The following is a 162,512-nucleotide window of genomic DNA, read 5'->3' on the forward strand; positions in this document are numbered from 1 at the left end:
CCCGTGGGGGGGGGGGCCGTTGGGGGGGGTGCACCCCGGGGGGGGGGGGGGGGGGGGGTACAGCGCGGGGCTGAGCCCCCACCCCGGGGGGGCGATGTCCGCCAGGTCGTCGGACCAGGGGAGGGCGGAGTCGGCGGTCTTTCGGCGCAGGGCCTGCCACTCGGATTCGGTGGGGCATTTCTCGTACCAGGCGATCGGGGGCTGCGTCGGTCCGGCCCCGGCCCTGTGGAGCAGGGCCAGGCTCCGGCCCACCCAGGCCAGGATCTCCGGGGCGGCGGGGTCGGCGGCGGTTCCGTCCACCCAGTCGTAGAGCTTCAGGTACGAGCCGCCCAGGTGCGGCGGGAGCCGGGTGACGTGGGCGCCCTCGCCGTTCCTCAGCAGGCGTGGTGACGCGATGCCCAGGGCTTCCGAGGCGTCACGTAAGGCGGCTTCGCGCCGTACCTGGCGCTCGTCGCAGCCGAAGAGCATTTCCTTCACTGCCCAGTCGCCGGACGGTCCCGACATCTTCCAGATCCGGCCCAGCGCGCCCCGGGTGACCGGCTCGATGGTCCAGCGGCAGGTGCCGGTGCCGCTGCCGAGGTCGTAGGCCGCGCTCACGTGGTCCACGGCGGCGTACATGGGGCACCTCCTCGTGTCGGCGGGACGGTCGCGGACTACCGCCGCCCCGCCGCGGTCGGCGGCGGGGCGGGTCGGTCAGCCGGTCGAGTACGCCTCGGTTCAGGCCGTCGGCGAGAACACGAACGAGAACTCCGCCGGGCCCGCCTCCAGCCGGTACTGCGGCAGCACGCCCGGTCCGCAGGACGCCGTGCCGATGCCGTGGTGGGCGTGGTCGAGGTTGACCCATACCGTGTCGCCCGGGGTGAGGTCGGTGCGGTGGGTGGCGGCGTCCAGTTGTTCCGTCGTCCAGCGGCGGGCCGTGAGGAGGAACTCCGGGTCGCCCTCGATCCACAGTCCGCCGAGCTCCGCCCAACGGACGTCGGGGCGGGCGCCGTTCTCCTGGGGGCGGAGGTAGGGGGTCTGAAGGTCGTCCACCGTGGACTCGTAACGGGCGACGCGGGACGCCGACTTGGTGTCCGGGTAGCCCTCACCGGGGCCGCCGCCGTACCACCTCACCGTGTCCGCCGCGCCGAGACCGAACCGTACGCCCAGCCGCGGCAGCGGCACCGGCCACTCGCCCTGCGGGCCCACGGACACCGTCAGCCGCAGCCGGTTGCCGTCGGACGTCCAGCGGTAGACGGTCGCCAGTCCGAACTCCCAGGCGGCCGGCGCCACCCGGGTGCGGACGGTCAGCGCGTCGTCGGTCGCCTCCACGGAGTCGATGCGGTGGCGCATGCGGTGCAGGCCGTACTTGCGCCACAGCTCCGCGTACCGGATGCCGTCGTCCCACCCGGCGCCCTCGTCGTTGTCGGTGGTCGCCCGCCACACATCCAGCCGCAGACCGGTGACCGGGACGTCGCCGATACTCCTGATCGCGCCCGTGCGGGCGTCGAAGGAAGCCGGGCCCAGGGTGATCACGCGGTCGCCGAGCACGGGACCGTCGGTGGCCGGGACGGCCTGCAACGGCCGTGCGGAGACCGGGACTTGGCCCCAGGCGACCTCGTGGCCCCGCGGCGCCCACGCGGTGTCCGCCGCGAGCAGCGCCCGTACCGTCCACTGTGCTTCGCCGCGTCCGTGGTCGGCCGGCGGTTCGGGCAGCTTGACGTCCGCCGACTCGCCCGGGGCGAGCGCGGGCAGCGAGAGGGAGCCCGACTCGACGCTCACGCCGTCCACTTGGTACGACCAGTCGAAGGCGAACGCCGACAGGTCGGCGAAGTCCTGCTTGTTCGTCACCCGTACGGTGCCGTCTGCGGCCTCGAGGGAGACCGGCTCGATGACCTTCTTGAACTCCAGCAGGCCGGGGGAGGGCCGCCGGTCGGGGAAGACCAGGCCGTCGCAGACGAAGTTGCCGTCGTGCAGCTCCTCGCCGAAGTCGCCGCCGTAGGCGTAACCCAGCTCGGGATGGGTGACGCCGTGGTCGATCCACTCCCAGATGAAGCCGCCCTGGAGCCGCTCGTACGTCTCGAACAGGTGCTGGTAGTCGGCGATGCCACCGGGACCGTTGCCCATGGCGTGGCCGTACTCGCAGAGGATGAAGGGGAGTTCGCGGCGCTTGTGGGTGCCGCCGTCCAGCTCCTTGCCGATGGTCTCCACCTCGGCGTGACCGGCGTACATCCGTGAGTAGACGTCCGTGTCGCGGCAGTTCCAGTCGCCCTCGTAGTGCACCAGGCGCGAGGCGTCGCGGTCGTGGATCCATTCGGCCATCGCGGTCAGGCCGCGGCCGGTGCCGGCCTCGTTGCCCAGCGACCAGATCACCACCGACGGGTGGTTCTTGTCGCGCTCGACCATGCGGGCGGCCCGGTCGAGCAGGGCCGGGGTCCAGCGGTCGTCGTCGACGGGGTTGTCGCGCCAGGCCTGCTCGGTGAAGCCGTGGGTCTCCAGGTCGCACTCGTCGATCACCCACAGGCCGTACTCGTCGCACAGGTCGAGGAAGGCGGGGTGCGGCGGGTAGTGGGAGGTGCGCACGGCGTTGAGGTTGTGCCGCTTCATCAGCAGCACGTCCTCGCGCATGGTCGCAAGGTCCAGCGCGCGGCCCTTCTCCGGATGCCATTCGTGGCGGTTGACGCCCTTGAACAGGACCGCCTTCCCGTTGACCTTGATCAGGCCGTCGGACAGCTCCACCGTACGGAAGCCGACGCGCAGCGGCACCCGCTCGCCCTCGGTGACCAGTTCACCCTCGTACAACTTCGGCACCTCGGCCGACCACGGCTGGACCGGCACCGTGACCGTCGTCCCCGTCTCGACATCGATGTCCAGGGCGGGCACGAGCACCCGCCCGTCGACGTCGGAGTCGACGCGCAGGGTGCCCTCGCCCGTGAGGTGGTCGTAGGAGGCGTGCACGAAGAAGTCGAGCGCGCTGCCGGCCGGGCGGTGCAGCAGCGTCACGTCACGGAAGATGCCCGGCAGCCACCACTGGTCCTGGTCCTCCAGGTAGGAACCGGCCGACCACTGGTGGACGCGGACGGCCAGGACGTTGCCGGCCGGCTTCAGCAGGTGGCCGACCGCGAACTCGTGCGGCAGCCGGGAGCCCTTGAACTCGCCGATGTCCGTGCCGTTGAGCCAGACGCGGGCGCAGGACTCCACGCCGTCGAAGCGGATCACGGCGCCGCCGTCGGCGGGCCAGTCCGCGGGCAGGTCGAAGACGCGGATGTGGTCGCCCGTGGGGTTCTCCGTCGGCACGTGCGGCGGGTCGACCGGGAAGGGGTAGAGGTGGTTGGTGTAGATGGGCAGGCCGAAGGCGCCGTCGCCCTGGAGCACCCAGTGACCCGGGACCGTGACCTCGGCCCAGTCCCCGGCGTCGAATCCGGGCTCGGCGAACGAGTCGTCCTCGGCGTCGGCGGTCGGCGACACACGCAGCCGCCAGCTGCCGTTCAGGGAAAGGGACTTCGCGTCGGAGGTCGCGTACCAGGCGCGCGGCGGGAGCGCCCCGCTGCCGGGGGAGACGTCCTCTACGTAGTCGGTGGATGGGGGTCCCCCCGCCCGAGCGGAGCCGAGGGTGGGGGAGGTGCGGGTAGTCATCGGTCTCCAGGTCATGGTGAGAACGGCGTCAGCCCTTGATGCCCGTCTGCGCGATCCCCTGGACCAGCCAGCGCTGGAGGAAGAGGAACACGAACACCAGGGGCAGGATGGAAATGGCGGCGGCCATGAAGATCAGATGGAAGTTCACGGTCTGGTTGGTGATGAAGGAGGAGAGCGCGACCTGCACGGTCCAGGCGCTCGGGTCCTGGCCGATGACCAGCGGCCACAGGAAGGCGTTCCAGCCGCTGATGAACGTGATCGTGGCGATCGCCGCGAAGAAGTTCAGCGAGTTGGGTACGACGATCCGCCAGTACGCGCCCCAGTAGCCGAGCCCGTCCACGCGCGCCGCCTCCTCCAGTTCCTTGGGGAATCCCAGGAAGTACTGCCGGAAAAGGAAGCAGGTGAAACCACTGAACAGCCCCGGGATGATCATGCCCCGGTAGGTGTCGATCCAGCCGAGGGAGGAGACCAGTACGAAGCTGGGCACGAAGGTGACGGCGGTGGGGACCATCAGGGTCGCCAGAACGACGTAGAAGACCTTGTTGGCGTGCTTGTAGGGGATGCGGGCCAGGCCGTATCCGGCCATGGAGCAGAACAGCAGGGTGCCCACGGTGCTCAGGACGGCGATCACCGTGGAGTTCCACATGGAGTGGGCGAACTCGACGGTCGGGTCGTCGAAGAGTTCGGAGATGTTGCCCCACTGGAAGGACGGCAGCAGCTTCCAGTTCTCGCCCGTGATCTCCGGGTCGGTGGAGAGCGCGTTGCGGAGGATCAGGTAGAAGGGGATCAGGAAGAGGAACGCGGCGACGGTGACGGCGATGTACAGGCCGGTGTTGCCGAGGACACCTCCGCGCTTCTTGTGGTCCTTGCCGGGCTGCGGTGCGGTGACGGTCACTTGTCCTCCCCTCCTCCGAAGCCCATGATCTTGCCCTGGGCCAGCGTGACGATACAGATGAGCAGGGACAGGATGACCGCGCCCGCGCTGCCGGCGCCGTAGTCCTGGTCGGTGCCGAGGGCCGTTTTGTACAGCTCCATCAGCGGTGTCTGCGCCCAGGTCGCCTTGGTGCCGATGATGTTGAAGAACTCGTCGAACGCCTGGTACGCGGCGATCAGCAGCAGCAGGATCACCGCGGTCGAGGTGGCCCGCAGCTGGGGCAGCGTGATGTACCGGAAGGTCTGCCAGCCCCGCTTGGCGCCGTCGATGGCGGCGGCCTCGTACAGCTCCGGCGGGATGTTCTGCAGCGCCGCCAGGAACAGGATCATGTAGAAGCCGGCCTGGATCCACAGGCGCAGGGTCACGATGACCAGCCAGTACCAGGGCGGGCTCGGGTTGGAGATCCAGGCGGTGTTGTCGACGCCGAACCAGCTCATGACGGTGTTCGCCAGGCCGAAGCGGACGCCGTTGAAGATGGACATCTTCCAGATCAGGGCGGCGGCCACGTAGGAGACGGCGGTCGGCAGGAAGAACACCGACCGGAAGAACGCCCGCATGAAGGTCAGCCGGTTCACCAGCAGCGCGAGCCCCAGCGACAGCGCCCAGGTGGTCGGCACGATGAACGCGGCGAAGACGGTGAACGTCACCAGCGAGCTGGGGAAGTTGCTGTTGGTCAGGATCTGCTTGTAGTTGTCGAAGCCGATGAAGTGGCTCGGCGTGACCGTGTACCGGGCGTCGAAGAAGCTGAGCCAGATGCTCCAGACGATCGGCACGAAGACGAAGATCACCAGGCCGATGAGGAACGGCCCGGTGAAGAGCCAGAAGTTGAACGTCGGGTTGCCCCGCAGACCCCGCCGCGGCCGGGCCTGGGAGGCCTTGGCCGGGGCGGGCTGGGCGACCCCGCGTGTGGTGGTGGTCGACATGTCGTGGTCTTCCCGGCGGCTTATCCGAACAGCTTCTTGAGCTCGACGTCGACCTTCTTGTCGCAGGCGTCGAGCGCGGCTTCGGGGTCGCCGTTCTTGCGGACGGAGGACGCGAGCACGTCGTTGAAGGCGGTGATCATCGTCTGGTCCCAGCCGATGTTGTCGAAGTGGCCGTAGTCCGTGAAGAGCTTGACGCCCTCAGCCGGCAGGCCGGACTTGAGCTTGGTGGCCTGGTTGGCTATCGAGGTGCGCGGCGGGATGTGGAAGCCGTACGAGGTGGCCCAGTCCTCCTGGTACTGCTTCTGGTCGATCCACAGCCACTTCACGTACTCCTTGGCCGCTTCGACGTTCTTGCCCTTGGCGTTGACGAAGATCGACCAGCCGCCGTTGTAGACGGACTGCTTGCCGGCGCTGCCGATCTTCGGGAACGGGAAGACGCCGAGGTCGTCGCCGAGGGCCTTCTGCATGGCCGGCATGGACCACATGCCGCCCCACTGGATGGCGCACAGGCCCTGGTTGAGCGAGGACGGGTCCCAGAAGTCGGTCGGGGCGTCCAGCAGCACATGGCCGCTGGTGAACAGGGTCCGCAGCTTCTTCAGACCCTCGATGACGCCCGGCGTGTGGTAGGCGATCTGGTTCTTCGCGTCGAGGGTGTCGGCGCCGGCCGACCAGATCAGGGAGTTCTGGATCGCGGTGAAGTCGTTGCCGAGGAAGAGGCCCTTGACCTTGCCGGTGGTGAGCTTGGCGGCGGCCTCGATCAGCTCGTCGAGGGTGGTCGGGACGTCGACCTTGGCCTTCTCCAGCATCGACTTGCGGTAGAAGAAGAACTGCGGGTCGTCGATCATCCGGATCCCGTAGATCTTCCCGTCGACCGTGTGGGACTTGATGTCGTTCGGGTTGAAGTCGTCCTTCACCGGGTCGATGAGGTCGCTGAGGTCCGCCACCTGGCCGCTCTTGACGAGCTGCAGCTGCGGGTGGAACTCGAAGACGTCGGGCGCCTTGCTGCTGAGCAGGGTCGCGAAGAGCGCGGACTCGAAGTTGTTGCCCGTGATCCAGCTGGTGCTGACGTCGGCCTTCTTGTAGGCGGCCGCGTACCGCTTGAGGGCCTGCTCCGTACCCGCCTCGCCATAGGCGTGGAAGTACTGGACCAGGTGCTTGCCGGAACCGGACCCGCCGGATCCACCGCGGCCGTTGTTGCTGCCGCACGCGGCGAGGGTGCCGGCTGCGGCCATGCCCGCGGCGGCCCGGAAGATCGATCGACGGGACCAGTTGTTGTTGCTCGTTGCCGACATGCTGACGTCCTTGTCTCTGTTGCGGCTGCGGCTCTGTCGCTCAGCGCCAGATGGCTCAAAGGGATTGCAGTGCGGGAAGCTAAGCGTTCGAGAAGGGCTTAGGCAAGGGGTTGGACGAAGTCTGCGTGAAACGTTGTACGCGGTTCGGGATCCCGAACGGGGGTGTGGTGCAAGGAGGTTGAGGGCCGCCGGGGTCAGGTGGCCGGCGGCCCTCGGTCAGTGGGGGTCGGACCCTGGTCGGATCCCGGTCAGGCCCTGTTCCAGGCCTCGTTCGTGCCGCCGTTGCAGCTGTAGAGGATCACCTTGCTGCCGTCGGCGGTCGCCTGTCCGCTGACGTCGAGGCACTTGCCGGACGCCTCGCTGAGGATCTGTCCGTTGGCGTTGAGCAGCCAGCGCTGGCTCGCGTCACCGGTGAAGTCGGCACTGGTCGTCAGGCCCGAACTCCCGGCCGTCAGATACCCGTTCGCGCCCTTCAGGCCGCCCTTGGCGTCGTACGACCACGACTGCTCGGTGGTGCCGGTGCAGGTGCCGATGGCGGCTCCCGAGGCGCTCGCGGTCAGGCACTTGCCGGACTGCTTGCCCGCCAGCGCGCCCGTGACCGCCGTACTGCCGCGGCCCTTCTGGTCGAAGACGTACGTCGTGACCGAGCGGGCGGCGAGCGTGGCCGACACCGTGCCGCCGCTCACCGAGGGCCTGGCGACCTTCGCCCAGTTCTCGGTGGCCGACGTCCGCACGGCCTGCGCGGCCCGTACCGGCGCCTTGCTGTTGAAGTGCAGACTCAGCGGGGTGTCGGTGGCGTTGTGGTTGTTGACCACGACCACCCACTTGCCGCCGGAGTCGTAGGAGGAGACCTCGACGCCGTCCGGCGCCCCGGTCACGTTGTGCGCGACCGAGCCCGGGCGGACGAACTTGCTGTACTGGCCGAGCGCGTAGTAGCGCTTGGTGAAGTACAGGCTCTGGTTGCCGTTCGTCGCGTAGTCCGGGTCGTAGTAGACCAGGCCGTCGTTCCAGCCGACGTCGTTCTTCTCGGTGGGGGAGCTGCCGTAGCCGCTGGCCAGGGCCACCCACCACTGGAAGGCCGAGTCGTGGGCGGTCGCGAAGTCCTTGTAGATGATCCTCGACATCAGCAGGGCGTTGTCGATGGACGGGTCGTACTCCTGGTTCCAGCCCGTGGAGCCCTTGCCGAAGCAGCAGATCTCCGTGGCCCAGGACTTCTGCCCGACGGTCCTCGACGTCTCGTAGACGTTGGCGAGCTGCCCGTCACTGGGGTTGTTGTACGTGTGGTGGGCGAGCGCGGACACGTACTGGGCGGTGCCCGGCTGCGAGATCCACTGCGGGAGCTCGGAGACGAACTGGGTGGTCTGGCTGGACTCGTCGGCGATGATCGAGGTCTTCTGCTTACGGGCCTTCTGCTCGGCGCCCAACGCCCGCACGATGTCGTCCCGTTGGTCGACGGTGACCTTCATGCCCTCCTGGCCGCACGAACCGAAGTCGTTGTCCGGCTCGTTGAAGGGGCTGATGTAGTCCAGCCGCACGCCCTGCCGGGCGAAGTGCTGGGTCACGTCGGCGACGTACTTGGCGTAGTCGCCCTCGTTCTCCGGCTTCAACCGGCCGCCGCAGCTCTGCCCGTTGGTGGTCCACTGCGCGGGCGCGCTGTTGACGAAGCCGATCAGGTCCTTGACGCCGTATTTCGCGGCGTACTTGAGGAAGGTCCGGCCGCCCTTGTCCCTGCTCCAGTCGTAGGAGCCGTCGGGGTTCAGGAAGTCCCCGGCGACGCGGGCGGGGGTGGTGACCGCGACCCCGCCACCGCCGATGTTGTAGCGGTACGAGCTCAGGGCCAACCCCTGCTGGGAGAAGAGCAGTCGGGCCACCTGGGCCTGCACCTCGGGCTCGAAGTGCTGCAGGTCGTTGACCCACCAGGCGCCGGAGGCACCGATGTCGTCGATCGTCTGGGCGGCGTGGGGGGAGACCTCGGCCGCCGTGGGGGTGGCGGCCGAGGCGGTCGGGGCGGCTGTCAGGGGTCCCGCGACGGCCAGCGCGGCCGCGGCCGCGAACAGGACCGGTCTACTGCGGTGGGGGTGAGACACGTGCATCCCTTCCGTCGTCATGAAGGTGGTGCGGTACGGCTCCTTGCGGGGATGGTGCGCCTTACGGTGGCCCTCTGCCCCACGGACTGCAGCGCCCCCTCGAGCGCGAACGTGGCCGCGCCCAGGCACACCGGGTCGGTGGGAATGGGGGAGAGGACGATCTCGGTGGCGGCCATGGGCCGCTTCAGGGCGTGCCGGGCGACGGCTGCGCGCACCTCGTCCAGCAGGGGCTCGCCCAGTGTCTTGGCGACCCAGCTGCTGAGCACGACCACTTCGGGATTGATCAGGTTCACGAGGTCGGCGATGCCGGCGCCGAGGTAGCGGGCCGTGTCCCGGACCACCTTGACCGCCACCGGGTTGTTCTCGACGACCCCGCGGGAGAGCGCGTCGATGGTGGCGGTCTGGTCCTCGGGGTGCAACAGCGTGCTGTCGGGGCTGAGTTCACGCAGGTTCAGCATGATGCCGGGGGCGCCGACGTACGTCTCCACGCAGCCGTGGTTGCCGCAGTGGCACAGGCGTCCGTCCAGCACGATCGTGTTGTGGCCCCACTCGCCGGCGCTGTTGCTCACGCCCCGGTGCAGCCGCCCGTCCAGGACCAGTCCGGCGCCGACGCCGGTGCCGAGGTTGACCACCACGGCGTCCGTGCGGCCCCGCGCCGCCCCGAACCACAACTCCGCGACCGCGCAGGCGCGCAGCGGGTTGTCCAGGTACAGCGGGTAGGCGATGTGCTCGGTGAGCAGGTCCAGCAGCGGCACGTCGTGCCAGTCCCAGTTGGGCGCGTACTCGGAGACGCCGGTGGCGCGGTCGACCTGGCCGGGGACGCTCACCCCGACGCCGAGCACCCGGGCGCCCTCCACGCCGGCCTGCATGACCACCGAGCCGACGGCCGCGGCGGCGTGGGCGACCACCTGCTCGGGCTGGTTCTCGCCGGGGCGCATCTCCTCGATGGCGCGGGCGAGGACGTTCAGTCCCAGGTCGAACAGCTCGACGCGGACGTACGTCTCCGCGATGTCGACACCGATCAACGCGCCGCCCGACGCGTTGACGGCGACGAGGCCCCGGGGGCGGCCGCCCGCCGAGTCCTCGAAACCGACCTCGGTGATCATCCGCAGGTCGAGGAGTTCGCCGACGAGGGTGGCGACCGTGGCCAGGCTCAGTCCGGTGGCGGCCGCGAGCTCCTGGCGGGAGGTGGGGGACTCCGCGATGATCTGGCGCAACACCTCGTACCGGTTCGCGGTACGGATGTCACGCGAGGTGCGCTTCACTGGCGTCTTCACTGACGTCGTCCCCATCCCTTCCCAGGCGGCCCGGAGCCGGGTCGGTCCCGACACCAGCACCGGCGCGGCGCAAGGCTATGGCCTGCGGGGGACTTTCGACAAGGGATTGGAAAAGAGTTGAAGAGGCCCGGTCGTAACACCGGTCGTAACACCGGCCGGGACGCCGGTCGGGATGCCGGTCAGGACACCGGGATCCGGGTGAAGCGGCCCGCCACGTGGAGGTCGGCCTCGACCAGGGTCGCGGTGCGGCGCAGTTCGGGGAGGATATCCCGTACACACTCCTCGACCGAGTGGCGCGCGGCGTGCATGGCGACGTTCAGGGCGGCGACGGCGCGGCCGGTGCGGTCGCGGACCGGGACGGCGATGGAGCGCAGACCTTCCTCCAGCTCCTCGTCGACCAGGGCGTAGCCGGCGGCGCGGACCGCGTCCAGGATGGCGGCCAGGGCGGCGGGGTCCGTGATCGTGTGCGAGGTGAGAGGACGCAGCGCGCCGAGCGTACGGTCCGGCTCCGGCAGGTCCGCCAGCAGTACCCGGCCCATCGAGGTCGCGTACGCCGGCAGCCGCGTCCCGATCGCGAGGTTGACGCTCATGACGCGGCGGGTGGCTACGCGGGCCGTGTACTGGATGTCGGGGCCGGAGAGCACGGACAGCGAGGTCGACTCGTGGACGCGGGCGGCGAGTTCGGCCATGCGCGGGCCGGCGATCTCGGGCAGGGTCGTACGGGACAGCGGCGGGAAGCCCAGGCCCAGCACGCGGGGCGTCAGCTCGAAGAAGCGGTCGGTCGCGCGGACGAGGCCCAGGTGCTCGTACGTGATCAGCGCCCGGCGCGCGGTGGCCCGGGCCAGGCCCGTCGCCTGGGCGACCTCGGTGAGCGTCAGGGCGGACCGCCCCTCGCCGAAGGCCGTCAGCACGGTCAGTCCGCGGGCCAGCGACTCGACGAACTCCCGGCCGAGCTCCTGCTTCGACGCGCCGGTCCAGGTGGCGAGACCGGACGGCGACGCCTCGCCCTTCCGCGGCGGTGCCGCGCGCAGATCGTCCTCCATGGCCCGTACCGCCGTTCGCAGTCGGGGCAGCAGGGTGTCGCGCAGGTCGGCCGCGGTGTGCCGGCTGGTGTGACTGACGACGCTGGCCGCGCAGACGATGCGCCCGGTCCGCGGATCCCGCACAGGCACGGACACCGCGACGAGCCCCGGCTCGATCAACTGATCGTCCAAGGCCCACCCGTCCTCCGCGGCCGCCGTCACCCGCCGCTCGAAGTCCGGGGCGGAGTGGGGGTCGGGTTCACCGGAACCACGCACGGCACGAACCGCCTCGGCCGGCTGGGCTGGTGGCTCGGCCTCTCGGTCCAACTCCGCCTCGCCGTCGGTGGTTTCCCGCGGCGGGACCGCCGGAAAGCTCCTGTCCTGCGGGTCCGCCGTCCGGCGTTTTCGCCATGCCTGCCAGTCGGGTTCGGTCCACTCCGTGGCGAACAGCGGACCCGGTGCCGTGCGTTCGGCCGGGAGGAGGTCGCCGATGCGGAAGCTGAGGGACATCGCCCGGCGCCGGGTGGCCTGGTGGATGAAGCGGATGCCGTCGCGGTCGGCGACGGCCAGGGACACCGACTCGTCCAGCTCGTCGGCGAGGGCGTCCGCGCGCGCGTCCAGCAGCGCGGGCAGGCGCAGGGCGGCGAGGTAGGCGTTGCCCAGCTCCATCAGCCGTGGGGTGAGGAACACGTCCCGGCCGTCGAGGCGGACGTACCCCATACGGGCCAGCGTCGCGGTGACCCGGTCGACCGTGGAGCGGGCCAGGCCCGTCGCCCGCTCCAGCGCGCTCAGGCTCAGCGTGCCGCCCGCCTCCGTCAGCCGGTGCAGCACGGCGACCCCGCGGATCAGCGGCGTGACCGCCTCGGCCGGTACGGCGGACGAGGCGACGGCGTCGGGCTCGGGGTTCGCGGGCATCGCTTCTCCGGTACGGCGGTCAGGGCAGCCCTACCGTAATGCGACCGACGCCGGCTCACCGCCGCCCACCAGCCCCCAGGGCGGACGCCTGCCCCTGCTCACCGCGGGGTGCCCGGCAGCCCAAGACGCCTGCCCCGGCTCACCGCCGGGTGGCCAGGCTTCAGGGGTGTTCCGCCTCGTTCCATGGCCGGGTGCCCAGCACCCGGGGCGCTCCGCCGCACCCAGGGCCGCCTCGCCCCGCAAACCGCCGGCCGCCAGCACCCAGGGCGGGCGCTCGCCCCGGCTCACCGCCAGGTGGCCAGGCTCCAGGGTGCCCTGCCTCGTTCCATGGCCGGGTGCCCAGCACCCGGGGCGCTCCGCCGCACCCAGGGCCGCCCCGCCCCGCAAACCGCCGGCCGCCAGCACCCAGGGCGGGCGCCTGCCCCTGCTCACCGCCGGGTGCCCGGCAACTCAAGACGCCCGTCCCGACGCACCGCCGGGTGCCCGGCAACCCATGACGCCCGCCTCGCCCACCGCCGGCCGCCCAGGCTCCAAGACGCCCCGCCCCCCTCACCATCGAGTGACCAGCACCCGGTACGCGCCCGTTCCGTCCACTCCCGCCACCGCGATCCGGATCCTCCGTCTCGGATCCCGGAACACCTCGCCCGGGGTGAACGGTGCGTCCGACAGTTCCGCGTTCACGTTGGGACTGCGTGTGCAGCCGCCGCTGTTGCGGTGGGCGTCGTACACCGTCACCGGCCCCATCCCGGTGTCCACGTCCGCGTCGACCCGGTAGACGAGGACGCCCGCCCGGCACACCGCCTCGTCGTTGCCCTCACGGGTGCGCAGCTCCAGCGCATACCCGGCGCGGCCGCCGACCGGCACGAACACCAGCTTCGGGCCGCCCGCGCGGGCCAGCGGGGTCAGCGTGTACTCGGTCGTGCCCCGCGTCGCCGCACAGCTGACCTGGGACGGATCCAGCCAGCCGAGCTTCCACTTGTGCCAGCCGAGCAGGTCGTTGTCGGCCCCCCAGTCCTCGCTCATGATGTCCCAGTGGCCGACCGCGCCCCCGCCCTCCTGCGTGTACAGGTCGGGCAGCCCGAAGACATGCCCGTTCTCGTGCGGCAGGACGCGGTAGCCGGTCCGCGCGAAGGAGCCCGAGCCGTCGTCCTGCCGGGAGTAGACGAAGGACGCGTTGGCCACCGGCACACCGTCCGCCACGGGCGCGTCCGCGTTGCCCGCGAAGGTCACCGACAGCACCGTGTCCAGCGCCGAGGGCCCCGCGTTCGGGGTCACCAGCACGTTCAGGAAGTCGTACGAGCGGAAGTCGACCTGCGGATCGGCCGCGCCGACGATGTCCTGGACCAGCTCCCGGTAGCCGGGGTCGAAGGGGGCGCCGCGCTCTATCCCGTACGCCCTGAACGGCTTCGGCATGCGCAGCCAGTGCGGGATCGGGGTCTCGGGGCGGTAGTCGAGCCGGCCGTAGGAGGCGGTGCGGAACCACTCGCGGGTCCGGGGGAAGAACTCGCGGAACCGGTCGAGGGCGTCGCCAGGGCCCGGCGCGTCCGGGAAGTCGATCATCAGGGTCAGGGCGTGCACGGTCCCCGTGGAGCGGGAGTAGCCCGTCGTCGTCGGCACGCCCTCGGACATCTGGACGGTCCGGTTGCCGCTGATCATGCACGGGGCGAGCGCGGCGCTGCGGGCCATCGCGCTCGGGCCGGCCCCGGCCGCCTTGGTGCCGGTGCCGGGGTGGCGGGTGCCGGCCGAGGTGCCGAGGGCCAGGATCAGCGCGGTCACGGACGCGAGGGCAGCCACCGTGCGCGGGCGTATCCGACGGCTGAGCGGCATGCACGGGCCCTTCCTCCATGGCAGCCGTCGCGGTGGGCTGCGCCCTTTCGATCACCCTGGGTCGGGGCCGGGGCGGGCGCTCGCTGGAGGAGTCCGAACGGGGTTTCCCGCATAAACGTGGGTGTGACTCAGGTCACAGGAATTGGGGCAGCGGGCGGGAAATAACCGGGGACACCTTCCCCGTTTAACCATGCGTCCGAGCGAAACGGGGAGCCCTTCCCCGGATCGCACCGCCCGTTGACCCGAGAGCCCGTCGACGGGCCCCAGAACCGAGGAGGACGCCGTGACCGCCACGACGACCGCGCAGCCCGCACAGCGCAAGGTGACCAGGCCCCGCGCCGACGCCGTGCGCAATCGGGAGCGGATCGTCAGCGCCGCCCGCGAGATGTTCACCGAGTACGGCCCCGACGTGCCGCTCGATGAGATCGCCCGCCGGGCCGGCGTCGGCAACGCCACGGTGTACCGCAACTTCCCCGATCGCGACGCGCTCGTCCGCGAGGTCGTCTGCTCCGTCATGGACCGGACGTCGGAGGCGGCCGAGCAGGCACTCGCCGAGGCCGGGGACGCCTTCGAGGCGCTGGAGCGATTCGTGCACGCGTCCGCCGACGAGCGGGTCAGCGCGCTGTGCCCGATGGTCTCCAGCACCTTCGACAAGAACCATCCCGATCTCGAAGCGGCGCGTGAGCGGTGCGAGCAGATCATCGGAGAGGTCATGGACCGTGCCAGGAAGGCCGGCCGGCTCCGCCCCGATGTCGGCGTCGGCGAACTGATGCTCGCCGTCGCCCAGCTCAGCCGGCCCCCGGCCGGCGTGGACTGCCTCAGCGGAGACCGCTTCGTCCACCGTCATCTGCAGCTGTTCCTGGACGGACTGCGGGCCCCGGCCCGCTCGGTCCTGCCGGGCACGGCCGCCACCATGGAGGATCTGCGCCGGCCCTGACCGATTAGTTCAGCGCTCCACACCAGTCCCAGTCTCCGAGCAGTGCGGCCGTCGACGACGACGGGCCGTCAGCCTTCGTCTCCGTTTTTCCGCCACGAAGTCCCGAAGTGGGTACCCCCATGTCTGACACAGCCTCAAAGGCTCCAGGAAGCACCGTCGGTGCTCCCGACTCCAACCGCTGGAAGGCGCTCGTCTTCATCGCGCTCGCCCAGCTGATGGTCGTCCTCGACGCCACCATCGTGAACATCGCGCTGCCCTCGGCCCAGCAGGACCTGGGCATCTCCGACGGCAACCGGCAGTGGGTCGTCACGGCCTACGCGCTCGCCTTCGGCGGCCTGCTGCTGTTCGGCGGCCGCATAGCCGACCTGTGGGGCCGCAAGCGCGCCTTCGTCATCGGCCTGACCGGCTTCGCCGCCGCCTCCGCGCTCGGCGGAGCGGCCACCACCGGCGCCATGATGTTCGGCGCCCGTGCCCTCCAGGGCGTCTTCGGCGCCATGCTCGCCCCCGCCGCGCTCTCCCTGCTCGCCGTGATGTTCACGGACGCCAAGGAGCGCGCCAAGGCCTTCGGCATCTACGGCGCGATCGCCGGTGGCGGCGGCGCCGTCGGCTTCATCCTCGGCGGCGTGCTGACCGAGTACCTGGACTGGCGCTGGACGTTCTTCGTGAACATCCCCTTCGCCATCGTCGCCGCGCTCGGCGCCTACTTCGTCATCCGTGAGCCGGAGGGCGGCCGCAACCGCAACCCGCTCGACATCCCCGGCGTCCTGCTCTCCACCCTCGGCCTGGTCGCGCTGGTGTACGGCTTCACCCGCGCCGAGTCCGACGGCTGGAGCGACTCCATGACCGTCGGCCTGTTCGTCGCCTCCGCGGTCCTGCTGCTGGCCTTCGTCGTCACCGAGGCCCGCGTCAAGGCCCCGCTGCTGCCCCTGCGCGTGGTCACCGACCGCAACCGCGGCGGCATCTACCTCTCGCTCGGCATCGCCATCATCGCGATGTTCGGCACCTTCCTCTTCCTGACCTACTACCTGCAGGTCGTGAAGGGCTTCTCGCCGATCAAGACGGGCTTCGCCTTCCTGCCGATGATCGCCGGCATGATGGTCGGCTCCACCCAGATCGGCACCCGGCTGATGACCCGGGTCCCGGCCCGTGCCCTGATGGGCCCCGGCTTCCTGGTCGCCGCGGTCGGCATGCTGCTGATGACGCAGCTGGAGATCGGCTCCTCGTACGCCTCGACGATCCTGCCCGCGATGCTGCTGCTCGGTCTCGGCATGGGTACGGCGTTCATGCCGGCCATGTCCCTGGCCACGCTCGGTGTCGAGCCCCGGGACGCCGGTGTCGCCTCCGCGATGGTCAACACCTCGCAGCAGGTGGGCGGCGCGATCGGTACGGCCCTGCTGAACACGATCGCCGCCTCCGCGACGACGTCGTACATCAAGGACCACATCGCCGGCGCGAGCTCCAAGTCCCAGCAGCAGCTGGTGGCCCTGCAGGGCCAGGTGCACGGCTACACCAACGCCATCTGGTTCGCCGTCGGCATGCTGGTGCTCGCCGCGGTGATCGTGGTGACCCTGGTCAACACCGGCACCCCCGGCTCGACCACCGTCACCGGCTCCGAGGAGGGCGCCGAGGACGAGCTGGCCGTCCCGGTGATCGCCCACTGACGGCGCTCGTACGGCCGTACCCCTTCGGAAACCTCCGTACGCGGGAGGAAGGGGACGCCCCCCGCGTACGGCCCCGGGATCTGCCCTGGTCTCGCTGAGTGAGCGGCTCAGCGGAGCCAGGGCAGATCCGCGCCCGCCTCGTCGGGCTGCAGGCCCTCGGCGACGATCTGCATGATCTCGCCGAGGGCCTGCTGCTGTTCGGGGGTCAGCCGCTCGAACACCGCCTGCCGAACGGCCGTCACATGGCCCGGCGCGGTGCGGTCGAGCACCTCGTGGCCCTGCGGGGTGAGCACCGCGAACTGGCCCCGCTTGTCGGAGGGGCAGTCCTCGCGGCGCACCCAGCCGTTCTTCTCCAGGCGCGCGATGGCGTGCGAGAGCCGGGAGCGGGTGATCTTCGCCTTCATCGCCAGCTCCGTCATCCGCAGCCGGCTGCTCGGGGCCTCGGCGAGGCCGACCAGCAGGCCGTAGTAGATGTGCGGCATGCCCGCGTCGCGCTGGAGCTGGCGGTCGAGATGGTCCTCGAGGAGCGTGGTGGCGTGCAGATAGGAGCGCCAGACGCGTTGTTCCTCGGGGGTGAGCCAGCGGGTCTCGGTCTCGTTGGCGGATGCGGGTGCCGTATTCATGCATCTACTGTACGAGACTCCTCCTTGAAAATTAAACAAAACCGGCGTACGCTCGTTTCATAGAGTTTTAGATTTCAACTACCAGGGAGTCGCCGCCATGTCCGCCGTCACCAGGGAGCGCATGCCCGCCCTCTACCTGAGCCACGGCGCCCCGCCGCTCGCGGACGACCCGGTCTGGCCGGGCCAGCTCGCCGCCTGGTCCGCCGACCTGCCCCGCCCCAAGGCGATCCTGATGGTCTCCGCCCACTGGGAGGAGGCCCCCCTCGCCCTCGGCGCGGTGCACACGGTCCCGCTCGTCTACGACTTCTGGGGCTTCCCCGAGCACTACTACCAGGTGACCTACGAGGCCCCGGGCGCCCCCGAACTCGCCGAGTCCGTCCGCAAGCTGCTGCGCGCGCCCGGCACGCCCGTCCAGGACATCCCCGACCGCGGCCTCGACCACGGCGCCTACGTCCCGCTCGTCGAGATGTTCCCGGCAGCCGACATCCCGGTCCTGCAGATCTCCATGCCGACCCTCGACCCGGTCCGGCTCATGGAGATCGGCCGCAAACTGGCGCCGCTGCGCGACGAGGGCGTGCTGATCGTCGGCTCCGGCTTCTTCACCCACAACCTGGCCGCCCTGCGGTACGCCGGGAACGGCGTGCCGAGCTGGTCCTCGGAGTTCGACGACTGGGGACACCGGGCGCTGGAGAACCGTGACTGGGACAGCCTGCTGGACTTCCTCGACAAGGCCCCGGCCGGCCGCTACGCCCACCCGCGCACCGAGCACTTCGCCCCGCTGTTCGTCACGATGGGCGCGGCGGAGGCCGGTGGCGAGCTGGACGCGCAGAAGTCGGTGATCGAGGGCTTCTGGTTGGGGATGGCGAAGCGGTCGGTGCAGTTCGGCTGAGGTCCTTCGGGGACCGCAGCTTCGGGCCACGGCTTCGGGGACTGCGGCTCCGGGCCACGGCTCCGGGCCACGGCTCCGGGGGCTACAGCTCCTTCTCGTACCAGGCCACGTCCCAGTAGCGGCCGAACTTCCGGCCCACCTCGCGGTACGTGCCGACATACCGGAAACCGAAGCGTTCATGCAGCCGCGTGGACGCTTCGTTGGGTTGCGCGATGCCCGCGTAGGCGCGGTGCACGTCCTCGCCCGCCAGGTCCTCGAACAGGGCCTTGTAGAGCAGTGTGCCGATGCCGCGCCGGCCCGCGTGCGGGGCGACGTAGACCGTGACCTCCACCGAGGTCTCGTAGGCGGGCTTGGCGCGGTAAGGGCTGGATGTGGCGTAGCCCAGAATTTCCTGTGTGTCCGCGTCTGCGGCAACCTTCAGGCGATGCGGTCCGTCTTCAGGGTGGGAGAGCAGCCACGGGCGGCGCTCCTGAGCAGTGAAAACGGCGGTATCGAATGTGATGGACGTCTCACGGACGTAGTGGTTGTAGAGGTCGGTGAGGGCCTGGAGGTCCGCCTCGACTCCCGGCCTGACCTGCACCTCTCCACGCTCCGTCGGCATCCTGCCTCCTCGTGTGGCCGCACAGGGTACTGCATGATCAGAAAATCGGAGGGTCGGGTTGGGAATTCTGTCCGGTTTCCAGTCGTTGTTCCGGTCAGATGCAGGGCACCCGACAAAGGTGCTGAGCGTTACTCAACGACGAGTGCCCGGCGTCTGAGAAGGACCAACACCCGCCAGCCCACCATTGCAAGGGAGCACGCATGGCAACCCGTGCCGTCGCCCGTCGTCAGTCCGCCACCGGCGAGACCGACACGGCAAGCAGTGTTCGCGCACATGGCGGCGAGATCGCAGACCGCGACCTGGTCGGCATGTACCTCGACGAGATAGCGCGCACACCGCTGCTCGATGCCGCCAAGGAAGTCGAGCTGTCCCAGATCATCGAGGCGGGTGTGTTCGCGCGACAGGTTCTCGACGGGTACGAGGAGTCCAAGGCCGACGCCTCCCGTGAGGAGCTCGAGGCCCTGTTCGCCGAGGGGGAGCGGGCCAAGGACATCTTCATCCGCTCCAATCTCCGCCTGGTCGTGGCCGTGGCGCGGCGCTACCCCCGCAGCGGCCTGCCCCTGCTGGACCTGATCCAGGAGGGCAACGCCGGTCTGGTCCGCGCGGTGGAGAAGTTCGACTACCGCAAGGGCTTCAAGTTCTCGACGTACGCGACCTGGTGGATCCGCCAGGCCATCACGCGCTCGATCGCCGACCAGTCCCGCACCATCCGGCTGCCCGTCCACCTGGTGGAGGAGCTGGGCCGGATCCGGCGGGTGCAGCGCGAGTTCAACCGGGAGAACGGCCGCGACCCGGAGCCGGCGGAGATCGCCGCCGAGCTCGGCTCGACACCGGAGCGCGTCTCGGACGTCCTGGACTGGGCCCGTGACCCGGTCTCGCTGAACATGTCGGTGGACGACGAGGGCGAGACCCAGTTCGGCGACCTGCTCGAGGACACCTCGGCGGTCTCCCCCGAGCAGTCGGTCCTGACCCTGCTCCGCAGCGAGGAACTGGACGACCTCATCGGCCGCCTGGACCCGCGCACGGCGTCCATCATCAAGATGCGGTACGGCATCGAGGACGGCCGCGAGCGCACGCTGACGGAGGTCGGCAAGGAGCACGGTCTCACCCGCGAGCGCATCCGGCAGATCGAGAAGCACGCCCTCCTGGAACTGAAGAAGCTGGCCCGCGACACGGGCTTCGAAGCGGCCGCGTAGGCCGAGGCGGGGCCCGCGGCCGCCAGGGGATTCCGTGCGCGACGGAGTCGCTCGGCGTACGACGGTCGCGGACCGCGTGCGCCGGGTGGCTCAAGACCGCGCAAACCTGGCGGAGTCAGACCGCTTCAACGCCTCAGCTCGCGGGAACAAGACTTCAGGGCACGGAAGTTCGACACCGTAGCCGTGAGTCGTCGAGCGTGATTCGTCAGCAGTCCGTGTCTTCCGGCCGGATCCAAGAACCAAGTCCCGACGCAACACCCCCCCGGCGCCGGGACCTTCCCAAGCCGGGCTCCGGCGCCCCCCCCCCGGGCGCCGGAGCCCGGCTCTTTTTGCGACCCGAGCGGTGACGGGGCCGGGGGAGGTACGTGGGGGTGGGGGACGTGGCTCTCGGCCGGGGGCCTGCTGGAGTGCGGGCGGCGGGGCCGGGCATGCTGGGAGGCGGGGCACCCCGGACCTGAACCCCGGGGTGGCCCGCCGGATGGCAGATTGTGCCACATCGGCATAGCCTGCCGGTGTGAGCAGCCCCACCCCCTCCTCGAACTCCCGTGGAACCTTCCCGCAGGCCCCCGCCACCCTCACCGAACGGCGCAAGGCGGCCACCAGGATGGAGATCGCCCGAGCGGCGGCCGGACTGTTCGTGAGACAGGGCCTGCGCGCCACCCGCGCCGAGGACATCGCCCAGGCCGCCGGGGTCGCGCCGCGCACGTTCTACCGCTACTTCGCCACCAAGGAGGAGGCCGTCGCTCCTCTCTACGCGGCCGGCGCCCACCGCTGGGTGGAGGCGGTCACCGAGGCCCCCGCCCACCTCTCCGTCCCCCAGGCCCTCGAACACGCGGCCCGCCACACCTTCACCCCGGGCGCCGGCGTCTCCGCGTCCTCCTGGGAACTGGTCCGCACCCTCATCCGCCTCACCGACACGAGCCCGGCCCTGGGGAAGGTCTGGGCGGAGGTGTGCAGCGACTCGGAGGGCAGGCTGGGGGAGGCGCTGGCGAGGAGGCTCGGCGCCTTGGACGCTTTGGACAACGTTGGCACGGCCTCTGGTGCGTCCCCGGGCACGGCTTCTGGTGCGTCGCCGGGCACGGCCTCTGGTGCGTCCCCGCGCACGGCTTCTGGTACGTCCCCGGGCACGGCTTCCGGTATGTCTCCGCGACTGCGGTTCGCCGCAGCGGTGGCCGGTGCCGCGGTGCGGGTGGCCGTGGAGGCTTGGGCGGCGAGCGACGCCCCGACCACGGGCCCGAACGGACCGGCGGCGATGGCACTGAGAAACCTCGATGCACTACGGGACTTCCCGTGGAGGGACTTCACGGAGTTCACGGAGTTCACGGAGGAGCCCGGCTAGGGCCTCGGGGGCTTGAGGGGCTTGAGGGGCTTGAGGGGCCTGGGGCTAGCCTGCCGCTCTCAACAACCGGCCCCCCAACTCCCGTACGCACTCCACGAGTTCCGCAGGCTCCCGGACCGTGAACTCAAGACCCGTCAGGACCAGCCGGACCGCCGTCCACTCGATCGCGTCGCTCACCGTGGCCCGCAGTCGGCAGGACCCCGAGTCCAGCGGCTCCGGCGTGCCCAGCCACGTCGGCAGCTTAGCTGCGGCGACCTCCGCCGGCGCGGCGAAGGTGACCTCGAAGTCGTAGGACTCCTGCTGCCGTTGCATGGAGCGGCGCAGATACTCGGCCGCGCTCCCCGTCGGCAGCTCCCGCGGAGCGAACCGCGCGCCGGTCGCGAACGGCTCGCTCACCCGGTCGACCCGGAAGGTCCGCCAGTCGGCGCGATCGAGGTCGTACGCGACGAGGTACCACCGCCGCCCGGCGGAGACGAGCCGGTACGGCTCCGTCACCCGCCGCGTCTCGGTGCCGTCCTTCGCCCGGTAGGCGAACCGCAGCCGTTCCCGACCCGCCACCGTGGACGCCATCACGGTCAGCGTCTCGGGCGCGATGCTCGCCCCGTCCCCGCTGGTCAGCGGCGTGGTCGCGGCCTGGAGCGTGGAGACGCGGTGCCGCAGGCGCGAGGGCAGTACCTGTTCCAGCTTGGCCAGCGCCCGTACGGACGCCTCGTCCACCCCCTCCAGCGCGTGCCCGGCGCCCGCGCGCAGACCGACCGCGATGGCCACCGCCTCCTCGTCGTCGAGCACGAGCGGCGGCATCGCCTTCCCCGCGATCAGCCGGTAGCCGCCGTCCGCACCCATCGTGGCCTGCACGGGATAACCCAGCTCGCGCAGCCGTTCGATGTCGCGCCGTACCGTGCGCCGGGAGACCCCGAGCCGGTCCGCGAGCTCGCCGCCGGGCCATTCGCGGGGCGTCTGGAGGAGGGAGAGGAGCTGCAGCAGTCGTGCCGGGGTGTCCGTCGTCATGAGTTCGAGGATGCCGTACCACTAGGACAGGATCTGACCTATAGGGGTCGTAGCTTCACGGTATGACCTCCACCGAAACACCTGACGTGAGTTCCGACGTGAGTACGGCCGTCGTAACGGACCGGCGTCGCTGGTTCGCGCTCGCGATCGTGATGACCGCCGCCTTCATGGACCTCGTCGACGTCACGATCGTCAACATCGCGATCCCGTCCATCCAGCGGGAAGCGGGCGCCTCCTTCAGCCAGATCCAGTGGATAACGGCCGGCTACGCACTGGCCTTCGCCGCCGGGCTGATCACGGGTGGTCGCCTGGGTGACATTCACGGCCGTAAACGACTGTTCCTGGTCGGTATCGGCGGTTTCACGCTCGCCTCGGCGCTGTGCGGCTTCGCCGCGAACCCGGAGATGCTGGTCGTCTCACGGATCATGCAGGGCGGCATGGCGGCGATGATGGTCCCGCAGGTCCTCTCGATCGTGCACGCGACCTTCCCGGCCCATGAGCGCGGCAAGGTGTTCGGTCTGTTCGGCGCGGTCGTCGGCCTGGGCGCCGTGACCGGCCCCCTGCTCGGCGCCCTGCTGACCGAGTGGAACCTGTTCGGCCTCGAATGGCGCCCCATCTTCCTCATCAACCTGCCCGTCGGCATCGCGGGGCTCGTCCTCGGCAGCCGCTTCATCACCGAGTCCAGGGCCCCGCGCGCGCTGAAGCTGGACCTCGTGGGCGTCGGGCTGGTGACACTGGGCCTGCTGATGTTGCTCTACCCGCTGACCCGTGGCCGCGAGCTGGGCTGGCCGCTGTGGGGCTACGGCTCGATGGCGGGCGCGATCGTGGTGTTCGGGGCGCTGGTGGCGTACGAGCGCCGGAAGGCGGCACGGGACGGTTCGCCGCTGATCGAACTCTCCCTGTTCCGGGTGAAGAGTTTCGCGGCGGGGATCGCGGTGCAGACGGTCTTCGGGGTCGCGCTCGGTGTGTTCTTCCTGGTGTGGACGCTGTACATGCAGATCGGCCTGGGGTGGAGCCCGCTGCGGGCCGGGCTGACCGGAGTGCCTTTCTCGATCGCCGTCTCCACGGCGGCGGGGCTGTCCGTGCAGCAGCTGGTCCCGCGGTTCGGTCGCAAGGTGCTCCAGACGGGCGCGCTGCTGATGGCCCTGGGTGTGCTGCTCTACATCGCCGAGTCCGACCGGTACGGCCTCGGCATCGCCTCCTGGCAGATGGCCCTTCCGCTGGTCGTGATGGGCGTCGGCATGGGCCTGATCGTCGCTCCGCTGACGGACGCGGTGCTGTCCGAGGTGCCGCGCGAGCACGCGGGATCGGCGTCGGGCCTGATCAACACGGTCCAGCAGATGGGGAACGCGCTCGGACTCGGACTCGTGTCGGTGGTCTTCTTCGGCGAGATCGGCGACCGGCTGACCCGGACCCAGGTGGGCCCGGCCTTCGTGAACGCCTTCCAGCACGCGCTGGTGTGGGTGGCGGTGGTCATGGGGCTGATCTTCACCCTGATGTTCGCGCTGCCGAAGCGGCCGGCGCAGCATGTGGAGGGGGCGGACGATGTCGCTGATGTCGCTGATGTCGCTGATGTTGACGGCGGTGACGGCGGTGATGGTGGTGGCGGTGCCGGGCTCAGGTCGGGGCAGTCGGAGGAACAGCAGCCGTCGCTGGTCGGGTGAGGGGGCGTCGCCCCAGGTCGGACCGATCGTCAGGGCCCGTCCTCGCATCGCGGGGGCGGGCCTTCGCCGTGCCGCCCCCGGCGTCCCCTCGGGCCGGGGGTGCCCGTATGTGTCCGGCTGGTGCCCGAAACTGTTTACTTTCCGGAAATCCGGGCGTAGCCTCCCGAGTGAAGCCACAAGTTCGGGCATCAATCGGAAACGGTCGGACATCGGGTCACCGGGGTCAACGGGTACTCGGACCGGAGGGGAACGGACATGTACGCACCGGAGCGGCAGCAGGAGATCCTCCGGCTCGCCCGTGACGGCGGCCGGGTGGACGTCGTGTCGCTGGCCGAGGAGTTCCAGGTGACGGCGGAGACGATCCGCCGGGACCTGAAGGCCCTCGACCGCGCCGGCCTGGTCCGCCGCGTGCACGGCGGTGCCATCCCGGCCGGACGTCTCGACTTCGAACCGGACCTCGCCGAACGCGAGGGGACCTTCATCGACGAGAAGGACCGCATCGCCAAGGCCGCCGTCGCGGAACTGCCGACCGAGGGCACCCTGATCCTCGACGCCGGTACGACGGTGGCCCGCCTCGCGGCAGCCCTCCCGCTGGAGTCGTCCCTCACCGTCGTCACCCACAGCCTCCCCATCGCGGCCCGCCTCGCGGACCACCCCGGCATCCAGCTCCATCTGGTCGGGGGGCGCGTACGGCACCGTACGCGCGCCGCCGTGGACGCCTGGGCGCTGCGCGCCTACGGCGAGATCCGGGCGGACGTCCTCTTCGTCGCGGCCAACGGATTCTCCGCCGACCACGGCCTGACCACCCCCGACCTCGCCGAGGCCGCGGTCAAGCGCGCGGCCGTCGCCGCAGCCCGCCGCGTGGTGCTGCTCGCCGACTCCTCCAAGCACGGCCAGGAGCACTTCGCCCGCTTCGGCGACCTGAGCGACGTGGACCTGCTGATCACCGACAGCGGGCTGAGCCAAGACGACGCCGTCGCCATCGAGCGCGGCGGCACGGAAGTAGTGCGCGCATGATCCTCACCGTCACCCCCAACCCCTCCCTCGACCGCACCTACGAGGTCCCCTCCCTGGAGCGCGGAGAGGTCATCCGCGCCACCGGCGAACGCATGGACCCCGGCGGCAAGGGCGTGAACGTCTCGCGCGCCGTCGCGGCCGCCGGACAGCGCACGGTGGCTGTCCTGCCCCTGGGTGGTGCGCCGGGAGCGCTCGTCGCGGACCTGCTCGACGCGCAGGGCATCGAGGTCGCGCCGGTCCCGGTCGCCGGAGCCACCCGCTCCAACATCGCGCTGGCGGAGGCGGACGGGGTACTGACCAAGATCAACGCGCCGGGTCCGGAGCTGTCCGCGGAGGAGCAGGAACTGCTCCTGGAGACGGTGCGCGCACAGTCCCGGGACGCGGACTGGATCGCCTGCTGCGGGAGCCTTCCACGTGGGCTCGCGCCGGCGTGGTACGCCGACGTCGTCGCGCGGGCGCACGCCGGGGGCGCGCGGATCGCCCTGGACACCTCGGGGCGCGCGCTCCTGGAGGCGCTGCGCGAGCGGCCCGACGTGGTGAAGCCGAACGCCGAGGAGCTCGCGGAAGCGATCGGGCGCCCCCTCGCGACGGTGGGCGACGCGGTGAAGGCGGCCGAGGAGTTGCGCGAGATGGGCGCGCGCGCCGTGCTCGCGAGCCTGGGCGCCGACGGGCAGCTGCTTGTGGACGGCGCGGGCGCCTGGTTCGGCAGCGCACGCGTGGACGCCGTCCGCAGCAACGTGGGCGCCGGTGACTCGTCCCTGGCCGGCTTCCTGATCGCCGGCGGCAGCGGCCCGAAGGCCCTCGCCTCGGCGGTGGCCCACGGCGCGGCGGCTGTCCGGCTACCGGGCAGCGTCATGCCGACCCCGTCCGACCTGAACCCGGCAGCGGTCACGGTGACGACCGAGGTACCGATGGACCGCGCGCTGACGGAGCCGGTGTCATGAGCGTGTGTACGACGCCCGGGACGGCGCTCGGTGTGGCGCACGGGGCGGCGCTCGGTGTGACGCGCGGGACGGTGCTCGGCGTCGCGCGCGGGAGGGCGCTCAGTGTGGCGCACGGGACGGCGCTCGGTGTGGTGCGCGGTGTGGCGCGTGAGACGGTGCCGCACGCCGCCCGCTTGATCACCGCGTCGTCCACTGCAGCACCGGCCATGGCGTTCCCCGATCCGGCTCTCGAACGGCGAGGCTCCCCGTTACTCGCCACGAACGACGGGAGGCAGGGGCACCTGAACCGTCCTGCCGCCCTGAGAAGGCGGCGTTTCCCCGGCCCCGCCTCCATCGGCACCGATATCCTCCCCACCTCCCACAAAACCCCCGTCCCCACCCCCGCCCACCCCATTCCCCGGGCGATACGCGTGCTAAGGAGCCCGCGATGAGCGACATGATCACCGCGGACCTGGTCGATCTCGACCTGTCCGCCGACACCAAGGAAGCGGCGGCGCGCGCCCTCGCGGAGCGCATGGTGGCCCTGGGCCGGGTGACCGACCTGGAGGGCTTCCTCGCCGACGTGGCCGCCCGCGAGGCACAGATGCCGACCGGCCTCGACGGCGGCATCGGCATCCCGCACTGCCGCAGCGAGCACGTCACCGAGCCGACGCTCGCCTTCGGCCGCAGCGCCGCCGGCGTCGACTTCGGCGCGCCGGACGGCCCCGCCGACCTGATCTTCCTGATAGCGGCGCCGGCCGGTGCCGACGACGCCCACCTGACCATTCTGTCGTCGCTGGCCCGCCAGCTGATGAACGCCGAGTTCACCGGCGCGCTGCGGTCGGTGGGGGACGCGGCGGCCGCGGCTGCGCTGATCCGCGGGGACGCGCCGGCGACGGACGCCGAGGGCGCGAGTGGCGCGGGCAGCGCGTCGGAGGGTGCGAAGGGCGCCGCGAGCGCCGCTCAGGGCGCCTCCACAGACTCCGTGGCGTCGTCGGTGGCGGCCTCCGCCGACGCCGCCACGGACAGCACGGCCCCGGCGCCGGGCGCGAGCGTCGAGGACGCCTCCGCCCCGGCGTCGGGCGCCCCCTCCGCCGACGAGCGCCCCTTCCGCATCGTCGCCGTCACCTCCTGCCCGACCGGCATCGCCCACACCTACATGGCGGCCGAGTCGCTGGAGAACGCGGGCCGCGAGTCGGGCGTCGAGGTCGTCGTCGAGACGCAGGGCTCAGCGGGCTTCACCCGGCTCGATCCGGCGGTCATCGCGGCCGCGGACGGCGTGATCTTCGCCCATGACGTGCCCGTACGCGAGAAGGAGCGCTTCGCCGGGAAGCCGACCGTCGACGTCGGCGTGAAGGCCGGCATCAACCGCCCCGGCGAGCTGATCTCCGAGGTGCGCGGGAAGGCGGCGCGCGGTGAGCTGCCCGCGGGCGCCCCCGCGGGCAGGGGCACGCCGGTCGAGCGCGCCGGCGACGCCGGCGAGGGATACGGCACCAAGTTGCGCAAGTGGCTGATGTCCGGCGTGAGTTACATGGTCCCGTTCGTCGCGGCGGGCGGTCTGCTGATCGCCCTCGGGTTCGCGATCGGCGGCTACGAGATCAAGACGGCACCGTCGGTGATGGACCACTTCGTGTGGACCCAGACGGACAGCTGGGCGGCCCTGCTCTTCCAGATCGGCGGCGTCGCCTTCGGCTTCCTCGTCCCGGTCCTGGCCGGCTACATCGCGTACGGCATGGCGGACCGGCCAGGGCTCGTCCCCGGGTTCGTGGGCGGCATGATCGCGTCCACGATCAACGCGGGTTTCCTCGGCGGCCTGGTCGCCGGTCTGCTCGCCGGCGGTGTGGTGATGGCGATCCAGCGGATCAACATACCGGCGGTGCTGCGCGGCATCATGCCGGTGGTGGTGATCCCGCTGATCTCCTCGGCGATCGTCGGGTTCCTGATGTTCGTCGTCGTGGGCAAGCCCATCGCCTCCGCACAGAAAGGCATGACCGACTGGCTGAACAGCCTCTCCGGCTCCAACGCCATCCTGCTCGGCGCCCTGCTCGGCCTGATGATGTGCTTCGACCTGGGCGGACCCGTCAACAAGGTCGCCTACACCTTTGCCACCGCCGGCATCGCGGTCTCCAGCCCGAGCGACTCCGCCATGAAGATCATGGCCGCGGTCATGGCCGCCGGCATGGTCCCGCCGCTCGCGATGGCCCTGGCCACGACGGTCCGCGGCAAGCTCTTCACCGAGACCGAGCGCGAGAACGGCAAGGCCGCCTGGGTCCTCGGCGCCTCCTTCATCTCCGAGGGCGCGATCCCGTTCGCCGCGGCCGATCCGCTGCGCGTCATCCCCTCCTCCATGGTGGGCGGCGCGATCACCGGCGCCCTGTCGATGGCGTTCAGCGCCACCCTGCGCGCCCCGCACGGTGGCATCTTCGTGGTCCCGCTGATCGGCAACCCCTTCCTCTACCTGATCGCCATCGCGGTCGGCGTGTGTGTCACGACCGCCCTGGTCGTGGTCCTGAAGGGGATGCGCAAGCCGGCGCCCGGCGCCGTGAGCCCCGGCACCGCCGCCGATCCGGCTGCGGCGACGGCCGACGCGAAGCAGCCGGTGGCGGCGTAACCAGCGCCCCGCACTCCGTGTGGCGGTCGGCCGTGGTCCCCTAGGAGGGGCCACGGCCGACCCATGTCCCTTTGGCGCACTGTGAGTTGGTAGGGGCGCCTAAGGGGAAAGTGTCGCACCTGTGTGACCTGCGAGATACATCACGGTACAGGCCTGAAGTCCCGGACCGTGGTGTCTACTGGGCTCATGCCCGATGAGCACGTCTCGATCCTCCAGTCGCTGGGCGTGGCCCTGCTGGCCTTCGCCACCGTCGTCTGGGGCTTCGGCCTGGTCCGCCTCCTGCGCCGCTACCGCTCCGGAGCCGGCCTGTGGGGCGCGGACGACACCCTGCACGGCCTCCCGCCCCAGCGTCAGGCCGGTCCCCACCTGGAGGCCGTCGAACTGACCCCCGCGGAGCGAGACGCGTTCGCCGTTCTCGTACGCCGGCTCAACGACGGACACTGAGGCGCGAGATGCCGGCCTGGCGCCGAGGCGCGCGCCGGGACCGCGCGCCTCGCTGCACGCGCCGTCGGCGCCGGGGCTCAGGAAACCCGTGCCGCGCGCCGCTCCATGGCGTCCCGCGCCGCGTCCTCGGTGACGTACACCTCGCACATGTGCCGCCCGTCGGGCGTCGCCGTGTGCTCGACCTCCCAGAGGGAGACCTCCGCGCCGTCGCGCAGCAGGAAAGCGTGCTCGTAGAGCGAGAAGCACAGTCCGGCCCGGCCCGCCCGACAAGGGCGTCCGAAGGCCTGCGTGATCTGGTGCGCGAACGCCGTGGCCAGTAACGCCGCCGTCTCCGCACCTGGCCGGTCCGCGTTCTCCGCGCGGCGCAGGAGCCGGCGCGCGTGGTCCGCAGAGTCGTCCGGCAGGTACGCGTGCCGGGGCGCGGGGACCGGCGACAGATGCACGGTCACCGGCAGCTCGAAGTCCGGTGCGTCCCGGGGCAGCGGCAGGCGGGCGGTGGCGGTGCGGACCTCATCTTCGTCCACATACACCTCGTGCTGCGTGACGCTGCCCGGCGCGGTGTTGTGCACGAGCTCCCACAGGGTGAGCGCCGACCCGTCGGCGAGCAGCCAGGTGTGCCGGTACGTCTCCCGGTGCAGCCCCGAACTGTGGTGCGCCGAATGCAGCGAAGTGTCATACGCCAGCGCGCAGTCGAGTCGCCGTATGGTGTCGTCCGGCAACTCGAAGGAGTTCAGGGCACGACCGAGGAGCCGCTCGAGGTGCTCCTCCGGAGACTCGGGCGACTCGGGTGGTTCGTACGCAGTGGTCTCGTACGGAACGCTCAAGGTTTCTCCCGGCGTTGCTGCATGTCACCTTGTGGGTGCATACCGTAGCCCCTCGGCCGGACATCATGTCCTGGAACCGAGAAAACGTACGCCGGGAAAACGCGCGGGCCGTGCGAGAAGTTCCCGCTTGGCCCGATGATCCGTCAAAATCCGCCGCTCAGAGGCCCTTTGCGGCGATCAAGGGGGCGCACGCGATCGGCTGGCGCTCTGGCTGTACGTCCGGGGCGCCCGTCCCCGCCGCTCACTCGCCGCCGTACAACTCCTCGTACGACGGCCACACTCCGCCTGGCCCGTCCACCGACCGGGCGGCGCGCACGGCGCGTACGATCGCGCGCGTCACCAGGTCCGCACCGGCCTCGAGGATCGCGTTCAGCGCGAGGGGATTCCCGGCGTCGAGCCGGTGCGCCCCCGTGGCCAGGGCGAAGACCGTGTCGCCGTCGTTCAGCATGTGCACCGGCCGCACGGCGCGCGCGATGCCGTCGTGCGCCGTACCGGCCAGCTTCTGCGCCTGCGCTTTCGGCAGGTCCGCGTCGGTGGCGACCACGCAGAGTGTGGTGTTCAGCGGAGGGCGCCCGTTCTTCGCCGCGGCTTCGGCGAGGCGCCGGCACGCGGCCTCGTGGACGTGCGCCTCCGGATAGTTCACGCGGCCCGAGAACAACTCCCCGTACAACGCGCCCGTTTCCGGATCCAGCACCGACCCCACCGCGTTGACCACCACCAGCGCACCCACCGTGATCCCGGAGCCCAGCACGGTGCTCGCGCTGCCAACCCCGCCCTTCATCGGCCCGGCGGCGGCTCCCGTGCCGGCTCCCACGCACCCTTCCCGCACGCTCGCGCCGACCGCGCTCGCCGCCGCGGCCTCGACTGCGGCCCGCCCGGTGACGGCGTCGGGCCTGGCCCGGAAGTCACCGCCCCGCCCCAGGTCGAAGACGCAGGCGGCGGGCACCACCGGTACGACATGAGAAGGGTCCTCCCCGACTCGCACGCCGCGCCGCTGCTCCTCCAGCCACGCCATCACCCCGGACGCCGCGTCCAGCCCGTAGGCGCTGCCGCCCGTCAACACGATCGCCTCGACCTTCTGCACGAGGTTGCGCGGGTCGAGGGCGTCGGTCTCCTTGGTGCCGGGGCCGCCACCCCGGACGTCCACGGCGGCGACAGCGCCGCCTTCCGGGGCGAGGACGACCGTGGTGCCGGTGAGCCAACCGCCGCCGGTGCGTGTCGCGTGCCCCACCCGCAGCCCGGCGACGTCGGTCAAAGCGTCAACTGCCATGAAGCCAGTCTCGCCCGCACCACCGCCACAGCGCGTGTGCGTCAGGCGACGGGACTTGGCGCCTGCTCCCCGCTCGTTCCGCTCGCCCCGCGCTCCCGGGTGACCGTGCGCGCCGTCAATGTCACACCGGTCGCCACCGCCAGCGCCGCCACGATGCCCGCCGTCAACACCGCCCACCTGCCGAGGAACGTGCAGACGATCACCAGCAGTGCCGTGACCGGCAGCACCGACTGCTGGGTGATGCCCACCTTGAAGTAGCGCGAGTGCAGCGCCCACACGCACACCAGGTACAGCGCCGTGGGCAGAGTGACCGCGGCCGACGCCGCCAGTGTGGAGATGTGCGCCCTGCCGACGGCCTGCTCGACCGCCACCTCCAGGCCCGCACCGATGGCGGCGGCCGAGCCGAAGATCAGGTAGTGGCCGTAACCCCACAGGAACGCCTGGCCGCTGGAACGAAGACGTCCGTGGATCGGCACGACGAAGTAGATCCACCAGGCCGCGAAGACGATGAGCAGCCCGCCGGCCGCGATCGGCAGCAGTTCGCCCAGCGCGTCGTGCTCGTCCACCCCCGACTGCACGGCAACCGTGGCCGCGGCGATCGTCTCGCCGATCACGATGATCGTGAACAGCCCGTACCGCTCGGAGATGTGGTGCGGATGCCAGGACGTGGCGAAGTCCTTCTCCGCGTAGAGCGGGACACACGTCTCGACGATCGCCATCACCAGGAAGACCCACGAGCGGGCATGCTCCGGCAGAACGACCAGGCCGAGCCAGCCGACCATGCACAGCAGCACGCCACCGGCGTACCGCAGCGCAGTCGTTCTCTCGGCTCCCTCCGCGGATCTCGCCGCTCTCAGCCAGTGCGCCGCCATCGCCAGCCGCATGATCACGTAGCCCAGCCAGACCACCATGTAGTCGTGGTCCTCGAAGGCCCGCGAGATCCCGGCGGCCAGTACCAGCACACCGGCGATCTGCACCAGCGTGACCACTCGGTACAGGACGTCGTCGTTGTCGTAGGCCGAGGCGAACCAGGTGAAGTTCATCCAGGCCCACCAGATCGCGAAGAACTGCATCGCGTAACTCGCGATCCCGCTGCCCGCATGCCCTGCGGCGACGGCGTGCACCAGGCCGACGCCCGCCTGCGCGACGGCAACCACGAAACAGAGGTCGAAGAAGAGCTCAAGCGGCGAGGCGACGCGGTGCGCCTCGTCACGGCCCCGGGCGGTGAGCCGACGCAGCGGCCCGTGACTCGCGGACGCGTCGGAGGAGCCCGAAGGCGGAGTCGAACTGGATGTCATGCGTCCTAGCACACCAGATAACCTCGCCAATCCCTTGTGAAAGGATTCACAAGAGGATGGGCGGTTGGCATCGCGGAGGAAAGCCCAGGTCAGCCGACGCGAACGCCCCTGTCGTCGTTTGCCGCCAGGACCTTCGGCCCTAGATCGGGGACCAACGCCTCGCCCTGGGACGGCGCCTTCAGCGTGCAATGGATCCGTACCCACGAAGCGACGCGGAAGGCCCCGGCCATGACTGCCACTCCTGCGGAATCCACGAACCTCACCCCAGCCGAGGAGGCGCCGGGCGAGCCGTCGCCGCAGAGGGACGCCTGGAGCGGCTTCCGGGGCGGGCTGTGGTGCGACGCCATCGACGTCCGCGACTTCGTCCAGCACAACTACGTCCCTTACGAGGGAGACGCATCCTTCCTCACCAGCCCCACCGAGCGCACCACCAAGGTCTGGAACAAGCTCCTCACGATGTTCCCCGCCGAGAACGAGCGGGGCATCTACGACGTCGACGTCAGGACACCCTCCCGCATCGACGCCTTCGCACCCGGCTACATCGACCGCGACCGCGACCTCGTCGTCGGCCTCCAGACCGACGCCCCACTCAAGCGAGCCATCATGCCGAACGGCGGCTGGCGCATGGTCGAGAGCGCCCTGAACGCCTACGGGTACGAGGCCGACCCCGCCGTCAGGGAGATCTACACCAAGCTCCGCAAGACCCACAACGACGGAGTCTTCGACGCCTACACCCCCGAGATCCGCGCCTGCCGCTCCTCCGGCATCATCACCGGCCTGCCCGACGCCTACGGCCGCGGCCGCATCATCGGTGACTACCGTCGCGTCGCCCTCTACGGCGTCGACCGGCTCATCGTCGCGAAGCGAGCGGACAAAAGCGCAGTCGAAGTCCTCTGGCCGAGTGCGGAGGTGATCCAGGAACGCGAGGAAACCGCCGAGCAGATCCGCGCCCTCGAGGAGCTCAAAGCCATGGCCCTCTCCTACGGCCACGACATCTCCGGCCCCGCCCGCACCGGCCGCGAGGCCGTCCAGTGGCTGTACTTCGCCTACCTCGCCGCCGTCAAGGAACAGAACGGCGCCGCCATGTCGATCGGGCGCATCGACGCCTTCCTCGACATCTACCTCCAGCGGGACATCGAACGCGGCCTGCTCACCGAGTCCGAGGCCCAGGAACTCATCGACGACTTCGTCATCAAGCTCCGCATCGTGCGCTTCCTGCGCACCCCCGAGTACAACGAGCTCTACTCCGGCGACCCCACCTGGGTCACCTGGTCCATGGCCGGCATCGGCGCCGACGGGCGCCCACTGGTCACCCGCACCACCTTCCGCGCCCTGAACACCCTCTACAATCTCGGCCCGGCCCCCGAACCCAACCTCACCGTCTTCTGGTCCCAGCACCTGCCCGAGGCCTTCAAGAGGTACGCCGCCCAGGTCGCCGTCGACACCAGCGCCCTGCAGTTCGAGTCCGACGAGCTCATGCGCCCCAAGTACGGCGACGACACCGCCATCGCCTGCTGCGTCTCCGCCATGGCCATGGGCAAGCAGATGCAATTCTTCGGCGCCCGCGTCAACGTCGCCAAGGCCCTGCTGTACGCCATCAACGGCGGCCGCGACGAGACGTCCGGCAAGACCGTCGTCGAGGGCTTCGAGCCGATCACCGACGAGTACCTCGACTACGACAGCGTCCTCACGGCGTACGACGCCATGCTCGACTGGCTCGCGAAGACGTACGTGCACGCGCTCAACGTCATCCACTACATGCATGACAAGTACGCCTACGAGCGCCTGGAGATGGCCCTGCACGACCGGGCCGTCCTGCGCACCATGGCGTGCGGCATCGCCGGCCTTTCGGTCGCCGCCGACTCGCTGTCCGCCATCAAGCACGCACGCGTGAAGGTCGTCCGGGACGGCACCGGTCTCGCCGTCGACTACGTCGTCGAGGGCGACTACCCGGCGTACGGCAACAACGACGACCGGGCCGATTCCCTCGCGCGTTGGATCGTCCACGAGTTCATGGAGAAGGTCCGCCGTTACCCGACCTACCGAGACGCGGTGCACACCCAGTCGGTCCTGACGATCACCTCGAACGTCGTCTACGGCAAGAAGACCGGCAACACGCCCGACGGCCGCCGCGCGGGCACCCCGTTCGCGCCCGGCGCCAATCCCATGAACGGGCGTGACGAGCACGGCTACATCGCCTCGGCGCTCTCCGTCGCCAAGCTCCCGTACGACGACGCGGAGGACGGCATCTCGCTGACCAACACCATCACCCCGGACGCGCTGGGCCGCACCCCGGAGGAACGCGTCGCCAACCTCTCCGGCGTCCTGGACGGCTTCATGGCCGACGGCGGCTTCCACATGAACGTCAACGTCCTCGACCGCGCGACCCTGCAGGACGCGATGGAGCACCCCGAGAAGTACCCCCAGCTGACCATCCGGGTCTCCGGCTACGCGGTCAACTTCGTGCGCCTCACGCGCGAGCAGCAGCTCGACGTCATCCACCGCACCTTCCACGGCTCGCTGTAAGGGACAGGGACGATGACCGCGCTTCCTCCGACGGCGCCGGCCCTGCCGACGCCGGCCCGCGGGGCCGTTTCCGAGGCGGTCACTCCGGCCGCCTCGGTCGGACGGCGACCGGTGGTCGGTTCGGTCCACTCGTGGGACCTGTCGACCGGCGTCGACGGCCCCGGCACCCGCTTCGTCACCTTCCTGTCGGGTTGCCCGCTGACTTGCCTGTACTGCCACAACCCCGACACCTGGCGCATGCGCGACGGCAGGCGCACCACAGCCGACGAGATCCTCGCCGAGGCCGGCAAATACACGCGGTTCATCGCGGCCGCCGGCGGCGGCGCCACCGTCAGCGGGGGTGAGCCGCTGCTCCAACCCGACTTCACCGGCGAGTTGTTGCACCGCTTCAAGCACGAACTCGGTCTGCACACCGCGCTGGACACCTCGGGCTTCCTCGGCGTCCGCGCCACCGACGCCCTGCTGCTCGACACCGACCTGGTGCTGCTCGACATCAAGTCCTGGGACCGCACCACCTACCGCGAGGTCACGGGCCGGCCCCTGCAGCCCACGCTCGACTTCGCCCGGCGCCTGGCCGACCTCGGCAACGAGGTCCATGTCCGCTTCGTGCTGGTACCCGGCCTCACCGACGACCCGGCCAACATCGAGGGCGTCGCCGCCTTCACCGCCTCGCTCGGCAATGTCACCCGCGTCGACGTCCTGCCCTTCCACAAGCTCGGCGAGGCCAAGTGGCAGGCACTCGGCCGCCGCTTCGCGCTCCACGGCACACCCTGTCCCACCCCCGAGCAGACCGTCCTCGCTCGGCGCATCTTCGCCGACCGTGGTCTTTACGCCGTATGAGGCGAGGGGGCGGCCGGGAGGGCTTCCGCTTTCAGGGCCGTACTCTGGAGACATGACCTCTGCCCCCGAGCCGCGCTCCCCGAAGCCCTCGCTGATCTTCGACGATCCGCTGGACCAACAGTCCTCGGACGACACGGACCGGGGTTGGGGCGAGCGGCCGGGCGGAGACGCCGACGCGGCGGCCGACCTCAAGCGCTTCCTCGACGAGAAGCCGCCCCACCACCTCTGAGCCGCGTCGGCTGCCGCCCGCCAGGCCCGCCGGGTCAGGTGGGCCGCCTTCGCTACCGCCCGCCGTACCCGGAGCCGCGCTGGGCGACCAGGGCGTCGCGAATCTCCTTGAGCACCTCCAGCTCGGTCACTTCGATCACCTCGTGCGTGCCCTCCCTCGCTTTCCTGCGGGCCTCCTGCCGCGCCAGGTACTTCGACATCGGCAGCACCATCAGGAAGTAGACGACCGCTGCGGTGATCACGAAGGTGAGGGTCGCGCCGAGAACGGAGCCCCACAGGATCCGGACTCCCCTCGCGCTGTCGCCCGTCCCGGTGCAGGGACCCTTGAGGCAGGACGTGTAGCTGTCCAGGTTCTTGGTCCCGAACGCGCCCACAACCGGGCTGATGATCCCCTTCACCACCGAGTTGACGATGTTGGTGAACGCGGCACCGATGACGACCGCCACCGCCAGGTCGACCACGTTCCCGCGCATCAGGAAGGCCTTGAAGCCCTGCCAGACGGTCGTTTCCTTCTTCTCGCTCACCGCGGGGCCTCTCCTCGCACGCACAGGTTGTGGAACAAACAGCTCCGCAACCTACGTCAACGCTGGGCCGTTCTGTCCAACGGGGTCGCTCGATCGAAGGGCTTGTCAGAGAGGCGCGCATAAAACGGGCTACGACGCTCAGCACAGTGTCACCGCCAGCCGCGCCGTGGCGCTCGCACCGGCGAGGCGTGCCGCGGTCGTACGGGGAACGGACAGCACGACCAGCGCTCCGCTGTCGGTCGCGCTCTCCAAGGGTTCCGGCACCTTCGTCACCCGCGCCCCGCGCGCGACCACGCGTGCGTCACCGCCCGTCGCCGTCTCCTGGGCGGCGATGACGTCCACCCGGTCGCCGGGCCGCAGCAGCCGGACCGTGGCCGCGTCCGCGATGCGCACCGGTGCGGCCACCATCTCGACGGCAGGGTGCTTTCCCACGGGATCCGCCACCGGATGCCCGCGTGCGCCGTCACCGCTCCGCGGTCCCGCGGCCACCAGTGCGGCAGCAGTGACGGCGAGACCGGCTGCCAGGGCCCGCCTGCGGCTCCGCACGAGCCGTCGCAGTTGATGGCGCCCGCCACGCACCCGCACGGGAGCGAAATGCGGAACCTCGCATGTGGCGGGAGCGTCGGCACCCGGCGGGCGTGGAGAAGAGGGGGAGAGGGGCGGGGTCGGAAGGGACATGGGGCATCACCACCTGCGTCGGAGAATCGGCTTGCAGGCCCACGATGAGCCTTCGAGCCGATCTCCGCCGAGGCCTGTGGACCACCGACGAGTTGTGGAAAAGTCCGTCCCTCGAACGGGGAGTTCCGTACGGCAAGAATCCCTGTCCGTCACCGCGTCATGGCAGCTCGAACCCTGGATCCATTCCGCCCAGCGCCGTTGTGCACAGGCAGTCCCGGTCCTCGTTCGCCGGCAGGGCCGCCACGGCGTCGAAGAGAACACCCCGCAGCCGGTCCACGTTCGCGGCGAAGACCCGCAGCACCTCGTCGTGCGAGACGCCCTCGCCGGTCTCGGCACCCGCGTCGAGATCGGTCACCAGGGTCATCGACGTGTAGCACAGCTCCAGTTCACGGGCGAGCGCCGCCTCGGGGTGACCGGTCATGCCCACGACCGACCAGCCCTGTGCCTGGTGCCACAACGATTCCGCACGGGTCGAGAAGCGCGGTCCCTCGACCACGACCAGCGTGCCGCCGTCCACGGGCTCCCAGTCCCGGCCACGTGCGGCCTTCAGCGCGGCCGCCCGCCCCACCGGGCAGTACGGGTCCGCCAGGGACACGTGCACCACGTTGGGGACGGTGCCGCCAGGCAGTGGCAGCCCGTCGAAGTACGTCACCACCCGGGACTTCGTCCGGTCGACCAGCTGGTCCGGCACCAGCAGCGTGCCGGGCCCGTACTCGCGGCGCAGACCGCCCACCGCGCAGGGCCCGAGGACCTGCCGCACGCCCACGGACCGCAGGGCCCACAGGTTGGCCCGGTAGTTGATCCGGTGAGGCGGCAGATGGTGGCCGCGTCCGTGCCGGGGCAGGAAGGCGACGCGCCGTCCGGCGACCTCGCCGAGGAAGAGGGAGTCGCTGGGAGGGCCGTACGGGGTGTCCACCTGGACCTCGGTCACGTCGTCGAGGAACGAGTAGAAGCCCGAGCCGCCGATTACACCGATCTCTGCGTTCGCCATGGCCAGCACAGTATCCGTCCCCGGCGAGGCACGGAGAACCGCCCGCGAACGCCGAGGACCCTGCCGTCGTACGACGGCAGGGTCCTGGAAGCGGTGCCTAGGCGGCGGAGCTGCTGCTGGACGAGGTGCCCGTGCCCGAGGACTTCGAGTCCGAGGACGACGTGGACGACGGCGTGGACGACGACGAGGACGAGGTCGTCGGCTTGGACGACGACGGCGAGCTGCTCGACGAGGAGCCGCGGCTGTCGTTGCGGTAGAAACCCGAGCCCTTGAAGACAATGCCGACCGCGGAGAACACCTTTTTCAGGCGGCCACCGCAGTTGGGGCACTCGGTCAGAGCGTCGTCGGTGAACTTCTGCACCGCCTCGAGGCCCTCGCCGCACTCGGTGCACTGGTACTGATAGGTGGGCACTGTCTTCCTCCTGGCACTCTCACTCAATGAGTGCTAACGAGGGTCCATAGTGACGTATTCCTGAGGATCAGTCCACCGTGACCGGCACGCGGTGACCGACGCCACGCGCGACGGTCCGGCCGCGGGGGTGCGCCATGAGCCTGGATCGCAGCGCCAGGATGGTCGCCAGCGCGAGCACGGTACCGGCCATCGGTACCAGGAACCCCGCGCCGTCCCAGAAGCGGTCCTCGAGCTGCCCGGCGACTGTGACGGCGGCCGCCTGCCCGAGCGCCACCGCACCGGTGAGCCAGGTGAACGCCTCGGTACGGGCGCCGACCGGAACCAGTCCCTCGACCAGTGTGTAACCGGTGATCAGCGCGGGCGCGATGCACATGCCGACGAGCAGGCCGAGGCCGGCCAGGACGAACAGGGAGTGCGCGGCCCACAGGCCGGAGGCCACCAGAGCGAGCGCGCCGTAGCCCACGACGAGGCGGCGTTGCGGGGCGGTCTTCCATGCGACGGCGCCGCAGACGATGCCGGAGAGCATGTTGCCCGCGGCGAAGACGCCGTACAGCACGCCGTTCAGTCCGGGCTCCCCGATCGACTCGCTGAACGCGGCCAGCGACACCTGCATGCCGCCGAAGACGGAGCCGATGCCCAGGAAAGCCACCACCAGCACACGCACACCGGGCACCCGCAGAGCGGACGCGTGCTCCACGCGCGCGTGCCCGGCGAGGGTGATCGCCGGCTGGGTGCCCTTCTGCGCCGCGAACAGCAGGCCGCCGAGCAGGGTGAGCCCCGCCTCCGTCACCAGGCCCGCGGCCGGAGTCACGGTGGTGCACAGGGCGGTGGCCAGCAAGGGACCGAACACGAAGGTGAGCTCGTCCGTGACGGACTCGAAGGCGGCCGCGGTGGTCATCAGGGGGCTGTCCTGCAGCTTCACGCCCCAGCGGGCGCGCACCATGGGGCCGATCTGCGGCACCGAGGCACCTGTCGGAACGGCCGCCGCGAACAGCGCCCACAGGGGCGCGTGGGCGAGCGCGAGCGCCGTCAGCGTCAGGCCCGCGAGCGAGTGCAGCAGCACGCCGGGGATGAGGACGGCGCGCTGCCCGTACCGGTCGGCGAGCCGGCCGCTGTAGGGCGCGAACAGGGCCATGGAGACGCCCGTGACGGCCGCGGTGGCGCCCGCGGCGCCGTACGAGCCGGTGGTGTGCTGTACGAGCAGCACGATGGAGATGGTGAGCATCGCGAACGGCTGGCGCGCCGCGAAGCCGGGAATCAGGAACGTCCAGGCGCCGCGGGTGCGCAGCAGCTGTCCGTACCCGGGGCGGGCCGGCGACGCCGAGTTCCTGGACGGCCCGGTGGTGACCGTGGATGCCACGGCCCGTGCCTTTCTGCCGCCTGGTAGCGCGCCCGTGCGGGGGCGCCGAGAGCTGTCCTCTTGCGCGGAACTGCGGTAGATACCGGTGTCCACTGCGGAGGACTGGCCGGCCGCCATACGGTCGCGCCAGCTCTGCGTCAGGCAGAGTTGGTTCGATCAGGGTGCGCCTTCATCGTACAGGGATCAATGGCTTGTGTGCCTGTGAAAACGAGCACCACGCGCGCGTTGACCTGTGATTGGCGCCCTGTGTGAACCGTATGAAACACGCCCTTAACGGATCGGTGCGACGTGCCGTGCGCCGTGCGCGGCGCGACAGTGCGCGTTCAGCGCCCCGGGCCCGCCCCGTTCGTCCCCAGCCACCCGGCCAGCTTGCCGCCGTGGCCCACGGCGCGCAGCCGCCGCTCCGCGGCGTCGCGCACCGGATCGGTGGCGACGACCAGCAGTTCGTCGCCGCGCCGCAGCACCGTCGTCGGCATCGGAACAAACGATTTTCCTTCGCGGACGACGAGCGTGACGGCGGCTCCGGCCGGCAGACGCAGCTCGTTGACCTCGACGCCGTGCATCTTCGAGCCCTCGGGGATCGCCACGGACAGCAGGTGTCCGCGCAGTCGCTCCAGCGGGGCCGACTCGATGCCCAGGTCCGCCGCCTCGCCGCCCTCGCCGAGATTCAGCTTGCGGGCCAGCCACGGCAGGGTCGGCCCCTGGACGAGGGTGTAGACGGCGACGAGGACGAAGACGATGTTGAAGATGCGGCGGCTGGAGTCCACGCCTTGCACCATCGGGATCGTCGCCAGGATGATGGGCACCGCCCCGCGCAGCCCGGCCCATGACATCAGCGTCTGCTCCTGCCAGGGCACCCTGAACGGCAGCAGGCACAGCACGACGCTCAGCGGACGCGCGACCATGGTCAGCGCCAGGCCGATGACGAGGGCGGGCACGACGTCGTCCCCGAGGTCGTGCGGGGTGACCAGCAGGCCGAGCAGGACGAACATGCCGATCTGGGCGATCCAGCCGAGCCCGTCGGCGAAGCCGCGCGTGGCGGGCCAGTGCGGCAGCTTCGCGTTGCCCATCATCATCGAGGCGAGGTAGACCGCCAGGAAGCCGCTGCCGTGTGCCAGCGCGCCCCCGGCGTACGCCGTCACCGCGATCGCCATGACTGCGATCGGGTAGAGGCCGGAGGCGGGCAATGCCACGTGCCGCAGCCCCCAGGATCCGAGCCACCCCACCGCGAGACCGATGGCCGCACCGATGGCGAGTTCGAGAGCTATCTCGCCCAGCAGCACGTACCAGTGCTCGACGGGGCCGGCCTTGGAGAACGCCACCACCAGGATGACCACGGGAGCGTCGTTGAAGCCGGACTCGGCCTCCAGCGTGCCCGTCACGCGCGCGGGGAGGGGAATTCTTCGCAGTACCGAGAAGACCGCCGCCGCGTCTGTCGAGGAGACGACCGCGCCGATGATGAGGGCCTGCCGCCACTCCAGCCCGACCAGGTAGTGCGCGGCCGTGGCCGTGACCCCGACGCTCACCGCGACTCCGGCCAGCGCCAGCGCGGAGGCGGCGGGCAGGACCGGCCGGACCTCCTTCCACTTCGTGCCGAGACCGCCCTCGGCCAGGATGACGACGAGGGCCGCGTATCCGATGACCTGGGTGAGTTCGGCATTGTCGAAGCGGATGTCGCCGATGCCGTCCTGGCCCATGAGGATCCCTATCGCCAGGTAAACGAGCAGGCTGGGGAGCCCGCTGCGCGAGGAGATCCGGACCGCTGCCACAGCGACGAGCAGAACGAGCGAGCAGACGAGCAGAAGCTGGTTGAGGTGGTGGACAGTCAGCGGCCGTTCCCTTCCCTGGCTCACACGCGTCCCGCGCGGGAGCTCACGTACATGGGACACGAGGTCGTGGGACTCCGCATCCAAGTACTTCGTTACCTTACCTAACTCTTGACGATTTCTTGACGCTCCGCGAGGCAAGATCGAACGCCCGCTCGCGCTCGTTCCCGACACCGCGTCAAGGGGCTCGAGGCCCTGCGCCTATGGTTGCTCCAGCGCTCATTCAAAGTCACAGCCCGCCTGCCGCTCGCGTTAGGACAGCAAGGACAGCGATGCCCCCCAACATCACCGCCACAACGGGTGACAAGCCCGGCAAGTCCGGCAGGAAGAAGGGGCGCAAAGCCCGACTCATCGTGCTGGTGCTGGTCTTGGCCCTCATTGCGGGCGTTGCCTACGGGGCGTACTGGTCCATCAGCACCGTCCGCGCCTCCTTCCCGCAGACGACGGGTTCGATAACACTCGACGGTCTGTCAGGCCCCGTCGACGTCAAGCGCGACAGTTACGGCATCCCGCAGATCTACGCCTCCTCGGACGAGGATCTGTTCATGGCGCAGGGCTACGTCCAGGCGCAGGACCGGTTCTACGAGATGGACGTACGCCGCCACATGACCGCCGGGCGCCTGTCGGAGATGTTCGGCACGAGCCAGGTCAAGAACGACGAGTTCCTGCGCACCCTGGGCTGGGACCGGGTGGCCCAGCAGGAGTACGACACCAAGCTGTCGGCCTCCACGAAGAAGTACCTCCAGGCCTACGCCAAGGGAGTCAACGCCTACCTGCAGGGCAAGGACGGCAAGGACATCTCCCTCGAGTACGCGGCCCTGGGCTTCACCAACGACTACAAGCCGGAGAAGTGGACCCCGGTCGACTCGGTCTCGTGGCTGAAGGCGATGGCCTGGGACCTGCGCGGCAACATGCAGGACGAGATCGACCGCGCCCTGATGACCAGTCGCCTCGGCCCCAAGCAGATCGCCGACCTGTACCCGGACTACCCGTACAACCGCAACAAGGCGATCGTCCAGGAGGGCCAGTACAACGACCTCACGAAGGCGTTCGAACAGAACGGCAGCTCCTCCACCAGCGGAACGTCCACGGGCGGAACGTCCACCAGCGGGACGTCGACCGGCGGAACCTCCACGACCGGAACCTCCACAAGCGGCTCTACGGGCGTTTCCGCCTCGACGGCGTCCTCGGCGCTGCAGAGCCAGCTTTCGGGCCTCTACAAGGTCCTGGACGACGTTCCCGCCGCCGTGGGTGTGAACGGCCAGGGCATCGGATCCAACTCGTGGGTCGTCTCCGGGGATCACACCATCACCGGCCACCCCCTGCTCGCCAACGACCCCCACCTGTCGGCCTCGCTGCCGTCCGTCTGGTACCAGATGGGCCTGCACTGCCGGACCGTCTCCAGCAAGTGCCAGTACGACGTCACCGGTTACACCTTCGCGGGCATGCCCGGCGTGATCATCGGCCACAACCAGAACATCGCCTGGGGCATGACCAACTCCGGCGTCGACGTCACCGACCTCTACCTGGAGAAGCTCGCCGGCGACGGCTACCTCTACGACGGCACGGTGAAGCCCTTCAAGACCCGCACGGAGACCATCAAGGTCGCCGGCGGCGCCTCCAAGGAGATCATCGTCCGCCAGACCGCCGACGGCATGCCGCTGCTGTCCGACCGGGACGACGAACTCGTCAAGGTCGGCAGGAAGGCCACCGTCGACACCGCCGCCCCCGACCGCGGCGACGGCTACGGCGTCGCGTTGCGCTGGACCGCGCTGGACCCGGGCACCTCCATGGACGCCGTCTTCGCCATGGACAAGGCGTCCAACTGGAGCGGCTTCCGTTCCGCCGCCGCCCTGTTCGACGTGCCGTCGCAGAACCTGGTCTACGCCGACAAGGACAACATCGGCTACACGCTGCCCGGAAAGATCCCCACGCGCGCGAAGAAGGACGACGGCTCGATCCCCGCGCCGGGCTGGGACTCCAGCTACAAGTGGACCGGGTTCATCCCCAAGAAGGCGCTGCCGTACGAGTACAACCCGAAGCGCGGCTACATCGTCACCGCCAACCAGGCGGTGGTCGACGCGGACAAGTACCCCTACACGCTCACCACGGACTGGGGTTACGGCACCCGCAGTCAGCGCATCACCGACCTGATCGAGTCGAAGATCAAGGACGGTGGCAAGATCTCCACGGACGACATGCGCCAGATGCAGCTCGACAACAGCAGCGAGATCGCCAAGCTGCTCGTGCCCAGACTGCTGAAGATCGACATCAGTGACAAGAACGTCCGCGAGGCGCAGCAGCTGCTTGAGGGCTGGGACTACACCCAGGACGCCGACTCGGCCGCGGCCGCCTACTTCAACGCCGTCTGGCGCAACATCCTCAAGCTGGCCTTCGGCAACAAGCTGCCCAAGGAACTGCGCGTCAAGGGCCAGTGCCTGTGGGTCGACCCGGTCAACACCACCGGCCCCGCGGACGCGACCAACAAGGTCCGCGAGTGCGGTCAGCGCGACGCCGACCAGGCGCAGCCGGACGGCGGCGACCGCTGGTTCGAGGTCGTGCGCAACCTGATGAACGACCCGAAGAGCGACTGGTGGACCACGCCCAAGTCGCTCACCCGGCCGGGTGCGCAGAACAACCGCGACGACCTGTTCAAGCGCGCCTTGATCGACGCCCGCTGGGAGCTCACCGCCAAGCTGGGCAAGGACATCGACACCTGGAGCTGGGGCCGGCTGCACCGCCTGTTCCTGAAGAACCAGACCCTCGGCACCGACGGCCCCGGTTTCCTGCAGTACATCCTCAACCGCGGCCCCTGGAAGCTCAGCGGCGGCGAGGCGACGGTCAACGCCACCGGCTGGAACGCGGCCGGCGGATACGGCGTGGTGTGGGTCCCGTCGATGCGCATGGTGGTCAACCTCGACGACCTCGACAAGTCGAAGTGGATCAACCTCACCGGAGCCTCCGGGCACGCCTTCAGCGCCCACTACACCGACCAGACCGGCAAGTGGGCCGACGGTGAACTCCTCGACTGGAACTTCTCCGACAAGGCCGTCGACAAGAACACGAGCGACACGCTGGTGCTGAAGCCATGAGGCCGAGCCTCCGGCCGTGAGCCACGGAAGGGGGTCCTCCACAAACGCGTGGAGGACCCCCTTCCGTATGTGTCGGCGTCAACGGGTGCCGACGGCGCCGACGGCGCGGGGGCGGGCACGGCAGGAGGGCATGGGCACGGCAGCGGGGCGCGAGGCGCTGCTTGGGCGCCGGGCGTATCGGCGAGCGCGGGGCGCGTGATGATCGGTGCGCGCCCCTCCCCGGCTCACGCGCCGCTGTGGAAGCGGCGTACGCCCGACGGTGTCACCACGGCGTGCACCGGCCGGTCGTGCGCCTCGGACGGAACGCGCTCGACGACCTCCGAGTCGTACAACAGGACCACCAGCGCCGGATGCGTGCCCGCGTCCTCCAGACGCGCAAGGACGCGGTCGTACGACCCCCCGCCGCGCCCCAGCCGCATCCCGCGTGCATCGACCGCCAGCCCCGGCAGCAGCACCACGTCGGCTCCGGCCACGGCGTCCGGGCCGAGACGCCCGCCTGTCGGCTCGAAGAGGGCCATCTTTCCGCCGTGTTCGACTCGCGCCAGGGAGCCCTCGCCGGTGTACGCGCCCCAGTCCAGGTCGTTGTCCGGCAGAAGCGCCGGGAGCAGGACCCGCACGCCCCGCGCGCGCAGCGCGTCCAGGAGCGCGAGGGTGCCGGGCTCGCTCCCCACCGAGACGTACGCCGCCACCGTGCGCGCCCGCGCCAGTTCGGACAGCCCGAGGGCGCGGCCGGCGAGCGCCTCGGCGGCCTCTCGCACGTCATCCGCCGTCAATCTGTTTCTCACCGCGAGGAACTCTCGCCGCAACATTCGCTTGTCAGACTCGGCCGCACGTCCGGCGTGACTCACTGATCGCACCCCGTACCCTTCCAATCCGCTCATATGAGAGCTAATTAACCGGAGTCGCGGATTCCCCGCAAAGGCACCGGATAAGGTTGCGGGCATGACTCAGTCCCACCCCAGGATCACCAAGGCTGTCATTCCCGCAGCCGGCCTCGGCACCCGGTTCCTGCCGGCCACCAAGGCCACTCCCAAGGAGATGCTGCCGGTCGTCGACAAGCCCGCGATCCAGTACGTGGTCGAGGAGGCCGTGGCCGCGGGTCTCGACGACGTCCTCATGGTCACCGGCCGCAACAAGCGCCCGCTCGAGGACCACTTCGACCGCAACTACGAGCTGGAGTCGGCCCTCCAGAAGAAGGGCGACGCCGGCCGTCTCGCCAAGGTCCAGGCATCCAGCGACCTGGCCACCATGCACTACGTGCGGCAGGGCGACCCCAAGGGGCTGGGTCACGCCGTGCTGTGCGCCGCTCCGCACGTGGGCGACGAACCCTTCGCCGTCCTGCTCGGTGACGACCTCATCGACCCGCGGGACCCCCTGCTCGCGCGCATGGTCGAGGTGCAGGAGCGGCACGGCGGCAGCGTCATCGCGCTCATGGAGGTCGCGCCGGAGCAGATCCACCTCTACGGATGCGCGGCTGTGGAGACCACCGACGACGGCGACGTCGTCAAGGTGACCGGAATGGTCGAGAAGCCCGACCCGGACGACGCCCCGTCGAGCTACGCGGTCATCGGCCGCTACGTCCTCGACCCGCACATCTTCGAGATACTGCGCAAGACCGAGCCGGGCCGCGGCGGGGAGATCCAGCTCACCGACGCCCTCCAGCAGCTCGCGCAGGACGAGAAGGTCGGCGGCCCGGTGCACGGCGTGGTCTTCAAGGGCCGTCGCTATGACACCGGCGACCGCGGTGACTATCTGCGTGCCATTGTCAGACTCGCGTGCGAACGTGAAGACCTGGGCCCGGACTTCCGGACCTGGCTTCGCAGTTACGTAGCCGAGGAGATGTAGCAACGTTGAGCAGCGCCGCGCCCCGCACCACCGGCCCGGACCACCTGTGGTCGGTGGACGAGCACATGGAGGACATCCTCACCACCGTCCGCCCCCTGGAACCCATCGAGCTGCAGCTCCTCGACGCCCAGGGCTGCGTCCTGGTCGAGGACGTCACGGTGCCGCTGTCGCTGCCGCCGTTCGACAACAGCTCCATGGACGGGTACGCGGTAAGGGTCGCGGATGTCGCGGGCGCGAGCGAGGAGTTCCCGGCGGTGCTGGACGTCGTCGGGGACGTCGCGGCAGGCCAGGCCGAGCTGCTCCACGTGGGCCCCGGCCAGGCCGCCCGCATCATGACCGGCGCCCCGTTGCCACCCGGCGCCGAGACCGTCGTCCCCGTCGAGTGGACCGACGGGGGCCTCGGCGAGGGCCCGGTCGCTGGAATGCGCGCCCGCAGCCTCGGCCCCGAGGGCGCCGAGGGGCACGTGCACGTGTACCGATCGGCCGACGCACGCGCGCACGTGCGCGCCAAGGGCAGCGACGTGCAGGCCGGGGACCGGGCCCTCGAGGCCGGCACCGTCCTCGGGCCGCCGCAGATCGCCCTGCTCGCCGCCATCGGCCGCGGCACGGTCCGCGTGCGCCCGCGCCCGCGCGTGGTCGTCGTCTCCACCGGCAGCGAACTCGTCCAGCCCGACGAGGAACTGCGCAGCGGCCAGATCTACGACTCCAACAGCTTCGCCCTCACCGCCGCCGCCTGCGACGCCGGCGCCATCGCCTACCGCGTGGGCGCCGTCGCCGACGACGCCGAGACCCTTCGCGCCACCATCGAGGACCAGCTCGTGCGCGCCGACCTCATGGTCACCACCGGTGGTGTGAGCGTCGGGGCGTACGACGTCGTCAAGGAGGCCCTGTCGTACGTCGGCGACGAGGACGAGGCGGGCGGCGGCATCGAGTTCCGCAAGCTCGCCATGCAGCCCGGCAAACCCCAGGGCTTCGGCACCATCGGCCCCGACCACGTCCCGCTGCTCGCCCTCCCGGGCAACCCCGTCTCGTCGTACGTCTCCTTCGAGCTGTTCGTCCGCCCCGCGATCCGCACTCTGATGGGGCTCGACGACGTCCACCGGCCGCGCACGAGGGCCACTCTCACCACCGGCAAGGCGCTGACCTCGCCGAAGGGCCGCAGACAGTTCCTGCGGGGCACGTACGCGGACGGCTCCGTCAGCCCCGTCGGCGGCGCCGGATCGCACCTGGTCGCGGCCCTCGCGCACGCCGATGCGCTGATCGTCGTACCGGAGGACGTGGAGTCCGTCGAGCCCGGCAGCGAGGTCGAGGTCGTGCTGCTCGGCTGACCCACGCGCGTGGGGGCCGCTCATGGGACGGTCCTGCTCCGTCGTCCGCGCCGACTTGGCGTACCGTGTCGCGCACAGCAGGCCCACGCGCCGCACCGCGAGGGGCCCGGACCGGGAGCGTCACACACCATGACCGTGCCTTCCCGGGGGGAGACCCCCGGACCGTCTGTGCAGGACCGCCTGACACACATCGACGAGGCGGGCGCCGCCCGCATGGTCGACGTGTCCGGCAAGGACGTGACCGCGCGCACCGCCCGCGCCAGCGGCCGGGTCCTCGTCTCACCACGCGTGGTCGAACTGCTGCGCGGTGAGGGAGTGCCCAAGGGAGACGCCCTGGCCACCGCGCGCATCGCCGGGATCATGGGCGCCAAGCGCACCCCGGATCTCATCCCGCTGTGCCATCCGTTGTCGGTTTCCGGTGTGAAACTGGATCTGTCGGTCGCGGACGACGCCGTGGAGATCCGGGCCACCGTGAAGACCACGGACCGCACGGGCGTGGAGATGGAGGCTCTTACCGCGGTCTCCGTCGCCGCGCTCACCGTGATCGACATGGTCAAGGCGGTCGACAAGGGAGCGGTCATCACGGACGTGCGCGTGGAGGAGAAGACGGGCGGCAAGTCGGGCCATTGGAGCCGGACATGACGCTCGATGCCGGGATCGGCGGTGCGCTGCTCGCCCCGTACAGCGCGCTCGTCGTCACGGCCTCCAACCGCGCCGCCGCCGGTGTCTACGAGGACAAGGGCGGCCCGCTGATCGCCGAGGGACTCAAGGGCTTCGGGTTCGCCGTCGACGGCCCGCGGATCGTCCCCGACGGCGACCCCGTGGAGGCCGCCCTGCGCGCGGGCGCCAAAGCCGGCTACGACGTGATCGTGACCACCGGCGGCACCGGCATCTCGCCCACCGACCGCACCCCCGAGGCGACGCGCAAGGTGATCGACTACGAGGTGCCGGGCATCGCGGAGGCCGTCAGGGCGTTCGGACGGGAGAAGGTGCCGACCGCCGCGCTCTCCCGGGGCCTGGCCGGGGTCGCGGGGGGCACGCTGATCGTCAACCTGCCGGGTTCCACCGGCGGGGTCCGGGACGGGCTGGCTGTCCTGGAACCCCTGCTGGTCCACGCCGTCGACCAGATCCGCGGCGGCGACCACCCCAGACCCGGCTCCACCAGTGGGGGTGCGAGCTGAACAGCCCATCCTGGCCCGTCGTGCTGACGGACGGCGACATCGTCCTGAGGCCGATAAAACTGCGCGACCAGCGGCCGTGGCGCGAGGTCAACCGGCGCAACCGGGACTGGTTGCGCCCCTGGGAGGCGACCATTCCGCCGCCCACGCCCAGCGGCCCGGTCGCGCATCGGCCGACCTACCGTCAGATGGTCCGGCACCTGCGCTCGGAAGCGAACGCGGGCCGGATGCTGCCGTTCGTCATCGAGTACCAGGGGCGGCTCGTCGGGCAGTTGACGGTCGCCGGCATCACCTGGGGCTCCATGTGCTCCGGGCACATCGGTTACTGGGTGGACGAGGCGGTGGCCGGCCGCGGAGTCATGCCGACGTCCGTGGCACTTGTCGTGGACCACTGTTTCCGGGCCGTCGGTCTGCACCGCATCGAGGTCTGCATTCGCCCCGAGAACGGGCCGAGCCGGCGGGTCGTGGAGAAACTCGGATTCCGCGAGGAGGGAGTCAGGCCGCGTTATCTCCACATCGACGGAGCCTGGCGCGACCATCTCGTGTTCGCGCTCACCGCGGAAGAGGTCCCGGACGGGTTGCTCAGCCGCTGGAAGCGGGCAGCCTCTCAGCGGGCCTCGCAGGACGCGCCCCGCACGACCCCCCGGAACGCCCACAACACTCCGGGGAATCCCGCATAGTCGCCCCAGGTGCCGAGGTAATTGAATACTTGTTCGAAATTGATCGCACGGTGACCGTCTCGAAGCATTAAATTCGCGGCCTCGGCGGGTGGCTGATCGCATCGGTCACAAAAAAAGTTCGAAATATCAGCCAGATCGTGCGACACACCGGCCCAATTGGCAGATGGCCTCACGCAAACCCCTCTACCGTGTGAGGCGTGAGCAGCAGCGGCCTCATCTACGCAGTCATTGTCGGGGCCTGGGCCGCCTACTTGGTGCCGATGTGGCTCCGTAGGCAGGACGAGCTGAACGAGGCCCGTCCGACGGAACGCTTCAGCACCGCCATCCGGTTGCTGTCCGGACGAGCGGGCATGGAGCGTCGGTACGCCAGGGACCTGCGCGCGCGCTCCACCGAAGAGGGGGAGCCCGGCGTGAACGCTCCGGGCGCGATCACCGACTCGGTGGACGTCCGGGCCTTCGCCATGCCTCCGACCCGCCCGCAGGCGAGCGCGGAGGTGCAGGCGCAGGCGTCGGGGCGTGCGCAACCGGCGCGCGACAAGTCCGACGCGCCGGCGTCCGGAACAAGTTCCGCGCCCGCGCGCGCGGGCTCCGCGAACCACCGAGCGGGCGACTCCGCCCCGGCGGCCGCAGCAGGCACCGGCCCGGCGCGCGGATCCGACTCCGCCCCGGCGCGCGGATCCAGTTCCGCGCCGGCGCGAAAGCGAGTGCCAGGCGCACGGCGCACGCCCTCGCAGGAAGCCGCCGCCGCGCGCGCCCGGCGTACGAAGGTGCTCGCGCGCCGTCGGCGCACCACCGTGATGCTCTTCCTCGCCTTCACGCTCGGCGCGATCGTCGCCGCAGTCGGAGGCCTCGCGTTCCTGTGGGCACCCGGCGTTCCCGCCGTACTGCTCAGCGGGTACATCGCCTACCTGCGCGCCCAGGAGCGCCGGCGCTTCGCCTTCCAGATGGACCGGCGCCGGGCCGAGGCCGCCGCGCAGCGCCTCCGCGAGCGCGCCCGCCAGCCGCGCCGCCGCCCCACCGTCGAGTCACAGGTCGACGAGACCGAGAAGGGCCCGGAGCCCGAGGCCGACCCCGGGCTGTCCGCGCTGGCCGCCGACCGGCGCGCCCTCGTCGAGCAGACCGACCACGCCGAGTGGGTCGACCAGCAGCGCGAGCGGCAGCGGCGGCCGGGGCACGGGGACAGCTGGGATCCGGTGCCGGTGCCGTTGCCGACGTACGTGACCGCGCCGGTCGCTCCGCGGGCGACCGCGGACGTGGACCTCGGGGCACCGGACGCGTGGAGCTCGGCGCGGTCGAGTTCCGTGGCCCGGGACCAGGAGGCGCAGGACGTCGCCGCGGCCGAACGCCGGGACGGTGTGGAGACGCCGGAGGCCGACGCGGAGGACAGGGCCGAGGACGACGGGCGCAGTGACGCCCGGCGGGCGGCCTCCGCGCGGCGGGCGCGGGAGCGGGGACGTACGCCGCTGTTCGACCAGTACGAGGACGGGGACCGGCCGAAGGCCGCCAACGAGTAGCCGACGGCCCCCGAGCCGTCGTCGCCACTCGACCCGCGCGGCGTCTCCCGCCCGTCCCACCTGTGCCGCTGCCCTCCCCGCCTGCCCGGGAACGGATTTCCAAGCACGCGGATCGGGGTGCTAGAGTTTCACTCGTTGCAAGGGCCTGTGGCGCAGTCCGGTAGCGCACCTCGTTCGCATCGAGGGGGCCAGGGGTTCAAATCCCCTCAGGTCCACCGCAACAACTGGTCAGGGAAACCTGGGGCAGTTGATGAGATCCCGTCCGATCGGAAGATCGGGCGGGATCTTTGTTGTGCCGCGAGCGACACCCGGCTGACAGCGCGTCAGCCGGCGGCGGGGCGGCCGACTCCCGGGACGGACGGTCGGCTCCCGGTGCGGGCGGCCGGTCTCCGGGACGGTCGGCTCAGGACCCCAGCGGCTTCGCGAAGCAGCGGCTGCTCTCGTGGAAGCGGTAGTAGCCGAACTTCTCGCACGGCTCGTAGCCGCTGGACGTGTACAGGGCGATGGCCTCCGGCTGCTTCAGGCCGGTCTCCAGGACCATCCGGGCGCGTCCCGCCGCCCGCGCGTCCTCCTCCAGGGCGGTCAGGATGCGGCGGGCGAGGCCGCGACCGCGGGCCGAGGCCACCACGAACATGCGCTTGAGCTCGGCGTCGCCGTCGCGGTTGCCCTCCTCGTTGGCGTCCTGCGCGCGCCAGCCGCCGGACGCGACCGGGCTGTCGTACTCGTCGTACGCGATCAGGTAGACGCCGTTCGGGTGCTCGAAGTCGGACGGGTCGAGCGGGGTGGCGTCGCCACCGTCGCCGTAGCGGACGTGGTACTCGGCCTGGACCTCGTCGTTGAGCTTGACGGCGTCCGGGTGGTCGAAGGGGACGCGGCGAATGTTCATGCTGGGGACCGTACACCTGTGCGTAGACCGGATCTGGACGGTGTCCAGTGTGCCGGTAGGGTTCCCGCGTGTTCACTGTGACCTCCGTCAACGTCAATGGACTGCGTGCCGCCGCGAAGAAGGGCTTCGTCGAGTGGCTCGCCGGGACCTCCGCCGACGTGCTGTGCCTGCAGGAGGTGCGGGCCGAGCCCCAGCAGCTGCCCGAGCAGGTGCGCATGCCGGACGGGTGGCACGTCGTGCACGCGCCGTCCGCCGCCAAGGGCCGCGCCGGCGTCTCCCTCTACACCCGCCGTGAGCCCGACCGCGTCCGGGTCGGCTTCGGCTCGGCCGAGTTCGACACCACCGGGCGGTACCTCGAGGCCGACCTGCCCGGGATCACCGTCGCCTCCCTCTACCTCCCCTCCGGCGAGGTCGGCACCGCGCGGCAGGACGAGAAGGTCCGCTTCATGGCCGAGTTCCTCGTCCACCTGAAGGCGCTGCGCGAGCGGGCCGCCGCCGACGGGCGCGAGGTCGTCGTCTGCGGCGACTGGAACATCGCCCACCAGCCGGCCGACCTCAAGAACTGGCGCGGCAACCAGAAGAACTCCGGCTTCCTCCCGGAGGAGCGGGAGTGGCTCACCCAGGTGTTCGACCAGGCCGACGGCGGCTACGTGGACGTCGTACGCGCCCTGCATCCGGACGTGGAGGGCCCGTACACCTGGTGGTCCTACCGCGGACGGGCCTTCGACAACGACAGCGGTTGGCGCATCGACTACCACGTCTCGACGCCCGGGCTGGCGGCCAAGGCCGTGAAGGGGTACGTCGAGCGGGCGGCCACGCATGACGAGCGCTGGTCGGACCACGCGCCGGTGACCGTCGTCTACGACCTCCGGTAAGGCTCCCCGGCCGTCCATGACCTCCGGTAAGGCACCCCGGCCGTCCACGACCTCCGGTAAGGCTCCCCGGCCGTCCACGACCTCCGGTAAGGCTCCCCGGCCGTCCACGACCTCCGGTAGGGACGGACCCCAGTCACTCCCGCTTCCGCAACCGCCGGTCCAGCGCCAGTGACAGTTCCGCCTCCACCACGCTGCGGGCCAGGGGGCGCAGGCGGTGGAGGTCGGTCTCCGTGCCGTGGCGGAGGACCAGGGCCGCGAACATCTCGGCGAGTTCGTCGACGTGTTCGCGGACGCGGGCGCCCGCTGCCAGGACCTCGGCGAGGGGGATGCCCTCGCGGACCAGGGCGGAGGAGACGTCCAGGAGGCGGCGGCTGATGTGGACGATCTCGTCGCCGTCGGTGCCCAGATAGCCGAGGTCGAGGGCGGCGGCGAGGTTCTCGGGGGTGACCTGGCCCTCGAAGCGGGCGGCGAGTTCCTCGGGGGTGAGGCGGACCGGCTCCTCCTCGGTGGGGGCGACGCCGAGGACGTCGGCCACGTCGCGGCCGTGGTCCAGGGCCTCCGCCAGTTCGGCGATGCCGGTGAGGGTGTGGCCGCGTTCCAGGAGCGCCGCGATGGTGCGCAGCCGGGCCAGGTGGTGGTCGTCGTACCAGGCGATACGGCCCTCGCGGCGGGGCGGCGCGATCAGCTTGCGTTCGCGGTAGAAGCGCAGGGTGCGCACCGTGATGCCGGCCAGCCGCGCCAGCTCCTCCATGCGGTACTCGCGTCGTCCGTCAGCCCCTGTCACGCCCGCAGCCTATGTTGTACCGCCGGTAACTTCCCTTCCGCACCCCCTACCCATCGGTACGGAGCTGCTCTACGCTCCCATTGCGCCAGTGTTCACTGGCGGAGTTGGGGAGGAAGGGCGACGGCATGGCCGAACACGAGCATGTGCGGGTGGCGGTGATCGGGTCCGGATTCGGCGGACTCGGGGCCGCCGTACGGCTGCGGCGCGAGGGTGTCACCGACTTCGTCGTGCTGGAGCGGGCCGGGAGCGTGGGCGGCACCTGGCGGGACAACAGCTATCCCGGATGCGCGTGCGACGTGCCGTCCCACCTGTACTCGTTCTCCTTCGCGCCCCATCCCGACTGGCCGCGCACCTTCTCCGGGCAGGAGCACATCCGCGCCTATCTGGAGCATGTGACGGACGTCTTCGGGCTGCGCCCGCACCTCCGCTTCGACTCCGAGGTCAAGATGATGACCTGGAACGGCGCGAAGCTCCGGTGGGACATCGAGACCAGCTCCGGGGCGCTCTCCGCGGACGTCGTCGTCTCCGCCACCGGGCCGCTGTCCGACCCGAAGATCCCCGAAGTGCCCGGGCTGGACTCCTTTCCCGGCAAGGTCTTCCACTCCGCCCGCTGGGACCACGACTACGACCTGCGCGGCAAGCGCGTCGCGATGGTCGGGACGGGCGCCTCCGCCATCCAGATCGTGCCGGCGATCCAGCCGCTGGTCGGGCACCTCACCCTCTTCCAGCGCACCCCGCCCTGGGTGCTGCCCCGCGTCGACCGCGCCATCACCGGGGCCGAACGGGCGCTGCACCGCGCGCTGCCCTTCACCGCCAAGGCCCGGCGCGGACTGCTGTGGGGCATCCGGGAGTTGCAGGTCCAGGCGTTCACCAAGCACCCCGACGAGCTCGGTTTCGTGGAGCAGTTGGCCAAGCGGAACATGGGCCGCGCCATCAAGGACCCGGCCCTGCGCACGAAGTTGACCCCCGACTACCGCATCGGCTGCAAGCGGATCCTGCTCAGCAGCGAGTACTACCCGGCGCTCGCGCGGCCCAACGTCGATGTCGTGGCGAGCGGGCTCAGCGAGATCCGCGGTTCCACGGTCGTTTCCGCCGACGGGAGCGAGGCCGAGGTGGACGCGATCATCTTCGGTACGGGGTTCCACGTCACCGACATGCCCATCGCCGAACGGGTCGTGGGCACCGAGGGCAAGACCCTCGCCGAGGCATGGAAGGGCGGGATGGAGGCCCTGCGCGGGGCATCGGCCGCCGGGTTCCCGAACTGGCTGACGATCATCGGGCCCAACACCGGCCTGGGCAACTCGTCGATGATCCTGATGATCGAGTCCCAGCTCACCTACATGACGGACTTCCTGCGGCAACTGGACGTCCTCGGCGGCCGAGCGGCCCTGGACGCCCGGCCGGGCGCGGTCGCCGCCTGGAACCGCCGGGTGCAGGAGCGGATGCGGCGGACGGTGTGGAACACCGGTGGCTGCACCAGCTGGTACCTCGACCCCAGTGGCCGTAACACCACCATCTGGCCCGGGACCACGACCGAGTTCCGGCGGGCCACCCGGCGGGTCGATCTCGCCGAGTACGAACTCCTGCGCGTTCCCGCCGCGTCGGCCGCGGAGGTGGGCGCGTGAGCCGCCTGACCGCCGTGGCCTCTGGGCCGTACGCCCCGCCCGCCCCGACCCGTGAGCTCACCGCCGTCTCCGCCGACGGCGCCCGGCTGCACGTGGAGATCCACGGCCCGGAAGGCGCCCCCGCCGTCGTCCTCGCCCACGGCTGGACCTGCTCCACCGCCTTCTGGGCGGCCCAGATCCGGGACCTCGCCGTCGACCACCGCGTCATCGCCTACGACCAGCGCGGCCACGGACGCAGCCCGGTGAGCCCGGCCTGCAGTACGGAGGCCCTCGCGGACGACCTCGAGGCCGTACTGGAGGCGACCCTGAAGCCCGGTGAGAGGGCCGTGGTCGCCGGGCACTCCATGGGCGGCATGACCGTGATGGCCGCGAGCGGGCGGCCCGGGTTCCTGGAGCATGTCGCCGCCGTGCTGCTGTGCAGCACCGGATCCTCGCGGCTGGTCGCCGAGTCGACGGTCGTACCGATCGGGGCCGGCGCACTGCGGACCTGGCTGACCAAGCACATCCTCGGCTCGCGCGCGCCGCTCGGACCGGTCACGCCCCTCGCGCGCCGGATCCTCAAGTACGGGACGATGGGGCCGGGTTCGGCACCGCACATGGTGGAGGCGTGCGCGCGGATCGTGCACGCCTGCCCGCGCACGGTGCGCCATGCCTGGTCTCAGGTGCTGGACCTGCTCGATCTCGACCACGCCGTACGGGAGTTGAGGGTGCCGGCGGCCGTCGTCGTCGGGACCGCCGACCGGCTCACACCGCCCGTGCAGGCGCGGGCGCTGGTCGCCGCGCTGCCCGACTGCGTGGGCCTGACCGAGCTGCCGGGGCTCGGCCACATGACCCCGGTGGAGGCGCCGGAGCTGGTCACGGCCCGGATCCGGGACCTGGTGACGACGTTCGTGACGATCAAGGAGGGTGCATGAGCAGGGTGAGCCTGGAGGGACAGGTCGCGGTCGTCACCGGCGCCGCGCGCGGGGTCGGCGAGCTGCTCGCGCGCAAACTGTCGGCGCGCGGGGTCAAGGTGGCGCTGGTCGGACTGGAACCGGACGCCCTCAAGCAGGTCTCCGGGCGGCTGCACAGCGACAGCGACCACTGGTACGCCGACGTCACCGACCACGAGGCGATGAGCCGGGTGGCCGCCGAGGTCAAGGAGCGGTTCGGGAAGGTCGACATCGTCGTCGCCAACGCGGGCGTCGCGACCGGCGGGCCCTTCGTCGACTCCGATCCGGAGGCCTGGCGGCGGGTGATCGAGGTCAACCTCATCGGATCGGCCGTCACCGCACGGGCGTTCCTGCCGGTGCTGATGGAGAGCCGCGGATATCTGCTGCAGATCGCGTCCCTCGCGGCGATCACCCCGGCGCCGATGATGACGGCGTACTGCGCCTCCAAGTCCGGTGTGGAGGCGTACGCGCACAGTCTGCGGGCCGAGGTCGGCCACAAGGGCGTACGAGTCGGCGTCGGGTATCTGTCCTGGACCGACACGGACATGGTGCGCGGCGCCGACCAGGACGAGGTCATGCGGGAGTTGCGGCAGCGGCTGCCCTGGCCGTCCAACAAGACGTACCCGCTGGGGCCGGCCGTGGACCGGCTCGTGGCCGGGATCGAGCGGCGGTCGAGCCATGTGTACGGGCAGTGGTGGCTGCGCGGGATGCAAGGCGTCCGCGGATACCTGCCGGGGATCATCGGGACCGTCGGGCAACGGGAGATGCGGCGGTTCGGGTCACGGCTGGAGGGCATGCGCGGCGGGCTCGTCGGCGCAGGTGGGGCGGCGGACGAGGCGGCTCGCGCTACGCAACGTAACTGATCGAAATGCGAGGGTTGTCGGGGCATGTGAATCTGGTCGAGGCCCGACCAAGGGCCTTTCCCCTCACCCTCAATGGGAGTGAACCCACATGGGTATGAAGGACCAGTTCCAGGACAAGTCTCAGCAGCTGCAGGAGCAGGCCAAGCAGAGGGCCCAGCAGGCCCGTGAGCAGGGTCAGCAGCGCGGCCGTCAGCAAGGCCAGGGCCAGGGCCCGGGTCAGGACCGTGACCGTGACCGTGACCGGATGCGGGACGAGGAGTCGGACCGCATGCGGCACGAGGAGGACCGGCTCGAGGACTTCGAGGCCTAGCCGCTGCGCTTGGCTTCAGCCGACGAGGTGGGGTGCCCTGTGTTTCGGGGCGCCCCACTCTTCGGTTGCCGTGCGCGCTTCCCCGCGCCCCTGAAAGACCTCACCTGGGCGGGAGTTCGGGACGTGAACGGTCTGGGACGTTGCTGTGGTCCGGGGGTGTTGCCGGGGGGTTGGTCTCCAGGAGGTCCACGGCCAGTTGTACGGCGTCGTCCAGTTGGGCGTGGCGGCCCTCCGCCCAGTCCAGCGGAGTGCGGAGGATCTCCAGGTCGGGGGTGACGCCCCTGTTCTCGAGGCCCCAGCCGTACGCGTCGAACCAGGCCGCGTTCATCGGTACGGTGATCACCGTACCGTCGCCCAGGCGGTGGCGGCCGGTCATGCCGACCACTCCGCCCCAGGTGCGCTGGCCCACGACGGGGCCCAGCTTCAGGAGTTTGAAGGCGGCCGTGATCATGTCGCCGTCGGAGGAGGTCGCCTCGTCGGCGAGGGCGACCACCGGGCCGCGCGGGGCGTTCGAGGCGTACGACACGGGCTGGGCGTTTCTCGTCAGGTCCCAGCCGAGGATGGTGCGGGTCAGTTTCTCCACGACCAGTTCGCTGATGTGGCCGCCCGCGTTGCCGCGCACGTCGACGATGAGCGCGGGACGGGAGACCTCCATGCGCAGGTCGCGGTTGAACTGGGCCCAGCCCGAACCGCCCATGTCCGGGATGTGCAGGTAGCCGCACCGTCCGGCGCTCAACTCCCGTACGACGGCCCGGCGTTTGGCGACCCAGTCCTGGTAGCGCAGGGGGCGTTCGTCGATCAGGGGGACCACGGCGACCCGGCGGGAGCGGCCCGCCTCGCCCTCCGCGGGGGTGAACGTCAGCTCCACGGTCGTGCCGCCCGCGCCCGCGAGCAGCGGGTACGGGCCGGTCAGCGGGTCCACCGGGCGGCCGTCGACATGGGTGAGGACCGCGCCCTCGCGGATGCCGGTGCCGGCCAGTGGGGAACGTGCCTTGGAGTCCGAGGAGTCGCCGGGGAGGATCCGTTTGACCACCCAGCCCTCGTCCCTGTGCACGAAGTCGGCGCCGAGCAGGCCCTGCCATCGCTGGTAGTGCGGCGGGCCCTCGTTGCGGCGGGCGGCCGTGACATAGGCGTGGGAGGTGCCGAGCTCGCCGAGCACCTCGCGGAGCAGGTCGGCGAAGTCGTCGGGGGAGGCGACCCGTTCGACCAGCGGGCGGTACTGCTCCAGGACCCCCTTCCAGTCGACGCCGCACATCCCCGGGTCCCAGAAGTACGCGGGGATCAGCCGGCCGGCCTCCTCGTAGGACTGGCGCCACTCGGCGGCCGGGTCGACCTGGTGCAGAATGCGGCGCAGGTCGATCCAGACCGTGGAGTCGCCGTCACCGGACTCGGTGGAGGGGACCGCCCGCAGGTCGCCCTCGTCGACCACGACCAGCCGGGTGCCGTCGCCGCTGACCGCGAACCAGTCGAGGTGCTCGACGAGTTCGGACTTCTTCGCCTTGCTGATGTTGAAGTGCTCGAGGGTGGGGCGGCCGGTGGTGTCGTCCGGGTTGGCGAAGGTCTCGCCCAGCGCGCCGGAGATCGGCCAGCGCAGCCAGACCAGCCCCCCGCCCGCGACCGGGTGCAGCGCCGAGTACTTGGAGGCGGCGACCGGGAACGGGGTGACCCGGCTCTCCAGGCCCTCCACCTCCACGGTCACGGCGCCGTCGCCCTCGTCCTCCTCCACCGGGTCCAGGCCCCCGGCGGCCGGCCGGCCCTCCGGATTCAGCGCGAAGGGGGAGGGGGTGGCCGAGGACAGGGGCACCAGGTAGGGGCGGCAGCCCAGCGGGAAGGACAGGTCCCCGGTGTGGACGTCGTACACCGGGTCGAAGCCGCGCCAGGACAGGAACGCCAGATAGCGGCCGTCCCGGGTGAAGACCGGGCCCTCGTCCTCGAAGCGGCCGTCGGTGACGTCGATGACGTGGCGGTCTCTTATGCGGGCCATCTTGATCTGGCGCAGGGTCCGCCCGATCCCCGGATGCGACCAGGTCAGCCACGCCCCGTCCGGGGAGAAGGCGAGGTCGCGGACCGGGCCGTTGACCGAGTGGATCAGCTCGGTCACCTCGCCGTTGGAGTCCTCACTCGCGTCGAGGAGGAGGAGCCGTCCGTCGTGCGAGGCGATGGCGAGGCGCTCGCCCTGCGGATCGGAGACCAGTTCCAAGGCCCGGCCCAGTTGCCCGGAGGCGAGTCGGCGCGGCTCGCGGTCTCCCGTCGCCCTCGGCAGATAGGCGATCTCGATCGCGTCCTCGCCCTCGGCGTCGGTCACGTAGGCGACCTGGCCGCTCGAGCCCAGCATTTCGGGCAGGCGGACCCGTACGCCCGGGGTGTCGGCGAGGGTGCGGGCGGGGCCGTCCCGGTGGGTCAGCCAGTACAGGCTGCCGCGTACGACGATCGCGCTCGCCCGGCCCGTCTCGTCGACCGAGATGCCGTCCACGTGCTGGCCCGCGGGCACCTGGTACGTACGGCGTCCCGCGCGCGGCCCGCTCAGCCGTACGTCGAGCTTCCGCGGCTCGGCGGCGAGGTCGTCGACGATCCACAGGTCCCCGGCGCACTGGTACACCACGCGGGTGCCGTCGCTGGAGGCGTGCCGGGCGTAGAAGGCGTCGTGGTCGGTGTGCCGGCGCAGGTCGGAGCCGTCGTACGCGCAGGAGTAGAGGTTGCCGATGCCCTCGTGGTCGGAGAGGAAGGCGATCCGGCCGCCGACGAACATGGGGGAGTGGAGGTGGCCCTCGAGGTCGGCGAGCAGGCGTTCGCCGTGCAGCCACAGGCGGCCCGTGGCGCCGCCCCGGTAGCGCTTCCAGGCGGCCGGTTCGTGCGGCGGGGTGCCGGTGAGCAGGAGCGTTCTGCGCTCGCCGGCGAGGTCGGCGACCTGGATGTCGGAGACCGGGCCCCAGGGGAGCTTGCGGCCGGGGGAGCCGTCGGGGGTGACCTTGTAGGCCCAGGTGAAATAGGAGAAGGGCTCGCCGTGGGAGGCGACGGCGAGGACCGTGCCGCCGGGGTCCCAGCCGCAGACCTGGGTGTCGGGCGAGCCCCAGTACGTGAGCTGCCGTCCGGGGCCGCCGTCCACCGGCACGACGTGGATCTCGGGGACCAGGCTGCGCCAGCTCGTGTACGCGATCGTGGCGCCGTCGGGCGAGAAGCGGGGGTGGCCGGTCTTGGTACGGTCCACGGTGAGGCGCCAGGCGCGGCCCGGGCCGTCGAGGGGAGCCAGCCAGAGGTCGTCCTCGGCCACGAAGGTCAACAGGTCGCCGCTCAGGTGCGGCAGGCGCAGATAGCTCACCTCCCCATGCTTTTCCCCTGGATGGGGCAGGGCAACTTGTGGATACTTACGGTTCCTTCACACACGTGAGCCAGCACACGTACGAAACGGTTTCGTTTCGCTCGTTGGCAGGGTATGTTCTTGGTGTACGAGGAAGGCACCCCCCCGAGCGGAAAGGTGAGTGGCATGACTGAGGTCGCGACCGCGCGTCGCAGTCGGATCACGCCCGAGCGCGAGGCCGAGCTGTACGCGGCCGTGCTCGACCTGCTCAGGGAGGTCGGCTACGACGCCCTCACCATGGACGCCGTGGCCGCGCGCACCAAGTCCAGCAAGGCCACGCTCTACCGCCAGTGGGGCGGCAAGGCCGAGCTGGTGGCGAAGGCCGTGCGGCACAACAAGCCGGGCGCGGCGGGCGGTTCGGTGGACACCGGCTCGCTCAGGGGTGACCTGCACGCGCTCACGATGGCGTCGGACGACTGTGAGATGGAGCAGAACTCCGCCCTGATGCGAGGTCTGGCCATGGCCATCCATGGCAACCCGGACCTGCTGAAGGCGTTCAAGGAGTATCTGATCGAGCCCGAGATGGCGGAGTTCCGCCAGGTGCTGCAACGGGCGATCGACCGGGGCGAGGTCCGTGCGGACAACCCCGCGGTCGACTACGTGATGCACATGATGATCGGTGGGTTCGCCGCCCGCACGCTGATCGACGAACGGCCGCCGACCCAGGCCTTCCTCCTGTCGTACATCGACGCCGTGGTGCTCCCCGCCCTCGGCGCCTGACCCCTCCCCAACACCTCTCCAGCACCTGACGTCACCGCTCACGTCGTCGGGACGATCACCCCTGCCTCCCCGCGGGTGATCACCCCTGCCCTGAAAGACCCCACGACCTGACCGGGAGTACGCCTCCGTGGCCACGTTCCTCTATCGACTCGGCCGGTTCGCCTTCAGGCGACGGCATTTCGTCGCCCTGTTCTGGGTGGCCCTACTGACCCTGGCGGGGGTCGCTGCGGCCAGCGCCCCCTCCGCCGGCTCCACCTCCTTCTCGATCCCCGGCACCGAAGCGCAGAAGGCCTTCGACCTGCTGGACCAGCGCTTCCCCGGCACGAGCTCCGACGGCGCCACCGCGCGGGTCGTCTTCAAGGCGCCGGCCGGCGAGAAGATGACCGACGCCGGCAACAAGGCGACCGTCGAGAAGACGGTGAAGGCGCTGGCCGACGGCTCCGAGGTCACCTCCGTCGACGACCCCTTCAAGCAGCACGCCGTCAGCAAGGACGGCACGGTCGCCTACGCCTCCGTGCGGTACGACAAATCAGGCATGGAGCTCAAGGACGCCTCCCGCACCGCCCTTGAGGACACCGCCCAGCAGGCGCGGGACGCCGGGCTGACCGTCGAGGTCGGCGGTGACGCGCTGCAGTCCGGGGCCGAGGCCGGGGCGGCCGGCGAGGTCGTCGGCCTCGTCATCGCCGCGATCGTCCTCGTCATCACCCTGGGCTCGCTCGTCGCGGCCGGACTGCCGCTGCTGACGGCGATCATCGGCGTCGGCATCGGCGTCTCCACCATCACCGCGCTCGCCAAGACCCTCGACCTCGGCGACACCACCTCCACGCTGGCGCTGATGATCGGCCTGGCGGTCGGCATCGACTACGCCCTGTTCATCGTCTCCCGCTACCGCGGCGAGCTGGCCGAGGGCCGCGACCGCGAGGAGGCGGTCGGCCGCGCCGTGGGCACCTCCGGCTCGGCGGTGGTCTTCGCGGGCCTCACCGTCGTGATCGCGCTGGCGGGCCTGTCGGTCGTCGGCGTCCCGATGCTGACCAAGATGGGCCTCGCGGCGGCGGGCACGGTCGTGGTGGCCGTCCTCATCGCCCTCACCATGATCCCGGCGCTGCTCGGCTACGCGGGCCGGCGGGTACGGGCGGTGGGCGAGAAGCGGCGCAAGAAGGCCTCCGACGCGCCCGGCAAGCCCGGTCTCGGCGAGCGCTGGGCGAGCTTCGTCGTCCGCCGTCCCGCCGCGGTGCTGCTGCTCGGCGTGGTCGGCCTCGGCGCCGTCGCCGTACCCGCCACCCAGCTCGAACTGGGCCTGCCCGACGACGGCTCCCAGCCGACCTCCACCACCCAGCGCCGCGCCTACGACGTGCTGTCGGAGGGCTTCGGGCCCGGCTTCAACGGGCCTCTGCTGATCGTCACCGACGCGAAGGACAGCGCCGACCCCAAGGCGGCGGCCTCCCGGGTGACCGACGCCATCAAGGGCCTCGGGGACGTCGCCGCGGTGACCCCGGCGCACTTCAACGACACCGGCGACACCGCGATGATCACCGTCGTCCCCAAGTCCAAGCCGTCCTCGGTCCAGACCGAGGACCTCGTCCACGCCATCCGTGACAAGGGCGCGGGCATCAAGGCCGACACGGACGCGAAGGTGCTGGTCACCGGCACCACCGCGATGAACATCGACTTCTCGCAGAAGCTCAACGACGCCCTGATCCCGTATCTGGGCCTGGTGGTGGGGCTCGCCTTCCTGCTGCTGATCGTGGTCTTCCGCTCGATCCTGGTCCCGCTGAAGGCGGCCCTCGGCTTCCTGCTCAGCGTGCTCGCCGCGCTCGGCGCCGTGGTCGCGGTCTTCCAGTGGGGCTGGCTCGGCGGGCTCCTCGGGGTCGAACAGACCGGCCCGGTCATGTCGATGATGCCGATCTTCATGGTGGGCGTGGTCTTCGGTCTCGCGATGGACTACGAGGTGTTCCTCGTGACGCGGATGCGGGAGGCGTACGTCCACGGCGAGACGCCCGGCCAGGCCGTGGTCACCGGGTTCCGGCACAGCGCCCGGGTGGTGGCCGCCGCCGCGGTCATCATGATGGCCGTCTTCGGAGGGTTCATCAGCTCCAGCGAGTCCATGATCAAGATGATCGGCTTCGGCCTCGCGATCGCGGTCTTCTTCGACGCGTTCGTCGTCCGCATGGCGATCGTCCCGGCGGTGCTGGCGCTGCTCGGCCGCAGGGCCTGGTGGCTGCCGAAGTGGCTGGACCGGGCGTTGCCCAACGTGGACGTCGAGGGCGAGGGCTTGAAGACCCTGGACGGGACGAAGGACATCGACCCGGACGAGGAGCGGGAGCTGGTAGGGGCCTGAGCCTTCCGCGAGCCGGCGGCGGCCTCCTGAGCTGCGGGGTGTAGTGCGCTACACCACGGGTTCGGGAGGCCGCTCCCTCGTTGTGCGGGGCGCCGGACGGGATCGTGGATCCCGTCGGCGGATCCGCCGGCGGACCCCCTCCCGAAAGGCCCCTCCCATGCAGCACGTCCGGTCCACGACGTCCGTCACCCCTGCCTTCGCCGCCACTGTCCGCAAGGCCCTCGCCGACGCCCTGCTGTGGGGCTTCTTCGTGGCCGGCCTCGCGGCGAGCACGGCGGCCGGGGCGGTGTTCGACGGCACCGCCAAGAACGCCGTGAGCGGGGCCGGGGCGGTCGTCGCACTGCTGGCGGGCTCGCGCCTTGCGAAGAAGCCGCGCATCAAGGCGTTCCTGGGTCGCCCCGGCACCCTGTGGTTCCTGTTCCTCTTCAACGGCGCCACGGCCGTGGCGCTGTACTTCTCGATGGACGGCGTCAAGGGCATCCTCGCCGCCGCGATGATGGGCCTGGTCTCCGTGGGTGCGGCGGGCGGCCTGGTCGCGGGACGCCGCACGCGGGCACACGCGCGGGCGGCGCGGGCGCGGGCAGTGGGCGAGACGGCGACGCGGGAGACGGCGGCCGCGGACGCTCCGTGGGCCTGAGTCGTGGGCCTGGGCTGTGGGACCGAGCCGTGCGGGCCTGGGCTGTGGGACTGAGCCGTGGGCCTGAGCCGTGAGCTTGGGTCGTGGCCTTGGCCGTTGGCCGGGGTCGGGAGGCCTGATGGGGGCGATTGTCAGCGGCCTCGTCTAGCGTGACCCCCATGACCACACTTCAGGAACGGCCCAACACCGCCCTGCTGGTGATCGACGTCCAGCAGGGCGTCGTGGCGTCCGCGCACCAGCGGGACACCGTCGTCGCCAACATCGCCGCCCTCGTCGACAAGGCCCGCGCCGAGCGCGTCCCGGTCGTCTGGGTCCAGCACTCCGACGAAGGGCTCGAAAAGGGCAGCGACGACTGGCAGTACGTGCCCGAGCTGCCGCGCCGCGACTCCGAGCCCCTGGTGCACAAGAACTACGGAGACTCCTTCGAGGCCACCGATCTGGAGCGGGTCCTCGCCGAGGCGGGGGTCGGCCACCTCGTCGTCACGGGCGCGGAGACCGACGCGTGCATACGCTCCACGATCCACGGCGCGTTCGTCCGGGGCTACGACGTCACCCTCGTCGCCGACGCGCACACCGCCAACGACCAGCGACAGTGGGGCGCGCCGCCGCCGGACCAGGTCATCGCCCACACGAACCTGTACTGGCGCTGGCAGGGGGCGCCGGGGCGGACGGCGGCGGTGACCGAGACGAAGGCCGTGACGTTCGGTCCGCTCGGCTAACCCGGTCGCCTGCCGCGTACACGTACCGCTAGCGTGCCGTTCATGACGGCTTTGGAATCGGCAGCCCATCCTCGTTTCACCGCGGCTTTGAAGGAGCTCGGTCTCGACGACCTCAACGCCCGCGTCCGCCGCTTCCCGGAGGCGACCCGTACCGCGGCGGAGGCCGCCGAGGCGATCGGGTGCGAGCTGAGCCAGATCTGCAAGTCGCTGATCTTCGCGGCGGACGGGGTGCCGGTGCTGGTCCTGGTGGACGGGGCGTCCCGGGTCGACGTCGAGCTGGTGCGCGCGGAACTCGACGCCGGGAAGGTGACGCGGGCCAGGGCGGACGTCGTGCGGGAGACCACCGGGTACGCGATCGGCGGTGTGCCGCCCTTCGGGCACCTGACCAGGACGCGGGTACTGGCGGACCGTTCACTGCTCGCGCACGACGTGGTGTGGGCGGCGGCCGGGACGCCGTACAGCGTCTTCCCGATGGAGCCCAAGGACCTCGTCGCCCACGCCGGCGCCACCCTCGTGGACGTGCGCGAGCCCAGCTCGTGACGCCGCTGGTCGCCTCGGCCGTCCTGGCCGCCGCGGTCACGCACGCCAGCTGGAACGCGATCGCCCACCGCATCACCGACAAGCTGGTCGGCTTCACCCTGATCGCGGGCGGAGGATCGCTGATCGGGCTGGCGATGATGCCGTTCGTCCCGGTCCCGGCGGCGGGTGCCTGGCCGTACCTGGCCGTCTCGGCCGTCATCCACCTCGCCTACTACATGCTGCTGATGAAGTCCTTCCGCCTCGGTGACTTCGGACAGGCGTACCCGATCGCCCGCGGCACCGCGCCCCTGGTGGTCACGCTGCTCGCGGCCGTCTTCGCGCACGAGGTGCCGGACGGCTGGGCCGCGGCCGGCATCGCCCTCTCCAGCGCGGGCCTGACCGGGGTCGCCCTGTGGGGCCTGCGCGGCAGTCGGCCCGACTGGGCGGCGATCGGCGCGGCCCTCGCGACCGGTCTGACGATCGCCGGATACACGGTCGTCGACGGCCTCGGCGTGCGCGCCTCCGGCTCGTCCCTCGGCTACATCGCCTGGTTGATGGCGGTGGAGGGCGTGGCGATCCCCGCGTACGCCCTGTACCGCCGGCGCGGACAGCTCACCACCGTCCTGCGGCCGTTCGCCGCGGTCGGCCTGCTCGGCGCCGCACTGTCCGTGCTCGCCTACGGGCTGGTCCTGTGGGCCCAGACGAAGGCGGAACTGGCCCCGATCGCGGCCCTGCGCGAGTCGTCGATCATCGTGGGCGCCGCCATCGGCGCGGTGTTCTTCAAGGAACGCTTCGGCGCGCCCCGGGTGGCGGCGGCGGTGCTGCTGGTGGCGGGGATCGGGTTGATGCTGCGGGCCGGTTGACGGGGGAGAGGTGCCGTCGGGGAGTGGCGGAGTGTGGTGCGTTCGGGGCCTGCGAGGAGCACTCTGGAAGCAGGTGTTTCCGGAGGTGATCGTCATGATGCACACCACTGTGGGATGGCATGTCGAGCTGGAGTTCCAGGAGGACGATCTGCACACCGAGGCGGTCGCGCTGGTCCGGCTGCCGGACGGGAGCGAGGTACGGGCCCACGGACACGCGACCCGCCACCACACGGACCCCCGTCAGCCGAGGGTGGGTGAGGAGATCGCCGGTGCGCGGGCGTTGAACGAGATCGCGATGCAGCTGCTGACCAAGGCGCACGGGGAGATCGACTCGGCTTCGGGGCGGACGTCGCATCCGATCCATGTGTGAGGGGCCATGTGTGACGGCGCGTCGGCCGTGAGCTTCCCGGCTCCTACGCCGTTACGACGTCCCGTACCGCCCGTACCAGCGCCTGCGCCCTGGGATCGGCCGTCACGCTCTTCCTGAAGCCGTTGGTCACATAGCCGAAGGCGATGCCGGTCTCCGGGTCGGCGCAGCCGAGGGCGCCGCCGCGGCCGGGGTGACCGAAGGAGGAGGGGGTCAGGAGCGGGGAGGCGGCGCCGTGCAGCATGTAGCCGAGGCCGAAGCGGGTGTTCACGACCAGCACACGGTCGGGCCCGGCGCTGCGCTCGGCGCGGGCGAGTTCCGTCGTCTCCGGGGTGAACAGCCGTGTGCCGCCGTCCACTTCGCCGCTCAGCGACGCGTAGAAACGGGCCAGCCCTTCCGCCGTGGCGATGCCGTTGGAGGCGGGGAGGGCGGCGGCGCGGTAGGCGGGGTCGTTCTCGTCGGGGAGCGGGGTGATGGCGGCGAAGGCGCGGCGGGTGAGGGAGTCGGGGTCGGCGTAGGCGTCGGCGACGGCCCGCTTGGGGCGGGTCCGCAGCACACCGGCCGCCTCCGCCGGGGGCTCGGCCTCGCCCACGCGGCCCACCCGGGTCCCCTGACCGGCCGGCAGGCCCAGCCAGAGGTCCGCGCCGACCGGGCCCGCGATCTCGGCGGCGATCCACTCGCCGATCTCCCGGCCGGTGATCCGCCGCACCAGCTCACCGGTCAGCCAGCTGTACGTCTGCGCGTGATAGCCGTGCTCCGCCCCCGGCTCCCACACCGGTACCTGCGCCGCGACCGCCTCCGCGCCGAGCGCCGGGTCCGCGGCCTGGGCGGGCGTCAACGGGTGGTCCAGCACGGGAACGCCGGCCCGGTGCGCCAGAAGGTGCCACACACGCGTGCGCTCCTTCCCGGCCGCCTTGAACTCCGGCCAGTACTCCCCGACGGGCGCGTCCAGGTCCAGCTCTCCCCGCTGGTGCAGCAGCAGGAGCACGGCGGCGGCGACGCCCTTGGTCGCCGAGCGCACGATCTGCGCGGTGCCGTGCTCCCACGGCTCGGCGCCGTCGACGTCCTTCGTGCCGCCCCACAGGTCGACGACCTTGTGCCCGTCCCGGTACACGGCGACCGCCGCGCCCCGGTCCCCGAGCACCTCGAAGTTCCGGACGAACGCTTCCCGGACCGGCTCGAAGCCCTCGGCGACCGCGCCGTTCACGTCCACGTCCGCACTTCCCTCCGGATCACCTGCGACTGTGAGGCCAACACCCCCGCACAGCCTGCGATTCCCGGGTGTCGCTACCCCAACAGGATCGTTACGTCGATGTTGCCGCGCGTCGCGTTCGAGTACGGGCACACCTCGTGCGCCGCGTCCACCAGCTTCGCGGCGATGTCGGGGTCCAGGACGGGGAGCGAGACGCTGAGGGCGACCGCGAGGCCGTAGCCGCGGTGCTTGTTCGGGCCGATGCCGACCTTCGCGGCGACGGTCGAGCCGGTCAGGTCGTAGCCCTCGCGGTTGCCGACGAGGATCAGCGCGTTGTGGAAGCAGGAGCTGTAGCCGGCCGCGAAGAGCTGCTCGGGGTTGGTGCCGTTGCCGTCCCCGCCGAGCTGCGGCGGCATCGCGACCTTCAGCTCGATCTGGCCGTCCTGGCTGGTGACAAAGCCGTCCCGGCCGCCGTGCGCGGTCGCCTCGGCGACGTACATGATCTTTGTCGGACGGGTGTCGACGGCTGTGTCGACGGCGGTGTCGTCACTCATGGCTGGCCCCCCACATCAAGTGCGCGCGAGTACATCGTGCACAAGGTACTGGCCGGTAGGTCGGGGATGGGTTACCGGGGGGTAGCGACCGCGGGTAACCCGAGGTCAGGGGGTGAGGGTGCGGGCGAGCTGCCACAACTCCTCGCGCAACCGCGCGACCCCCGCGGTGTCCAGACCGGTCGCCGTAAGGAGCGCGCCGGGGACGCACGCCGCGCGCTCCCTCAGCTCCTCTCCACGCCCCGTGCACGCGACGAGCACCGAGCGCTCGTCATGGGCCGCGCGCTCCCGGCGCACGACCCCGGCGCTCTCCAGCCGCTTGAGCAACGGTGACACCGTGCCGTAGTCGAGGCGCAGCGCGGCGGCGAGCTCCTTCACCGTCGTCTCGCCGCGCTCCCACAGCACGAGCAGGACGAGGTACTGCGGGTAGGTGAGGCCGAGTTCCTCCAGCACCGGGCGGTACGCGGCCGTCACGGCGCGCTGGGCGGCGTACAGCGCGAAGCACAGCTGGTCGTCGAGGAGCAGCGACCCGGCGGCGAGTTCGTGCTCGTCCTGGTTCGTCACGCGCCCATTGTCACGGACCGCGGGTCGAAGCCGAAGGGCAGTTCCAGGCGGTGGGCGCGCATGAGGGCCTCGTCGGAGAGGATTTCGCCGGTGGGGCCGTTCGCGGCGATGGCGCCGTCGCTGAGGATCAGGGAGCGCGGGCACAGCTCCAGGGCGTACGGCAGGTCGTGCGTGACCATGAGGACGGTGACGTCCAACGCGCGCAGGATGTCGGCCAGTTCGCGGCGGGAGGCGGGGTCGAGGTTGGAGGAGGGCTCGTCCAGGACGAGGATCTCCGGTTCCATGGCGAGGACGGTCGCCACCGCGACCCGGCGGCGCTGCCCGAAGGAGAGGTGGTGCGGCGGCCGGTCCGCGAAGTCCCCCATGCCGACCTTTTCCAGCGCCGCACGCACGCGTGCCTCGAGTTCCGTGCCCTTGACCCCGGCCGCCGCGGGCCCGAAGGCCACGTCCTCGCGGACCGTCGGCATGAAGAGCTGGTCGTCCGGGTCCTGGAAGACGATGCCGACCCGGCGCCGGATCTCCGCCATGTGCCGCTTGCCGACGGGCAGCCCGGCGACTGTCACCGTGCCCGCGCCGCCGGTCAGGATGCCGTTGAGGTGCAGGACGAGGGTGGTCTTGCCGGCGCCGTTCGGGCCGAGCAGCGCGACCCGTTCGCCGCGCGCGACGGTGAAGTCCACGCCGAACAGGGCCTGATGGCCGTCGGGGTAGGCGAAGGCGAGGCCGGAGACCTCCAGGGAGGCGGGAGCAGTGGTCACAGGGTCCATCCCGGAGCAGTGGTCACAGGGTCCATCCCAGCAGGCAGACGACAAGGGCGGTGAAGGGCAGCGCGAGGGCGTACGACCACTGCGCGCGGGACGCGGTCACCTCGTCGATGACCGGCATCGCACCGGCATACCCGCGGCTGACCATGGCCAGATGGACGCGCTCCCCGCGCTCGTAGGAGCGGATGAACAGGGCGCCCGCGCTCTTCGCGAGCACCCCCCAGTGCCGCACGCCCCGTGCCTCGAACCCGCGCGACTCCCGTGCGATCCGCATGCGCCGCATCTCGTCCGTGATGACGTCGCCGTAACGGATCATGAAGGACGCGATCTGGACCAGCAGCGGTGGGAGCTTCAACCGCTGCAGGCCGAGGAGGAGTTCGCGCAGTTCGGTGGTGGACGCCAGGAGCACGGACGCGGCGACGCCCAGCGTGCCCTTGGCGAGCACGTTCCACGCGCCCCACAGGCCGTTCACGCTCAGGGACAGCCCGAGGACGTCCCCCCGTTCGCCCTCCGCCACGAACGGCATCAGCACCGCGAAGGCCACGAACGGCACCTCGATCAGCAGCCGCTTCAGCAGGAACCCGGCCGGCACGCGCGCGTGGTGCGCGACGACGCCCAGCAGGACGGCGTACACACCGAACGCCCACATCGCCTCGCGCGGGGTCGACACGACGACCACCACGAACCCGAAGGCGGCGGCCAGCTTGGTGTGGGGCGGCAGGGCGTGCACGGGGGAGTGCCCCTGCCGGTAGAGCCGGTGTGCGTGTCCCGCGCCCATGTCAGACGGCGCTCGTGCTCGTCGGCGAGACGTCCGGCGTACGCCGCCGGCGCACCACCCAGAACACCGCGCTCCCCGCGACCACGGTCACGCCCACGCCGATCACGCCCGCCAGCCCCCCGGACAGGCGGGCGTTCTCGACGTCCTTCACCCCGTAGTCGGCGAGCGGGGAGTCCGCCGACGCGTGCTTCTCGGTCTTGCCGTCGAGCCCCTTGTCATGGGCGACCTTCTCCAGGCCGTCGGGGTTGGAGGAGGCGTAGAAGCTGACGACGCCGGCGAGGACGAGGGAGGTGGCGAGGCCGGTGATCCACAGCGCGCGACGGGAGGTGCGCGCCGTGACGGGCGCCGTGCGCGCTCCATCGGGCGCGGGCACGTCGACCAGCGCGCCGTCCACCCGCAGCTTCAGTCGCTGTCGCAGGCCGCGCGCGCCGTGCACGAGATCCGGGCGCACGGCGATCACCGCGCCCACCGTGAGCGCCGTGATGACCGCCTCGCCGACGCCGATCAGCACGTGCACGCCGATCATCGCGGTCGCGACCTTGCCGAGGGAGACGTCGGTGGTGCCGCCGACGGCGTAGATCAGCGTGAAGGCGACCGCGGCGGCCGGCACGGAGACCAGCGCCGCGACGAAGGACGCGACCGTGACCGAGCGCCGCCCGCGCGGGAGCACCCTCACCAGGACGCGGAAGACGGCGTACGAGACGACGGTCGTGACGATCGCCATGTCGGTGATGTTCACGCCGAGCGCGGTCAGTCCGCCGTCCGCGAAGAGGATGCCCTGCATGAGCAGCACCACGGACACGCACAGCACCCCGGTGAAGGGCCCCACGAGGATCGCGGCCAGCGCACCGCCCAGCAGATGGCCGCTGGTCCCCGCGGCGACGGGGAAGTTCAGCATCTGCACCGCGAAGATGAACGCGGCGACCAGCCCGGCCAGCGGTGCCGTGCGCTCGTCCAGTTCCCGGCGCGCACCGCGCAGGCTCACCGCGACCGCGGCGGCGGCGGCCACGCCGGTCGCGGCGGAGGCGGGGGCGTCGATGAATCCGTCAGGTACATGCACCGTTCGATCATAGAGGGTTATTGCGAACTCTTTGCAAGAGCCATGAAGTCGTGGATCGTGCGGTGGCCGTGCTGTGAGATGTCCGACGCCAAGGGGTGCGATCGGGAAAATATGGGACATTGGAGAAGGGGTGAACGCACAGCTTCCATACAGGTAACGTAGCGTGAGAGGGTCGTCACGATGTCCGTAGTCGAACAGTACGCACGAGCCCACATCGTCACGGACGCCGCGATACCGGAGGACGAGACGATTCCCGTCGTCCTGCGCTACGACCCCGACTCCGACCCGCGCTCGATTCGGGTCAGGCTCCCCGGGACACACGAGTGGACGTTCTCGCGCTCCCTCCTCGAACAGGGTCTGCGCGCCCCGGTCGGCAGCGGCGAGGTCCGTGTCTGGCCGTGCGGGCGGGTGCAGGCCGTCGTGGAACTGCACTCCGCCCAAGGCGTCTCGGTCGTGCAGTTCGAGACCAAGACCCTGATGAGGTTCCTGCGCCGCACCTACCTGGCGACGGCGCCGGTCACCCGCTGACTGCTGCTGGTCACCTGCGGACTGCTGCCGATGACTCGCTGAGGATGGCCGGTCAGCCGCCCATCCTCAGCAGCGCCGCCACCATCGGTCCCGCCGTGTCGCCGCCGTGGCCGCCGGCCTGGACCACACCCGCCGCGACGAGGTCGCCGCGGTACGCGGTGAACCAGCCGTTCGGCTTCTTCTGGCCGTCGACCTCCGCGGAGCCCGTCTTGGCGCCGTAGTTCGGGCCGAGACCCGCCATCGCCTTGGCGGCCGTGCCGTACGCCGCCGTGTACTGCATGACCTCCTTCAGCTCGGCCTGCGTCTGCGCGGACATCGTGCGCGAGGCCTTCGCCAGGGTCCGGTGGTCGACGCTCGGGGAGACCAGGTACGGCTGGCGGAAGACGCCCGACTCGACCGTGGCGGCCACCGAGGCCATGTTCAGCGGGTTCATCCGCACCCCGCCCTGCCCGATCAGCGAGGCGCCCATCTGCGCGCCGCTCTGCACCGGGATGGAGCCGTCGAAGGTCGGGACGCCGATGGCCCAGTCGTTCATGCCGAGGCCGTAGACCTGCTGGGCCTCCTGAGTCAGGGAGCTGTTGGTCAGCTTCGGGGCGAAGTTGATGAAGGCGTTGTTGCAGGAGGCGCCGAAGGCCAGCTTGAAGGAGCCCTGCTTGATCTCGGAGTCGTCGTCGTTGTGGAAGGTCCACCCGGCGAGCTTGTACGTCTTGGGGCAGGGATGCGAGGCGTCCGGGGTGACCAGGTTCTTCTCGAACAGCATCGTCGAGGTCACGATCTTCATCGTGGAGCCGGGCGCCAGCGAGCCCTGGAAGGCCACGTTGAAGCCGTGGGAGGCGTTCGCGACGGCGAGGATCTCACCCGTCGACGGGCGCATCACCACCACCGACGACTTCGCCTGCTTGGTCACCTGCTGCTCGGCCGCGGCCTGAAACGTCGGGCTGAGCGTCGTCTTCACCGAACCCGGGGTGCCCTTGGTCAGCGTCAGCAGCGTCTTGTCGGACAGCTTGGCCTTCTTGGCCGCCGCACCCCGCACCACGTCCAGCTCGACGCCCGCCTTGCCGCCGGCGATCTTGCCGTACTTCTCGCGCAGGCCGTCCAGGACGGGCCCCAGCGACGGGTACTTGGCGGTGGTCAGCTCGCCGCCGTCACGGTCGTACGCCTTGACCGGCGGGGTCCCGGACTCGCCGGTGACCAGCCTGTCGCCGTCCTCGAGGTCGGGGTGGACGACCGCGGCGTGCCAGTCGACCAGCGGCTTGCCGTCCGCCTTGTTCCGCACGACCGTCAGCGCGCTCTGGTAGGCGAGCGGCTTGCTGGTGCCCTTGTACGACACCGTGCCCTTCACGGAGAAGGGCACCTTGTCACCGACGCGCGTGCCGGGGGTGAGCGTGACGCCCGTGATGTGGGCGTCCTTGGTGTAGCCGGTCAGCAGCGAGCCGGCCGCGGTGGCGTCGTTCGTGACGGCGGCGGCCTGCGCGGCCTTCCCCTGCCGCCAGGAGGTGAGGAACCTCATGGCGGTCGTCTGGACCTCGGCCGCGGACAGGGGGCCGGTCTTGACTGCCTTGTGGTCGGCGCCCGAGGAGGACGAGCCCGCCCGGTCGTCGGCCGCGGCCCCGCCGCCCCACAGCGCGTAGACGCCGAAGGCGGCGCCGCCGACGACCACGGCGATCATCCCGCCGACGACGGCGGGCCTGGTCTTCCGTCGCTCGGCGACGCGCCTTCTGTTGCCCACTGTTCCCGTTCCTCCGAGAATTCCCAGGGTCCCCGTTGCCCTCATCCATCCCAACGACGACAACAGCCTAGAGTCCCGTCCTGCGCGGGTGACGTCAGCCGGCACTCCGTAGCACAGCTGCGACAATCGGACCGGCCGCCGTCCCGCCGTGGCCGCCCTCCTCGGTCATGGCCGCCGCGGCGACGTCGTTGCGGAAACCGGTGAACCAACTGTTCGACACGGCCTGTCCGTCGACCTCGGCGGAACCGGTCTTCGCGCCGACGTCACCGCCGAGCCCGGCCATCGCCTGTGCGGCCGTCCCCTGCGTCGCGGTGAGCCGCATCATCTGCTTGAGCTGGGACGACGTGCTCGCGGACAGGCCCTTGGCGGTGGCGAGTTCGCGGTCGTCGAGCTTGGGGGAGACCAGGTAGGGCTGGCGGAAGGTGCCCGTGACGGCGGTCGCCGTGACCGAGGCCATGTTCAGCGGGCTCATCTGCACCTGCCCCTGGCCGATCGCGTTCGCCGCCCGGTCCGGGCCGCTGACCGTGGGGATCTTGCCGTCGAAGGAGACGATGCCCGTCTTCCAGTTGTTCTGCCCGAGCCCGAACCGGTCCTGGGCCTCCTGCGTGAGCGAGGAGTCGGTGAGCGGTTTCTCGTCGATGAGCTTGATGAAGGCCGTGTTGCACGAGCGCATGAAGCTGTTGGCGAGCGTGGCGTTCTCGTTGGGCTGAAGGCCCTTGAGGTTGGTGAAGGTCTGGCTCTGCCAGGTGGCGGAGGGCGGACAGGGCGCCGGGCCGTTCATCGAGGTCACGCCGTTGTCGATGAGCATCGCGGCCGTGATGATCTTCATCGTGGAGCCCGGCGCGACCTCGCCCTCGAAGGCCGCGTTGAACTGGTCCTTGCGGTTGTTGGCCACCGCCAGCACCTCACCGGTGCTGGGCTTGACGGCCACCACCGACGACTGGGCGAACTTCTTCACCGCCTTCTCGGCCGCCGCCTGGGCGCTCGCGCTGATCGTGGTCCGCAGCTCGCCCGCCCTGCCCTTGGCGAGGGTCAGCAGCGAGGTGTCGGCCACGCCCTCGGCCTGGTGGTGGATCGCCAGTTCGATCCCGGGCGTGCCGCCCGCCTTGTCCCCGTAACGCTGGCGCAGGGTGTCGAGGATCACCCCGAGCGAGGGGTACTTCTCCTTGGTCAGCACGGCGCCGTTGCGGTCCACCGCCTCGATCTCGGGGCTCGCCGACCGGCCGGTGACCAGGGTGTCGCCCGCCTTCAGCTGTGGATGCAGGACCGACGGCCGCCAGTCCACCAGCGCCCGCCCGGTGCTCTTCCCGCGCACCACCGTCAGCTCGCTGCTGTACGTCAGCGGCTTGGACTTGTTCTCGTACGACACCGTCGCCTTCACCGTGAACGGCACCGTCGCGCCGGTCGCCGCGCCGGGCGTGATGTCCACGTCCTCGATGTGCGCGGTCTCGCCGTAGGCCGTCAGCAGCGGCTCGGCCGCCGTCTGGTTGTTCGTGTACGTCGCCGCCTGCGCCGCCTGTCCCTTCTCCCAGGCGGCGAAGAACTTGGCCGACGCCTCCTTGATCTCGTCGGCGCTCGGCGGTCCCGTCTTCACGCTCGCCGCCCCCGAACCCCCGTCGTCGTTCAGCGCGGACACGATGTTGTAGCCGGCATATCCCGCGCCGCCGACCATCACCGCGAACACGCCGCCTATGACCGCGGCCTTGACCCCCTTGGGCATGAAAGGTCCCTCCCCGTTTCCCCGTTGCGGTTCTCGCACTGTATGGGGCAGGAGGGGGAGTTGTGAGGGAGGTTTCCGTATGTTGTCCGGTCACCGAGGCGGAAGGTCCGCTATACCCAGGTATCCAGCCACATACGTGAACGCCAGTCGTCGACCGGGATCGCGGTTCCGGTGTACAGGGGCCAGAAGTAGATGAAGTTCCAGGTGATCAGCAGGACCAGTACGCCCGCGCCCGTCGCGCCCGCCACCCGTCGGGTGTCGCTGGAGCCGGGTGGGCCGACGATCGCGCCCAGCAGCATCGCCACCGCCAGGCACAGGAACGGCACGAACACGACGGCGTAGAAGAAGAAGATCGTCCGGTCCTGGTACATGAACCAGGGCAGCCAGCCGGCCGCGACCCCGCAGGCGATGGCGCCGGCCCGCCAGTCGCGGCGGAAGAACCAGCGCCACAGCACGTACAGCAGCGCGAACGAGGCCACCCACCACAGCAGCGGCGTGCCGATCGCGAGGACCTCACGGGCGCACTTCTGGCCGGCGTCGGCGGGGCAGCCGTCCTGACCGGGCGAGGGGGACTCGTAGAAGAACGACACCGGGCGTCCGTCGACGATCCAGCTCCAGGGGTTGGACATGTACGTGTGCGGCGAGTGCAGGTTGACGTGGAACTCGTAGACCTCGTGCTCGTAGTGCCACAGGCTGCGCAGCCAGTCCGGCAGGAAGGTCCAGTGGCCGCCCTTGCCGTCGGTGGCGGCCCAGTTGCGGAAGTAGCCGCCGGAGCCGTCGGCGGGGGAGAGGATCCAGGCGGTCCAGGAGGCGACGTAGGTCACGACGGCGACCGTGGACATCACCGTCCACGAGATGAGCGACTCGGCGACGAACATCCGGGACAGGCGGTGCCGGGCCCCCGCAACCTTGCGGGAGCCGACGTCCCACAGGACGGTGAGCACGATGAACGCGGCCAGGATGTACATCGCGTTCCACTTCGTGCCGATGGCCAGTCCCATCAGCAGGGCCGCCGCCCAGCGCCAGGGGCGCAGCCCCAGCCACGTGGTCTCGGCGATGTGCGCGTCCGGGCGGACATGGCCCTCGGCGTCCGGCTGGAGCGCCGCCGCGAGTTTCTCCCGTGCCTTGTCCCGGTCGACGACCAGGCAGCCGAACGCCGCCAGCACGAAGAACATCAGCACGCCGTCGAGGAGCGAGGTGCGGCTCATGACGTAGTGCAGGCCGTCCACGGCCATCAGACCGCCGGCCAGGCAGCCGAGGAAGGTCGAGCGGAAGATGCGGCGGCCGATCCGGCACAGCATCAGCACCGACAGCGTGCCGAGCAGCGCGGTCATGAACCGCCAGCCGAACGGGTTGAACCCGAACATCAGCTCGCCCAGCCCGATCACGTACTTGCCGACCGGCGGGTGGACCACGTACGCGGCGTCCGCCGGGATGGTGACGTGCCCGTGCGAGGACAGGATCAGGTCGTTGGCGTTCTTGTCCCAGTTGACCTCGAAGCCGCGGTGGACGAGCGCCCAGGAGTCCTTGGCGTAGTACGTCTCGTCGAATATCACCGCCCTTGGGCTGCCCAGGTTCCAGAACCGCAGCACGCCCGCCACCAGCGTGACCAGCAGCGGCCCGCCCCAGCCCGACCAGCGCGCGATCCGCCCGGCGAGCCCCGGCGGCACCCCGAGGACCTGCCACAGCCGCGGGCTGGGCTGGACGTACGGCGGCACCAGGCGCTCGCGGACATCGCTTCTGGGCGGCGCGGCATAGCCGAAACGGCGCATCCGCTGCTGCCACGACGGCCGCTGGTCCTGAGGGCTCTGGCCTTGCCGGGTGTCCGGGGAGGACGCGGTACTGGTCACCGCGCCATCGTAGGGAACCGTTCTGTGTGAGTCCCGTGCATGGCGGGTAAGGGCTCGAACGCGTTCCCTTCCGGCCGCTCCTGGGAGGATGGGGGCGTGACTGGAACCCTTGTCCTTGCGGGCACCCCCATCGGCGACATCGCGGACGCTCCTCCCCGGCTGGCGGAGGAACTGGCCGGGGCGGACGTGGTGGCCGCCGAGGACACCCGGCGCCTCAGGCGCCTGACACAGGCGCTGGGCGTGACGCCCAAGGGGCGCGTGGTGTCGTACTTCGAGGGCAACGAGTCCGCCCGGACGCCCGAACTGGTCGAGGAACTCGTGGGCGGCGCGCGCGTGCTGCTCGTGACCGACGCCGGCATGCCGTCGGTGTCGGACCCCGGCTACCGGCTGGTCGCCGCCGCCGTCGAACGGGACGTCCGGGTCACCGCCGTGCCCGGCCCGTCCGCCGTGCTCACCGCGCTCGCGCTGTCGGGGCTGCCCGTGGACCGGTTCTGCTTCGAGGGCTTCCTGCCGCGCAAGGCGGGCGAACGGCTCGGGCGGCTGCGCGAGGTCGCCGAGGAGCGGCGCACGCTCGTCTACTTCGAGGCCCCGCACCGGCTCGACGACACCCTCGCCGCCATGGCCGAGGTGTTCGGGACCGAACGGCGCGCGGCGGTGTGCCGCGAGCTGACGAAGACGTACGAGGAGGTCAGGCGCGGTCCGCTGGGGGAGCTGGCGGAGTGGGCGGCGCAAGGGGTGCGCGGGGAGATCACCGTGGTGGTGGAGGGGGCGCCCGAGCGGGGCGCGCAGGACGTGAGTGCCGAGGAGCTCGTGCGCCGCGTGCGCCTGCGCGAGGAGGCCGGCGAGCGCCGCAAGGAGGCGATCGCGGCCGTCGCGGTGGAGGCGGGGTTGCCCAAGAGGGAGGTGTTCGACGCGGTTGTGGCCGCGAAGAACGCCGCTTCGGCGAGTGGTTCCTGAGGTGCTCGTGAACTGCGCCACACCCCCTCTGAGCAGGGCGCATCTCCGCTGAGCGCGCGCCCCACAACCAGGCAAAGGACTGTCGTGGAAAGCAAAGCCCCAAGGGGTGGGCGGGGCCGCTTTGGCAAGGAAAGTCCAAATCGACTCCAACAGTCGACAGGCCTGGTGCATTCACGCCGGCAGAAGCGTCCACTGATTGAAGGGACGCACCCGTCCCTTTGTCCAGCGGACAAGAGGAGCTGGCATGAGTGAGATCGTGGGGCAGACCGGCCTCCGTGGCGCGGCGAGCGCAGTCGTGCACGAGTCGTATTCCTTCGCCTGCATGCGCTGCGGGCACGGCTGGGAGCAGTCGTACGAGATAGAGCACCACACGGACGCCGAGGGCCACGAGTTCGTGATGTACGTGGCGGGCGGACAGGTCGTGCCCTCTCCGCTGTCCAAGCCGACCTGCCTCAACTGCGACGGCCACGTGGTACGGATCATGCGGCCGGGCCAGGTCTCGTCGGTGCGCGAGGCGGCGCACCGCCATCAGCACCGGGCGCCGCAGGCCGGGCCGGTCGAGGCTCCCGAGACGGCGGCCGAGGGCGCGGAGGGCGCGCAGGCCGGGCAGCGCGACCACCACTGGCACCTGTCGGACCTCCTGCACCCCTTCCACCGCAAGGCGAGCTGACCGCTCCCCGAGCCGGGCGGGCATGCCCCCTTTCGTAGGATCGGGGCATGCCTTCCTCCACCTCCCGCGGCGACAAGAACGCGGCGCCGCCGCTCCCGGAGCCCCTCCGGGTGCCCGTCGCCGACTCCCACACCCACCTCGACATGCAGTCCGGCACGGTGGGGGAGGGACTCGCCAAGGCCGCCGCGGTGGGCGTGACGACGGTCGTGCAGGTCGGCTGCGACATCCGCGGCTCGCGGTGGGCCGCCGAGACCGCGGCGGCGTACGACGCCGTCCATGCGACGGTCGCCCTGCATCCCAACGAGGCGCCGCGCATCGTGCACGGAGACCCCGACGGCTGGTCCCGGCAGGGCGCGCGCGAGGCGGGGGGCGCTCGGGCGCTCGACGAGGCGCTCGCCGAGATCGACCGTCTGGCCGCGCTCCCCCAGGTCAAGGGCGTCGGCGAGACCGGCCTCGACTACTTCCGCACCGGGCCCGAGGGCAAGGAGGCACAGGAGCGCTCCTTCCGCGCCCACATCGAGATCGCCAAGCGGCACGGCAAGGCGCTCGTCATCCACGACCGCGACGCCCACGCGGACGTGCTGCGCGTGCTGAAGGAGGAGGGCGCCCCCGAGCGCACCGTCTTCCACTGCTACTCCGGCGACGCCGAGATGGCCGAGGTGTGCGCGAGCGCCGGGTACTTCATGTCCTTCGCCGGCAACGTCACGTTCAAGAACGCCCAGAACCTGCGGGACGCGGTCGCGGTGGCCCCGGCCGAGCTGCTCCTGGTGGAGACGGACGCGCCGTTCCTGACGCCGGCGCCGTACCGCGGACGGCCCAACGCGCCGTATCTCATTCCGGTCACGGTGCGTGCGATGGCCGCCGTGCGCGGGGTCGACGAGGACGCGCTGGCGTCGGCACTCGCCACCAACACCGCACGCGCCTTCGGGTACTGACCCGGACCGACTCACCCGAACACAACTCTGGGTAGCCGTGCCGCTTTGGAGAGTGACGGTCCCTCCGCTAGGTTCTGGGGGCCCTTTTCCGGACCCCTCCGGCCCCTGGAGCGTGTCGGCATGAGCAACTCGCAGCACCAGACGTACGAGCCGTACGGCACGCGACCGGTCCCCGAGCCGCGGCCGGACCTCCCCACCGGTCCGCGCACGGAGCTCCCCACCGGTCCGCGCACGGAGCTCCCCCGGGAGCCCCACACGGACCTGCACGCCGCCGAGACGCTGGCGTACGGGGTGTACACGGCGCCGGTGCCGTACCCGGACACCTACCGCCCCGCGTACGAGGTCCAAGGGGCCCACGACGCCACCCTGCCGGCGCTTCCGCGCCAGGAGGTGAGGGAAGGCACGGGGGGTCGGGGTGAGCGCCGGCGCAGGGCGCGCTCCGCGGAGCGCTCGGACGGGCCCGTGCGCCGTCTGCTGCCGCAGGCGCTGGTCGTCGCCTTCCTCGCCGGCGGCACCACCGCCTTCGTCGCCAAGGACAAGGCGATCGAGCTGACCGTCGACGGCAAGCCGCGCACCCTGCACACCTTCGCCGACGACGTGGAGGAACTGCTCGCGGAGGAAGGCGTCGAGGTGGGGGCGCACGACGTGGTGGCGCCCGCCCCCGGCGCGGCGCTCACCAGCGGTGACGAGGTCGCCGTGCACTACGGGCGCCCGGTCCGGCTCACGATCGACGGGCAGCGGCACGAGGTGTGGACGACGGCGCACACGGTCGAGGAGGCGCTCGACCAACTGGGGGTGCGCGCGGAGGGGGCGTACCTGTCCACCGCGCGCTCCCAGCCCATCGGACGCGCCGGACTCGCGCTCGACGTGCGCACCGAGCGCGCGGTGACCGTCATGGCCGACGGGCGCGCGCGGATGGTGCGGACGAACGCGGCGACCGTGCGCGAGGTCATCGAGCAGGCCGGTGTCAGTCTGCACGGCGAGGACACCACGTCCGTGCCGGGGGACAGCTTCCCGCGCGACGGGCAGACGGTGACCGTGTTGCGGGTGACCGGCAGCCGGGAGGTGCGGGAGGAGACGATCCCGTTCCGGACGGAGCGGAAGGACGACCCCTCGCTGTTCAAGGGCACGGAGGTCGTCGAGCAGGTGGGGCAGCCGGGGCTGCGGCGGATCACGTACTCGCTGCGGACCGTCAACGAGGTCAGGCAGAAGCCTCGCAAGGACGGTTCCGAGGTGGTGCGGCGGCCGCGGAAGCAGATCGTGAAGGTGGGCACGAAGCCCTTGCCGACCTCCGTCTACGGGGCGGACGGGCTGAACTGGCACGGGCTCGCCGCCTGTGAGTCGGGCGGGCGCCCGAACGCGGTGGATCCGTCGGGGACGTACGGAGGGCTCTACCAGTTCGACACCCGGACCTGGCACAGCCTCGGGGGGAGCGGGCGGCCGCAGGACGCGTCGGCGGCGGAGCAGACCTTCCGGGCGAAGAAACTGTATGTGCGCCGGGGGGCCACCCCCTGGCCGCACTGCGGGGCGCGGCTGCACGGGTGAGGGCCTGCCCGCGGCCACGGGGGCGCGAAGGCCGCGGTCGCTCCCCGTACCCTTGTCGCCGTGAGCAGTACTCCCTCCTCAGACGCCCTCCTCGGGCCCGCCGACGTCCGTGAGCTCGCGGCCGCCCTCGGGGTGCGCCCCACCAAGCAGCGCGGGCAGAACTTCGTGATCGACGCGAACACCGTGCGCCGTATCGTGCGCACCGCGGAGGTCCGGCCGGACGACGTGGTGGTGGAGGTCGGTCCCGGGCTCGGCTCGCTCACCCTCGCGCTGCTGGAGGTCGCCGACCGCGTCACCGCCGTCGAGATCGACGACGTACTGGCGTCCGCGCTGCCCGCGACCATCGCGGCGCGCATGCCGGAGCGCGCCGGACGATTCGCGCTGGTGCACTCCGACGCGATGCATGTGACCGAACTGCCGGGCCCCGCCCCGACCGCGCTGGTCGCCAACCTGCCGTACAACGTCGCCGTGCCCGTGCTGCTGCACATGCTCGACACCTTCCCGGGCATCGAGCGCACCCTCGTCATGGTGCAGTCGGAGGTCGCCGACCGGCTCGCCGCCGCGCCCGGCTCGAAGGTGTACGGTGTCCCGTCCGTGAAGGCCAACTGGTACGCCGAGGTCAAGCGGGCCGGTGCGATCGGCCGGAACGTGTTCTGGCCCGCGCCGAACGTCGACAGCGGGCTGGTGGCGCTGACGCGCAGGACCGAGCCGGTGAAGACCACGGCCTCGAAGCGCGAGGTCTTCGCCGTCGTGGACGCGGCGTTCGCCCAGCGGCGCAAGACGCTGCGCGCGGCGCTCGCCGGGTGGGCGGGTTCGGCCGCGGCGGCGGAGGCGGCCCTGGTCGCCGCCGGTGTGTCCCCGCAGGCCCGCGGAGAGTCCCTCACGGTCGAGGAGTTCGCGCGCATCGCGGAGAACCGGCAAGCCCGCCCCGCCGACAGCGCCGACACCGAGGAGTCCGGTCTCCAGTGAGCGTCACCGTTCGCGTTCCCGCCAAGGTCAACGTCCAGCTCGCGGTGGGTGCCGCGCGCGCCGACGGATTTCACTCCCTGGCCAATGTCTTCCTGGCGGTCGGGCTCTACGACGAGGTGACCGTGACACCCGCCGAGGAGCTGCGGGTCACCTGCGCGGGGCCGGACGCCGACCAGGTGCCCCTGGACCGTACGAACCTGGCGGCCCGGGCGGCCCTCGCGCTGGCGGAGCGGCGCGGCATCGAGGCGGCCGTGCACATCCACATCACCAAGGACATCCCGGTCGCCGGCGGCATGGCGGGCGGCAGCGCGGACGGCGCCGGCGCGCTGCTGGCCTGCGACGCGCTGTGGCGGACCGGTGCCTCGCGTGCCGAACTGCTCTCCATCTGCGCCGAGTTGGGCAGTGACGTGCCGTTCAGCCTGGTGGGCGGGGCGGCGCTCGGAACCGGGCGCGGGGAGCGGCTGACGGCGCTGGAGGTCGGCGGGAGCTTCCACTGGGTGTTCGCGATGGCCGGGAGGGGTCTGTCGACGCCGGCCGTGTTCCGGGAGTTCGACCGCCTGGCGGAGGGCCGCGACATCCCGGAGCCGGTGGCCTCGCAGCCGCTGCTCGACGCCCTCGCCAAGGGCGACCCGGACGCGCTCGCCGCCGCCGTCTCCAACGACCTGCAGCCCGCGGCGATCTCCCTCTTCCCCGAACTGGCCGACACCCTCGCGGCGGGCCGCACGGCCGGTGCCCTGGCCGCGCTGGTCTCCGGCTCGGGCCCGACGACCGCGTTCCTCGCCCGCGACCCCGAGTCGGCGGCCAAGGTGGCGGAGGCACTGCGGAGTTCGGGCACCTGCGCCACGGTGCGCACGGCCACGGGCCCGGCGCCGGGAGCGACCGTGGTCAAGGGCTGACGGCAGTCCCTGCTGCCGTGGTCGGGCCGCGACGACCATGTCGTACCCGACCGGCGATCTTCGCCCGATCTCCACAGGGATGTACCGCGACCGCGGTACGTGGGTGACGGATGGGGCGGCTAGGGTCCGTTGATACTTCAAGCGCCTGGTCGACCGAAGGATCGAGTTCGTGCCCCAGCCCCCCACGCCGCCCACGCCCCCCACGTCCTCAACGCCCCCTACGCCGCCCACCTCCTCGCACCGCAGGAAGCGTTCCCTCTCCCGTCGTGGTGTCATCGCCGGTGCCACGGCCGTGGCCGGCGGGGCCGCGCTGACGCCGGTGGTGTTCGCGGCTACCGACTCCGGTACCGCCGACTCCGGGAACGCCGACTCCGGGAACGCCGGATCCGCGACCGAGCCGGAGACGTTCCCGGCCACCCGTACCGCCGCCGCGGCCGGCACCGGTACGGCCACCACCTCCTTCGCCGCCACCTACGTCGGCGTCCGCTGGAGCGGGGCCGCCGACGGCGCGGGCATCCGCTTCCCGGGTGACGCCGCCTTCCGTACGCTCGGCGGCGGTTGCGCGACCGTCGACGGCGGCGGTACGGCCCTCGTGGCCGCCGGCAACGCCAAGACCTACGACGTCAAGGCGCCGGACGGGACGACTCAGGTGCGCTCGCTGGCGATCGACACCCTGCGCGGCCCGGACCGCAGTGTCGAGGTGCCGAGCGAGCCCACGCGCGTGCGTGGCGTGCGGTATCTGTCGCGGCCGGCCTGGGGCGCCGACGAGTCCAAGCGGTACAAGGACGGCCAGGTCAACTCGCCGGAGAAGTACTACGCGTTGCAGTCGATCACGGTGCACCACACGGACACCCCGAACAACGACCCGGACCCGGCGGCGACCGTCCGCGCGATCTACGAGTACCACGCGGTCACCCTGGACTGGGGCGACATCGGCTACCACTTCCTGATCGACGAGGCCGGCAACGTCTACGAGGGCCGTTACTCCGGCGACGACGGCATCCCGGCCTTCGACCCCGACGGCGACGTCGTCACCGCCTTCCACACCGCGGGCTTCAACTCGGGCAACCTCGGCGTCGCCGTCATCGGCACCCTCGTCGACCAGGGCCCCACGGACGCCGCCAAGGCTTCGCTCACCCGGCTGATCAAGGTGATCGCCCGCTTCAAGGGCCTCGACCCGCAGGCGAGGATCACCTACACCAACCCGGTCAACGGCGTCACCAAGGACGTCACGACGCTCAGCGGCCACCGCGACTGGCTCCAGACCGACTGCCCCGGCCAGACGATGTACGACCTTCTGGACGAGGTCCGCGCGGCCGCGTCCCGCTGACCCCGGGGGTTTTCCACATCCCGAGGTTCTCCACAGCCCCGAGGTTTTCCACAGGCCACCTCGCTCGGGATCGGTCACCGACCGGCGCGCACTACGCTGGGAGGCTGATCGATCCCCCCGGGCAGGAGAGAAATGGCCGTCAATCTGGTCAATGTCGAGAACGTCAGCAAGGTGTACGGCACTCGTGCCCTCCTCGACGGCGTCTCCCTCGGCGTCTCCGAAGGCGACCGGATCGGGGTGGTCGGCCGCAACGGCGACGGCAAGACGACGCTGATCCGGATGCTGGCCAAGCTGGAGGAGGCCGACACCGGGCGCGTGACGCACTCCGGCGGGCTGCGCCTGGGCGTGCTCACGCAGCACGACTCCCTCGACCCCACCGCCACCGTGCGGCACGAGGTCATCCGGGACATGGCCGACCACGAGTGGGCGGGCAACGCCAAGATCCGGGACGTGCTCACCGGGCTCTTCGGCGGGCTCGACCTCCCCGGGTTCCCGCAGGGGCTCGACACCGTCATCGCGCCCCTGTCCGGTGGTGAGCGGCGTCGTATCGCGCTGGCCAAGCTGCTCATCGAGGAGCAGGACCTGGTCGTCCTCGACGAGCCCACCAACCACCTGGACGTGGAGGGCATCGCCTGGCTGGCGAAGCATCTGCGCGAGCGCCGCTCCGCGCTGGTCTGCGTCACGCACGACCGCTGGTTCCTCGACCAGGTCTGCACGCGCATGTGGGACGTGCAGAAGGGCGACGTCTACGAGTACGAGGGCGGCTACTCGGACTACGTCTTCGCGCGTGCCGAGCGGGAGCGCATCGCCGCGACCGAGGAGGCCAAGCGGCAGAACCTGGTCCGCAAGGAGCTGGCCTGGCTGCGGCGCGGGGCACCCGCGCGGACGTCCAAGCCGCGCTTCCGCGTCGAGGCCGCCAACGAGCTCATCAAGGACGTGCCGCCGCCCCGGGACAGCAGTGAGCTGATGAAGTTCGCGTCCTCGCGGCTCGGCAAGACGGTCTTCGACCTCGAGGACGTCACGGTGCAGGCCGGCCCCAAGGTGCTGCTCAAGCACGTGACCTGGCAGCTCGGCCCCGGCGACCGCATCGGCCTGGTCGGTGTCAACGGCGCCGGCAAGACCTCCCTGCTGCGGGCGATGGCGGACGCGGCCCGCAGCGAGGGCGAGACGCAGCCCGCCGGTGGCCGCGTCACCGTCGGCCGGACCGTCAAGCTCGCCTACCTCTCCCAGGAGGTCGCCGAGCTGAACCCGAACACCCGGGTCCTGGAAGCCGTCCAGCAGGTGCGCGAGCGCGTCGACCTCGGCAAGGGGCGGGAGATGACCGCCGGTCAGCTGTGCGAGACGTTCGGCTTCAACAAGGAGAAGCAGTGGACGCCGGTCGGCGACCTCTCCGGCGGTGAGCGCCGCCGGCTGCAGCTGCTGCGCCTGCTGATGGACGAGCCCAACGTCCTCTTCCTCGACGAGCCCACCAACGACCTCGACATCGAGACCCTCACCCAGCTCGAGGACCTCCTCGACGGCTGGCCCGGCTCGATGATCGTCATCTCCCACGACCGGTTCTTCGTCGAGCGCACCACGGACCGTGTGTTCGCCCTCCTCGGTGACGCCACCCTGCGGATGCTGCCGCGCGGCATCGACGAGTACCTGGAGCGTCGGCGGCGGATGGAGGAGGCGGTCGCGGCGGCCGCGACGCCCGCCGCGGAGAAGCCGGCGCCCGAGCGCAGCGCCGCCGACCAGCGCGCCGCCAAGAAGGAACTCCAGAAGGTCGAGCGGCAGTTGGACAAGATCTCCGAGCGGGAGAGCAAGCTGCACGCCCAGATCGCCGAGAATGCCACGGACTTCGCGAAGGTGGCCGAACTGGACGCCGAGCTGCGGGAGTTGGGAGGTCAGCGCGAGGAACTGGAGCTGCGCTGGCTGGAACTCGCCGACGACGCGTGAAGGCTGAGTGAAGGCGCGTAACAGGGGTATCACGGGCCGGTCGTCCCTTGGGAACAGGGGATGAACCGGCCCCGTGCGTTGTCGGTGGCGGGTGATAGAAAGGGCCGCCTGAGAGTTTTCTGAGTACGACGCCGGGTCACCGCGTACGTCAGGGCGTGGCCGGAAATCAGTGATCGAACGGGGGAGAGGCGCTGATGGCTCAGCCGCCCAGTCAGCCGCCGCAGGGCGGCTTCGGAGCACCGCAGGACCAGCCACCGCACCAACCACAGCAGCAGTCCCAGCCCCCGCAGGGCGCCTTCGGAGCGCCCCCGCCCCCGCAGGGCCCGCCGCAGACGCCGCCGCCTCCCCAGAGCCCGCCCCAGCCCGGTTACGGCCACCCCCAGGCACCGCAGCCGCCCCAGCCACCCCAGCAACAGGGCCCGTACGCCCAGCAGTCGGGCCCCTACCCCCAGTCGGGCCCGTACGCGCAGCCCGGTCCCTACGGACAGCCCGGCCCGTACGGGCAGCCGCAACAGCCCGGGCCGTACGGACAGCAGCCCGGATACGGCTACCCGCCGCAGCCCCAGTACCCGGGCGCCCCCGGCACCCCGCCCCCGGGCTCCGGGGGCCGCCTCAAGGGCAGGACCGGTGTCGTGATCGCGGCGGCCGTCGCCGCGCTGGCCGTCATCGGCGGCACCGTCTACGCGGTGACCAGCGGCGGCTCGGACGGCAAGAAGCCGGTCGCGCACAAGAGCGACGATCCCAAGCCGTCCGCCTCCGACACCCCGGTCGACCAGGGCGACGGCAGCGGCGACGGCGGCGCTGACCCGGAGAACCTCAACGAGGGCCGCCAGGCCGGTGAGGCGAAGGTCCTCTGGTACAAGTCGGCACCGGACGCGCCCGGCGCGGGCGCCGACGCGCCCGGCATGTGGATCACCGGCAAGGCCGCGGTGAAGGCCGCGTACAAGCAGGTGTTCGCCTTCAAGGTAGGTGACGGCACGCCGGCCTGGGGGACCATCGGCTTCCCGCGGAAGATCTGCGCGGTCACCCCCGAGAAGTCGGCGGACGACAAGATCGTGGTCGCCTACGAGAGCGGCACCAGCGACCGCGCCAAGTGCAACAAGCTCCAGCAACTGGACCTGAACACCGGCGCCAAGGGCTGGAGCACCACGCTCGCCGACGGCGCGCTGTTCGACAGCACCATCAGCATCAGCATGTCCGTCACCGGCCGGACGGTGATGGTGGGCCGCTCGCAGTCCGGCGTCGCGCTCGACATCGACAGCGGCAAGAAGCTGTTCGACAAGACCAAGTACGGCAGCGCCTGCTTCCCGACCGCCTTCGCGGGCGGCGGCAGGCTGATCTCCGTCGCCTCCTGCGGCGCCGGCGGGTCCGACGAGCACGACGAGATGCAGGAGCTCGACCCGAGGACCGGAAAGGTCCGGTGGACACGGAAGTTCGACAAGGGCTGGACGGTCGCGCGGACGTACTCCGTCGACCCGCTCGTCGTGTACAGCACGAACGAGGACAAGAAGGCGTGGAACATCTCCGCCTTCAACGCGAACGGCACCTTCCGCTCGCAGGTCGGCTTCGACGAGGACTTCGCGCCGCAGTGCGGCTGGGCGATCCTCTCCCGTGACCTGCAGGGCTGCAAGGGTGTCGCCTCCGACGCGACCACGCTGTACCTGCCGACGGAGGCGACCGGCGGAGCGAACGAGGTCGTCGCGATCAACCTCGCCACCGGCAAGGCGAAGTGGCGGGTGAAGTCCCCGGCGGACGAGTCGATGCTGCCGATGAAGGTCGAGGGCGGCAGGCTCCTCGCGTATGTGCAGCCCTCGTACGACGCGGGCGGCGAGGTCGTGTCGATCCCGACCGCCGGCTCGGACCACAAGCCGGTGAAGCTGCTGCAGAACCCGGCGTCCACGGCCCAGATCGAGAACGGCTTCTTCTCCAAGGACTTCGACTGGGTCAACGGCCGCTTCTACCTCTCGACCACCCGGCTGACCGGCAACGACGACGCGAAGGAGAAGCTGATGCTCGCCTTCGGCAAGTAGCGCTTCCCCGCCCCGGCCCCTGCCGTCCGTCGTCCCCACCGCCGTTCACGAGGTACCCACACCATGACCCAGCCGCCGCCCCCACCGCCCAACGAGCCACCGCAGCAGCCCGGTTTCGGCGTCCCGCAACAGCCGCCGCAGCCGCCCGCCCAGCCGGGCCAGGGCCACCCCCAGGCCCCGCAGCCCCCGCACACCCCGCCCGCGCAGCCGCCCGGCTACGGCTACCCGCAGGCCCCCCAGCCCGCCTACGGGCAGCCGCCGCAGGGACAGCCCCCGCAGCAGCCGTACGGCTACCCGGGCCAGCAGCCGAACCCCTACGCCCAGCCCACCCCGCCGTACGGTCAGCAGCCGAACCCCTATGCCCAGCAGCCCGGTTACGGCTATCCGCAGCAGACGGTGCCCCTGCAGGCGCAGTCCGGGCAGCCGGGCGGCGGGCGGAAGATCAACGCGCAGGTGGCCATCATCGTCTCCGCGGTCGTCGCCATCGCGCTGATCGTCACCGGTGGCATCTGGTACGCCCATTCCGGCAAGGGCGACGGCAAGAAGGACGACACCGCGAACTCCACGGGCGGCGGTACCGGCGGGGGCGACGGCAAGAGGGACACCGGCGGCAGCTCCACCAAGGGCGACGAGAAGGTGCCCGCGAACACCGGCTCGCACGTGCTCTACCAGATCCCGATGCCGAAGGTCGACGACACCACGGTCGTCTCCGGCTCGTGGCTGACCGGCAAGGCGTACGTCAAGAGCGGCGTCGCCGAGATCAACGGCTACGACCGCGACAAGGGCACCAAGCTGTGGACGATCAAGCTGCCCGGCCCGGTCTGCACCACGAGCAGGTTCACGACGGACGACGACAGGGCCGCCGTCGTCTTCCAGCCCAGGATGCCGGCCAAGAACAGTACGGCGGGCTGCAGCCAGGTCGCGGCGATCGACCTCGACGCGGGCAGGAAGCTGTGGACGAAGACGGTCGACGCCGGTGACCAGCCGATCAACTTCGACAACGTCACGGTCAGCGGGACGACGGTCGCCGCGGGCGGCACCAGCGGCGGCGCCGCCTTCGACATCGGCAGTGGCAAGTCCCTGTGGGCCCCGAAGGCCACCGACACCTGCTACGACGCCGGGTACGGCGGCGGCCGGAAGCTGGTCGCGGTCCGCAAGTGCGGCTCCTACGGCCAGCGGCAGCTGCACATCCAGACCATCGACCCCAAGAGCGGGAAGGTGATCTCCGAGTACAAGATGAGCCAGGGCATCGAGTACGCGGCGATCGTGTCGACGAGCCCCCTGGTCGTGGCGGCCGACGTCGGCGACAGCGCGGGCGACGGCAGCGGTATCTCGGACTTCTTCTCCATCGACGACAGGACCGGCAGGCTCATCACGAGGATCTCCGCACCGGGCAAGCAGTACGCGGCCCGCTGCGACGGCATCTCGAAGATCGAGTACTGCACGGGTCTCGCGGTCGGCGGCGGCAAGCTGTACATCCCCACCGAGGAGCACGACGGCACCGGCGAGTACAGCCGGACCAACGAGATCGTCGTCTTCGACCTCACCACCGGCAAGCAGACCGGCCAGCGCGCCGACGCCGGCGACGGCTACACCATCACCCCGCTGCGCATGGACGGCGACAACGTGATCGCCTACAAGCGGCCGCCGTACGACAAGGGCGGTCAGGTCGTCAGCATCGACGGGGGCACGTTCAAGGAGACCAAGCTGCTGGAGAACCCGTCCACTCAGGCGGTACGGGACGCGGAGACGAGCATGTCTCCGGACTACTCGGAGATCCTGTACTCCCAGGGCCACCTCTACATGTCCGGTGTCTTCGCGGACAAGAATTCGGGTTCGGGCGGCAGGCAGTATCTGGCGCTCGCGTTCGGTACCGGAGGCTGAACGCCGCGTTCCCGACGATATGCAAGATATTCCGTCTATCCGGGGCACTTCTCACCGGTAGGGGGAGCGCAACGTCGAACAAGCGTGTAGCTTCCGGGGGCATGAAGAGCGGGGGAGCCGGGAGGGGGCTCCTGTCCGCGCGGACCAGTGGGCATCCATAGTGGGGCATCGATGGAGATCCATTGGGGGGACTGGGGGGTTGCTCGATGGGAGTGCGGCTCATGGTGGTCGACGACCACCGACTGCTCGCCGAGGCGCTGGCCTCGGCGCTGAAGCTGCGGGGGCACCGGGTGCTCGCCGCCGCGGCGCCCGCCGCCGGCGCGGCGGAGCTGGTGATCACCCGTGCGCCGGAGGTGTGTCTGCTGGGGACGGCCACACCGGCCGAGCCGGGCATCTTCGACCCGGTGGTGCGGATCAAGCGGGAGCGTCCGCAGGTGGCGGTCCTGGTGCTGGGCCCGGTGCCCAGCCCCCGTGGCATCGCGGCGGCCTTCGCCGCGGGCGCCTCCGGCTACGTACGCCACGACGAGCGCATCGAGGGCGTCGAGCGGGCCATCATGAAGGCCCGGGCCGGTGAGGCGGCGGTCGCGCCCCAGCTGCTCCAGGGCGCGTTCAGTGAGCTGCTCAATCCCGCCACGCAGCCCGACGACGAGGGCCAGCGGCTGCTGCAGATGCTCACCCCGAGGGAGGTCGAGGTCCTGGTCCGGGTCGCCGAAGGCGAGGACACCCGGCTGATCGCGGCCGGCATGGGCATCGCCCCGTCCACCGCGCGCACCCATGTCCAGCGGGTCCTGATGAAACTGGGCGTCGGCTCCCGCCTGGAGGCGGCGGCCCTGGCCGCGCGCACGGGCCTGCTGGACCGGGCGGGACCCCTGCCGCAGCACGCGGCACCGACGGAGAGCGGGACGGGGCCGGAGGCGCTGTAGCCTCCGACCCCGTGCTCGTCAGGCGGTGGGCTTGTCCGGCAGGTCCTCGGGCGTGACCTCGGGGGCCGTCGGAGGGGTCGGGCGCAGCTTCAGCCAGACCAGGAAGAAGATGCCCAGCAGCAGCATCCCGATCCCGGTCCACAGGTTGATGTTGACGCCCTGGGCCTTGTCGATGGCGGACTGGTCGTCGGCGATGCCGGCGACGGTGACGATGACGCCGTAGACGACGAACAGGCCGCCGATGATGCGTCGCAGGTCGAAGATGCGGGCGGCGGTCGCCGACTTCTGCTGCAGTTCGGTGACCTCGCGCTGGACGTCCTGCTCGGTGTACCCGTGGCGCTCGGGGCGGTCGGAGGGGCTGGAAAACTCGGACATGGTCTCTCCATCCTCCCGCGGTCAGAACGAGAACGGGATGTAGCAGGCGGCCGCGATGACGATGGCGCCCCAGCCCAGCAGGGCGGGCCTGCGGTACCAGGCCTCGTCGCCGGGGGCGGGCGGCTCGGTCATGCCGGGGGAGGTGGTGCCGTAGACCAGGCCCTGGAGCTCCTCGGCGGGCTTGGGCTTGGTGAACAGGGACACGGCGACCATCACCACCGCGCCGGCGACGAAGCCGACGATCGCGGAGACGAAGTTGGCGCCCTGGTCGGTGGGGATGTCGATGATGCCCTGCTTGTAGATCACGAAGTAGTTCACCATCGCGGCCACGGTGCCCGCGAGCAGTCCCCAGAAGCCGGACTTCGTGGACGCGCGCTTCCAGAACATGCCGACGATGAAGACGACGAACATCGGCACGTTGAAGAAGGAGAACAGCGTCTGCAGGTAGCTCATGATGTTGGAGAACGACGAGGCCAGGAACGCCGTGCCGACGGAGGCGCAGACGCCGATCACCGTGATCAGGCGGCCGAAGCGGACGTAGTACCCGTCCTCGCGGCCCCGGACCACGTACCGGCCCCAGATGTCGTTGGTGAACACCGTGTTGAAGGAGGACACGTTGGCCGCCATGCCGGCCATGAAGGCGGCCAGCAGACCGGTCACCGCGATGCCGAGGACGCCGTTGGGCAGCAGCTGCGACATCAGGTAGGGGATGGCGTCGTTGTACTGGTAGCCGGACTTGGCGGTGCCGAAGCCGGGGATCAGCGCGGCGGCGACCAGGCCGGGGATCATCACGAGGAAGACGATGAAGATCTTCGGGTACGCGGCGATCAGCGGGGTGCGCTGGGCGGCGGAGAGGTTCTTCGCGGACAGGGCGCGCTGCACCTCGGCGAAGTTGGTGGTCCAGTAGCCGAAGGACAGCACGAAGCCGAGGCCGAGCACGATGGTCAGCCAGTTGGCGCCCAGCGGGTTGGAGCTGCCGATTCCGGTGCCGCCCCAGGCGGTGGTGAAGTTCGCGCCGTGGGTCGCGGTCAGCTTGTCGGTCAGGCCACCCCAGCCGCCGACCTTCTTCAGGCCCAGCACGACGATCGGGATGAGGGCCGCGAGGATCACGAAGAACTGCAGCACCTCGTTGTAGATGGCGGAGGAGAGACCGCCGAGGGTGATGTACGCCAGCACGAAGGCGCCCGCCACCACGATCGCCACCCACTGCGGCCAGCCCAGCAGCGCCTCCACGACGATCGCGAGCGCGTACAGGTTCACACCGGCGATCAGAATGGCGGCGAAGGCGAACAGGATCGAACTGAGCAGGTGTGCGCCCTTGTCGAAGCGCAGCAGCAGCATCTCGGGAACCGAGCGGACCTTGCTGCCGTAGTAGAAGGGCATCATCACCAGGCCGAGGAAGACCATGGCGGGAATGGCGCCGATCCAGTACCAGTGCACGGTGTACGCGCCGTACTGGGCGCTGTTGGCCGCCATGCCGAGGATCTCGGTGGCGGCGAGATTGGCGGAGATGAAGGCGAGGCCGGTGATCCAGGCGGGCAGGGAGCGACCGGAGAGGAAGAAGTCGAGGCTGGTTTTCACCGATCTGCGGGCGGCGAAGCCGATCCCGAGGACGACGGCGAAGTAGATGGCGAGGATCGTGTAGTCGAGCCCGTTCGTGGGGAGTCGGAGCTCGGCTGCCAGGTATGGGGGGATGCGCACCTGGTTATTCAACACTTTTGCTGATGTCCTTTGTTTGATTGTGACGTTGACGCAGGTGGTGCCTTGTGTTTCGATGTGTTTGGTTCTGTTTGAAGATTGAGTGGCTCGAATAGGGAGTCGCAGTGAAGAAGACCTCGACCCGCCTGGCCGACGGTCGCGAGTTGATCTACTACGACCTGCGCGACGACAACGTCCGCGACGCGGTGGACAAGCGACCGCTGGAGCGGACCCACACCACCTCCGAGATCCGCCGTGATCCGCTGCTGGGCGACAGCGTTGCCATCGCCTCGCACCGGCAGGGACGCACCTACCACCCCCCGGCCGACGAGTGCCCCCTGTGTCCGTCCAAGGACGGCAGGCTGAGCGAGATCCCGGACTCCTCGTACGACGTCGTGGTCTTCGAGAACCGTTTCCCCTCCCTGGCCGGCGACTCCGGGCGCTGCGAGGTCGTCTGCTTCACCTCCGACCACAACGCCTCCTTCGCGGACCTCACCGAGGAACAGGCCGCCCTGGTCCTGGAGGCGTGGACCGACCGCACCTCCGAGCTGTCGCATCTGCCCTCCGTGGAGCAGGTGTTCTGCTTCGAGAACCGGGGTGCGGAGATCGGTGTGACACTCGGACATCCGCACGGCCAGATCTACGCGTACCCCTTCACCACCCCTCGCACCGCACTGATGCTGGGCCAACTCGCCCAGCACAAGGAGGCGACCGGCGGGGAGAACCTCTTCGATCATGTTCTCGAGCGTGAACTCGCCGACGAGCGCGTCGTCCTCGAGGGTGACCACTGGGTGGCCTTCGTGCCGTACGCGGCGCACTGGCCCTACGAGGTCCACCTCTACCCGAAGCGCCGGGTGCCCGACCTGCTCGGACTCGACGAGGACGCGCGCACAGAGTTTCCCAAGGTGTATCTGGAACTCTTGAGGCGCTTCGACCGGATCTTCGATGGGCGGGACGGAGGGGAAGGAGGCGCGAGCGAGTCGCCGACGCCGTACATCGCGGCCTGGCACCAGGCGCCCTTCGGCGCCCTGGAGGAGTTCGAGGGCGTCAACCGGGACGACTTCGCGCTCCACCTCGAGCTTTTCACCATCCGCCGAACCTCCGGCAAGCTGAAGTTCCTCGCGGGTTCCGAGTCCGGCATGAGCGTGTTCATCAACGACATCCGGCCTGAGGCCGCGGCCGAGCGACTGCGAGAGGTAGCGAGTTGATGAAGTACCTGGTGACGGGTGGCGCGGGTTACGTCGGCAGTGTCGTGGCCCAGCACCTGCTGGAGGCCGGACACGAGGTCGTCGTCCTCGACAACCTGACGACCGGTTTCCGCGAGGGCGTCCCCGCCGGGGCCGCGTTCGTCGAGGGCGACATCCGTGACGCCGCGAAGTGGCTGGACTCCTCCTTCGACGCGGTCCTGCACTTCGCCGCCTCCTCCCAGGTCGGCGAGTCGGTCGTGAAGCCCGAGAAGTACTGGGACAACAACGTCGGCGGCACCATGGCGCTGCTCGGCGCGATGCGCGACGCGGGCGTGCGCAAGCTCGTCTTCTCCTCCACCGCGGCCACCTACGGCGAGCCCGAGCAGGTCCCGATCGTCGAGACCGCGCCCACCAGGCCGACCAACCCCTACGGCGCCACCAAGCTCGCCGTCGACCACATGATCACCGGCGAGGCGAACGCCCACGGCCTGGCCGCGGTCTCCCTGCGCTACTTCAACGTGGCCGGCGCCTACGGCACCTGCGGCGAGCGCCACGACCCCGAGTCCCATCTGATCCCGCTCGTGCTCCAGGTCGCGCAGGGCCGCCGCGAGGCCATCTCCGTCTACGGCGACGACTACCCGACGCCCGACGGCACCTGCGTGCGCGACTACATCCACGTCGCGGACCTCGCCGAGGCCCATCTGCTCGCCCTCGGGGCCGCCACCCCCGGCGAGCACCTGATCTGCAACCTCGGCAACGGCGAGGGCTTCTCGGTCCGCGAGGTGATCGAGACCGTCCGCCGGGTCACCGGGCACCCGATCCCCGAGGTCGTGGCCCCGCGCCGGGGCGGCGACCCGGCGGTCCTGGTGGCCTCGGCCGCCACGGCCCGCGAGAAGCTCGGCTGGAACCCGTCCCGAGCGGACCTCGCGGGCATCGTCGCGGACGCCTGGGAGTTCGCTCAGCACATCGCAAGGGAGCAGTAGTGGGTGCACAGCAGGTCCGGGAGGGCTTCGCCGCGCTGTACGGGGCCGAGCCGGAGGGTGTCTGGTCGGCGCCGGGACGCGTCAACCTCATCGGTGAGCACACCGACTACAACGACGGCTTCGTGATGCCCTTCGCGCTGCCGCACGTGGCGACGGCGGCCGTCTCCCGGCGCACGGACGGCGTCCTGCGCCTGCACTCCGAGGACGTCGAGGGCGGCGTCGCGGAGCTGAGCCTGGACGACCTGGCCCCCGAGTCGGACCGGGACTGGACGGCGTACCCGGCGGGCGTGGTCTGGGCCCTGCGCGAGGCCGGCCACGCCGTGACCGGCGCCGACGTCCACCTCGCCTCCACGGTCCCCTCGGGCGCCGGCCTGTCCTCGTCGGCGGCGCTGGAGGTCGTGATCGCGCTGGCCCTCAACGACCTGTACGAACTGGGTCTGCAGCGCTGGCAGCTGGCCCGGCTGTGCCAGCGCGCCGAGAACGTCTACGTCGGCGCCCCGACCGGCATCATGGACCAGACGGCGTCCGCGTGCTGCGAGGAGGGCCATGCCCTCTTCCTCGACACCCGGGACCTCTCCCAGCAGCAGATCCCCTTCGACCTGGCCGCCGAGGGCATGCGTCTGCTGGTGGTGGACACCCAGGTCAAGCACGCCCACAGCGAGGGCGAGTACGGCAAGCGCCGGGCCGGCTGCGAGCGGGGCGCGGCCCTGCTCGGCGTCGACGCCCTGCGCGACATCCCCTACACCGACCTCGACGAGGCCCTCGCGCGGCTCGGTGACGACGAGGAGGCGGTCCGCCTGGTCCGCCACGTCGTCACGGAGGACGAGCGGGTGGAGCAGACCGTGGCCCTGCTGCGCTCGGGCGAGACCCGCGCCATCGGCCCGGTCCTGGTCGCGGGGCACGCCTCCCTGCGCGACGACTTCCGCATCTCCTGCCCGGAGCTGGACCTGGTCGTCGACACCGCCCTGGCCACCGGCGCGCTCGGCGCCCGGATGACCGGCGGCGGCTTCGGCGGCTCGGCGATCGTCCTGGCGGAGGCCGCCGACGTGGACACGATCACCAAGGCGGTCGAGGAGGCGTTCGCCGCGGTCGGCTTCACCGCACCGCGGGTCTTCGAGGCGGTACCGGCGGCGGGCGCCCGCAGGGTCAGCTGAGCCGCTTCGTCAAGGTGTACTCCGTGATCCCCGGCGGATAGTCGGGGATCACGCACACCACGTCATACCCCTGCTTGCGGTAGAAGTCCGGCGCCTGGAAGTCCCACGTCTCCAGCCGGGCGGATCCGCACCCGCGTTCGTCCCGCGCCAGAGCCTCCGCCGTCGCGAGCAGTTGCGAACCCAGACCCGTGCCGCGGTGGCGTTCGTCCACCCACAGATAGGTCACGTGCAGCCACGTCGTCCACGTGTGGCCGACCAGGCCGCCCGCCAGATCACCCGTGTCGTCCAACGCCCAGACGTGGAGCGGAAGTTCGCGTTCACCTGGGGTTCCGCGCAGGGCGCGCAGCACGGGGGAGGCCGCCGTGTTGGTGTCTCGGAGCCGGATTCGGAGAAGATCGCGCCGAGCCTTGTCGACTTCTGTCTCAAGACGAAACATGCGGCTCACGATAAACGTGCCGGACAGCCAGTTCTGCAAATTACCTTCCCCTCCCGGCCCCCGGCCGTACCCTGATGAACAGCGCCGGTGGGGGCCGGTGCCGATCAGGGGGCGAGACAGTCGGGTTCGACGCCCGAAGTGGGGGTAACAGTTCCGCACGGCGGCGGCCGCGGCGCGCCATCGCGCTTCGGGCGTCGTACCCGCGCCCGTACCGTCTCCCGACAAAGGGGTCCCCTGCTCTTCAAGGAGCTTGGGGAAGGGGGTTTCGTGGTTCGCATCCGAGTCCTGGTCGTCGACGACCATCGCATCTTCGCCGAGTCGCTCGCCGCAGCCCTGGCGGCCGAGCCCGACGTCGACGTCTCCGCCGCCGGCAGCGGTCCCGCCGCGCTGCGCAGCCTGGAGCGCGCGGTCGCCGAGGGCCGCCGCTTCGACGTCCTGCTCGTCGACTCCGACCTGGGCGGCAACCTGCCCGGCGTACGGCCGGCCGTGCCCGTCCACGACAACGACGAGGACGGACTGGTCGACGGCATCTCGCTGGTCGCCGGGGTGCGCACCGCGCAGCCGGGCGTACGGATCGTCGTGCTCGCCGAGAAGGACGATCCGCGGCGCGCCGCGCTCGCCCTGCAGGCCGGGGCCTGCGGCTGGGTGGCCAAGGACTGTTCGCTGTCCAGACTGCTCAACGTCATCCGGGGCGTCCTGCGCGACGAGACGCATCTGCCGCCCGCCCTGCTCACCGGTGTCCTCAGGGAGCTGACGGCCGCCCGCAAGCACCGCACCGAGAGCGAGCGGCTGGTGGAGTCCCTCACCCCGAGGGAGCGCGAGGTGCTGCGCTGCATGGTCGCGGGCCTGGGCCGCAAGGCGGTCGCCGAGCGGCTGTTCCTCTCCCCGCACACCGTCCGCACCCATATGCAGAACGTCCTGGGCAAGCTCGGCGTGCACAGCACCCTGGCCGCCGTCGCCCTCGCCCGCCGGGCCGGCGTCGGGCCCGTGGACCTAGCCGGGGATGTTGTCGAACGGGGCGGTCAGCTGGCGTAGCAGTCCCGCGAGTTCACCGCGCTGGGCGCGGGAGAGCTCGGCGAGGATCGCCCGCTCCTGGTCGAGCAGTCCGGCGAGGGCCTGGTCCGCGCGGTCCTGGCCCTCGTCCGTGAGGCGGACCAGCACTCCGCGCCGGTCGCTGGGGTCGGGCAGCCGCTCCACCAGGCCCTTCTTCGCGAGCCGGTCGATGCGGTTGGTCATCGTGCCCGAGGTGACCAGGGTCTGGGTCAGTAGCTGGCCGGGGGAGAGCTGATAAGGGGCGCCCGCGCGCCGGAGCGCGGTCAGCACGTCGAACTCCCAGGGCTCCAGAGCGTGCTCGGCGAAGGCCAGCCGACGGGCCCGGTCCAGATGCCGGGCCAGTCTGCTCACCCGGCTGAGCACCTCGAGCGGTTCCACGTCGAGGTCCGGGCGCTCCCGACGCCACGCCGCGACCAGCCGATCGACCTCGTCCTCCATGGCGATCAGTGTAGTGGTTGTGTCGATGTGAAGTCTCTTGACGTGAAGTCTCTTGACATCAAGACAATCTGCCGGGGAAGGTGGATGCCATGAGCACTCCCGCCTGGGATCCGGCCCAGTACCTCCGTCACGCCGGCCACCGCGCCCGCCCCTTCGTCGATCTCCTCGCCCGCGTCCCCGACCTGCCGAGCGCCGCGCCCGCCGTCGCCGACCTGGGCTGCGGCCCCGGCAACGTCACCGTCCTGCTCGCCGACCGCTGGCCCACCGCGCACATCACCGGCTACGACAACTCGCCCGACATGCTCGACCGCGCCCTCACCGAGCACGAGGGGCCCACGCCCGGCGGGGGGCGCCTGGACTTCTCGTACGCCGACGTCCGCACCTGGGCGCCCCCGCAGCCGTACGACCTGATCGTCAGCAACGCCACCCTGCAGTGGGTCCCCGGGCACGTCGAGCGGTTCGGTGACTGGATCGCGGGGCTCCGGCCCGGCGGCACCTTCGCCTTCCAGGTCCCCGGCAACTTCTCCGCCCCCAGCCACCAGCTGATGCGCGAACTCGCCCACTCCGCCCGCTACAAGGACCGCCTCGCCGACGTCCTCCGCCACGACGACGCCGTCCTCGCCCCGCGGACCTACCTGGAGAAGCTGACGTCCCTCGGCTGTGAGGCCGACGTGTGGGAGACGACGTACGTCCATCTGCTCACCGGCGAGGACCCCGTCCTCGACTGGGTGAAGGGGACCGGGCTGCGGCCGGTGCTGACCGCCCTCGCCGACGCCCCGGCCACCCGGGACGCGTTCCTCGCCGAGTACCGGTCGGCCCTGCGCGAGGCGTATCCGGCGACCGCCCACGGCACGCCGTTCCCCTTCCGCCGCATCTTCGCCGTGGCCCGCAAGGAGGCCTGATGCTCGCCGCCGTCGACCATGTCCAGCTCGCCGCCCCGGCCGGCTGCGAGGATCTGCTGCGCGCCTACTACGTCGACGTCCTCGGTATGACCGAGATCCCCAAGCCGCCGGTGCTCGCGGCGCGGGGAGGATGCTGGTTCCGGGCGGGGGCCGTCCAGCTGCACCTCGGGATCGAAGCGGACTTCAGGCCGGCGAAGAAGGCGCATCCGGCGCTGCGGGTCACGGACATCGAGGCGTACGCCGCGCGGCTCGAGGCGGGCGGGGCGCGGGTGGTGTGGGACGGCGAGCTGCCGGGGCATCGGCGCTTCTACACCGAGGACCCGGTGGGCAACCGGCTGGAGTTCCTTCAGCCGGTGGAGGGTGTTTACACCGCCCGATGAGGGTTACCCGGTGTTGCGAGGAATGCAGTCTCTCGTCACTGGGAGTGATTTCAATGGCAGGCGAGCAGAAGGCCAAGGGCAAGACCGAGCAGGCCAAGGGCAAGGTCAAGGAGACGATCGGCCGGGCCGTCGGCAACGAGAGCATGGAGGCCGAGGGCCGTCTGGAGCAGTCCAAGGGCGACGCCCGCCAGGCCAAGGAGAAGGCCAAGGACGCCTTCAAGCACTGACACGCACTGACACGCACCCGATGGGAGCGCTCAGCTCTTGCGGTGTCCTATGAGCCGCGGCTTCTGCTCCAGCCCGTCCAGCCCGTGCCACGCCAGGTTCACCAGGTGGGCCGCGACCTCCGCCTTCTTCGGACGGCGTACGTCCAGCCACCACTGGCCGGTCAGCGCGACCATGCCGACCAGGGCCTGCGCGTACAGGGGGGCGAGCTTGGGGTCGAAGCCGCGGCTCTTGAACTCCCGGCCCAGGATGTCCTCGACCTGCGTGGCGATGTCCGAGATCAGGGACGCGAAGGTGCCGGTCGACTGGGGGATGGGGGAGTCACGGACCAGGATGCGGAAGCCGTCCGTGTACTCCTCGATGTAGTCGAGGAGCGCGAAGGCGGCCTGCTCGCACAGCTCCCGCGGATGACCGGCCGTCAGCGAACTGGTGACCATGTCCAGCAGCCGCCGCATCTCGCGGTCCACCACCACCGCGTACAGGCCCTCCTTGCCGCCGAAGTGCTCGTACACCACCGGCTTGGACACCCCGGCCTTCGCCGCGATCTCCTCCACCGAGGTGCCCTCGAAGCCCTTCGCGGCGAAGAGGGTGCGGCCGATCTCCAGCAGCTGCTGACGGCGCTCGGCGCCGGTCATCCGGGTGCGCCGCGCGCGCCGGGGTTTGTCGTTGCTCTCGGTGCTGCTGGAGTCGGTCGCCACGGCGTCAATCATGCCGCCTCGGCGGTCTCCTTCCGGCGCTCGGAGCCCTCTTCCCCGGTCTTCCGGCGCGAATCGATACGCGAGCGTGACGGCCAGCGCACGTCGTACGCCCAGCCGAACGCCTCGAACCAGCGGATGATCCGGGCCGAGGAGTCCACCTGCCAGCGCTCCACACCGTGCCGCGCCGAGGTCGGGTCCGCGTGGTGCAGGTTGTGCCAGGACTCACCGCAGGACAGCACGGCCAGCCACCACACGTTGCCGGAGCGGTCCCGCGACTTGAAGGGCCGCTTGCCGACCGCGTGGCAGATCGAGTTGATCGACCAGGTCACGTGGTGCAGCAGACCCACCCGGACGAGGGACCCCCAGAAGAAGCCGGTGAACGCGCCCCACCACGACATCGTGACCAGACCGCCGATCACGGCGGGCAGGGCCAGCGACAGGATCGTCCAGTAGATGAACTGCCGGGAGATCGCGCGGATCGCCGGATCCTTGATCAGATCGGGTGCGTACTTGTCCTGCGGTGTCTGCTCCTCGTCGAACATCCATCCGATGTGCGCCCACCACAGTCCCTTCATCAGGGCCGGGAGCGTCTCGCCGAAACGCCACGGAGAGTGCGGGTCGCCCTCCGCGTCCGAGAACTTGTGATGCTTGCGGTGGTCCGCCACCCACCGCACGATCGGGCCCTCGACGGCCATCGAGCCGGCGATCGCCAGCGCGATCCGCAGCGGCCGCTTGGCCTTGAACGAGCCATGGGTGAAGTAGCGGTGGAAACCGATCGTGATGCCGTGGCAGCCCAGGTAGTAGAAGAAGACCATCAGCCCGAGGTCGAGCCAGCTCACGCCCCACCCCCAGGCCAGCGGAACCGCGGCCACGAGCGCCAGGAACGGGACGACGATGAAGAGCAGCAGAGCGATCTGCTCGATCGAGTGTTTCTTCTCGCCACCCAGGGTGGCCGAGGCGAGTGGGGTGTCGTTCGCCTTCGGGGCGTCGTCGATCACATCGGAACTCGTGGTCATGGGCGTCCCCTGTGGGGTTCGAGGGTTGAGACAGACACCGGACGGCTACCGCAACCGTGCCCGGGTACCGTTACAACGGTCCCTACGGTTCCGTAACCTACGGCATCGTAAGTATGGCAGTGCGCTGTCCGGCGGCAAGAGCCCGACAGTCTGCGCGTCCGCATGGACACCTATCCTTGGAGTCGGTCGGACAGCGCGGTCCGCTCTGATTCCTTCCCGGATGCACGGGCCGTATGCGGCGCCCGCCGCGCGGCCCCTGCCGCCGGGTTCCCCTCCCGGACGAGCTTCAACACTGCAAGGAGCCGCACCTGTGAGCAGTGCCGACGACCTGAACCCGACGACCAGCAGCGAACTGCGTGCCGACATCCGCCGGCTGGGCGACCTCCTGGGCGAGACCCTCGTCCGCCAGGAGGGCCCCGAGCTGCTGGAACTCGTCGAGAAGGTACGCCGCCTCACCCGCGAGGACGGAGAGGCCGCCGCCGAGCTGCTGCGCGGCACGGAACTGGAGACCGCCGCCAAGCTCGTGCGCGCCTTCTCCACCTACTTCCACCTGGCCAACGTCACCGAACAGGTGCACCGCGGCCGCGAGCTGCGCGCCCGGCGCGCCGCCGAGGGCGGACTGCTCGCCCGCACCGCCGACCGGCTCAAGGACGCCGACCCCGAGCACCTGCGCCAGACCGTCGCCAACCTCAACGTCCGCCCGGTCTTCACCGCCCACCCGACCGAGGCCGCGCGCCGGTCGGTCCTCAACAAGCTCCGGCGCATCGCCGCGCTCCTGGAGACCCCGGTCATCGAGTCGGACCGCCGCCGCTACGACACCCGGCTGGCCGAGAACATCGACCTCGTCTGGCAGACGGACGAACTGCGCGTCGTCCGCCCCGAGCCCGCCGACGAGGCCCGCAACGCCATCTACTACCTCGACGAACTGCACGCCGGCGCCGTCGGCGACGTCCTGGAGGACCTCACCGCCGAACTGGAGCGCGTCGGCGTCAGGATCCCCGACGACACCCGCCCGCTGACCTTCGGCACCTGGATCGGCGGCGACCGCGACGGCAACCCCAACGTCACCCCCCAGGTCACCTGGGACGTCCTCATCCTCCAGCACGAGCACGGCATCAACGACGCCCTGGAGATGATCGACGAGCTCAGAGGGTTCCTCTCCAACTCCATCCGCTACACCGGCGCCACCGAGGAACTGCTGCAGTCCCTCCAGGCCGACCTCGACCGCCTTCCCGAGATCAGCCCCCGCTACAAGCGCCTCAACGCCGAGGAGCCCTACCGCCTCAAGGCCACCTGCATCCGGCAGAAGCTGGAGAACACCAAGCAGCGCCTCGCCAAGGGCACCCCGCACGAGGAGGGCCGCGACTATCTCGGCACCTCCCAGCTGCTCGCCGACCTCACCCTCATCCAGACCTCGCTGCGCGAACACCGCGGCGGCCTCTTCGCCGACGGCCGCATGGACCGTACGATCCGCACGCTGGCCGCGTTCGGCCTGCAACTGGCCACCATGGACGTCCGCGAGCACGCCGACGCCCACCACCACGCGCTCGGCCAGCTCTTCGACCGGCTCGGCGAGGAGTCCTGGCGCTACGCCGACATGCCCCGCGAGTACCGCGCCAAGCTGCTCGCCAAGGAACTGCGCTCCCGCCGCCCCCTCGCGCCCACCCCGGCGCCCGTCGACGCGGCCGGCGCCAAGACCCTCGGTGTGTTCGAGACCGTCAAGCGGGCCCTCGCCGTCTTCGGACCCGAGGTGATCGAGTCGTACATCATCTCCATGTGCCAGGGCGCCGACGACGTCTTCGCCGCCGCCGTCCTCGCCCGCGAGGCCGGCCTGATCGACCTGCACGCCGGCTGGGCGAAGATCGGCATCGTGCCGCTGCTGGAGACCACCGACGAACTCAAGGCCGCCGACACCATCCTGGAGGACATGCTCGCCGACCCGTCCTACCGGCGCCTGGTCGCGCTCAGGGGCGACGTCCAGGAGGTCATGCTCGGCTACTCCGACTCCTCCAAGTTCGGCGGCATCACCACCTCCCAGTGGGAGATCCACCGCGCGCAGCGCCGGCTGCGCGACGTCGCCCACCGCTACGGCGTACGGCTCAGGCTCTTCCACGGCCGCGGCGGCACCGTCGGCCGTGGCGGCGGCCCCTCGCACGACGCGATCCTCGCCCAGCCCTGGGGCACCCTCGAGGGCGAGATCAAGGTGACCGAGCAGGGCGAGGTCATCTCCGACAAGTACCTCATCCCGTCCCTGGCCAGGGAGAACCTGGAACTGACGGTCGCGGCCACCCTGCAGGCCTCCGCCCTGCACACCGCACCCCGCCAGTCCGGCGAGGCCCTCGCCCGCTGGGACGCCGCCATGGACGTCATCTCCGACGCCGCGCACGCCGCCTACCGCGCGCTCGTCGAGGACCCCGACCTGCCGACGTACTTCCTCGCGTCGACACCCGTGGACCAGCTCGCCGACCTGCACCTCGGCTCACGGCCCTCCCGCCGTCCCGGCTCCGGCGTCTCCCTCGACGGACTGCGCGCCATCCCCTGGGTCTTCGGCTGGACCCAGTCCCGGCAGATCGTCCCCGGCTGGTTCGGCGTCGGCTCCGGCCTGAAGGCGCTGCGCGAGGCCGGCCTCACCGCGACGTTGGGAGGAGAGGGCGTGCTCGACGAGATGCACGAACAGTGGCACTTCTTCCGCAACTTCATCTCCAACGTCGAGATGACGCTCGCCAAGACCGACCTGCGGATCGCCGCCCACTACGTCGACACCCTCGTCCCCGACGAGCTCAAGCACGTCTTCGACACCATCAAGGCCGAGCACGAACTCACCGTCCGCGAGGTCCTGCGCATCACCGGCGAGAGCGAACTCCTCGACGCCACCCCGGTGCTGAAGCAGACCTTCGCCATCCGCGACGCCTACCTGGACCCCATCTCCTACCTCCAGGTGACCCTGCTCAAGCGCCAGCGCGACGCGGCCGCCGCGGGCCAGGACCCCGACCCGCTGCTCTCCCGCGCCCTGCTCCTCACCGTCAACGGCGTGGCGGCCGGCCTGCGCAACACCGGCTGACGCTCCCACGGACATGACGGTGCCCCCGAGTCGTCCACTCGGGGGCACCGTCTTTGTGGTGGTACGTCAGGCCCGGCGCCGCCGGACCACCAGGTAACCGCCGCCCGCCACCAGCGCCGCAGCGGCACCGGAGAGCAGACCGACCGGGACGCCGTTGCCGGTCTCGGCGAGGTCGCCCGCGTCGCTGCCGCCCTGCGCGGACGGCGACGAGGAGGCGGAGACGGACCCGGCCCCGGAGGAGGACGTGCTCGGCGCGGCGGAAGCGCCGTCCGACGGCGACGCGGACGTGGACGCGGAAGCCGACGACGACGGGTTCGACGTCGGGGTCGAGCCGCCCGCGCCCTCGTCCTCGCAGTCCGTCCAGAACACCTTGTGCTTCGCGGCACCCTTCTCGCCGTCGAAGTTCCAGAACAGCTTGTAGTGCCCGTCGGGCAGCGACAGGTCCTCCGTACGGCCGTGACCCTGGGCGTCCAGGGTGATGTCGCCGGTCTTCACCGTCGCGCCCTTGGAGGCCGCGGTCGGGGCCCAGGCCTCGATGTGCCAGGCCACCTTCTGGACGCCATCGAAGCCGAAGGCGTCCAAGTAGAAGGTGCAGACGTGCGGCTCGTTGCGCTTCAGCTCCTCTCCGGTCGTGGCGTCGTGGATCTTCACGGTGCCGTTGTCGCCAGGGCCCGCGGCAACAGGGGTGGCGTGGGCGGCGACCGGGGCGGCGAACAGCGCGGCCGCTGCGACGGCACAGAGCGCGCCGGCGCGGGTGAGGGTACGCATGGGGCAAGTCCATCTTCGAGTTACGGACGGGAAGATGTGGAGGGGGCGGCTCAGCATCCAGCCCCGACTGACCGAAGGTCAATCACGAACGGGCAACGCTCAGATCCTCCACAGATGCGGAGGGCGGCGAAGGGTGTCAAACCGTCATGAACGCGGCGGTCAGCAGCGCGATCCCCGACACCGCCAGCAGCCACGCCGCCCGCGTCCGGCGCAGCCCGCCCGCCACGACCACCGACGCCAGCAACAGCGCCCCGCCCAGCGGGACCCACGCGTACAGAACCCCGCCCGGCCCCGAGCGCACCACCTCGTCGCTCCCCGGCAGCACGACGACCGCGTAGCTCCGGCCCTTCCTCACCGCGACCGACTTGTCGATGACCACATGCCGCCGGACCGGCGCCCCTTGCGCGGCCGGCGTGTACGCACCGGTGCAGGTGTCCTCACCGCACGTCGTCACCGCGACCGTGCCGTGCTCCCGCCCCTTGGTCAGCATCACGTACGGGGCGGTCCGCCACGACGCCCACACCCCGGCGATCAGGATCAGCAGGGCGACCGTGCCCATCGCCGCCAGCCGCCCGAACCGCAGGGCGGTGACGGAGGCCTGACGGGTGGCGGTGGCTGCGGGCATGGCGGGGATCATTGGCCATGCTCCGACGGTCAGTCAAACTCGCTGGAGGACATGTCAGGAGTTGTACGGGTCCGTGCTCAGGAGTTGCGCCGCTTCCCGCCCAGTAGTTGCGCCGCTGCATGCTCAGGAGTTGTACGAACTCTGCGCCCGCTCCAGTCCCTCCACCACCAGACATTCCACCGCGTCCGCCGCCCGGTCCACGAAGTAGTCCAGCTCCTTGCGCTCCGCCGAGGAGAAGTCCTTCAGCACGAAGTCCGCGACCTGCATCCGCCCCGGCGGCCGGCCGATCCCGAACCGCACCCGGTGATAGTCGGCACCGAACGCCTTCGTCATCGACTTCAGCCCGTTGTGCCCGTTGTCCCCGCCGCCCAGCTTCACTCGCAGGGTCCCGTAGTCGATGTCCAGTTCGTCGTGCACGGCCACGATGTTGGCGACCGGCACCTTGTAGAAGTCCTTCAGGGCGTTCACCGGCCCACCCGAGAGGTTCATGTACGACATCGGCTTGGCGAGGATCACCCGCCGGTTCGCCGGGCCCACCGGACCGATCCGCCCCTCCACGACCTGCGCCTGAGCCTTCCCGGCCCGCTTGAACCTCCCCCCGATCCGCTCGGCCAGCAGATCGGCCACCATGAACCCCACGTTGTGCCGGTTCATGGCGTACTCGGGCCCGGGATTCCCGAGGCCCACGATCAGCCAGGGGCCATTGGCGTCGGTCGTCACGTCCATGTCTCCTCGATACACGCCAGCCGCTGCCCCGTGAGGGAACAGCGGCTGACAGAAAAGTGAGCGTCAGGCTCAGGCCTCGGCGACGGCCTCGTCGCCCTCGGACTCCTCGCCCGCGGACTCCTCCGCCTGCGCGGCCAGGACCTGCAGCACGACCGCGTCCTCCTCGACGGCCAGCGTGGTGCCGTTCGGCAGCGTGATGTCCTTGGCGAGGACGGAGGCACCGGCCTCCAGGCCCTCGATCGAGACGCTGACGGACTCGGGGATGTGGGTGGCCTCGGCCTCGACCGGCAGCGCGTTCAGCACGTGCTCCAGCAGGTAGGCGCCCGGGGCCAGCTCGCCCTCGGTGTGGACCGGGATCTCGACCGTGACCTTCTCGCCGCGCTTGACCAGCAGCAGGTCGACGTGCTCCAGGAAGCCCTTGATCGCGTCGCGCTGCACGGCCTTCGGGATCGCCAGCTCGGTCCGGCCCTCGATGTCCAGCGAGATCAGGACGTTCGGCGTACGCAGCGCCAGCAGCAGGTCGTGGCCCGGAAGCGTCAGGTGCAGCGGGTCCACGCCGTGGCCGTACAGCACACCGGGAACCTTGCTGTCACGACGGATACGACGGGCGGCACCCTTGCCGAACTCGGTGCGCGTCTGGGCGGCGAGCTTCACCTCGGACATGATCACTCCTCGTAGAGGTAGAAACGGACGGGGTTACCCGGCCACGAACGGCCTGCTACGAAGAGCGCGTCGATAACGGACAGCCGAGCCCCGAAAAGAAACGGGAACGGCCTCCCTCGCCGAGCAACTGGGACAGTCTACTCGGCGAGGGAGGCCGCAGAAAAATCGATCACTCCCGAGGGAGACGGGCCTACTGCTCGTCGAACAGGCTCGTCACCGAACCGTCCTCGAACACCTCACGCACCGCGCTCGCGATCGTCGGCGCGATCGACAGCACCGTGATCTTGTCCAGCTCCAGCTCGCTCGGCGTCGGCAGCGTGTTGGTGAACACGAACTCACTCACCTTGGAGTTCTTCAGCCGGTCCGCCGCCGGACCCGACAGCACACCGTGCGTCGCCGTCACGATGACGTCCTCCGCGCCGTGCGCGAACAACGCGTCCGCAGCTGCACAGATCGTCCCACCGGTGTCGATCATGTCGTCCACCAGCACACACACGCGGCCCTCCACCTCACCGACCACCTCGTGCACGGTGACCTGGTTCGCCACGTCCTTGTCCCGGCGCTTGTGCACGATCGCCAGCGGCGCGCCCAGCCGGTCGCACCAACGGTCCGCCACCCGCACCCGGCCCGCGTCCGGGGACACCACCGTCAGCTTGTCCCTCTCGACCTTCGCGCCCACGTAGTCCGCCAGCAGCGGAAGGGCGAAGAGATGGTCCACCGGACCGTCGAAGAAGCCCTGGATCTGGTCCGTGTGCAGATCGACCGTCAGAATCCGGTCCGCACCCGCCGTCTTCATCAGATCCGCGATCAGCCGCGCCGAGATCGGCTCACGGCCGCGGTGCTTCTTGTCCTGACGCGCATAGCCGTAGAACGGCACGATCACCGTGATCGACCGGGCCGAAGCCCGCTTCAACGCGTCGATCATGATCAGCTGCTCCATGATCCACTTGTTGATCGGAGCCGTGTGGCTCTGGATCAGGAAGCAGTCCGCACCACGTGCCGACTCCTGGTAACGGACGTAGATCTCGCCATTGGCGAAGTCGAAGGCCTTCGTCGGGACGACCCCGACACCCAGCTGCTGGGCGACCTCCTCGGCAAGCTCGGGGTGGGCGCGGCCGGAGAAGAACATCATCTTCTTCTCGCCGGTCGTCTTGATCCCGGTCACAGCACTGTCTCCTCAGAGGTGTCTCAGCAGGTGGGGTGCGGATGTGCACTTATCACGGTACGCCGTGTCTGACCCGACCGTTTCCGGTCAGCCTTCGCCTTCCTCCCGGCGAGCGGCCGCCTCCGCCGCCCTCGCCGCCGCGCTCCCCGGACGCTTGCGCGCCACCCAACCCTCGATATTCCGCTGCTGACCACGGGCCACGGCCAGCGAACCGGGCGGAACGTCCTTGGTGATCACGGATCCGGCAGCGGTGTACGCACCGTCCCCGACCGTGACAGGAGCCACAAACATATTGTCGGAGCCGGTCCGGCAGTGCGACCCCACCGTGGTGTGGTGCTTCTCCTGTCCGTCGTAGTTGACGAACACGCTGGCGGCACCGATGTTCGTGTACTCACCGATCGTCGCGTCACCCACGTACGACAGATGCGGGATCTTCGTCCCCTCACCGATCGAGGAGTTCTTCGTCTCCACGTACGTACCGATCTTGCCCTTGGCGCCGAGACGGGTGCCCGGACGCAGATAGGCGTACGGACCCACCTTCGCCTCCGGTCCCACCTCCGCGCTGTCGGCCACCGCGTTGTCGACCCGGGCACCGGCGCCGACCCTCGTGTCCGTCAGCCGGCAGTTGGGCCCGACCTCCGCGCCCTCGCCGACGTGCGTGGAACCGTGCAGCTGCGTACCCGGATGCACGACGGCGTCCCGCCCGAACGTGACCGTGACGTCCACCCAGGTCGTCGCCGGATCGATCACCGTGACCCCGTCCAGCATCGCCCGCGTCAGCAGGCGGTCGTTGAGGATGCGCCGCGCCTCGCTCAGCTGCACCCGGTTGTTGATCCCGGCGATCTCCCGGTGGTCGCCGGCCACCGAGGCCCCGACCCGGTGCCCCGCCTCACGCAGGATCCCGAGCACGTCCGTCAGGTACTCCTCGCCCTGACTGTTGTCCGTCCGCACCTTCTTCAGCGCCTCCGCGAGAAGCTGCCCGTCGAAGGCGAACACCCCGGAGTTGATCTCCCGGATGCCGCGCTGGACGTCCGTGGCGTCCTTGTGCTCGACGATCCCGGTGACGGCGCCGGTGGCCTCGTCCCGGATGATCCGCCCGTACCCGGTGGCGTCCGGGACCTCGGCGGTCAGCACGGTGACGGCGTTGCCGTCGGAGGCATGGGTGGCGGCCAGCCGCGTCAGCGTCTCGCCGGTCAGCAGCGGGGTGTCACCGCACACGACGACGACGGTCCCCTCGACCGACCCGCCGAGCCCCTCCAGGGCGATCCGTACGGCGTGCCCGGTGCCGTTCTGCTCCTCCTGCACGGCGGTGCGGGCGGCCGGATCGGTCTCGGCGAGGTGGGCCGCGACCTTCTCCCTCGCGTGCCCGACCACGACGACCAGGTTCGCGGGGTCCAACTCGCGGGCGGCGGCGAGGACATGGCCCACCAGGCTGCGGCCACAGAGCTCGTGCAGGACCTTCGGTGTGGCCGACTTCATACGGGTGCCCTCACCCGCTGCGAGAACGACGACGGCTGCCGGGCGAATGGCGCTCACGGGGTTGCCCTTCGGCTTCTGGAATGGTGGGGACATCCGCAGGATACCGGGGCGTTTCGTGGGGGACATGAGAGCGGGGCCTGACCGTGCGTTCAGCGGTCAGGACCCGAACCGGGCTTGGCTCCCCCGCCAGGACTCGAACCCGGACATATGGCACCAAAAGCCACAGTGCTGCCAATTACACCACAGGGGAATAAACCTCACCGAAACGGACATTCGGTCAGTCCGTCGAGCGGCGCCTCCTACTATGCCGTACCAGGCACCTTCCATGCGACGGTACAGGTCGGCACTCCGCGGAGCGTGCGACGTGTTCCTCGGACGGCCCCCGCCGGGAACGGCTCACGGTCCGACAGTGTGCCGTTGTCGACGCGCGGCCGGTCTTCCGGGGTCGAACGGTGTGCGGTTCGGCAGTTCGATGGAAAGCGGGGGGTTTGGTGGCTGATCGGTCACGGAGTGTGGTGTAGGCCAGTCGTGGAAACTCGACGGAAAACCGGCCACCAACGACCGTAGGCTGGAGGCATGACCACGACGGGGGAAGACCATGCCACGGTCCGGGGAGGGCCGTGGTGGTGGACCAGGTGGCGCAGTGCCGCGTTGGATGTCGGGCTGGCTGTCGCGTCCGCGGTGGAGTGCGCGTTCGAAGGGATCCGGTTCGCTCGGGACGCGGGGATCCCGCCGGCCGCGGGGATCGTGTTCGGCGTGCTGGCCGGTTCCGCGTTGCTCGTGCGCCGGCAGTGGCCGATAGCCGTCGTCCTTGTCTCGATCGCCATCACGCCCGCCCAGATGGGCTATCTGATGGGCATCGTCGGCCTGTACACGCTCGCCGCGTCCGAGTTGCCGCGCCGCATCATCGCCTCGCTGGCCGGCATGTCGCTGGTGGGCATGCTGATCGTGATGTTCGTGCGGGTGCGGCAGGACATGGCGCACGGCGGTCTGGACCTGGGTGACTGGTTCGTGCCGTTCGCGTCGATCACGACGGCGATCGGGATGACCGCGCCGCCGCTGCTGCTGGGGCTGTATGTCGGTGCCCGGCGCCGGCTGATGGAGAGTCTGCGGGAGCGGGCGGACAGCCTGGAGCGCGAGTTGCAGCTGCTGGCCGAGCGGGCCGAGGAGCGTGCGGAGTGGGCGCGCGGCGAGGAGCGGACGCGGATCGCGCGGGAGATGCACGACGTGGTCGCGCACCGGGTGAGTCTGATGGTGGTGCACGCGGCGGCGTTGCAGGCCGTCGCGCGCAAGGACCCGGAGAAGGCGGTGAAGAACGCCGCGCTGGTGGGGGACATGGGGCGGCAGGCGCTGACCGAGTTGCGGGAGATGCTCGGGGTGCTCAGGAGCGGGGAGGGTTCGCGGCGGGCGCAGCAGCCGGTTCCGCTGGCCGCTGTCGGGATGGCTGCCGCGGTGGCCGCCTCGAGGGTCGTCGACGAGGGCGACGGGCCGTGGCTGTCGGAACTGGAGGAGTTGGTCGGGCAGTCGGCGGCGGCCGGGATGGTGGTGGCTCTGTCGGTCGAGGGGGATGTGCGCTCGTACGCGGCGGAGATCGAGCAGACGGCGTACCGCGTGGTGCAGGAGGCGTTGACGAACGTCCACAAGCACGCGGCGGGTGCGAAGACGTATGTGCGGGTGGCGCACCGGGTGTCGGAGATCGCGATGCAGGTGGAGAACGAGCCGCCGCCGGAGCTCGCGTCGGCGTCGTCGGCGCGGTTGCCCTCCGGGGGGAACGGGCTCGTGGGGATGAAGGAGCGGGTCACCGGGCTGGGCGGTGTGTTCGTGTCGGGACCGACGGACGCGGGGGGTTTCCGGGTGTCGGCGGTGATTCCGGCGGCGTAGGCCCTTCGCCGGTCAGCCCGCGGTGAGCCGTACGGGCTCGAGGCCCGCGACGAGGGCGGCGAGGGCCTGGTCGATGTCGGGGCCGAGGTACCAGTCGCCGGTGTGGTCGAGGGCGTAGACGCGGCCTTCGGTGTCGATGGCGAGGAGGGCGGCCGAGTCGGTCTCGGCGCCGAGGGGGCTGACCTCGCGGTCGAGGGCGCGGCCGAGGTCGGCGAGGGTGCGGGCCATGTGGAGGCCGTGCAGGGGGTCGAGGTGGATCGCGGTGGGGGCGAGTTGGCGGCCGGGCCCGGTGGGGGTGATGTGCAGGCCGCCGAACTCGGCCCAGGCCTCGACGGCGGCGGGGAAGACGGCGTGCCGGTGGCCGGCGGGCGAGGTGTGTTCGCGCAGGGCGTCGGCCCAGATCTCGGCCTGCTTTATGTCCCAGCGTCCGGGTTGCCAGCCGGCGGCGCGCAGGGCGGCGTCGACGGGTACGGGGAAGCGCGTGCTGGAGGTGCGGTCGGGGTGCATCTGCCCTTCGATCGTCGAGTTCGCCGACGTCACTGACCGGCCCTGGGGGCCGTGTTGTCGTACGGGTTGGTCGGGGGATTCAGTCGCCTGCCGCTGCCGGGTCGACGACGCGGACGCCGAAGTGGGCGCTGAGCGCGGTGCAGGCTCGGCACGGTGCCGCGAAGCTGCCGTGCAGGGGATCGCCGTCCTCGCGGATGCGGCGGGTGGTGAGCTTGGCCTGCTTGAGGGCTTTGCGGGCTTCGCCGTTGGTCATGGGCTTGCGGGCGGCGCGCTTGCTGCGGGCGGCGTCCGCGGCGGCTATGTGGCGGGAGATGAGGATGGTCTCGGCGCAGCGGCCGGTGAAGCGGTCGCGTTGGGCGCTGGTGAGAGTGTCGAGGAAGTCCTGCACGAGGGGGTGCAGGGGTGGCGGCTGGTCGCCGCGGGCGGCGGTGCCGGTGAGGGTGGCGCCGCGCACGGAGAGGGCGGCGGCGACGGTGGGGAGTATGCCGTCGCGGCGGTGCAGGAGGGCGGGGGCGGAGGCGTGGGTGGTGGCGCTCCAGCCGATGCGGGGGTCGCCGGACAGGCCGCGGTGCGGCGTGGTGGACGTGCCCTTGTGTGGTCCCGTCTGTGTCGCGTTCATGATCGTCATCCCCTCCGTGCATCCCCCCGGAGGAGACAGACTGCCAAACTCCGTTGCTGGTGCGGTAGCTGGGGCGGTGCGACACGCCCGGGTTTGGGCGGTCCGTGAGGGCGGGGTGACGGCTGGTCACGGAAGCGGAGGGTGGCTGACCGGGGCCCGGTGACCGGTGCGGTCGTACCGCATAGGCTGTCGGCACCGCTTTCGTGCGGGTGGCGCTTGCCGGCATGCGTGAGGGCGTGTGATGGCGGGCGCGGTGTGGTCACGACGTGAGTCGGGACGGACGAGACAGTCGATACGGGGCGTGGTGGGCGGCGGGTGCCGGTCGCCACGGTTCGTACCAGAGTGCCGCAGGGGGCAACCGCCATGACGACAGGTCGGCTCGGGCTGGGGGCGCCGCCCAGCCGCCAGGCTGGGGGACAAGCCGCGCCGCCGAACGCGGCCTATGCCGGGCAGGTCGTGCATTTCCCGGATCCGGTCCGGGCGGCCCGTCACCCGAGAGGGGTACGGGTCGACGAGCGCGGTTACCCCGATTTCACTCCCTACGCGCGGGCGGCCGCGGAGATCGCGGAGGCGCCGGAGGGTTTCGGGGTCGACGAGCTGCGGCTGACGGACTACGTGTCGGCGAACGCGGCGATGGCGGCTTCGGGTCATGACCTGTGGGACACGGTGGTGCCGGTGGCGACGCCGCACGGCTGGACGTGGCATCACGTGGCCGGCAGCCGGCGGCTGGAGCTGATCCCGGTCGAGGTGAAGGCGCTGCTGCGGCATCACGGGGGGATCGCGACGTCGGCGGTGGACCAGGACAAGCGGGGCACGCGGCCGTTGCAGGAGACGCGTCCGGCGCATTTCGGGCTGCCGAAGTCGGGGGTGGCGGTGACGGAGGCGCAGGTGCAGGGGGTCGAGGAGGACCTCGGGTACCGGTTGCCGGGTGCGTACCGCTCGTTCCTGAAGGCGGCGGGCGGGTGCGCGCCGGTGGGCACCGCGCTCGACGCGGGGCTCGGCCTGCTGATCGACCAGCCGTTCTTCACGGTGCGCGACGAGGCCGCGGTCAATGACCTGGTGTACGTCAACAAGTGCCTGCGCGACCATCTGACCAAGGACTATCTGGGCGTCGGGTTCGTGCAGGGCGGGTTGCTCGCGGTGAAGGTGAAGGGCGAGCGCATCGGTTCTGTGTGGTTCTGCGCGTACGACGACGTGCGGGACGTGGATCCGTCGTGGGCGCCCGCGGAGCGGGTGGAGCGTCTGCTGCTGCCGTGCGGCGAGGACTTCGACGTGTTCCTGTCCCGGCTGGCGGGATCCCCGCCCGAGTTGGAGACGGTGGCGAATCTGATGGTGGACGGCGGTTTCGCGCGGTCCGTTCCCGTGGTGGGGGAGTGAGCCGGCGATGGTGACGTTCGCGCAGGCGCAGGAGCGCGCCGAGGAGTGGATCAACGGTGACGTGCCGTCGTACCAGCACCGTGAGGTGCGGGTACGGGAGTTCGAGCTCGGTTTCGTGGTGTGGGCGGAGGACCGTGCGGAGGGTCCGCGGTCGGACGGCGGCGCGCAGCGGCTGGTGATCGCCCGGGACAGCGGTGAGGCCACGCTGTGGCCCTCGCTGCCGGTGGGTGAGGTCATCCGCCGTTACGAGGAGGAGTACGGCCGCCCGGACCCCGCCGACGAACCGGCGCCGTCGGCCGCGGCCTCCGTCCGCGTCGACCTGAACCAGACGTCGTTCCTGCTGAGCCCTCCGGAGTGGCTGCAGGAGGCGGCGGACAAGCTGGGGATCGGGGAGCGGCGGGGTGAGGGGACGGCTGCGGCTGCGGGTGGTGCTGTGGCCGGTGCGGGAGCGGGGTCCGGTGCGGGTGCCGGTGGTGATGGGCGTGGGGTTGGCTCGTCTGGTTCTGGTACGTCGGGGGGCGGGGCGCTTCCCGAGACGCAGCCCGGGGTGCCGGTCGGGGCCTCGGGTGACGTGAACTCGCCCGGCGCTCGGGTCGGTTCGGGGGCGCCCGGAGGTGCCGGTGCGCCGAACGTGCCCGCCGGGGCGACCCCGTGGGCCGGGACCGACACCAATGCGGACGCGGGCGAGGACCGTTCCGTGCCGTTGCCGGCGACCGTCTTCGCGCCGCCGTTGAGCGACATCGACGACGCGCCTCCGTCGGTGCCGTCGACCCCGCCCGACGCCGAGACGGCACTGATCGCGGGCGGCAGCCGGCTTCCGCCCACGGCGGTGGCGCCGGCGCTGGACGACCAGGGGGCGCCGGGCGCGGGGGGTGTGCCCGGGGCGCCCGCGGGACAGAGTGCGCCGGGCGTGTCTGGAGCGCCGTGGGCGCACGGTGCGCCTGTTGTGCCCGGTGCGCCTGGAGCGTCTGGCGGGCCAGGTGGTGCGTTGGGGGCGCCCGTGGATGCCGGTGCGCCGGGTACGCCGCCGCCTCCGCCCCCCGGGCCGGGTGGACCGGCCTACGGCTATCCGCAGGGGGCCGGTGGTGCGGGGGCGCCGGGTGCGCCTTCGCCGGGGGCGCCCGCGCCGGGTTCCGTGCCTCCGCCTCCGCCTCCGCCGGGTGCGTCGGCGTATGGGTATCCGCAGGGGGCAGGTGGTGCGGGAGTGCCTGGCACGCCTCCGGGGGCTTCGGCCCCGGGTCCCGTGCCTCCGCCTCCGCCGGGTGCGTCCTCCTATGGGTATCCGCAACGGGCCGGTGGGGCGCCGGGTATGCCGCAGCCTCCGGGGGCGCCGGGGCTTGCGCCGAACGCCGGGGACATCGCCGACGCCGCGACCAGCAAGGCCGCGCCTCCGTCGCGTCGCGGGTCGACTCCGCCGCCCCCGCCGAGCGCCCCGGGGTCACCGGGTGCGCGGGCGGGCAGTGCGCCTCCGCCTCCGCCGGGGCCCGGTGCGGGCGGGTACATGCCGACGCAACTCGTCTCAGCACTCGGTCCTGACGGCCCTGAGGGGGCTGCCGGACCGCAGACCCCGGGCGCGCCGCGTCCGCCCGGCGCGCCGAACCCGCCGGGCGCCCCCCACCCGCCCGGTGCGCCGAACTCGCCCGGCGGTACTCCGCCGGGCGGCGCCCACCACGCCGCGACGGTGCTTGCCGACCCGGGTCGGATGGGCCCGGGCGGGGGCGCGCCGCAGCCTCCGGGCGCCCCGGGTGTTCCGGGCGCCCCAGGCTTCCCGGGCGCACCCGGCGCGCAGGCGTTTCCGGGCGCCCCGGGCACGCCGAACGCGTCCGGTTCGTCAGGGGCCCCGGGAGCCCCCGGTATGCCGAGCGCGCCCGGCGCGCCTCAGCCTCCCGGCGCCTCTGGCGTTCCCGGTGTGCCCGGCGCCCCACTGCCTCCGGGCGCCCCCGGCGCAGTCGGTTTCCCGGGGGCGCCCCAGGGCCCTGGAGCGCCCGGCGCGTCTCAGCCTCCGGGCGCCCGGGATGTATCCGGCACGCCCGGCGCATCCCAACCGTCAGGCGCCCCGGGTATGCCGAGCACGCCCGGCGCTCCTCAACTCCCTGGCGCCCCCGGCGCCCCCGCGGCGCCAGCCGCCCCCGGCGCGCACGGTTCTGCGGGGGGCGCGCCCGGGGCCGTTCACCACGCCGAGACCGTGTTGGCCGCGCCGCCTGTGGGTGGTCCCGGCGCTCCGCCGGTGGGTGGTCCCGGTGCACCGCGCGTGGGTGGTCCCGGTGTGCCTCCGCCGCCGCAAGCCCCCGGCGCGCTCGGTGCTCCGGGCGCCCCTGGTGTGGCTCCTGGGGCTCCGATGGGCCCGGGGGCGCCCCAGCCGCCCATGCCGCCGGGGCCCGGTGGGATGCCGGCGCCGGGGCAGCCGTCGGGGTACGGGTATCCGCAGCAGCCCGCCGGGCAGCCGACTGTCGGTCCCGGGTATCAGGCCGTTCTTCGGTACCGGGCGCAGGACGGTTCCGAGCAGCAGGTGATCCGGCGGTCCGCGCCGGGGACGCCGCACCCGGAGTGGCAGATCTTCCACGAGCTGCGCGGTATGAACGTGCCGCCGGACCAGGTGCTGGAACTGCACACGGAGTTGGAGTCCTGCGAACTGCCGGGTGCGTACTGCGCGCGGATGATCCGGGAGCAGTGGCCGCAGGCGCGGATCACCAGCATCGCGCCCTACGGCACCGATCACGCGAGCCGGCAGCAGGGCATGCGGCAACTGCTGGCGCACCAGGGAGAGTTGCACCAGGTGGCGGACGGGCCGGCGCGCCCAGCGCCGGTGCGCGCGCCGCTGCCGCCGGTGCAGGCGGCGTCGCCGGTTCCGCCGGAGGCCGTGGCGCAGGAGCTCGCGGGGGCGTTCGGGCCGGGCATTTTCCGGTTCGAGCAGGCCGCGGTCTCCCGGCAGGGCGTGCCGCCGATCGTGGCGCAGTCGCTGGTGATGGCGGGACTGCCGCTGGACATGGGCCCGTTCTTCTGGGCGCAGGCCCAGCCGGGCCGGCCGGTACCGACGCTCGCCGAACTGGCGCAGGAGCGCGGTGTGCAGCCGGCGTCGGACGCGGCCTCCTACCTCGTGATGGGCAGCGACTTCGGCAAGGCGCTGTGCGTGCAGTACGGCACGGCGAACATCGTGGCCGTCCCCGTGGAGGCCGGGCCCGGCGGTGCTCCGGTGCCGCCGCAGTTCGTGAACACGGGGCTGCCCGAGTTCCAGCGCTGCTTGGCGCTGCTCGGCCGGATGTGGCGGCTGCGGTTCGGTCTCAACCAGGAGCAGGCGGGACGCTGGACCGTCGACTTCCAGGCCCAGCTGGCCTCCCTCGACCCGGCGGCGCTCGGGTCGCCGGAGAGCTGGTGGTCGGTGCTGCTCGAGCAGATGTGGGACGGCTTGTTGTGACACCGACGTCCCCCTGACGCGAGGGACCCTTCGGGCCGGGCCCGGTCACTGTGACCGGGCCCGGCCCTTTTGCGTGCGCATTCTGACCGCGACCCACGTGTGGAGTGTCGGGTTATGAACACTTACGTCCGATACATCAAGATGTGCGCGAAATCATCATTTCGCGTCCGTTCGGCGGAGAGGGGTTCCAGGATGAGCAGCGCATCGGTCTCGGCCCACGGCTTCGGGGCCGTACGAGGGCGCGGGTACCGTCCCGACCAGGTCGACGCGTACACCGCCGCCCTCTCCGGTGACCGGGACGCCGCGTGGGAGAGAGCCGCCCGGCTCACCGTGCTCGCCAGGGAGATGGAGGAGGAGGCGGAGGACCTGCGGGAGACCGTGGCGCACCTCTCGCCGCAGACGTACGAGACGCTCGGCGAGGGCGCGCGGCGGCTGTTCCAGTTCGCGGAGGAGGAGGCCGCCGCCGTGCGGGAGCGCACGCGGCAGGAGGCGCAGCGCCTTGTGGAGACGGCGCAGGCGCGCGCGGACAGCGTGCGTGACACGGCGCAGGCGCGCGCCGACGCCGTGCGCGCCGAGGCCGAGGAACGCGCCCGGCGGCGGTTGCTCGCGGCGCAGGCCGAAGCCGACGAGATCCGGATCTCCGCCCGGCGCGCGGTGAAGGAGGGACGGGGAGAGGCCTTGGGGGTGCTCCGGGAAGCGCGCGAGCGCACCTCCGGGATGCTCGCCGATCAGGCCAAGGAGTTCGCCGAGCGGTTGGCCGAGCTGGAGCGCGCCGAGGCCGAACGGGTGGCCGCGGTCGATGCGCGGGAGGCCGAACGGGTGGCGCGGGCGGAGGAAGCGCTGGCCGAGGCGGAACGGGAGTTCCGTGAGGCCGACGAGGCCGCGCTGCGGTGCCAGGAGGAGGCGCGGGCGCGGGCGGCGGAGATCCTCGCGGAGGCGCGGGCCGGTGAGGAGCAGATCACCCGGGACACCGAACGGCTGCTGCGCGAGCACGCGGAGCGGTGGGACGACGTGCAGACGCAGATGGACTACGTACGCAGCAGCCTCACGGCGTTGACGGGCTCCGCGTCGGGGGAGTGACGCGCGCGACCGGCGCCGGGTGTCGCATGAGGGCGCCCGGCATGCGCCGGGCGCCACTTCTCACCCGCCCCTCCGCACCGCCCCCGCCAGGATCCACCCCTCCACCGCCTCGTACTGATGCCGCTGTTCCTCCGACGCCCGCCGTCCCGAGAGCACCGTGCCCAGCCAGCCGAACAGGAAGCCCAGGGGGATCGTCACCAGGCCCGTCGTGGTGAAGGGGAACCAGTTGAAGTCGGCGTCGGGGAAGGCGGAGACGGGGGAGCCCGAGACCAGGTTGGTGCCCGGCATCAGGAGCAGAACGGCCAGGCTGCCGCCGATCAGGGTGCACAGCAGGCCGGCCCGGGTGTAGCGGCGCCAGAAGAGGCTGTAGACCAGGGCGGGCGCGATGGCGGACGCGCCGAGGCAGAAGGAGAGGGTCACCAGGGGCTGCAGGCTGCTGTGCTGGACCAGCGTGGCCAGCAGGATCGCGGGAACGCCGACCGCCAGGGCGGAGACCCGGGCGAGCCCCATCTCACGGCGTGCCGACATCTCCCGCACCCGGGCGGCGAAGACGTCGTGGGCGAGGGAGTTGGCGCAGGCGAGAATCATGCCGGCGACGGAGGCGAGCAGGGTGAGGAAGATCGCCGTCGTGATCGTCGTGAAGAGGAAGGTCTCCGCGGTGGAGACCTCGGGGCCGAACGCGGCGCGGGAGCCCAGCAGATAGGCCGTGTTGCCGCGCGGGTCGGCCTGGGCGATGGCCGCCCGCCCGATCAGCGCCGTCGCGCCGAAGCCGACGACCGTCATGATGAGGACGAAGAGGACCACCATCGACACCGCCCAGGACATCGAGCGGCGCACCTGCCGGGCGCTGGAGGCGGTGTACATGCGCATCGTGACGTGCGGGAGGCAGGCGCCGCCGATGACGACCGTCAGTTCCGAACTGATCATGTCCAGGCGGGGGTTGGGGCTGCCGGCGAACTCCACGCCCGAGCGGAGGAAGGCGGTGCCCACCCCGCTCCGCGAGGCGGCCGCGTGGAACAGGGCCCCGGGGTCCCAGTCGAAGCGCCGCAGGACCAGTACGGCCACGACCGCGCCCGACCCGAGCAGCATCACGATCTTCAGGATCTGGATCAGGGCGGTGCCCTTCATCCCGCCGATGGCGGCGTAGCTGATCATCAGGGCGCCCAGGCCGATGATGCAGCCGGTCTTCAGGGAGTCGCCGGAGAAGCCGAGGATGAAGGCCAGCAGCTGTCCCGTGCCGGCGAGTTGGACCAGCATCAGGGGCAGCAGCGCGGCGATGGTCACCGCGCACGCCGTGATGCGCACCGCGCGCCCCGGCATCCGTCGCGCCAGCGCGTCGCCCATGGTGAACCGGCCCGCGTTGCGCAGGGGTTCGGCCAGCAGGAACATCAGCAGCATCAGCGACAGGGCGGTGCTGAGGGCGAGCACGACGCCGTCGTAACCGCACAGGGCGATGACCCCGCCGGTGCCGAGGACGCTCGCGGCGGAGATGTAGTCGCCGGCGATGGCGAGACCGTTGCGCATGGGGGAGAGGGAGCCGTAGCCGGTGTAGAACTCGTCGAGGTCGTCGCGGTCGGGGCCGGTCATCACGCACAGCAGCAGGGTGATCGTGGCGATCGCGGAGAAGGCGACGAGGGACATGGCCTGGGCGTTGCCGCTGAAGCCGTTGGTCATCGGGCCGCCTCCCGCTTGGCGTCCACGGCGGACTGCTTGCGGATGCGGTCCGCGATCGGGTCGACGTAACGGCGCGCGGTGTGCTCGTACAGCGCGATGGCCAGCCAGGTGACGGGGATCTGGATCAGCGCGAGCAGTAGTCCGGTCGGCAGCCCGTCGGTGACGTCGCCGGACATGACCGACGGCGCGAAGGCGGACAGGACGAGGAACAGGGTGAAGTAGCCGAGCGCGGTCAGGGCGGCGGTGCGGCGCTGCCAGCGGTAGGCGCTGCGCAGGATCCGCAGGTCGCTGTGGTGCCCGAGCGGGGGATGCGGCGGGCGGCGCCGGGGCGGCTCGGGCGGGTCCGTGACGGGCGGCTGCCAGGGGTACGTGGCCTCGTAGGACGGCGACGAGTCGTAGTGCCGGTACTGCTGCGGTTGTTGTTGTGCGGGTCGGTACGGGTACGACGGGGACGGGTCGTAGGACATCCCGGTGCTCCTTGCGTGGCTCGGGTCCGGTACGGACCGCAAGGGAGGTGGGGGGCGGCGGAGTCCCGCACGTTACTCGGCGGTTCGGAAACGCACAGCCTTTTTGACAAACTGGCCGGTCGGTATGCGCTTACTTCGCTGACCTGTGACGTTACCCGCGTTAACTCGGATTTTTGGCACCTGTACAACCGTTCGGTGCGGTCAGGTGTCTGGTGAGCGGGGACTCGCGTTACCCCACCGTTGGCCTGTCCGTCGTTGCGACTTCATGTGGGGTACGCGTGTCCCAGACGTCTTCTCGACCCGGGGGCCTCCTCCGGACCGTCGGCGCGACCGGCGTCCTCGCCCTGGTCGCGCTGGGTTCCGCTCCCGCCGTGGCCGACGAGGCCTCACCCGGTGTGGTCCTGGGCGCCATCGCCCCGGTGGACGGGGCGAAGCCGGGCGGCACCCTGCAGTTGCCGACCAGCTTCACCAACACGGGGCCCGAGGCGCTCGACAAGGTCTGGTTGTCGTACACCCTCTCCCGCGGACTGAGCCACACGGGACTGGCCGGGCTGCCCTCCAACTGCCAGTACATCGAGATCTCGGCGGAGGACGAGGAACCCGAGAAGACCGACGCTGTCTGTGAGTTCGACCAGACGGTGAAGCCCGGTGCCGTCTACGCCCCCGAGAGACAACTGACCATCGACGTGCGCGACAGCGCGTTGTACGACAGGGCCGAGGTGGCCGTCGTCACCTCCGGCTTTCCCTATCCCGGGGACAACTTCTCGCATCCGGTGCCCGGAACCGCACCCGCGATCAAGCTCGTCGAGCAGCCCGACGCCACTCCGGCGCCTCCCGGCAGTTCGAAGCGCGCGGACGGGGATTCCATCTGGGTGCCGGTGACCTCCGAGAACACGGCCGACTTCCAGGTCGCCGGGGCGCGCATCGAGGGCCGCGTCGGGGACACGGTCCCCGTGACCGTGAAGTACACCAACGCCGGACCGGGCTGGGTGTGGCGACCGAGTCACGGCCAGGCGGTACACGTCCTGGTCAGGATGCCCGCCGGTACGACGGTGACCAAGAGCGATCCCTACTGCACCAGGAAGTCGCCCGGGAGCTACGGCTGCAGTACCGAGGTCTTCTGGGTGAAGGAGGGCTACGAGCGGAGCTACACCTTCCAGGTGCGGATCGACAAGTCCGTGCCCGGGGCCCGGGGATCGGTCGAACTCACCGGCCCGTCCAGGCCGTTCGACCCGAACGCGAAGAACGACAGGGCAGACGTCCTGACCGACGTCACCGGCGGCGCGTCGCCGAACGGTGGTCCGCGTGCGACGCCGTCGAGGGGACCGTCCACCGTGTCCGGCGGGGGCCTGGCGGACACCGGTTCCGGTCCGACGCTGCCGGTCGCGGGCGCCGCCGCGGCGGCCGTCGCCCTCGGCGCGGGCGCCCTCCTGGCGGCACGCCGCCGCGCGAGCCGCCGGTAGCCCGGCGGGCCTCGGGTGCGGAGACAGTGACTGATCTTCGGGACCGGTGCCGGTGAACGGACCGTCTCCTCGCCCCGTCACTGCTCCTTGAGCACCGGGAAGCGTCGCGGGGCCAGGAACAGCAGGACGAGGAAGGCCACCGCTGCCGCGCAGCCCGCGCCGATGTACACCGCGTGCACCGCGTCCGCGATCGCCCGGCGCGTCGCCTCCGGTACGGCGCCCGAGTCCAGGCCCCGGGTCACCGAGTCCAGGTCGCCGGCGCCGCCCAGGCGGGAGGCGAGCACCCCGTTGGCGACCGCGCCGAAGACCGAGGCGCCGATCGTCTGGCCGGTCTGGCGGCAGAAGAGCACCGAGGCGGTCGTGGTGCCCCGTTCCGCCCAGCCCACCGTCGACTGCACGCCCACGATCAGCGGGAGTTGGAACAGCCCCAGAGCCGCGCCCAACAGCAGCATCAGCAGCGTTGGTTGCCAGGCCGATCCCGGGTACGGCAGGAACGGGAACGCGAACAGGATCAGCGCCGCCGTGCCGATGCCCAGCATCGCCGTGTTGCGGAAGCCGATCCGCCGGTACACGTGCTGGCTCAGCGCCGCCGAAACCGGCCAGGTCAGCGTCCAGACCGAGAGCACGAAACCCGCCGCAACGGGCGCGAGACCCAGCACCGACTGCGCGTACGTCGGCAGGAACACGCTCGGCGCCACCATCAGCAACCCCAGCGCGCCCAGGGCGAGGTTGACGGCCGCGATCGTCCGCCGCCGCCACACCCACCCGGGGATGACCGGCTCGGCCGCCCGGCGTTCGATCACGACCACGGCACCGGCCAGCGCGAGTCCCGTACCGAACAGCGCCAGCGAGGGCGCCGACAGCCACGGCCAGGCCACCCCGCCCTGCACCAGCGCCGTCAGCAGCACGCCCCCGCACGCGAACACCGCCAGCGCGCCCGCCCAGTCGATGCGCGGACGGCGCTCGAACTCCCGTCGCGGCTCGCGCAGATGACGGACGACCAGCCACAACGCCACCGCCCCGATGGGGAGGTTGACCAGGAAGATCCAGCGCCAGCCGGCGTACGCGGCGAGCAGGCCGCCGATTCCGGGGCCGGCCACCGCCGACACCGCCCAGACCGTGGACAGCTTCGACTGGATCCTGGGCCGTTCCTCCAGCGGGTACAGGTCGGCCGCGAGCGTCTGCACTGTGCCCTGCAACGCCCCGCCGCCCAGCCCCTGGACGATGCGGAAGGCGATCAGCGCGCCCATGTTCCAGGCCGCGGCGCACAGCAGCGAGCCGAGCAGGAACACCGCGGCGCCCGCGACGAGCACCGGTTTGCGGCCGAAGGTGTCGGACAGCTTGCCGTACACCGGGAGCGTGACCGTGACGGCGAGCAGGTAGCCGGAGAAGAGCCAGGAGAAGTAGGAGAATCCACCGAGGTCGCCGACGATCTGGGGGACGGCGGTGGAGACGATGGTGGCGTCGAGCGCCGCGAGCGCCATCGCGAGCATGAGCGCGGCGACGACCGCTCCGCGTCTGTGCGTGTCCGCCGGCCGGCCGGGCGCCACACCGTTATGTGTCTCCGTACCCCCCTGGTCCACGTGATTCCTTTCCCCTTGCATCTATCCGCCGTCCGACAGCTTCCCACTTGACCCTGACGCAGCGGGAGGGTGGAGCCTGAGTGGGCCGGTGGGTGGAGCGAACCCCGAGATCGACTCCACCTGTCGGTGGACGGCCCCTAGGGGTCCCCTCCGTACTACGGCTGGGGGAGGGTTCGTCCCCCTGGAGGACGAGAGGGGCCGGGACCGGTCCTTAACCTGGCTTTACGCCGCTGGGGAGCGGTCGGGGGGCGGTTCACCGAACCGGCGGGGGTGGGGTTTACCCCCGTACAAGAGGGTGCCGAGCACCAGCGCGCGGGACCCCTCTTCGACGCCAGACTCATCGACGTACCGATCCGCACAGCTCATCCGCAGGCAGCCCGGTGTCATCGGCTGCCCGACATAGGAGACTTACCATGACTTCGGCCGTGACCATTCCCAGGCACGGGGGCACTGGAGGACGGACGGCCGTCGCCGCGCGGGCGCGGCAGGTCGTCAAGGCGTACGGGGCCGGGGAGACCCGCGTCGTCGCCCTCGACCATGTCGACGTGGACATCGCCCGCGGCCAGTTCACCGCGATCATGGGCCCCTCGGGGTCCGGCAAGTCCACCCTGATGCACTGCCTCGCCGGGCTCGACACCGTCACCAGCGGGCAGATCTACCTGGACGAGACCGAGATCACCGGGCTGAAGGACAAGAAGCTCACCCAGCTGCGGCGGGACCGGGTCGGGTTCATCTTCCAGGCGTTCAACCTGCTGCCCACGCTGAACGCGATCGAGAACATCACGCTGCCCATGGACATCGCGGGCCGCAAGCCGGACCGGCAGTGGCTCGCGCGCGTGGTGGACACCGTCGGCCTCGCGGACCGGCTCAAGCACCGGCCCACCCAGCTCTCCGGCGGACAGCAGCAGCGCGTCGCCGTGGCCCGCGCGCTGGCCGCCCGGCCCGAGATCATCTTCGGTGACGAGCCGACCGGAAACCTCGACTCGCGCGCGGGTGCCGAAGTACTGGGCTTCCTGCGGCAGTCCGTGGACGAGCTCGGGCAGACCATCGTCATCGTCACGCACGACCCGGTCGCCGCCTCCTACTCGGACCGCGTGCTGTACCTCGCCGACGGCCGGATCGTCGACGAGATGTACAAGCCCACCGCGGAGGCCGTCCTGGACCGCATGAAGGACTTCGACGCCCGGGGGCGTACGTCATGACCGTCATGAAGACGTCGATGCGCAACTTCTTCGCGCACAAGGGGCGCATGGCCCTCTCGGCGATCGCCGTGCTGCTGTCGGTGGGCTTCGTCTGCGGGACTCTGGTGTTCACCGACACCATGAACACCACCTTCGACAAGCTGTTCGCGGCCACCTCCTCCGATGTCACGGTGAGCGCGAAGGGCGCCTCGGACAGCGGTGAGACCACGTCCGACAACGGCAAACCGCCCGTCATGCCGGCCTCCGTGGTCGCCAGGGTGAAGTCGGCGCAGGGTGTGAAGGCGGCGGAGGGGACCGTCTTCTCGACCTCGGTGACCGTCGTCGACGCCAAGAAGGACAACCTCTCGCCCTCCAGCGGCGCCCCGACCATCGTCGGCAGCTGGAACGGCAACGACGCCCGCACCATGAAGATCACCTCCGGTTCGGCGCCCAAGGGCTCCGACCAGGTGATGGTCGACGCCGACACCGCCGACAAGCACCACCTGAGGCTCGGTGACACGCTGGCCGTGATCAGCGCGGTCGGCACGCACGACGCGCGGATCTCCGGCATCGCCTCCTTCCAGGTCACCAACCCCGGCGCGGCGATCTTCTACCTGGACACCAAGACCGCCCAGCAGACGCTCGTCGGGAAGACCGGTGTCTTCACCAACGTCAACGTCACCGCCGCCTCCGGGGTGAGCGACGACCAGCTGAAGCGGAACGTGGTCTCGGCGCTCGGCACCCACTACAAGGTGCAGACCGCCAAGGAGACCGCCGACGCCAACCAGAAGGACGTCGAGAGCTTCATGAACGTCATGAAGTACGCGATGCTCGGCTTCGCCGGGATCGCCTTCCTCGTCGGCATCTTCCTGATCATCAACACCTTCTCCATGCTGGTCGCCCAGCGCACCCGGGAGATCGGCCTGATGCGGGCCATCGGCTCCAGTCGCAAGCAGGTCAACCGGTCGGTGCTGGCCGAGGCGCTGCTGCTCGGCGTGACCGGCTCGGTCCTCGGCGTCGGCGCGGGCGTCGGACTCGCGGTCGGCCTGATGAAGATCATGGGCCAGATGGGCATGCACCTGTCCACCGCGGACCTCACGGTCGCCTGGACCACCCCGGTCGTCGGTCTCGTCCTCGGTGTCGTCGTCACCGTCCTCGCCGCGTACCTGCCCGCCCGCCGGGCCGGCAAGGTCTCCCCGATGGCCGCGCTGCGCGACGCCGGCGCCCCCGCCGACGCCAAGGCCGGTGCCGTACGGGCCGTGCTCGGCACGCTGCTGACCGCCGGCGGCGGCTTCGCCCTCTACCTGGCCGCCTCCGCCGACAAGGCGACCGGCGGCTCGCTCTGGCTGGGCCTGGGCGTGGTCCTGTCGCTGATCGGGTTCGTGGTGATCGGCCCGCTGCTCGCGGGCGGTGTCGTCCGGGTCCTGGGCGCCGTGCTGCTGCGGGCCTTCGGGCCGGTCGGGCGGATGGCCGAGCGCAACGCGCTGCGCAACCCGCGCCGTACGGGCGCCACGGGCGCCGCCCTGATGATCGGGCTCGCGCTGGTCGCCTGTCTGTCGGTGGTCGGCTCCTCGATGGTCGCCTCGGCGACGGACCAGCTCGACAAGACCGTCGGCACGGACTTCATCATCCAGTCCGACAGCGGCCAGATGATCACCCCGCAGGCGGTCAGGGCCGTGAAGTCGACGCCGGGCCTGACGCGGGTCACCGAGTACAAGACGACCGAGGCCGACTACACCACCCCGGACGGCAGGACGCTCAAGAACACCGACATCACGGCGGCCGACCCGACGTACGCGACGGACCTGCGGGTCAAGACCGTCGCCGGGAACCTCAAGGACGCCTACCTGCCCGACTCGATGTCGGTGCACGAGAAGTTCGCCAAGGCGCACGCCGTCCACCTGGGCTCGAAGATCCGCATCGCCTTCAAGGACGGCGCCACCGCCGACCTGACGGTCCGGGCCATCACCAGCAACGACGGGCTGATCGACGCGGGCTCGAAGTACACCTCCATCGCGACGCTCGCCAAGTACGTGCCGGCCGACAAGATGCCGCTGGACCAGCTGGTCTTCGCCACCGCCAAGGACGGGCAGCAGGACGCCGCGTACACGTCCCTGAAGTCCGCGCTGCACGACTACCCGCAGTACAAGGTGCGCGACCAGACCGACTACAAGCAGGCCCTGAAGGACCAGATCGGGCAGCTGCTCAACATGATCTACGGGCTGCTGGCGCTGGCGATCATCGTCGCGATCCTGGGTGTGGTGAACACACTGGCCCTCTCGGTGGTCGAGCGGACCCGGGAGATCGGCCTGATGCGGGCCATCGGTCTCTCCCGCCGCCAGATGCGCCGGATGATCCGCATGGAGTCCGTGGTCATCGCCCTCTTCGGCGCCCTGCTCGGCCTCGGCCTCGGCATGGGCTGGGGCGCGACGGCCCAGAAGCTCCTCGCCCTGGAGGGCCTGAAGGTCCTGGAGGTCCCCTGGTCCACGCAGATCACGGTCTTCCTCGGCTCCGCGGTCGTGGGCCTGGTCGCCGCCCTGATCCCGGCTTTCCGGGCGGGCCGGATGAACGTCCTGAACGCGATCGCCACCGAGTAGGGGAGCCACGGGGGGTACGACCACCGCACACGGGGGTTGCGGGGGAGAGCCCGGTGCCGGGAAGTCCTTGGGGGGACGTCCCGGCACCGGGTTTGTCGTATCCCCAGCTGTGTCCACAGCCCGACAGCGGTATCCACAGCCCCCGGCACGACCGCGGAGCGCGACGTACCCTGGGAACCCCCGGCCCGCCACGCGTGTCGGGTGGTTCGCGTTGCCCGCCCCGGACGAAAGCCGCCCCGAATGAGCCTGCACGGTCTGCTCGACGCCGTCGTCAAGGACCCCGCCCTCGCCGAAGCGATCAGAGCGGGGGCCGACGGCAACCGCATGTACGTCGACCTGGTCGGACCCCAGGCGGCCCGCCCCTTCGCGGTCGCCGCGCTGGCCCGCGAGACCGGCCGCCCGGTGCTGGCGGTGACGGCCACGGGACGGGAGGCGGAGGACCTGGCGGCCGCCCTGAGGTCGCTGCTGCCGCCGGAGGGGGTGGCGGAGTACCCGTCCTGGGAGACGCTCCCGCACGAGCGGCTCAGCCCGCGCAGCGACACCGTGGGACGTCGGCTGGCCGTCCTGCGCCGACTCGCCCACCCCCGCCCCGACGACCCCGAGACCGGACCGGTCTCCGTGGTCGTGGCGCCCGTACGGTCCGTGCTGCAGCCGCAGGTCAAGGGGCTCGGCGACCTGGAGCCGGTCGCGCTCAGGACCGGGCAGACCGCCGATCTGAACGAGGTCGTGGAAGCCCTCGCCGCCGCCGCTTACGCGCGCGTGGAGCTCGTCGAGAAGCGCGGCGAGTTCGCCGTACGAGGCGGCATCCTCGACGTCTTCCCCCCCACCGAGGAGCACCCCCTCCGCGTCGAGTTCTGGGGCGACGACGTCGAGGAGATCCGCTACTTCAAGGTCGCCGACCAGCGGTCCCTGGAGGTCGCCGAGCACGGCCTGTGGGCACCGCCGTGCCGCGAGCTGCTGCTCACCGAGGACGTCCGCGCACGCGCGCGTGCCCTCGCCGAGGAGCACCCGGAGCTGGGCGAGCTCCTGAACAAGATCGCCGAGGGCATCGCGGTCGAGGGCATGGAGTCCCTGGCCCCCGTCCTCGTCGACGACATGGAACTGCTCCTGGACGTGCTCCCCAAGGGCGCCATGACGGTCGTCTGCGACCCGGAGCGGGTCCGCACGCGTGCCGCCGACCTCGTGGCCACCAGCCAGGAGTTCCTGCAGGCGTCCTGGGCGGCCACCGCGGGCGGCGGCGAGGCCCCCATCGACGTCGGCGCGGCCTCCCTGTGGTCCATCGCGGACGTCCGGGAACGGGCCCGCGAGCTGGACATGATGTGGTGGTCCGTCTCGCCCTTCGCGGCCGACGAAGAGCTCACGGAGACATTTGCCGCTGACGCGGCGGGGGACACCCTCAAGCTCGGCATGCACGCCCCCGAGACCTACCGGGGCGACACCGCCAAGGCGCTCGCCGACACCAAGGGCTGGCTCGCCGACGGCTGGCGCACGGTGTTCGTCACCGAGGGCCACGGCCCGGCGGCCCGCACGGTCGAGGTGCTGGGCGGCGAGGGCATCGCCGCCCGCCTCGACATCGAGCTCGGCGCGATCGCGCCGTCCGTCGTGCACGTGGCGTGCGGCTCGATCGACTACGGCTTCGTGGACCCCGCGCTGAAGCTGGCCGTCCTGACCGAGACCGACCTCTCGGGGCAGAAGGCGGCCGGCAAGGACGGCGCCCGGATGCCGGCCCGCCGCCGCAAGACCATCGACCCGCTCACCCTGGAGGCGGGTGACTACATCGTCCACGAGCAGCACGGCGTGGGCCGCTACATCGAGATGGTGCAGCGCACGGTGCAGGGCGCCACGCGCGAGTACCTGGTCGTCGAGTACGCCCCCGCCAAACGCGGCCAGCCCGGCGACCGCCTCTACATCCCCACCGACCAGCTGGAGCAGATCACCAAGTACGTCGGCGGCGAGGCCCCCACCCTGCACCGCCTGGGCGGCGCCGACTGGACCAAGACCAAGGCGCGCGCCAAGAAGGCGGTCAAGGAGATCGCGGCCGACCTGATCAGGCTCTACAGCGCGCGGATGGCGGCGCCCGGGCACGCCTTCGGCTCGGACACCCCCTGGCAGCGCGAGCTGGAGGACGCCTTCCCCTACGCCGAGACCCCCGACCAGCTCACCACCATCGCCGAGGTCAAGGAGGACATGGAGAAGTCGGTCCCGATGGACCGCCTGATCTGCGGCGACGTGGGCTACGGCAAGACGGAGATCGCGGTGCGGGCCGCCTTCAAGGCGGTCCAGGACGGCAAGCAGGTGGCGGTCCTCGTCCCGACGACCCTGCTGGTTCAGCAGCACTTCGGGACGTTCGGCGACCGCTACTCCCAGTTCCCGGTCAACGTACGGGCGCTCAGCCGCTTCCAGACCGACACCGAGGCAAAGGCGGTGCTGGAGGGCCTGCGGGAGGGCTCGGTGGACGTCGTCATCGGCACCCACCGGCTGTTCTCCTCCGAGACCAAGTTCAAGGACCTGGGCCTGGTCATCGTCGACGAGGAGCAGCGCTTCGGCGTCGAGCACAAGGAGCAGCTGAAGAAGCTGCGTGCCAACGTGGATGTGCTCACCATGTCCGCGACACCCATCCCGCGCACCCTGGAGATGGCGGTCACCGGCATCCGCGAGATGTCCACCATCACCACCCCGCCGGAGGAGCGCCACCCGGTGCTCACCTTCGTCGGCCCCTACGAGGAGAAGCAGATCGGCGCCGCCATCCGCCGTGAACTGCTGCGTGAGGGCCAGGTCTTCTACATCCACAACCGCGTCGAGTCGATCGACCGGGCCGCCTCCCGGCTGCGCGAGATCGTCCCCGAGGCGAGGATCGCCACGGCCCACGGCCAGATGTCCGAGCAGACGCTGGAGCAGGTGGTCGTCGACTTCTGGGAGAAGAAGTACGACGTCCTGGTGTCGACCACGATCGTCGAGTCCGGCATCGACATCTCCAACGCGAACACGCTGATCGTGGAGCGCGGCGACAACTTCGGCCTCTCCCAGCTGCACCAGCTGCGCGGCCGGGTCGGCCGTGGCCGCGAGCGCGGCTACGCCTACTTCCTGTATCCGCCGGAGAAGCCGCTGACGGAGACCGCCCACGAGCGCCTGGCGACCATCGCCCAGCACACGGAGATGGGCGCGGGCATGTACGTGGCGATGAAGGACCTGGAGATCCGCGGCGCGGGCAACCTGCTCGGCGGTGAGCAGTCCGGCCACATCGCGGGCGTCGGCTTCGACCTGTACGTTCGCATGGTCGGCGAGGCGGTCGCGGACTACCGGGCCTCCCTGGAGGGCGGGGTGGAGGAGGAGCCGCCGCTGGAGGTCAAGATCGAGCTCCCCGTCGACGCCCACGTCCCGCACGACTACGCCCCCGGCGAGCGGCTGCGCCTGCAGGCCTACCGGGCCATCGCCTCCGTCAACACGGAGGAGGACATCACGTCCGTGCGCGAGGAACTCGTCGACCGCTACGGCAAGTTGCCCGAGCCGGTCGAGAACCTGCTCCTGGTGGCCGGGCTGCGCATGCTCGCCCGCGCGTGCGGGGTCGGCGAGATCGTCCTGCAGGGCAACAACATCCGCTTCGCGCCGGTGGAGTTGCGCGAGTCGCAGGAGCTGCGCGTCAAGCGCCTGTACCCCGGGTCCGTCATCAAGCCGGCGGTGCGCCAGGTCCTCGTACCGCGCCCCAAGACGGCCAAGGTGGGCGGGAAGCCGCTGGTCGGGCGCGAACTGCTCGGCTGGGTGGGGGAGTTCCTGACGTCGATTCTGGGGTCGTAGCGTTCAACGCTCACTCATTGCAATGAGTGACGGGGTGGGCTGTTGCGTTAAGTCGTCGCCCAGTGCAACGATTTCTAGCATCTGACCTGCATAAATGAATTGTGTGCGCAACGACTACGTTGAAGAAACTATGAATGCAACGTAGCGTTTCCGGTGTCAGAAACAGTGACCGACACAGGAGCGCATCATGCAGAAGTTCGACAGCCCCGTCCCCGTCTCCGCCGTCCTCGACATCCCCGCGGGCCGCGTCCAGTTCATCGCCTCCGACCGGGCCGACACCACGGTCGAGGTCCGGCCCGTGGACGCCTCCCGGAGCCGTGACGTGAAGGCGGCGGAGAAGGTCGAGGTCGCCTACGGCGACGGCGTCCTGCGGATCGCGGCCCCGGAGGCCGGGAACCAGCTCTTCGGCCCCTCCGGATCCGTCGAGGTGACCGTCCAGCTGCCCGCCGGCTCCCGAGTCGAGGCCAGGACCGGCAGCGCCGAACTCCGCGGAGTCGGCCGCCTCGGTGACGTCGCCTTCGACGGCGCCTACCGCCGGATCAAGCTCGACGAGGCCGCGAGCGTCCGCCTCACCGCCGTCGACGGCGACGTCGAGATCGGCCGCCTCGGCGGCTCGGCCGAGATCAGCACCGCACGGGGCGACATCCGCATCGCCGAGGCCGCACGCGGCACGGTCGTCCTGAGCACCCGGTCCGGCGACATCTCCGTCGCCGCGGCCCGCGGAGTGTCCGCCTCCCTGGACGCCGGCACCTCCCAGGGCCGCGTCAGCAACGCCCTCATGAACGACGGAACGGCCGGACTCGACATCCGCGCCACCACCGCCAACGGCGACATCACCGCCCGCAGCCTGTAATCCGCAGCCGGCAGAAAAAGAGGGGGGCACTTCTCATGACCGACCTGGCCATCGCGGCGAAGGGGCTGCGCAAGTCCTACGGAGACAAGGTCGTGCTCGACGGCGTCGACCTGGCCGTACCCACGGGGACGATCTTCTCCCTGCTCGGCCCGAACGGCGCCGGCAAGACCACCGCCGTCAAGATCCTCTCGACGCTGATCGGCGCGGACGGCGGCGAGATCAGCGTCGGCGGCCACGACCCGGCCGCAGACCCACAGGCGGTGCGCGCCGCGATCGGGGTGACGGGACAGTTCTCCGCCGTGGACGGACTGATCACCGGCGAGGAGAACATGCTCCTCATGGCCGACCTGCACCACCTGCCCCGCGGCGAGGGGCGGCGGGTGGCCGCCGAACTGCTGGAGCGCTTCGACCTGGTCGAGGCCGCGAAGAAGCCCGCCTCCACCTACTCCGGCGGCATGAAGCGCCGCCTGGACATCGCCATGACCCTGGTCGGCAGCCCCCGGATCATCTTCCTCGACGAACCCACCACCGGCCTGGACCCCCGCTCCCGGCACACCATGTGGCAGATCATCCGCGAGCTCGTCTCCGACGGTGTGAGCGTCTTCCTCACCACCCAGTACCTCGACGAGGCCGACGAACTGGCCGACCGCATCGCCGTCCTGCACGAGGGGAGGATCGCCGCCGAGGGCAGTGCGGAGGAGCTGAAGCGGCTCATCCCCGGCGGGCACATCCGGCTGCGCTTCAACGACCCGGCAGCCTACCGGGCGGCCGCCGCGGCCCTGGGCGAGGCCACCCGGCACGACGAGGCCCTCGCCCTGCAGATCCCCAGCGACGGCAGCCAGCGCGAACTGCGAGCCGTCCTGGACTGGTTGGACGCGGCCGACGTCGAGGCGGACGAACTGACCGTGCACACACCGGACCTGGACGACGTCTTCTTCGCCCTGACCGACACCCGCGGCGCCGGAACGGACGCCGGCACCGACAAGACCACGGAGGCCGCCCGATGAGCAGCTCCCTCGCCCTCGCCGTCCGCGACTCCTCCACGATGCTGCGCCGCAACCTCCTGCACGCCCGGCGCTACCCCTCGCTCACCCTGAACCTGCTGCTCACCCCGGTCATGCTGCTGTTGCTGTTCGTGTACATCTTCGGCAACGCGATGAGCGCGGGGGCGGGCCGCTCGGCCTACCTGGCCTACATCGTGCCCGGCATCCTGCTGATGACGATCGGCTCCACCGTGATCGGCACAGCGGTGTCGGTGTCCACCGACATGAGCGAGGGCATCATCGCCCGCTTCCGCACCATGGCCATCCACCGCGGCTCGATCCTCGTCGGACACGTCGTCGGCAGCGTCCTGCAGTCGGTCATGAGCGTGGTCCTGGTCGGCGCCGTCGCCGTGGCGATCGGCTTCCGCTCCACCGACGCGGGCGTCCTGGAGTGGCTGGCGGCGTTCGGGCTGATCGTGCTCTTCGCCCTGGCGCTCACCTGGATCGCGGTCGGCATGGGCCTGGTCAGCCCCAACGCCGAGGCCGCCAGCAACAACGCGATGCCGCTGATCCTGCTGCCCCTGCTGTCCAGCGCCTTCGTCCCGCTGCACTCCATGCCCGGCTGGTTCCAGCCCATTGCCCGGTACCAGCCCTTCACCCCCGCCATCGAAACCCTGCGCGGACTCCTCCTCGGCACGCACATCGGCAACAACGGGTGGATCGCGGTCGCCTGGTGCGTCGGCCTCGCGGTCCTCGGCTACGTCTGGTCCACCTCGGCGTTCGACCGGGACCCCAAGTAAGAGCGACCCCAGCCAGCCGTCGACCTCAACCAACCGTCGACCCCAACTAGCCTTGGATCAGCAGCAGTTCTACGGAAAGAACCGGCCGGCGCTCGGGTGATCCTGAGCGCCGTCCACGCATATGTTGGCGCCGTTGATCCCACCGGCCCGGGCCGACAGCAGGAAGCACGCCACATCGGCCACCTCCCGCAACTCCACCAGCCGGCCGCGCGGGAAGTCCTCGCGCGCGAAAGCCTCGTACCGCTCGGGCCGGTTGTCCCGGAACCAGGCCCAGCCCCCGCCCTCGAACATCACCGAACCCGGACTGAGCGCGTTCACCCGGATGTTGCGCGGCCCCAGTTCCTGGCCGAGCGTGGCGGCGAGGTGGATCTCCGCCGCCTTCGCGGAGGCGTACGACGACTTCGGGCCCGGCTTCCATCCCGTGATCGACGCCACGACCAGCGCGCTGCCGCCGCCGCGCCGCTCGAAGTGCGGTACCGCGGTACGGATGGCGTGGGCGGCGTGCAGCACGTTCAACTCGTAGGTGCGCAGCCAGTCCTCGGGCGTCGAGTCCAGCAGCCCGCCGCCGTACACCCCGCCGGCGTTGGCCACCAGCAGATCGAGCCCGCCCATCCGCTCGGCCCCCTCGTCCACCGCCCGGGCGAGCGCCTCCGGATCGCCGACGTCCGCCTGGACGCCGGGCAGCCCCGACTCCTTGAGCCGCTGCGGATCCCGTCCGCAGACGGTGACCTCAGCTCCCTCCTCCCGCAGCGCCCGGCCGATGGCCAGCCCGATCCCGGCGCTTCCGCCGGTGATGAAGGCCGTCTTCCCCGCAAGTCCCAGATCCATGGCGGGAGCCTGTCAGCACGTGCGCGGGCGCTCAACCCGCTTGCCGCCGCGGCCGATTGACGCGCCGCCGGACGTCCGCGGGGAGGGTGGTTCGCGGACGGCCTGGCACTGGCGTGTGGCGCAGGGGAGAGGTTCTCGCGCTACGGCTGGTCCGGCCGGTCGCGGTCCATGCCGAGCTGGCCCTCGATCCGCTGCTGCGCGTCGTCGACCTGGCTCTCGTACTTGTTGCCGGTCCTCTCGTTGGCCTTCCGTTCAGCGGCGTCGGACATGTCCTTGGCCTTGTCCTGCAGCTGACGGTTGCTCTTGAACCTGTCGAAGATGCCCATACAGAGCTCCTTTGGGAGGTGACTCAGCAACGACGATACGACCCATTTACGTGGTATGCCCACTGGGGTCCCTGGTGGTCTGGACCGCATGAGTGCCCCCGCGAGCCCTGCGGCTACGGTGTGCGCGGCGCCGTACCAGGGAAGGCGCACCCTGCGGGGGCCGACCGGAGGAGCAAGGGGAGGGGCGCATCGTGATGCGTCTGAGGGGCGGGGCCGCGGTCGCCGTCGTACTGGTGTGTGCCGTTGCCGGATGCAAGGCGGAGACGCGGACGGGCTCGAGCGGACCGCGGGAGACCGGCGCCGGAGGGGCCGCGCTCCAGGCTGCCGAGTCGCTGACCGTGAAGGGGCGGGCGCCGAAGACCGGTTACGCCCGCGAGCGCTTCGGCACCGCCTGGGCGGACACCGACTCCAACGACTGCGACACCCGCGACGACATCCTCAAACGGGACCTCAAGGAGGTGAGGTTCACCAGCGGCAGCTGCAAGGTGTCGTACGGTCTGCTCCCCTCGGATCCCTACTCCGGCAAGGAGGTGACCTACCGGCGCGGCCGCAGCCTCGTCGACATCGACCACATCGTCCCGCTCTCCGACGCCTGGCAGAAGGGCGCCAAGTACTGGGACGCCCGCAAGCGCATAGCCCTCGCCAACGACCCGCTCAACCTCATAGCCGTCGACGCGAGCACCAACCGCTCCAAGGGTGACGGCGACGCGGCGACCTGGCTGCCGCCCAACAAGTCCTACCGGTGCACCTACGTCGCCGGGCAGGTCGCGGTGAAGAAGAAGTACGGGCTGTGGGTGACCGCCGCCGAGAAGTCCGCCATGGAGAAGGTGCTGGGGACCTGCCCCGGCCAGAAACTGCCCACCGGCGGCAATCCGACCGAGGCACCGGCCCGTTTCCACGCGGACTGACCCGGATCAGCCGCCGAGGGCGTCCAAGTCGACGATCTTGCCGGCCGGCTTCCGCGCCGGAACCGGCTGCTCGTAGTCGCTGAAGGTGAGGGAGCCGGCGTCCTTGGCCGTGCTGTCCAGACGGAGCAGGTACGGCTTGCCCTCGGTGGCGACGTACAGGGTGTAACTCTCTTTGCCGTCCTTCACCTTCAGTACGACCGCCCGCGCACCGTCGACCGTAGCCGTACCCGCGCGGGTCGCCGTCGGGTCCGCCGTACCGCCCGAAGAGCCGCCACTGTCACCGGAGTTGACGTCCTCGGCCCCGCCGAGCACCGTGTCCAGGTCGCAGAAGCTCGCGATGTCCTTCGCGTCGGAGCCCTTGGCGGACATCTTGGCCCACTTCCCGGCCAGCAGGGCGACCGCGGCGTCGGTGTCCGCCTTGGACTCGCCCTTGCCCTGGGCGCGCAGGAACGCCTCGTCGTACTTCATGTACACCGTGTCGCCCGTCTTGATCAGGTCGGCCTTGCCCTGGCCGCCCATGCCGATCGTCCCGGCGCACTCGGTCTTCTTGTTCAGCGCCATGTCGAGACTGATCGTCCCGCTGCTCTCGTCGTCCTGGACGTCGCCCTTGAGGCGGAGCGAGGAGGCGCCGGTGGTGGCCGTCATGGCCCGGTCCGCGATCTGAGCGGCGCTCAGACCGGCGAAGGGGTCCTTGGGCCCGCTCGACGTGGGGGTGGCGGACGCCTTTCCGTCCGCCTTGTTCTGACCGGCCTGCTCGGAATGCCCGGACTGGCAGGCGGTGAGTCCTGTGGTGGCCGCCGCGACGAGGCAGAGGGCGGCAAGTGCGGTACGACGCATGACAGTTCCTTGGTTACGACGGTGATGGTGAGGGATGGTGTGAGGTGAGCGGCGGTGTCGGCCCGCTCGGTCAGCCGGTCTTCTTCCAGGCCTTGCAGCCGGTCGTCTTGAAGTAGGCGTCCGAGGCGTTGATGGTGACCACGGCCGTGCCGGTCACGTTGTTGTTCGCGATGATCGACTCGAGCGAGTGGTCGGCGTCCTTGGCCCGCTCCCAGTGGCAGGCGTCGTCGGCGTTTCCCGTGGAACGGTAGGTGCCCGGCGCGATGTCGGCACCCACTCTGAACATGCCGCCGTCGCCGGCCATGGCGGTGGCGGGCGTGCCCTTCGCCATGGTGCCGACGGCCTGCCATTCCTTGCAGCCACTGGATACGAACAGTCCGTCGGTGGGCTTGACGGTGACGTAACTGGTGCCGGTCACATGGTCGTTGGCCAGGACCGTGTCCGTCCCGCCCTTCGCGTCCTTGGCGCGCTCCCAGTAGCAGGTGCCGTGGCCGTTGCCGGTGGTGCGGTAGGTGCCGGGCTTGATGTCGGTCCCGACCCGGAAGTCGCCATATCCCGCGAACGCGGCCTTGTTCTCGGAACGGGCGCCGGGACGGGTGCCGGTGCCGTTGGCGCCGGCGTTCGCCGATACGACGCCGATGACCACGAACCCCACGACGGCGCCCAGCGCCACCTTGCCCTTCGTGCCCATGCCGATGTCTTCCCCCTCGGACCTGCGACCGCCGCGTGTCAGCCATCGCTTGTTCGCTGGGTCAATAACAGCAGAGCGTGTGAACCGAGTCAACATGATTCACGCGAATGATTGCGTACACGGTGTGAAGGGGTAGATCTTGCGCGCGTCGATATGCTCGGCGTCACACGCAACGAGGGGAGCCGGCGGTGCAGGACAACGCGACAGAGGTGACCGCCGCCGGGATCGCCCGGCTGGCCGGCGTCGGCCGGGCCGCCGTGAGCAACTGGCGGCGCCGCCACGCCGACTTCCCGAAACCGGTCGGCGGCACTGAGGCCAGCCCGTCCTTCGCCCTGGCCGAGGTCGAGGCATGGCTGCGCAAGCAGGGCAAACTCGCCGAGGTGCCGTTGCGCGAGCGCGTCTGGCAGCAGCTCGCGGGCCATCCGGCCGGACCGGTCGCGGCGCTGATCCACGCGGGCTGCGCCCTGCTGCTCATCCATGACCGGCCAACGGTGTGGCTGGAGGCGTCCGCGGGCTCGGACGAACGGCTGGCCGCGATGCTGCCTGAGGCACTGGAGCCGGTGCTGGCGGGGCGGTTCTCGAACGGGTCGGGCTCCGTGAACGGCCCGAGCCCTGTGAACAGCCTGAGGTCTGCTAGCAGCCTGAGGTCTGTGAACAATCCGAGCCCTGTGAACACCTTCCCGGCCGTTCACATCCCCAGCGGCCCCCAACTCCTCCCCTCCGTCCCCCTCCTGCGCGGTGCCGCCGAACTCGCCGCCGAGCTGGGGGCGCGGCAGACCTTCGAGTTCCTGCTCGGCCGGCATCTCGACGCCAACCCGCGCCAGTACACGCTGACCCCCGCCGAACTCGCCGGTCTCATGGCCGACCTGGCCGGTCCGGCCCGCACGCTCCTCGACCCGGCCGCCGGCACGGGCGCCCTCCTGGGTGCCGTCGCCACCCGACCCGACCAGGAGCTGTACGCCCAGGACAGCGCCCCCGACCTCGCCGCGCTCACCGCGCTCCGCCTCGCGCTGCACACCCGCGCCGGCGTGCGCGGCGCTGCCGGTGACTCGCTGCGCGCCGACGCCTTCCCGCAACTGCGCGCCGACGCCGTCCTGTGCCACCCCCCGTTCAACGAGCGCAACTGGGGACACGACGAACTCGCCTACGACCCCCGCTGGGAGTACGGCTTCCCGGCCCGCAACGAGTCCGAGCTGGCCTGGGTCCAGCACGCCCTCGCCCGGCTGCGCGACGGCGGCACCGCCGTCCTGCTCATGCCGCCGGCCGCCGCCTCCCGCCGCTCGGGCCGCCGGATCCGCGCCGACCTGCTGCGCCGGGGCGCGCTGCGCGCCGTGGTCGCCCTGCCCGTCGGCGCGGCCCCGCCGTACAACATCCCGCTGCACCTGTGGGTGCTGCGCCGGCCCGACAGGGCGCCCGCGCAGCCCGAGGTACTGCTCGTGGACACCGGGCAGTTCGCGACGGAGGGGCGCGGCGGGCCCGACTGGCGGGCGGTGCGCGAGGCGGTCATGGGCGCCTGGAGCGCCTTCGACGGCGCGGGAAGGCTGGAGGAGCGCCCGGGTCTCGCCCGCTCCCTGCCCGTCATCGACCTCCTGGACGACGACGTCGACCTCGCCCCGGCCCGCCACCTCCCGCCGCCTACCGCGCCCGAGGGCGCCGGGGCGCTCACCGCCGTACGCGAGCGCCTCGGCGAGACCCTGCGGCTGACCGCCGACCTCACTCCGCCGCCCGCGGACCCCGCGCAGCCCGCGCCCCGCTGGCCGTTCACCACCGTCGGCGAACTCGCGCGCGGGGGAGCCCTGGTGCTGCGCACCGGCGGGAACGGCGGCCACGCGCGCGTGCCCGTCCTCACCGACCACGACGTCCTCGCCGGCACCGGGCCGTCCGGGTTGCTCCCCGAGAGCGACGAGGAGGCGGTGCTGACCGAGCCGGGCGATGTGGTCGTGCCGGTGCTCGGCGGGGGCGCGGTGGCGCGCGTGATCGACGACGCGACGCAGGGCGTCGCCCTGGGGCGCAATCTCGTGCTCCTGCGCCCCGATCCCACCGCGCTCGACCCCTGGTTCCTCGCCGGGTTCCTGCGCGGCACCGCAAACAACCGCCAAGCCAGCAGCTATGCGTCCACGGCCACGCGTCTGGACGTGCGCCGGCTCCAGCTGCCCCGGCTCGCGCTCGACGAACAACGGCGCTACGGCGCGCGTTTCCGCGCACTCGACGAGTTCGAGCGGGCGCTCAGGCGCGCGAACCGGCTTGGCGACCAGCTCGTGCGCGGGATGTACGACGGGCTGACGGACGGGACGGTGGCGCCCGGCTGAGGTCACGCGCCACCACCGGGATCGGATCGGCAGGACAACGGTTCGGTACAAGCCGGACCCGTTGTCCTTGTCGGCCTATACGCTCGGACTCGGCACCCACGTCCGTCCCCATCAGGCATACAGGAGCAGCCATGCAAGGCCACGGCTACGCGCCGCCACCGCCGAAGCGACCCTCGACCGGGGTGCTGGTCGTGCTGCGCGTGATCTTCGTGGCCGTGCCGATCCTCAGCATCGGGTTCCTGGCGTGGGTGGCGACGCTGCGCGCGGCGATCGTGACCCGCAGGGCCGTCGACTGGTGGGTCTTCGCCGCCTCCGTGGTGGTCCTCGGCATCAGCTTCGCCTTCCTCAGCACCGACCACACCGACGACTTCAGCACGTCGAACGGCAACGCGGGCATGATCATCCTGCTGCTGAACGCCGTTGCCTGCGTCGGCTACTTCCTCTACGCGGACATACGCCACCACAGCCGGCTCCACCAAGTGGGCGCCGGGCAGCCGCCGATGGCGCCGGGCTACGGATACCCGCAGCCCGCCTCGCCGTTCACCGCGGCGGCCGTGCCGAGTACTCCGCAACCCCCTTACGGCGCGCCCCCGATGCCCCACACGCCCGCTCCGCACGCCCCCGTGCCCCAGCCGCCCGTCCCCGCCCCGCCGCAGCGCCCCGCGCCCGCCCGGATCGACCAGGTGCGCGCCGAACTGGACGAGCTCAGCGACTACCTGCGCAAGCACCCCGGCAATCCTGAGGGCGGAAGGTGAGCGTGGCGGCGGGACGCGTCGTCGCCGGCCGTTACGAACTGTCCACGCTCATCGGCCAGGGCGGCATGGGCCAGGTCTGGACGGCGTACGACCAGCGGCTCGACCGGCGCGTGGCGGTCAAGCTGCTGCGCCCCGACAAGGTGGCCGGGCAGGAGGCGGACGAGCTGCGCCGGCGGTTCGTGCGCGAGTGCCGGGTGACCGCGCAGGTCGACCACCCCGGGCTCGTCACCGTGCACGACGCGGGCAGCGAGGGCGAGGAGCTCTTCCTCGTCATGCAGTACGTCGACGGCGCCGACCTCTCCGACCATCTCGCCGAGCACGACCCGTACCCGTGGCAGTGGGCGGTCGCCGTCGCCGCGCAACTGTGCGCCGTGCTGAGCGCCGTGCACGCCGTGCCGATCGTCCACCGCGACCTCAAGCCGCGGAACGTGATGGTCAAGCAGGACGGCACCGTCACCGTCCTCGACCTCGGCGTGGCCTCCGTCATGGACGCCGACACCACCCGCCTCACCCACACCGGTACGCCCATCGGCTCGCCCGCCTACATGGCGCCCGAGCAGGCGATGGGCGGCGCGGTCGGCCCGTACACCGACCTGTACGCGCTCGGTGTGCTGCTACACGAACTGCTCAGCGGTGACGTCCCGTTCGCCGGCTCCACGGCGCTCGGCGTACTGCACCGGCATCTGTACGAGCCCCCGGTGCCCGTGCGCCGTCTGCGCGCCGAGGTCCCGGAGGCGCTGGAAGCGCTCGTCCTGCGCCTGCTCGCGAAGGACCCGCAGCATCGCCCGGCGTCCGCGCAGGAGGTGTACGAGCACCTGGCGCTGCTCCTACCCGCGCGCGGGATGCCCACAGGGGCGCCGCTGGACCCCACGCGTCCCTTCCTGCGCCCGCACGCCCCCTGGCCGGACCGCGCGCGCACGCCCGCGCCCCAGCCCGCCCCGGTCGCGCCCGTTCCGGAGAAGCCCGACGTCGCGCGCGCCGTCGACGAGGTCAAGCGGCTGCTGGGCGAGGGCCGCATCACCCAGGCCGTCGACATCCTCGGCGCGATCCTGCCCGCCGCCGCCGAACAGCACGGCGAGCACTCCCCGGTGGTCCGCACCCTGCGCAAGCAGTACGCGGCCACGCTCATGGACGACGGCCAGTACCGGCGCGCGCTGCCCGAACTGCGCCGGCTCGCCGACGAACGCGCCGCTGAGGCCGGCCAGGCCGACCCGCAGTCCCTGCGCTACCGCTACGAGGCCGCCCAGTGCCTGGAGTCGCTCGGCGAACCGGCAGCGGCGCTCGCCGAGTACCGCGCGCTGCTGCCGTACTACGAGAACCAGTACGTGTCCGCGGGCGACCCCGAGCTCTCCCATGACGTGCGCCGGCGTATCGGCCACCTCCTGCTCGCGCTCGGCGACCGCGCCGCCGCGCACGACACGCTCGCGCGCCTGCTCATGGACGTGGAGCGGCTGCGCGGCCCCGCGCACCCCCTCGCGGCCGAGATCCGCCGCACGCTGCAGTGGCTGGGACAGGTGCGCGGCTAATGGGGCCGATGATTTTGCTGTTCCATGAGGGAATTTTGTAAATCTACGGGGCTTACGTTTTCCGAACGCATGAGCGGTGCCGGATAGGTTCGGTTCGTTTTTCGCCAACGCGGCAACGCACGACCAGGGGTGGGGTAGTCATGGCCGGCCATCGGCAGTCCAAGAAGCGCAGGTACATCACGTGGGCCGTCGCGGGCACCGCCGTCGTGGCCGGGGCCGGGATCGCCGCGCAGACCTCCATGGCCGCCACCACCTGGCCAGCGCAGCGGACGTACACCGGGCGCGCCTTCGACACCTGCGCCGCCCCCTCGCTCGCCGCGATGAAGGCATGGAAGGGCGGCCTCTACGGCGCCGCCGCGGTCTACGTCGGCGGCAAGAACCGGGGCTGCTCCCAGCCCAACCTGACCGCCTCCTGGGTCAAGTCCGTCAGCGGCGTCGGCTGGAAGCTCATCCCGATCTACGTCGGCGCCCAGCCGCCCTGCCAGTCCGGCTCCAACCCCGAGAAGCTCACCGCCGCCACGGCCGCCGCCCTCGGCAAGACCGACGCCGACGACGCCGTGGCGAAGGCCTCCGCGCTCGGCATGAAGGCCGGCAGCCCGATCTACCTGGACATGGAGTCGTACGACATCACGAACACGTCGTGCAACAACGCCGTGCTCACCTATGTCCGCGCCTTCGACAAGGAACTGCGCGCCAAGGTCTACCGCGCGGGCTACTACGGCTTCACCAGCTCCAGCGCGAAGGCGATCGCCAACGCCACCGACAAGACCGACCTGCCGGGCAACCTCTGGTACGCGCTGTGGGACAAGCAGAACACCACGACGACGGACTGGCCGTTCGGCAAGACCCAGTACACCGACCACAGCCGCGGTCACCAGTACCTGGTCAACAGCAAGGAGACGCGCAACGGCTACACGCTCACCGTGGACCGTGACGCGTGGGACGCCCCGGTGGCCATCACGGGCTGAGCCCGGTCGGGCCGCGCCGGGGCATGTGCGGGCGCGGCGGTGCCCGAAGCCGCGGTGAATCGTTGGTCGAATGGGGCGGTCGAGGGGTTGGCCCCAGCCGTCCCACTGCCTACCATCGATCACCGCAAGACTTTGTGCACCGTCGCACAATCTCCTCGGGAGGCTTCCTTGCACCGCCGCCGTCGCACCGCGCTCCTGCTCACCGCCGCGATCGCCGCCGCGGCCCCTCTCCTCACCGCCTGTGGAAGCGACGCGCATCCCGGCGCGGCGGCCGTCGTGGGCGGCCGGCGGATCACCGTGTCGCAGCTCGAGAACCGGGTGAACGAGGTGCGCGAGGCGCAGCGCGCGGCCGTGGCGAACGAGGCGCAGTACAAGCAGGCCGTCGCGCAGACCGGCAGCCTCACCCGCGACACCCTGCACGGCATGGTCCTCGACCAGGTGGTGCGGCGCGCCGCCCAGGACGCGGGCGTGAGCGTCACCCCCAAGGACATCCAGCAGATGCGGGCCGGCCTGGAACAGCAGGTCGGCGGCTCCAAGGCGCTCGAGACGGCCTGGCTGCAGCAGTACGGGGTGGCCCCCGAGCGCCTCGACGACAACCTGCGCCTCCAGCTCGAGGCCCAGAAACTCGCCCAGAGCCTCGGCACCGACACCAGCAAGCCGGCCTTCTGGGACGCCCTGTCCAAGGCGTCCAAGGAACTCCACGTCGACCTCAACCCGCGCTACGGCACCTGGGACGTCCAGAAGAGCAGCCGCGTGGACGCGAAGACGCCGTGGGTCCGCGAGGTCACGGCGACCCAGCAGTCGGCGTAGCCGAAGCCGGAGGAACGGTACAGCGGCGCCGCCCACCTGTGGACAACCAGCCTCCCGCCCTGTGGACAACTCGTGGTGCCGTCGATGACGTGGGTTAGCTTCGAACCGTGAACGCAACCAGCCGTCCCGAAGACGCCGCCGTCGCCCCCGGCCGCATCGTCCTGCTCACCACCAGCCACCGGGTGGCACCCGGCCTGCTGTCCTGGCCCGCGTGGCAGGCCCTGCACGCGGCCGACCGTGTGCTGTGCGCGGACGGCGCGCACCCGCAGCTGCCGTATCTGCGGGAGGCGGGCACAGCCGTCGACGAGGGGGCCCCGACGGCCGAGGAGTTGGTGGCCGCCTGCTCCGGTGGCCGCACGGTCGTGGTCGTCGCCACGGGCGAGGGCGAGCCTGCCCTCACGGACGGCCTCGCGCGGCTCGCCGGTTCGGGACGCGTGAGCATGCCCGACCTGGAGCTCCTCCCCGCCTCCTATGACCTGCCCGGCGCCCGCCTCCTCGACCTCGTCCAGGTCATGGACCGGATCCGTCTCGAATGCCCCTGGTCCTCCCAGCAGACCCACAAGGGCCTGGCGAAGTACGGCATCGAGGAGGCGTACGAACTCGTCGAGGCGATCGAGGACGGCGATCGCGACGAGCTGCGCGAGGAACTGGGCGATGTCCTGCTGCAGGTCGTCTTCCACTCCCGCATCGCCGAGGAGGACCCCGAGAATCCCTTCTCCATCGACGACGTGGCCGGCGGCATCGTCGCCAAGCTCATCCACCGCCACCCGCACGTCTTCGGTGACGAGACGGCGACGACCCCGGAGGAGGTCAAGGAGCACTGGCTGCGCACCAAGGCGATCGAGAAGCGGCGGGAGTCGGTGACCGACGGGATACCCCTGGGCCAGCCGGGCCTCGCCCTCGCGTCGAAGCTGGCGTCCCGCGTGCGGACGGCCGCACTGGACGTGCCGCTGCCGACGGGTGAGGGCATCGGCTACGAACTGCTCGCGCTGGCGGCGCGGGCGGAGGCGCAGGGCGTGGACCCGGAAGCCGCGCTGCGGGTCGCGGCGCGGGCGTACCGAGACGCGGTGCGCGCCACTGAGGGGCTGTCCTCCTAGTACTGCGGTCCGGCTGAGGGGCTGTCCTCTGAGCCCCGCGGTCCCCTGCCCTCCCGGCTCTGCGGTCCGCTCTCGTCCTGGCCCCGCGGTCTGCTGTCGTCCTGGCCCCGCGGTCCCCTGCCTTCCCGGCCCGCGGTCCGCACTCGTCCTGGCCCCGGGGTCCGCTGTCGCTCGGCCGTCTGCTGTCGCTCGGCTCGGAGGTCTGCTGTCGTCCTGGCCCCGGGGTCTCCTGTCCTCCCGGCCCCGGGGTCCTCCTGTCCTCCCCGGCCCCGCGGTCCCCTGCCCTCCCGGCCCCGCGGTCGGCTCTCGTCGCCCGGCACCCCGTGCGCCGGCGTCCCGGCGCCGAGGTCTGGACGGGTGCGCGAGGCCGGATACCGTCGAGGAGTGACCAGCCATCCCGCTTCCGACAGCACCGTCCCGGAACTCTTCAGCTGGGAGTTCGCCACCGACCCCTACCCCGCCTACGCGTGGCTGCGTGAGCACGCCCCCGTCCACCGGACCACGCTGCCCAGCGGAGTCGAGGCCTGGCTGGTCACCCGGTACGCCGACGCCAAGCAGACGCTCGCCGACAGCCGGCTCTCCAAGAACCCCGCGCACCACGACGAACCCGCGCACGCCAGGGGCAGGACGGGGATCCCGGGGGAGCGGAAGGCGGAGCTGATGACGCATCTGCTCAACATCGACCCGCCGGACCACACCCGGTTGCGCCGGCTCGTCAGCAAGGCCTTCACCCCGCGACGTGTCGCCGAGTTCGCCCCGCGGGTGCAGGAGTTGACGGACCGTCTCATCGACGGGTTCGCGGGGAAGGGGGAAGCGGACCTCATCCACGAGTTCGCCTTCCCGCTCCCCATCTACGCGATCTGCGACCTCCTCGGCGTCCCGCGCGAGGACCAGGACGACTTCCGGGACTGGGCGGGCATGATGATCCGGCACGGGGGCGGACCGAGGGGCGGGGTCGCACGGTCGGTGAAGAGGATGCGGGGGTACCTCGCCGAGCTCATCCACAAGAAGCGCCAGGCCCTCCCTGACGAGCCCGCTTCCGGCGAGGACCTCATCTCCGGGCTCATCCGCGCCTCCGACCACGGCGAGCACCTCACCGAGAACGAGGCCGCGGCGATGGCGTTCATCCTGCTGTTCGCCGGGTTCGAGACCACTGTCAACCTCATCGGCAACGGCACCTACGCCCTGCTCACCCACCCCGAGCAGCGGCGAGCCCTCCAGACCTCCCTCGCGGCCGGCGAAGAGGGTCTGCTCGCGACCGCCGTCGAGGAACTCCTGCGCTACGACGGCCCGGTGGAACTGGCGACCTGGCGGTTCGCCACCGAACCCCTCACCATCGGCGGACAGCGCATCGCGGCCGGCGACCCGGTCCTCGTCGTCCTGGCCGCCGCGGACCGGGACCCGGAGCGGTTCGCCGACCCCGACACCCTCGACCTCGCCCGGCGTGACAACCAACACCTCGGCTACGGCCACGGCATCCACTACTGTCTCGGCGCCCCGCTGGCCCGGCTGGAGGGCCAGACCGCGCTGGCCACGCTGCTCACCCGGCTGCCGGATCTGCAACTCGGGGCCGACCCGGCCGAGTTGAGGTGGCGCGGCGGGCTCATCATGCGCGGACTGCGCACGCTTCCGGTGGAGTTCACTCCGGCCGGGTGAGGAGACACCGCCGGACAAACGCCGGACAAACATGACACGCGCTCAAGTCTGTGATCTTCACGTGATCTACGCGGCATTAACTTGTGACAAGTGATCGTCTGACGATACGTTCACGGATCAACAGCGGCGCCAGGGTTTGGCCCACGCTTCACGCGCCGTGGTCAGTACTGTCTCGCGAAAGGCCCCGCACATGCTCTCCGGGAACGGTCGTCACCGTCGCCCCCGCCAGGCTCCGGCCCTGCTCGTCGCGGCCGGCGTGACCGGCTCCGCCATCGCCATCCCGCTCCTCGGTGCGGCGAGCGCGAACGCGGCCGACGGGACCACGTGGGACAAGGTGGCGAACTGCGAGACCGGCGGCTCCTGGAGCGAGAACAGCGGCGGCTTCTACGGCGGCCTGAAGCTGACCCAGGACGACTGGGACAAGTACGGCGGCCTCGACTACGCCGAGCGCCCCGACCTCGCCAGCCGCAACCAGCAGATAGCCGTCGCCGAGAAGATCCTCGACGCCGAGGGCGTCGGCGCCTTCCATACCTGTGGACTGACCTCCGGGCTGACCAAGGACTCGGCCTCGGTGGACATCGACACCGGCGTGTCCGGCGGTTCGTCCGGTTCGTCCGGTTCGTCCGACGCCTCGGGCGGGTCCGGCTCCACCGGCCTGTCCAACTCCTCGGGCGACTCGGTGGGTGACTCCTCCTCGACGGACGGCTCGCCGTCGCCCTCCGCCTCCACCGGCTCTCCCTCCGCATCGGCGGGCAAGTCCAGCAAATCGGACAACTCGGCCTCACCTTCCGCGTCTCCCTCGGATTCACGGACGGCCGACAGCCCGTCGACAGGTCGGTCGAAAAGCCGCGACTCGGACAATGAGCGGCAGGCGGTGGGCTCTTGGAGCCTCGTCGACACCGGCGCCGTCGCCTCCGCCACGGGCACCGGACGGCACCGCGGCGCGAGCGCCGAGGGGGCCGTCACCGAGAGCGCCAAGGGCGGCACGTACACCGTGCGCGCCGGTGACACCCTCGGCTCCATCGCCGACAGCCTTGGCCTGGACGGCGGATGGCGCGCGCTCTACGGCGCGAACAAGCAGGCCATCGGTGCCGACCCGAACCATGTCTCCGCCGGTCAGACGCTCGAACTTCCGGTTGAATAAGGGGCGAACGGGGCGGAAAAAGACGGGAGTTCACGTCACACTTCGCACTGAATGTCCGGTTTGGCGAAAGTGTGGGATGAGTCTCAGAAGCCCTGATCGTCTTTGAAATTCCGCCGATTCCGTGTCTACGGTCTTCACCGCTCGGCAATCCGAGCCCCGACGGCCGCAACGCCGAATCCTGCCAGTGGCCGTACGGGAACAGTCGTCGCTTGACAGCGCCGTAGGCAGGAGCGGGGGACCCAAGGTAAGTGCCCCACCGGGCAGTTGACGGTGGCGGCTTGGGGTGGAGCCGCGTCTCGTGGAAGCGAGGACGCGGCCGGGCAACTCAACCGGCCCGAACCCGACAGCTCACCTCGCAGGCGTCGGTGAGGGGATCAACCATGCTGTTTTCCGGCAAGGGCAAGCACCGTCGTCCGTCCAAGGCCACCCGTGCCGCCGCGCTCGCCGGTGTCACCGGTGTCGCCATCGCCGCTCCGCTGATGGCGGCCGGCAACGCCTCCGCCGCCACCGCCTCCCAGTGGGACGCGGTCGCCCAGTGCGAGTCGGGCGGCAACTGGTCCATCAACACCGGCAACGGTTACTACGGCGGCCTGCAGTTCTCCGCCTCCACCTGGGCCGCGTACGGCGGCACCGCCTACGCCCCGCAGGCCAACCAGGCCGGCAAGGCGCAGCAGATAGCCGTCGCCGAGAAGGTCCTCGCCTCCCAGGGCAAGGGCGCCTGGCCGGTCTGCGGCAAGGGCCTGTCCAGCGCCGCGTACAACGGCGCGAGCGCCTCCAGCGGCACCACGAACCGCTCGACCGAGTCGCAGGCCGCCTCCCGCTCCTCCGAGCGTCCGGCCGCCAAGACCCACAAGAGCCAGAAGACCGTCACCACCCCGACCGGCAAGAAGGTCAAGAAGGGTGACGGCGAGTACAAGGTCGTCAAGGGTGACACCCTCAGCTCCATCGCCGCCAAGCACGGCGTCAAGGGCGGCTGGAAGAAGCTGTTCGAGCTGAACAAGGACATCATCGCCGACGCCAACCTGATCTACCCGGGTCAGCAGCTGCACCTGAAGTAATAGCTGAACCACAGGGCCCTGACAGCCGTGTCCCCCAGTGCGGAGGACGCGTGAGGGCCTCCCCCTCCCCGTCCCCACGGGCTCCCCGCTCCGGTGCGTGTTCCCCCGTACGCACCGGGGCGGGGCTTTTTCATGCGCGGATGCTCGCGCCGTTTTCACGCGGGAGCGCCCCACCCTCTTTGTTCCGTTCAGAAACAATTTACTCTCGGTTCTGCCCAAGAGATGGTCGGCGGCGTGGCCGATCGGCCTTGGGCGGTTAGGCTCGTCTCGCAGAGCCACCGCGGCGCTTCACAGCCGCGTCACATGGAAGAAGGAGATGCTCGTGCCGTCCATCGACGTCGTCGTAGCCCGGGAAATCCTGGACTCCCGAGGCAACCCCACGGTCGAGGTCGAGGTCGGCCTCGACGACGGCAGCACGGGTCGTGCCGCCGTCCCGTCCGGCGCCTCCACGGGTGCCTTCGAGGCCATCGAGCTCCGCGACGGTGACCCCAACCGCTACCAGGGCAAGGGCGTCGAGAAGGCCGTCCTCGCCGTCATCGAGCAGATCGGCCCGGAGCTGGTCGGGTACGACGCCACCGAGCAGCGCCTGATCGACCAGGCGATGTTCGACCTGGACGCCACCGACAACAAGGGCTCCCTGGGTGCCAACGCCATCCTCGGCGTCTCCCTCGCCGTCGCCCACGCCGCCTCCGAGGCCAGCGACCTCCCGCTCTTCCGCTACCTGGGCGGCCCGAACGCGCACCTGCTGCCGGTGCCGATGATGAACATCCTGAACGGCGGCTCGCACGCCGACTCCAACGTGGACATCCAGGAGTTCATGATCGCCCCGATCGGCGCGGAGTCCTTCTCCGAGGCGCTGCGCTGGGGTGCGGAGGTCTACCACACCCTGAAGAAGGTCCTGAAGGGCAAGGGCCTGGCCACCGGCCTCGGCGACGAGGGCGGCTTCGCCCCGAACCTCGAGTCCAACCGCGCCGCCCTCGACCTCATCCTCGAGGCGATCAAGCAGGCCGGGTACGTCCCGGGCGAGCAGATCGCGCTCGCGCTCGACGTCGCCGCGTCCGAGTTCTACAAGGACGGCAAGTACGAGTTCGAGGGCAAGTCCCGCTCGGCCGCCGAGATGACCGAGTACTACGAGGAGCTCGTCGCCGCCTACCCGCTGGTCTCCATCGAGGACCCGCTGTTCGAGGACGACTGGGCCGGCTGGAAGGTGCTCGCCGACAAGCTCGGCGACAAGGTCCAGATCGTCGGCGACGACCTGTTCGTCACCAACCCCGAGCGCCTCGCCCGCGGCATCGAGGAGGGCACCGCGAACGCCCTGCTCGTGAAGGTGAACCAGATCGGCTCGCTGACGGAGACCCTGGACGCCGTCGAGCTCGCCCAGCGCAACGGCTTCAAGTGCATGATGTCGCACCGTTCCGGCGAGACGGAGGACGTCACCATCGCCGACCTGGCCGTCGCCACCAACTGCGGGCAGATCAAGACCGGCGCCCCGGCCCGCTCCGAGCGCGTCGCCAAGTACAACCAGCTGCTGCGCATCGAGGAGATCCTCGACGACGCGGCGGTGTACGCGGGACGCAGCGCGTTCCCGCGCTTCAAGGGCTGAGCACGAAGGGCTGAGCGCCAAGGGCTGAGCACCAAGGGCTGAGCACCGTCAACGGCTGATCCTTACGGGGTTAAGCCTTAGCCAGTCGTACGTACGTCCCCGTACCGGTCCCGTACCGTGTGCGGGGACGTACGCACGTGTGACGGGAGGCGGGGAACATGGCCGTGAAGGACCGGGACCGGTTCTCCACCGCGACCAGACTGCGGCTGCTCGGCGAGCAGACCGCCGCCCGTGTGTACCGCTCCCAGACCCGTCGGCAGGCCCGCCGCTCCCGCCTCACCGGCCGCGCGGCCCTGCTCGCGCTCGTGCTGTGCACGCTGGTGGTGGCGCTGGCCTATCCGATGCGCCAGTACGTCTCCCAGCGCGCCCAGATCTCCGACATGGAGCGGCAGCAGCAACAGGAGCGACAGCGGGTCGAGCAGCTGCGCGACCTCAAGGCGCGCTGGCAGGACGACGCCTACGCCGAGCAGCAGATCCGGCAGCGGCTGCACTATGTGATGCCGGGCGAGACGGGGTACGTCGTGATCGACCCGGACGCGGCCAAGCAGTCCCGCGCCGACGTCGGGACCGCTGACCGGCCCTGGTACGCCAATGTCTGGGACGGGGTCGACAAGTCCGACGCCTCCGACCAGTGACGTGACGAGAGAGACAAGTTCGTAGTGGAAACGCCTCCGCCGACCACCCCGCGCACCGAGCCCACCGACGCGGATGTCGAGGCCTTCAAGCAGCAGCTCGGGCGTCCGCCGCGCGGCCTGCGCGCCATCGCCCACCGGTGCCCGTGCGGGCAGCCGGACGTCGTGGAGACGGCGCCCCGTCTTCCCGACGGCACCCCCTTCCCCACCCTGTACTACCTGACGTGCCCCAAGGCGAACTCCGCCATCGGCACGCTGGAGGCGAACGGGGTGATGAAGGAGATGACGGAGCGGCTGGGGACGGATCCCGAGCTGGCCGCCGCGTACCGTGCCGCGCACGAGGACTACGTCCGGCGCCGGGACGAGATCGAGGAGCTGACCGGTTTCCCCAGCGCCGGTGGCATGCCGGACCGGGTGAAGTGCCTGCACGTCCTGGTGGCGCATGCGCTGGCCGCCGGCCCGGGTGTGAACCCGCTCGGCGACGAGGCGATCGCCATGCTGCCCCAGTGGTGGGCCAAGGGGACCTGCGTGACGCCCGCTAAGGAGGACGAGAAGTGACCCGTGTCGCCGCCGTCGACTGCGGTACGAACTCCATCCGGCTGCTCGTCGCCGACGCGGACCCCCGGACCGGGGAACTGGTCGATCTGGACCGGCGCATGACCATCGTGCGGCTCGGGCAGGGCGTCGACCGGACCGGGCGGCTCGCGCCCGAGGCGCTGGAGCGGACCTTCGCCGCCTGCCGCGAGTACGCGGCCGTCATCAAGGAGCACGGCGCCGAGCGGCTGCGGTTCGTGGCCACCTCCGCCTCCCGGGACGCGGAGAACCGGGACGAGTTCGTGCGCGGGGTCCTCGACATCCTGGGCGTGGAGCCGGAGGTCATCTCCGGCGACCAGGAGGCCGAGTTCTCCTTCACCGGGGCGACCAGGGAGCTGGCCGGCGCCGATCACCTCGACAGGCCGTACCTGGTCGTGGACATCGGCGGCGGGTCAACCGAGTTCGTGGTCGGTGAGGACCACGTGCGGGCGGCCCGCTCCGTGGACGTCGGCTGTGTGCGGATGACCGAGCGGCACCTGGTCCGGGAGGGCGCCGTGACCGACCCGCCCACCGAGGAGCAGATCGCCGCCATGCGGGCCGACATCGAGCGGGCCCTGGACCTCGCAGAGGAGACGGTCCCGCTGCGTGAGGCGCGCACCCTGGTCGGGCTCGCGGGGTCGGTGACGACCGTCTCGGCCATCGCCCAGGACCTGCCCGAGTACGACTCCGCCCGCATCCATCACTCCCGGGTCTCCCTCGAACGCGTCCGGGAGATCACCGACTGGCTGCTGCACTCCACCCACGCCGAGCGGGCCGCCGTACCGTCCATGCATCCCGGCCGTGTCGACGTCATCGCCGCCGGGGCCCTCGTGCTGCTGTCGATCATGGAGCGGACCGGTGCGGGGGAGGTCGTCGTCAGCGAGCACGACATCCTCGACGGCATCGCGTGGTCGGTGGCGTAGGTCTCGTTTGTTACTGATCGGTAGCACTCGGACGAGCAGGTCGGGTAGCGTCTGAGCATGATCGAGGGGCCCTCGCGGGCCCCTCGGTGACGCGCCGCCGGGAAAGTTCGTGAAGTTCTTCACAAGGAATTCCACCGTGTCGAACCACGAAAAGGCCCCGCTTGGGCCTTCCGGGGGTCCAACAGGCCCTTGAACACGTTCAATAGGAGCGTGTAAGGGGGCGGGGGAAGGGGCTTCCGGAGGGTTGTTTCGAGCCGTTCACGGGAGCGTCATCAGGCCGGAGGGGCTGCTCACGCGGCATTGACAACGGGTCGTACCGGGCGGGGGGTTCCCCACCCGACCATGATCCACGGCACGCGGGTCGCGCAGAATAACACACCCCCTGCAAGAGCTTGTGAAGGGGCGCACGAGCTACCCCCCTGGGGCGGGTGGATACTCGATGCCATGAGCACCACGGAGCGTCCCAGGATCCTCGTAGTAGGCGGTGGGTACGTAGGCCTGTACGCAGCTCGGCGCATCCAGAAGAAGATGCGCTACGGAGAGGCGACCGTCACGGTCGTCGACCCCCGGTCGTACATGACCTACCAGCCCTTCCTCCCCGAAACCGCCGCCGGCAACATCTCCCCGCGCCACGTCGTCGTCCCGCTGCGACGCGTGCTGCCGAAGGCGGAGGTCCTCACCGGCCGGGTCACCACCATCGACCAGGACCGCAAGGTCGCCACGATCGCCCCGCTGGTCGGCGAGGCGTACGAGCTGCCCTTCGACTACCTGGTGATCGCGCTCGGCGCGGTCTCCCGCACCTTCCCGATCCCCGGCCTCGCCGAGCAGGGCATCGGCATGAAGGGCATCGAGGAGGCCATCGGCCTGCGCAACCACGTCCTCGAGCAGCTGGACAAGGCCGACTCCACCACCGACGAGGAGATCCGCCGCAAGGCGCTCACCTTCGTCTTCATCGGCGGCGGCTTCGCCGGTGCCGAGACCATCGGTGAGGTCGAGGACCTGGCCCGCGACGCGGCCAAGTACTACAAGAACGTCTCCCGCGAGGACATGCGCTTCATCCTCGTCGACGCCGCCGACAAGATCCTGCCCGAGGTCGGCCCCAAGCTGGGCGCCTACGGCAAGGAGCACCTGGAGAGCCGCGGTGTGGAGATCTACCTCTCCACCTCGATGGACTCCTGCGTCGACGGCCACGTGGTGCTCAAGAACGGCCTCGAGGTCGACTCCAACACCATCGTGTGGACCGCCGGTGTGAAGCCCAACCCGGCCCTCGCCCGCTACGGCCTGCCGCTCGGCCCCCGCGGTCACGTCGACTGCGAGCCGACCCTCCAGGTCAAGGGCACCGACTACATCTGGGCCGCCGGCGACAACGCCCAGGTCCCGGACCTCGTCGGCCGCAAGGCGGGCAACGAGAACGCCTGGTGCCCGCCGAACGCCCAGCACGCGCTGCGCCAGGCCAAGGTCCTCGGCGACAACGTGATCTCCGGTATGCGTGGCTTCCCGCAGAAGGACTACAGCCACGCCAACAAGGGCGCGGTGGCCGGTCTCGGCCTCCACAAGGGCGTCGCGATGATCGTCATGGGCAAGATGAAGATCAAGGTCAAGGGCCGTCTCGCCTGGTACATGCACCGTGGCTACCACGGCCTCGCGATGCCGACCTGGAACCGCAAGGTCCGCGTCTTCGCCGACTGGACCCTCGGCATGTTCCTCAAGCGTGAGGTCGTCTCCCTCGGGGCGATGGAGCACCCGCGCGAGGAGTTCTACGAGGCCGCCCGTCCGGTGCCGGCCGCCGAGCCGAAGAAGACCGAGGCCAAGGCCTCCTGACCGGTTTCCGGTCGCTGAACGAACCGAAGGGCCTCCCGCCATCCGTGGTGCGGGAGGCCCTTCGGGTTTTTTCTGATCCGTAACAGCCGTGGGGGACTGCGCGGCCACCTCAACGATGTTTTCGTGGGTATGGGACATTCCGGGATCTCGTCACGGAGGTGTGCGCCATGGCTGACGCCGCACTGCGGCTGAAGAGCCTCGTCGAGCAGTTGCTGGGAGTGCCGTTGCCGGTGCGGATCCGCGCCTGGGACGGTTCGCAGGCGGGGCCGCCGGACGCACCGGCGCTGGTCGTGCGCAACCGCCGGGCGGTGCGCCGACTGCTGTGGAAACCGGGGGAGCTGGGGCTGGCCCGGGCCTGGGTCGCCGGGGACCTGGAGATCGAGGGCGATCTGTACCAGACCCTGGACCTGATGGCGGAGCTCGTCTGGGAGCGCGGGGAGGGCGCCAGGACCCTGCTGCAGGCGCTGCGGGACCCGAAGGTACGGGCCGCCGCCCTGGGACTCGTGAGGATCGCCGGGCTGCCGCTGCCGCCCGCGCCGCCCCGCGAGGAGGTGCGCAGGGCCCGCGCCCATCTGCACACCAAGCGCACCGACAGACGGGCCATCAGCCACCACTACGACGTCGGCAACGACTTCTACGAGATCGTCCTCGGCCCGTCGATGGTCTACTCGTGCGCCTACTGGCCCGCCCCGGACGCCACGCTCGAACAGGCCCAGCGCGACAAGCTCGATCTCGTCTGCCGCAAGCTGGGACTGACGGAGGGTCAGCGGCTGCTGGACGTCGGCTGCGGCTGGGGTTCGATGGCCCTCCACGCGGCCCGCGAGTACGGCGTGCGCGTCGTCGGCATCACCCTTTCCCAGGAACAGGCCGCGTACGCCCGTAAACGGGCCGCCGACGGGGGTCTGACCGACCTGGTGGAGATCAGGGTGCAGGACTACCGGGACGTCGCCGACGGGCCCTACGACGCCATCTCCTCCATCGGCATGGCCGAACACGTGGGCGCCGACCGGTACCTGGAGTACGCGGAGAACCTGTACCGGCTGCTGCGGCCCGGCGGGCGGCTGCTCAACCACCAGATCGGCCGTCGTCCGCAGCGCGACGAATCGTCGTACGACGTCGACGAGTTCATCGACGCGTACGTGTTCCCCGACGGGGAGCTCGCCCCGGTCGGGACCACCGTCACCCAGCTGGAGCGGGCCGGGTTCGAGGTACTGGACGTCGAGGCGATCCGGGAGCACTACGGGCTCACCCTGCGCCGCTGGGTGGCCAACCTGGAGGCCGACTGGGCGCGCGCGGTGCGGCTGGCCGGGGCGGGGCGGGCCCGCGTCTGGCGACTGTACATGGCCGCCTCCGCGCTCTCCTTCGAGCGCAACCGTATCGGCGTCAACCAGGTGCTCGCGGTGCGCACCGCGGAGGGTGGCGCGTCCGGGATGCCGTTGCGGGCCCGGACCTGGGGTGCCTGAGCCGCGTATGTGCGAAGGGGCCCCGTCCGGTCGCCGGACGGGGCCCCGACTGCCGTGCCGCTACTCGGACTTGATGGCCGACAGCATGTTCAGGCGGGCCGCGCGGCGGGCCGGCCAGAGGGCGGCGAGGACGCCGACCGTGGCGGCCAGCAGAAGGAAGACCGCCATCCGGGTCCAGGGCAGGACCAGTTCGTACGTCGGCATCTTCGTGCCGAGCAGCTCGCCGGCCGCCCAGCCGAAGAAGACGCCCAGGCCGATGCCGAGCACTCCGCCGAACAGGGAGATAACCAGGGACTCCAGACGGACCATCCGCTTGACGGACTTGCGGTCCAGGCCGATCGCGCGGAGCATCCCGATCTCCTGGGAGCGCTCGAAGACCGACATGGCCAGGGTGTTGATGACCCCGAGGACCGCGACGACCACCGCCATGGCGAGCAGGCCGTAGACCATGTTCAGGATCAGGGTGAAGGTCTGCGCGATGCTGTTGGAGAGGTCCTTCTTGTCCTGGACCTTGATGGCCGGGTTGGAGCCGAGCGCCTTCTCCAGCCGGTCCTTGGTCGCGTCGGACGCGCCGTCGGCGGTCTTCACCAGGACCTGCATGTCGCCGGGGTCCTTCACGTGCGGGGTGACGACGGAGCTGTCGAGCAGGATGCCCCGGATCAGCTCGTTGCCCTCGTAGACGCCGGAGACCGTCAGACGCGAGGACCTGCCGTCCTCGTAGTGCGCGGTGAAGGACGAACCCGCCTTCCAGCCGTGGGACTTGGCGGTCTCCTTGTCGACGACGGCCTGGGCGCCGCCGACCTCGAAGGTACCGCTGTCGAGCTTGAGGTCGGTGAGCCCGCCGATGGCCGACCCGTTGACGCCGGTCAGGGACTCGCCCGTGCCGTCGATGCGCGAATAGACGTTGCGCAGCGGGCTGGTGGCGGTGACGCCCTCGGTGGCGGACACCTTCTTCTCGACGTCGGGCGAGAGCTCGTTGCCGTTCGCCATGGAGACCACGTAGTCCGCGCGGATCGCCGAACTCGCCATCTTGTCGATGGACTTCTGCAGACTGCCCGCCATCACCGTCATGCCGGTGATCAGGGTGAGGCCGATCATCAGCGCGGAGGCGGTGGCGGCCGTACGGCGCGGGTTGCGCACCGAGTTCTGCCGGGCCAGCTTGCCGGAGACGCCGAAGACGCGCAGCACCGGTGCGGCGGCCGCGATCAGCGGGCGGGACAGCAGCGGTGTGAGGATGAAGACGCCGATGATCAGCAGGACCGCGCCGAGCCCCATCGGGGCCTGGCCGTCGCTGCCGTTCATCGACGTGGCGGCCAGCACGGTCGCCACGCCCGCGGCGCTGAACAGCGCGCCCAGCGTGTTGCGCAGCACCAGCGACTTGGTCGTCGCCTTCGCGTGCAGGCTGCTCATCGCGGCCACCGGCGGGATCTTCGCGGCCCGGCGGCCGGGCAGCCAGGCGGCCAGCACGGTGATGACGACGCCGACCGCGAGGGCGCTCGCGACCGTGCCCGGCGTGATGACCAGCGGTCCGTCCGGGACCGTCGCGCCGAGGGTGTTCATGAGGGAGCGCAGCGCCGCCCCGATGCCGATGCCCGCGACGAGGCCGGTGACGCCCGCGACCGCGCCCACCACGAACGCCTCGATCAGCACCGAGCGGGTGACCTGGCGGCGGGAGGCGCCGACCGCGCGCAGCAGCGCCAGCTCCTTGGTGCGCTGGGCGACCAGCATGGTGAAGGTGTTGGCGATGATGAACGTGCCGACGAAGAGGGCGATGCCGGCGAAGACCAGCAGACCCTGCTTGAGCCCGCTCATCGACGACGAGATCTGCTGCGCCTGGTCGTCGGCGAGTTGCTTGCCGGTGGTGGTCTCGACGAGCCGGGTGCCCAGCGCGCCGTCGAGGGAGGTCTTCAGCGCGGTCTGGGAGGTCCCGGAGGCGGCCTTCACGTCGATCTCGTCGTACGTGCCCGCCCTGCCGAACAGCTTCTGCGCGGTGGCGGTGTCGAAGAGGGCGAGGCTGCCGCCGGCGGCGACATTGCCGTCGTCGGTGGTGAAGATCCCGCTGATGACGGGCTTGAGGACCGGGCCGTCCACGGAGATCCGCACGGTGTCGCCGACCTTGTAGCCGGCGCGCCTGGCGGTGTCCGTGTCGATGGCGACCTGGTTCGCGCCGTGCGGCGCGCTGCCGTCCTTCAGCGGGTAGCGCGGGTCCTTGCCGCCCCAGTAGTTGCCGCCCTCGGAGCGGAAGCCGCCGCCGATGAGCTTGCCGTCCTTGTCGGCGATGGCGGTGAAGCCGCTCACGACTCCGATGGCGTCGGCGGCCCCCGGCACCCTGGCGCTCTTGTCCAGCATCGCCTGGGTCAGTTCGGGCGTCTTGCCGACCGTGTTGCCCTTGTCCTCCTGGTACTTGGCCCGCACGGCCACGTCGACCTGGTCGAAGCCCTTGGCCGAACTCTTCTGGAAGGCGTCGGAGATGGTGTTGGTGAAGACCAGCGTGCCCGAGACGAACGCGACGCCGAGCATCACGGCGAGCACGGTCATCAGCAGCCTGGCCTTGTGCGCGAGTACGTTGCGCAGGGCGGTGCGGAACATCAGCTGATGCGGCCCTTCGCGTCGAACTGCTTCAGGAAGTCCAGGACGTTCTCGGCCGTCGGCCGGTACATCTCGTCGACGATCCGGCCGTCGGCGAGGAAGACGACGCGGTCCGCGTAGGCGGCGGCGACCGGGTCGTGGGTGACCATGACGACGGTCTGCCCCAACTCCCGTACGGAGTTGCGCAGGAAGCCCAGCACCTCGGCCCCGGAGCGGGAGTCGAGGTTTCCGGTGGGCTCGTCGCCGAAGATGATGTCGGGCCGGGAGGCGAGGGCACGGGCCACGGCGACCCGCTGCTGCTGGCCGCCGGAGAGCTGGGAGGGGCGGTGGCCGAGACGGTCCCTCAGGCCGACCATCTCGATGACGCGGTCGAGCCACTGCTTGTCCGGTTTCCGCCCGGCGATGTCCATCGGGAGGGTGATGTTCTCCAGGGCCGTCAGGGTCGGCAGCAGGTTGAAGGCCTGGAAGATGAAGCCGATCTTGTCCCGGCGCAGCTTGGTGAGCTGCTTGTCCTTCAGCGAGCCGAGCTCGGTCTCGCCGATGCGCACCGAGCCGGAGGAGAAGGTGTCGAGGCCGGCCACGCAGTGCATCAGCGTGGACTTGCCCGAGCCGGAGGGGCCCATGATCGCGGTGAACTCGGCCTGCCGGAAGTCGACGGAGACCCGGTCCAGGGCGACCACCTGGGTCTCGCCCTGTCCGTAGATCTTCGACAGGTCCGTGGCGCGTGCGGCCACCGTTGCGGTGGCCCGGCCGGCGACGGGTGTGGTGGTCACGGGAAGGCTCTCCTCGAGGGACGACGTCTTGGAAGGGGACGTGTTCCATCGTGGGGGCCGGGGATGCCCGTGTAGTCAGTCGCAGTTCCGGTTCCGGGGGGCGACTCGGGTCGGACCCGTCGACGCTGCGTCATACCTGGGGATGACGGGGGCCCCTGAGAACTCGCTTTGCCGAGTACATGGCAAGCGCTTGTGCCGGGGGGCGTCGAGAACCGGTGGAGCACCCTCGTTCGGGCGGTGAAATTCCGTCATTCCGTATGCGCGCGCGGGTGTCGGGCGTAAGGCTACTGGCAAGTGCGGATGGCGTGTTCCATGTGCTGATGCACCCTCAGACATCAATAAAATAAGACAACATCGGGCTGCGGTCCGGGCTGTTCGGGGGAAGCATCCCGATAGGCTCGGGACCTCGACGCGGAGCCCATGGCCTGCCCGGATGGTGGAATGCAGACACGGCGAGCTTAAACCTCGCTGCCCCTTCGCGGGCGTGCCGGTTCAAGTCCGGCTCCGGGCACTTCCGCGCCTACGGAACGGAGCGTTCCGTAGGCGAGCGTGACCCTTCGTGAGCATCGGCCTTCACGGACCGTCCGCCTTTTATGGACCGTCAGACTTCGTGGACCGTCAGACTTCGTGGTGCCCGTCAGCCTTTGTCAGACCGTCAGCCTTCGTAGACCGTCAGGACGGCGCCCTCGACCTCGATCCGGCGGCCGGCACGCATCCCGTCGGTGCGGAGTCTGTCCAGACAGCTGTGGAACAGCTCCAGTTCGTCCGCGTCCAGCACCGCGGCGGCGAGGTCGACAAGCTCGGCGACCGCCCCCTCGGTGAGTATCTCCGGCAGTTCCCCGGACAGCAGGACGACGGACTGGCCCGCGGGCCCGCGGACCACGGCCGTGGCCGGTCCGCCATGCACGAACAACACATTCCCCCCAAGGAGCCCGGGGTGGACGTGCGGGTCTCGCTCCTCGGGCAGGACGAGAGATTAGCGGGGGATCTTGGAGTGTTCGGGGGTAGTTGACGTTCCTTTTCCGACTTGACCGAATGCGACGCATCCGTGTTCGGGTGGCGTCACTCCTTGGGTGTACGCGGCGACGACCGGTCCAGCAGGGACTCCACCAGGGCCGCGACATGGCGGCGGTCGTCCGACGAGAGCTTCTGGACGCTCGCGATGAGGAGGTCGACCTCGGGGTCCGCGGGGGTGTCGCTGGCCTCGGGACTGCCGTACACGTGGATGCCGCAGGCCTCCGCGGCGGCGCGGCGGACGGTGTCCAACGGGAGTTCCAGGCCCTTGGACAGTCCCTCCAGGGTGGCCGACTGCGGCATGCGCACGACGCGGTCGGCGGTGGCCAGGTGGTGGACGGTGGAGCGCGGGATGCCGCCGCGGCGCGCCACGTCGCCGTAGGACCAGCCCTTGCGGTCGAGGCGCTCACGGATCAACTGCTGCAGTGCGTTGGCCACGGGTGGGTCACTTCCTGCTGGCTGTGTCGGCAAGACCGTCCATGTCAGGGCCGATTCTACGGTCGCGTCCCCAGGGGGCCGAAAGGGTGATTCCCGGAACGGCTTGCGCACCGGCCCTCCGAGGCCCTAGTGTCCAATCTCGTTGGACAGCTCGTCCGACCAGATTGGACAGAGTCCGGGGGGAACCTGACGCTGTCCGATCGGAAACGCCCATCCCTGAGGGGGAACTGATCATGATGGACGCCTACGAGCTTGAGGCCGAGTCCGCGGAGCTGCTGCCGGGTCGCGAGGCCCTCGGTCGCCTGAAGTTCAGCTTCGGCAAGACGGTCAACGTCACCAAGCACGTCGCCAACATCTCGGCGCACAACGAGTCCGCGGCCCTGAACGACCACTCCTCGTGGTCGGTGGCCGACTCCGGCGCCGCCCAGGCCATCAACGTCACGCAGTAACGCTCGCGCTCCACCTCCGAACGAACCCAGAACATCATCGAAAGGACATCCGTCATGAGCATGGACATGAACGAGCTGGAGACCGAGTCCGCCGAGCTGCTGCCGGGTCGCGAGGCCCTCGGTCGCCTGAAGTTCAGCTTCGGCAAGACGGTCAACGTCACCAAGCACGTCGCCAACATCTCGGCGCAC

General features: G+C 70.8%; 139 protein-coding genes, 3 tRNA genes and 1 riboswitch. Of the genes, 82 read left to right on the forward strand and 60 right to left on the reverse strand.

The genetic code is table 11. The features are described 5' to 3' along the window. From ABZ453_RS15875 to ABZ453_RS15915, 9 genes are all read right to left on the reverse strand, one after another. Positions 1-618, reverse strand: a 618-nt coding sequence (locus ABZ453_RS15875) for a phosphotransferase (protein ID WP_359015500.1), incomplete at its 3' end; no start/stop codon positions are given. Positions 619-717: 99 nt separating this feature from the next. Then, positions 718-3,615 carry a glycoside hydrolase family 2 TIM barrel-domain containing protein gene (locus ABZ453_RS15880; protein WP_359015501.1) on the reverse strand — a complete coding sequence of 966 codons (2,898 nt, stop codon included), beginning with the start codon at positions 3,613-3,615 and terminating at the stop codon, positions 718-720. A gap of 28 nt (positions 3,616-3,643) precedes the next feature. Further along, positions 3,644-4,510: a carbohydrate ABC transporter permease gene (locus tag ABZ453_RS15885; protein WP_359015502.1), complete on the reverse strand. Its 867-nt coding sequence runs from the start codon at positions 4,508-4,510 to the stop codon at positions 3,644-3,646. After that, entirely contained in the window at positions 4,507-5,472 is a 966-nt protein-coding gene (locus ABZ453_RS15890) for a sugar ABC transporter permease (protein ID WP_356762905.1), read from the reverse strand. The genes ABZ453_RS15885 and ABZ453_RS15890 overlap by 4 nt, the downstream gene beginning before the upstream one ends. 20 nt (positions 5,473-5,492) lie before the next feature. After that, positions 5,493-6,764: a sugar ABC transporter substrate-binding protein gene (locus ABZ453_RS15895; RefSeq protein ID WP_359015505.1), complete on the reverse strand. Its 1,272-nt coding sequence runs from the start codon at positions 6,762-6,764 to the stop codon at positions 5,493-5,495. A 248-nt stretch (positions 6,765-7,012) separates the two neighbouring features. Then, positions 7,013-8,857, reverse strand: a complete 1,845-nt coding sequence (locus tag ABZ453_RS15900) for a glycoside hydrolase (RefSeq protein WP_359015507.1) — start codon at positions 8,855-8,857, stop codon at positions 7,013-7,015. Positions 8,858-8,868: 11 nt separating this feature from the next. Continuing rightward, positions 8,869-10,116, reverse strand: a complete 1,248-nt coding sequence (locus ABZ453_RS15905) for an ROK family transcriptional regulator (protein WP_359015669.1) — start codon at positions 10,114-10,116, stop codon at positions 8,869-8,871. 191 nt (positions 10,117-10,307) lie between these two features. Next, positions 10,308-12,065 (reverse strand): IclR family transcriptional regulator C-terminal domain-containing protein, encoded by a 1,758-nt coding sequence (locus tag ABZ453_RS15910; protein ID WP_359015509.1) that lies wholly within the window; start codon positions 12,063-12,065, stop codon positions 10,308-10,310. Between the two features lie 549 nt (positions 12,066-12,614). After that, a complete protein-coding gene (locus tag ABZ453_RS15915; RefSeq protein WP_359015511.1) occupies positions 12,615-13,892 on the reverse strand; it encodes a M6 family metalloprotease domain-containing protein in 1,278 nt (425 codons plus the stop codon). A 283-nt stretch (positions 13,893-14,175) separates the two neighbouring features. Here ABZ453_RS15915 and ABZ453_RS15920 point away from each other — a divergent pair, with 283 nt between their 5' ends. Together ABZ453_RS15920 and ABZ453_RS15925 are read left to right on the forward strand one after the other, a co-directional pair. Beyond that, positions 14,176-14,829 (forward strand): helix-turn-helix domain-containing protein, encoded by a 654-nt coding sequence (locus ABZ453_RS15920; protein ID WP_359015513.1) that lies wholly within the window; start codon positions 14,176-14,178, stop codon positions 14,827-14,829. 119 nt (positions 14,830-14,948) lie between these two features. After that, the gene (locus tag ABZ453_RS15925; RefSeq protein ID WP_359015515.1) at positions 14,949-16,490 is read left to right on the forward strand and encodes an MFS transporter; all 1,542 of its coding nucleotides are present in this window, start codon (positions 14,949-14,951) and stop codon (positions 16,488-16,490) included. Between the two features lie 107 nt (positions 16,491-16,597). Here the strand turns inward: ABZ453_RS15925 and ABZ453_RS15930 are convergent, their stop codons facing one another. Further along, positions 16,598-17,113 carry a MarR family transcriptional regulator gene (locus ABZ453_RS15930; protein ID WP_359015517.1) on the reverse strand — a complete coding sequence of 172 codons (516 nt, stop codon included), beginning with the start codon at positions 17,111-17,113 and terminating at the stop codon, positions 16,598-16,600. Positions 17,114-17,210: 97 nt separating this feature from the next. On the opposite strand from ABZ453_RS15930, the gene ABZ453_RS15935 reads away from it, so the two are divergent. Next, positions 17,211-18,002, forward strand: coding sequence for a class III extradiol ring-cleavage dioxygenase (locus ABZ453_RS15935; RefSeq protein ID WP_359015519.1), 792 nt, complete (start codon positions 17,211-17,213; stop codon positions 18,000-18,002). 82 nt (positions 18,003-18,084) lie between these two features. Here the strand turns inward: ABZ453_RS15935 and ABZ453_RS15940 are convergent, their stop codons facing one another. After that, on the reverse strand, positions 18,085-18,603 hold the full coding sequence (locus ABZ453_RS15940) for a GNAT family N-acetyltransferase (RefSeq protein WP_208785279.1): 519 nt from the start codon (positions 18,601-18,603) through the stop codon (positions 18,085-18,087). Positions 18,604-18,803: 200 nt separating this feature from the next. On the opposite strand from ABZ453_RS15940, the gene ABZ453_RS15945 reads away from it, so the two are divergent. Together ABZ453_RS15945 and ABZ453_RS15950 are read left to right on the forward strand one after the other, a co-directional pair. Then, a complete protein-coding gene (locus ABZ453_RS15945) occupies positions 18,804-19,799 on the forward strand; it encodes a sigma-70 family RNA polymerase sigma factor (RefSeq protein WP_359015522.1) in 996 nt (331 codons plus the stop codon). Between the two features lie 604 nt (positions 19,800-20,403). Next, positions 20,404-21,138, forward strand: a complete 735-nt coding sequence (locus tag ABZ453_RS15950; RefSeq protein WP_359015670.1) for a helix-turn-helix domain-containing protein — start codon at positions 20,404-20,406, stop codon at positions 21,136-21,138. Between the two features lie 45 nt (positions 21,139-21,183). Here ABZ453_RS15950 and ABZ453_RS15955 read toward each other — a convergent pair whose 3' ends face one another. Further along, complete coding sequence (locus tag ABZ453_RS15955; RefSeq protein WP_359015524.1) at positions 21,184-22,146, reverse strand: YafY family protein; 963 nt, start codon at positions 22,144-22,146, stop codon at positions 21,184-21,186. A 62-nt stretch (positions 22,147-22,208) separates the two neighbouring features. Between ABZ453_RS15955 and ABZ453_RS15960 the strand changes: the two genes are divergently transcribed. The 5 genes from ABZ453_RS15960 to ABZ453_RS15980 all read left to right on the forward strand — a co-directional run bounded on the left by ABZ453_RS15960 (position 22,209) and on the right by ABZ453_RS15980 (position 28,805). After that, the gene (locus tag ABZ453_RS15960; RefSeq protein ID WP_359015526.1) at positions 22,209-23,810 is read left to right on the forward strand and encodes an MFS transporter; all 1,602 of its coding nucleotides are present in this window, start codon (positions 22,209-22,211) and stop codon (positions 23,808-23,810) included. Between the two features lie 255 nt (positions 23,811-24,065). Next, positions 24,066-24,827, forward strand: coding sequence for a DeoR/GlpR family DNA-binding transcription regulator (locus ABZ453_RS15965; protein WP_359015528.1), 762 nt, complete (start codon positions 24,066-24,068; stop codon positions 24,825-24,827). After that, positions 24,824-25,771: a 1-phosphofructokinase gene (pfkB, locus tag ABZ453_RS15970; protein ID WP_359015530.1), complete on the forward strand. Its 948-nt coding sequence runs from the start codon at positions 24,824-24,826 to the stop codon at positions 25,769-25,771. Before ABZ453_RS15965 ends, pfkB begins: the two co-directional genes overlap by 4 nt. 427 nt (positions 25,772-26,198) lie before the next feature. Continuing rightward, complete coding sequence (locus tag ABZ453_RS15975) at positions 26,199-28,361, forward strand: fructose-specific PTS transporter subunit EIIC (protein ID WP_359015531.1); 2,163 nt, start codon at positions 26,199-26,201, stop codon at positions 28,359-28,361. A gap of 186 nt (positions 28,362-28,547) precedes the next feature. Next, a complete protein-coding gene (locus tag ABZ453_RS15980) occupies positions 28,548-28,805 on the forward strand; it encodes a hypothetical protein (RefSeq protein WP_359015533.1) in 258 nt (85 codons plus the stop codon). 77 nt (positions 28,806-28,882) lie between these two features. Here the strand turns inward: ABZ453_RS15980 and ABZ453_RS15985 are convergent, their stop codons facing one another. From ABZ453_RS15985 to ABZ453_RS15995, 3 genes are all read right to left on the reverse strand, one after another. Then, positions 28,883-29,629 (reverse strand): DUF6227 family protein, encoded by a 747-nt coding sequence (locus ABZ453_RS15985; RefSeq protein ID WP_359015535.1) that lies wholly within the window; start codon positions 29,627-29,629, stop codon positions 28,883-28,885. Positions 29,630-29,870: 241 nt separating this feature from the next. Beyond that, entirely contained in the window at positions 29,871-30,899 is a 1,029-nt protein-coding gene (locus tag ABZ453_RS15990) for a P1 family peptidase (RefSeq protein ID WP_359015537.1), read from the reverse strand. A gap of 41 nt (positions 30,900-30,940) precedes the next feature. Next, a complete protein-coding gene (locus ABZ453_RS15995; RefSeq protein WP_359015539.1) occupies positions 30,941-32,197 on the reverse strand; it encodes a low temperature requirement protein A in 1,257 nt (418 codons plus the stop codon). Between the two features lie 228 nt (positions 32,198-32,425). On the opposite strand from ABZ453_RS15995, the gene pflB reads away from it, so the two are divergent. From pflB to ABZ453_RS16010, 3 genes are read left to right on the forward strand one after another with little or no spacing between them, the layout of a single operon-like run. Next, entirely contained in the window at positions 32,426-34,723 is a 2,298-nt protein-coding gene (gene pflB, locus ABZ453_RS16000; protein WP_359015541.1) for a formate C-acetyltransferase, read from the forward strand. A gap of 12 nt (positions 34,724-34,735) precedes the next feature. Continuing rightward, positions 34,736-35,563, forward strand: coding sequence for a pyruvate formate-lyase-activating protein (gene pflA, locus ABZ453_RS16005; protein WP_359015543.1), 828 nt, complete (start codon positions 34,736-34,738; stop codon positions 35,561-35,563). Between the two features lie 52 nt (positions 35,564-35,615). Then, positions 35,616-35,792, forward strand: coding sequence for a hypothetical protein (locus ABZ453_RS16010; RefSeq protein WP_359015545.1), 177 nt, complete (start codon positions 35,616-35,618; stop codon positions 35,790-35,792). 52 nt (positions 35,793-35,844) lie between these two features. On the opposite strand, the gene mscL is transcribed toward ABZ453_RS16010, so the two are convergent. The 6 genes from mscL to ABZ453_RS16040 form a co-directional block, all read right to left on the reverse strand. Beyond that, positions 35,845-36,315 carry a large conductance mechanosensitive channel protein MscL gene (gene mscL / locus ABZ453_RS16015; protein ID WP_359015547.1) on the reverse strand — a complete coding sequence of 157 codons (471 nt, stop codon included), beginning with the start codon at positions 36,313-36,315 and terminating at the stop codon, positions 35,845-35,847. Between the two features lie 138 nt (positions 36,316-36,453). Next, positions 36,454-36,993, reverse strand: coding sequence for a hypothetical protein (locus ABZ453_RS16020; protein WP_359015549.1), 540 nt, complete (start codon positions 36,991-36,993; stop codon positions 36,454-36,456). A 157-nt stretch (positions 36,994-37,150) separates the two neighbouring features. Further along, entirely contained in the window at positions 37,151-37,984 is an 834-nt protein-coding gene (locus tag ABZ453_RS16025; protein WP_359015551.1) for an S-methyl-5'-thioadenosine phosphorylase, read from the reverse strand. A 97-nt stretch (positions 37,985-38,081) separates the two neighbouring features. Then, positions 38,082-38,396: an FmdB family zinc ribbon protein gene (locus tag ABZ453_RS16030; protein ID WP_359015552.1), complete on the reverse strand. Its 315-nt coding sequence runs from the start codon at positions 38,394-38,396 to the stop codon at positions 38,082-38,084. A gap of 67 nt (positions 38,397-38,463) precedes the next feature. Next, the gene (locus tag ABZ453_RS16035) at positions 38,464-39,756 is read right to left on the reverse strand and encodes an MFS transporter (RefSeq protein WP_359015554.1); all 1,293 of its coding nucleotides are present in this window, start codon (positions 39,754-39,756) and stop codon (positions 38,464-38,466) included. 323 nt (positions 39,757-40,079) lie between these two features. Next, positions 40,080-41,609 (reverse strand): potassium/proton antiporter, encoded by a 1,530-nt coding sequence (locus tag ABZ453_RS16040; protein WP_359015556.1) that lies wholly within the window; start codon positions 41,607-41,609, stop codon positions 40,080-40,082. A 245-nt stretch (positions 41,610-41,854) separates the two neighbouring features. Here ABZ453_RS16040 and ABZ453_RS16045 point away from each other — a divergent pair, with 245 nt between their 5' ends. Further along, entirely contained in the window at positions 41,855-44,674 is a 2,820-nt protein-coding gene (locus ABZ453_RS16045; protein ID WP_359015558.1) for a penicillin acylase family protein, read from the forward strand. A gap of 224 nt (positions 44,675-44,898) precedes the next feature. Here the strand turns inward: ABZ453_RS16045 and ABZ453_RS16050 are convergent, their stop codons facing one another. Next, a complete protein-coding gene (locus tag ABZ453_RS16050; protein ID WP_359015559.1) occupies positions 44,899-45,483 on the reverse strand; it encodes a 5-formyltetrahydrofolate cyclo-ligase in 585 nt (194 codons plus the stop codon). 133 nt (positions 45,484-45,616) lie between these two features. Between ABZ453_RS16050 and galU the strand changes: the two genes are divergently transcribed. From galU to ABZ453_RS16085, 7 genes are all read left to right on the forward strand, one after another. Then, positions 45,617-46,519, forward strand: coding sequence for a UTP--glucose-1-phosphate uridylyltransferase GalU (gene galU / locus ABZ453_RS16055; protein ID WP_359015561.1), 903 nt, complete (start codon positions 45,617-45,619; stop codon positions 46,517-46,519). Between the two features lie 5 nt (positions 46,520-46,524). Further along, complete coding sequence (gene glp / locus ABZ453_RS16060; protein ID WP_359015563.1) at positions 46,525-47,847, forward strand: gephyrin-like molybdotransferase Glp; 1,323 nt, start codon at positions 46,525-46,527, stop codon at positions 47,845-47,847. Positions 47,848-47,976: 129 nt separating this feature from the next. Beyond that, entirely contained in the window at positions 47,977-48,489 is a 513-nt protein-coding gene (gene moaC, locus ABZ453_RS16065) for a cyclic pyranopterin monophosphate synthase MoaC (RefSeq protein ID WP_359015565.1), read from the forward strand. Further along, a complete protein-coding gene (locus tag ABZ453_RS16070; protein WP_359015567.1) occupies positions 48,486-49,028 on the forward strand; it encodes a MogA/MoaB family molybdenum cofactor biosynthesis protein in 543 nt (180 codons plus the stop codon). Before moaC ends, ABZ453_RS16070 begins: the two co-directional genes overlap by 4 nt. A 20-nt stretch (positions 49,029-49,048) precedes the next feature. After that, positions 49,049-49,705, forward strand: coding sequence for a GNAT family protein (locus ABZ453_RS16075; RefSeq protein ID WP_359015569.1), 657 nt, complete (start codon positions 49,049-49,051; stop codon positions 49,703-49,705). Positions 49,706-49,902: 197 nt separating this feature from the next. Continuing rightward, the gene (gene glpR, locus ABZ453_RS16080; RefSeq protein ID WP_359015571.1) at positions 49,903-51,219 is read left to right on the forward strand and encodes a gephyrin-like molybdotransferase receptor GlpR; all 1,317 of its coding nucleotides are present in this window, start codon (positions 49,903-49,905) and stop codon (positions 51,217-51,219) included. A 141-nt stretch (positions 51,220-51,360) separates the two neighbouring features. After that, positions 51,361-51,434: transfer RNA gene (locus ABZ453_RS16085), tRNA-Ala, on the forward strand. 188 nt (positions 51,435-51,622) lie between these two features. On the opposite strand, the gene ABZ453_RS16090 is transcribed toward ABZ453_RS16085, so the two are convergent. Further along, complete coding sequence (locus ABZ453_RS16090) at positions 51,623-52,105, reverse strand: GNAT family N-acetyltransferase (protein ID WP_359015573.1); 483 nt, start codon at positions 52,103-52,105, stop codon at positions 51,623-51,625. A gap of 68 nt (positions 52,106-52,173) precedes the next feature. Here ABZ453_RS16090 and ABZ453_RS16095 point away from each other — a divergent pair, with 68 nt between their 5' ends. Then, positions 52,174-52,980 carry an exodeoxyribonuclease III gene (locus ABZ453_RS16095; protein WP_359015575.1) on the forward strand — a complete coding sequence of 269 codons (807 nt, stop codon included), beginning with the start codon at positions 52,174-52,176 and terminating at the stop codon, positions 52,978-52,980. A 133-nt stretch (positions 52,981-53,113) separates the two neighbouring features. On the opposite strand, the gene ABZ453_RS16100 is transcribed toward ABZ453_RS16095, so the two are convergent. Beyond that, positions 53,114-53,731 (reverse strand): MerR family transcriptional regulator, encoded by a 618-nt coding sequence (locus ABZ453_RS16100; protein WP_359015671.1) that lies wholly within the window; start codon positions 53,729-53,731, stop codon positions 53,114-53,116. Positions 53,732-53,889: 158 nt separating this feature from the next. On the opposite strand from ABZ453_RS16100, the gene ABZ453_RS16105 reads away from it, so the two are divergent. The 4 genes from ABZ453_RS16105 to ABZ453_RS16120 all read left to right on the forward strand — a co-directional run bounded on the left by ABZ453_RS16105 (position 53,890) and on the right by ABZ453_RS16120 (position 57,494). Next, positions 53,890-55,389 (forward strand): NAD(P)/FAD-dependent oxidoreductase, encoded by a 1,500-nt coding sequence (locus ABZ453_RS16105; RefSeq protein ID WP_359015577.1) that lies wholly within the window; start codon positions 53,890-53,892, stop codon positions 55,387-55,389. Beyond that, complete coding sequence (locus ABZ453_RS16110; RefSeq protein ID WP_359015579.1) at positions 55,386-56,303, forward strand: alpha/beta hydrolase; 918 nt, start codon at positions 55,386-55,388, stop codon at positions 56,301-56,303. Before ABZ453_RS16105 ends, ABZ453_RS16110 begins: the two co-directional genes overlap by 4 nt. Next, positions 56,300-57,184: an SDR family oxidoreductase gene (locus tag ABZ453_RS16115; protein ID WP_356772296.1), complete on the forward strand. Its 885-nt coding sequence runs from the start codon at positions 56,300-56,302 to the stop codon at positions 57,182-57,184. Before ABZ453_RS16110 ends, ABZ453_RS16115 begins: the two co-directional genes overlap by 4 nt. Before the next feature lie 88 nt (positions 57,185-57,272). After that, positions 57,273-57,494, forward strand: coding sequence for a hypothetical protein (locus tag ABZ453_RS16120; RefSeq protein ID WP_359015582.1), 222 nt, complete (start codon positions 57,273-57,275; stop codon positions 57,492-57,494). Positions 57,495-57,594: 100 nt separating this feature from the next. Here ABZ453_RS16120 and ABZ453_RS16125 read toward each other — a convergent pair whose 3' ends face one another. After that, complete coding sequence (locus ABZ453_RS16125; protein ID WP_359015584.1) at positions 57,595-60,813, reverse strand: S41 family peptidase; 3,219 nt, start codon at positions 60,811-60,813, stop codon at positions 57,595-57,597. 165 nt (positions 60,814-60,978) lie between these two features. Between ABZ453_RS16125 and ABZ453_RS16130 the strand changes: the two genes are divergently transcribed. The 7 genes from ABZ453_RS16130 to ABZ453_RS16160 all read left to right on the forward strand — a co-directional run bounded on the left by ABZ453_RS16130 (position 60,979) and on the right by ABZ453_RS16160 (position 67,018). Next, positions 60,979-61,572 (forward strand): TetR/AcrR family transcriptional regulator, encoded by a 594-nt coding sequence (locus ABZ453_RS16130; protein ID WP_359015586.1) that lies wholly within the window; start codon positions 60,979-60,981, stop codon positions 61,570-61,572. Positions 61,573-61,699: 127 nt separating this feature from the next. Then, a complete protein-coding gene (locus ABZ453_RS16135; protein WP_359015588.1) occupies positions 61,700-63,910 on the forward strand; it encodes an MMPL family transporter in 2,211 nt (736 codons plus the stop codon). Between the two features lie 157 nt (positions 63,911-64,067). Next, on the forward strand, positions 64,068-64,547 hold the full coding sequence (locus tag ABZ453_RS16140; RefSeq protein WP_359015590.1) for a hypothetical protein: 480 nt from the start codon (positions 64,068-64,070) through the stop codon (positions 64,545-64,547). 158 nt (positions 64,548-64,705) lie between these two features. Beyond that, a complete protein-coding gene (locus tag ABZ453_RS16145; RefSeq protein WP_359015591.1) occupies positions 64,706-65,266 on the forward strand; it encodes a cysteine hydrolase family protein in 561 nt (186 codons plus the stop codon). A gap of 42 nt (positions 65,267-65,308) precedes the next feature. After that, complete coding sequence (locus tag ABZ453_RS16150) at positions 65,309-65,806, forward strand: YbaK/EbsC family protein (protein WP_359015593.1); 498 nt, start codon at positions 65,309-65,311, stop codon at positions 65,804-65,806. Further along, positions 65,803-66,648, forward strand: coding sequence for a DMT family transporter (locus ABZ453_RS16155; protein WP_359015595.1), 846 nt, complete (start codon positions 65,803-65,805; stop codon positions 66,646-66,648). Before ABZ453_RS16150 ends, ABZ453_RS16155 begins: the two co-directional genes overlap by 4 nt. A gap of 94 nt (positions 66,649-66,742) precedes the next feature. Next, a complete protein-coding gene (locus ABZ453_RS16160) occupies positions 66,743-67,018 on the forward strand; it encodes a DUF1876 domain-containing protein (RefSeq protein ID WP_359015596.1) in 276 nt (91 codons plus the stop codon). Between the two features lie 43 nt (positions 67,019-67,061). Here ABZ453_RS16160 and ABZ453_RS16165 read toward each other — a convergent pair whose 3' ends face one another. From ABZ453_RS16165 to ABZ453_RS16190, 6 genes are all read right to left on the reverse strand, one after another. Further along, a complete protein-coding gene (locus tag ABZ453_RS16165; protein WP_359015597.1) occupies positions 67,062-68,228 on the reverse strand; it encodes a serine hydrolase domain-containing protein in 1,167 nt (388 codons plus the stop codon). A gap of 74 nt (positions 68,229-68,302) precedes the next feature. Next, entirely contained in the window at positions 68,303-68,761 is a 459-nt protein-coding gene (locus tag ABZ453_RS16170) for an organic hydroperoxide resistance protein (RefSeq protein WP_359015598.1), read from the reverse strand. Positions 68,762-68,866: 105 nt separating this feature from the next. After that, complete coding sequence (locus ABZ453_RS16175) at positions 68,867-69,322, reverse strand: MarR family transcriptional regulator (protein ID WP_359015599.1); 456 nt, start codon at positions 69,320-69,322, stop codon at positions 68,867-68,869. Beyond that, positions 69,319-70,086, reverse strand: a complete 768-nt coding sequence (locus ABZ453_RS16180; protein ID WP_359015600.1) for an ABC transporter ATP-binding protein — start codon at positions 70,084-70,086, stop codon at positions 69,319-69,321. The genes ABZ453_RS16175 and ABZ453_RS16180 overlap by 4 nt, the downstream gene beginning before the upstream one ends. A 13-nt stretch (positions 70,087-70,099) precedes the next feature. After that, positions 70,100-70,861, reverse strand: a complete 762-nt coding sequence (cbiQ, locus tag ABZ453_RS16185) for a cobalt ECF transporter T component CbiQ (protein WP_359015601.1) — start codon at positions 70,859-70,861, stop codon at positions 70,100-70,102. A gap of 1 nt (position 70,862) precedes the next feature. Then, entirely contained in the window at positions 70,863-71,921 is a 1,059-nt protein-coding gene (locus ABZ453_RS16190) for an energy-coupling factor ABC transporter permease (protein ID WP_359015602.1), read from the reverse strand. 180 nt (positions 71,922-72,101) lie between these two features. Between ABZ453_RS16190 and ABZ453_RS16195 the strand changes: the two genes are divergently transcribed. After that, positions 72,102-72,449, forward strand: coding sequence for an SsgA family sporulation/cell division regulator (locus ABZ453_RS16195; protein ID WP_359015603.1), 348 nt, complete (start codon positions 72,102-72,104; stop codon positions 72,447-72,449). Positions 72,450-72,501: 52 nt separating this feature from the next. Here ABZ453_RS16195 and ABZ453_RS16200 read toward each other — a convergent pair whose 3' ends face one another. From ABZ453_RS16200 to ABZ453_RS16210, 3 genes are all read right to left on the reverse strand, one after another. Beyond that, the gene (locus tag ABZ453_RS16200; RefSeq protein WP_359015604.1) at positions 72,502-74,178 is read right to left on the reverse strand and encodes a penicillin-binding transpeptidase domain-containing protein; all 1,677 of its coding nucleotides are present in this window, start codon (positions 74,176-74,178) and stop codon (positions 72,502-72,504) included. Positions 74,179-74,272: 94 nt separating this feature from the next. After that, positions 74,273-75,898, reverse strand: a complete 1,626-nt coding sequence (locus tag ABZ453_RS16205) for a penicillin-binding transpeptidase domain-containing protein (RefSeq protein WP_359015605.1) — start codon at positions 75,896-75,898, stop codon at positions 74,273-74,275. Positions 75,899-76,008: 110 nt separating this feature from the next. Next, complete coding sequence (locus ABZ453_RS16210; protein WP_359015606.1) at positions 76,009-77,748, reverse strand: phospholipid carrier-dependent glycosyltransferase; 1,740 nt, start codon at positions 77,746-77,748, stop codon at positions 76,009-76,011. A gap of 96 nt (positions 77,749-77,844) precedes the next feature. Between ABZ453_RS16210 and rsmI the strand changes: the two genes are divergently transcribed. The 11 genes from rsmI (at position 77,845) to ABZ453_RS16265 (ending at position 91,825) form a co-directional block, all read left to right on the forward strand. Beyond that, positions 77,845-78,705, forward strand: coding sequence for a 16S rRNA (cytidine(1402)-2'-O)-methyltransferase (gene rsmI / locus ABZ453_RS16215; protein WP_240863804.1), 861 nt, complete (start codon positions 77,845-77,847; stop codon positions 78,703-78,705). 244 nt (positions 78,706-78,949) lie between these two features. After that, a complete protein-coding gene (locus ABZ453_RS16220) occupies positions 78,950-79,375 on the forward strand; it encodes a hypothetical protein (RefSeq protein ID WP_359015607.1) in 426 nt (141 codons plus the stop codon). A gap of 47 nt (positions 79,376-79,422) precedes the next feature. Next, entirely contained in the window at positions 79,423-80,310 is an 888-nt protein-coding gene (locus ABZ453_RS16225) for a TatD family hydrolase (protein ID WP_359015608.1), read from the forward strand. A gap of 120 nt (positions 80,311-80,430) precedes the next feature. Further along, positions 80,431-81,855, forward strand: a complete 1,425-nt coding sequence (locus tag ABZ453_RS16230) for a ubiquitin-like domain-containing protein (RefSeq protein ID WP_359015609.1) — start codon at positions 80,431-80,433, stop codon at positions 81,853-81,855. A 60-nt stretch (positions 81,856-81,915) separates the two neighbouring features. Continuing rightward, a complete protein-coding gene (rsmA, locus tag ABZ453_RS16235) occupies positions 81,916-82,824 on the forward strand; it encodes a 16S rRNA (adenine(1518)-N(6)/adenine(1519)-N(6))-dimethyltransferase RsmA (RefSeq protein ID WP_359015610.1) in 909 nt (302 codons plus the stop codon). Beyond that, positions 82,821-83,720, forward strand: a complete 900-nt coding sequence (locus ABZ453_RS16240) for a 4-(cytidine 5'-diphospho)-2-C-methyl-D-erythritol kinase (protein WP_359015611.1) — start codon at positions 82,821-82,823, stop codon at positions 83,718-83,720. Before rsmA ends, ABZ453_RS16240 begins: the two co-directional genes overlap by 4 nt. Positions 83,721-83,889: 169 nt before the next feature. Next, the gene (locus ABZ453_RS16245; protein ID WP_359015612.1) at positions 83,890-85,050 is read left to right on the forward strand and encodes an N-acetylmuramoyl-L-alanine amidase; all 1,161 of its coding nucleotides are present in this window, start codon (positions 83,890-83,892) and stop codon (positions 85,048-85,050) included. Between the two features lie 132 nt (positions 85,051-85,182). Then, positions 85,183-86,988: an ABC-F family ATP-binding cassette domain-containing protein gene (locus tag ABZ453_RS16250; RefSeq protein WP_359015613.1), complete on the forward strand. Its 1,806-nt coding sequence runs from the start codon at positions 85,183-85,185 to the stop codon at positions 86,986-86,988. Positions 86,989-87,182: 194 nt separating this feature from the next. Then, a complete protein-coding gene (locus ABZ453_RS16255) occupies positions 87,183-89,018 on the forward strand; it encodes a PQQ-binding-like beta-propeller repeat protein (RefSeq protein ID WP_359015614.1) in 1,836 nt (611 codons plus the stop codon). Between the two features lie 63 nt (positions 89,019-89,081). After that, on the forward strand, positions 89,082-90,902 hold the full coding sequence (locus tag ABZ453_RS16260) for a PQQ-binding-like beta-propeller repeat protein (RefSeq protein ID WP_359015615.1): 1,821 nt from the start codon (positions 89,082-89,084) through the stop codon (positions 90,900-90,902). Positions 90,903-91,108: 206 nt separating this feature from the next. Next, a complete protein-coding gene (locus ABZ453_RS16265; RefSeq protein ID WP_359015616.1) occupies positions 91,109-91,825 on the forward strand; it encodes a response regulator transcription factor in 717 nt (238 codons plus the stop codon). Between the two features lie 18 nt (positions 91,826-91,843). On the opposite strand, the gene ABZ453_RS16270 is transcribed toward ABZ453_RS16265, so the two are convergent. Both ABZ453_RS16270 and ABZ453_RS16275 read right to left on the reverse strand, forming a co-directional pair. Continuing rightward, positions 91,844-92,200: a hypothetical protein gene (locus ABZ453_RS16270; protein WP_359015617.1), complete on the reverse strand. Its 357-nt coding sequence runs from the start codon at positions 92,198-92,200 to the stop codon at positions 91,844-91,846. Positions 92,201-92,221: 21 nt separating this feature from the next. After that, positions 92,222-93,901 (reverse strand): sodium:solute symporter family protein, encoded by a 1,680-nt coding sequence (locus ABZ453_RS16275; protein ID WP_359015618.1) that lies wholly within the window; start codon positions 93,899-93,901, stop codon positions 92,222-92,224. A 122-nt stretch (positions 93,902-94,023) separates the two neighbouring features. Between ABZ453_RS16275 and galT the strand changes: the two genes are divergently transcribed. From galT to galK, 3 genes are read left to right on the forward strand one after another with little or no spacing between them, the layout of a single operon-like run. Beyond that, a complete protein-coding gene (gene galT, locus ABZ453_RS16280) occupies positions 94,024-95,106 on the forward strand; it encodes a galactose-1-phosphate uridylyltransferase (RefSeq protein ID WP_359015619.1) in 1,083 nt (360 codons plus the stop codon). After that, a complete protein-coding gene (gene galE, locus ABZ453_RS16285) occupies positions 95,106-96,068 on the forward strand; it encodes a UDP-glucose 4-epimerase GalE (RefSeq protein WP_359015620.1) in 963 nt (320 codons plus the stop codon). The genes galT and galE overlap by 1 nt, the downstream gene beginning before the upstream one ends. Then, complete coding sequence (galK, locus tag ABZ453_RS16290) at positions 96,068-97,222, forward strand: galactokinase (protein ID WP_359015621.1); 1,155 nt, start codon at positions 96,068-96,070, stop codon at positions 97,220-97,222. Before galE ends, galK begins: the two co-directional genes overlap by 1 nt. Here galK and ABZ453_RS16295 read toward each other — a convergent pair. Next, positions 97,215-97,670, reverse strand: coding sequence for a GNAT family N-acetyltransferase (locus tag ABZ453_RS16295; RefSeq protein WP_359015672.1), 456 nt, complete (start codon positions 97,668-97,670; stop codon positions 97,215-97,217). The two genes, galK and ABZ453_RS16295, sit on opposite strands and share 8 nt — an antisense overlap. A gap of 255 nt (positions 97,671-97,925) precedes the next feature. Here ABZ453_RS16295 and ABZ453_RS16300 point away from each other — a divergent pair, with 255 nt between their 5' ends. Beyond that, a complete protein-coding gene (locus ABZ453_RS16300; RefSeq protein ID WP_359015622.1) occupies positions 97,926-98,693 on the forward strand; it encodes a response regulator transcription factor in 768 nt (255 codons plus the stop codon). On the opposite strand, the gene tamR is transcribed toward ABZ453_RS16300, so the two are convergent. Beyond that, positions 98,652-99,149 (reverse strand): MarR family transcriptional regulator TamR, encoded by a 498-nt coding sequence (tamR, locus tag ABZ453_RS16305; RefSeq protein WP_359015623.1) that lies wholly within the window; start codon positions 99,147-99,149, stop codon positions 98,652-98,654. The two genes, ABZ453_RS16300 and tamR, sit on opposite strands and share 42 nt — an antisense overlap. An 89-nt stretch (positions 99,150-99,238) precedes the next feature. On the opposite strand from tamR, the gene ABZ453_RS16310 reads away from it, so the two are divergent. Genes ABZ453_RS16310 through ABZ453_RS16320 form a run of 3 tightly spaced genes read left to right on the forward strand, consistent with a single transcriptional unit; the run spans position 99,239 to position 100,658 of the window. Beyond that, the gene (locus tag ABZ453_RS16310; RefSeq protein ID WP_359015624.1) at positions 99,239-100,051 is read left to right on the forward strand and encodes a trans-aconitate 2-methyltransferase; all 813 of its coding nucleotides are present in this window, start codon (positions 99,239-99,241) and stop codon (positions 100,049-100,051) included. Next, a complete protein-coding gene (locus tag ABZ453_RS16315) occupies positions 100,051-100,431 on the forward strand; it encodes a VOC family protein (protein ID WP_359015625.1) in 381 nt (126 codons plus the stop codon). Before ABZ453_RS16310 ends, ABZ453_RS16315 begins: the two co-directional genes overlap by 1 nt. A 53-nt stretch (positions 100,432-100,484) precedes the next feature. Beyond that, positions 100,485-100,658 carry a CsbD family protein gene (locus ABZ453_RS16320; protein WP_133045894.1) on the forward strand — a complete coding sequence of 58 codons (174 nt, stop codon included), beginning with the start codon at positions 100,485-100,487 and terminating at the stop codon, positions 100,656-100,658. A gap of 30 nt (positions 100,659-100,688) precedes the next feature. On the opposite strand, the gene ABZ453_RS16325 is transcribed toward ABZ453_RS16320, so the two are convergent. Together ABZ453_RS16325 and ABZ453_RS16330 are read right to left on the reverse strand one after the other, a co-directional pair. After that, positions 100,689-101,366 (reverse strand): TetR/AcrR family transcriptional regulator, encoded by a 678-nt coding sequence (locus ABZ453_RS16325; RefSeq protein ID WP_208781217.1) that lies wholly within the window; start codon positions 101,364-101,366, stop codon positions 100,689-100,691. Then, positions 101,363-102,370, reverse strand: a complete 1,008-nt coding sequence (locus tag ABZ453_RS16330) for a fatty acid desaturase (protein WP_359015626.1) — start codon at positions 102,368-102,370, stop codon at positions 101,363-101,365. The genes ABZ453_RS16325 and ABZ453_RS16330 overlap by 4 nt, the downstream gene beginning before the upstream one ends. Positions 102,371-102,680: 310 nt before the next feature. Here ABZ453_RS16330 and ppc point away from each other — a divergent pair, with 310 nt between their 5' ends. Continuing rightward, complete coding sequence (gene ppc / locus ABZ453_RS16335) at positions 102,681-105,431, forward strand: phosphoenolpyruvate carboxylase (RefSeq protein ID WP_359015627.1); 2,751 nt, start codon at positions 102,681-102,683, stop codon at positions 105,429-105,431. Positions 105,432-105,497: 66 nt separating this feature from the next. Here the strand turns inward: ppc and ABZ453_RS16340 are convergent, their stop codons facing one another. From ABZ453_RS16340 to ABZ453_RS16370, 7 genes are all read right to left on the reverse strand, one after another. After that, positions 105,498-106,199 (reverse strand): LPXTG cell wall anchor domain-containing protein, encoded by a 702-nt coding sequence (locus ABZ453_RS16340; protein ID WP_359015628.1) that lies wholly within the window; start codon positions 106,197-106,199, stop codon positions 105,498-105,500. A 136-nt stretch (positions 106,200-106,335) separates the two neighbouring features. Next, on the reverse strand, positions 106,336-106,836 hold the full coding sequence (locus ABZ453_RS16345) for a hypothetical protein (protein WP_359015629.1): 501 nt from the start codon (positions 106,834-106,836) through the stop codon (positions 106,336-106,338). A gap of 111 nt (positions 106,837-106,947) precedes the next feature. Beyond that, positions 106,948-107,550: an aminoacyl-tRNA hydrolase gene (pth, locus tag ABZ453_RS16350; RefSeq protein ID WP_133045900.1), complete on the reverse strand. Its 603-nt coding sequence runs from the start codon at positions 107,548-107,550 to the stop codon at positions 106,948-106,950. 69 nt (positions 107,551-107,619) lie between these two features. After that, on the reverse strand, positions 107,620-108,213 hold the full coding sequence (locus tag ABZ453_RS16355) for a 50S ribosomal protein L25/general stress protein Ctc (RefSeq protein WP_359015630.1): 594 nt from the start codon (positions 108,211-108,213) through the stop codon (positions 107,620-107,622). Positions 108,214-108,403: 190 nt separating this feature from the next. Further along, the gene (locus tag ABZ453_RS16360) at positions 108,404-109,378 is read right to left on the reverse strand and encodes a ribose-phosphate diphosphokinase (RefSeq protein WP_133045902.1); all 975 of its coding nucleotides are present in this window, start codon (positions 109,376-109,378) and stop codon (positions 108,404-108,406) included. A gap of 87 nt (positions 109,379-109,465) precedes the next feature. Further along, positions 109,466-110,914: a bifunctional UDP-N-acetylglucosamine diphosphorylase/glucosamine-1-phosphate N-acetyltransferase GlmU gene (gene glmU, locus ABZ453_RS16365; protein WP_359015631.1), complete on the reverse strand. Its 1,449-nt coding sequence runs from the start codon at positions 110,912-110,914 to the stop codon at positions 109,466-109,468. Between the two features lie 118 nt (positions 110,915-111,032). Further along, positions 111,033-111,107: transfer RNA gene (locus ABZ453_RS16370), tRNA-Gln, on the reverse strand. Between the two features lie 326 nt (positions 111,108-111,433). Between ABZ453_RS16370 and ABZ453_RS16375 the strand changes: the two genes are divergently transcribed. Then, positions 111,434-112,738 (forward strand): histidine kinase, encoded by a 1,305-nt coding sequence (locus ABZ453_RS16375; RefSeq protein WP_359015632.1) that lies wholly within the window; start codon positions 111,434-111,436, stop codon positions 112,736-112,738. Positions 112,739-112,750: 12 nt separating this feature from the next. Here the strand turns inward: ABZ453_RS16375 and ABZ453_RS16380 are convergent, their stop codons facing one another. Both ABZ453_RS16380 and ABZ453_RS16385 read right to left on the reverse strand, forming a co-directional pair. Further along, positions 112,751-113,245: an SUKH-3 domain-containing protein gene (locus ABZ453_RS16380; RefSeq protein ID WP_359015673.1), complete on the reverse strand. Its 495-nt coding sequence runs from the start codon at positions 113,243-113,245 to the stop codon at positions 112,751-112,753. A 79-nt stretch (positions 113,246-113,324) separates the two neighbouring features. Next, entirely contained in the window at positions 113,325-113,873 is a 549-nt protein-coding gene (locus ABZ453_RS16385; RefSeq protein WP_359015633.1) for a YwqJ-related putative deaminase, read from the reverse strand. A 354-nt stretch (positions 113,874-114,227) separates the two neighbouring features. Between ABZ453_RS16385 and ABZ453_RS16390 the strand changes: the two genes are divergently transcribed. The 3 genes from ABZ453_RS16390 to ABZ453_RS16400 all read left to right on the forward strand — a co-directional run bounded on the left by ABZ453_RS16390 (position 114,228) and on the right by ABZ453_RS16400 (position 119,736). Then, positions 114,228-115,241: an SMI1/KNR4 family protein gene (locus ABZ453_RS16390; RefSeq protein WP_359015634.1), complete on the forward strand. Its 1,014-nt coding sequence runs from the start codon at positions 114,228-114,230 to the stop codon at positions 115,239-115,241. A gap of 7 nt (positions 115,242-115,248) precedes the next feature. Further along, on the forward strand, positions 115,249-118,656 hold the full coding sequence (locus ABZ453_RS16395; protein WP_359015635.1) for an SUKH-4 family immunity protein: 3,408 nt from the start codon (positions 115,249-115,251) through the stop codon (positions 118,654-118,656). Positions 118,657-118,848: 192 nt separating this feature from the next. Then, a complete protein-coding gene (locus ABZ453_RS16400) occupies positions 118,849-119,736 on the forward strand; it encodes a cellulose-binding protein (RefSeq protein WP_359015636.1) in 888 nt (295 codons plus the stop codon). A gap of 60 nt (positions 119,737-119,796) precedes the next feature. Here the strand turns inward: ABZ453_RS16400 and ABZ453_RS16405 are convergent, their stop codons facing one another. Together ABZ453_RS16405 and ABZ453_RS16410 are read right to left on the reverse strand one after the other, a co-directional pair. Then, positions 119,797-121,410, reverse strand: a complete 1,614-nt coding sequence (locus ABZ453_RS16405) for a cation acetate symporter (RefSeq protein ID WP_359015637.1) — start codon at positions 121,408-121,410, stop codon at positions 119,797-119,799. After that, entirely contained in the window at positions 121,407-121,877 is a 471-nt protein-coding gene (locus tag ABZ453_RS16410) for a DUF485 domain-containing protein (protein ID WP_359015638.1), read from the reverse strand. Before ABZ453_RS16410 ends, ABZ453_RS16405 begins: the two co-directional genes overlap by 4 nt. A 278-nt stretch (positions 121,878-122,155) precedes the next feature. On the opposite strand from ABZ453_RS16410, the gene ABZ453_RS16415 reads away from it, so the two are divergent. Further along, complete coding sequence (locus ABZ453_RS16415) at positions 122,156-123,340, forward strand: hypothetical protein (RefSeq protein WP_359015639.1); 1,185 nt, start codon at positions 122,156-122,158, stop codon at positions 123,338-123,340. A gap of 77 nt (positions 123,341-123,417) precedes the next feature. On the opposite strand, the gene ABZ453_RS16420 is transcribed toward ABZ453_RS16415, so the two are convergent. Beyond that, on the reverse strand, positions 123,418-124,890 hold the full coding sequence (locus ABZ453_RS16420) for an MFS transporter (protein WP_359015674.1): 1,473 nt from the start codon (positions 124,888-124,890) through the stop codon (positions 123,418-123,420). Positions 124,891-125,336: 446 nt separating this feature from the next. Here ABZ453_RS16420 and ABZ453_RS16425 point away from each other — a divergent pair, with 446 nt between their 5' ends. From ABZ453_RS16425 to ABZ453_RS16450, 6 genes are all read left to right on the forward strand, one after another. Continuing rightward, positions 125,337-126,125, forward strand: coding sequence for an ABC transporter ATP-binding protein (locus ABZ453_RS16425; RefSeq protein WP_359015640.1), 789 nt, complete (start codon positions 125,337-125,339; stop codon positions 126,123-126,125). Beyond that, on the forward strand, positions 126,122-128,701 hold the full coding sequence (locus ABZ453_RS16430) for an FtsX-like permease family protein (protein WP_359015641.1): 2,580 nt from the start codon (positions 126,122-126,124) through the stop codon (positions 128,699-128,701). Before ABZ453_RS16425 ends, ABZ453_RS16430 begins: the two co-directional genes overlap by 4 nt. A gap of 240 nt (positions 128,702-128,941) precedes the next feature. After that, positions 128,942-132,496, forward strand: coding sequence for a transcription-repair coupling factor (gene mfd, locus ABZ453_RS16435; RefSeq protein WP_359015642.1), 3,555 nt, complete (start codon positions 128,942-128,944; stop codon positions 132,494-132,496). 187 nt (positions 132,497-132,683) lie between these two features. After that, positions 132,684-133,349 (forward strand): DUF4097 family beta strand repeat-containing protein, encoded by a 666-nt coding sequence (locus ABZ453_RS16440; protein ID WP_359015643.1) that lies wholly within the window; start codon positions 132,684-132,686, stop codon positions 133,347-133,349. Between the two features lie 35 nt (positions 133,350-133,384). Continuing rightward, the gene (locus ABZ453_RS16445; protein ID WP_359015644.1) at positions 133,385-134,356 is read left to right on the forward strand and encodes an ATP-binding cassette domain-containing protein; all 972 of its coding nucleotides are present in this window, start codon (positions 133,385-133,387) and stop codon (positions 134,354-134,356) included. Then, entirely contained in the window at positions 134,353-135,132 is a 780-nt protein-coding gene (locus ABZ453_RS16450; RefSeq protein ID WP_359015645.1) for an ABC transporter permease, read from the forward strand. The genes ABZ453_RS16445 and ABZ453_RS16450 overlap by 4 nt, the downstream gene beginning before the upstream one ends. A 69-nt stretch (positions 135,133-135,201) precedes the next feature. Here ABZ453_RS16450 and ABZ453_RS16455 read toward each other — a convergent pair whose 3' ends face one another. Together ABZ453_RS16455 and ABZ453_RS16460 are read right to left on the reverse strand one after the other, a co-directional pair. Beyond that, positions 135,202-135,960, reverse strand: coding sequence for an SDR family oxidoreductase (locus ABZ453_RS16455; protein WP_359015646.1), 759 nt, complete (start codon positions 135,958-135,960; stop codon positions 135,202-135,204). Between the two features lie 140 nt (positions 135,961-136,100). Continuing rightward, entirely contained in the window at positions 136,101-136,286 is a 186-nt protein-coding gene (locus ABZ453_RS16460; RefSeq protein ID WP_133045916.1) for an antitoxin, read from the reverse strand. 194 nt (positions 136,287-136,480) lie between these two features. Between ABZ453_RS16460 and ABZ453_RS16465 the strand changes: the two genes are divergently transcribed. Then, entirely contained in the window at positions 136,481-137,194 is a 714-nt protein-coding gene (locus ABZ453_RS16465; RefSeq protein ID WP_359015675.1) for an HNH endonuclease family protein, read from the forward strand. A gap of 6 nt (positions 137,195-137,200) precedes the next feature. Here the strand turns inward: ABZ453_RS16465 and ABZ453_RS16470 are convergent, their stop codons facing one another. Together ABZ453_RS16470 and ABZ453_RS16475 are read right to left on the reverse strand one after the other, a co-directional pair. Beyond that, positions 137,201-138,031, reverse strand: a complete 831-nt coding sequence (locus ABZ453_RS16470) for a hypothetical protein (RefSeq protein ID WP_359015647.1) — start codon at positions 138,029-138,031, stop codon at positions 137,201-137,203. Between the two features lie 70 nt (positions 138,032-138,101). After that, complete coding sequence (locus ABZ453_RS16475) at positions 138,102-138,722, reverse strand: hypothetical protein (protein WP_359015648.1); 621 nt, start codon at positions 138,720-138,722, stop codon at positions 138,102-138,104. A 188-nt stretch (positions 138,723-138,910) separates the two neighbouring features. Between ABZ453_RS16475 and ABZ453_RS16480 the strand changes: the two genes are divergently transcribed. The 15 genes from ABZ453_RS16480 to ABZ453_RS16550 all read left to right on the forward strand — a co-directional run bounded on the left by ABZ453_RS16480 (position 138,911) and on the right by ABZ453_RS16550 (position 157,060). Next, a complete protein-coding gene (locus tag ABZ453_RS16480; protein WP_359015649.1) occupies positions 138,911-141,031 on the forward strand; it encodes an N-6 DNA methylase in 2,121 nt (706 codons plus the stop codon). A gap of 131 nt (positions 141,032-141,162) precedes the next feature. After that, positions 141,163-141,786, forward strand: a complete 624-nt coding sequence (locus ABZ453_RS16485) for a hypothetical protein (RefSeq protein ID WP_359015650.1) — start codon at positions 141,163-141,165, stop codon at positions 141,784-141,786. A 38-nt stretch (positions 141,787-141,824) separates the two neighbouring features. Then, positions 141,825-143,312, forward strand: coding sequence for a serine/threonine-protein kinase (locus ABZ453_RS16490; protein WP_280117596.1), 1,488 nt, complete (start codon positions 141,825-141,827; stop codon positions 143,310-143,312). Positions 143,313-143,452: 140 nt separating this feature from the next. Continuing rightward, positions 143,453-144,280 carry a glycoside hydrolase domain-containing protein gene (locus ABZ453_RS16495; protein WP_359015651.1) on the forward strand — a complete coding sequence of 276 codons (828 nt, stop codon included), beginning with the start codon at positions 143,453-143,455 and terminating at the stop codon, positions 144,278-144,280. A 168-nt stretch (positions 144,281-144,448) separates the two neighbouring features. Further along, a complete protein-coding gene (locus ABZ453_RS16500) occupies positions 144,449-145,090 on the forward strand; it encodes a SurA N-terminal domain-containing protein (RefSeq protein WP_359015652.1) in 642 nt (213 codons plus the stop codon). Positions 145,091-145,197: 107 nt separating this feature from the next. Then, complete coding sequence (locus ABZ453_RS16505) at positions 145,198-146,187, forward strand: nucleoside triphosphate pyrophosphohydrolase (protein ID WP_359015653.1); 990 nt, start codon at positions 145,198-145,200, stop codon at positions 146,185-146,187. Positions 146,188-146,571: 384 nt separating this feature from the next. Continuing rightward, complete coding sequence (locus ABZ453_RS16510; protein WP_359015654.1) at positions 146,572-147,843, forward strand: cytochrome P450; 1,272 nt, start codon at positions 146,572-146,574, stop codon at positions 147,841-147,843. A gap of 190 nt (positions 147,844-148,033) precedes the next feature. Beyond that, positions 148,034-148,987 carry a transglycosylase family protein gene (locus ABZ453_RS16515; protein ID WP_359015655.1) on the forward strand — a complete coding sequence of 318 codons (954 nt, stop codon included), beginning with the start codon at positions 148,034-148,036 and terminating at the stop codon, positions 148,985-148,987. Positions 148,988-149,193: 206 nt separating this feature from the next. Further along, positions 149,194-149,364: riboswitch (cyclic di-AMP (ydaO/yuaA leader) on the forward strand. 3 nt (positions 149,365-149,367) lie between these two features. Then, on the forward strand, positions 149,368-150,045 hold the full coding sequence (locus tag ABZ453_RS16520) for a transglycosylase family protein (RefSeq protein ID WP_359015656.1): 678 nt from the start codon (positions 149,368-149,370) through the stop codon (positions 150,043-150,045). 316 nt (positions 150,046-150,361) lie between these two features. After that, positions 150,362-151,648 carry a phosphopyruvate hydratase gene (eno, locus tag ABZ453_RS16525; protein ID WP_359015657.1) on the forward strand — a complete coding sequence of 429 codons (1,287 nt, stop codon included), beginning with the start codon at positions 150,362-150,364 and terminating at the stop codon, positions 151,646-151,648. 158 nt (positions 151,649-151,806) lie between these two features. Next, a complete protein-coding gene (locus ABZ453_RS16530) occupies positions 151,807-152,283 on the forward strand; it encodes a septum formation initiator family protein (RefSeq protein WP_359015658.1) in 477 nt (158 codons plus the stop codon). 24 nt (positions 152,284-152,307) lie between these two features. Further along, on the forward strand, positions 152,308-152,838 hold the full coding sequence (locus tag ABZ453_RS16535) for a DUF501 domain-containing protein (RefSeq protein WP_359015659.1): 531 nt from the start codon (positions 152,308-152,310) through the stop codon (positions 152,836-152,838). Next, positions 152,835-153,776 (forward strand): Ppx/GppA phosphatase family protein, encoded by a 942-nt coding sequence (locus tag ABZ453_RS16540; RefSeq protein ID WP_359015660.1) that lies wholly within the window; start codon positions 152,835-152,837, stop codon positions 153,774-153,776. The genes ABZ453_RS16535 and ABZ453_RS16540 overlap by 4 nt, the downstream gene beginning before the upstream one ends. A gap of 444 nt (positions 153,777-154,220) precedes the next feature. Then, entirely contained in the window at positions 154,221-155,597 is a 1,377-nt protein-coding gene (locus tag ABZ453_RS16545; protein ID WP_359015661.1) for an NAD(P)/FAD-dependent oxidoreductase, read from the forward strand. A 167-nt stretch (positions 155,598-155,764) separates the two neighbouring features. Continuing rightward, on the forward strand, positions 155,765-157,060 hold the full coding sequence (locus ABZ453_RS16550) for a cyclopropane-fatty-acyl-phospholipid synthase family protein (protein ID WP_359015662.1): 1,296 nt from the start codon (positions 155,765-155,767) through the stop codon (positions 157,058-157,060). Between the two features lie 60 nt (positions 157,061-157,120). On the opposite strand, the gene ABZ453_RS16555 is transcribed toward ABZ453_RS16550, so the two are convergent. Next, positions 157,121-159,649 (reverse strand): FtsX-like permease family protein, encoded by a 2,529-nt coding sequence (locus tag ABZ453_RS16555; RefSeq protein WP_359015663.1) that lies wholly within the window; start codon positions 159,647-159,649, stop codon positions 157,121-157,123. After that, a complete protein-coding gene (locus tag ABZ453_RS16560) occupies positions 159,649-160,422 on the reverse strand; it encodes an ABC transporter ATP-binding protein (RefSeq protein WP_359015664.1) in 774 nt (257 codons plus the stop codon). Before ABZ453_RS16560 ends, ABZ453_RS16555 begins: the two co-directional genes overlap by 1 nt. Positions 160,423-160,849: 427 nt before the next feature. Here ABZ453_RS16560 and ABZ453_RS16565 point away from each other — a divergent pair. Continuing rightward, positions 160,850-160,933 (forward strand) — tRNA-Leu (locus ABZ453_RS16565). A gap of 144 nt (positions 160,934-161,077) precedes the next feature. Here ABZ453_RS16565 and ABZ453_RS16570 read toward each other — a convergent pair. Together ABZ453_RS16570 and ABZ453_RS16575 are read right to left on the reverse strand one after the other, a co-directional pair. Continuing rightward, entirely contained in the window at positions 161,078-161,329 is a 252-nt protein-coding gene (locus tag ABZ453_RS16570; RefSeq protein ID WP_308286659.1) for a hypothetical protein, read from the reverse strand. A gap of 155 nt (positions 161,330-161,484) precedes the next feature. After that, positions 161,485-161,874 (reverse strand): helix-turn-helix transcriptional regulator, encoded by a 390-nt coding sequence (locus ABZ453_RS16575; protein ID WP_359015665.1) that lies wholly within the window; start codon positions 161,872-161,874, stop codon positions 161,485-161,487. Between the two features lie 233 nt (positions 161,875-162,107). On the opposite strand from ABZ453_RS16575, the gene ABZ453_RS16580 reads away from it, so the two are divergent. Beyond that, a complete protein-coding gene (locus tag ABZ453_RS16580) occupies positions 162,108-162,323 on the forward strand; it encodes a hypothetical protein (RefSeq protein WP_356768741.1) in 216 nt (71 codons plus the stop codon). The last annotated feature ends 189 nt before the right edge of the window (positions 162,324-162,512 follow it).

Source organism: Streptomyces sp. NPDC005799 (genome assembly GCF_040630525.1).
In the GTDB taxonomy this organism is placed as follows: Bacteria; Actinomycetota; Actinomycetes; order Streptomycetales; family Streptomycetaceae; genus Streptomyces; species Streptomyces griseorubiginosus_B.

Coding starts and splice junctions, on each gene's coding strand:
- ABZ453_RS15880 (WP_359015501.1), bottom strand. CDS start 3,615: ATGACTACCCGCACCTCCCCCACCCTCGGCTCCGCTCGGGCGGGGGGA.
- ABZ453_RS15890 (WP_356762905.1), bottom strand. CDS start 5,472: ATGTCGACCACCACCACACGCGGGGTCGCCCAGCCCGCCCCGGCCAAG.
- ABZ453_RS15895 (WP_359015505.1), bottom strand. CDS start 6,764: ATGTCGGCAACGAGCAACAACAACTGGTCCCGTCGATCGATCTTCCGG.
- ABZ453_RS15900 (WP_359015507.1), bottom strand. CDS start 8,857: ATGCACGTGTCTCACCCCCACCGCAGTAGACCGGTCCTGTTCGCGGCC.
- ABZ453_RS15910 (WP_359015509.1), bottom strand. CDS start 12,065: ATGCCCGCGAACCCCGAGCCCGACGCCGTCGCCTCGTCCGCCGTACCG.
- ABZ453_RS15915 (WP_359015511.1), bottom strand. CDS start 13,892: ATGCCGCTCAGCCGTCGGATACGCCCGCGCACGGTGGCTGCCCTCGCG.
- ABZ453_RS15925 (WP_359015515.1), top strand. CDS start 14,949: ATGTCTGACACAGCCTCAAAGGCTCCAGGAAGCACCGTCGGTGCTCCC.
- ABZ453_RS15930 (WP_359015517.1), bottom strand. CDS start 17,113: ATGAATACGGCACCCGCATCCGCCAACGAGACCGAGACCCGCTGGCTC.
- ABZ453_RS15935 (WP_359015519.1), top strand. CDS start 17,211: ATGTCCGCCGTCACCAGGGAGCGCATGCCCGCCCTCTACCTGAGCCAC.
- ABZ453_RS15940 (WP_208785279.1), bottom strand. CDS start 18,603: ATGCCGACGGAGCGTGGAGAGGTGCAGGTCAGGCCGGGAGTCGAGGCG.
- ABZ453_RS15945 (WP_359015522.1), top strand. CDS start 18,804: ATGGCAACCCGTGCCGTCGCCCGTCGTCAGTCCGCCACCGGCGAGACC.
- ABZ453_RS15950 (WP_359015670.1), top strand. CDS start 20,404: ATGGAGATCGCCCGAGCGGCGGCCGGACTGTTCGTGAGACAGGGCCTG.
- ABZ453_RS15955 (WP_359015524.1), bottom strand. CDS start 22,146: ATGACGACGGACACCCCGGCACGACTGCTGCAGCTCCTCTCCCTCCTC.
- ABZ453_RS15960 (WP_359015526.1), top strand. CDS start 22,209: ATGACCTCCACCGAAACACCTGACGTGAGTTCCGACGTGAGTACGGCC.
- ABZ453_RS15965 (WP_359015528.1), top strand. CDS start 24,066: ATGTACGCACCGGAGCGGCAGCAGGAGATCCTCCGGCTCGCCCGTGAC.
- pfkB (WP_359015530.1), top strand. CDS start 24,824: ATGATCCTCACCGTCACCCCCAACCCCTCCCTCGACCGCACCTACGAG.
- ABZ453_RS15975 (WP_359015531.1), top strand. CDS start 26,199: ATGAGCGACATGATCACCGCGGACCTGGTCGATCTCGACCTGTCCGCC.
- ABZ453_RS15980 (WP_359015533.1), top strand. CDS start 28,548: ATGCCCGATGAGCACGTCTCGATCCTCCAGTCGCTGGGCGTGGCCCTG.
- ABZ453_RS15990 (WP_359015537.1), bottom strand. CDS start 30,899: ATGGCAGTTGACGCTTTGACCGACGTCGCCGGGCTGCGGGTGGGGCAC.
- ABZ453_RS15995 (WP_359015539.1), bottom strand. CDS start 32,197: ATGACATCCAGTTCGACTCCGCCTTCGGGCTCCTCCGACGCGTCCGCG.
- pflB (WP_359015541.1), top strand. CDS start 32,426: ATGACTGCCACTCCTGCGGAATCCACGAACCTCACCCCAGCCGAGGAG.
- pflA (WP_359015543.1), top strand. CDS start 34,736: ATGACCGCGCTTCCTCCGACGGCGCCGGCCCTGCCGACGCCGGCCCGC.
- ABZ453_RS16010 (WP_359015545.1), top strand. CDS start 35,616: ATGACCTCTGCCCCCGAGCCGCGCTCCCCGAAGCCCTCGCTGATCTTC.
- ABZ453_RS16020 (WP_359015549.1), bottom strand. CDS start 36,993: ATGTCCCTTCCGACCCCGCCCCTCTCCCCCTCTTCTCCACGCCCGCCG.
- ABZ453_RS16025 (WP_359015551.1), bottom strand. CDS start 37,984: ATGGCGAACGCAGAGATCGGTGTAATCGGCGGCTCGGGCTTCTACTCG.
- ABZ453_RS16045 (WP_359015558.1), top strand. CDS start 41,855: ATGCCCCCCAACATCACCGCCACAACGGGTGACAAGCCCGGCAAGTCC.
- ABZ453_RS16050 (WP_359015559.1), bottom strand. CDS start 45,483: ATGTTGCGGCGAGAGTTCCTCGCGGTGAGAAACAGATTGACGGCGGAT.
- galU (WP_359015561.1), top strand. CDS start 45,617: ATGACTCAGTCCCACCCCAGGATCACCAAGGCTGTCATTCCCGCAGCC.
- moaC (WP_359015565.1), top strand. CDS start 47,977: ATGACCGTGCCTTCCCGGGGGGAGACCCCCGGACCGTCTGTGCAGGAC.
- ABZ453_RS16070 (WP_359015567.1), top strand. CDS start 48,486: ATGACGCTCGATGCCGGGATCGGCGGTGCGCTGCTCGCCCCGTACAGC.
- ABZ453_RS16090 (WP_359015573.1), bottom strand. CDS start 52,105: ATGAACATTCGCCGCGTCCCCTTCGACCACCCGGACGCCGTCAAGCTC.
- ABZ453_RS16100 (WP_359015671.1), bottom strand. CDS start 53,731: ATGGAGGAGCTGGCGCGGCTGGCCGGCATCACGGTGCGCACCCTGCGC.
- ABZ453_RS16105 (WP_359015577.1), top strand. CDS start 53,890: ATGGCCGAACACGAGCATGTGCGGGTGGCGGTGATCGGGTCCGGATTC.
- ABZ453_RS16115 (WP_356772296.1), top strand. CDS start 56,300: ATGAGCAGGGTGAGCCTGGAGGGACAGGTCGCGGTCGTCACCGGCGCC.
- ABZ453_RS16120 (WP_359015582.1), top strand. CDS start 57,273: ATGGGTATGAAGGACCAGTTCCAGGACAAGTCTCAGCAGCTGCAGGAG.
- ABZ453_RS16130 (WP_359015586.1), top strand. CDS start 60,979: ATGACTGAGGTCGCGACCGCGCGTCGCAGTCGGATCACGCCCGAGCGC.
- ABZ453_RS16140 (WP_359015590.1), top strand. CDS start 64,068: ATGCAGCACGTCCGGTCCACGACGTCCGTCACCCCTGCCTTCGCCGCC.
- ABZ453_RS16145 (WP_359015591.1), top strand. CDS start 64,706: ATGACCACACTTCAGGAACGGCCCAACACCGCCCTGCTGGTGATCGAC.
- ABZ453_RS16150 (WP_359015593.1), top strand. CDS start 65,309: ATGACGGCTTTGGAATCGGCAGCCCATCCTCGTTTCACCGCGGCTTTG.
- ABZ453_RS16160 (WP_359015596.1), top strand. CDS start 66,743: ATGATGCACACCACTGTGGGATGGCATGTCGAGCTGGAGTTCCAGGAG.
- ABZ453_RS16170 (WP_359015598.1), bottom strand. CDS start 68,761: ATGAGTGACGACACCGCCGTCGACACAGCCGTCGACACCCGTCCGACA.
- ABZ453_RS16180 (WP_359015600.1), bottom strand. CDS start 70,086: ATGGACCCTGTGACCACTGCTCCCGCCTCCCTGGAGGTCTCCGGCCTC.
- cbiQ (WP_359015601.1), bottom strand. CDS start 70,861: ATGGGCGCGGGACACGCACACCGGCTCTACCGGCAGGGGCACTCCCCC.
- ABZ453_RS16195 (WP_359015603.1), top strand. CDS start 72,102: ATGTCCGTAGTCGAACAGTACGCACGAGCCCACATCGTCACGGACGCC.
- ABZ453_RS16205 (WP_359015605.1), bottom strand. CDS start 75,898: ATGCCCAAGGGGGTCAAGGCCGCGGTCATAGGCGGCGTGTTCGCGGTG.
- ABZ453_RS16220 (WP_359015607.1), top strand. CDS start 78,950: ATGAGTGAGATCGTGGGGCAGACCGGCCTCCGTGGCGCGGCGAGCGCA.
- ABZ453_RS16225 (WP_359015608.1), top strand. CDS start 79,423: ATGCCTTCCTCCACCTCCCGCGGCGACAAGAACGCGGCGCCGCCGCTC.
- ABZ453_RS16230 (WP_359015609.1), top strand. CDS start 80,431: ATGAGCAACTCGCAGCACCAGACGTACGAGCCGTACGGCACGCGACCG.
- ABZ453_RS16250 (WP_359015613.1), top strand. CDS start 85,183: ATGGCCGTCAATCTGGTCAATGTCGAGAACGTCAGCAAGGTGTACGGC.
- ABZ453_RS16255 (WP_359015614.1), top strand. CDS start 87,183: ATGGCTCAGCCGCCCAGTCAGCCGCCGCAGGGCGGCTTCGGAGCACCG.
- ABZ453_RS16260 (WP_359015615.1), top strand. CDS start 89,082: ATGACCCAGCCGCCGCCCCCACCGCCCAACGAGCCACCGCAGCAGCCC.
- ABZ453_RS16265 (WP_359015616.1), top strand. CDS start 91,109: ATGGGAGTGCGGCTCATGGTGGTCGACGACCACCGACTGCTCGCCGAG.
- ABZ453_RS16270 (WP_359015617.1), bottom strand. CDS start 92,200: ATGTCCGAGTTTTCCAGCCCCTCCGACCGCCCCGAGCGCCACGGGTAC.
- galE (WP_359015620.1), top strand. CDS start 95,106: ATGAAGTACCTGGTGACGGGTGGCGCGGGTTACGTCGGCAGTGTCGTG.
- tamR (WP_359015623.1), bottom strand. CDS start 99,149: ATGGAGGACGAGGTCGATCGGCTGGTCGCGGCGTGGCGTCGGGAGCGC.
- ABZ453_RS16310 (WP_359015624.1), top strand. CDS start 99,239: ATGAGCACTCCCGCCTGGGATCCGGCCCAGTACCTCCGTCACGCCGGC.
- ABZ453_RS16315 (WP_359015625.1), top strand. CDS start 100,051: ATGCTCGCCGCCGTCGACCATGTCCAGCTCGCCGCCCCGGCCGGCTGC.
- ABZ453_RS16320 (WP_133045894.1), top strand. CDS start 100,485: ATGGCAGGCGAGCAGAAGGCCAAGGGCAAGACCGAGCAGGCCAAGGGC.
- ABZ453_RS16325 (WP_208781217.1), bottom strand. CDS start 101,366: ATGATTGACGCCGTGGCGACCGACTCCAGCAGCACCGAGAGCAACGAC.
- ABZ453_RS16330 (WP_359015626.1), bottom strand. CDS start 102,370: ATGACCACGAGTTCCGATGTGATCGACGACGCCCCGAAGGCGAACGAC.
- ABZ453_RS16340 (WP_359015628.1), bottom strand. CDS start 106,199: ATGCGTACCCTCACCCGCGCCGGCGCGCTCTGTGCCGTCGCAGCGGCC.
- ABZ453_RS16345 (WP_359015629.1), bottom strand. CDS start 106,836: ATGATCCCCGCCATGCCCGCAGCCACCGCCACCCGTCAGGCCTCCGTC.
- pth (WP_133045900.1), bottom strand. CDS start 107,550: ATGGACGTGACGACCGACGCCAATGGCCCCTGGCTGATCGTGGGCCTC.
- ABZ453_RS16355 (WP_359015630.1), bottom strand. CDS start 108,213: ATGTCCGAGGTGAAGCTCGCCGCCCAGACGCGCACCGAGTTCGGCAAG.
- ABZ453_RS16375 (WP_359015632.1), top strand. CDS start 111,434: ATGACCACGACGGGGGAAGACCATGCCACGGTCCGGGGAGGGCCGTGG.
- ABZ453_RS16380 (WP_359015673.1), bottom strand. CDS start 113,245: ATGCACCCCGACCGCACCTCCAGCACGCGCTTCCCCGTACCCGTCGAC.
- ABZ453_RS16385 (WP_359015633.1), bottom strand. CDS start 113,873: ATGACGATCATGAACGCGACACAGACGGGACCACACAAGGGCACGTCC.
- ABZ453_RS16390 (WP_359015634.1), top strand. CDS start 114,228: ATGACGACAGGTCGGCTCGGGCTGGGGGCGCCGCCCAGCCGCCAGGCT.
- ABZ453_RS16395 (WP_359015635.1), top strand. CDS start 115,249: ATGGTGACGTTCGCGCAGGCGCAGGAGCGCGCCGAGGAGTGGATCAAC.
- ABZ453_RS16400 (WP_359015636.1), top strand. CDS start 118,849: ATGAGCAGCGCATCGGTCTCGGCCCACGGCTTCGGGGCCGTACGAGGG.
- ABZ453_RS16405 (WP_359015637.1), bottom strand. CDS start 121,410: ATGACCAACGGCTTCAGCGGCAACGCCCAGGCCATGTCCCTCGTCGCC.
- ABZ453_RS16410 (WP_359015638.1), bottom strand. CDS start 121,877: ATGTCCTACGACCCGTCCCCGTCGTACCCGTACCGACCCGCACAACAA.
- ABZ453_RS16425 (WP_359015640.1), top strand. CDS start 125,337: ATGACTTCGGCCGTGACCATTCCCAGGCACGGGGGCACTGGAGGACGG.
- ABZ453_RS16430 (WP_359015641.1), top strand. CDS start 126,122: ATGACCGTCATGAAGACGTCGATGCGCAACTTCTTCGCGCACAAGGGG.
- mfd (WP_359015642.1), top strand. CDS start 128,942: ATGAGCCTGCACGGTCTGCTCGACGCCGTCGTCAAGGACCCCGCCCTC.
- ABZ453_RS16440 (WP_359015643.1), top strand. CDS start 132,684: ATGCAGAAGTTCGACAGCCCCGTCCCCGTCTCCGCCGTCCTCGACATC.
- ABZ453_RS16445 (WP_359015644.1), top strand. CDS start 133,385: ATGACCGACCTGGCCATCGCGGCGAAGGGGCTGCGCAAGTCCTACGGA.
- ABZ453_RS16450 (WP_359015645.1), top strand. CDS start 134,353: ATGAGCAGCTCCCTCGCCCTCGCCGTCCGCGACTCCTCCACGATGCTG.
- ABZ453_RS16455 (WP_359015646.1), bottom strand. CDS start 135,960: ATGGATCTGGGACTTGCGGGGAAGACGGCCTTCATCACCGGCGGAAGC.
- ABZ453_RS16460 (WP_133045916.1), bottom strand. CDS start 136,286: ATGGGCATCTTCGACAGGTTCAAGAGCAACCGTCAGCTGCAGGACAAG.
- ABZ453_RS16465 (WP_359015675.1), top strand. CDS start 136,481: ATGCGTCTGAGGGGCGGGGCCGCGGTCGCCGTCGTACTGGTGTGTGCC.
- ABZ453_RS16470 (WP_359015647.1), bottom strand. CDS start 138,031: ATGCGTCGTACCGCACTTGCCGCCCTCTGCCTCGTCGCGGCGGCCACC.
- ABZ453_RS16475 (WP_359015648.1), bottom strand. CDS start 138,722: ATGGGCACGAAGGGCAAGGTGGCGCTGGGCGCCGTCGTGGGGTTCGTG.
- ABZ453_RS16485 (WP_359015650.1), top strand. CDS start 141,163: ATGCAAGGCCACGGCTACGCGCCGCCACCGCCGAAGCGACCCTCGACC.
- ABZ453_RS16495 (WP_359015651.1), top strand. CDS start 143,453: ATGGCCGGCCATCGGCAGTCCAAGAAGCGCAGGTACATCACGTGGGCC.
- ABZ453_RS16515 (WP_359015655.1), top strand. CDS start 148,034: ATGCTCTCCGGGAACGGTCGTCACCGTCGCCCCCGCCAGGCTCCGGCC.
- ABZ453_RS16520 (WP_359015656.1), top strand. CDS start 149,368: ATGCTGTTTTCCGGCAAGGGCAAGCACCGTCGTCCGTCCAAGGCCACC.
- eno (WP_359015657.1), top strand. CDS start 150,362: ATGCTCGTGCCGTCCATCGACGTCGTCGTAGCCCGGGAAATCCTGGAC.
- ABZ453_RS16530 (WP_359015658.1), top strand. CDS start 151,807: ATGGCCGTGAAGGACCGGGACCGGTTCTCCACCGCGACCAGACTGCGG.
- ABZ453_RS16545 (WP_359015661.1), top strand. CDS start 154,221: ATGAGCACCACGGAGCGTCCCAGGATCCTCGTAGTAGGCGGTGGGTAC.
- ABZ453_RS16550 (WP_359015662.1), top strand. CDS start 155,765: ATGGCTGACGCCGCACTGCGGCTGAAGAGCCTCGTCGAGCAGTTGCTG.
- ABZ453_RS16555 (WP_359015663.1), bottom strand. CDS start 159,649: ATGTTCCGCACCGCCCTGCGCAACGTACTCGCGCACAAGGCCAGGCTG.
- ABZ453_RS16580 (WP_356768741.1), top strand. CDS start 162,108: ATGATGGACGCCTACGAGCTTGAGGCCGAGTCCGCGGAGCTGCTGCCG.